Source organism: Gordonia phthalatica (assembly GCF_001305675.1).
In the GTDB taxonomy this organism is placed as follows: domain Bacteria; phylum Actinomycetota; class Actinomycetes; order Mycobacteriales; family Mycobacteriaceae; genus Gordonia; species Gordonia phthalatica.
Window position 1 is genome coordinate 2169378 of sequence record NZ_CP011853.1, and the last position, 230686, is coordinate 2400063.

Annotated in this window: 208 protein-coding genes, 1 tRNA gene and 8 pseudogenes (1 of these 217 running past the window's edge); 122 read left to right on the top strand and 95 right to left on the bottom strand. The window is 68.0% G+C overall.

From position 1 onward, the window contains the following. Window positions 1–91 precede the first annotated feature (91 nt). On the top strand, window positions 92–1720 hold the full coding sequence (locus ACH46_RS10200; RefSeq protein ID WP_062395236.1) for an ABC-F family ATP-binding cassette domain-containing protein: 1629 nt from the start codon (window positions 92–94) through the stop codon (window positions 1718–1720). Between the two features lie 21 nt (window positions 1721–1741). Here ACH46_RS10200 and ACH46_RS10205 read toward each other — a convergent pair whose 3' ends face one another. From ACH46_RS10205 to ACH46_RS10215, 3 genes are all read right to left on the bottom strand, one after another. Beyond that, window positions 1742–2350 (bottom strand): class F sortase, encoded by a 609-nt coding sequence (locus tag ACH46_RS10205; RefSeq protein WP_062392801.1) that lies wholly within the window; start codon window positions 2348–2350, stop codon window positions 1742–1744. Next, a complete protein-coding gene (locus ACH46_RS10210; RefSeq protein ID WP_062392802.1) occupies window positions 2350–3273 on the bottom strand; it encodes an MSCRAMM family protein in 924 nt (307 codons plus the stop codon). The genes ACH46_RS10205 and ACH46_RS10210 overlap by 1 nt, the downstream gene beginning before the upstream one ends. 110 nt (window positions 3274–3383) lie before the next feature. Next, window positions 3384–4928: an acyl-CoA synthetase gene (locus tag ACH46_RS10215; RefSeq protein ID WP_062395237.1), complete on the bottom strand. Its 1545-nt coding sequence runs from the start codon at window positions 4926–4928 to the stop codon at window positions 3384–3386. Between the two features lie 164 nt (window positions 4929–5092). Between ACH46_RS10215 and ACH46_RS10220 the strand changes: the two genes are divergently transcribed. Further along, on the top strand, window positions 5093–6259 hold the full coding sequence (locus ACH46_RS10220; protein WP_062392803.1) for a DUF7373 family lipoprotein: 1167 nt from the start codon (window positions 5093–5095) through the stop codon (window positions 6257–6259). Window positions 6260–6262: 3 nt separating this feature from the next. On the opposite strand, the gene ACH46_RS10225 is transcribed toward ACH46_RS10220, so the two are convergent. The 3 genes from ACH46_RS10225 to acnA all read right to left on the bottom strand — a co-directional run bounded on the left by ACH46_RS10225 (window position 6263) and on the right by acnA (window position 11386). Further along, window positions 6263–7861 (bottom strand): substrate-binding domain-containing protein, encoded by a 1599-nt coding sequence (locus tag ACH46_RS10225; protein WP_062392804.1) that lies wholly within the window; start codon window positions 7859–7861, stop codon window positions 6263–6265. A gap of 157 nt (window positions 7862–8018) precedes the next feature. Next, complete coding sequence (locus ACH46_RS10230) at window positions 8019–8600, bottom strand: TetR/AcrR family transcriptional regulator (protein ID WP_062392805.1); 582 nt, start codon at window positions 8598–8600, stop codon at window positions 8019–8021. 2 nt (window positions 8601–8602) lie between these two features. Beyond that, complete coding sequence (acnA, locus tag ACH46_RS10235) at window positions 8603–11386, bottom strand: aconitate hydratase AcnA (protein ID WP_062392806.1); 2784 nt, start codon at window positions 11384–11386, stop codon at window positions 8603–8605. 255 nt (window positions 11387–11641) lie between these two features. Here acnA and ACH46_RS10240 point away from each other — a divergent pair, with 255 nt between their 5' ends. The 8 genes from ACH46_RS10240 to ACH46_RS10275 all read left to right on the top strand — a co-directional run bounded on the left by ACH46_RS10240 (window position 11642) and on the right by ACH46_RS10275 (window position 19893). Next, on the top strand, window positions 11642–12244 hold the full coding sequence (locus ACH46_RS10240) for an Rv1476 family membrane protein (RefSeq protein ID WP_082399580.1): 603 nt from the start codon (window positions 11642–11644) through the stop codon (window positions 12242–12244). A gap of 327 nt (window positions 12245–12571) precedes the next feature. Next, complete coding sequence (locus ACH46_RS10245) at window positions 12572–13990, top strand: C40 family peptidase (RefSeq protein WP_062392807.1); 1419 nt, start codon at window positions 12572–12574, stop codon at window positions 13988–13990. A gap of 134 nt (window positions 13991–14124) precedes the next feature. Then, window positions 14125–15261 carry an AAA family ATPase gene (locus tag ACH46_RS10250; RefSeq protein ID WP_062395239.1) on the top strand — a complete coding sequence of 379 codons (1137 nt, stop codon included), beginning with the start codon at window positions 14125–14127 and terminating at the stop codon, window positions 15259–15261. Then, entirely contained in the window at window positions 15248–16186 is a 939-nt protein-coding gene (locus ACH46_RS10255) for a DUF58 domain-containing protein (protein ID WP_062392808.1), read from the top strand. Before ACH46_RS10250 ends, ACH46_RS10255 begins: the two co-directional genes overlap by 14 nt. Continuing rightward, window positions 16186–17178, top strand: coding sequence for a VWA domain-containing protein (locus ACH46_RS10260; RefSeq protein WP_062392809.1), 993 nt, complete (start codon window positions 16186–16188; stop codon window positions 17176–17178). The genes ACH46_RS10255 and ACH46_RS10260 overlap by 1 nt, the downstream gene beginning before the upstream one ends. Window positions 17179–17194: 16 nt before the next feature. After that, window positions 17195–17929 (top strand): 3-oxoacyl-ACP reductase FabG1, encoded by a 735-nt coding sequence (gene fabG1 / locus ACH46_RS10265; RefSeq protein ID WP_062392810.1) that lies wholly within the window; start codon window positions 17195–17197, stop codon window positions 17927–17929. A 67-nt stretch (window positions 17930–17996) separates the two neighbouring features. Further along, a complete protein-coding gene (inhA, locus tag ACH46_RS10270) occupies window positions 17997–18830 on the top strand; it encodes an NADH-dependent enoyl-ACP reductase InhA (RefSeq protein WP_062392811.1) in 834 nt (277 codons plus the stop codon). 1 nt (window position 18831) lies between these two features. Further along, window positions 18832–19893, top strand: coding sequence for a ferrochelatase (locus ACH46_RS10275; RefSeq protein ID WP_062392812.1), 1062 nt, complete (start codon window positions 18832–18834; stop codon window positions 19891–19893). A gap of 11 nt (window positions 19894–19904) precedes the next feature. Here ACH46_RS10275 and ACH46_RS10280 read toward each other — a convergent pair whose 3' ends face one another. Further along, complete coding sequence (locus tag ACH46_RS10280) at window positions 19905–20729, bottom strand: DUF3097 domain-containing protein (protein ID WP_062392813.1); 825 nt, start codon at window positions 20727–20729, stop codon at window positions 19905–19907. 66 nt (window positions 20730–20795) lie between these two features. Between ACH46_RS10280 and ACH46_RS10285 the strand changes: the two genes are divergently transcribed. Next, the gene (locus ACH46_RS10285; protein WP_062392814.1) at window positions 20796–21578 is read left to right on the top strand and encodes a hypothetical protein; all 783 of its coding nucleotides are present in this window, start codon (window positions 20796–20798) and stop codon (window positions 21576–21578) included. Window positions 21579–21592: 14 nt separating this feature from the next. On the opposite strand, the gene ACH46_RS10290 is transcribed toward ACH46_RS10285, so the two are convergent. Genes ACH46_RS10290 through ACH46_RS10300 form a run of 3 tightly spaced genes read right to left on the bottom strand, consistent with a single transcriptional unit; the run spans window position 21593 to window position 23569 of the window. Next, window positions 21593–22147: a hypothetical protein gene (locus ACH46_RS10290; protein WP_062392815.1), complete on the bottom strand. Its 555-nt coding sequence runs from the start codon at window positions 22145–22147 to the stop codon at window positions 21593–21595. After that, window positions 22148–22732 (bottom strand): hypothetical protein, encoded by a 585-nt coding sequence (locus ACH46_RS10295; RefSeq protein ID WP_062392816.1) that lies wholly within the window; start codon window positions 22730–22732, stop codon window positions 22148–22150. A 54-nt stretch (window positions 22733–22786) separates the two neighbouring features. Then, the gene (locus ACH46_RS10300) at window positions 22787–23569 is read right to left on the bottom strand and encodes a TVP38/TMEM64 family protein (protein WP_062392817.1); all 783 of its coding nucleotides are present in this window, start codon (window positions 23567–23569) and stop codon (window positions 22787–22789) included. A gap of 114 nt (window positions 23570–23683) precedes the next feature. On the opposite strand from ACH46_RS10300, the gene ACH46_RS10305 reads away from it, so the two are divergent. From ACH46_RS10305 to meaB, 3 genes are read left to right on the top strand one after another with little or no spacing between them, the layout of a single operon-like run. Further along, window positions 23684–25588 carry a methylmalonyl-CoA mutase family protein gene (locus ACH46_RS10305; RefSeq protein ID WP_062392818.1) on the top strand — a complete coding sequence of 635 codons (1905 nt, stop codon included), beginning with the start codon at window positions 23684–23686 and terminating at the stop codon, window positions 25586–25588. After that, window positions 25585–27846, top strand: a complete 2262-nt coding sequence (scpA, locus tag ACH46_RS10310) for a methylmalonyl-CoA mutase (RefSeq protein WP_062392819.1) — start codon at window positions 25585–25587, stop codon at window positions 27844–27846. The genes ACH46_RS10305 and scpA overlap by 4 nt, the downstream gene beginning before the upstream one ends. Next, window positions 27843–28838 (top strand): methylmalonyl Co-A mutase-associated GTPase MeaB, encoded by a 996-nt coding sequence (gene meaB, locus ACH46_RS10315; protein ID WP_062392820.1) that lies wholly within the window; start codon window positions 27843–27845, stop codon window positions 28836–28838. The genes scpA and meaB overlap by 4 nt, the downstream gene beginning before the upstream one ends. 76 nt (window positions 28839–28914) lie before the next feature. Here the strand turns inward: meaB and ACH46_RS20805 are convergent. The 3 genes and pseudogenes from ACH46_RS20805 to ACH46_RS10325 form a co-directional block, all read right to left on the bottom strand. Then, window positions 28915–29085: pseudogene (locus ACH46_RS20805) on the bottom strand (phosphonate ABC transporter permease); the annotation flags it as partial. Window positions 29086–29309: 224 nt separating this feature from the next. Continuing rightward, window positions 29310–30359: an IS630 family transposase gene (locus tag ACH46_RS10320; protein ID WP_082399582.1), complete on the bottom strand. Its 1050-nt coding sequence runs from the start codon at window positions 30357–30359 to the stop codon at window positions 29310–29312. Between the two features lie 66 nt (window positions 30360–30425). Beyond that, window positions 30426–31163, bottom strand: a complete 738-nt coding sequence (locus tag ACH46_RS10325) for an IS110 family transposase (protein ID WP_062392822.1) — start codon at window positions 31161–31163, stop codon at window positions 30426–30428. A 129-nt stretch (window positions 31164–31292) separates the two neighbouring features. On the opposite strand from ACH46_RS10325, the gene ACH46_RS10330 reads away from it, so the two are divergent. Next, entirely contained in the window at window positions 31293–32591 is a 1299-nt protein-coding gene (locus ACH46_RS10330) for an IS256 family transposase (protein WP_120298717.1), read from the top strand. 18 nt (window positions 32592–32609) lie between these two features. Here the strand turns inward: ACH46_RS10330 and ACH46_RS10335 are convergent, their stop codons facing one another. Next, on the bottom strand, window positions 32610–33179 hold the full coding sequence (locus ACH46_RS10335; protein ID WP_082399584.1) for an IS110 family transposase: 570 nt from the start codon (window positions 33177–33179) through the stop codon (window positions 32610–32612). A 528-nt stretch (window positions 33180–33707) separates the two neighbouring features. Here ACH46_RS10335 and ACH46_RS10340 point away from each other — a divergent pair. Continuing rightward, a complete protein-coding gene (locus ACH46_RS10340) occupies window positions 33708–34262 on the top strand; it encodes a hypothetical protein (protein ID WP_062392825.1) in 555 nt (184 codons plus the stop codon). Between the two features lie 45 nt (window positions 34263–34307). Here the strand turns inward: ACH46_RS10340 and ACH46_RS10345 are convergent. Continuing rightward, window positions 34308–35167: pseudogene (locus ACH46_RS10345) on the bottom strand (alpha/beta fold hydrolase). 55 nt (window positions 35168–35222) lie between these two features. After that, complete coding sequence (locus ACH46_RS10350; RefSeq protein ID WP_157851035.1) at window positions 35223–35918, bottom strand: peroxiredoxin family protein; 696 nt, start codon at window positions 35916–35918, stop codon at window positions 35223–35225. A 266-nt stretch (window positions 35919–36184) separates the two neighbouring features. On the opposite strand from ACH46_RS10350, the gene ACH46_RS10355 reads away from it, so the two are divergent. Further along, on the top strand, window positions 36185–36919 hold the full coding sequence (locus tag ACH46_RS10355; RefSeq protein ID WP_062392827.1) for a Crp/Fnr family transcriptional regulator: 735 nt from the start codon (window positions 36185–36187) through the stop codon (window positions 36917–36919). 352 nt (window positions 36920–37271) lie between these two features. Here the strand turns inward: ACH46_RS10355 and ACH46_RS21290 are convergent, their stop codons facing one another. Together ACH46_RS21290 and ACH46_RS10360 are read right to left on the bottom strand one after the other, a co-directional pair. Further along, entirely contained in the window at window positions 37272–38051 is a 780-nt protein-coding gene (locus tag ACH46_RS21290; RefSeq protein WP_157851036.1) for a hypothetical protein, read from the bottom strand. A gap of 973 nt (window positions 38052–39024) precedes the next feature. Beyond that, a tRNA-Leu gene (locus ACH46_RS10360) sits at window positions 39025–39110 on the bottom strand. Window positions 39111–39200: 90 nt separating this feature from the next. On the opposite strand from ACH46_RS10360, the gene ACH46_RS10365 reads away from it, so the two are divergent. After that, window positions 39201–40532 carry a M20/M25/M40 family metallo-hydrolase gene (locus ACH46_RS10365; RefSeq protein WP_062392828.1) on the top strand — a complete coding sequence of 444 codons (1332 nt, stop codon included), beginning with the start codon at window positions 39201–39203 and terminating at the stop codon, window positions 40530–40532. 40 nt (window positions 40533–40572) lie between these two features. Next, a complete protein-coding gene (locus tag ACH46_RS10370; protein ID WP_062392829.1) occupies window positions 40573–41112 on the top strand; it encodes a YbhB/YbcL family Raf kinase inhibitor-like protein in 540 nt (179 codons plus the stop codon). A gap of 74 nt (window positions 41113–41186) precedes the next feature. On the opposite strand, the gene ACH46_RS10375 is transcribed toward ACH46_RS10370, so the two are convergent. Both ACH46_RS10375 and ACH46_RS10380 read right to left on the bottom strand, forming a co-directional pair. Further along, entirely contained in the window at window positions 41187–42284 is a 1098-nt protein-coding gene (locus ACH46_RS10375) for a quinone-dependent dihydroorotate dehydrogenase (RefSeq protein WP_062392830.1), read from the bottom strand. 31 nt (window positions 42285–42315) lie between these two features. After that, the gene (locus ACH46_RS10380) at window positions 42316–43353 is read right to left on the bottom strand and encodes an NHL repeat-containing protein (RefSeq protein WP_062395241.1); all 1038 of its coding nucleotides are present in this window, start codon (window positions 43351–43353) and stop codon (window positions 42316–42318) included. Between the two features lie 58 nt (window positions 43354–43411). Between ACH46_RS10380 and ACH46_RS10385 the strand changes: the two genes are divergently transcribed. The 6 genes from ACH46_RS10385 to ACH46_RS10410 are packed head-to-tail and all read left to right on the top strand — an operon-like array spanning window position 43412 to window position 48146. Next, window positions 43412–44251: an undecaprenyl-diphosphate phosphatase gene (locus ACH46_RS10385; protein ID WP_062392831.1), complete on the top strand. Its 840-nt coding sequence runs from the start codon at window positions 43412–43414 to the stop codon at window positions 44249–44251. Window positions 44252–44268: 17 nt separating this feature from the next. Then, window positions 44269–44943, top strand: a complete 675-nt coding sequence (locus tag ACH46_RS10390) for an MSMEG_4193 family putative phosphomutase (protein WP_062392832.1) — start codon at window positions 44269–44271, stop codon at window positions 44941–44943. Between the two features lie 30 nt (window positions 44944–44973). Further along, a complete protein-coding gene (locus ACH46_RS10395; RefSeq protein ID WP_062392833.1) occupies window positions 44974–45696 on the top strand; it encodes a DUF3090 domain-containing protein in 723 nt (240 codons plus the stop codon). Between the two features lie 35 nt (window positions 45697–45731). Beyond that, window positions 45732–46517: an SCO1664 family protein gene (locus ACH46_RS10400; RefSeq protein ID WP_082399901.1), complete on the top strand. Its 786-nt coding sequence runs from the start codon at window positions 45732–45734 to the stop codon at window positions 46515–46517. Between the two features lie 59 nt (window positions 46518–46576). Beyond that, entirely contained in the window at window positions 46577–47827 is a 1251-nt protein-coding gene (mshC, locus tag ACH46_RS10405) for a cysteine--1-D-myo-inosityl 2-amino-2-deoxy-alpha-D-glucopyranoside ligase (protein WP_062392835.1), read from the top strand. Between the two features lie 10 nt (window positions 47828–47837). Then, window positions 47838–48146, top strand: coding sequence for a hypothetical protein (locus tag ACH46_RS10410; protein WP_062392836.1), 309 nt, complete (start codon window positions 47838–47840; stop codon window positions 48144–48146). A 25-nt stretch (window positions 48147–48171) separates the two neighbouring features. Here the strand turns inward: ACH46_RS10410 and ACH46_RS10415 are convergent, their stop codons facing one another. Beyond that, the gene (locus tag ACH46_RS10415; protein WP_062392837.1) at window positions 48172–49074 is read right to left on the bottom strand and encodes a PAC2 family protein; all 903 of its coding nucleotides are present in this window, start codon (window positions 49072–49074) and stop codon (window positions 48172–48174) included. A gap of 51 nt (window positions 49075–49125) precedes the next feature. Between ACH46_RS10415 and metH the strand changes: the two genes are divergently transcribed. From metH to hisG, 4 genes are all read left to right on the top strand, one after another. Next, the gene (gene metH / locus ACH46_RS10420) at window positions 49126–52737 is read left to right on the top strand and encodes a methionine synthase (protein WP_062392838.1); all 3612 of its coding nucleotides are present in this window, start codon (window positions 49126–49128) and stop codon (window positions 52735–52737) included. A 142-nt stretch (window positions 52738–52879) separates the two neighbouring features. Continuing rightward, window positions 52880–53515: an HAD family hydrolase gene (locus tag ACH46_RS10425; protein ID WP_236995132.1), complete on the top strand. Its 636-nt coding sequence runs from the start codon at window positions 52880–52882 to the stop codon at window positions 53513–53515. A gap of 66 nt (window positions 53516–53581) precedes the next feature. Beyond that, the gene (locus ACH46_RS10430) at window positions 53582–53845 is read left to right on the top strand and encodes a phosphoribosyl-ATP diphosphatase (RefSeq protein WP_062392840.1); all 264 of its coding nucleotides are present in this window, start codon (window positions 53582–53584) and stop codon (window positions 53843–53845) included. Between the two features lie 29 nt (window positions 53846–53874). Beyond that, window positions 53875–54723, top strand: a complete 849-nt coding sequence (hisG, locus tag ACH46_RS10435; protein ID WP_062392841.1) for an ATP phosphoribosyltransferase — start codon at window positions 53875–53877, stop codon at window positions 54721–54723. A gap of 91 nt (window positions 54724–54814) precedes the next feature. On the opposite strand, the gene ACH46_RS10440 is transcribed toward hisG, so the two are convergent. Next, window positions 54815–55672 carry a thioesterase family protein gene (locus ACH46_RS10440; protein ID WP_082399586.1) on the bottom strand — a complete coding sequence of 286 codons (858 nt, stop codon included), beginning with the start codon at window positions 55670–55672 and terminating at the stop codon, window positions 54815–54817. A 121-nt stretch (window positions 55673–55793) separates the two neighbouring features. Here ACH46_RS10440 and ACH46_RS10445 point away from each other — a divergent pair, with 121 nt between their 5' ends. The 14 genes from ACH46_RS10445 to ACH46_RS10510 all read left to right on the top strand — a co-directional run bounded on the left by ACH46_RS10445 (window position 55794) and on the right by ACH46_RS10510 (window position 73089). Further along, a complete protein-coding gene (locus tag ACH46_RS10445; protein WP_062392842.1) occupies window positions 55794–56624 on the top strand; it encodes a tRNA (adenine-N1)-methyltransferase in 831 nt (276 codons plus the stop codon). A gap of 93 nt (window positions 56625–56717) precedes the next feature. Next, window positions 56718–58394 (top strand): proteasome ATPase, encoded by a 1677-nt coding sequence (gene arc, locus ACH46_RS10450; RefSeq protein ID WP_062392843.1) that lies wholly within the window; start codon window positions 56718–56720, stop codon window positions 58392–58394. 137 nt (window positions 58395–58531) lie between these two features. Then, on the top strand, window positions 58532–61195 hold the full coding sequence (locus ACH46_RS10455) for an FHA domain-containing protein (RefSeq protein WP_082399588.1): 2664 nt from the start codon (window positions 58532–58534) through the stop codon (window positions 61193–61195). Between the two features lie 85 nt (window positions 61196–61280). Further along, a complete protein-coding gene (dop, locus tag ACH46_RS10460) occupies window positions 61281–62783 on the top strand; it encodes a depupylase/deamidase Dop (RefSeq protein ID WP_062392845.1) in 1503 nt (500 codons plus the stop codon). A 121-nt stretch (window positions 62784–62904) separates the two neighbouring features. Further along, complete coding sequence (locus ACH46_RS10465) at window positions 62905–63096, top strand: ubiquitin-like protein Pup (RefSeq protein WP_062392846.1); 192 nt, start codon at window positions 62905–62907, stop codon at window positions 63094–63096. Next, window positions 63093–63944, top strand: a complete 852-nt coding sequence (prcB, locus tag ACH46_RS10470; RefSeq protein ID WP_062392847.1) for a proteasome subunit beta — start codon at window positions 63093–63095, stop codon at window positions 63942–63944. The genes ACH46_RS10465 and prcB overlap by 4 nt, the downstream gene beginning before the upstream one ends. Further along, window positions 63941–64663 carry a proteasome subunit alpha gene (gene prcA, locus ACH46_RS10475; protein ID WP_062392848.1) on the top strand — a complete coding sequence of 241 codons (723 nt, stop codon included), beginning with the start codon at window positions 63941–63943 and terminating at the stop codon, window positions 64661–64663. Before prcB ends, prcA begins: the two co-directional genes overlap by 4 nt. Before the next feature lie 4 nt (window positions 64664–64667). Beyond that, window positions 64668–66026: a Pup--protein ligase gene (gene pafA / locus ACH46_RS10480; protein ID WP_082399590.1), complete on the top strand. Its 1359-nt coding sequence runs from the start codon at window positions 64668–64670 to the stop codon at window positions 66024–66026. Window positions 66027–66059: 33 nt separating this feature from the next. Continuing rightward, the gene (locus tag ACH46_RS10485; RefSeq protein WP_082399592.1) at window positions 66060–67043 is read left to right on the top strand and encodes a helix-turn-helix transcriptional regulator; all 984 of its coding nucleotides are present in this window, start codon (window positions 66060–66062) and stop codon (window positions 67041–67043) included. After that, window positions 67040–68008: a helix-turn-helix transcriptional regulator gene (locus ACH46_RS10490; RefSeq protein ID WP_062392849.1), complete on the top strand. Its 969-nt coding sequence runs from the start codon at window positions 67040–67042 to the stop codon at window positions 68006–68008. Before ACH46_RS10485 ends, ACH46_RS10490 begins: the two co-directional genes overlap by 4 nt. 91 nt (window positions 68009–68099) lie before the next feature. Beyond that, window positions 68100–68369, top strand: coding sequence for a Sec-independent protein translocase subunit TatA (tatA, locus tag ACH46_RS10495; RefSeq protein ID WP_062392850.1), 270 nt, complete (start codon window positions 68100–68102; stop codon window positions 68367–68369). Window positions 68370–68456: 87 nt separating this feature from the next. Further along, complete coding sequence (gene tatC, locus ACH46_RS10500; protein WP_193392984.1) at window positions 68457–69392, top strand: twin-arginine translocase subunit TatC; 936 nt, start codon at window positions 68457–68459, stop codon at window positions 69390–69392. A gap of 3 nt (window positions 69393–69395) precedes the next feature. Further along, on the top strand, window positions 69396–72140 hold the full coding sequence (locus tag ACH46_RS10505; RefSeq protein WP_062392852.1) for a DEAD/DEAH box helicase: 2745 nt from the start codon (window positions 69396–69398) through the stop codon (window positions 72138–72140). Window positions 72141–72204: 64 nt separating this feature from the next. After that, window positions 72205–73089 carry a DUF4333 domain-containing protein gene (locus ACH46_RS10510; protein ID WP_062392853.1) on the top strand — a complete coding sequence of 295 codons (885 nt, stop codon included), beginning with the start codon at window positions 72205–72207 and terminating at the stop codon, window positions 73087–73089. Window positions 73090–73205: 116 nt separating this feature from the next. On the opposite strand, the gene ACH46_RS10515 is transcribed toward ACH46_RS10510, so the two are convergent. After that, the gene (locus tag ACH46_RS10515) at window positions 73206–74132 is read right to left on the bottom strand and encodes a 5'-3' exonuclease (protein ID WP_193392985.1); all 927 of its coding nucleotides are present in this window, start codon (window positions 74130–74132) and stop codon (window positions 73206–73208) included. 72 nt (window positions 74133–74204) lie between these two features. Between ACH46_RS10515 and ACH46_RS10520 the strand changes: the two genes are divergently transcribed. After that, window positions 74205–75323, top strand: coding sequence for a M24 family metallopeptidase (locus ACH46_RS10520; protein ID WP_062392855.1), 1119 nt, complete (start codon window positions 74205–74207; stop codon window positions 75321–75323). Between the two features lie 6 nt (window positions 75324–75329). Here ACH46_RS10520 and ACH46_RS10525 read toward each other — a convergent pair whose 3' ends face one another. Next, the gene (locus ACH46_RS10525) at window positions 75330–75734 is read right to left on the bottom strand and encodes a pyridoxamine 5'-phosphate oxidase family protein (RefSeq protein ID WP_062392856.1); all 405 of its coding nucleotides are present in this window, start codon (window positions 75732–75734) and stop codon (window positions 75330–75332) included. 80 nt (window positions 75735–75814) lie between these two features. Here ACH46_RS10525 and ACH46_RS10530 point away from each other — a divergent pair, with 80 nt between their 5' ends. Continuing rightward, complete coding sequence (locus ACH46_RS10530; RefSeq protein ID WP_226995577.1) at window positions 75815–76564, top strand: SDR family NAD(P)-dependent oxidoreductase; 750 nt, start codon at window positions 75815–75817, stop codon at window positions 76562–76564. A 169-nt stretch (window positions 76565–76733) separates the two neighbouring features. On the opposite strand, the gene ACH46_RS21860 is transcribed toward ACH46_RS10530, so the two are convergent. Then, window positions 76734–77264, bottom strand: a complete 531-nt coding sequence (locus ACH46_RS21860; protein WP_062392857.1) for a hypothetical protein — start codon at window positions 77262–77264, stop codon at window positions 76734–76736. Window positions 77265–77341: 77 nt separating this feature from the next. Between ACH46_RS21860 and ACH46_RS10540 the strand changes: the two genes are divergently transcribed. The 4 genes from ACH46_RS10540 (at window position 77342) to ACH46_RS10555 (ending at window position 82004) form a co-directional block, all read left to right on the top strand. Next, the gene (locus tag ACH46_RS10540) at window positions 77342–77881 is read left to right on the top strand and encodes an FxsA family protein (RefSeq protein ID WP_062392858.1); all 540 of its coding nucleotides are present in this window, start codon (window positions 77342–77344) and stop codon (window positions 77879–77881) included. Window positions 77882–77957: 76 nt separating this feature from the next. Beyond that, entirely contained in the window at window positions 77958–79574 is a 1617-nt protein-coding gene (locus tag ACH46_RS10545) for an amidohydrolase (protein WP_062395249.1), read from the top strand. 101 nt (window positions 79575–79675) lie between these two features. Then, window positions 79676–81244 (top strand): apolipoprotein N-acyltransferase, encoded by a 1569-nt coding sequence (gene lnt / locus ACH46_RS10550; protein WP_062395251.1) that lies wholly within the window; start codon window positions 79676–79678, stop codon window positions 81242–81244. Then, entirely contained in the window at window positions 81225–82004 is a 780-nt protein-coding gene (locus ACH46_RS10555; protein ID WP_062392859.1) for a polyprenol monophosphomannose synthase, read from the top strand. Before lnt ends, ACH46_RS10555 begins: the two co-directional genes overlap by 20 nt. A 72-nt stretch (window positions 82005–82076) precedes the next feature. On the opposite strand, the gene ACH46_RS10560 is transcribed toward ACH46_RS10555, so the two are convergent. Further along, the gene (locus tag ACH46_RS10560) at window positions 82077–82424 is read right to left on the bottom strand and encodes an RNA polymerase-binding protein RbpA (RefSeq protein WP_062392860.1); all 348 of its coding nucleotides are present in this window, start codon (window positions 82422–82424) and stop codon (window positions 82077–82079) included. A gap of 141 nt (window positions 82425–82565) precedes the next feature. On the opposite strand from ACH46_RS10560, the gene ACH46_RS10565 reads away from it, so the two are divergent. The 4 genes from ACH46_RS10565 (at window position 82566) to ACH46_RS10580 (ending at window position 85547) form a co-directional block, all read left to right on the top strand. Then, the gene (locus ACH46_RS10565; protein ID WP_062392861.1) at window positions 82566–82847 is read left to right on the top strand and encodes a hypothetical protein; all 282 of its coding nucleotides are present in this window, start codon (window positions 82566–82568) and stop codon (window positions 82845–82847) included. Window positions 82848–82941: 94 nt separating this feature from the next. Then, a complete protein-coding gene (locus ACH46_RS10570; RefSeq protein ID WP_062392862.1) occupies window positions 82942–83763 on the top strand; it encodes an adenylate/guanylate cyclase domain-containing protein in 822 nt (273 codons plus the stop codon). A 23-nt stretch (window positions 83764–83786) separates the two neighbouring features. Beyond that, window positions 83787–85262: a peptide MFS transporter gene (locus ACH46_RS10575; RefSeq protein WP_062392863.1), complete on the top strand. Its 1476-nt coding sequence runs from the start codon at window positions 83787–83789 to the stop codon at window positions 85260–85262. Window positions 85263–85265: 3 nt separating this feature from the next. Next, the gene (locus ACH46_RS10580; RefSeq protein ID WP_062392864.1) at window positions 85266–85547 is read left to right on the top strand and encodes a hypothetical protein; all 282 of its coding nucleotides are present in this window, start codon (window positions 85266–85268) and stop codon (window positions 85545–85547) included. 79 nt (window positions 85548–85626) lie between these two features. On the opposite strand, the gene ACH46_RS21295 is transcribed toward ACH46_RS10580, so the two are convergent. The 5 genes from ACH46_RS21295 to ACH46_RS10600 all read right to left on the bottom strand — a co-directional run bounded on the left by ACH46_RS21295 (window position 85627) and on the right by ACH46_RS10600 (window position 90787). After that, window positions 85627–85770: a hypothetical protein gene (locus ACH46_RS21295; protein WP_157851037.1), complete on the bottom strand. Its 144-nt coding sequence runs from the start codon at window positions 85768–85770 to the stop codon at window positions 85627–85629. Window positions 85771–85911: 141 nt separating this feature from the next. Continuing rightward, on the bottom strand, window positions 85912–86946 hold the full coding sequence (locus tag ACH46_RS10585) for an LLM class F420-dependent oxidoreductase (RefSeq protein ID WP_062392865.1): 1035 nt from the start codon (window positions 86944–86946) through the stop codon (window positions 85912–85914). A 95-nt stretch (window positions 86947–87041) separates the two neighbouring features. Further along, a complete protein-coding gene (gene katG / locus ACH46_RS10590; protein WP_236995096.1) occupies window positions 87042–89189 on the bottom strand; it encodes a catalase/peroxidase HPI in 2148 nt (715 codons plus the stop codon). Window positions 89190–89281: 92 nt separating this feature from the next. Continuing rightward, the gene (locus ACH46_RS10595; protein ID WP_062392867.1) at window positions 89282–89746 is read right to left on the bottom strand and encodes a Fur family transcriptional regulator; all 465 of its coding nucleotides are present in this window, start codon (window positions 89744–89746) and stop codon (window positions 89282–89284) included. Window positions 89747–89755: 9 nt separating this feature from the next. Further along, complete coding sequence (locus ACH46_RS10600; RefSeq protein WP_062392868.1) at window positions 89756–90787, bottom strand: phosphotriesterase family protein; 1032 nt, start codon at window positions 90785–90787, stop codon at window positions 89756–89758. A gap of 218 nt (window positions 90788–91005) precedes the next feature. Between ACH46_RS10600 and ACH46_RS10605 the strand changes: the two genes are divergently transcribed. Further along, a complete protein-coding gene (locus ACH46_RS10605) occupies window positions 91006–93057 on the top strand; it encodes a serine/threonine-protein kinase (protein WP_236995097.1) in 2052 nt (683 codons plus the stop codon). A 33-nt stretch (window positions 93058–93090) separates the two neighbouring features. Beyond that, window positions 93091–95469: an ATP-binding cassette domain-containing protein gene (locus ACH46_RS10610; protein WP_417935240.1), complete on the top strand. Its 2379-nt coding sequence runs from the start codon at window positions 93091–93093 to the stop codon at window positions 95467–95469. Window positions 95470–95488: 19 nt separating this feature from the next. Here ACH46_RS10610 and ACH46_RS10615 read toward each other — a convergent pair whose 3' ends face one another. Together ACH46_RS10615 and ACH46_RS10620 are read right to left on the bottom strand one after the other, a co-directional pair. Then, complete coding sequence (locus ACH46_RS10615) at window positions 95489–95986, bottom strand: nuclear transport factor 2 family protein (RefSeq protein WP_062392871.1); 498 nt, start codon at window positions 95984–95986, stop codon at window positions 95489–95491. A gap of 50 nt (window positions 95987–96036) precedes the next feature. Beyond that, window positions 96037–97248, bottom strand: a complete 1212-nt coding sequence (locus ACH46_RS10620; protein WP_062392872.1) for an oxygenase MpaB family protein — start codon at window positions 97246–97248, stop codon at window positions 96037–96039. Window positions 97249–97475: 227 nt separating this feature from the next. Between ACH46_RS10620 and ACH46_RS10625 the strand changes: the two genes are divergently transcribed. Next, a complete protein-coding gene (locus ACH46_RS10625; protein ID WP_062392873.1) occupies window positions 97476–97793 on the top strand; it encodes a DUF2853 family protein in 318 nt (105 codons plus the stop codon). A 16-nt stretch (window positions 97794–97809) separates the two neighbouring features. On the opposite strand, the gene ACH46_RS10630 is transcribed toward ACH46_RS10625, so the two are convergent. Next, window positions 97810–98595 (bottom strand): ABC transporter ATP-binding protein, encoded by a 786-nt coding sequence (locus ACH46_RS10630; RefSeq protein WP_062392874.1) that lies wholly within the window; start codon window positions 98593–98595, stop codon window positions 97810–97812. Continuing rightward, a complete protein-coding gene (locus ACH46_RS10635) occupies window positions 98592–99533 on the bottom strand; it encodes an ABC transporter substrate-binding protein (protein WP_062392875.1) in 942 nt (313 codons plus the stop codon). Before ACH46_RS10635 ends, ACH46_RS10630 begins: the two co-directional genes overlap by 4 nt. A gap of 38 nt (window positions 99534–99571) precedes the next feature. Here ACH46_RS10635 and ACH46_RS10640 point away from each other — a divergent pair, with 38 nt between their 5' ends. Genes ACH46_RS10640 through ACH46_RS10650 form a run of 3 tightly spaced genes read left to right on the top strand, consistent with a single transcriptional unit; the run spans window position 99572 to window position 102478 of the window. After that, on the top strand, window positions 99572–100627 hold the full coding sequence (locus ACH46_RS10640; protein ID WP_193392897.1) for a FecCD family ABC transporter permease: 1056 nt from the start codon (window positions 99572–99574) through the stop codon (window positions 100625–100627). After that, a complete protein-coding gene (locus tag ACH46_RS10645) occupies window positions 100624–101706 on the top strand; it encodes a FecCD family ABC transporter permease (protein ID WP_062392876.1) in 1083 nt (360 codons plus the stop codon). Before ACH46_RS10640 ends, ACH46_RS10645 begins: the two co-directional genes overlap by 4 nt. Before the next feature lie 34 nt (window positions 101707–101740). After that, window positions 101741–102478, top strand: a complete 738-nt coding sequence (locus ACH46_RS10650) for a siderophore-interacting protein (protein WP_226995578.1) — start codon at window positions 101741–101743, stop codon at window positions 102476–102478. Between the two features lie 15 nt (window positions 102479–102493). Here ACH46_RS10650 and ACH46_RS10655 read toward each other — a convergent pair whose 3' ends face one another. Both ACH46_RS10655 and bluB read right to left on the bottom strand, forming a co-directional pair. After that, complete coding sequence (locus tag ACH46_RS10655; protein ID WP_062392878.1) at window positions 102494–103003, bottom strand: GNAT family N-acetyltransferase; 510 nt, start codon at window positions 103001–103003, stop codon at window positions 102494–102496. Between the two features lie 13 nt (window positions 103004–103016). Continuing rightward, window positions 103017–103667, bottom strand: a complete 651-nt coding sequence (gene bluB, locus ACH46_RS10660) for a 5,6-dimethylbenzimidazole synthase (protein ID WP_417935241.1) — start codon at window positions 103665–103667, stop codon at window positions 103017–103019. Between the two features lie 139 nt (window positions 103668–103806). Here bluB and ACH46_RS10665 point away from each other — a divergent pair, with 139 nt between their 5' ends. Together ACH46_RS10665 and ACH46_RS10670 are read left to right on the top strand one after the other, a co-directional pair. Further along, window positions 103807–104910 (top strand): acyl-CoA dehydrogenase family protein, encoded by a 1104-nt coding sequence (locus ACH46_RS10665; protein WP_417935298.1) that lies wholly within the window; start codon window positions 103807–103809, stop codon window positions 104908–104910. A gap of 11 nt (window positions 104911–104921) precedes the next feature. Then, window positions 104922–105941 (top strand): acyl-CoA dehydrogenase family protein, encoded by a 1020-nt coding sequence (locus tag ACH46_RS10670; protein WP_226995580.1) that lies wholly within the window; start codon window positions 104922–104924, stop codon window positions 105939–105941. A gap of 210 nt (window positions 105942–106151) precedes the next feature. Here ACH46_RS10670 and ACH46_RS10675 read toward each other — a convergent pair whose 3' ends face one another. Genes ACH46_RS10675 through ACH46_RS10685 form a run of 3 tightly spaced genes read right to left on the bottom strand, consistent with a single transcriptional unit; the run spans window position 106152 to window position 112182 of the window. Beyond that, entirely contained in the window at window positions 106152–110396 is a 4245-nt protein-coding gene (locus ACH46_RS10675; RefSeq protein WP_062392879.1) for a non-ribosomal peptide synthetase, read from the bottom strand. Continuing rightward, window positions 110396–111169: a methyltransferase gene (locus ACH46_RS10680; protein WP_226995581.1), complete on the bottom strand. Its 774-nt coding sequence runs from the start codon at window positions 111167–111169 to the stop codon at window positions 110396–110398. Before ACH46_RS10680 ends, ACH46_RS10675 begins: the two co-directional genes overlap by 1 nt. Further along, window positions 111127–112182, bottom strand: coding sequence for an iron-containing redox enzyme family protein (locus ACH46_RS10685; protein ID WP_335334137.1), 1056 nt, complete (start codon window positions 112180–112182; stop codon window positions 111127–111129). The genes ACH46_RS10680 and ACH46_RS10685 overlap by 43 nt, the downstream gene beginning before the upstream one ends. A 63-nt stretch (window positions 112183–112245) precedes the next feature. Here ACH46_RS10685 and ACH46_RS20810 point away from each other — a divergent pair, with 63 nt between their 5' ends. The 3 genes from ACH46_RS20810 to ACH46_RS10695 all read left to right on the top strand — a co-directional run bounded on the left by ACH46_RS20810 (window position 112246) and on the right by ACH46_RS10695 (window position 114525). Next, on the top strand, window positions 112246–112458 hold the full coding sequence (locus tag ACH46_RS20810; RefSeq protein ID WP_082399903.1) for a CDGSH iron-sulfur domain-containing protein: 213 nt from the start codon (window positions 112246–112248) through the stop codon (window positions 112456–112458). 87 nt (window positions 112459–112545) lie between these two features. After that, window positions 112546–113724, top strand: a complete 1179-nt coding sequence (locus ACH46_RS10690) for an MFS transporter (protein WP_157851038.1) — start codon at window positions 112546–112548, stop codon at window positions 113722–113724. 33 nt (window positions 113725–113757) lie between these two features. Continuing rightward, window positions 113758–114525, top strand: a complete 768-nt coding sequence (locus ACH46_RS10695) for an SDR family NAD(P)-dependent oxidoreductase (protein WP_062392882.1) — start codon at window positions 113758–113760, stop codon at window positions 114523–114525. A gap of 16 nt (window positions 114526–114541) precedes the next feature. Here ACH46_RS10695 and ACH46_RS10700 read toward each other — a convergent pair whose 3' ends face one another. The 8 genes and pseudogenes from ACH46_RS10700 to ACH46_RS10735 all read right to left on the bottom strand — a co-directional run bounded on the left by ACH46_RS10700 (window position 114542) and on the right by ACH46_RS10735 (window position 122301). Then, window positions 114542–115225 carry a type 1 glutamine amidotransferase domain-containing protein gene (locus tag ACH46_RS10700; RefSeq protein WP_062392883.1) on the bottom strand — a complete coding sequence of 228 codons (684 nt, stop codon included), beginning with the start codon at window positions 115223–115225 and terminating at the stop codon, window positions 114542–114544. Between the two features lie 51 nt (window positions 115226–115276). Further along, window positions 115277–115855, bottom strand: coding sequence for a TetR/AcrR family transcriptional regulator (locus ACH46_RS10705; RefSeq protein ID WP_062392884.1), 579 nt, complete (start codon window positions 115853–115855; stop codon window positions 115277–115279). Between the two features lie 28 nt (window positions 115856–115883). Further along, on the bottom strand, window positions 115884–116993 hold the full coding sequence (locus tag ACH46_RS10710) for a saccharopine dehydrogenase family protein (protein ID WP_062392885.1): 1110 nt from the start codon (window positions 116991–116993) through the stop codon (window positions 115884–115886). Beyond that, on the bottom strand, window positions 116986–117972 hold the full coding sequence (locus ACH46_RS10715; RefSeq protein ID WP_062395260.1) for an NAD(P)H-quinone oxidoreductase: 987 nt from the start codon (window positions 117970–117972) through the stop codon (window positions 116986–116988). The genes ACH46_RS10710 and ACH46_RS10715 overlap by 8 nt, the downstream gene beginning before the upstream one ends. A gap of 23 nt (window positions 117973–117995) precedes the next feature. Continuing rightward, the gene (locus ACH46_RS10720; RefSeq protein WP_062392886.1) at window positions 117996–118910 is read right to left on the bottom strand and encodes an acetoacetate decarboxylase family protein; all 915 of its coding nucleotides are present in this window, start codon (window positions 118908–118910) and stop codon (window positions 117996–117998) included. 102 nt (window positions 118911–119012) lie between these two features. After that, window positions 119013–120663: pseudogene (locus ACH46_RS10725) on the bottom strand (acyl-CoA dehydrogenase family protein). After that, window positions 120650–121630, bottom strand: a complete 981-nt coding sequence (locus ACH46_RS10730) for an oxygenase MpaB family protein (protein ID WP_062392887.1) — start codon at window positions 121628–121630, stop codon at window positions 120650–120652. The pseudogene ACH46_RS10725 and the gene ACH46_RS10730 overlap by 14 nt, the downstream one beginning before the upstream one ends. Continuing rightward, a complete protein-coding gene (locus ACH46_RS10735; RefSeq protein WP_062392888.1) occupies window positions 121627–122301 on the bottom strand; it encodes an enoyl-CoA hydratase/isomerase family protein in 675 nt (224 codons plus the stop codon). Before ACH46_RS10735 ends, ACH46_RS10730 begins: the two co-directional genes overlap by 4 nt. Window positions 122302–122373: 72 nt before the next feature. Here ACH46_RS10735 and ACH46_RS10740 point away from each other — a divergent pair, with 72 nt between their 5' ends. Continuing rightward, the gene (locus ACH46_RS10740; RefSeq protein ID WP_062392889.1) at window positions 122374–123105 is read left to right on the top strand and encodes a PaaX family transcriptional regulator C-terminal domain-containing protein; all 732 of its coding nucleotides are present in this window, start codon (window positions 122374–122376) and stop codon (window positions 123103–123105) included. 20 nt (window positions 123106–123125) lie between these two features. Here the strand turns inward: ACH46_RS10740 and ACH46_RS10745 are convergent, their stop codons facing one another. Then, on the bottom strand, window positions 123126–123578 hold the full coding sequence (locus tag ACH46_RS10745; protein WP_062395262.1) for a MarR family winged helix-turn-helix transcriptional regulator: 453 nt from the start codon (window positions 123576–123578) through the stop codon (window positions 123126–123128). A gap of 113 nt (window positions 123579–123691) precedes the next feature. On the opposite strand from ACH46_RS10745, the gene ACH46_RS10750 reads away from it, so the two are divergent. The 4 genes and pseudogenes from ACH46_RS10750 to ACH46_RS10765 all read left to right on the top strand — a co-directional run bounded on the left by ACH46_RS10750 (window position 123692) and on the right by ACH46_RS10765 (window position 126681). Next, window positions 123692–124201 (top strand): VOC family protein, encoded by a 510-nt coding sequence (locus tag ACH46_RS10750; protein WP_062392890.1) that lies wholly within the window; start codon window positions 123692–123694, stop codon window positions 124199–124201. A 1-nt stretch (window position 124202) separates the two neighbouring features. After that, window positions 124203–124841, top strand: coding sequence for an alpha/beta hydrolase (locus ACH46_RS10755; RefSeq protein ID WP_062392891.1), 639 nt, complete (start codon window positions 124203–124205; stop codon window positions 124839–124841). Then, window positions 124838–125610, top strand: a pseudogene (locus ACH46_RS10760) (pirin family protein). The gene ACH46_RS10755 and the pseudogene ACH46_RS10760 overlap by 4 nt, the downstream one beginning before the upstream one ends. 24 nt (window positions 125611–125634) lie before the next feature. Continuing rightward, the gene (locus ACH46_RS10765; protein WP_062392892.1) at window positions 125635–126681 is read left to right on the top strand and encodes a maleylacetate reductase; all 1047 of its coding nucleotides are present in this window, start codon (window positions 125635–125637) and stop codon (window positions 126679–126681) included. Here ACH46_RS10765 and speB read toward each other — a convergent pair. Next, window positions 126650–127633 (bottom strand): agmatinase, encoded by a 984-nt coding sequence (gene speB, locus ACH46_RS10770; RefSeq protein WP_062392893.1) that lies wholly within the window; start codon window positions 127631–127633, stop codon window positions 126650–126652. The genes ACH46_RS10765 and speB overlap by 32 nt on opposite strands. Window positions 127634–127790: 157 nt before the next feature. Here speB and ACH46_RS10775 point away from each other — a divergent pair, with 157 nt between their 5' ends. Genes ACH46_RS10775 through ACH46_RS10785 form a run of 3 tightly spaced genes read left to right on the top strand, consistent with a single transcriptional unit; the run spans window position 127791 to window position 130863 of the window. Continuing rightward, a complete protein-coding gene (locus ACH46_RS10775) occupies window positions 127791–128300 on the top strand; it encodes a hypothetical protein (protein ID WP_226995582.1) in 510 nt (169 codons plus the stop codon). A gap of 26 nt (window positions 128301–128326) precedes the next feature. Further along, the gene (locus ACH46_RS10780; RefSeq protein WP_062392894.1) at window positions 128327–129181 is read left to right on the top strand and encodes a nitrilase-related carbon-nitrogen hydrolase; all 855 of its coding nucleotides are present in this window, start codon (window positions 128327–128329) and stop codon (window positions 129179–129181) included. 20 nt (window positions 129182–129201) lie between these two features. Further along, on the top strand, window positions 129202–130863 hold the full coding sequence (locus ACH46_RS10785; RefSeq protein ID WP_062395263.1) for a flavin monoamine oxidase family protein: 1662 nt from the start codon (window positions 129202–129204) through the stop codon (window positions 130861–130863). A gap of 31 nt (window positions 130864–130894) precedes the next feature. On the opposite strand, the gene ACH46_RS10790 is transcribed toward ACH46_RS10785, so the two are convergent. Beyond that, the gene (locus ACH46_RS10790) at window positions 130895–131476 is read right to left on the bottom strand and encodes a TetR/AcrR family transcriptional regulator (RefSeq protein ID WP_162234640.1); all 582 of its coding nucleotides are present in this window, start codon (window positions 131474–131476) and stop codon (window positions 130895–130897) included. A gap of 98 nt (window positions 131477–131574) precedes the next feature. On the opposite strand from ACH46_RS10790, the gene ACH46_RS10795 reads away from it, so the two are divergent. The 4 genes from ACH46_RS10795 (at window position 131575) to ACH46_RS10810 (ending at window position 135604) form a co-directional block, all read left to right on the top strand. Continuing rightward, on the top strand, window positions 131575–132309 hold the full coding sequence (locus tag ACH46_RS10795; RefSeq protein WP_062392896.1) for a hypothetical protein: 735 nt from the start codon (window positions 131575–131577) through the stop codon (window positions 132307–132309). 63 nt (window positions 132310–132372) lie between these two features. After that, window positions 132373–133734: a YhgE/Pip domain-containing protein gene (locus ACH46_RS10800; RefSeq protein ID WP_062392897.1), complete on the top strand. Its 1362-nt coding sequence runs from the start codon at window positions 132373–132375 to the stop codon at window positions 133732–133734. A gap of 103 nt (window positions 133735–133837) precedes the next feature. Next, on the top strand, window positions 133838–134545 hold the full coding sequence (locus tag ACH46_RS10805; RefSeq protein WP_157851039.1) for a hypothetical protein: 708 nt from the start codon (window positions 133838–133840) through the stop codon (window positions 134543–134545). 444 nt (window positions 134546–134989) lie between these two features. After that, complete coding sequence (locus tag ACH46_RS10810; RefSeq protein ID WP_062392899.1) at window positions 134990–135604, top strand: DUF4822 domain-containing protein; 615 nt, start codon at window positions 134990–134992, stop codon at window positions 135602–135604. 127 nt (window positions 135605–135731) lie between these two features. On the opposite strand, the gene ACH46_RS10815 is transcribed toward ACH46_RS10810, so the two are convergent. The 10 genes from ACH46_RS10815 to ACH46_RS10860 all read right to left on the bottom strand — a co-directional run bounded on the left by ACH46_RS10815 (window position 135732) and on the right by ACH46_RS10860 (window position 144862). Continuing rightward, window positions 135732–136382, bottom strand: coding sequence for a response regulator (locus ACH46_RS10815; RefSeq protein ID WP_062392900.1), 651 nt, complete (start codon window positions 136380–136382; stop codon window positions 135732–135734). Window positions 136383–136384: 2 nt separating this feature from the next. After that, entirely contained in the window at window positions 136385–137599 is a 1215-nt protein-coding gene (locus tag ACH46_RS10820) for a sensor histidine kinase (protein WP_062392901.1), read from the bottom strand. Between the two features lie 8 nt (window positions 137600–137607). Further along, a complete protein-coding gene (locus tag ACH46_RS10825; RefSeq protein WP_062395265.1) occupies window positions 137608–138549 on the bottom strand; it encodes an oxidoreductase in 942 nt (313 codons plus the stop codon). Next, a complete protein-coding gene (locus tag ACH46_RS10830; protein ID WP_157851040.1) occupies window positions 138536–139216 on the bottom strand; it encodes a TetR/AcrR family transcriptional regulator in 681 nt (226 codons plus the stop codon). The genes ACH46_RS10825 and ACH46_RS10830 overlap by 14 nt, the downstream gene beginning before the upstream one ends. Further along, window positions 139213–139788 carry a DUF3159 domain-containing protein gene (locus ACH46_RS10835; RefSeq protein ID WP_062392903.1) on the bottom strand — a complete coding sequence of 192 codons (576 nt, stop codon included), beginning with the start codon at window positions 139786–139788 and terminating at the stop codon, window positions 139213–139215. Before ACH46_RS10835 ends, ACH46_RS10830 begins: the two co-directional genes overlap by 4 nt. Window positions 139789–139925: 137 nt before the next feature. After that, window positions 139926–140399, bottom strand: a complete 474-nt coding sequence (locus tag ACH46_RS10840; protein WP_062392904.1) for a DinB family protein — start codon at window positions 140397–140399, stop codon at window positions 139926–139928. Between the two features lie 91 nt (window positions 140400–140490). After that, window positions 140491–140946 carry a DinB family protein gene (locus ACH46_RS21960; RefSeq protein WP_062392905.1) on the bottom strand — a complete coding sequence of 152 codons (456 nt, stop codon included), beginning with the start codon at window positions 140944–140946 and terminating at the stop codon, window positions 140491–140493. A 158-nt stretch (window positions 140947–141104) separates the two neighbouring features. Continuing rightward, a complete protein-coding gene (locus ACH46_RS10850) occupies window positions 141105–141596 on the bottom strand; it encodes an SRPBCC family protein (RefSeq protein ID WP_062392906.1) in 492 nt (163 codons plus the stop codon). Window positions 141597–141832: 236 nt separating this feature from the next. Next, entirely contained in the window at window positions 141833–143299 is a 1467-nt protein-coding gene (locus tag ACH46_RS10855; RefSeq protein WP_062395267.1) for an HNH endonuclease signature motif containing protein, read from the bottom strand. Between the two features lie 645 nt (window positions 143300–143944). Then, entirely contained in the window at window positions 143945–144862 is a 918-nt protein-coding gene (locus ACH46_RS10860) for a hypothetical protein (protein WP_062392907.1), read from the bottom strand. Here ACH46_RS10860 and ACH46_RS10870 point away from each other — a divergent pair. Together ACH46_RS10870 and ACH46_RS21615 are read left to right on the top strand one after the other, a co-directional pair. Next, window positions 144861–146110: pseudogene (locus tag ACH46_RS10870) on the top strand (IS3 family transposase). The gene ACH46_RS10860 and the pseudogene ACH46_RS10870 sit on opposite strands and share 2 nt — an antisense overlap. 27 nt (window positions 146111–146137) lie before the next feature. Continuing rightward, window positions 146138–146308: pseudogene (locus ACH46_RS21615) on the top strand (IS481 family transposase); the annotation flags it as partial. On the opposite strand, the gene ACH46_RS10875 reads toward ACH46_RS21615, so the two are convergent. Beyond that, complete coding sequence (locus tag ACH46_RS10875; RefSeq protein WP_006896186.1) at window positions 146305–146781, bottom strand: PaaI family thioesterase; 477 nt, start codon at window positions 146779–146781, stop codon at window positions 146305–146307. The pseudogene ACH46_RS21615 and the gene ACH46_RS10875 sit on opposite strands and share 4 nt — an antisense overlap. Before the next feature lie 114 nt (window positions 146782–146895). On the opposite strand from ACH46_RS10875, the gene ACH46_RS10880 reads away from it, so the two are divergent. Together ACH46_RS10880 and ACH46_RS10885 are read left to right on the top strand one after the other, a co-directional pair. Further along, window positions 146896–147522 carry a TetR/AcrR family transcriptional regulator gene (locus ACH46_RS10880; RefSeq protein WP_006896187.1) on the top strand — a complete coding sequence of 209 codons (627 nt, stop codon included), beginning with the start codon at window positions 146896–146898 and terminating at the stop codon, window positions 147520–147522. Window positions 147523–147608: 86 nt separating this feature from the next. Then, on the top strand, window positions 147609–150650 hold the full coding sequence (locus tag ACH46_RS10885; protein WP_006896188.1) for an MMPL/RND family transporter: 3042 nt from the start codon (window positions 147609–147611) through the stop codon (window positions 150648–150650). A gap of 38 nt (window positions 150651–150688) precedes the next feature. Here the strand turns inward: ACH46_RS10885 and ACH46_RS10890 are convergent, their stop codons facing one another. Then, entirely contained in the window at window positions 150689–151912 is a 1224-nt protein-coding gene (locus ACH46_RS10890) for an IS110 family RNA-guided transposase (protein ID WP_006896189.1), read from the bottom strand. A 237-nt stretch (window positions 151913–152149) separates the two neighbouring features. Between ACH46_RS10890 and ACH46_RS10895 the strand changes: the two genes are divergently transcribed. From ACH46_RS10895 to ACH46_RS20820, 3 genes and pseudogenes are all read left to right on the top strand, one after another. Continuing rightward, window positions 152150–153115, top strand: coding sequence for a metallophosphoesterase (locus ACH46_RS10895; protein ID WP_226995583.1), 966 nt, complete (start codon window positions 152150–152152; stop codon window positions 153113–153115). After that, a protein-coding gene (locus ACH46_RS10905; RefSeq protein ID WP_417935242.1) for an IS3 family transposase occupies window positions 153078–154348 on the top strand; the annotation gives its coding sequence in 2 pieces (ribosomal slippage) (window positions 153078–153420 and window positions 153420–154348; 1272 coding nt in all). The genes ACH46_RS10895 and ACH46_RS10905 overlap by 38 nt, the downstream gene beginning before the upstream one ends. Window positions 154349–154385: 37 nt before the next feature. Then, window positions 154386–154589: pseudogene (locus ACH46_RS20820) on the top strand (metallophosphoesterase); the annotation flags it as partial. Window positions 154590–154600: 11 nt separating this feature from the next. Here the strand turns inward: ACH46_RS20820 and ACH46_RS10910 are convergent. From ACH46_RS10910 to ACH46_RS10920, 3 genes are read right to left on the bottom strand one after another with little or no spacing between them, the layout of a single operon-like run. Continuing rightward, complete coding sequence (locus tag ACH46_RS10910; protein ID WP_226995584.1) at window positions 154601–156064, bottom strand: site-specific integrase; 1464 nt, start codon at window positions 156062–156064, stop codon at window positions 154601–154603. Between the two features lie 17 nt (window positions 156065–156081). Continuing rightward, window positions 156082–156447 (bottom strand): helix-turn-helix domain-containing protein, encoded by a 366-nt coding sequence (locus ACH46_RS10915; protein WP_062392913.1) that lies wholly within the window; start codon window positions 156445–156447, stop codon window positions 156082–156084. Beyond that, window positions 156444–157595: a tyrosine-type recombinase/integrase gene (locus tag ACH46_RS10920; protein WP_062392914.1), complete on the bottom strand. Its 1152-nt coding sequence runs from the start codon at window positions 157593–157595 to the stop codon at window positions 156444–156446. Before ACH46_RS10920 ends, ACH46_RS10915 begins: the two co-directional genes overlap by 4 nt. Window positions 157596–158144: 549 nt before the next feature. Here ACH46_RS10920 and ACH46_RS10925 point away from each other — a divergent pair. From ACH46_RS10925 to ACH46_RS10940, 4 genes are all read left to right on the top strand, one after another. Continuing rightward, window positions 158145–158618: an ArsI/CadI family heavy metal resistance metalloenzyme gene (locus ACH46_RS10925; RefSeq protein ID WP_062392915.1), complete on the top strand. Its 474-nt coding sequence runs from the start codon at window positions 158145–158147 to the stop codon at window positions 158616–158618. A gap of 94 nt (window positions 158619–158712) precedes the next feature. Then, window positions 158713–159075, top strand: coding sequence for an ArsR/SmtB family transcription factor (locus tag ACH46_RS10930; RefSeq protein ID WP_062392916.1), 363 nt, complete (start codon window positions 158713–158715; stop codon window positions 159073–159075). Next, window positions 159072–160163 (top strand): ACR3 family arsenite efflux transporter, encoded by a 1092-nt coding sequence (gene arsB, locus ACH46_RS10935; RefSeq protein WP_062392917.1) that lies wholly within the window; start codon window positions 159072–159074, stop codon window positions 160161–160163. The genes ACH46_RS10930 and arsB overlap by 4 nt, the downstream gene beginning before the upstream one ends. Further along, on the top strand, window positions 160160–160576 hold the full coding sequence (locus ACH46_RS10940) for an arsenate-mycothiol transferase ArsC (RefSeq protein ID WP_062392918.1): 417 nt from the start codon (window positions 160160–160162) through the stop codon (window positions 160574–160576). Before arsB ends, ACH46_RS10940 begins: the two co-directional genes overlap by 4 nt. Before the next feature lie 45 nt (window positions 160577–160621). On the opposite strand, the pseudogene ACH46_RS21085 reads toward ACH46_RS10940, so the two are convergent. After that, window positions 160622–160724 (bottom strand): annotated as a pseudogene (locus ACH46_RS21085) (transposase); the annotation flags it as partial. On the opposite strand from ACH46_RS21085, the gene ACH46_RS21820 reads away from it, so the two are divergent. Next, complete coding sequence (locus ACH46_RS21820) at window positions 160717–160884, top strand: hypothetical protein (protein WP_417935243.1); 168 nt, start codon at window positions 160717–160719, stop codon at window positions 160882–160884. The pseudogene ACH46_RS21085 and the gene ACH46_RS21820 sit on opposite strands and share 8 nt — an antisense overlap. A 23-nt stretch (window positions 160885–160907) precedes the next feature. On the opposite strand, the gene ACH46_RS10945 is transcribed toward ACH46_RS21820, so the two are convergent. From ACH46_RS10945 to ACH46_RS10955, 4 genes are all read right to left on the bottom strand, one after another. Further along, window positions 160908–161264 carry a hypothetical protein gene (locus ACH46_RS10945; protein ID WP_062392919.1) on the bottom strand — a complete coding sequence of 119 codons (357 nt, stop codon included), beginning with the start codon at window positions 161262–161264 and terminating at the stop codon, window positions 160908–160910. A 135-nt stretch (window positions 161265–161399) separates the two neighbouring features. Next, complete coding sequence (locus ACH46_RS10950; RefSeq protein WP_062392920.1) at window positions 161400–161597, bottom strand: CsbD family protein; 198 nt, start codon at window positions 161595–161597, stop codon at window positions 161400–161402. Between the two features lie 99 nt (window positions 161598–161696). Next, on the bottom strand, window positions 161697–161852 hold the full coding sequence (locus tag ACH46_RS21475; RefSeq protein ID WP_193392900.1) for a DUF6131 family protein: 156 nt from the start codon (window positions 161850–161852) through the stop codon (window positions 161697–161699). Window positions 161853–161903: 51 nt separating this feature from the next. After that, window positions 161904–162179: a hypothetical protein gene (locus ACH46_RS10955; RefSeq protein ID WP_157851042.1), complete on the bottom strand. Its 276-nt coding sequence runs from the start codon at window positions 162177–162179 to the stop codon at window positions 161904–161906. 177 nt (window positions 162180–162356) lie between these two features. Here ACH46_RS10955 and ACH46_RS10960 point away from each other — a divergent pair, with 177 nt between their 5' ends. The 4 genes from ACH46_RS10960 to ACH46_RS10975 all read left to right on the top strand — a co-directional run bounded on the left by ACH46_RS10960 (window position 162357) and on the right by ACH46_RS10975 (window position 166616). Beyond that, complete coding sequence (locus tag ACH46_RS10960) at window positions 162357–163004, top strand: LuxR C-terminal-related transcriptional regulator (protein WP_193392901.1); 648 nt, start codon at window positions 162357–162359, stop codon at window positions 163002–163004. 39 nt (window positions 163005–163043) lie between these two features. Beyond that, window positions 163044–163511, top strand: coding sequence for an SRPBCC family protein (locus ACH46_RS10965; protein ID WP_062392923.1), 468 nt, complete (start codon window positions 163044–163046; stop codon window positions 163509–163511). A gap of 10 nt (window positions 163512–163521) precedes the next feature. After that, window positions 163522–164946: a hypothetical protein gene (locus ACH46_RS10970; protein ID WP_062392924.1), complete on the top strand. Its 1425-nt coding sequence runs from the start codon at window positions 163522–163524 to the stop codon at window positions 164944–164946. A gap of 68 nt (window positions 164947–165014) precedes the next feature. Continuing rightward, complete coding sequence (locus ACH46_RS10975) at window positions 165015–166616, top strand: alkaline phosphatase D family protein (RefSeq protein ID WP_062392925.1); 1602 nt, start codon at window positions 165015–165017, stop codon at window positions 166614–166616. A gap of 11 nt (window positions 166617–166627) precedes the next feature. Here the strand turns inward: ACH46_RS10975 and ACH46_RS10980 are convergent, their stop codons facing one another. Further along, window positions 166628–167404 carry a hypothetical protein gene (locus ACH46_RS10980; RefSeq protein ID WP_062392926.1) on the bottom strand — a complete coding sequence of 259 codons (777 nt, stop codon included), beginning with the start codon at window positions 167402–167404 and terminating at the stop codon, window positions 166628–166630. A gap of 94 nt (window positions 167405–167498) precedes the next feature. Next, window positions 167499–169430 carry a heavy metal translocating P-type ATPase gene (locus ACH46_RS10985; protein ID WP_062392927.1) on the bottom strand — a complete coding sequence of 644 codons (1932 nt, stop codon included), beginning with the start codon at window positions 169428–169430 and terminating at the stop codon, window positions 167499–167501. An 83-nt stretch (window positions 169431–169513) separates the two neighbouring features. Here ACH46_RS10985 and ACH46_RS10990 point away from each other — a divergent pair, with 83 nt between their 5' ends. Together ACH46_RS10990 and ACH46_RS10995 are read left to right on the top strand one after the other, a co-directional pair. Next, window positions 169514–169858, top strand: coding sequence for an ArsR/SmtB family transcription factor (locus tag ACH46_RS10990; protein ID WP_062392928.1), 345 nt, complete (start codon window positions 169514–169516; stop codon window positions 169856–169858). 67 nt (window positions 169859–169925) lie between these two features. Next, window positions 169926–170141, top strand: coding sequence for a dodecin (locus tag ACH46_RS10995; RefSeq protein WP_062392929.1), 216 nt, complete (start codon window positions 169926–169928; stop codon window positions 170139–170141). A gap of 6 nt (window positions 170142–170147) precedes the next feature. On the opposite strand, the gene ACH46_RS11000 is transcribed toward ACH46_RS10995, so the two are convergent. Both ACH46_RS11000 and ACH46_RS11005 read right to left on the bottom strand, forming a co-directional pair. Beyond that, complete coding sequence (locus tag ACH46_RS11000; protein WP_062392930.1) at window positions 170148–170618, bottom strand: hypothetical protein; 471 nt, start codon at window positions 170616–170618, stop codon at window positions 170148–170150. A 50-nt stretch (window positions 170619–170668) separates the two neighbouring features. Continuing rightward, entirely contained in the window at window positions 170669–171691 is a 1023-nt protein-coding gene (locus ACH46_RS11005; protein ID WP_062392931.1) for an Atu2307/SP_0267 family LLM class monooxygenase, read from the bottom strand. A 112-nt stretch (window positions 171692–171803) separates the two neighbouring features. On the opposite strand from ACH46_RS11005, the gene ACH46_RS11010 reads away from it, so the two are divergent. Next, entirely contained in the window at window positions 171804–172364 is a 561-nt protein-coding gene (locus tag ACH46_RS11010; protein ID WP_062392932.1) for an ester cyclase, read from the top strand. A 30-nt stretch (window positions 172365–172394) separates the two neighbouring features. Here the strand turns inward: ACH46_RS11010 and ACH46_RS11015 are convergent, their stop codons facing one another. Both ACH46_RS11015 and ACH46_RS11020 read right to left on the bottom strand, forming a co-directional pair. After that, on the bottom strand, window positions 172395–173213 hold the full coding sequence (locus ACH46_RS11015; protein ID WP_062392933.1) for an ABC-2 transporter permease: 819 nt from the start codon (window positions 173211–173213) through the stop codon (window positions 172395–172397). After that, window positions 173210–174175, bottom strand: coding sequence for an ABC transporter ATP-binding protein (locus tag ACH46_RS11020; protein WP_062392934.1), 966 nt, complete (start codon window positions 174173–174175; stop codon window positions 173210–173212). The genes ACH46_RS11015 and ACH46_RS11020 overlap by 4 nt, the downstream gene beginning before the upstream one ends. A gap of 180 nt (window positions 174176–174355) precedes the next feature. Here ACH46_RS11020 and ACH46_RS11025 point away from each other — a divergent pair, with 180 nt between their 5' ends. The 4 genes from ACH46_RS11025 (at window position 174356) to ACH46_RS20830 (ending at window position 182407) form a co-directional block, all read left to right on the top strand. Further along, a complete protein-coding gene (locus tag ACH46_RS11025) occupies window positions 174356–174820 on the top strand; it encodes a carboxymuconolactone decarboxylase family protein (protein ID WP_062392935.1) in 465 nt (154 codons plus the stop codon). 72 nt (window positions 174821–174892) lie between these two features. Next, entirely contained in the window at window positions 174893–178150 is a 3258-nt protein-coding gene (locus ACH46_RS11030) for an arabinosyltransferase domain-containing protein (RefSeq protein WP_062392936.1), read from the top strand. Further along, a complete protein-coding gene (locus ACH46_RS11035; RefSeq protein ID WP_062392937.1) occupies window positions 178143–181502 on the top strand; it encodes an arabinosyltransferase domain-containing protein in 3360 nt (1119 codons plus the stop codon). Before ACH46_RS11030 ends, ACH46_RS11035 begins: the two co-directional genes overlap by 8 nt. Window positions 181503–182125: 623 nt before the next feature. After that, window positions 182126–182407: a YdcF family protein gene (locus tag ACH46_RS20830; protein ID WP_062392938.1), complete on the top strand. Its 282-nt coding sequence runs from the start codon at window positions 182126–182128 to the stop codon at window positions 182405–182407. Between the two features lie 13 nt (window positions 182408–182420). On the opposite strand, the gene ACH46_RS11045 is transcribed toward ACH46_RS20830, so the two are convergent. Further along, window positions 182421–182936 carry a putative immunity protein gene (locus ACH46_RS11045; protein WP_062392939.1) on the bottom strand — a complete coding sequence of 172 codons (516 nt, stop codon included), beginning with the start codon at window positions 182934–182936 and terminating at the stop codon, window positions 182421–182423. Between the two features lie 22 nt (window positions 182937–182958). On the opposite strand from ACH46_RS11045, the gene ACH46_RS11050 reads away from it, so the two are divergent. Next, on the top strand, window positions 182959–184035 hold the full coding sequence (locus ACH46_RS11050) for an NADH:flavin oxidoreductase (protein ID WP_062392940.1): 1077 nt from the start codon (window positions 182959–182961) through the stop codon (window positions 184033–184035). Between the two features lie 41 nt (window positions 184036–184076). On the opposite strand, the gene ACH46_RS11055 is transcribed toward ACH46_RS11050, so the two are convergent. Beyond that, window positions 184077–186248 (bottom strand): heavy metal translocating P-type ATPase, encoded by a 2172-nt coding sequence (locus ACH46_RS11055; protein WP_417935244.1) that lies wholly within the window; start codon window positions 186246–186248, stop codon window positions 184077–184079. A 90-nt stretch (window positions 186249–186338) separates the two neighbouring features. Here ACH46_RS11055 and ACH46_RS11060 point away from each other — a divergent pair, with 90 nt between their 5' ends. From ACH46_RS11060 to ACH46_RS11075, 4 genes are all read left to right on the top strand, one after another. Then, entirely contained in the window at window positions 186339–186983 is a 645-nt protein-coding gene (locus tag ACH46_RS11060) for a DUF1345 domain-containing protein (RefSeq protein WP_062392941.1), read from the top strand. Further along, the gene (locus ACH46_RS11065) at window positions 186980–187600 is read left to right on the top strand and encodes a LysE family transporter (RefSeq protein WP_062392942.1); all 621 of its coding nucleotides are present in this window, start codon (window positions 186980–186982) and stop codon (window positions 187598–187600) included. The genes ACH46_RS11060 and ACH46_RS11065 overlap by 4 nt, the downstream gene beginning before the upstream one ends. Before the next feature lie 99 nt (window positions 187601–187699). Further along, the gene (locus ACH46_RS11070) at window positions 187700–188206 is read left to right on the top strand and encodes a hypothetical protein (RefSeq protein WP_062392943.1); all 507 of its coding nucleotides are present in this window, start codon (window positions 187700–187702) and stop codon (window positions 188204–188206) included. Window positions 188207–188272: 66 nt separating this feature from the next. Continuing rightward, window positions 188273–189541: a flotillin family protein gene (locus ACH46_RS11075; protein WP_062392944.1), complete on the top strand. Its 1269-nt coding sequence runs from the start codon at window positions 188273–188275 to the stop codon at window positions 189539–189541. A 117-nt stretch (window positions 189542–189658) separates the two neighbouring features. Here the strand turns inward: ACH46_RS11075 and ACH46_RS11080 are convergent, their stop codons facing one another. From ACH46_RS11080 to ACH46_RS11090, 3 genes are read right to left on the bottom strand one after another with little or no spacing between them, the layout of a single operon-like run. After that, window positions 189659–189988 (bottom strand): GNAT family N-acetyltransferase, encoded by a 330-nt coding sequence (locus tag ACH46_RS11080; RefSeq protein ID WP_062392945.1) that lies wholly within the window; start codon window positions 189986–189988, stop codon window positions 189659–189661. An 18-nt stretch (window positions 189989–190006) separates the two neighbouring features. After that, window positions 190007–190987 carry a pirin family protein gene (locus ACH46_RS11085; RefSeq protein ID WP_062392946.1) on the bottom strand — a complete coding sequence of 327 codons (981 nt, stop codon included), beginning with the start codon at window positions 190985–190987 and terminating at the stop codon, window positions 190007–190009. 2 nt (window positions 190988–190989) lie between these two features. Next, the gene (locus ACH46_RS11090) at window positions 190990–191625 is read right to left on the bottom strand and encodes an LON peptidase substrate-binding domain-containing protein (RefSeq protein ID WP_226995586.1); all 636 of its coding nucleotides are present in this window, start codon (window positions 191623–191625) and stop codon (window positions 190990–190992) included. 200 nt (window positions 191626–191825) lie between these two features. On the opposite strand from ACH46_RS11090, the gene sfnG reads away from it, so the two are divergent. The 4 genes from sfnG to ACH46_RS11110 are packed head-to-tail and all read left to right on the top strand — an operon-like array spanning window position 191826 to window position 196687. Then, entirely contained in the window at window positions 191826–192998 is a 1173-nt protein-coding gene (gene sfnG / locus ACH46_RS11095; RefSeq protein ID WP_062392947.1) for a dimethylsulfone monooxygenase SfnG, read from the top strand. Window positions 192999–193050: 52 nt separating this feature from the next. Then, window positions 193051–194256 (top strand): acyl-CoA dehydrogenase family protein, encoded by a 1206-nt coding sequence (locus ACH46_RS11100; RefSeq protein WP_062392948.1) that lies wholly within the window; start codon window positions 193051–193053, stop codon window positions 194254–194256. A 37-nt stretch (window positions 194257–194293) separates the two neighbouring features. After that, window positions 194294–195484 (top strand): acyl-CoA dehydrogenase family protein, encoded by a 1191-nt coding sequence (locus ACH46_RS11105; protein WP_062392949.1) that lies wholly within the window; start codon window positions 194294–194296, stop codon window positions 195482–195484. 18 nt (window positions 195485–195502) lie between these two features. Beyond that, a complete protein-coding gene (locus ACH46_RS11110; protein ID WP_062392950.1) occupies window positions 195503–196687 on the top strand; it encodes an LLM class flavin-dependent oxidoreductase in 1185 nt (394 codons plus the stop codon). Between the two features lie 6 nt (window positions 196688–196693). Here ACH46_RS11110 and ACH46_RS11115 read toward each other — a convergent pair whose 3' ends face one another. Together ACH46_RS11115 and ACH46_RS11120 are read right to left on the bottom strand one after the other, a co-directional pair. Beyond that, window positions 196694–197098: a VOC family protein gene (locus ACH46_RS11115; protein ID WP_062392951.1), complete on the bottom strand. Its 405-nt coding sequence runs from the start codon at window positions 197096–197098 to the stop codon at window positions 196694–196696. 40 nt (window positions 197099–197138) lie between these two features. Next, a complete protein-coding gene (locus ACH46_RS11120; RefSeq protein WP_226995587.1) occupies window positions 197139–197819 on the bottom strand; it encodes a VOC family protein in 681 nt (226 codons plus the stop codon). A gap of 90 nt (window positions 197820–197909) precedes the next feature. Between ACH46_RS11120 and ACH46_RS11125 the strand changes: the two genes are divergently transcribed. From ACH46_RS11125 to ACH46_RS11135, 3 genes are all read left to right on the top strand, one after another. Further along, window positions 197910–199631, top strand: coding sequence for an alpha/beta hydrolase (locus tag ACH46_RS11125; RefSeq protein WP_062392952.1), 1722 nt, complete (start codon window positions 197910–197912; stop codon window positions 199629–199631). An 85-nt stretch (window positions 199632–199716) separates the two neighbouring features. Next, complete coding sequence (locus tag ACH46_RS11130) at window positions 199717–200568, top strand: crotonase/enoyl-CoA hydratase family protein (protein ID WP_062395275.1); 852 nt, start codon at window positions 199717–199719, stop codon at window positions 200566–200568. A gap of 191 nt (window positions 200569–200759) precedes the next feature. Then, window positions 200760–201506, top strand: coding sequence for a class II aldolase/adducin family protein (locus tag ACH46_RS11135; RefSeq protein WP_417935299.1), 747 nt, complete (start codon window positions 200760–200762; stop codon window positions 201504–201506). Window positions 201507–201539: 33 nt separating this feature from the next. Here ACH46_RS11135 and ACH46_RS11140 read toward each other — a convergent pair whose 3' ends face one another. Together ACH46_RS11140 and htpG are read right to left on the bottom strand one after the other, a co-directional pair. Next, window positions 201540–202010, bottom strand: coding sequence for a nitroreductase family deazaflavin-dependent oxidoreductase (locus ACH46_RS11140; RefSeq protein ID WP_062392954.1), 471 nt, complete (start codon window positions 202008–202010; stop codon window positions 201540–201542). 3 nt (window positions 202011–202013) lie between these two features. Beyond that, window positions 202014–203957: a molecular chaperone HtpG gene (gene htpG, locus ACH46_RS11145; protein ID WP_062392955.1), complete on the bottom strand. Its 1944-nt coding sequence runs from the start codon at window positions 203955–203957 to the stop codon at window positions 202014–202016. A 73-nt stretch (window positions 203958–204030) separates the two neighbouring features. Between htpG and ACH46_RS11150 the strand changes: the two genes are divergently transcribed. Next, window positions 204031–204795 (top strand): PIG-L family deacetylase, encoded by a 765-nt coding sequence (locus ACH46_RS11150; protein WP_082399606.1) that lies wholly within the window; start codon window positions 204031–204033, stop codon window positions 204793–204795. Between the two features lie 139 nt (window positions 204796–204934). Here ACH46_RS11150 and recD read toward each other — a convergent pair whose 3' ends face one another. The 4 genes from recD to ACH46_RS11170 are packed head-to-tail and all read right to left on the bottom strand — an operon-like array spanning window position 204935 to window position 214091. Then, on the bottom strand, window positions 204935–206815 hold the full coding sequence (gene recD / locus ACH46_RS11155) for an exodeoxyribonuclease V subunit alpha (protein WP_062392957.1): 1881 nt from the start codon (window positions 206813–206815) through the stop codon (window positions 204935–204937). Continuing rightward, on the bottom strand, window positions 206812–210228 hold the full coding sequence (locus ACH46_RS11160) for a UvrD-helicase domain-containing protein (protein ID WP_062392958.1): 3417 nt from the start codon (window positions 210226–210228) through the stop codon (window positions 206812–206814). Before ACH46_RS11160 ends, recD begins: the two co-directional genes overlap by 4 nt. Then, a complete protein-coding gene (gene recC / locus ACH46_RS11165; RefSeq protein ID WP_062392959.1) occupies window positions 210225–213602 on the bottom strand; it encodes an exodeoxyribonuclease V subunit gamma in 3378 nt (1125 codons plus the stop codon). Before recC ends, ACH46_RS11160 begins: the two co-directional genes overlap by 4 nt. Window positions 213603–213659: 57 nt before the next feature. After that, window positions 213660–214091 carry an acyl-CoA thioesterase gene (locus ACH46_RS11170; protein WP_062392960.1) on the bottom strand — a complete coding sequence of 144 codons (432 nt, stop codon included), beginning with the start codon at window positions 214089–214091 and terminating at the stop codon, window positions 213660–213662. Between the two features lie 105 nt (window positions 214092–214196). On the opposite strand from ACH46_RS11170, the gene ACH46_RS11175 reads away from it, so the two are divergent. Next, entirely contained in the window at window positions 214197–214817 is a 621-nt protein-coding gene (locus ACH46_RS11175; RefSeq protein WP_062392961.1) for a GNAT family N-acetyltransferase, read from the top strand. Between the two features lie 120 nt (window positions 214818–214937). Further along, the gene (locus ACH46_RS11180; RefSeq protein WP_062392962.1) at window positions 214938–216383 is read left to right on the top strand and encodes an NAD(P)/FAD-dependent oxidoreductase; all 1446 of its coding nucleotides are present in this window, start codon (window positions 214938–214940) and stop codon (window positions 216381–216383) included. A 99-nt stretch (window positions 216384–216482) separates the two neighbouring features. On the opposite strand, the gene ACH46_RS11185 is transcribed toward ACH46_RS11180, so the two are convergent. Next, entirely contained in the window at window positions 216483–216914 is a 432-nt protein-coding gene (locus tag ACH46_RS11185) for a PaaI family thioesterase (RefSeq protein ID WP_062392963.1), read from the bottom strand. 273 nt (window positions 216915–217187) lie between these two features. Between ACH46_RS11185 and ACH46_RS11190 the strand changes: the two genes are divergently transcribed. The 8 genes from ACH46_RS11190 (at window position 217188) to ACH46_RS11225 (ending at window position 226957) form a co-directional block, all read left to right on the top strand. Next, entirely contained in the window at window positions 217188–217580 is a 393-nt protein-coding gene (locus ACH46_RS11190) for a BlaI/MecI/CopY family transcriptional regulator (RefSeq protein ID WP_062392964.1), read from the top strand. Between the two features lie 44 nt (window positions 217581–217624). Beyond that, on the top strand, window positions 217625–218563 hold the full coding sequence (locus tag ACH46_RS11195) for a M56 family metallopeptidase (protein WP_062392965.1): 939 nt from the start codon (window positions 217625–217627) through the stop codon (window positions 218561–218563). Between the two features lie 44 nt (window positions 218564–218607). Beyond that, window positions 218608–220044, top strand: a complete 1437-nt coding sequence (gene guaB1, locus ACH46_RS11200; RefSeq protein WP_062392966.1) for a GMP reductase — start codon at window positions 218608–218610, stop codon at window positions 220042–220044. A gap of 9 nt (window positions 220045–220053) precedes the next feature. After that, window positions 220054–221442, top strand: coding sequence for a hemolysin family protein (locus ACH46_RS11205; RefSeq protein ID WP_062392967.1), 1389 nt, complete (start codon window positions 220054–220056; stop codon window positions 221440–221442). Continuing rightward, window positions 221435–222511: a hemolysin family protein gene (locus tag ACH46_RS11210; RefSeq protein ID WP_062392968.1), complete on the top strand. Its 1077-nt coding sequence runs from the start codon at window positions 221435–221437 to the stop codon at window positions 222509–222511. Before ACH46_RS11205 ends, ACH46_RS11210 begins: the two co-directional genes overlap by 8 nt. Further along, window positions 222511–223395, top strand: a complete 885-nt coding sequence (locus ACH46_RS11215; protein WP_062392969.1) for a hypothetical protein — start codon at window positions 222511–222513, stop codon at window positions 223393–223395. Before ACH46_RS11210 ends, ACH46_RS11215 begins: the two co-directional genes overlap by 1 nt. A gap of 112 nt (window positions 223396–223507) precedes the next feature. Continuing rightward, window positions 223508–225676 (top strand): malate synthase G, encoded by a 2169-nt coding sequence (locus tag ACH46_RS11220; protein ID WP_062392970.1) that lies wholly within the window; start codon window positions 223508–223510, stop codon window positions 225674–225676. A 105-nt stretch (window positions 225677–225781) separates the two neighbouring features. Continuing rightward, entirely contained in the window at window positions 225782–226957 is a 1176-nt protein-coding gene (locus ACH46_RS11225) for a type 2 periplasmic-binding domain-containing protein (RefSeq protein WP_062395277.1), read from the top strand. A gap of 7 nt (window positions 226958–226964) precedes the next feature. On the opposite strand, the gene ACH46_RS11230 is transcribed toward ACH46_RS11225, so the two are convergent. The 4 genes from ACH46_RS11230 to ACH46_RS11245 all read right to left on the bottom strand — a co-directional run. Next, the gene (locus ACH46_RS11230; protein ID WP_157851044.1) at window positions 226965–228155 is read right to left on the bottom strand and encodes a DUF7373 family lipoprotein; all 1191 of its coding nucleotides are present in this window, start codon (window positions 228153–228155) and stop codon (window positions 226965–226967) included. Between the two features lie 59 nt (window positions 228156–228214). Then, the gene (locus tag ACH46_RS11235; RefSeq protein ID WP_157851045.1) at window positions 228215–229381 is read right to left on the bottom strand and encodes a DUF7373 family lipoprotein; all 1167 of its coding nucleotides are present in this window, start codon (window positions 229379–229381) and stop codon (window positions 228215–228217) included. Window positions 229382–229442: 61 nt separating this feature from the next. After that, a complete protein-coding gene (locus ACH46_RS11240) occupies window positions 229443–230198 on the bottom strand; it encodes a lytic transglycosylase domain-containing protein (protein WP_062392973.1) in 756 nt (251 codons plus the stop codon). A gap of 299 nt (window positions 230199–230497) precedes the next feature. After that, window positions 230498–230686 carry the end of a LysR family transcriptional regulator gene (locus tag ACH46_RS11245; protein ID WP_062392974.1) on the bottom strand. Its footprint extends 711 nt past the window's final position, so 189 of the gene's 900 nt are visible here — the last part of the coding sequence; the start codon falls outside the window, past its right edge; the stop codon is at window positions 230498–230500.

A 230686-nucleotide genomic window follows, 5' to 3' on the forward strand; every position in this document is an offset into this window, starting at 1 on the left:
CGTAGTCCGGGGCCGCTTCGGCTGTGATGCGTGTCGTCTCGCGGGCGTTCGATTCGGGTTCGCCGCACTCGGATCGGTAGAGTTGACCGCCGTGATCACCGCGACCGACCTGGAAGTACGAGCGGGCGCGAGGACTCTTCTTGCAGCGCCCGGAGATGCGCTGCGCGTGGCGCCCGGAGACCGGATCGGACTCGTCGGGCGCAACGGTGCCGGCAAGACCACCACGCTGCGCATTCTGGCGGGGGAGACCCAGCCGTACGCCGGCCACATCCGCTCGTCCGGACCCATCGGCTACCTGCCGCAGGATCCGAAGGAGGGCGACCTCGACGTCCTCGCCAAGAACCGGGTGCTGTCCGCGCGCGGGCTCGACGAGATCCTCGCCGCGATGGCCCGCCAGCAGGGTTACATGGAGGCGGCGTTCGACGACAAGCACCGGGACAAGGCCATCGCGAAGTACTCCCGACTGGAGGAGCGGTTCGCGGCGCTCGGCGGGTACGTCGCCGAGTCCGATGCGGCACGCATCTGCAACAGTCTCGGCCTGCCCGACCGGGTCCTCGCTCAGCCGCTGCACACCCTGTCGGGCGGTCAGCGTCGTCGTATCGAGTTGGCGCGCATCCTGTTCGGCGCCTCGGACGGCTCCGGCAAGTCCGATATGACCCTCCTGCTCGACGAGCCGACCAACCACCTCGACGCCGACTCGATCCATTGGCTCCGCGAGTTCCTACAGAACCACGAGGGCGGACTGATTGTGATCAGCCACGACGTGGACCTGCTGGCCGACGTCGTGAACCGCGTCTGGTTCCTGGACGCCGTCCGCGGTGAGGCCGACGTCTACAACATGGGATGGACGCGCTACCTGGACGCGCGCGCCACCGATGAGCAGCGCCGCAAGCGCGAGCGTGCCAACGCCGAGAAGAAGGCGTCGGCTCTGCGCACCCAGGCCGCGAAGCTGGGCGCCAAGGCGACGAAGGCCGCTGCCGCCCACCAGATGATCCGTCGCGCCGAGCGCATGATGGAGGAGCTCGACGAGGTGCGCGTGGACGACAAGACCGCGCACATCCGCTTCCCGGAGCCCGCGGCGTGCGGTCGGACGCCGTTGACGGCGAAGGAGCTCACCAAGGTCTACGGGTCGCTGGAGATCTTCACGGGCGTCGACTTGGCGATCGACAAGGGATCGCGAGTGGTGGTGCTCGGACTGAACGGTGCGGGCAAGACCACACTGCTGCGCCTGCTCGCGGGTACCGAGGAACCCGATCTCGGCGAGGTGATCCCCGGCTACGGGTTGAAGCTCGGCTACTTCGCGCAGGAGCACGACACCCTGGACGACGAGGCGACGGTCTGGGAGAACATCCGTCACCTGGCGCCCGACGCCGGCGAACAGGACCTGCGCGGACTGCTCGGAGCGTTCATGTTCACCGGTCCGCAGCTGGAACAGCCGGCCGGAACACTGTCCGGCGGCGAGAAGACCCGTCTCGCCCTGGCCGGGCTGGTGTCGTCGGCCGCCAACGTGCTGCTGCTCGACGAGCCGACCAACAACCTCGACCCGATCTCCCGCGAACAGGTCCTCGGCGCTCTGCGCAGCTACACCGGGGCCGTGGTCCTGGTGACGCACGACCCCGGCGCTGCCGCAGCTCTCGATCCCGAGCGCGTGATCCTGCTGCCCGACGGCACCGAGGACCACTGGTCCGACGAGTATCAGGAGATCATCGAACTGGCGTGATCCGCGGACCGCGATGGTCGGCTACGCGGGTGTCGCGAAGACGACGATGTTGTCGCGGTAGCCCAGCGGCGGCCCGATGAACGGACCTCCGCAGGTGACCAGGGCGAGGGTCTCCGGCCCGTCGAGCCGGTTCAGCTCGTCGAACGGAACGGCGTCGGCACCCTTCCCCTCCTTCTGCGCATCGACGACGCGCGTGACGCGATAGGTGTGCTTCGCGCCGTCGGCGGTGTCGACCGTGACCGTGTCGCCTGCCGTCAGTTTCGCGAACCGCGCGGCGTAGCCGGTGCCCTGCTTCAGGTCGTCGACGTGACCGGCGACGACGATGGTCCCGGCACCCGATCCCGGGAGGGCCGAGTCGACCCACCAGCCGAGCTTCGCGATGTCGGTCGGAGGCAACAGGGTGCCCGCGGCATCGGTCGCCACGGACACCGTCGGTGCCGACGCGCCGTCGATCACCACCGACTTCGGCGTCGACGGATCGTGCGAGACCGCGCTGACCGGCGGCCGGAGATTCTCTTGCGCCTGCGTCGAGGACGTGGACGGCGTTGCCTCCTCGGTTCCGCACGCGGCGGTCGCGACGAGGGCCGCGACCGCTGCGAGCGTACACAGGATGCGAATGAGGCGTCGCATCACGACGTCCTACCGGTGGGGATCGACCTCAGCGGGACACGAGTGCCCGGGTCACGAACGACGACCACGGGAGCCTTCGGCGTGTCGAACAGGGTCAGGTACTCGTTGTGGGTCGGTTCGACCGTCACGGTGTACACCGTCGGATCCAACTCGTAGCCCGCGGGCGCCACCGTCTCCTGGACGCGGTAGCAGCCCTGGTGCAGCCACTGCGTTCCGACGCCGTTGGCACCGGTGGTGAGGCCGGCGCCCACGCTGCCGTCTCGACACGAGGCGATCCAGTACTGCGCGCCGGCGAGGAGGGCCCCAGTGATGCGGTCGCGCTTGGTGATCGTGACGGAGCCGCGGAGCTCCGGACGACCGAGTTCGATCGTGACGGTGACGTGCTGGCCGGGTGCCAACTGGAAGGACTGCGGGACGGCCTTCATCCAGTCGTAGCCTGCCGGCGGCTGGTCCATGAGTGCCACGTACACCCACCCGGCCCGTACGGTGCTCGTCGACGGTGTCGTGACCATCCGGTCATGGACTCCGTCAATACTCAACTCCGCCTCGACGCCGGCGACCTCGGTCCTGGTCTTGAGGTCCATCGCGATCACCGTGACGGTGCCCGTGTCCTGCTTCGGCGTCGTCGTAGGCGGGGTGGTGGTCGTCGGCTCAGTGGTCGTCGGCTGAGTGGTCTCCGGCTGCGTCGTCGTCGGTGCAGTCGTGGTCGTCTCGACGGGCATCGTCGGCTGGGTGGTCTCCGGCGTCCCGGTGTCCGGTGGCGCCGTGGTCGTCGTCGTGTCCGCCGGGGTGGTCGCGGCGGGAGCCTCCGTGGCGGTCGGCGTCTCCGCGGAGGACGGCGCTGCGCTCACGGCGACCGCCGCCGCAAGCGCGAGCAGCAGCGTGGCGACGAGGACGAGGATTCGGTGAACGTGTTTGATCATGGTGGGCTCCTTCAAGGAATGGCCCCGACATGAGTTAGATCGCTCCGCACCAGCGTCCGGTTAGCCGACTTCGCGCCCCGTCATTCACCCGAATGATCGACGTGACGCGGTCAGCCCTGCGCCAGCACCTGATCGCGCAGGGTCCGCTTGACGAGTTTGCCGGTCGGTGTGCGCGGCAGTTCGTCGACGAACCGGATCTCCTTCGGCGCCTTGAACGCCGCCAGGTCCGATCGGGTGAACTCGATCAACTCCTGGGCCAGCGTCTCGCTCGGCTCCACCCCGTCGACGAGCTGCACGAAGCCGACCGGCTTCTCGCCGAGGTCGTCGTCGGGCAGTCCGATGACGCCGACGTCGTACACGGCGGGGTGGTTGATGATGATGTTCTCCGCCTCCTGCGGGTAGATGTTGACGCCGCCGGAGATGATGGTGAACGCCTTGCGATCGGTCAGGTACAGGTAGCCCTCGTCGTCGAGATAACCGAGGTCGCCGGTGGTGGTCCACCACGGGTGGTCGGGGTGCTGCGCGGCCTTCGTCTTGTCCGGATCGTTGTGGTAGACGAAGGTCTGCTCGTCGCGTTCGAAGTAGATGGTGCCGACCTCGCCGACCGGTAGGTCGGTGCCCTGGTCGTCGCAGACGTGCACGATGCCCAAGACCGCGCGACCCACCGATCCCGGATGCGCGAGCGCCTCCGGAGAACTGATGACCGTGATGCCGACGCCCTCGGTGGCGGCGTAGTACTCGCTGATCACCGGCCCCCACCACTCGATCATCCGGCGCTTCACCTCGGCCGGGCACGGGGCGGCCGCGTGGATCGCCACCTTCAAGCTGGAGACGTCGTAGGCGGTGCGGATCTCCTCGGGCAGTTTCAGCATCCGGACGAACATGGTCGGCACCCACTGGCTGTGCGTGACGGAGTATTCGTCGATCAGCTTCAACGCGCCTTCGGCGTCGAAGTGGTCCATGATCACCACGGTGCCACCGAGGGCGTTCGTCATCGCGCAGTAGCGCAGCGGCGCTGCGTGGTACAGCGGTGCGGGGGAGAGGTACACGGTGTCCGGGCCGAATCCGTACACCACGCCGAAGACCCGTGACATCAAGTCCTTCTCCTCGTCGACCTGAACGCCCGGCAGGTCCGGCTTGATGCCCTTCGGTCGCCCGGTGGTCCCCGAGGAGTACAGCATGTCCGCGCCGCGCGGCTGGCTCGCAAGAGGCGCGGGTGAGGCGGCGTCGCGGACCGTCTCGAAGTCCGTGAAGCCCTCCACCGCGCCACCCCAGGCGAACCGCCGCTCGGCCTCGGCCAGCGCCGGGATCTCATGAGCCCGGGAGACGGCGTCGGCGACCGACGCCGACGCGAACACCGCCTTGGCGCCGCAGTCGTCGAGGATGTAGTTGACCTCGCCGGGCGTGAGGTGGTGATTGACGGCGGTCACGTACATGCCGCTGCGGACGGCCGCCCAGTAGACGTCGAAGATCCGCAGGTCGTTGTCGGAGACGATCGCCACGGTGTCGCCCTCGCCGATGCCGAGGCGGCGCAGGTGATTCGCGATGCGCGTCGACCGGTCCATCAACTCCGCGTACGTCACCTGCTCGCCGGTCGTCGGCCTGATGATGGCGGGCTTGTCGGGGGTCGTCGCTGCGAAGGTTCCTGGGTACACGGGCACGCTCCTGAAATATGTCGGACGTCTCTCTGCGACGGTAACCGACCGAGCGCTTATTCGGCGTTGAAACGACGGTGGGCCGAAAACGGCCGTCAGTCGGGAAGAGGACTGACACACCGGGCGTTTCGGTCCGGGTCAGGTGCTCCACATACGATGACCCCATGCGAAAAGGGGCGACAGTCGCGGCGGCACTGATGATGAGCGCGACCGCGGTGGCGGGATGCGCGGTGGACGGGACGGCGACGCGGGGACCGATTCAACTCGACACGGGCAAGTATCTGGCGCAGCAGAGCATGGCGCTCAAGTCGGCGTCGACCGACGGTGCCTGGGCGCAGTTGCGGGGCGTCCGGTTGGCTGACCACATCATCTTCCCTCGGGAGGTCGACAGCGGTCTCGTCTCCTCGAAGTTCCCGTTGCAACCGCTGTCCTCGGCACAGAACGCGGGCGGCGTCTTCGGCGGCGGAGAGGTCTCCGACCTCCCCGTCCTCAAGCAGTTCCAATACGGATTCGTCGTCACCGCGGGCGAGGAGGGCGCGGGCGATCTCGGCATCAGCCACGCGGTCCTCGTCTTCGACAGCCCCGCGTCCGCTGCGCGGGCCGCCTACGACATCTCGAAGACGAAACTGAAGAAGAAGCCCGACGAGTACACCACGAACATCCGCTCCAAGCCCGTCCCCGGAGCGCCCGACGGCACGCGCGCCGTGGAGTCCACCGGCGTGTACCAGGGGAAGGTCCAGAACGAGACCGTGGAGGGCTTCACCCCGGTCGGCTCCATGCTGATGTACACCTGGGGCCAGGCCAAGGACCTCCCGCGGGCGGAGAACATCGTGAAGACCGCGCTGACGAAGCAGAAGGCGCTCCTGGACCCGGCACCCACCATCTCCGACGACCGCAACCCCGATCCCACCGGCCTGATCCGCGGCACCCTCGTCGGCGAGGGCGGCGGCGACCCGATGGAGAAGGTCGTCTTCTCCGCCCGCGGCGCGGCCCTGACCTTCGACGATCAGCCCGCGGCGTACGAGGCGATGAAGAAGACCGGCGTCACCGAGGTGGCCCTGAACGGCACCAAGGCCTATCGCACCGGCAGTGCCGACCAGGCGAAGACGTTCGCCGACTTCCTGCGCAAGGAGTACGCGGTCACGTACACGGCCACCAAGGCCGCCGCGAGTCCCCGGGACCTCGGCGGGGCGCACTGCTGGAACAACGACGACCGCCAGTTCGGCTGCACCGTGGTCGTCGACCGCTACGTCGGCTTCACCCTCAGCCGATCGCTGAAGGACGCTCAGCAGCAGATCTCCGCGCAGTCGGTGTTCCTCAGCAAGCTCTGATCGTCACGCGCCCTCGGCACGGAACGAGACCGCCTGCAGCAGGATCGCACCGATGTCCTTCGGGTCGCGGGCGATGAACGCCTGACCGCCGGTGGCCTCAGCGATCTTCTTGAGGGCCGCCTCGTCGGCGTCCTCCGAGATGCCGACGGCGATGATCGGGATCCGGCGCGCGGGATTCTTCATGATGTTGAGTTCGGACACCAGGTTCTGCAGCGTGATGCTGTCCGGGTCCTCGTTGCGGCCGTCGGTCATGATGATGACGCTGTTCGAGTACGCGGGGTCGTAGGAATCGTAGACGCTGCGGAACGCGGCCAGTGTCGTGTCGTAGAGACCGGTGCCCCCGGCCAGATCGGACAGTGTCTCATCGACCGCCTTGCCGAGCAGGACCCGCTGCGTGACGCCGTCCACCTTCTCCGACAGCGGACGGATCGGGAGGATCTCGCGGTAGTCCTTGTTGTCGCCGCCTCGGTTGATGCTGAACGCCCAGTAGCCGAGGGCGGTGTTCTTCGGGAACTGCTTGAGTCCGAACAGGGAGGCCTCGCGGAGCAACTCGGCCCGGCTGCGGCCGTCGGTCTCCTTCGTCATCGACCCCGAGACGTCCTGCACGACCAGCGACCGGATCGGCTTGGTCAGCGCGCCCCACTTGCGGAGGATGTTGTCGACGAGTTCGCGGTTCGGCTGGCGCAGGACGGTGAACTCGCCGACGCCCGCGTCGCCGGCCAGGGGAGAGCCGTCGGGAGGTCGGATGCCGGCCTCGTCGCGGATCGCACGACCGTCATCGGTCTGGAGGACGTCGACGATCGCACGGATGGCTTCGGCGGCGAGACCCTGGTCCGACGACTGGGACACGTCGGCGATCCGGTAGTCGAGGTTGACGGTGCCCGCTCGGGGAACTATCGCCTCGACTCCGGAGCTCGGCTTGGTGCGCGTGAACTTCACGAACGCGCTCTCGGTGGTGAGGGTGACCGCAGGCTTCGCTCCGTCGGCGATCTTCGCCAGGTCGGAGGTTCCGTCGTTGTTGTTCATCATCAGACCCCGCTTGGTGAGGTCTTCGATGAGCGACTGGTGCGTGAGGGAACCGGACGAGACCTCGGCCAGGGCACCCACCACGGCGGCGTTGCTGACGTCGCTCTGCGCGGGCGGATCCACGTGCACCTTCGGATCGCTCAAGATGTCGGTCCACGTCGGGTCGGACGGCAGGTCACGACCCGCCAACACGACCGGCGACACTCCCAGGGAGGGCCCGATGTCCGACCAGGAACGGCCCAGGGCGGTCCGGACCTGTCTGATGCGGGCCTGTGACTCGGCGACCCAGATCTGTGCCGGCTTACGCTGGGAGAGCCGTTCGTTGGTGTGGCTCGGCGCGACCGCCTCCACCGTGAAGTCCAGACACGAGCCTGCCTCGGCGCGCTCGGCGAGCCGCTCCACGTAGTCCTTGACGCCGCTGTCGGCGATCACCGACACCTGCCGGACGTCGCCGCAGGTATCGCGGTTGTTCTGCCAGACGACGAAGGCGCCGCCCGCGAGCAGTGCGACGAGTGCCACGGAGATACCGACCCGAAGGCCGGTGGTGGACATAGCGGTACTGCGGTGGTCACCCATACGATGAACGTCTCCTTTGGCAGGGTTCTCGTCTATGCGACAAAAAGGGTAGACGATGGGAGGACCCCGGGGTGCACCAGGGCATGAATATGCCGTTATACGCATAACGAAGCCCGAGCCCCGCGGCGGCGCGGAGTCCGGGCTTCGTCATGCTGCGTCAGTTGTACTGCTCACCGGCCGGAACCCGCACCGACGCCTCGACGAGGTCGAGGACGGCGTGCAGATCGTCGGTCGACTGCCCCGACGCCAGGCGGGTGACGATCCCGTCCAGGATCACGTCCAGATAGGTCACGAGGACCTCCGGCGGGACGTCCTTGCGCAGGCTTCCCGCTCGCCGTTTGCGTTCCAGACGAGCGAGGGTCGCGGCCTCGCGGTCGGCGCCCTGCGCCTCCCAGGCCTCACGGAAGCCGGGATCGGAACGGATCTTCCGCACGATCTCCAGCCGCGTGCTGAGCCAGTCGAAGTCCTTGGGACGTGCGAGGATGTCCCGCATCACCTGGACCAGACCTTCTTCTGCGGCGACGTCGGCCATCCGGTCCGCGTCCTCTCGTGCCAACGCCAGGAACAAGCCTTCCTTGTCCCCGAAGTGGTGAAAGATCGCGCCCCGAGACAGTCCCGTCGCCTCTTCCAAGCGTTTGACCGTCGCTCCGTCGTAGCCGTGCTCGGAGAAACAATGCCGCGCGCCGTCGAGGATCTCTCGACGACGCGCGGCAAGACGGTCATCGCTGACCCGTGGCATTATCAGCTCTTGAGCATGTTCCGCAGCACGTACTGCAGGATGCCACCGTTGCGGTAGTAGTCCGCTTCTCCGGGCGTGTCGATGCGCACGACGCCGTCGAAGGTGACCTTGTCACCGTTCTCCTTGGTCGCGGTCACCTTGAGCGTGGACGGCGTGGTGCCGTTGTTCAGCTCGGTGATGCCCTCGACGTCGAAGGTCTCGGTGCCGTCCAGACCCAGGGTCTTCGCGTTCTCGCCCTCCGGGAACTGCAGCGGGACGACGCCCATGCCGATGAGGTTGGAGCGGTGGATGCGCTCGAACGACTCGGCGATGACGACCTTGACGCCCAGCAGGACGGTGCCCTTGGCGGCCCAGTCGCGCGACGAACCGGAGCCGTACTCCTTGCCGCCGAGGACGACCAGCGGGATGCCTGCGGCCTGGTAGTTGACCGACGCGTCGTAGATGAACGACTGCGGGCCGCCCTCCTGCGTGAAGTCACGGGTGTAACCACCGGAGACGCCGTCGAGCAGCTGGTTCTGCAGACGGATGTTCGCGAAGGTGCCGCGGATCATGACCTCGTGGTTGCCGCGACGGCTGCCCAGCGAGTTGTAGTCCTTGCGTGCGACACCGTTGGCGTCCAGGTACTGCGCGGCGGGGGTGCCGGGCTTGATCGGACCGGCCGGGCTGATGTGGTCGGTGGTGACCGAGTCGCCCAGCAGCGCCAGGACGCGAGCGCCCTTGATGTCCTCGACCGGAGCCGGCTCGAGGGTCATGCCGTCGAAGTACGGAGCCTTGCGGACGTAGGTCGACTTCTCGTCCCACGCGAAGGTGTCGCCCTCCGGGGTGCTCAGGCCGCGCCAGCGCTCGTCGCCCTTGAACACGTCCGCGTACGAGGCGCGGAACATGTCCTGGCTGATCGCGTTCTTGATGGTGTCGTCGATCTCCTGGGCCGACGGCCAGATGTCCTTCAGGAAGACGTCGTTGCCGTCGGTGTCCTGGCCGAGGGCCTGGGTCTCGAAGTCGAAGTCCATCGTGCCCGCGAGCGCGTAGGCGATGACCAGCGGCGGCGAAGCCAGGTAGTTCATCTTCACGTCGGGGGAGATGCGACCCTCGAAGTTGCGGTTGCCCGACAGGACCGCGGTGACGCTCAGGTCGTTGTCGTTGACGGCCTTGCTGATCTCCTCGGGGAGGGGACCGGTGTTGCCGATGCAGGTGGTGCAGCCGTAACCGCCGAGGTAGAAGCCGAGCTTCTCCAGGTACGGCCACAGGCCGGCCTTCTCGTAGTAGTCGGTGACGACCTGCGAACCGGGAGCCATGTTGGTCTTGACCCACGGCTTCGAGGACAGGCCCTTCTCGACGGCGTTGCGGGCGAGCAGCGCGGCGCCGATCATGACCGACGGGTTCGAGGTGTTGGTGCACGAGGTGATGCCGGCGACGGCCACGGCACCGTGATCCAGCACGAACTCGCCGCGCTCGGGATCCTTCACCAGGACGGGCTTGCTCGGGCGGCCCTCGGCGCCGAGGGCGGCGCTCTGGACGTTCACGGCACCGTCATCGGCGAACGACAGCTTGGCTGCGTCGGCGACGGCGTTCGACGCGTCGGCGGCGGCACCGGTGGGGAGCTGCTCCTCGACGTAGTTGTGGATGTCCTTGCGGAAGGCGACCTTCGACTCCGACAGCAGGATGCGGTCCTGCGGACGCTTCGGGCCGGCGATCGACGGGACGACGCTGCCGAGGTCGAGCTCCATGTACTCGGAGTACACCGGCTCGTGCTCGGGGTCGTGCCACATGCCCTGCTCCTTGGCGTACGCCTCGACGAGAGCGAGCTGCTCGTCGGTGCGGCCGGTCAGGCGCAGGTAGTTGATGGTCTCCTCGTCGATCGGGAAGATCGCGGCGGTGGAGCCGAACTCCGGGCTCATGTTGCCCAGGGTGGCGCGGTTCGCGAGGGGGACCTCGGCGACGCCCTTGCCGTAGAACTCGACGAACTTGCCGACCACGCCGTGCTGACGGAGCATGTCGGTGACGGTGAGCACCACGTCGGTGGCGGTGACGCCCGGCTTGATCTCACCGGTCAGCTTGAAGCCGACGACGCGCGGGATCAGCATGGAGACCGGCTGGCCGAGCATGGCGGCCTCGGCCTCGATGCCGCCGACGCCCCAGCCGAGGACGCCGAGGCCGTTCTGCATGGTGGTGTGCGAGTCGGTGCCGACGCAGGTGTCGGGGTAGGCCTGGCCGTCGCGGACCATGATCGAGCGCGCGAGGTACTCGATGTTGACCTGGTGGACGATGCCGGTGCCCGGGGGGACCACCTTGAAGTCGTCGAAGGCGCCCTGGCCCCAGCGGAGGAACTGGTAGCGCTCACCGTTGCGCTGGTACTCCAGCTCGACGTTGCGCTCGAACGCGTCGGCGCGGCCGAAGACGTCCAGGATCACCGAGTGGTCGATGACCATCTCGGACGGCGAGAGCGGGTTGACCTTGTTGGGGTCGCCGCCGAGGGCCGTGAAGGCCTCGCGCATGGTGGCGAGGTCGACGATGCAGGGGACACCGGTGAAGTCCTGCATCAGCACGCGGGCCGGGGTGAACTGGATCTCGATGCTCGGATCGGCATCGGCCTCCCAGTTGGCCAGGGCGTTGATGTGGTCCTTGGTGATGTTGGCGCCGTCCTCGGTGCGCAGCAGGTTCTCGGCGAGAACCTTCAGCGCGTAGGGCAGCTTCTCGGTTCCCGGGACAGCCTTGAGGCGGAAGATCTCGTAAGAGTTCTCGCCGACCTCGAGGGTGCCGCGGGAGTCGAATGAATTGATGCTCACGTGTGCTCCACTCGTTTCGTGCAATTTCCGACGACGGGCTGCGCCGTCGGGAGTTCGTCAGAAGCGTCGCAGCGTACGGCTGGCTGCTGCCGCGTTGCTACGCCGCCATCATAGCAGTACGCGCGTACTGGTTGGTGGTTTACTCCGACTCGACACGCCGAATCCACCGCGACCGGCCTGAACCGGCTCCACGAAGCACCCCTGTCGTATCCTTGGCCGCGACGTCCCACCGACTGTTCGAGGGAGCTTCCACTGATGAATCCGGGTCCATCCGAGTTCGTGCTCGCCGCACCGCCCGGTGCCGCACCGCCGCCCGACGTGTGGTCGAACCTCGACATGGCCGCGATCACGACATCGTTGAAGGACACCGGTGTCTGGGCGCCCGCCGACCAGCAGGCCGGACTGAAGGCACTGGTGAAGGAGGCCGCGAACGACGGCCACAGCCTGCACCTGGTGGTCCTGGATCAGACGTATCCGAAGTTCACCGCCTACCGTGACATCGCCACCGAACTGCAGTCGCACGTCGGTGGCACCGTCCTCGTCTTCGGTCCGAGCGGAAGCGGCACCGCGTCGAGCGACTTCAGCCGCGTCGATCTCGAGGATGCCTCCGGATCGGTGACCAAGGGATCGGACGCCACCCAGGCGGCCACGCAGATGTACCACAGCGTGATCGACCCGAACGTGAACTGGAACGGCGTGACGATCGGCCTGATCGTCGTCGTCGTGATCGGAGCGGTGATCGCCCGACTCATGATGAACCGTCGCCGCAAGATCGAGGCGCCGGCCGCGGCACCGGCGCCCGAGACGTCGGCCGACCGGGAAACCGACGAGAGTCGTACCCCGTCCGAACCGGAGTGACGGCCGCTCGCTTCGACGCCCGCTCATCTCATCGGCCGACCATCCCGCCCCGGGTGGTCGGCCGAAGCGGTCTCGATCACTTTCACCGTGTTACTGAACTGTAACGGGATTCTTAGGTTTCTCTTTCGCTGCAGATAGCGGCGTTTCCGCAGGTAATCACGTCTTTGTAATTCACGGTGCCGAGGTTTCACGCGCGACAGGTGTGACGTACGGTGCAGGAGACACTTATGGTGCCCGGGGGAAAATTGTTGTGAGGGAGTACGCGAGTTGAAGGCAGGACAGAACGGCGCTCGTCGAGTCGCATGCGGAACCACCGTCGGTGCCGTGATGCTCGTCAGCGTCATCGGTGCCGGTCAGGCCCTTGCCGAACCGGCGAAGGCCAACCCGGTCGCCTCGCTGATCAATCAGATCGCCGATGTCGATCAGACCCTCAGCGACCTCGCCGACGCCGTCGCCGTCAAGCGCGAGACCGTGAACCGCACGATCGTCGACTTCCAGAACGCCGTCGCCGCCCAGCAGGTCGCGGCCGCCGCCAACCGCAGCGCGAAGACCTCGCTCACCAAGATCAGCTCCGAGGTCGCGGCCGCGCAGAAGGAGTTCGACGCCTTCGTTCGCACCGTCTACCGCGAGGGCAACAACCGCGGTGCGATGACGAAGTACGTCGCGTCCGACGACCCCGCCAAAGTCCTCGACCAGATGACCGCCGTCGACCGTGTGACCCGGCAGCAGCAGACCGTCATCCGCAAGCTCCAGGTGGCACGCAATCAGCAGGCCAACCGGGTCGCAGCCACCGAGGCGACGAAGAAGCAGACCGCCATGGCCGCGGACGAGGCCGCTGCGCGTCGGAACGACGCCGTGGAGGCCGTCCGCGTCGCGCAGTCCGCGATCCGCGACCAGCAGTCCAAGCGCGGCGACCTGATGAGCCGGCGGACCGCCCTGTCCGACAAGCTCGCGAAGCTGCGGAACACGGTGCCCAAGAAGCAGGTCGACGCGCCGAAGCCCGGCAGCCCGGTGGATCAGATCGACAAGGTCCTCAAGAACATCCCGTCGAAGCCGGTCGCCGGCGACGATGCGCTCGCCCAGGCGGCGGCCGCGGCGGCCAAGCTCGCCGCGGACACCGGCCAAGCCCTGCTCGCCAGCCTCATCGGGCAGCAGCAGGTCCCGCACTCCAAGCTGCTCGACGAGTTGGGCATCGGCGGATCCAGCCCTCTCGGCGAGGGACCCGACAGCACCACGCAGCGTCTGGGCAACGGCTCGCTCGGCAGCCTGTTCGGCGGCGGCGCGCCCGGCACCTTCGGCGGCGTCGTCCGGCCGGGCCTGCGCGGCCCCGAGGCCATCGAGACCGTCGTCAACCGCATGAAGTCGCAGCTCGGCGTCACCTACGCGTGGGGCGGCGGAGACGCCAACGGTCCCACGCTCGGTATCCGCGACGGCGGCGTCGCCGACAGTTACGGCGACTACCAGAAGGTCGGCTTCGACTGCTCGGGCCTGATGGTCTACGGCTTCGCCGGCGTCGGCATCGACCTGCCCAAGTATTCGGGCTACCAGTACGACGCGGGCCCGCACTTCCCGCTCGCCGAGATGAAGCGCGGCGACATGATCTTCTACGGCCCCAACGCCAGCCAGCACGTGGCGCTGATCCTCGGCGACGGCACCATGATCGAGGCGCCGCAATCCGGCGACGTGGTGAAGATCTCGCCGGTCCGAACCGCCGGAGCCATGCCGAACGTCGTGCGCCTCCTCTGAGAGCCCGCGAGTCCCGCTACTGTGGGTGACGGACAACGCACGCCTCGATCAGTAGGAGCACCGGCTTGACTTCACCAGTCAGCAGCGGAGACGACCGCAGCGGCAACGCAGCGGCGGAATCCAGCGCAGACGACCTGACCTTCACCCCCGACGACGCCAAGCTCATCGAGCGCGCGATGTTCGAGGTCAAGCGCGTGATCGTCGGACAGGACAAGCTGGTCGAGCGCATCCTCACCGGCCTGCTCGCACGCGGCCACATCCTCCTCGAGGGCGTGCCCGGCGTCGCCAAGACCCTCGCGGTCGAGACCTTCGCCACCGTGATCGGCGGCAGCTTCTCCCGTATCCAGTTCACTCCCGACCTGGTGCCGTCGGACCTCATCGGCACGCGCATCTACCGGCAGGGCCGCGAGGAGTTCGACACCGAACTCGGCCCGGTGAACGCGAACTTCCTGCTCGCGGACGAGATCAACCGCGCGCCCGCCAAGGTGCAGTCGGCGCTCCTGGAGGTGATGGCCGAACGGCACGTGTCGATCGGCGGCACCACCTATCCGATGCCGACTCCGTTCCTCGTGATGGCGACGCAGAACCCGATCGAGAACGAGGGCGTCTACCCGCTGCCGGAGGCGCAGCGCGACCGCTTCCTGTTCAAGGTCCTCGTCGACTATCCGTCGGTGGAGGAGGAGCGCGAGATCGTCTACCGGATGGGCAACGTGCCGCCGACGGCATCGCCGATCCTCGATCCCGAGGCGACGATCCGCCTGCAGAACCTGGCGGCCAACGTCTTCGTGCACCACGCGCTCGTCGATTACGTGGTGCGGGTCATCAACACCACGCGTCGGCCCGCCGAGTTGGGCCTGACCGACGTCGACAAGTGGCTGGCGTACGGCGCCTCGCCGCGCGCGACCCTCGGCATCGTCGCCGCCGCGCGCGCCCTGGCCCTGATCCACGGTCGCGACTACGTGATCCCGCAGGACGTGGTCGAGGTGATCCCGGATGTGCTCCGGCACCGCATCGTGCTGTCGTACGACGCACTCGCGGACGAGGTGACGCCCGACGCGATCATCACTCGGATCCTGCAGACCGTCGGACTTCCGCAGGTGTCGGCGACGCCGGCTGCCGCACCGCAACAGCAGGCGATGCCGCAGCCGCAGCAGGGTCCGACGCCGGTGACGCAGCAACCCGCAGCGCCAGTGGCCGCCCAGACCCAGCCTCAGCAGAACCAGGCAGCACAGAACCCCGTGGCGCAGCAGCAGGGCAATGGCGGCCGCTGACCGCCTCCCGTCGTTTCACGACGGTCAGCTGAACGATCCCGAACTCACCGCGGCCCTCAAGTCGCTGGAGTTGACGGTCCGGAGGAAGCTCGACGGCGTGCTCCAGGGCGAGCACCTCGGGCTGATCCCGGGGCCCGGATCCGAGCCGGGGGAGGCGCGCGAGTACCAGCCCGGTGACGACATCCGTCGCATGGAATGGTCCGTCACGGCCCGCACCGGAACCCCGCACGTGCGGCAGATGATCGCCGACCGCGAGTTGGAGACCTGGTTCGTCGTGGACGCCTCCGCCAGCCTGGACTTCGGGACGGTGGGCAGGACCAAGCGTGACCTCGCGGTGGCCGCGGCCTCGGCGATCGTGCACCTGACGTCCGGCGGCGGCAATCGACACGGTGCGATCATCGTCACCGGCGACGACATCGTCCGCATCCCGGCACTGTCGGGTCGCGCGCACGACCGCGCGCTGCTGAAAGCGATCGCCACCACCAAGCGCTCGGCTCCCGGTGTCCGCGGCGACCTGGACGCCGGCCTCGAAGCGCTGCGTCGCCCGATGCGGCGGCGCGGCCTGGCCGTCGTGATCAGCGACTTCCTCGGTGAGATCGACTGGGCGCGTTCGCTGCGTGCGATCGGTGCCCACCACGAGTTGCTCGGCGTCGAGGTCCTGGACCCGCGCGATGTGGAACTGCCCGCCGTCGGCCCGGTGACCCTGCGCGACGCCGAGTCCGGCGAGATCGTCGACCTGGACGTGACCCCTCAGGTCCGCGTCGACTACGCCAGGGCCTCGGCCGCCCACCGCGACGACGTCCATCGGTCCTTTCGCAGTGCGGGTGGGCCCGTGCTGTCGTTGCGGGGCGACCGTGACTGGATCGCCGACACGGTTCGGTTCGTGGCGACCCGTCGTCGCACGATGGGCGCGGGGGCACGCTGATGAGCGACTTCCTCGCCCACCCGTGGTGGCTCCTGGCCACGTTGCTCGTCCTGGCGCTCGCGGCCGCCTATGTCTACGTGATGCGGCGGCGCAAGGCACGCACCCTCGCGTTCGCGAACCTCGACATGCTGCGATCGGTGACGCCCCGGAACCAGGACCGCTTCAAGCACGTCCCCGTCGCGATCCTGCTGGTGGGACTGCTGCTGCTGACCTTCGCGATGTCCGGGCCGATGGCCGAACGCGACGTTCCCCGCAACCGCGCGACGGTGATGCTGGTGGTGGACGTCTCCAACTCGATGAACGCCACCGACGTGGCGCCCTCGCGTCTCAAGGCCGCGCAGGCCGCGGGTCAGCGGTTCGCCGACGACCTCACCGACGGCATCAACCTCGGATTGATCTCGTTCGCCGGGACGGCGTCGACTCTCGTCTCGCCGACTCCCGACCACGACGCCACCAAGCGCGCGCTGGAGAAGTTGAAGCTGGCCGACAAGACCGCGACCGGTGAGGGCATCTTCGCCGCACTGACGCAGATCCAGACGCTCAACGCCGTTCTGGGCGGACCGGACGGCGCTCCGCCCGCCCGCGTCGTGCTCCTCTCGGACGGCACCCAGACCGTTCCGGAGAGCCCCGACGATCCGCGCGGCGGCTTCACCGCGGCCCGCAAGGCGAAGGAGATGGGCGTCCCCGTCTCCACCATCTCGTTCGGCACCCTCACCGGCACGGTCGAGATCGAGAGCCCCAGCGGCGGCACCCAGCGCGTGAACGTGCCCGTCGACGACGAATCGCTCCGGAAGATCGCGAACCTCTCGGGCGGCGACTTCTACACCGCGTCGAGCCTCGACGAACTGAAAGACGTGTACTCGACCCTGCAGAAGCAGATCGGATATGAACGACAGCGGGGCGACAACTCGCGTCCGTGGATGATCGCGGGCACCCTGCTCGCCATCCTCGGCGCGTTCGCCGCCCTCTTCCTGAACCGCCGCCTTCCCTGAGATAGGTTGAATGACCATGGCAGACACTTCATCGCTTCCCGCCCAGACGCCTCGTTCGGTGCTCGTCACCGGAGGCAACCGCGGCATCGGCCTCGCCGTCGCGCAGCGCCTCGCCGCCGACGGCCACAAGGTCGCCGTCACCCACCGTGGTTCGGGCGCCCCCGAGGGCCTGTTCGGCGTCCAGTGCGACGTGACCGACAACGAGTCGGTGGAGCGCGCCTTCGCCGAGGTCGCCGAACACCAGGGCCCCGTCGAGGTGCTGGTCGCGAACGCCGGGATCACCGACAACATGCTGCTGATGCGCCTCTCCGAGGACAGCTTCGAGAAGGTCGTCGACGCGAACCTCACCGGTGCCTTCCGCTGTGCGAAGGCCGCCACCAAGGGCATGCAGCGCGGCCGCTTCGGACGCATGATCTTCCTCGGCTCGGTCGTCGCCACGTCGGGCGTCCCGGGACAGGCCAACTACGCGGCGTCGAAGGCCGGGCTCATCGGCCTGGCCCGGTCGATCGCCCGTGAGCTCGGTTCGCGCAACATCACCGCGAACGTCGTCGCCCCCGGGTTCATCGACACCGACATGACCGCCGACATGGAGGACAAGTACATCGAGATGGCCAAGCAGGCCATCCCGCTCGGTCGTACCGGCAAGCCGGAGGACGTCGCCGCGGCGATCAGCTTCCTGGCCTCCGACCAAGGCGGCTACATCACCGGCGCGGTGCTGCCCGTCGACGGCGGCATGGGCATGGGCCACTGAGTCGGACGCCCGGCCCCACCTCGACCAGTACTTCATCGACTCTCCCTAACCGGACAGGAGCTTTTACGTGAGCGGAATCCTCGCAGGCAAGACCATTCTGGTGACCGGCATCATCACCGATGCCTCCATCGCCTTCCACACCGCCAAGGTGGCCCAGGAACAGGGCGCCACGGTGATCATCACCGGCATCCCCGAGCGCCTGCGTCTCATCGACCGCATCGCCAAGCGACTGCCGCAGGAGGTGCCGCCGGCCATCCCGCTCGACGTCACCGATGAGGAGAGCCTCGGCGCGCTCGCCGACAAGGTGCGCGAGCTGGCACCGCAGGGCATCGACGGCCTGGTCCACTCCATCGCCTTCGCCCCCAAGACCCTCATGGGTCCGGACGCACTGCCCTTCCTGGAGGGACCCGGCCCGGACGTCGCGAAGTCGTTCGAGATCTCGGCGTGGAGTTACGCCTCGCTCGCGCGCGCCGCGCTGCCCGTCATGAATGAGGGCGGCTCCATCGTCGGCATGGACTTCGATCCGCGCACCGCGCTGCCCGACTACAACTGGATGGGCGTCTCGAAGGCGGCCCTCGAGTCGGTCAACCGTTACGTGGCCCGCGAGGTCGGCGAGGCCAAGCGCATCCGCTCCAACCTCGTCGCCGCCGGTCCGATCAAGACCCTGGCCGCCAAGGCCATCTCGGGCACCGCGACCGACGACGCCAAGAAGCTGAACATGCTCAACGAGTACTGGGACGGCGCATCGCCCATCGGTTGGAACGTGGACGACCCGGGCGTCGTCGGGACCAGCGTCTGCACCGTGCTGTCGGACTTCCTGCCGGGCACCACCGGGTCGATCATCTACGTCGACGGCGGCGCGAGCCACAACACCTGGTTCCCCGAGAACTTCCTGGCCTGACGTGAGCGACGATCTTCGGAACAGTAGCGCGTTCGACGCGCTGCTGTTCCTCTCTTTCGGCGGTCCGGAGAAGGTCGAGGACGTCCGTCCCTTCCTCGAGAACGTGACGCGCGGTCGGGGAGTGCCGCCCGAACGTTTCGAGGACGTGGTGCAGCACTACCTGCACTTCGGCGGCGTCTCGCCGATCAACCGCTTGAACCTGGCGATGATCGACGCCGTGCGCGCCGAACTCGCCGGTCGCGGACGCGATCTGCCGATCTACTTCGGCAACCGCAACTGGCATCCGATGGCCGCCGACACCACTCGTCGGATCTACGACGACGGCCATCGCCGCGTCCTGGTCTTCCCGACGTCCGCGTGGGGCGGCTACTCGGGCTGTCGGCAGTACCACGAGGACATCACCGGTGCGCTCGGTGCGGCGATTCCGGGAGACGACCCGACGTTCCTGATGCGCAAGCTCCCGCAGTTCTGCCGTGAACCCAAGTTCATCGAGGCGTCGGTCAACGCGCTGCGGTCCGCCCTCGCCGAGTTCGACGAGCAGCCGCGCGTCGTCTTCACCGCGCACTCGATCCCGGAGTCCGCCGACCGCAATGCCGGACCCGCCGCCGACGGCGGGCACCTGTACTCGCTGCAGGTGAAGGCGGCGTCCGCCGCCGTCGCACAGCAGCTCGGCATCGATGAGTTCGACGTCGTCTGGCAGTCGCGCTCGGGGCCGCCGCAGGTCCCGTGGCTGGAGCCGGACATCTGCGATCACCTTCGCGACCTGCACGACAGGGGATTCACGAACGTCGCGGTGATGCCGATCGGCTTCATCTCCGACCACCTCGAGGTGATCTGGGACCTGGACTCCGAGGCCCGCGACGTGGCCGCGGAACTCGGCATGACCTATGTCCGCGTCCCGACGATCGGCACCGACCCGGTCTTCATCTCGCTCATCGCGGATCTGGTGGAGCGGTACGTCGACGGCGACGGCGACGTGACCGCGCTGGGCTGCGGCGACAACGGCGGGATCTGCCGCCCCGACTGCTGCGTCCCGGTGCGCCGCCCGGCACGCACGCAGTAAGACCGGGCTCGCTACTCCGCACCCACCGTCACGAAGTCGATCAGCTCCTCGACGCTGCGGAGCAGCGGGACCTCGAGGTCGCGGAAGCTCGACACACCGGCCAGCACACGGCGCCAGCCGTCCTGCGGAGTGCCCCAGCCGAGCTCGTTGCAGATCCCGGTCTTCCAGTCGATGCCCATCGGGATCTTCGGCCAGGCCTCGATGCCGACCGACGACGGCTTCACGGCCTCCCACACGTCGATGTAGGGATGGCCGCACACGAGGACGTTCGGGCCGACGTCGGCCGTCAGCTTGGCCTCCTTGGTGCCGGCGACGAGATGGTCGACGAGGACACCGACCTTGCGGTGCGGAGCGGGCTCGAACTCGGCGAGCATCTCGTCGAGGTTGTCGAGGCCGTTCATCGCGACCACCACCACGCCCTCGCCGCGGAGGTCGTCGCCCCAGACACGTTCGAGGAGGGTGGCGTCGTGCACGCCCTCCACGAAGATGCGGCTGGCGCGAGCGGTGCGGGCGCGCTGCTTCGGCGCGACACGCGACCCCGAGGCGGTGTGCGTCGGCTGGACGGGCCCGCGACCCCGCGGTCGGACCAGGGTGACCGGCTTCCCGTCGATCAGGAAGGCCGCGGGATACATGTGGAACACGCGGGTCCGACCGTGCCGGTCCTCGAGGCGCACCATGTCGCCCGCGTAGCTCTTCTCCATGCCGACGACGGCACCGCAGAACCCGGTGCCTGCATCTTCGACCACGAGGTCGCGTTCGGCGGCAACCTCGGGTGCCTTGGGCTTGGTCTTGCGCGGGGAGGACAGCACGTCGCGGCCGTAACGATCATCGAACACGGTACTCAAGCCTAGGGGAGTCGAGCACCTCCGAGCGTGCGACGCACCGGGTAGCCTGTCTTCTCGATGACCACCTCTCCGACAGCCCTGCTCCACGCGTGGCCCGCGAGCGCCCTCGCCGCGTGGGCGGCCGCGCGCGACGCCGGTCGTTGCGCCGCGGACGACGTGCTGGCGACGCTTCACCACTACGCGCAGGTGCATGAACTCGATCCGGGCGGCGGCATCCTCGAACTCCTCGCGACGGTGTCCGGTCCGGCGCACCTGTGCGTGCGGATGCCCGCACCGGGAGACGCTCAGGGCCTCCCGCCGGGTCGACCGACGGATGCGGCGATGACGACCCGTGAGCTGCTCCTCGTCGACGACCGGGAACCGGGCGCCTCCGGTCCCACCCGACCGCTGGCACTGATTCCGATCGGGACCGCCGAGCGGTGTCGGTGGCAGTCGATGCGGTACGACGCGGAGATCGCCGTCGACCGGCTGGTCGCGGACGACTCGCTGGGCGAACTCGAATACGAGCTCAAGGAAGCGACGGGAACCGCGGCGACACTGATCGCCGGGCTCAGCGGTGCCCGACGTCGGGCGCCTGCCGACCTGCGGGACGCCCTCGCCGCGCGGGTGGCCGCTGCCCAGATCGATCTGCCCCCGCACGACCTCCCGCGGGTCGACCGCGTGCTGGCGAGCACGGCGCAGATCGACGGCATCCTGTCCCTGGTGGGGAGTGGCGCACTCGGCGACTCCGGCTCCCAGCTGAACGCCGCGGATGATCAGTTCCGTCGGCTGTCGTCACTGACGCGCCGGGCGCGCAGTGCCGCGGTGAACGCGGTGATCGCCGAATTCCGTTACCGCTGAAGCAGCGTCACGACTCAAACGGCGGCGAGCCAGCCGATCCCGGCGAAGGCCGCCGCCCACATCACCGAGGCGAAGGTGCCGAGGATGAACTGCTCGCTCGCCCGCGGTGCGCGCAGTTCGGAGAATCTGGCCAGGCTCTTCACCGCGAGGATCACGCCGACGCCCGCGGGCCAGGCCAGGAGCAGGGACGCGGCCACCGCAGTGCGTTCCAGAAAGCCGATCACCCGGCCGCCGCGCAGCGGGGCATCGGGCTCGTCGTCGTGGTTGTCGGCGCGAGTGGGGATGCCGCCGGCGGCCAGGACCACGCGGACGGCGGCGGATCCGGTGACGGCGGCGGCCAGCACCGCGACGACCTGGGTGGCGATGACGATCGCACGCCCGGACGGTTCCAGTGCCGCCGCCATGATCGCGCCGATCACGAGGAGGACGACGCAGACGAATGTGACGATCGCGTCGACCGCAAGGACGTCCCGGTCGGGCCGAGCCGGGTCGTCGACCAGGCGGCGACGGAGGGCGAATCCAGCGACAGAGGTGCCGATCGCGAGGGAGAACAGAATCGGTATCAGCATTCAGTCATTCCGATCGGAGTCGTCGAGCAGTTCGGCGAAGAGCAGGCGAGTGGGCGGCTCGATGTCCCATCGGGCGTGCCGCAGGCGCAGGGACATGGCCTGGGGGGAGATCCCGAGTCGCTCGGCGGCCTCGGCCTGCGTACCGCCGTCGGCGATCAGAGCGACTGCTTCGCGACCGGCGTCGGATCGGTCCGCGAGCACGTCCACCAGTAGCCGCCCGGCAGTCTGTGCGTGCACGCAACGATCGGATTCGCCGGCGACACTGAGGTGCCAGCGATTCCTCTTCGCGTCTTCGACGGCGCTTCGCGCGAAGACGAACGCCGGTCCCGCGCCCGCCCTCGTCTCCGCGGGGAGCGGAGTGTCGACCGGTCCGATGCCGATGCCGATGCTCCAGTCACCGGAGGCCGCGAGTTCGGCTGCGACGGCGGCGAGTTCGCGGGGGTCGTCGAAGACCGCTTGGACCTCGTCACCGGCGGTACGCTCGAACGGCCTCACCATCCCGGGCGGACGTGGCCGGTCGAGGATCTCCGGCACTTTGTCAGTACCGCGGCGACTACCGCGTTGATCGACGGTCACGACGAACATGGCCAGCCTCCTCCGACTCGTAAAATCAAGTAATACTACTTGATATGACGAAGATCAAGCATCTTTACTTGATGTCTTCGGGTTGACGGGGAGCCGGCTGTCGACGATCAAGCCGATGACGCCGATCGAGAAGAGGATCCCCGAGAAGATCAGGCTGATCGGACTCTTCGCTCCGGCGAGCGCGTCGCCGAGGAAGATCAGCGACGCGTTGCCGGGCGTCATGCCGATCACAGTTGCCATCGTGAATGCGCTGACGCGCACGCTGGACAGTCCTGATAGGTAGTTCACAAGTGAGAACGGACACACCGCGATAAGCCGCAGCGATCCGACTGCGAGCCAGCCGCGTTGTCTCAGCCTCGACTCGACGGTGGCGATGGTCGGGTGCGTCAGATACGGCCGCACGCGCTCCCGTCCGAGGGCCCGCGCGAGATAGAACGCCGCCACCGCGGCGACCGTCGCGGCGACCGTCACGCCGGCGAACGCGACAACCGGCGGGAAGAGCACGCCCGCCGCGAAGGTGAACGGTGTGCGGGGGATCGGGCTGGCGGCCACCACCGCGTAGGCCAGGAAGAACACGACGACGAACCAGGACCCGAGTGACCCTGACCAGGTGCGCAGGGTGCCGATCGACGGGAGCGGAATGTAGTACGCGGCGATCAGGATCGCGATGAAGGCGATCAGCGCGACGACCCCTCGGACCGCCGCGGCCCGGGTGACGCGGAAGCCGCCGACTGCAGTCCCTTCGGAGGGTGCATCCGCGGCGGACGGTTCAGAGGATTCGTCGAGTGACACCGGTTGTTCGGTCAGTTGTTCCGACCGCCGTGAATTGATGCGCACAAAGGGATATTTTACGTGGTGGATCACATCCCGCAGCCCGGGCCGACCGAACGATCGGTTATCGTTCCCTACGACGCAAGTGACATGCCCGTAGCTATGGAGGTAAGCGAGCCGATGACGGCAAGTGACGACCCGGTGCAGCCCAGCGCCGAGGCTCTGCAGCAGGCGTACAGCACATGGTCCGACGCGGCCGCCGGAGTTCTGGCGAAGTCGCGGAAGGTGACCGTCGACGAGCTCACCGACACCCCGGAGGCGCTGCTCTCGACGCACACCGCCGACGGCACCGTGGTGCGCCCGCTGTACACCCGCAAGGACGAGACCGCAGAACTCGGCCTCCCCGGACAGTTCCCCTTCGTGCGCGGTGCCGACCCGGTCCGCGACGTGAACGTCGGATGGCGGGTCACCGAACGCTTCGGCGACGACGACGCCACCGCGGAGACCGTCAACGAGCAGATCCTCGACGCGGCAGGCAGCGGCACCAGCGGACTGTGGCTGAACTTCGCCGGCGCACTGTCGGCCGACGATGTCGCGGCCGTGCTGAAGGGCGTCTACCTGGACCTGATGCCGGTCACGCTCGACGGCGGCGCCGACGGCATCGCCGTGGCCCGCGCCTACCTCGCGGCCCGCGCCGGCGCCCCCGAGGCCCCGCAGGCGGCGCCCGCGACCGTCGCCAACATCCAGAGCCTCGGCCTGTCGCCCTACACCGCGGCCTTCTCCGGTCGCGCGACCGTTCCCGTCGGTGAAGCGACCGCACTCGGCGCCGAGACCCCGGCAGGCGTCCGCACCTTCCGCGTCGACGGCACCGACTTCGCTCAGGCCGGCGCCAACAACCCGCAGGAACTGGGACTCGCGGTCGCCGCGGCCGTCGCCCACGTGCGGGACCTGGTCGACGCAGGGCTGACCCGCGAGCAGGCGCTCGGTCAGATCACCTTCGCGATCTCCGCCGACGACGACCAGTTCGCGGGCATCGCCAAGCTGCGCGCCCTGCGCACCGTGTGGTCGCGCGTGGCGGACGTCCTCGGCGCCCCCGACGCCGGTGCGGCCGTCACGCACGCCGTCACCGATCTCGCGATGCTCACCCAGCGTGATCCGTGGGTCAACATGCTGCGCTCCACCATCGCCGCGTTCGGTGCGGGTCTCGGCGGCGCCGACCAGGTGACCGTCCTCGGCTACGACGCCGCGCTGCCCGACGGCGAGCGCACCTCCAGCGCGTCGTTCTCGCACCGCATCGCACGCAACACCCAACTGGTGCTCCTCGAGGAGTCCAACCTCGGTCGCGTCCTCGACCCGGCAGGCGGCTCGTGGTTCGTCGAATCGCTCACCGCCGACCTCGCGGCCGCCGCGTGGGACGTCTTCACCGAGGTCGAGCGCCGCGGCGGCTACCAGGCCGCACTCGCCGACGGCTGGGTGGGCGAGCAGATCGCCGAGTCCCTGGCCGCCCGCGACGTGGAGACCGCCCATCGGCGGGCTCCGCTGACCGGTGTCAGCGAGTTCCCGAACCTCGACGAGTCACCGCACCCCGCCGGAACCGCCGAGTCCGTCGACCTCGCGACCGCGACGCCGAAGCTCGCGCGCGTGGCACGACAGTTCGAGGCGCTGCGTGATCGTGCCGACGCAGCGGCCGCCGCCGGTGCGCGTCCGTCGGTGCTGCTCCTGCCGCTCGGCTCGGTGGCCGAGCACAACGGCCGGACCACGTTCGTCAGCAACCTCCTCGCCGCGGGCGGCATCGCCGCGATCAATCCGGGTCCGGTCGAGGCCGACGGCATCGCAGCCCTGGCCGCCGACAACGCGTCCACCGTCGCCGTCCTGTGCGGCACGGCCAAGCGCTACGCGTCCGACGGCCCCGCCGCCCTGGCCGCCGCTCGTGCCGCCGGTGTCGGCCGGGTCCTGCTCGCGGGCCCCGAGCGCGAGTGGCCCGAGGGCGCCGACGCGACCGACGGTTCGCTGCGTGTCGGCATCGACGCCGTCGCGACCCTCACCGAACTTCTCGACCTTCTGACCGGGAGCGCATCCGCATGAGCGACACAGTCTCCAACTCCGTCCCCAGTTTCGCCGACGTCGCCCTGACCGGCGACCACACCGCGGCGCCCGCCGGTGCGGGAGCCGACCAGACCGAGGCCCTCGCGACCCCGCACGGCTACACGGCCGAGCAGGTGGTGTGGAACACGCCGGAGCAGATCGACGTGCAGCCGGTCTTCACCCGCGCCGACCGTGACGCGGTCACCGCGGGCGACGACGGCTACCCGCTGGATTCGATCCCTGGCACCGCGCCGTTCATCCGCGGCCCGTACCCGACGATGTACGTCAACCAGCCGTGGACCATCCGCCAGTACGCCGGATTCTCCACCGCCGCCGAGTCGAACGCCTTCTACCGCCGCAACCTCGCGGCCGGCCAGAAGGGCCTGTCTGTCGCGTTCGACCTCGCGACCCACCGCGGCTACGACTCCGACCACCCGCGCGTCGCCGGTGACGTCGGCATGGCCGGTGTCGCCATCGACTCGATCCTCGACATGCGTCAGCTGTTCGACGGCATCGACCTGGGCAGCGTCTCGGTGTCGATGACGATGAACGGCGCGGTGCTGCCGATCCTGGCGCTCTACGTGGTCGCCGCCGAAGAGCAGGGCGTGCCGCCGGAGAAGCTGGCCGGAACCATTCAGAACGACATTCTGAAGGAGTTCATGGTCCGCAACACCTACATCTATCCGCCGACGCCGTCGATGCGGATCATCTCGGACATCTTCGCGTACACCAGCCAGAAGATGCCGAAGTTCAACTCCATCTCCATCTCCGGCTACCACATCCAGGAGGCCGGAGCGACGGCCGACCTGGAGCTGGCGTACACCCTCGCCGACGGCGTCGAGTACATCCGCGCCGGTCTCGAAGCCGGCCTGGACATCGACCAGTTCGCACCGCGACTGTCGTTCTTCTGGGGCATCGGCATGAACTTCTTCATGGAGGTCGCCAAGCTCCGCGCCGCGCGTCTGCTCTGGAGCGAGCTGGTCGCGAAGTTCGAGCCCAAGAACGCCAAGAGCCTGTCGCTGCGCACCCACTCGCAGACCTCCGGCTGGTCGCTGACCGCGCAGGACGTCTACAACAACGTCGCCCGCACCTGCGTGGAGGCGATGGCCGCGACCCAGGGTCACACGCAGTCGCTGCACACCAATGCGCTCGACGAGGCGATCGCCCTGCCGACCGACTTCTCGGCGCGCATCGCTCGCAACACCCAGCTGCTGCTGCAGCAGGAGTCGGGCACCACGCAGTCGATCGATCCGTGGGCCGGCTCCAACTACGTCGAGTGGCTCACCCACGAGCTCGCCGAGAAGGCCCGCGCGCACATCGCCGAGGTCGAGGAGGCCGGCGGCATGACGCAGGCCATCAACGAGGGCCTGCCGAAGCTCCGCATCGAGGAGGCCGCGGCCCGCACCCAGGCGCGCATCGACTCCGGCCAGCAGCCGCTGATCGGCGTCAACAAGTACCGCGTCGCGGAGGACGAGGAGATCGAGGTCCTCAAGGTCGAGAACTCGAAGGTCCGCGCCGAGCAGCTCGCCAAGCTCGAGAAGTTGCGCGCAGAGCGCGACTCCGCCGCCGTCGAGGCCGCGCTGGCGAACCTGACCCGCGCCGCCGCGGAGCCCGGCGGGTCGAACCTCGACAACAACCTGATGGCGCTCGCCATCGACGCGGCCCGGGCCGGTGCGACGGGCGGCGAGATCTCCGACGCGATGGAGAAGGTCTTCGGCCGCCACCAGGCGGAGATCCGCACCATCAGCGGCGTGTACCGCAACGAGGCAGGTGATTCCGTGACCAACATCGACGAGGCCATGGCGATCGTCGACGCCTTCGCCGAGGCGGAGGGTCGTCGTCCCCGCGTGCTGGTCGCCAAGATGGGCCAGGACGGGCACGACCGAGGCCAGAAGGTGATCGCCACGGCGTTCGCCGACCTCGGCTTCGACGTCGACGTGGGCCCGCTGTTCGCGACCCCGGAAGAGGTGGCCACGCAGGCGGCCGACAACGACGTGCACGTCGTCGGTGTGTCGTCGCTCGCAGCCGGCCACCTCACCCTGGTCCCCGCGCTCAAGAAGGCACTCGCCGACGTGGGCCGCGAGGACATCATGATCGTCGTCGGCGGTGTGATCCCGCCCGGCGACTTCGACGAGCTGTACGCGGCCGGTGCCGCGGCGATCTTCCCTCCGGGAACCGTGATCGCCGACAGCGCGGTGGACCTCATCCGGAAGCTGGCCGATCAGCTGGGCCTGGAACTGGCTGTCGCAGACGAATGAGCCGCCCCGTTCGCCGCCCGCTCGACGTCGACGCGTTGACCGAGGGCGTCCTCTCCGGCAATCGTGCGCAGCTCGCGAAAGCGATCACGCTGGTCGAGTCGGTGCGTCCGGACCACCGGGAGGCGGCGCAACGGCTGCTGCTGAACCTGACGCCGCACGCGGGACGGTCGTTCCGCGTCGGCATCACCGGTGTTCCGGGGGTCGGCAAGTCGACGACCATCGAAGCGCTCGGCATGTACCTGATCGAGCAGGGCCATCGCGTCGCGGTCCTGGCCGTCGACCCGTCGTCGACCCGCACCAAGGGCTCGATCCTCGGTGACAAGACGCGCATGGGGCAACTCTCCGCCGCACCCGAGGCGTATGTGCGGCCGTCGCCGAGCTCCGGCACGCTCGGCGGCGTCACCAAGGCGACGCGCGAGACCATCGTGCTCGTCGAGGCCGCAGGCTACGACGTCGTGCTCGTCGAGACCGTCGGCGTCGGACAGTCGGAGGTGAGCGTCGCGAACATGGTCGACGTCTTCACGTTCCTGACTCTCGCCCGCACCGGCGACTCGCTCCAAGGCATCAAGAAGGGCGTCCTGGAGCTCGCCGAGATCGTCGTCGTGAACAAGGCCGACGGCAAGCACGTCAACGAGGCGCGCGGCGCGGCCCGCGAACTGCGGAACGCGCTCGGCTTCATCTACCCGCACGACGCCCTGTGGCATCCGCCGGTGCTGACGATGAGCGCCATGGAGAACACCGGCGTCGACAAGTACTGGGAGACGATCGAGAAGCATCGCGAGACTCTCACCGCCGCCGGCGAGTTCGACAAGCGTCGCGCGCAGCAGCAGGTGGACTGGATGTGGACGATGGTCCGCGAGGCGATGCTGAACAAGCTCGACGCCGACCCCGACGTCCGCCGCGTCCGCCGCGAGGTGGAGGCGGGAGTCCTCGACGGCTCGCTGACCCCCGCGCTCGCCGCCGAGCAGATCGTCGACGTGGCGGGGTTCTGAGACGCGAACACTCTGCTGTGTAGTTCTTTACCCGCACCGCACCGGGTAAAGAACTACACAACCGTCGAGTCGTCTCCTACCGCACCTGAGCGCGCGAGCGGATCCGACTCGACAGGCCGAGGATCGCCACACTGACCAGGACCAGGAGCAGGGTATTGGCGGCGGGGTAGACCATGATCGTCGCGCCGAGTTCGCCCATGCAGAGGGCGACGGACAGGCCGGCGGCCGCCGTCGGCTGAGGAAGGAGCCTCATCCCGCGGCTCCTGCCTCGCAACCGCTGGCGTGACTTATCAATACAAGTTTGGAAATGGTTCACCTACACTGCCGCGAGTCCATCTCCCATTCACCCACACCCGACATTCCTGTAGTGATATCTCCTCCGAAGCGCCGTCGACCCGGACTCCCGCCGCTGGTTGACTGCGCCGTCCCCGCTGGTTGAGACATCCCTAGTGTCACGTTTCGTTAATAAGTTTATGGTTTTGCTTTCTTCAAAATTTCGTCAGCGGTCTTTGTCCATACGAACGGGTGCTTGCGGTCGTTCCAGCCGTTGATGAACGCTCGGATCTTCGCGTTGAGGTCCTTGACTGAGGTGAACACGCCTCTCCGGATCGCTTGGCGGTCGATGATGCCGAACCACACTTCGACGAGGTTGAGCCAGGATCCGGAGGTCGGGGTGAAGTGCACGTGCATGTTCGGGTGCGCAGCCAGCCAGTCGCGGACCTCGGCCTTCTTGTGGGTGGCGTAGTTGTCCATCACCAGATGCAACTCCTGGCCGGGGTAGGTGCGGTCGATCTGCTTGAGGAACGACAGGAATTCCTGGTGGCGGTGCCGCGGCTTGACCGCCGCGGTCACCTGCCCGGTCGCGATGTCCAGGGCTGCGAACAGGGTGGTGGTGCCGTGGCGTTTGTAGTCGTGGGTGCGGCGTTCGATCTGCCGCGGCTGCATCGGGAGCATCGGTGCAGTGCGGTCCAGGGCCTGGATCTGCGACTTCTCGTCCACGCACAACACGATCGCGTTCTCCGGCGGCTCCAGATACAAGCCGACGACGTCGGTGACCTTGGCGACCAGTTCCGGATCGGTGGAGAACTTGAACGTCCCCGACCGCCACGGCTGAACGCCGTACTCACGCCATGCACGGGCGACCGTGGCATTCCCGATCCCGAGGTGCCCGGCCAGCAACCGCGACGACCAGTGCGTGACCCCGTACTTGCGCGGCGGCGGCATCAACGTCGCGGAAACGACTTCCGCGTGATCGAGATGCCGTGGGCGACCGGGCCTTTCAGCGTCCAGGAGGCCGTCGAGTCCGTCACGGAGATAGCGGGAACGCCACTTGAGGACCGTCGGCACCGACGTCCCGACAATCTTACTGATCCGCGTGTTGGCCAGCCCCTCGGCAGCCAGGGCCACGATCCGCGCCCGACGCACCAGCCCTGCTGGCGTCAAGGTTGACCTCAACAATCGATCAAGTTCGTCCGCATCGCCATCACGCAATTCCAGTGCCGGGGCTGGAGAATTCGCCATATCCATATTGTCTCAACCTGGCAACCATATACTAATTAACGACACGCGGCACTAGGTGGGAAGTTGTCAAGCAGCAACTGAAATCGAGGCGTGCGCCCAGGCAATGGCGGGGTTGTATTGCTGGTGCCGAGCTAGGCAGCCGTGAAGGATGCCGACGAGCTTGTTCGCCAGCTGCCGCAGAGCGGCGTTGTGCTCGGCACCGCGATCACGTTGCTTGCGGTAGTAGGCGTAACAGTAGGGGTCGTTGAGAATGGCTGCGTTGGCTTGTCTGAACGTGGCATCGAGCAGCCAGTCATTGCCGGCGGCGCGGGCGCAGACGATCTTCGATTTCCCTGACTGGATGGTGATCGGGCTGGTCTGGGAGAAGTTCCGGCGGGCCTTCGCTGAACGGAAGCGGGTCCGGTCATCGCCGTATTCACCGCATAGTCGTGCCCCCACGACCAGCCCGACCCCCGGCTGACTGAGGTAGATCTCAGCGTCGGGGTGCTCGGAAAAATGGGCACCGACCTGCTCTTCGAGCTCGGTGATCTGATCATTGACCCGACTAATGGTCCGGACTGTCGCGGCCACGTTGATCGCGTATGCCTGCACGATCTCGGGGGCGACCTCCAACTGCGAAGATCGCAGGATCTGCTGGATGCGGGCTGCTTTAGCGTCCTTGTTCTGACGCCGCTTCAGCAGCGGAAGCAGTTGCCGCACTGTCAGTTTCGCTGCCTGGTCAGGCGTCGGCGCCTTCATCAAGATGCCGATGACCGTCCGGTCGTGCAAGGACCAGTTGAACTCGGAGCAGATCAGCAAGATCATCGGGAGGGCGTGTCAGATGGTCTGTGTAAGCGGTGAGGTTCAACCCTGAAGGGAACCGCTGTAGTGACTGTCAATCATGATGTGAGCGTGGATGATTCGCGTGCAGAGCAACGCCGTCGGCAGACCGAGATGGCCAACGAACTGATCGCCTCAGGGGCACTCGACGACGTGTTCGCCCGGATCGATGCCGGCGAGCCGGTCGGCGGGCAGGACGGCCTGCTGAACTCGCTTCTCAAAGCGACCCTCGAACGAGGCCTGAATGCCGAGCTGACCGAGCACCTCGGGTACGAGGCCGGGGATCCGGATGCGGCGTCGTTTCCGAACTCCCGCAACGGATACGCCGCCAAGACCGTGGCGACCGAGATCGGCGATGTGGCGTTGTCGGTGCCGCGGGACCGGGACGGCAGCTTCACGCCGATGCTGGTCCGCAAAGGCCAACGCCGCCTCGACGGACTGGATGCGATGATCGTCTCGCTGTACGCCGGCGGCATGACGATCCGCGACATTCAGCACCATCTTGCGTCGACGATCGGCACCGACCTGTCGCACGAGACGATTTCGAAGGTCACCGAGGAGGTCGCCGACGAGGTCGCCAAATGGCAGACCCGCGACCTCGAGGCGCTGTATCCGGTGATCTACCTCGATGCGATCATCGTCAAGATCCGCGATGGCGGACACGTGCGCAACAAGGCCGCCCACATTGCGGTCGGTGTCGATATGGAGGGCGTCAAGCACGTCCTGGGGATCTGGATTCAGCAGACCGAGGGCGCCAAGTTCTGGGCCGCCGTCTGCGCCGAGTTACGCAATCGCGGGGTCGCCGACGTCCTGATCGTGTGCTGTGACGGGCTGACCGGTTTCGCCGAGGCCGTGGAGGCGACCTGGCCGGAGGCGACCGTTCAGACGTGTGTGGTGCACCTGATCCGGGCGTCGATGCGGTTCGTCGGTTACGGCGACCGCAAAGCCGTCGCCGGATTGCTCCGGCCGATCTATCAGGCCTCGACCGAACAGGCCGCTGCCGATGCGTTGGAGGCGTTCGCCGACTCCGACCTCGGTCGCAAGTACCCGTCGGCGGTCAAGACGTTCCGGGATGCGTGGGAGCGGTTCATTCCGTTCCTGGCGTTCCCGCCGGAGTTGCGGCGGGTCATCTACACCACCAACAGCATCGAATCGTTGAACTACCAACTGCGCAAGGTCACCAAGAACCGGGGGCACTTCCCGAACGATCAGGCCGCGATGAAGCTGCTGTGGATGGCGATCTGCAACATCGAAGACAAACGCGCCCGCGACCGCGCCAAGGAACGCGGCCTGCCCGCCGCCAAACGCCGAGCCTCCGGACGACTGGTCGAAGGCGCGGTCACCACCAACTGGAAACGCGCCCTCGAGCAACTCTCACTCGCGTATCCAGACCGTATCAACCATCACCTATAAATCGAATACCTGATCGACTTACACAGAAAAGTTGACAAGCTCCATCGAGAAGTACTCCCGCAACGCGGCCCTGAGCCGGTTGGCGTACCGGGTCCGGTCCCACACCGCCCGTTGATGAGCGCGGGCCAGGATCTTGATCGCGGTCACCTGGGCGGTGTCACCGCCGACCTCGGTCAGGGTGTGATGCCGAGACCGGACCATCTCTGCCAACGCCAGTGCATCGCCCGGATCACTCTTGGCTCCAGAGCTGCCGAAGGATTCCCGGAATCGTTTGGCCTGCAACGGGTCAACACCGAACACGTGATAGCCGGTCGCGGCCAAGGCCTGCACCCAGGGGCCGTGATCGACCTCGATGCACACCATCACCTGATCCGGATCCAGGTCAGCGACCTGCTCCTCGACTGATCGGCTACCGCGGCGGTGCTGTCGGCCGGCGGCCTTCACCGCGGCGCGGGCGAGGGTTTCGGCGAACTGGGTGATGCCGTCGGGGCCCACCAGAACGCGTGCCCTGGCCAAAACCTTCTCGGCGTCGTCGATCACCACGAGGTCGTGATGATCAGATGCCCAATCGTCTCCTACGAAAAACATCGGTCCGGTCTCCTTCCCGGCTGCATGACCTCGGATGTTCGTCCGAGGAACCGGCAGCCGGGCCGGCGGGCGGGTTGCGGGCTAATGGGTCAGTACTCACACCACGCCCCGGATGACCCGGGGTCGGGTCGGCACATCATCCCAGCAGCAATCTGTGCTCGCAGGCGCAATCTCCGAAGGCACGATCTCAACCTAGAGCTCGCCTGAACGACGGCCCAGCGAGCAAGAGTGCTCACTCGAAGACTGGCTACCTACAACTGAGTGTGTCACCGATCAAAGACATCCTCAGCTGACTCCATTAGCGAGCGAAGCGAGTCGAAACCTCCGCAACATCAAGCACTCTAACTTGACATGCCACAAATCAAGCCCGTCAACCTGAACACTCGTCCTGGGACAACAGCGCCGACCACGTCCTGGCGTCGATCGCCGAGATCCCGAAGCTGCCCGACGTCCTGGTCTGACGCCACGCCTCCGCTCTGTCGGCCGAACAGGCTAACGCGGCGCCGTCGACGTGACGATAGTCACGGTATGACGAGAATTCTGCGCCTACGAGCGTGCGCCGCGGCGGCAGCGACCGCAGCCCTGCTCGGAGTCGGCGCCTCAGCAGTCACGACGCCCGCCGATGCTGCACCCGTATCTCAGGTGCCCGCCTACCTCACGGTCTCCCTGCCCGCCGTCGGTGGGGTGGAGGTGGGCCCGGGTGGAGTGCCGGGCGGATCGTTCCAACAGGTCACGGTGATCGGTCGTCCGGCGATCCGGACGCTGCAGTATCCGCCGCCGCCCGCAGGCGTCACCTTCTCGGTCGCGAACCTCGCACCCTGGCACGCGCAGCAGTCATATCGCTACCTCTCGATCTCGTGGCGCAACCTCCGCACGGGGAGGACCGGTCACGTGAACCTGCGGCACTGGCGGACCGCGCCCGGCTCGCGCGGATTCCCGGCGTCGCTGCCCACGTCGGCGACCGTCACGACCTTCGGCGGTCCGGTGGTGGCGACGGTCAGCGTGCTGCGTGAGCAGTACCGGCGTCCGCCGCTGACGATCAGTGTGATCCCCGGCGTCGTGGCCCTCGACGTGCCCGACTGACGGCCTCGCGATCCGCCGTAATCGATCTCGCCGATCCCCGGAGTGCTACCCGAAGCGCCGACGGATGGCGTCGGCGATCTCGGTCGGCGCATCCTCTTGGATGAAGTGACTGGCCTCGGGCAGTTCCACCACGACGCTGTCCGGGAAGGTCGCGCGCATGCGCGGGATGTTGACCGGTGTGAAGGCGAAGTCCTTCATCCCCACGGGATCAACGTCGGCTTGGCGCCCAGCCTGGCGGGAACCTCGTGGGCGAGGCGGTCCAGCAGCGGTCGGCACCCGTAGACCTGTTTCGGCATGTGCGGCAACGCGACTCGAGCCTCGGGCGACGGTTGGACGCCGCGGTAGTGATCCATCTCCGCCGACGTCAGCGCCCGAGAGGTCGCGGCCGGTATCACCCGCTCGACGAACAGGTTCCGATGAAGTGTCGCCCACGCGACGGGTGCGCACGACAGGGTGCCGTACAGCAGACGGTTCCGCAGTCCTTCGCGGGGCCAGAACCAGGTGTTTCCGAGAACCACACCCGCGACCCTGTCCGCGCGATCGACGGCCACGCCCATGCTGATCGGACCGCCCCAGTCCAGCCCGACGGTGATGTAGTCGTCGACCCCGAGATGGTCGATCAGTTGGCCAGTCATCTGGATCTGGTCCTCGATCCGGTAGCTGTAGCCGGCCGGACGATCGGACGACCCGAAGCCGAGATACTCCATCGCGATGCACCGGAAGTCATGCCGGAGGTCCGCGATGATGTTCCGGTACAGGAAGCTCCACATCGGCTGGCCGTGGAAGAACACGATGGTCGGGCCCGTGCCCTCGTCGATGTAGTGCATTCGACCCGCTGAGCTGTCGAACCACCGGGACTGGAACGGGTACAGGTCGGGGTCGGGAGTGAAATCCACGCGTGTCATGGGGTTCTTCTTTCGTTCCGGGTGGCGGCGAGTGCCTGCGTCGCCATCTGAGTCGTCATCGGCGGCCGGGCAGCAGGTGGGCGAGCGCGAGGGCGGGGAGCGACCAGAGGATGTCCCAGGTCGCGCGCCAACCGCCACGACGCAGGGCTCGCACAAAGTGCTTCATCCCGGCCGGCCGGAACGGAGCGGGAACGTCGGATGCGTCCTGTCCGTCGAGAATCTTGCGCAGTGCGGCCTCGGTCGACGTCGGCTCGTTGAACGCGGCTCGATAGGCGACGATCCCGTGAGGATCGATGACGTGCACGGTGTTCGGCAGCGAGCCGTACTTCTGGTGTGCCGTGCCGTTGAGATCGTCCAGAAGAATCGTCCGGCCCTCCCGCTCCTCGTCGACGGCGACGCGCGCGGCGATCGATTTGTGTGCGGCGTCCGCGTGCGCAGGCAGTCGTCCGCCCGGATGCGCTTCGCGGACGTACAGGACGAGGAACTCCGCGTCGGGGTACCGCGCAGCCATCTCGTTCATCGGGTCGACACGGCTCACGTACTGGGGACAGGTCACACTTCCCGTCTCCAGGACGACCGTCTTGCCGCGGAGCTCCGAGAGCGCGATCTCGGTCCCGTCCAGCCGCGAGGCGGTGAAGTCGGGGGCGATCTCGCCGATCTGCGGACCGCCCGGCTTGAGCATCGCGCCTGGTTCCAGGCGGAAGGTCGTGTAGTTGTACTCGGGCGTCGCCGCCGAGGTGTCCTGTGTCATCGACATGTCCTTCGTATGTGAGGTCCGGTCGGGCTTCCTCCGAATCAGAACAGCGTCGCGGTCCCGATCAGTGCGGGACTGTCGTGATCCCGACAGTGTCCGGGTCCGCGCGAACCGAGTTGCCGAAACCGAGCGGGCATTCACTTTGTCCACCGGTGAGATCAGTTCGTGCCCTTACCTCCGAGAGGCCAATGCGGCGAAATGAGCGTCCGCCCGTTCACATGTCATCGCTCCCGTTAATGAACTCGAACCGAAGTGGAGAGATCATGACCGATTCTCACGAGGGCCCGATACGCGATGCGATCCGTCTGCTGGGCGCCGACGACGTGCCTATCGAGACGCAGGTCCGATACGCCTCATGGGTCGCACGATGCGTCGGCAGGGGTGCGGCCGCACCATTGTCTCCCGCAGACGTCACCGCCCTGGCCCGCACCCTCGTCCCGACGACGTACCCGGCGGGAACCGTGCTGTTCCGGGCCGGTTCGACACCGAACGGCGTGTGGATGGTTCGCCAGGGACAGATTGAACTCGTGGTCGGAACGGGCCGCCGCCGAACAGTGATCGACGTGCTCCGAGCACCCGACGTCGACGGCGACATCGCCCTCCTCCTGGACATGCCGATGGCGTACACCGCCCGCGCCCTCGACGACAGCAGTTGCCTGTTCCTGGACCGCGGTGCGTTCGACTCACTCCTCGCGGCGCATCCGAACATCGCGCGCCGGTGGTTGTCCTCGGTCGCACAGCGGGTGGCAGCGAGCCATATCCGGCTCGTCACGATGCTCGGACGTCCGCTGTCCGGCCAAGCCGCCCAGATCCTGCTCGACGAATCCGTGGACGGATCGGTGCGCCTCGCGCAAGGCACGCTGGCAGCGATGCTCGGCGTGCAGCGACAGTCGCTGAACAAGGTCCTCAAGGAGTTCGAAGCCCGCGGGCTGATCCAGATCCGTTACGGGGCGATCGACATCGTGGACCCGGAGGGTCTGCGCCTGCTCGCGCAGTGACGGGGGAGCGGGCGAAAAGAAATGAGCGGTTTAGACAAGGACGCCGGCGACCTGTTCCGACCTACCGTTCCGATGAAACCTTTAAACCGCGATCCGCAGGAACGATTCGCCTGCGACGTATACCGCACTATGCTCGCCCGACCTGCTCAGTAGAATAGGCCACCCCCGCACACCGCAACGACCATCAACTATGAACACATTCGGTTGGTCACGCATCAGCATTCTGAACAGGTACCCCTATGCGCGTCAGCCGCGTATTGCTGAATCTTGCTTCGCGAAGCTTCTCATTTGACAAAAGATCAAAAGTGTCGGCTACTTCACATCCATATTCTGCCGGCAGAACCGTGCCGGTTCACGGTTCCGATCTCGTCAGCCCTTCTGCCAACACGCTTGTCACCGTCGCGATGTCGACGCCGTATAGAAGCGGATTTATCATGAAGATGCTTTCTTTACCTCCCTTGCGTCCGAATGTCGGGTGAAACTTCCGCGCTACTGGACCATCAACAGTCCTCACCTGAACTATGTATCCCCACACGAGATCAACGACAATGTCGCGTCGACCTCCCGAAATATCGAGACGAACATTACCGTCTACGAGGTCGGCCCGAAGAATTCCTCCATCCAGCGTGAGCCACAACGGACGACCACCGTTCCACGCCGTTCCGATCAGAATTACCAATGATAGTGGGATGGACATCATCGTGGCTGCGATCATCCGCCCATCGAGTTCCCCGAAGCCACCGTCAATAATGGCTAGCACCAAGGTGGACAGTGCTGACACGCCAAGGGCCAAACCGATAAGACGAAAGCCAATCATCGTTATCGCGGGAGACCGCAATAGACATCCTGGATGATCGCCCCTCATGACACTGTCCGCTGATTTCAAACTCCGCCCCGCAACGGGATACACGCCCATTGTCACAAGGATGATGGACAGCAACATCATGCTGATCGCTCCGCCACTGTACATAAGCCAGGACTTCGATTCGTGGGCCACTGTTGCCGCTAGCATTGACGACGGGAAAAGGAGAATGCCGACCACAACAAGAAACACTCGGAGGCGCACAACCTTTGATTCACCTGCAGCAATCTCCTGGCGTGTCGGCCACTTTACTCCTTGATCAGAGTTCATGCGATCTGCTCTTCCTCAATTGATCATTTCCAACTGTTCTGAATGTGATTTGTCATGTTTAATCCACCGGCCGTCGATGCGATAACAATCGCGCCGCCTACTAGCCATCCAGAAGGCCCTGCAAGGGCAAGAATACTGGAAGTTATCGCGACGCTCGTGATGAGGCCTGCAGTTTCTGAAACGGCAACTTCGCTTGCACCACATCCATCTGCCACCGACACGACACCTAGAAACCCGTCGACAACACAGCAGCATTCACCGGCACGCGCCCGGCGCCGACGATCGTCGCCGACCCCCGCAAATCCAGAACGCCTCATACGAACCGTGCCCGCGACTCAACGCCGGAACACGGTGAATCCGCTCCCCGGACTTCGTCAACGTCACCTTCCACCCGTCATTAGAAGCCCTGGCGATCGACTTGTCTGCATACATCGACACCGCATCCGCCGAACCCACAGCCACACCGGAACCGGCGATCTGCATGCCCACGGCAACAGTGACAATTGCAATACCGTTCTGCGGTGACCCACCTGCCGTCTACTCGCAACGCGTGGCACGGGGATTGGCCTGTGCGCGCGGCGTGGCGCGATGCCCATCGAAGAACTCCGCCGAGGTGCGGGACCGTGCCACGCGCATGGCGATCGACGCTCGGAAGGATCCCAAGACTACTCCGGGCGCGTCGGCGCGGTTCGCCAAGCGACTCGACACCTCCGCAGCATCGTCCAGGAACGACCCCCACGGTGATCACCGACCGGATCATCACCCTGCGCCGGCGACTGACCGCCGACGGCAGCGACGCGCCCGGCGGCCATCGACTGCCACCTGCGCCGAGGAGGCCTGCAGATGCCCGCGGCATCAACGATCCGGCGCATGCTCCACACCGCGGGACTGATCACCCCGGAACCCCGCAAACGGCTGCAAAAGCAATGAGGCGCGACATCGTGTGTAAACGATGTCGCGACTCATCACAGGGTGTCCGAGGGGGGACTTGAACCCCCACGTCCGTTAATAGGACACTAGCACCTCAAGCTAGCGCGTCTGCCATTCCGCCACTCGGACTTGTTCAGTTGTTCGCACCCCGCATTGCTGGGCGCCGCATAACAATAACCAAGGTTGCCCCCGGATCCCAAATCCCCTACGAATGAAGAGGTGACAGCCTTGCGCGCAACCGATGAAGTAGTGGATCTCGTCAGTCGTCTCATCCAGTTCGACACGTCGAACACCGGGGAGCCCGACACCACCGTGGGGGAGGCGGAGTGCGCCCGGTGGGTCGCCGCGCAACTCCAGGAGGTGGGCTACGAGACCGAGTACGTGGAGTCGGGGATGCCCGGCCGCGGCAACGTCTTCACCCGACTCCCGGGCCGCGACCGCACGCGCGGCGCCCTCCTGATCCATGTGCACCTCGACGTGGTGCCCGCCGAGGCGAAGGACTGGACCGTTCATCCCTTCTCCGGAGCCGTCCAGGACGGCTACATCTGGGGCCGCGGCGCCGTCGACATGAAGGACATGGCCGGAATGGTGCTCGCGCTGGCCCGGCAGTTGAAGCGTGACGGCACCGTCCCGCCCCGCGACATCGTCTTCGCCTTCCTGGCCGACGAGGAGGCCGGCGGCAAGTGGGGCTCGCAGTGGCTCGTCGAGCACCGACCGGACCTGTTCGACGGGGTGACCGAAGCGGTCGGCGAGGTCGGTGGCTTCTCGCTGACCGTCGACCGGCCCGACGGCACCGTCCGCCGCCTGTACCTCGTCGAGACGGCCGAGAAGGGCCTGTCGTGGATGAAGCTGACGTGCGACGCCGCCGCAGGCCACGGTTCGTTCCTGGCGGCCGAGAACGCCGTCACGGAGATCGCCTCCGCGGTCGCCCGCATCGGCGCCCACACCTTCCCGCTGGTGATGACCGACTCGGTCCGCGAATTCCTGGCCGCCCTCTCCGAGGAGACCGGCCTCGACTTCAGCCCCGAGACCCCCGACCTGGAGTCGGCGCTGTTCAAGATCGGCAACCTCGCCCGCATCATCGGCGCCACCCTGCGGGACACCGCGAACCCGACCATGCTGTCGGCCGGCTACAAGGCCAACGTGATCCCGCAGCATGCCGAGGCGGTCATCGACTGCCGCGTCCTCCCCGGGCGGCAGGCGGAGTTCGAGAAGACCATCGACGAGTTGATCGGGCCCAACGTGAAGCGCGAATGGGTGACGCACCTCGACGCGTATGAGACCACCTTCGACGGTGACCTGGTCGACGCGATGAACAACGCGATCCTGGCGCACGACGAGCAGGGCCGCACCGTCCCGTACATGCTCTCCGGCGGCACGGATGCGAAGGCCTTCGCCAAGCTGGGCATCCGCTGCTTCGGGTTCGCACCCCTGCAGCTGCCCCCGGACCTGGACTTCGCCGCGCTGTTCCACGGAGTGGACGAGCGGGTGCCCGTAGACTCGATTCTGTTCGGTACCAAGGTTTTCGAGCATTTCCTCACCAACTGCTGATAGTCGACGGCAGAGTGTGAATCGTCGAAAGGATCCGATTGTGACGACCTATCACCCGTACGAGGCGTTACCCCCGCTGCCCGACATCACGGTCACCTCCACGGACTTCGCGGAGGGACAGACCCTGCCGATGCCGCAGGTGTCGGGCATCTTCGGCGCGGGTGGTGACGACGTGTCGCCGCAGTTGAGCTGGTCGGGCTTCCCGGCCGAGACCAAGAGCTTCGTCGTCACCTGCTTCGACCCGGACGCACCCACCGCGTCGGGCTTCTGGCACTGGGCCGTTGCCGACATCCCGGCCTCGGTCACGTCCCTGGCGACCGGCGCCGGTGCACCCGGCTCGGCCGACTTGCCCGCAGGCGCGGTGACCCTCGGCAACGACGCGAGCCTCAAGCAGTTCGTCGGTGCCGGCCCGCCTCCCGGACACGGTCCGCACCGCTACATGTTCGCCGTCCACGCTGTCGACGTGGAGTCCCTGGAACTGCCGGACGGTGCGACGCCCGGATTCCTCGGCTTCAATCTGTTCTCACGCGCGATCGCGCGCGGCGTGCTGACCGGCATCTACGAGCAGCCGTCGGAGTAGCGGGCTCGAGACCAGACGCCGCAGGCGCCGATCCTCTCACCGGGGATCGGCGCCTGCGGCGTTCGTGGATCAGTTCAGGCGGCGGAGCCTACGGCGTCGCGGATGGACGCGAAGCCCTCGGCGCGCAGCCGGGCCGCGATGCCCTCGTGGAGTTCTCGCAGCCACACCGGGCCGCCGTAGATGAAGCCGGTGTAGACCTGCAGCAGGTCGGCGCCCGCGCAGATCCGCTCCCACGCCTGGTCGACGGTCTCGATGCCGCCGACGCTCACCAGCGCCACCTTGCCGCCCACGCGGGCGTACAGCCGCTTGAGGACTTCCAGGGACCGGTCGGCGACGGCGGGGCCGGACAGGCCGCCCGCGCCCATCGCCTCCACGTCGGCCGCGGGCGTCGCGAGGCCGTCGCGGCGGATGGTGGTGTTGGTGGCGACGATCCCGGCCAGGCCGAGTTCCACGGCGAGATCGGCGACGGCGTCGACGTCCTCGTCGGACAGATCGGGCGCGATCTTCACCAGGACCGGCTTCTCGGCGACCTCCAGGACCGTCGCGAGGATGGGCCGCAGGGAGTCGACGGCCTGCAGGTCGCGCAGTCCCGGGGTGTTGGGGGAGCTCACGTTGACGACCACGAAGTCGGCGAGCGGACCGAGCGTCTTGGCGCTGTGTCGGTAGTCGCCGACGGCGTCGTCGACCGGCACGACCTTGGTCTTGCCGATGTTGGCGCCGATCGGCACGCTGACGGGGCCGGGGCGCGGCGCCGTCAGCTGCGGCGCAGCGGCGTCGGCGCCGGGGTTGTTGAAGCCCATCCGGTTGATCAGGGCGCGGTCGGCGGGCAGACGGAACAGGCGCGGCGCCGGATTGCCGGGCTGTGCCTGGCCGGTGATGGTGCCGATCTCGGCGAAGCCGAAGCCCATCTGACCCCACGCGTTGACCGCAGAGGCGGACTTGTCGAAGCCGGCGGCGAGCCCGATCGGCGCCGGGAAACGAACGCCGAACACCTCGTTGTTCAGAATCGGATCCTGGACGGCGAAGAGCTTGGCCATCAGAGACCGCAGTCCGGGTGCCTTGCCGGAGCGGCTGATCACCCGCGCCAGAATCGTGTGGATCGTCTCGGGCGCCACCAGGAACATCGTCTTCAAGACGATCGGGTACAGGACGCGGTTCAGGGTGCTCAGCACGGTGCGAACTTCCTCTCGGCGGGGTGCGCGGTCACTTGACGGCGTTGGGGAGGATCACCTGCAGCGCGCCGTCGCGCCCGGACACCGCGAGCAGGGTGCCGTTGGCGTCGACGGCCATCGACGTGACCTGCGGGACGCTGGTGATGCGGTGGATCTCCTTGGCCTCGCCGGTGGAGATGTTGTAGCCGGTGATGACGTTGCTGGCGGTGCTCGACACCCACAGCGTCTTGGACTTCTCGTCGAAGGCCAGCGCGTACGGGCTGGCGGGGACGGGCGCACGCAGGCGCATCATGATCGGCTGACCGTAGAACGCGAACACCTCGTCGGTGCGGGTTCCGGAGACCAGGATGCGGCCGTAGTCGTCGACGATCGACTGGGTGGCGCCGTCGCCCGCGCGGAGAGCTGCCTTGAGTTCACCCTTGTCGATGTCGATCGGGATCACGGCGGACTGCGCGCGGTCGAGGACCACCACCTGGCCTGCGAGGTCGCCCGCGGAGGCGGGCGCCACGGTGATGTCGTCGACGCGCACGAAGCCGCCGATGTTGCGCTGGACCTTCCCGTTCGCGTCCACGACGAGAACGCGGCCGCGATCGTTGCCGACCAGCACTCGCTGATCCGCGGTGACGGCGATGGCGCGCACGCCGCCGAGGTCCGCCTTCTGCTCGGTGACCTTCCCGTCCTTGCTGATCCGGACGATGGCGCCATCGGTGGCGCCGACGAATCCGTCGCCCGACGCGGTCAGGGCGCCGAGGGCGGGCACCTTCACGGTGAGTGGCGGGGGAGTGTCCATCGCGCCGGGCGCCACGAACAGTTGGACGGTGGTGCCGTCGTTGGAGAGGAGGGCCGTCCGTGGCTGCGTGCCGTGCCCGACGATCACCGAACGAGCCGGGACCGACGGGATCACGAGGCCCGCGGGCGCCGCGTCGGAGTTGGGCGATTCCACCGCGGTCGCCGGTGTGACAGTCGGCACATTGTCGATCGGACCCTCGTCCGACTGACCGCAAGCGGTGAGGGCGGAAGCGGTGGCCACGGCCACGAGCAGGGCGGTGAGTCGAGTTCGCGCGCGCATGACACCCATCTTGCGTGATGACGAAGTGTGACCCGCTCGATGGGTAGCATCACCCAGCGTGAACGAGACCATGACATGGCTGCAGGCGATCGTGCTCGGGGGAGTCCAGGGGCTCACCGAATTCCTTCCGATCTCATCGTCCGGACACCTCCGGATCGTCTCGGAGGTCTGGTTCGGCGACGACGCCGGAGCGTCGTTCACCGCGGTCACACAGCTGGGGACCGAGTTCGCGGTCCTGCTCTTCTTCGCCAAGGACATCTGGCGGATCATTCTGGCCTGGTTCGCCGGTCTGCGGGATGCGACCAAGCGCAACCTGGATTACCGCGTGGGCTGGTACGTGATTCTGGCCACGATCCCGATCGGGCTCCTCGGATTCCTGTTCAAGGACCAGATCCGGACGGCCGGGCGCAATCTGTGGCTGGTCGCGATCATGCTGATCCTGTTCTCGTTCGTCTTCATCGCCGCCGAACGATTCGGCACCCGCGCACGGCCGCTGGAGAAGATCACCGGCCGCGACGCGCTCATCATGGGCGCCGCGCAGTGCCTCGCCCTGATCCCCGGGGTGTCCCGCTCGGGTGCCACGGCGAGCGCCGGTCTGTTCGTCGGGCTCGAACGCGAGGCCGCATTCCGCTTCTCCTTCCTCATCGCGATCCCCGCCGTGCTCGCATCCGGACTGTTCAGCCTCAAGGACGTCTTCGAACCCGCCGGCGAGGGTCTGGCCGCCACCGGTCCGCAGATCGCCGTCGCGACCCTCGTGGCCTTCGTTCTCGGTTACGTCTCCATCGCCTGGCTGCTCAAGTTCGTCTCGCACCACTCGATGAGCTGGTTCGCCGGCTACCGCATCGCCCTCGGCCTCCTGGTCATCGCGCTGTTGGCCACGGGCGTCATCTCCAGCTAGGCGATTACGCTGACTGCATGACCGTCATCCTCATCCGCCACGGGCGATCCACCGCGAACACGTCGGGCCTGCTCGCGGGACGGACGCCCGGCGTCGGGCTCGACGACCGGGGCCGCAGCCAGGCGGAGCAGTTGACGACCCGCCTCGCGAGCGTGCTGCCGAATCTGACCGCCGTGGTGCGGTCACCGCTGCAGCGGTGCGCCGAGACCGTCGACCCGCTGCTGTCGGCACGCCCGGACATCACCGCGATCAGCGAGCCGAACCTCGAAGAGGTCGACTACGGCGACTGGAGCAACCGCAAGATCAGCGAACTCGTCACCGAACCCCTCTGGAAGACCGTGCAACAGCAGCCCTCGGCCGCCGTGTTCCCCGGCGGAGAGGGGCTGCTCGACGTCTCCCGCCGCGCGACCGCCGCGATCCGCGGACTGGACCGCGTGCACGGCGGCGAGAACGGCAACGACCTGTGGGTCGCCTGTTCCCACGGCGACGTGATCAAGGCGATCCTTGCCGACGCCCTCGGCATGCACCTCGATCAGTTCCAGCGCATCGTCGTCGACCCCGCATCGATCAGCGTGATCCACTACGGCGAGGCGCGTCCCTACGTGCACACCGTCAACAACGGGGGAGTGCTGGAGCTGCCGCGCACCCCGATGAAGGCCGGCGCGACCGTCGGCGGGTCCACCGGGCAGTAGCGAGAACCCCGCCCAGGTACCGTTGAGGTCATGGCCCGCACGATCCACGAATTCCGGAGCCCGCGTCGATTCGTCGCAGGCACCGTCGGCCAACCCGGCGACCGCACCTTCTACCTGCAGGTGGCGCAGGGCACGCGTCTGATGAGCGTCGAGATGGAGAAGCAGCAGGTGCTGATCCTCGCGGACCGCCTCGGCTACCTCCTCGACGAGGTCCGTCGCCGGTTCGGCACCCCCGTCCCGCCCGAATCCACGGAGGTGGACGACGTGTCGCCCCTGGAGAGCCCGATCGACGCGGAGTTCCGGGTCGGTTCGATGGGCCTGGGCTGGGACGCCGAGGCCGCCTCCGTCGTGATCGAACTCCTCGCCGTCACCGAGCAGCCCCTCGACGAGTCGGTGATCCTCGACGACACCGAGGAGGGACCCGACACCGTCCGCGTCTTCCTCAGCGCCGACGAGGCGCGCGAGTTCAGCGCTCGGTCGATGCGCGTCATCGCCGCGGGACGTCCGCTGTGCCCGCTGTGCAATCAGCCGCTCGACCCGTCGGGGCACATCTGTGCGCGCAGCAACGGGTACAAGCGCGACGCCGAGTTCAGCCGCTCGCTCGAGTTCGTCGATCCCGACGTGCTCGCCGGCCTGAGCCGCCTGGTCCCGGGTTTCGACGCGTCCTTCGAGGTGGACGACGAGACCGACGATCAGATCGACGACGCCGAGGACGACACCGACTCCGACGACGGGGACGACACCGACCGGTGAACACCGAGTGGGTGGACCTCCTCGTCTCCGGTGAGATGACCGTCCTGGGCCGCATCGCCTCGGCCAGCAACCTGACAGTCGCGTGCGAGGTCACCGACGGCGACCGCACCGAACGCTGCGTCTACAAACCGGTCCGCGGCGAGCAGCCGCTGTGGGACTTCCCCGACGGCACCCTCGCCGGCCGGGAGGTCGCGTCGTACCTGGTCAGCGATGCGCTCGGCTGGGACCTGATCCCGGAGACCGTGCTGCGCGAGACCGGGCCGACGGACGTGGACCTCGGCGCCGGCATGGTGCAGCGCTGGATTCACGAGGCCGGTCGCACCGACGAATCGACGCCGCGCGACCCGGTGGATCTGGTCCCGGACGGCGCCGTCCCGGACGGGTACCGGGCGATTCTGCACGCCTACGACCATCGCGGCGACCCCGTGGTCCTGATCCACGAGGACAGCGAACGCCTCCGCCGTCTCGCCGTCCTGGACGCAGTCCTCAACAACGCCGACCGCAAAGGCGGTCACATCCTGGTCGACGAGGATGGACGCCTCTGGGGGATCGACCACGGCATCTGCCTGCACAGCGAGAACAAGCTGCGCACCATCCTGTGGGGATGGGCGGGGACTCCGATCCCGGCCACCGACGCCGCTGACCTGGCTGCGCTGGTCGGCCTCCTGGACGATTCCGGCAGCTCGCTGCGCGCCCGGCTGGCCGCCCTCATCACCGACGACGAGGTCGCCGCGCTGCGTCGTCGCGCCGCGGTGCTCGCCGACGACGGTGTGATGCCGCTGCCGCCCGAGGCCCGAGCCATTCCGTGGCCGCCCTTCTGACCGGCGACACCGCGACCCTGTCAACCACGTGACCGCCGCGGACTAATACAGTTGACGCCATGCATTCGTGGCCGTCGATCCCGATCCCGTCCGTGCCGGGCCCCAGCGTTCCGCTCCGTCTCTACGACACCTCCGACGCCCAGGTGAAGCCGGTGACCCCCGGCGAGGTCGCCACCATGTACGTCTGCGGGATCACGCCGTACGACGCCACCCACCTCGGCCACGCCGCCACCTACGTCACCTTCGACCTGATCAACCGCGTCTTCCGCGACGGCGGCCACGACGTCCACTACGTGCAGAACATCACCGACGTCGACGACCCGCTGTTCGAACGCGCGCAGCGCGACGGCATCGACTGGCGCGACCTCGGCACCCGGGAGATCGACCTGTTCCGCTCGGACATGGAGGCCCTGCGCGTACTGCCGCCGCGCGACTACATCGGCGCCATCGAGTCCGTACGGGAGGTCATCGACGCCGTCGAGAAGCTCCTCGCCAACGGCTCCGCCTACGTCGTCGACGACGCCGAGTTCCCCGACGTCTACTTCAGCGTCGACGCCACCCCGCAGTTCGGCTACGAGTCCGGCTACGACCACGAGACCATGGCCCGGTTCTTCGCCGAGCGCGGCGGCGACCCCGACCGCGCGGGCAAGCGGAATCCGCTCGACGCCCTCCTCTGGCGTGCGGCCCGCGAGGGTGAGCCGTCGTGGGAGTCGCCGATGGGTCCCGGTCGTCCCGGCTGGCACATCGAGTGCTCGGCCATCGCGCTCAACCGTCTCGGCATGGGCTTCGACGTCCAGGGCGGCGGCAGCGACCTGATCTTCCCGCACCACGAGTTCTCCGCCGCGCACGGCGAGGCGCTGACCGGGGAGCGTCGCTTCGCCCGCCATTACGTCCACACCGGCATGATCGGCCTCGACGGCGAGAAGATGTCCAAGAGCCTCGGCAACCTGGTCCTGGTCTCCAAGCTGACGGCCGCCGGCGTCGACGCCGGCGCGGTGCGACTCGGTCTGCTGTCGGCGCACTACCGCGCCGACCGGATGTGGACCGACGACATCCTCGCCGAGGGCGAGCGTCGCCTCGCCAACTGGCGTCGCGCCGCCAAGCGGGCGACCGGTCCGGACGCGACCGACACCGTCGCACGGCTCCGCCAGCACCTGTCCGACGACCTCGACACGCCGAAGGCCCTCGCGGCCGTCGACGCGTGGGCGGCCGACACGATCATCGGGATCGGGTCGTCGACCGAGGCGCCGAAGCTGATCATCGACGCGGTGGACGCACTCCTCGGTGTGGACATCGCCCCGGTCGGCTAAGCTTCCGGCCGTGGCACGAGTAGAGGAGATCCCCGACGGCACATCCGACGGGGTGTGGACGGTCGTCACCCGCACGTCGACGTATGTGATCGACTTCGGCGAGATGACCCTGCTGCGCGCACCCGGCGTCGGGCGGTCCGACGACGTCCGGTGGGAGGTCAGCGAACTGCGGCGCGACTCGCAGGACATCCCGCTGCTGGGCGTCAAGAGCTGCCGGGTCGGCGATCCCGCCCAGTTCTGGGTTCGCGCCGCCGACGATCCCGACGTCCGCACGTGGCGTGTCACCACGCCCGTCGTGGACATCGAGCGGATCGGCTGAGCGGCCCGACCCCGGGCCTTGTGTCCTACTCCGCGCCGTCGCCGCGCTTGCGCAGATACTTCTCGAACTCGGCCGCGAGCTCCTCGCCGTCGATCCGCAGCATCGCGTCGTTCAGGTCCTCGTCGGACGCCTTCTCCAGTTCGTGGACGTAGGTGGCCATGTCCTCGTCGTCCATCGTCATGTCGGTGATGTTCTCCTCCCATTCCTGCGCGCGCTGCGCGAGGGTGCCGAGGGGGATGGGGAGGCCGGTGACGTTCGTCAGGGTGGTGAGGAGTGCGAGCGTCGCCTTGGGGTTGGTGGTGTGCGCGACGTAGTGGGGGACCGCCGCCCACAGCGACACCGACGGGATCCCGGCCTGCACGAACGCGTCCGACAGCACGCCGGTGATCCCGGTCGGCCCCTCGTAGCGGCTCAACTCCAGCCCGAGACGCTTGGCGGCGTCGGCGCTGTCGGCCGTCCCCGACACCGGAACCGGGCGGGTGTGCGGCGTGTCGGCCAGGAGCGCGCCGAGCAGCACCGTCATCTCCACGTTCATCGCCTCGGCGAAATCGATGAGCTGGGAGCAGAAGGCGCGCCACCGGTAGTTCGGCTCCGGGCCGAGGACCAGGATCACGTCGCGGTCGTAGTCGGGGAGCACGCACGCGGACACACTGGTGACCGGCCATTCGATGCGCCGGGTGACGCCGTCCTTCTGCCGGATCGTCGGACGCGTGGACTGGTAGTCGTAGAACTCGTCGGGGTCGATCTCCCACACCGACGTGGCGTTCCACTCCAGCGCCAGGTGCTCCACCGCGGCCGTCGCCGCATCCGCGCCGTCGTTCCAACCCGAGAACGCAGCAATTAAAACCGGCGTGCGCAAAACTGGAAGCGTCGCGCGGCGGGACGAAATGTCCCGCTCAGGTGCGTTTTCGTCGGAGGCGGAGTTCATTCGTCCCAGCCTACGACGGAGTCCGTTCTGCCGCGAACTAACCTGGTGGCCATGGCATCCTCCAACTCCTCTGCTCACGACAGGTACGACTCGACATTCCTTCAGGCGATGTCGCGTCGGGTACTCATCGGTGACGGGGCGATGGGAACGATGCTCCAGGCCGCGGACCTGACGCTCGACGACTTCCGCGGCCTCGAAGGATGCAACGAGATCCTCAACGACAGCCGCCCCGACGTTCTGGAGGACATTCACCGCCAGTACCTCGAGGCCGGTGCCGACGCGATCGAGACCAACACCTTCGGCTGCAACCTCTCCAACCTCGGCGACTACGACATCGCCGACCGCATCCGCGAACTCGCCTTCAAGGGCACCTCCATCGCCCGCAAGGTGGCCGACGAGTTCGGTCCGTCCGAGGACGGCACCCCGAAGTTCGTGCTCGGCTCCATCGGACCCGGTACCAAGCTGCCGAGCCTGGGCCACACCACTTTCGCCGACATCCGCGACGCCTACATCGAGTGCGTCCTCGGCATGCTCGAAGGCGGCGCCGACGCCATTCTGATCGAGACCAGCCAGGACCTGCTCCAACTCAAAGCCGCCGTGGTCGCGGCCCGCCGCGCCATGGAGCAGCACGGCCGACACCTGCCGATCATCACGCACGTCACCGTCGAGACCACCGGCACCATGCTGGTCGGCTCTGAGATCGGCGCGGCCCTGGCGGCGATCGAACCGCTCGGCGTCGACGTCGTCGGCCTCAACTGCGCCACCGGTCCCGCCGAGATGAGCGAGCACCTGCGTTACCTCTCCAAGCACGCGCGCATCCCGGTCTCGGTGATGCCGAACGCCGGCCTGCCGGTCCTCGGCAAGAACGGTGCCGAGTACCCGCTCACCCCCGAGGAGATGGCGTCCGCACTGTCGGGCTTCGTCGCGGACTACGGACTGCAGTTCGTCGGCGGCTGTTGCGGCAGCACGCCCGAGCACATCCGCCAGGTGGCGGAGGCCGTCAAGGCGGTGGAGGCCAAGCCGCGCACCCCCGAACACGAGTCGGAGATCTCGTCGCTCTACACGGCCGTGTCCTTCGACCAGGACGTCAGCTTCCTGGTGATCGCCGAGCGCACCAACTCCAACGGCTCCAAGGCCTTCCGCGAGGCGATGATCGCCGGCGACTGGGAGAAGTGCCTGGAGATCGCCAAGGCGCAGACCCGCGACGGCGCCCACATGCTGGACCTCAACGTCGACTACGTCGGTCGTGACGGCGCCATCGACATGACCGAACTCGCCTCCCGACTGGCGACGGCGTCGACCCTGCCGATCATGATCGACTCCACCGAACCCGAGGTGATCCGCGCCGGGCTGGAGCATCTCGGCGGTCGTTGCGCCGTCAACTCCGTGAACTACGAGGACGGCGACGGCCCGAACTCCCGGTTCGCGCGCATCATGGCGCACGTCATCGAGCACGGCGCCGCCGTCGTCGCCCTGACCATCGACGAGCAGGGGCAGGCCCGCACCGCCGATCACAAGGTGCAGATCGCCGAGCGGCTCATCGCCGACCTCACCGGCAAGTGGGGTCTGGACGAGGAGGACATCATCATCGATGCCCTCACGTTCCCGATCTCGACCGGCCAGGAGGAGGTGCGCCGCGACGGCATCGAGACCATCGAGGCCATCCGCCGCCTCAAGGCCTCCCACCCGAGCATCCACTTCACCCTCGGCGTCTCGAACATCTCGTTCGGCCTCAACCCGGCCGCCCGCCAGGTGTTGAACTCGGTCTTCCTTCACGAGTGCGTGCAGGCCGGACTCGACACCGCGATCGTGCACGCCTCCAAGATCCTGCCGATGGCGCGGATCCCCGACGAACAGCGGCAGACCGCCCTGGACCTGGTGTACAACCGTCGCGGCACCGAGGGTACCACCGCCGCGGCGGGCCCGGACTACGATCCGCTGCAGAAGCTGATGGAGCTCTTCGAGGGCGTGTCCGCGGCCTCGGCCCGCGAGACCCGCGCCGCAGAACTCGCTGCACTGCCGCTGTTCGAGCGGCTGGAACGACGCATCGTCGACGGTGACAAGAACGGCCTGATCGACGACCTCGAAGAGGCGCGCAAGACCGTCCCGCCGCTCGACATCATCAACGACACCCTGCTGTCCGGCATGAAGACGGTGGGCGTCCTGTTCGGCTCCGGTCAGATGCAGCTGCCGTTCGTGCTCCAGTCGGCCGAGGTGATGAAGACCTCGGTGGCGCACCTGGAGCAGTTCATGGAGGCCAGCGACGCGTCCGGCAAGGGCAAGATCGTCCTCGCCACCGTCAAGGGTGACGTCCACGACATCGGCAAGAACCTGGTCGACATCATCCTCAGCAACAACGGCTACGACGTCGTCAACATCGGCATCAAGCAGCCGATCGCGACCATCCTGTCCGCGGCCGAGGACAGCGGCGCCGATGTGATCGGCATGTCCGGCCTGCTGGTGAAGTCGACGGTCGTCATGAAGGAGAACCTCGAGGAGATGAACTCCCGGGGCAAGACCGACATCCCGGTCCTCCTCGGCGGTGCCGCCCTGACCCGCACCTACGTCGAGGACGATCTCGCCGAGATCTACGAGGGCGACGTCCGGTACGCCCGCGACGCCTTCGAGGGCCTGACGCTGATGGATCAGGTCATGGCCATCAAGCGGGGAGATGGCCCGGACCCGGACAGCGAGGAGGCCAAGGCGGAGGCCGCCAAGGTCGCCGAGCGCAAGGCCCGGCGTCAGCGGTCCAAGCGGATCGCCGAGAAGCGCAAGGCCGCCGAGGTCCCGGTGGAGGTGCCCGCACGCTCGGACGTCGCCGCCGACAACGAGGTCCCGACGCCGCCGTTCTGGGGCACCCGGATCGTCAAGGGCATCCCGGTCTCGGATTACCTGTCGATGCTGGACGAGCGCGCACTGTTCCTCGGCCAGTGGGGGCTCCGCGGCACCCGCGGCGACGGCGGTCCGGATTACGAGGAGCTCGTCGAGACCGAGGGTCGTCCGCGGCTGCGCGAGTGGATCGACCGTCTCTCCACCGAGGGCATCCTGCAGCACGCGGCCGTCGTCTACGGCTTCTTCCCGGCCGTCAGCGAGGGCGACACGGTCCACATCCTGGAGTCCACCGACCCGACGTCGTCGGTCCGGCACAGCTTCACGTTCCCGCGCCAGCAGCGGCCGCGCTTCCTGTGCATCGCCGACTTCATCCGCTCCAAGGAGCAGTCGCTGGCCGACGGCAAGGTGGACGTGATGCCGTTCCAGCTCGTCACCATGGGCAACCCGATCGCCGACTTCGCGAACGAGCTGTTCGCGAACAACGACTACCGCGACTACCTCGAGGTGCACGGCATCGGCGTCCAGCTGACCGAGGCTCTCGCCGAGTACTGGCATCAGCGCGTCCGGTCGGAGTTGGCGTTCACCGGCGGTGCCGTCGCCGACGAGGACCCGGATCATCCGCAAGGCTTCTTCGACCTGGAATATCGCGGCGCGCGCTACAGCTTCGGCTACGGTGCGTGCCCGGAGCTGACCGATCGTCGGAAGATGATCGACCTGCTGGAGCCGGGACGCATCGGAGTCGAACTGTCCGAGGAGCTGCAGCTGCATCCCGAGCAGTCCACCGACGCGTTCGTCCTGCACCACCCGGAGGCCAAGTACTTCAACACGTAGGCCGCCGAGGAGCCGTTAGGGTGGGAGGGGAGTGCATCGCACTCGCCTCCCACCTTCTTTTTCCACGGACGAAAGGCCGCAGGCTGTGACTGACGATCCGAGGACCGACGCCCACCGACTCCCGCGCGCCGTTCTCTGGGACATGGACGGAACGCTGCTCGACACCGAACCGCTCTGGACCGTCGCGATGGAACAGTTCGCGGAGAAGCTCGGCATCGAACTGACGCCGGAACTGCAGTCCGCCACCATGGGCAACAGCTCGGTGGACGCACTGACGAAGGTGTACGAGGCCGCCCGCGTCCCCGAGTCCGGTCGCGACTTCGACGGCGACGAGGCCTGGATGGTGCAGCGCGTCCTCGCGATGTTCGCCGAGGACCTGCGGTGGCGGCCGGGCGCTCTCGACGCCCTCGACCTCGTCGCGCGCGCGGAGATCCCGATGGTGCTGGTCACCAACACGATCCGCGAGGTCACCGACACCATGCTCGACACCCTGGGCCGCGACCGCTTCGTCGCGACCGTCTGCGGTGACGAGGTGGAGGCGGGCAAACCCGAACCGCACATCTACCGGCGAGCCGCGCAGCTCGTCGGCGAGCCGATCGGGGAGTGCCTGGCGTTCGAGGACTCGCCCGTCGGCGCCGCGGCCACGTTCGCCGCAGGCGTCCGCGCGATCATCGTTCCGTCGGCCGTCCCCGTCCGCCCCCGCGCGACGTTCACGTTCCGCGAGACCCTGGAGGGGCTGACCCTCGACGACCTGGCGGACGCGTTCGGCGGTCGGTGACCGCTGTGTCCCGATGAACAGCACCCGGACGGGCGACGTCCGCCGCGACGTGCAAAAATTGCAGTCGTGAAAACCTTCGACGAACTCTTCTCCGAGCTGGCCGACAAGGCCGAGACGCGCCCCGAAGGCAGCGGCACCGTGGCCGCCCTGGATCAGGGCGTCCATACGCTCGGCAAGAAGATCATCGAGGAGGCGGGCGAGGTCTGGCTGGCCGCCGAGCATGAGTCCGACGAGGCTCTCTCCGAGGAGATCTCCCAGCTCATCTACTGGTTGCAGGTCATGATGATCAAGCGCGGGCTCAACCCGGCTGACGTCTACCGCTACCTCTGACCCAGCCCACTGCGATATAGGAGCCAACGATGTTGCGCGTCGCCGTCCCGAACAAGGGCGCCCTGTCCGAAGCCGCCGCCGGAATCCTCTCCGAAGCCGGCTACCGCAAGCGGTCCGACCCCAAGGACCTCACCGTCATCGACGTCGCCAACGAGGTGGAGTTCTACTTCCTCCGCCCTCGCGATGTCGCCATCTACGTCAGCTCCGGCACCCTCGACCTGGGCATCACCGGCCGCGACCTGGCCGCCGACTCCCTCTCCGAGGTCATCGAGGAGGTGCCGCTCGGCTTCGGGTCGTCGACCTTCCGGTACGCCGCGCCCGCCGATCAGGTGTGGACCGTCGACGGCCTCGAAGGCAAGCGGATCGCCACCTCGTACCCGAACCTGGTCCGCAAGGACCTCGCGGCGCGCGGCATCGAGGCCGAGTTGATCCGGCTCGACGGCGCCGTCGAGATCTCGATCCAGCTGGGTGTGGCCGACGCGATCGCCGACGTCGTCGGCTCGGGCCGCACCCTCCGCCTGCACGGCCTGACCGCTTTCGGGGAGTCGCTGTGCGACTCCGAGGCCGTCCTGGTCCGCAACCCGGCCCGTCCGGAGCCGACGAAGGCCGCACTGCAGTTCATCAAGCGTGTGCAGGGCGTCGTCTTCGGTCAGCAGTACGTGATGATCGACTACGACTGCCCCAAGGACATCCTCGACAAGGCCGTTGAGATGACCCCGGGTCTGGAGTCGCCGACGGTGTCGCCCATGCTCGACCCCGAGTGGCTCGCCGTCCGCGCCATGGTGCCGCGCAAGACGCACCAGTCGCTGATGGACGACCTGTCGGCGATCGGCGTCCGCGCGATCCTCGCGTCGGACATCCGCTCCTGCCGCTTCTGAGGTCCGCCCTCTCACCCCCATGTGAATCGACGGTGTTCGATGTGACCGCGTGGTGGTCACATCGAACACCGTTGTTTCGCTGCCGGTCGGCCTAGCGCTGTCCGACGATCATGTCCGACTGCGCCGAACGGCCCAGGAACCCCGTCACATCGTAGAGGTCCGCGAACGTCGCGCCGTAACCGCGGGCGCCGATCGCGAGATCGGCGTCGATGCCGAGCCACGGCGACGTCGGCTGCGACACCAGGTGCGCGGTCGTGTCCATGTTCATCCACGACCACTGCGTCGGGTCCAGACGGGTGCCGACGCCGTTCGCGACGTCGAGCACGGTGAAGATCGACTCCAGATTCGACATCTCCTCGCCGGCGACGAGGGGGATCGCGGGCCGGATCCACAGTGCCGGGGTCTTGCCGTTGCGGCCCGGCTGCCGCGCGGTGACCGCGGTGCCGATGAACCCGACCATGCCCCACGGCACGGCGTCCTCGTCCTCGGTGGGGAAACCGATGATCTGCGTCAGGTCGTCGGGCGACGCCGGCAGCGGGTCCGCGGGTGCGTTGACGACCGGGGCGCTGTCGGAGGTCAGCATCCGCCAGGCCACGGCACGCGCCGCGAGCCGGAACGAACCGTCGGGCAGCTCCGACTCCAGATCGGCCTGCACCATCGAGATCCGCTTGCCCGGGCGGGGGATGGTGGTCCGCACCCGGTTCACGCCGAGGCCCACCGGGCCGATGATCTCGTTGGTGACGCGCGTGAAGTCTTGACCGTCGTCGGGCACGGCACGCAGCATCGCGCGCATCAGCAGCCCCGACGGCGGACCGCCGTGCTGCATGTCCTGCGACCACACGCTCGCCGTGGCCGTCGTGGGCTGGAAGTACTCGTAGTCGGGGTCACCGCCCTCCGGAACCGGGAGGGGCTCGTAGTAGCTGCTGTAGGGCACCTGGCTCACGTCCATACCGGAACTCTATGACAAGGTTGAGGAAGCGAAATTCGGGTGTCGGGTCAGCCGCGCTCCCTTGCCGCGCAGACCCCGACGACCGGAAGCGGTCGACCAGACTCCTGGAGGACATATCACGATGGCCAGTTCCGGACCGTTCGTCGTAGGCGACCGCGTACAGCTCACCGATTCCAAGGGACGCAAGTTCACCGTCCACCTGGAGGCGGGCAAGCAGTTCCACACCCATCGCGGCGGGATCGATCACGACGATCTCATCGGCGCGGACGAGGGCACCATCGTCGAGGCGGCCTCGGGAACCCAGTACCTGGCACTGCGCCCGCTGCTCACCGACTACATCGTGTCCATGCCGCGCGGCGCGCAGGTGATCTACCCGAAGGACTCCGCGCAGATCGTCACCGAAGGCGACATCTTCCCGGGGGCGCGCGTCCTCGAGGCCGGTGCCGGGTCGGGCGCGCTGACCCTGTCGCTGCTGCGCGCCGTCGGCACCGAGGGATCGGTCCTCTCGTACGAGGTGCGCGAGGACCACGCCGAGCACGCCGTCCGCAATGTGGAGACCTTCCTCGGCGGCCACCCCGACAACTGGGAGCTGCGGGTCCGCGATCTCGCCGAGCACGACCCCGCCGAGCAGGTGGATCGGATCATCCTCGACATGGTGACCCCGTGGGACTGCCTCGACGTGGTGTCCAAGACGCTGCAACCGGGCGGCGTGCTCACCGTCTACGTCGCGACCGTCACCCAGCTCTCCCGCATGGTGGAGGCGCTCCGCGAGCAGCAGTGCTGGACCGAACCCCGCGCCTGGGAGTCCCTGGTCCGCGATTGGAGCGCCGTCGGCCTCGCCGTCCGTCCCGAGCACCGCATGCAGGGGCACACCGCGTTCCTCATCACCGCGCGCCGCCTGGCCGACGGCACGGAGACCCTTCGGGTGCAGCGTCGCCCGACTCGCGGATGAGACCGCGAACTTCCGCAATACGGCCGAGTCGCTGACCCCCGCCGCATGGCGCGCGGGTAGCGTTGAAGGCATCCCGCCGGCAAAGGAGGCACGATGACCGAGTCCGATCGTTCGCCCAGTAGCAGTGTCGAGTTCTCGAACATGCAGCAGCGCGTCGACAGTCTCACCGTGCGCAACGGAAAACTGACCGAACTGCTCAAAGAGTCGCGACAGCAGCTCATCGCCCTCCGCGAGGAGGTCGACAACCTCGGTCAGCCGCCCAGCGGTTACGGCGTCCTGCTGCACGTCTGCGACGACGGCACCGTCGACGCGTTCACCTCGGGTCGCAAGATGCGTCTGACGCTGTCCCCGAACATCGACCCGACCGCGCTGCACCGCGGTCAGTCGCTGCGCCTCAACGAGGCGCTCACCGTCGTCGAGGCCCTCGGCTTCGACACCGTGGGCGAGATCAGCACGCTTCGCGAGGTCCTCGCGGACGGCAAGCGCGCGTTGGTCGTCGGGCACAGCGACGAGGAGCGGATCGTTCAACTGGCGCAGCCGCTGATGTCGGTCGACGACGGCGGCGAGAGCACGCGGCGACTCCGCCCGGGCGATTCCCTGATGATCGACCCGAAGGCCGGCTATGCCCTGGAGCGCATTCCGAAGGCCGAGGTCGAAGACCTTGTCCTGGAAGAGGTCCCCGACGTCGACTACGAGGACATCGGTGGTCTGCGCAGGCAGATCGAACAGATCCGCGACGCCGTCGAACTGCCGTTCCTGCACAAGGAACTGTTCCACGAGTACTCACTGCGGCCGCCGAAGGGCGTGCTGCTGTACGGCCCTCCCGGAAACGGAAAGACGCTCATCGCCAAGGCCGTCGCCAACTCCCTGGCACGCAAGATCGCGGAGGCGCAGGGCGACGACGCGCACGAGGCCAAGTCGTACTTCTTGAACATCAAGGGCCCCGAACTCCTCAACAAGTTCGTCGGCGAGACCGAACGGCACATCCGCCTGATCTTCCAGCGGGCACGCGAGAAGGCCTCCGAGGGCACCCCGGTCATCGTCTTCTTCGACGAGATGGACTCGATCTTCCGCACCCGCGGATCCGGCGTCTCGTCGGACGTCGAGACCACCGTCGTGCCGCAGCTGCTCAGCGAGATCGACGGCGTGGAGGGCCTGGAGAACGTCATCGTGATCGGCGCCTCCAACCGCGAGGACATGATCGACCCCGCGATCCTGCGCCCGGGCCGCCTGGACGTCAAGATCAAGATCGAGCGTCCGGACGCGGAGTCGGCCGTCGACATCTTCTCCAAGTATCTGGTGCCCGACCTGCCGCTGCACCCGGACGACCTCGCCGAGTTCGACGGCGACCGCCAGGCCTGCGTCAACGGCATGATCCAGCGCGTGGTGGAGCGGATGTACGCCGAGACCGACGACAACCGGTTCCTCGAGGTCACCTACGCCAACGGCGACAAGGAGATCATGTACTTCAAGGACTTCAACTCGGGAGCGATGATCCAGAACATCGTCGACCGGGCGAAGAAGTACGCGATCAAGTCGTTCCTCGACACCGGGCAGACGGGCCTGCGGATCACGCATCTGCTGGACTCGATCCTCGACGAGTTCTCCGAGAACGAGGACCTGCCGAACACGACGAACCCGGACGACTGGGCTCGGATCTCCGGCAAGAAGGGCGAGCGGATCGTCTACATCCGGACCCTCGTGACCGGCAAGACGGGCGGTGCCAGCCGCGCCATCGACACGGAATCGAACACCGGCCAGTACCTCTGAGGCGCGCTCGCCGGTCCGCCGACGGACGGTCTGCCGGCCGCAGCGGCGACGGTCGGCGGGTAGAAAACGGGGGATTCCGGCACGCGGGTCATTCCCTTGGCCGATGAGCCGGTCATGACTGGATAGAGTGATCGGCGATGAACACGTCAATGATCACCCCGCTGCGAGTGCACGTCGCCCAGGCCCGACCCCTCGTGGTGCGGACCTCACCGGCGACGCTCGGACGCACGCCGGACAACGACGTGGTGGTCAACCACCCGTTGGTCTCGCGCGTCCACCTCGCCTTCGAGTGGGCACAGGGTTGGAGTGTCGTCGACCGGGGGAGCACGAACGGGTTCTTCGTCGACGGCGTCAAGCAGACTTCGGTGCGCGTGGACCGCCCGATCGCGATCCGGGTGGGCGACGCCGCCACCGGTCCGCTGATCGAACTGTCACCGCAGCCGCCCGTCCAGCGGACCCCGCCGACGCAGACGCCGCCGCCTGCGCAGCAGACGATGGTCGCCCCGGCGTCGCAGCCGACGCCGATCCAGCGCCCGCAGGCACCGCAACCGCCCCAGGCGCGACCGCAACGCCAGCAGGGGCAGCGGCCCCCGCAGAATCCGGCTGGCCCGCCGAGCGGTCCCTCCCGTCCCGCGCCGCGCCCGGGGCGGCCTGCGCCGTCGACCGCACCGATCGGCGCGCAGCAGCCGCCCGGCGGCTACCGTCAGGCGCCCCCGCGCTTCGGGGCGCTCCCGGACGCTCCCCACCTGGCGGCACTGCACCAGAACGCCTCCGCGGTCTACGAGGTACCGGGTGAACTCCGGCATCGCGAGACCATCTCCCTGAAGGGCGTGCAGACCATCGGTCGCACCCCAGACAACGACATCGTCGTCAGCGACGTGCTGGCCTCCCGTCACCACGCGCGGATGACGAGCACACCGCAGGGCATGCTGCTGGAGGACCTCGGCAGCGTCAACGGCACGTTCGTCAACGGTCAGCGGGTGATGGCCCATCGCCTCAGCGAGAGCGACGTCGTCACGATCGGTAACTCCGACTTCGTGCTCAGCGGCGGCCAACTGGTCCGCGGCCGCCCGCAGGCCCAGGTGGCAGGCGGTCTCCGCGTGGACGGGGTCGGCCTGACCGTGGACGGCGGCAAGCAACTCCTCAACGACATCTCGTTCACCGCGGCACCCGGCACCTTGACCGCCATCATCGGCCCGTCCGGCGCAGGCAAGTCGACGGTGTCGAAGATCGTCGCGGGCCTGAACACCCCGACGGTCGGCGTCGTGACCTTCGAGGACCGCGGCGTCCACAGCGAATACGAGGCTCTCCGCTCCCGCATCGGCATGGTCCCGCAGGACGACGTCCTGCACCGCAAGCTCACGCTGCGCCAGGCGCTGCGGTACGCCGCAGAACTCCGTCTGCCCGCCGACCTCTCGACCAGCGACCGCGACGAGGTCATCGACGGCGTCCTGTCCGAGCTGCAGCTCACCGAACACGTCGACACCCGCGTCGACAAACTGTCCGGCGGCCAACGCAAACGCGCCTCCGTCGCGATGGAACTGCTGACCGGCCCGTCGCTGCTGATCCTCGACGAACCGACCTCCGGCCTGGACCCGGCGCTCGACCAGCAGGTCATGAAGACGCTGCGTCGCCTCGCCGACGCCGGCCGCGTGGTCCTTGTCGTCACCCACTCGGTGGCCTACCTCGGCCTCTGCGACCAGGTCCTGCTTCTGGCACCCGGCGGCAAGACCTCCTTCTGCGGCGCACCGAACGACGTCGCCACGGAGATGGGCACTTCCGACTGGGCCGAGATCTTCAGCTACGTCGCCGACAAGCCCGACCAGGCCTGGGCCCAATACCGACAACGCCACCCGCACACCGCGCCGCCACCGCAGGCCCCGCAGTCCACCACGCCGGCCACGGTGCCGAAGATGGGACTGCTGCGGCAGACGAGCACCGTCGCCCGCCGACAGGTCCGCCTGGTGTGGGCCGACACCGGCTACCTGGTGGTGCTGCTGCTGATGCCGGTGGTGCTGGGTCTGCTGACGCTGGTGATCCCCGGCGACAAGGGCTTCAGCCGAGCCATCCTGCCGCCGACCAACAATTACGTCCCACCGAAGGATCCCGGCGAGGCCCTCCAGATCCTGACCGTCCTCGTGATCGGTGCCGCGTTCATGGGTACCGCCCTGGCCGTCCGCGATCTGGTGGGCGAGCGGGGAATCTTCGAGCGGGAGCGGGCCGTCGGCCTCCGCCCGGGCGCCTACCTGACCGCGAAGGTCGTCGTCTTCTCGCTGATGTCGGTGATCCAGGTCGGCATCATGTTCGCGATCACCTACGCCCTGCGCGCCATGCCGCAGGCTGCGGACATCGTCAAGACGGGCGAGGACGAACCGCTGATCCCGCCCGCCGTGACCCTGTTCATCGCGGTGGCCGCGCTCGCCTGCGTCAGTGTCCTGGTGGGCCTGGCGATCTCCGCCGCGGTGAAGTCCACCGAGCAGACCATGCCGCCGCTGGTGATCGTGGTGATGGTCCAGCTGGTCCTGTCCGGCGGTCTGTTCGCGATCGGGTCGGCGTTCGTCAAGCCGATCACCTGGCTGTTCCCGACGTACTGGGGTTACACGAACGCCGCGCAGGCGGTGAACATCCCGTGGATCGCCGACCAGGTTCCGCAGGTGAAACCCGACGAGGACGGCACCGTGATGTATTCGCTGTGGGAGCCGTCGCTGATGCACGCGGTGATCAGCTACGCGGCGCTCGCCGCCATCGCTCTGGTCCTGACCGGGTTCATCTTCTCGCGGCTGCGACTGAAGCGACGCTGATGTCGGACGTGTCCGGGTCGTCCCTGTGAGAACTTCGCGGTGGGGACCCCGACACGGCCCCGACGCGGGTCTCTAGGCTGGATGCATGGAGCGCATCATCGGAACCGAAGTCGAGTACGGCATCTCGGCGCCGGGAGACCCGTCCGCCAACCCGATCATGACCTCGACGCAGGCCGTCCTGGCCTACGCCGCCGCCGCGAAGGTGCCGCGCCGCGACAACCGCACGCGGTGGGACTACGAGGTCGAGTCGCCGATGCGCGACGCGCGCGGCTTCGACCTCGGACGCAGCGGGGGACCGGCCCCGATCATCGACGCCGACGAGATCGGCGCCGCCAACATGATCCTCACCAACGGTGCCCGCCTGTACGTGGATCACGCGCATCCCGAGTACTCCGCCCCCGAGGTGGTGGACCCCTTCGACGCCGTCGTGTGGGACAAGGCGGGCGAACGGGTGATGGAGGAGGCCGCGCGCTACGTCGCGAGCGTTCCCGGAGCCCCGAAGCTGCAGTTGTACAAGAACAACATCGACGGCAAGGGCGCGTCGTACGGCACGCACGAGAACTACCTGATGCGCCGCGACACACCGTTCGACTCGATCATCGTCGGCCTGATGCCCTTCTTCGCCTCGCGCCAAGTGATCTGCGGTTCCGGCCGCGTGGGCATCGGTCAGCGCGGTGAGGAGCCCGGCTACCAGCTGTCGCAGCGCGCCGACTACATCGAGGTGGAGGTGGGCCTCGAGACCACCCTCAAGCGCGGCATCATCAACACTCGCGACGAACCACACGCGGATCCGGAGAAGTACCGCCGTCTGCACGTCATCATCGGTGACGCGAACCTCGCCGAGACCGCCACCTACCTCAAGGTCGGCACCACCTCGCTCGTCCTCGACCTGATCGAGGCCGGCGTCGACCTCTCCGACCTCGCGCTCGCGTGGCCGGTCGACGCCGTCCACACCATCAGCCACGATCCGACGCTCCGAGCGACCGTCGCACTGGAGAACGGTCGCGAGATGACCGGCCTCGCGCTGCAGCGCGAGTACCTGGACCGCGCCCAGAAGTTCCACGACGCCCACCGCAGCGACGACGAACGCGCCGCACACGTCCTGGCCACCTGGGCGGACGTTCTGGACATGCTCGAGCGCGATCCGATGGAATGCGCCGACCTGCTCGACTGGCCGGCCAAGCTCCGGCTCCTGGAGGGCTTCCGTAACCGCGAGGGGCTGTCGTGGTCCGCGTCGCGCCTGCATCTGATCGACCTGCAGTACTCCGACGTCCGCCTCGACAAGGGGCTCTACAACCGCCTCGTCGCCCGCGGCTCCATGCAGCGGATGACCACCGAGGAGCAGGTGATGCGGGCCGTCGAGACGCCTCCTACCAGCACCCGCGCCTACTTCCGCGGTGAAGCGGTCCGCCGCTTCGGCGCCGACGTCGCCGCCGCCAGCTGGGACTCGGTGATCTTCGACCTCGGGACGGACTCGTTGGTCCGCATCCCGATGCTCGAACCGCTCCGCGGCACTCGAGCCCACGTCGGCGACCTGCTCGACACCGCGCAGTCCGCGGCGGAGCTGGTGGACAAGCTGACCTCGTAGACATCCTTGTCGGCGGACGTCGCGGAGTCGTTGCGCAGCAGCGCGACTCGCGGCAGAACCGAACCCCGCGCGCGGCGCGACGGTAGGGTTGAATCACACACTCTCTTCACAGGAGGCGAACATGGCGCAGGAGCAGACCAAGCGCGGTGGCGGCAGCGACGACGACGATGCCGTCGGCGGTGGCGCTGCCGGTCAGGAACGGCGCGAGAAGCTCACCGGCGAGACCGACGACCTGCTCGACGAGATCGACGACGTGCTGGAGAAGAACGCCGAAGACTTCGTTCGCGCTTATGTCCAGAAGGGCGGCGAATGATCGCCGTCCCCGGCGAGGCGGGATCCGGCGGCATCTCGTCGTTCACCGAATATCTCCGTGTCCACGCACCGGAGCGGCTCCCGCACAATCTCATCGGCAACGGAGCCGGGCCGATCAGCGCTGAGCAGATCCCGCACGGCACCACGATCGTGGCCATCAGCTATCCCGGCGGCGTCATCCTCGCCGGCGACCGGCGCGCCACGATGGGCAATCTGATCGCCACGCGCGACGTCCAGAAGGTGTACGTCACCGACGAGTACTCGGCGGCCGGCATCGCAGGCACCGCGGGCATCGCGATCGAGATGGTCCGCCTGTTCACCGTCGAACTGGAGCACTACGAGAAGATCGAGGGCGTCCAACTGACCCTGGACGGCAAGGTCGCACGACTGGCGTCGATGGTCCGCAGCAACCTCGGGGCCGCCATGCAGGGCCTCGCCGCGATTCCGCTGCTCGTCGGCTTCGACGCCGAGGGCGACCCCGGTGACCGGGGGCGGATCTTCTCCTTCGACGTGGCGGGTTCGCGCCATGAGGAGACCGGCGGGTACGAGGCCATCGGTTCCGGCTCGGTGTTCGCCAAGTCGTCGATGAAGAAGCTCTTCCGCAGCACGCTGTCGGCGTCCGAAGCACTGAGCGTGGCCGTCGAGGCCCTGTACGACGCCGCCGACGACGACTCCGCCACCGGCGGCCCGGACCTGGTCCGCCGGATCTTCCCGACCGCGGTCCGCGTGAGCGCCGAGGGTGCCGTCGTGGTCGACGAGCAGGAGATCGCCGACGCGGCCGAGGCCGTCATCGCCCGACGTCGCGCGGCGAGCTCGGAGTCGGCCGAAGCACCGGGGGAGCAGGCATGACCTTTCCGTATTACGCGAGCGCCGAGCAGATCATGCGCGACCGCTCGGAGCTCGCCCGCAAGGGCATTGCGCGCGGTCGTTCGGTCGTCGCCCTCACCTACGCCGACGGCGTGCTGTTCGTCGCACACAATCCGTCGAACACGCTCCGCAAGGTCAGCGAGATCTACGACCGCCTCGGCTTCGCCGCGGTCGGCAAGTACAACGAGTTCGAGAGCCTGCGACGTGCGGGCATCCAGATGGCCGACCTCCGCGGCTACAGCTACGACCGCGCCGACGTCACCGGACTGTCCCTGGCCAGCGCCTACGCCAACACTCTCGGCGCCGTGTTCACCGAACAGGCCAAGCCCTACGAGGTGGAACTGTGCGTCGGCGAAGTGGCCCAGCCCGGACGCACCACCGACTCGCAGCTGTACCGCATCGGCTACGACGGCTCCATCGTCGACGAGAAGTCGTTCATCGTGATGGGCGGAGCCACCGAGCCGATCAACGCGGCGATGAAGGACTCGTACGAGTCCGGGCTGCCCCTGGCCGCCGCCCTCCGCGTCGCCGTCGCCGCCCTGTCGACTCCCACCGAGACAGGGAACGGCGACAAGGAGGCCACCGCGGTGGCGCTGACCGCCGCCGACGTCGAGGTGGCCGTCCTCGACCGCAATCGCCCGCGGCGAGCGTTCAAGCGCATCCGGCGCGACGACGTCACCGCCTACCTCGAAGAGGAGTGACCCAGTGGAACGCCGCATCATGGGCATCGAGACCGAGTACGGGGTCACCTGCACCTTTCAGGGGCAGCGCCGCCTGAGCCCGGACGAGGTGGCTCGCTACCTGTTCCGTCGCGTCGTCGCGTGGGGCCGGTCGTCGAACGTCTTCCTCACCAACGGCGCCCGCCTGTATCTGGACGTCGGCTCGCACCCCGAGTACGCGACCGCCGAGTGCGACTCCGTGCGTCAGCTCATCACCCACGACCGGGCCGGTGAGCAGATCCTCGAGGAACTGCTCGTCGACGCCGAGGAGCGGCTGGTCACCGAGGGCATCGGCGGCGACATCTACCTGTTCAAGAACAACACCGACTCCGCGGGCAACTCCTACGGCTGCCACGAGAACTACCTGGTCAGCCGGGTCGGGGAGTTCGGTCGCGTCTCCGATGTCCTGTTGCCGTTCCTGGTGACCCGGCAGCTCATCTGCGGTGCGGGCAAGGTCCTGACCGTCGGCCACGAGGCGAAGTACTGCCTGTCGCAGCGCGCCGACCACATCTGGGAGGGCGTCTCCTCGGCGACCACCCGATCGCGACCGATCATCAACACGCGCGACGAACCGCACGCCGACGCCGAGAAGTACCGCCGCCTGCACGTGATCGTCGGCGACTCCAACATGTCCGAGACCACGACGATGCTCAAAGTCGGATCGGCGCTGCTGGTGTTGGAGATGATCGAGTCGGGGATCTCGTTCCACGACTTCGCGCTCGATAACCCGATCCGCGCCATCCGCGACATCAGCCACGATCCGACCGGTCGCCGCGAGATCCGCCTGGCGGGCGGTCGGACCACCACGGCCCTCGCCGTGCAGCGCGAGTATCACGCGCGGGCCGTGAAGCACCTCGCCAACCGGACGCCCGACGAGACGATGGATCGCGTCGTCGACCTGTGGGGCCGGGTCCTGGACGCCGTCGAGGACGACGACTTCAGCGCTGTCGACACCGAGATCGACTGGGTCATCAAGCGCAAGCTGATCCAGCGGTACCAGGACAAGTACTCGTGGGATCTCACCGCGCCGAAGATCGCACAGCTCGACCTCGCCTACCACGACATTCGCCGCGGTCGGGGCGTCTTCGACCTCCTGGCTCGCAAGGGACTGGCGGCCCGGGTCACCACCGACGAGGAGATCGACGCGGCCACCTCGGTTCCTCCGCAGACCACGCGGGCCAAACTGCGCGGGGAGTTCATCAGCGCCGCGCAGAAGGCGAATCGCGACTTCACCGTCGACTGGGTGCATCTGAAGGTCAACGACCAGGCCCAGCGGAACGTCCTCTGCAAGGATCCGTTCCGGAACGTGGACGAGCGCGTCGAACGGTTGATCGCGTCGCTATGAGACGCGCCACTGCCTAACCCTTACAGTGGTCTCGTGACTTCGAAGAGCGAGCGGATCGTCAATCTGGTCGTCTGCCTGATGTCGGCCAGACAGTACGTGACCGCGACCTACCTGCGTCAGAACGTCGTGGGCTACACCGACACCGGCAAGTCGGAAGAGTCTTTCAAGCGGATGCTCGAACGCGACAAGGCCGACCTGCGGGAGATGGGCATCCCCATCGAGACCGGTCGCAACCCCGACGGTTCGGAGGGCTATCGGATCGACCCGGAGCAGTACTCCCTGCCCGACATCACCCTCGATCGATCGGAGGCCGCGGCGGTCGCCGCAGCGGCCGCGGTGTGGCACGAGCCGTCCGTGGCCGCGGTCTTCCAGACCGCCGTCCTGAAACTGCAGGCCGCAGGCATCGACGTGGCCACCGACGACGAGATCGGCGTGACCCACGGCGGCTCGCGACGATCCCTCGGCGACGAGTTGGCGATCACGGCGCTGCTGTCGGCGATCGACGCCGGCCGCCCCGTCACGTTCATGCACCGCACCACCCGCGGCACCCGCGCGCGGACCCTGGAACCGTGGGGGATCGTCACCGACGGCGGACGCTGGTACGTCGCAGGCCACGACCGCGACCGGGACGCGACGCGCACCTTCCGCATCTCGCGCGTGTTCGACGTCAAGGCCTTCGGCGACGCCGGCGCCGTGACGGTGCCTGCCGACGCCGACGTCCGGCAGATCGTCGCGGACGCGGTGGCCCAGGACGACGCCGCCCCGGGCACGGTGGCCCGGGTGTGGGTGGCCGCCGGACGAGCGCACGGCCTCCGCCGGATCGCCACGTCTGCGACGCCGCATCGTCTCGGCGACGACGCCGGGGACCTGCTCTCGATCGACGTGCGCTCCCGGTCGGGACTGCGACGGCTCATCCTCGGTGCCGGCGCGGACGCGGTCGTCCTCGAGCCCGCCGATCTGCGCGCCGACGTGATCGCCGACCTCGACCGACTCATCGCCCAGGGGGTGACCGCATGACCAGCGCAGCACCGTCGCGCATCTCCCGTCTGCTGGCCATGGTTCCGTACTTCGAGGCCCGGCCCGGGATCAAACTCGCCACGGCCGCCCGCGATCTGGGCGTCACCGAGAAGACGCTGACCGCCGACCTCAACCAGTTGATCGTGTGCGGTCTCCCCGGATACGGGCCGGAGCACCTGATCGACATCCAGTTCTGGGACGGCTACGTCAGCGTGCAGTTCGCGGCGGGCACCGACCGTCCGCTGCGCCTGACCGGTCCCGAGGCCAACATTCTGCTGATGGCGCTCAACATGGTTCTGGAGACCCGCGGAGCAGGCGACGCGGGAGCCGTCCGCAGTGCCATCGCCAAGATCGAGGAGGCGATGGGCGCCACCTACCGGGCGGTCACCGCAGGCTCCGACGTCGAAATCCCGGAGGATCGGCCCGTCGACGGAGTGATCCGCGACGCCGTCGAATCGCGTCACGCGCTCCACCTGACCTATTACACGGCCAGCCGCGACGAGGTCACCGAACGCGTCGTCGACCCGATCCGAATCAAGGCCGTGGACGGACACAGTTACTTGGAGGCCTGGTGCCGGTCCTCGGGGGGCACCCGCCTGTTCCGGTTCGACCGCGTCGAGACCGCGGAGGCACTGGCCGAAGCGGCTGCACCGCCGGCCGACGCCGCGACACCCGTCGATCCGGTCGACTTCGGCGTCCTCACCGGAGAACTGCCCGCAGCGCACATCGAGATCGATCTCGACTGCCTCTGGCTGCTCGAGTACTACGCCGCCGAACCAGACGAGGAACTCACCGAGGAGTGGACCGGGCCGATCACCGCCACCATCCGCTATGGCTCGCCGCAGTGGCTGGCGCGTTTCCTGCTCGGTTTCGGCGGCCGCGTCCGGTTGCTGAGCACCGTTGAGGGCGTGCCGTCCCTGATCGCCGAGTCGGCGCGAGCGGCACGCGACCGGTATCGTGCCTGACGTCGCAGTTCCGCGCGTGTCGATCCGGCCCACGGTTCGGTAGACTCGGCGTTGTTCTACGTTACTGACTTTCGTGTGAAGGGTTTTCATTATGGGTGCGATGTCGGCATGGCACTGGGCAGTGGTCTTGCTTGTTCTGGTGCTGCTGTTCGGCTCGGCGAAGCTCCCGGCAGCGGCGCGCGGCCTCGGTCGCTCGCTGCGCATCTTCAAGTCGGAGATGCAGGAGATGCAGAGCGACGGCAAGCAGGCGGAGCCCGGTGACGCCGCTCGCGAACTCCCGGCCTCCGAGCAGAACCCGACCGTGCAGAACCCGGCGGCGTCGACGAATCCGGTGACCCCGCCGGACAAGAAGACTGCGTAACCGCGCACCCGACGAGTGCGCAAGCGACTCTCCCTCGGCCGATTCGACCCGCGTAACCGACGCAGCAAGGTCAATCCGGACGGCTCGATGCCGTTGGCCGAGCATCTTTACGAGCTTCGGAATCGGCTGGTCATCTCCATGCTCGCGATCGTCGTCACGACGATCATCGGGTTCTTCTGGTACAGCTACAGCGTCTGGCGGATCGAATCGCTGGGCGAGCTGCTCCGACAGCCGTACTGCGACCTGCCGGCCAGCACCCGCGCCACGCTGACTCCCGACGGGGAGTGCCGCCTCCTCGCGACCGGACCGTTCGACCAGTTCATGCTGCGCCTGCAGGTCGGTCTCACCGCGGGCGTCGTCCTCGCGTGCCCGGTCTGGCTGTTGCAGATCTGGCGGTTCATCACGCCTGGTCTGCACAAGAACGAACGCCGATACGCCACCGCCTTCGTGACCGCGGCCAGCATCCTGTTCGTCACCGGCGCCGTCCTCGCGTACCTGGTGATCGCGAAGGCCTTCGAGTTCCTCCTGACCGTCGGCAACGACGTGCAGGTCACGGCGCTGACCGGCGATCAGTACTTCGGATTCCTGCTGCACGTCCTCATCCTGTTCGGCATCAGCTTCGAGTTGCCGCTCCTGATCATCGCGCTCAACATGGTGGGCGTCCTCACCTACGAGCGACTCAAGAAGTGGCGACGGGGCCTGATCTTCGTGATGTTCGTCTTCGCTGCCATCGTCACCCCCGGGCAGGATCCCTTCACCATGCTGGCCCTCGCCTTGGCGCTCACGGTGCTGCTCGAATTGGCGATCCAGGTCTCGCGCGTCCACGACAAGCGCAAGGCCAAGAGGAACCCCGATTGGATGGACATCTCCGACGACGAGGCCTCCCCGCTGCCGAAGTCCGACGGACTCGACGGGATCGACGGGGTCGGCAGCCCCGCACCGGTGGAGCGCGCCCGCCCCGTCGGCGCCACGTCGGAACGGAAACCCATTCGGACCGACGGCGCATTCGATGACATCCTGTAGGCGATGACCACCGACGACCTCGACCGACCCGGCCCGCAGCTCACAGCGTTCAGCGACCGGATCGGCTTCACCCTCGATCCCTTCCAACAGCAGGCGTGTGCCGCCCTCGAGACGGGGCGGGGCGTCCTCGTGTGCGCCCCGACCGGAGCGGGCAAGACGATCGTCGGCGAGTTCGCCGTCCACCTCGCACTGGCCCACGGCACCAAGTGCTTCTACACGACGCCCATCAAGGCCCTCAGCAATCAGAAGTTCCACGACCTCGCCGAAGCGCACGGCGCCGAGAACGTCGGCCTCCTGACCGGTGACAATTCGATCAACTCGTCGGCGCCGGTGGTCGTGATGACCACCGAAGTCCTTCGCAACATGCTCTACGCGGAGTCCTCGACGCTCCGCGGACTCTCGCACGTGGTGATGGACGAGGTGCATTTCCTGGCCGACCGCTTCCGCGGCGCGGTCTGGGAGGAGGTGATCCTCGGGCTGGACCCCTCGGTCCACGTCGTGAGTCTGTCGGCGACCGTCAGCAACGCCGAGGAGTTCGGCGACTGGATCACCACGGTCCGCGGCGACACCGCCGTCATCGTCGACGAGACCCGGCCGGTTCCGCTGCACCAGCACATGCTGGTGGGGAAGCGGATGTTCGGTCTCTTCGACCGCAAGCATCCCAAACAGGTGAATCCCGAACTCACTCGTTACATCAAGCACCGGATGCTCTCCGACGACGCCGTCGGGAACTACCGCGAACGCCTGGCGCGCGAACGTCGGCGCGGCGGAACCGGGATCTCGCGTCCCACGATGGTCCGGCTTCTCGACGAGAACGGTCTGCTGCCCGCAATCGCCTTCATCTTCTCCCGCAAGGGGTGCGACGGCGCGCTCGTCCAGTGCCTGCGATCGGATCTCAACCTGCTCGAGCCGCAAGAGGCGGCCACGGTCGACGAGATCGTCGAACGGCATCTCCTGGCGCTCTCACCCGGCGACGCCGACGTGCTCGGCGTGGAGGAGTGGCGGGCCGGCCTGCGTCGCGGTTTCGCCGCGCACCACGCCGGGCTGCTCCCGATGTTCCGACAGGCCGTCGAGGAACTGTTCGTCGCAGGCCTGGTGAAGGTCGTCTTCGCCACGGAGACCCTCGCCCTGGGCATCAACATGCCTGCGCGCAGCGTGGTCCTCGAACGGCTGGTGAAGTACAACGGCGAAGCACACGTCGACCTGACACCGGGGGAGTACACGCAGCTCACCGGGCGCGCCGGCCGACGCGGCATCGACGTCGAGGGGCACGCGGTGGTCCTGTGGACCCCGGAGGTGATCCCCGACCGAGTCGCAGGCCTCGCCGGTGCCCGCACCTTCCCGCTGCGGAGCTCGTTCGCGCCCGAGTACAACATGGCGATGAACATGATCGACCGACTGGGGGTGGAGGGGTCGCGCGACCTCCTGCGGCGGTCGTTCGCGCAGTTCCAGACCGACCGTTCGGTGGTCGGCCAGGCGCGACAGCTCGACCGTGCACGGATGACGATCCGGAAGATCAACTCCGAGCTCGCCCACGCCACGGAGCGCAAGGGCTTGGAGGCCGACGCGTTCCTCGAGTACGTGACCCTGCGCGACGACATCAAGCAGCGGGAGCGGTCGGCGAAGTTCCTGCGCCGGATGGAGGCCACCGAGGCGGTGTCCGAGGATCTGCTCGCGCTGAAGTCCGGGCACGTGATCGGCTTGAACACCGGACGGCACCGCGGTCTGGCGGTGGTGCTGCACGCGGCGACGATCGACCTGGATCCGCGTCCGCTGGTCCTCTGCGAAGACGGGTGGACGGGCCGGGTCGGGGTGCGCGACTTCGTGAACCCGCCGGAGGTCCTCGGCCACCTGCGGATCCCGAAGTCGGCGAATCGCCGCAGCGCACACGGTCGTCGCGAGATCATCGGCATGCTCCGATCCAGCGGGATCGAGCGGCCCACCGGACGCAACACGAAGAAGTCCAAGCAGCCGAGCATGGCCGACCGCCAGTTGCAGGAGCTGAAGACCCGCCTGCGGAAGCATCCGGTGCACAAGATGAACGGCCTCGACGATCTGCACCGGCTCTCCGAACGGCGGCAGCGACTGCTGCGCGACATCAGCGGACTGGAACGCGCCGTCGACGAGCGGACCGCAGCCCTGGAGACCGAGTTCGACGCGATCACCGGCGTCTTGACGGAGCTGTCGTACCTGGAGATCGACGACTCCGGTGAACTGGTCGTGACACCGACCGGCTCGGTGCTCCGGAGGATCTATTCGGAGAGCGACCTGGTGGTGGCCGAATGCATCCGGGCCGGGATCTGGGATCGGCTCGCACCGCCGGATCTCGCGGCCGTGGTGTCGACCATGGTCTACGAGTCACGACGCGACTCGTATGCGGGCGGCGTCGATTCGATGCCGGGCAACAAGGAGTTGCGGGACGCGTTGGTCGCCACCGTCGAGGTCTGGGAGGCCACCAACGCGATCCAGGATCGCCACGGAGTCGTTCAAACACGCGAACCGGATACCGGATTCTGCGTCGCGATCGGAGCGTGGGCTGCCGGTCGATCCCTGCGGGAGGCGCTGCTGGCAGCCTCCGAACGTGGTCAACTCCTCTCTCCCGGCGACTTCGTGCGATGGAATCGCCAGGTCATCGACCTGTTGGAGCAGGTCCGCGGCAGCGTCGACCCGGATGCGCCGCTCGCGAGTGCCGCACGGCGCGCTGTCAAGGCGGTACGGCGCGGTGTCGTGGCGTCCGAATTGGATTGAGCCTCTGCGGTAACGTGACAACCGCCAGCGCTGAAGGGGCATGCATTGAGGAGGAAGGCGCGACATGACTAACGGGAACGAGCCCACCACTCCGGAGGATCCGGAGAACGAGAAGACGACGGTGGTGCAACGTCCGGACGAGTCTCAGACACCCGCCGCGCACACGCCCGACGCGGCCGACGCAGCGACGCAGATCGGCCAGCCGACCCCGGTGCAACCCGTACCCGAGCCGCAGCCGGTGCAGCCGACCCAGCAGTTCGGCGGACCGACCGAGCAGTTCGGCGGCCCCACCGAGCAGTTCGGTCCGTCCGGTCAGCCGCAGTCGACTGCCGGGTTCACCCAGCCGCAGCCGCAGTACGGACAGACCGGCCAGCCGGGCCAGTTCACCGCACCGCAGCAGTACGGCGCACCGGCGTACGGCCAGCCGCAGCCGCAATACGGTCAGCAACAGCAGCAGTACGGCCAGCAGGCCCAGTACGGCCAGGTCCCGCCGCAGGGGCAACAGCAGCCGCAGTACGGCCAGCCCGCCTACGGGCAGCAGCCGTTCGGTCAGCAGCCGGGGCAGCCGACAGGCGATCCCACGCTGAATCCGTTCACGCAGCCTGCGGGCAAGCAGGGGAGCAAGGGCAAGCTCATCGGCATCGGCGCGGGAGTACTGGTGCTCATCGCCGCGATCGTCGCCATCACCGCGCTGTGGCTGCCGGGCTGGGCGGGCAAGAGCCTGAACCAGACGGCCGTGCAGGACGGCGTCACCAAGATTCTGACCGATGCCGAGCCGGAGGGCTACGGGATCACCGACGTCAAGGACGTCCAGTGCCCCGACGGTCAGAAGATCGAGGTGGACGCGACGTTCACCTGCTCGCTCAAGGCGAATGGTGAGAACAAGCACGTCACCGTCACGATCAAGGACAAGGACGGCACCTACGAGGTGTCGCGTCCCACCAACTGATCTCCGATCGGCCGGTCAACGGTCGAACTGCGAGAAGGCCGACCTGACCTCCGTCAGGTCGGCCTTCTCGCATCCGATTCTTCTCAGTCCGATCGCCCTGTCGATCGGTCGGCGGGTCACTCCCAGCCCAGCGCCGTCCCGAGCCGACCGATGCTCGCGTCGATCCCGAGTTCCGCGACGAGCCGATCCAGTCCGTCGCGATCGGCCGGAACCGGCGGCAACGCATCGGAATCCGTGCTGTCGATGGTGTCGGCATCGGTCCGCACGGCGACCACGGTCCGGGCCGCGGCGAGGTACTCCTTCGAATTCTGGATCGAGTTCCTGGCGCGCGTCGGAACGGCGGACCCCTCGTCATAGGCCGCGGCCTCGAGGGCGTCGAGGGAGCCGAACTGGGTCAGCAGTTTGGCTCCGGTCTTCTCGCCGATGCCGGGGACTCCCGGCAGCCCGTCGGACGGATCACCGCGCAGGATGGACATCTCCGCGTACGCCACACCGGCCCGCTCTACCGGAACCGCGTACTTCGCCGCGACCTCCTCGGGACCCATCAACTCGGCCTTGGCCAGCCCGCGGCCCACGTACAGCACCCGGACGGGAACGGGATCCTCGGCGACCACCTGCAGCAGATCGCGATCGCCGCTGACCACGAGGACGTCGTCGACCGCCTCGTGGAACGCCAAGGTGCCGATGACGTCGTCGGCTTCGCAGCCCTGCGCGCCCGAGGTGCGGATGCCCGCACAGCGGAGCACGTCGAGGATCATGCCGACCTGCGGCGTCAGCGTGTCGGGCACCTCTTCGGATCCGTCGGTGGCTCCCTCGGCGACTCGGTGCGCCTTGTAGGAGGGGATGAGGTCCGTGCGGAACGCCGGCCGCCAATCCAGGTCCAGACACACCACCAGGCGGGTGGGTTGATGGGTCGTCACCAGCGAGGCGATGGTGTCGACGAAGCCGCGTACCGCGTTGACGGGCCGTCCGTCAGGTGCGGTCATCTTCTCGGGCAGCGCATAGAAGGAACGAAACCACAGACTCGCCCCGTCGAGGAGCATCACCGATCCGGTCATGGGAACAGCCTTCCACACCGACGATCAGGACCGGCATCCGTCCAATACTCTGGTGGCATGGCCAACAGATTCGCTTCCGATGTGTACGCCCGGCGCCTGGAGCGCGCCGCCGAGTTGACCCGTGAGGCCGAGTTCGATGCGATCGTCGTCGGGACCGGCCCCGACTTCCGGTACCTCACCGGATCGGAGGCCGAGACCTTCGAGCGACTGACGGCCCTGGTGATTCCGGCGGCCGGTGCGGCGCGGGTGGTGACCGCCCGCTTGGAGCTGGCCTCACTGCGGGACTCGGCGATCGGCGACCTCGGCATCGAGATCGCCGACTGGGTCGACGGCGAGGATCCGTACGCGTTGGCACTCGCCGGACTGGGCGACGACCCTCGGCTCGCGGTGTCCGACGCCCTGCCCGCGCTGCACCTGATTCCACTCGCGGAGCGGACGGCGGTGCCGCCGCGACTGGCGACCCCGGTGCTGCGGGAACTCCGGATGATCAAGGACGACGCCGAACTCGACGCCCTGCGGCGGGCGGGCGCCGCGATCGACCGGGTCCACGCGAGGATGGCGGAGTTCCTCAAGCCCGGTCGCACCGAAGCCGAGGTCGCCGCTGACATCGACGCCGCGATCCGCGCCGAAGGCCACGACCTGGCGGAATTCATCATCGTCGGATCCGGCCCCAACGGCGCCGACCCACACCACGAGCACTCCGAGCGCGTCATCGGCGCCGACGACATCGTCGTCATCGACATCGGCGGTCCGGTACAGCCCGGCTACAACTCCGACTCGACTCGCACCTACTGCTTCGGCGAGCCCCGCGCGGACATCGCCGAGGCCTACGCCGCGCTGGAACGCGCACAGGCCGCCGCGGTGGCCGCGGTGCGGCCGGGCGTCACTGCGGAGAGCATCGACGCCGCCGCCCGCGACCTCCTCGTCGACGCCGGACTGGGCGACCGTTTCATCCACCGCACCGGCCACGGCATCGGCCTGTCGGTGCACGAGGAGCCGTACATCGTGGCAGGCAACACGGACGTGCTGCGGGAGGGCATGGCCTTCAGCGTGGAGCCGGGCGTCTACTTCGGCGGGGACTGGGGTGCGCGGATCGAGGACATCGTCATCGTCACCGCCGACGGTTGCGAACCGGTGAACACCCGTCCGCACTCGCTCGTCGTGCTGCCTGCCTGATCCCGCTCAGGCGCCGAACATCCCGGCCGAACCCATGACGCGCACGATGTCCATCGTGATCACGACGCGGCGCGGGTTCGGTTTCGGCTGCCGGTAGCGGGCTGCGTACCGCTGCACGGCGTCGGCCACCGCCTCCGGATCCCGGTGCACCGCGACGGGTCCCTCCAGCGTCAGCCAGCGCGGACCGTCGACGTGGGTGAGCGCCGCATAGCCGCCGCGCTCGGCGTTGCGGACCTTCTGCGAGCCGTCGAAGGTGATGACGCGTGCCCGGCCCGCTTCCGCGTCGAAGGTGAAGCCGACCGCCACGACGTGCGGCGTCCCGTCCGCGCGGAGGGTGGTGAGGCTCGCGAGGTGGTACTCGGCGAGCATCGTCCGGGCGTCGGACGAGAGATCGGTGACACTGCGGCTCATGGCGTCACGGTATCGCCGTGCGCCGCACCCGATCCCACCCGGTCGCCACACCGGGGCCGACCGCCCGCGATACTGGGTGCGTGGGAACGATCATTGTCTTCGGAGGACGCAGCGAGATCGGCGTCGCGACCGCGGCACGCCTGGCGCACGGGCAGCGGGTGGTTCTGGCGGCGCGACGGCCGGACGACCTGGTCGCCGAGAGCGCCATCCTGATGGCGGCGGGCGCCACCGCGGTCGACACCGTCGCGTTCGACGCCGACGACATCGCGTCGCACCCGGGACTCGTCGAGCGGTTGTTCGCGGAGCACTCTCCGGTCGACGTCGCGATCGTGGCGTTCGGCATCCTGGGCGACGCCGCCCGCGCCGAGACCGACGTCGACCACGCCCTGCAGATCGCGCACACGGACTATTACGCGCAGATCAGCGTGATGACCCCGCTGGCCGTCGCCCTTCGGAAGCAGGGGAGCGGCACCATCATCGCGTTCTCCTCGGTCGCCGGCGTCCGCGTTCGGCGTGCCAACTACGTCTACGGATCGACCAAGGCCGGTCTGGACGGCTTCGCGAGCGGCCTCGCCGACGCCCTCCACGGTTCCGGCGTCCACCTGCTGCTGGCGCGTCCCGGTTTCGTGATCGGCGCGATGACCCGTGAACTGATGGAGTCGGGCGTCAAGCCCGCACCGTTCTCCAGTACGGCGGACGAGGTCGCCGACGCCGTCGCCAAGGCCTATCACCGGGGGAAGGGCGAGGTCTGGATCCCGGGTGTCCTCCGCCCGATGTTCTTCGGCATGCGGCTGCTGCCGCGCGCCGTCTGGCGGCGCCTGCCGCGCTAGGCGATTCGTTGCCCGTGGGAGCGAGGCTGAAGTCGGCAGTTCGTCGGACGAGGCGGCCCTCCCGCGCCACTTCGCGCCTCGTCGCACCAGTTCTGTCTTTCGCACTCGGTCGCGACTGAGTGCGAGAAACAGAGGTGGTGCGACTCGCAGACAAGTACAACCGTCGCGGTCAGGCCCACTCCGAGGTCGCGTCGAAGATGAAGCCCAGGGGAGCCAAGACCCGGACCACGGTCTCTGCGACCGGCTCCGTCAGCCCGCCGAGCAGGATCTCCCGCCGCCGGGTGAAGACGACGGGGACGCCGACCGCTGCCGCGTAGCGTGCCTGCTCGGCCGACAGGCGAGCGTGCGCGGTGACCGCTCCGAGCACCACCAGGCCGTCGTCGCCGGCGAGCCAGCCGACGCGCGACGGCTCGTCGATCCCGTCGACCGTTGCCGGCGCGGCCCCGGTCGCTCCGAGCCCGGCGGCCGCGAGGCGATCGCCGAACCCGCTCGCGTGCCGTTCGGCGATGCCGTGCACCTCCAGGTGTCGGTGTCGCGTCACCTGCACGTGGTCGGCGTCGAAGTCCTGTACGGCGACGGCCAGCGCCTCCAGCGCTGCGGCCTCGATGACGCCGTCACGCAGGTGGATCCTCGCCAGGAGACGATCGGACTCCGGCATGCGGTGGAAGACGCCCGCCGGCCGTCCCTCGGAGATGCTCACGGGTCCAGGGTAGGACGACCCGGCAATTGCCTCGACCGCCCGGGAGCAAAATCGCGACTTCGTACGTTGGAGGAGATATGAGGTACATCTTCGTGGGTTATGTCGTCGCCGAGGTCGCCGCCTTCTGGGCGATGACCGCTCTGCTCGGATTCGGATGGGCGTTCCTGATCACCCTCCTCGCCACGGGCGTCGGGTACGCGATGCTCGGCCGTCGCGCCCGGAATCTGGGCACCGACGTCCGGAAGGCGATGCGTCAGGAGATCGCTCCCGGCAAGCCGCTGACGGATTCGGCGCTCTTCGGCGTCGCAGCCCTCCTGACGGTCCTGCCCGGTGTGGTGTCGACCGTCGTCGGGCTCCTGCTGATGACGCGGCCCGCGCGCACTGCTCTCCGCCCGGTGGTGGCCGCGACCGCCGCTCGCCGCGCGACCCGCATGACCGAACAGCTCACCGTCGTCGATCTCGGCGGCGGACCCGCCGGCGGTCGCGGATTCGGCTTCGGTCACCACGACTACATCGACGGATCGGTGGACGCCGACATCGTCGACACCACCGTCCGGAATCCCGACGGATCGGTCTACGTGGACATCCCGCAGCTGCCGCGCGCCGCACGCGACTGACCCGCAACCCGCGCTCCCCGCGGACGTGACGAACGCGACGGGCGAGCACCCGAGCGCGTCTGGGAGAATGGCCGACGTGACGACGCAGTTGCTTCTCGGTGGCATGGTCTACTCCTCTCCCGCGGTTCCGGACGCGACGGCGATGGCGGTGACCGACGGAACGGTCGTATGGGTGGGGTCCGACGACGTCGGCCGCGCCCTGCACCCCGACGCGGAGGTCGTGGACCTGGAGGGCCGGTTCGTCAGTCCGGCATTCGTGGACTCCCACGTGCACCTCACCGACACGGGCATCGCCCTCGGCGGCCTCAACCTGTCGGGGGCCACCAGCCGCACCGACTGCCTGAATCAGCTGGCCGCCTACCTCTCCACCCACGACGACGAGCTGGTCTGGGGCCTGGGCTGGGACTCCTCGGCGTGGGCGGGCGACGAAGCCGGTCAGGCCACCCCGCCCAGCACCTCGGAGATCGACGCCGTCGCGGGCGGTCGTGCGGTCTACCTCGCCCGGATCGACGAGCACTCGGCCGCCGCATCGAGCGCCCTGCGTCGCCTGGTGCCGGGACTGGAGGCCGAACACGGCTTCTCCGCCGAAGAGCCCCTGGTCGCCGACGCGCACCATCGCGTTCGCGCCGCGGCCCGCAACCTCATCACGCCGGCCGCCCGCCGCAAGGCGCAGGTCGCGGCGCTCGATCACGCCGCCTCCCGCGGTGTGGTGGCCGTCCACGAGAACGGCGGACCGGACATCAGCGGTCTGGAGGACTTCCGCTCCATCGCCGACGTTCAGCACGGCGTTCTGGTCCGCCGGTACTGGGGCGAGGCGGCGGCGTCGCCCGACGAAGTGACCGCCATCCTGGAACGGACCGGCGCCGACGCGATCGGCGGCGACCTGTTCGTCGACGGGGCCCTGGGTTCGCACACCGCGTGGCTCACCGAGCCGTACTCCGACGCCGCCGACACGACCGGCGTCCGCTACCTGTCCGACCAGGTGATCCTCGATCACCTCCGAGCCACCACGCAGGCTCGCGTGCAGGCCGGCTTCCACATGATCGGCGACGCGGCGACCACCGCCGTCGCCGAAGCCCTGCAGATCCTGATCGACGAGCTGGGCACCCCGGCGCTCGCCAGTTGCGTGCATCGTCTCGAGCACGCCGAGATGGTCACCCGCGAACAGGCCGAGATCTTCGCGCGCTGCGGCACCGTCGCCAGCATGCAGCCGCTCTTCGACCACACCTGGGGCGGCACCGACGATCTCTACGCGACCCGGTTGGGTGACCGCGGCACCACCTTGAACGACTTCGCGATGCTCGCGAAAGCCGGTGTGTCCCTGGCATTCTCCAGCGACTCACCGGTCTGCGACATCGACCCGTGGGCCACCGTCCAGGCGGCCGCACACCACCGGACGGCCACCAGCTCCATCTCGCCGCGTGCCGCCTTCGCCGCCGCGACCCGCGGCGGCTGGCGTGCGGCAGGCAGCAACGACGGCCTCACCGGCACCCTGGTGCCGGGCGCCCCCGCTCACTACGCCGTGTGGGACGTCGACGAGCTGGTCGTCGCCGCCTCCCACGAGGGCGTGCAGCGGTGGTCCACCGATCCCCGCTCCCGCGTCCCGGCGCTTCCCGACGTGAGTCTCGGAGCCGAGCTCCCGGCGTGCGTCCAGACGGTCGCGAACGGCGAGACGATCTACCGGCGCGCGTGAGCCTCGCAGACGCCGAGTCGGCGACGACCACCGAACCCGCCCCCACCGTCACGGTGACCTGGTGGCATCGGGTCCTCGTCGCCGCCGCGGCGGGCGGCCTGATGTACGCCGCCTTTCCGCCCAACGATCACGTGTGGTGGTTGGCACCGATCTCGCTGGGACTGCTGTACGCGGCGATGACCGTCGGACGCCCGTCGGTCCGCAGCTGTGCGGGTTCCGGCCTCGTCTTCGGGCTCGCGTTCTTCGTCCCGCTGCTCCCGTGGATCGGCGAGTACGTCGGAGCGCTCCCGTGGCTGGCGCTCGCGACCGTGATGGCCGCGTACACCGCCCTGTTCGGCGCGGTCGCCGCCGTGACGATGCGGCTGCCGTTCCGGCCCGTGTGGTTCGCCCTCAGCTGGGTGGCGATCGAGGCGGTCCGATCGGCGTTCCCGTTCGGCGGCTTCCCGTGGGGCCGGACCGCATTCAGCCAGGTCGACGGCCTGTATCTGCCCCTGACGTCGGTGATCGGCGCACCGGGCGTCGCGGGCGTCATCGCCTTGACCGGCGCCTCCGCCGTCGCGCTCATCGTCCGGCTGGTCGGCGATCGGCCGGCGCTGCGCTCGTGGACGGCCGCGGTCGCACTGGCGGCGCTGGTGCTGCCGCTCGGTGCCGGTGCCGTCCTGGCCGCGACCGGCAGCCCGTTCACGTCGAAGTCGGGGGAGACGAACGTGGTGGCGGTGCAGGGCAACGTGCCGCGCCTGGGACTGGACTTCTCCAGCCAACGCCGCGCCGTCCTCGACAATCACGTCCGCGAGACGCTGACGATGGCCGCACAGGTGAACGACGGGACCCGCAAACAGCCGGACCTGGTGCTGTGGCCGGAGAACGCCGCGGACACTCCGCCGACCATCTATCCGGACGCCGCCGAGAGCATCCGCGCCGCCGTGACCGCGGCCCGCGCCCCGATCGCGTTCGGCACGTGGATCCCGATCGCCGGCGGCGACGGTGCCGGAACCACCAACTCGATCCTGCTGTGGGGCGAGCACGGCGGCTACGCCGACGCCGAGCCGTCGGGTCGATACGACAAGCACATCGTGCAGCCCTTCGGCGAATACCTGCCCTGGCGCAGCTTCTTCCGCCTGTTCTCGTCGTACGCGGACAGCGCAGGCGACTTCAAGCCCGGTACCGGGCCGGCAGTCCTGACCGTCCCCGCCCGCAACGGCGACGTGGTGATGGGCATCGCGACCTGCTGGGAGGTGGCGTTCGACCGCGCGGCACAGCAGTCGATGCGGGAGGGCGCGCAGTTCCTGTTCGTCCCCACCAACAACGCGACCTTCGGCGAGACCGACATGACCTACCAGCAGCTCGCCATGTCGCGGGTCCGGGCGGTGGAGACCGGTCGCAGCGTCGTCGTCGCCGCGACCAGCGGCGTCAGTGCACTCGTGTCCCCCGACGGATCGTTGATCGCGAGCAGCGGGATCTTCACTCCCGACCTGCTGCAGGCCGATCTGGAACTGCGCACCGGGCAGACCCTCGCCGTCCGTTTCGGGGCGTGGCCGCAGCGTCTCGTGGTGCTCTTGACAGCGGGTGCATTTTTGTACGTGCTGCGTCGACGCATTAGCCTCGATATGTTCACCGGTCGGAGGGGACCGGTCATGGAGAAGGAGCACGATGGCCAGCAGGCATCCTGAAGCGCGCATCATCGGCGAGAACGGCGAGGGCGCCCTCGTCGTGATTCCGACGTTCAACGAGCGTGAGAACCTGCCACTCATCGTCGGCCGCCTCCTCGCCGCGCAGACCGGCATCCACGTCCTCGTGGTGGACGACTCCAGCCCGGACGGCACCGGCGACGTGGCCGAGCAGCTCGCCACCGACGACGCCGCGGGCCGCATCCACGTGATGCACCGCACGGTGAAGGACGGGCTCGGCAAGGCCTACCTCGCGGGCTTCGCGTGGGGCCTGGAACGCGACTACGCGGTCATCGTCGAGATGGACGCCGACGGCAGCCACGCCCCGGAGCAGTTGCACCGCCTGCTCGACGGCATCAACGCCGGCGCCGATCTGGTGATCGGCTCGCGTTATGTGCCGGGCGGCGCGCTGGTGAACTGGCCCAAACGCCGGGAGTTCCTGTCGAAGGGCGCCAACACCTATGCCCGCCTGGCGCTCGGCGCCAAGATCAAGGACATCACCGCGGGCTACCGCGCCTTCCGCCGCGAGGTCCTGGAGAAGATCGGCCTCGACCAGGTCGAGTCGGCCGGTTACTGCTTCCAGATCGACCTCGCGTGGCGTTCGCTGCAGAACGGCTTCACCATCCGCGAGGTCCCGATCACGTTCACCGAGCGCGCGATCGGCGAGTCGAAGATGGACGGCGGAGTGATCGCCGAATCGTTCCTGAACGTGGCCCGCTGGGGAATCCAGGGTCGGACGGCCAAGTTCCGCAAGAACAAGTAGGAGCCAACGACGAGTTCGGCCCCGGGAGAAGCACTCCCGGGGCCGAACTCATGCTTGGGGTAGGACGCCTCGCTAGACGGCGCCACCGCCGCGACGACGCTGCTTCAGCAGGTCGAGGCGCTCGGCGAGCAGGACTTCCAGGTCCTCCTCGGAACGACGCTCCAGGAGCATGTCCCAGTGCGTGCGCGGGGGCTTGCCCTTCTTCTCCTCGGGGGCACCGCCTTCGAGGAGCTTGCCCTCCATGCCGTTCTTGCACGGCCAGGTACCGGGGATCTCGGCTTCGTCGGAGAACGGGATGTCGAAGATCTCACCGTTGTCGGTGCGGTACTGGACGAGTCGACGAGGCGCGAGATCATGATCGCGGTCGGTCTCGTAGCTCACCGCTCCGAGCCGGCTACCACGCAGGACTCGATCAGCCATGAAGTATTCCTCTCAAACAGACGGGTATCAGAACCATTCTACGCGGTGTACGCGCGCTCGGGGGCGACGCGGTACCGTCGTCACGTGCCCGAATCACCGTCCCGTCAACGCCCGTACGCCTGCGCTTGGTGCGGTCGACAGATGGTGGACTCGGAACGCGGCCGCAGGCGCAAGTACTGCAAACGGTCGTGCCGCCAGCGCGCCTACGAACAGAGAACGCTGGTAGAAGGTACTTCTATTCCCGCCGACGCCATCATCCTGAGTCCGGCCGAGGCCGAAGACCTCGGCGACCGCATGTATCTCCTGCGGTGCGCGGCCGAAGATCTGTCGACGGCGATCGGCGAACGCGCCGACCAGGAGTCGCTGACCCGGCTCGCCGAGGAACTCCTGACCCTGGCGCACGAGGCGGAACGCCTGCGCTGACCCGGTGTCGACGCCACGTCGTCCATTCCGAGGACGCGAGACCGACGTCACCGGACATGCGCCGGTGCCCGCTGCGGCGACGTCACTAAGATCAATGATCGTGAACGACGAACCTCGCAAAGACGGACCGGATGAAGACGCGGTCCCGGGGTCTCCGCTGCATCGGGCGAGCGAACTGCTGGCGCGCGGCGACGAGAGCAACGTCGCGGTGCGCGCCGCGCATCTGGCACGCAAGCTGGCACCCACCGAGAGTCGCCTGTCGACCGGCGACCGGACATCCGACCGGGTCGCGCGAATTCTGAACGACGTCCGCCGTGATCGCCCGAGCGCCGTCCGCGAGATCGGTCTGGCCTCGGTCGCGGTCTGGCAGTCGCTGATCGAGCGCCGTCGTCCCGATCCGGCAGGCCCCGTGCCCGCGACGATCCTGTTCACCGACCTCGTCGGCTTCTCGTCTTGGGCGCTGCGCGCGGGCGACGATCAGGTCCTGGAACTTCTGGCGGAAGTGAACGACGCCACCGAGCAGGTCATCCGAGCCCACGGCGGGCAGGTCGTCAAGACGCTCGGTGACGGCACGATGGCCGTCTTCCTGGACGCCGCCGAGGGCATCGCCGCCGCTCACGAGGCCGTGGGTGCGATCAGTGCCATCGTGGTCGGCGACTTCCGGCCGGCCCTGCGCGCGGGACTGCACACGGGTGCGCCGCGCATCGTGGGCGACGACTTCCTCGGCGTCGACGTCAACATCGCCGCGCGGGTGTGCGACGCGGCGGGCGGCGGCGAGGTGTACGTCAGCGACGCCACCCTGGAACAGGTGGACCTCGAGGACTACGCGGTCAAGCGCAAACGATTCAAGGCCAAGGGAGTGCCCAAGGAACTGCAGGTCTTCCGCGTGTTGCCGCGGTACGGCGAATCCGTCTGAGGCGACTGCATTACCGTGTTCGCATGACCCTCGCCGATGAGCACCCCACGGCCGTCCCGCCGACACCGCAGCGAGGCTTCTTCGGCCATCCGCGGGCGCTGGGCACCCTGTTCGGTGTCGAGATGTGGGAACGGTTCTCGTTCTACGGGATGCAGGGCATCCTCGCGTACTACCTGTACTACACGGCGTCGAACGGCGGACTCGGGTTCGACGAGGCGTCGGCCACCAGCATCGTCGGCGCATACGGCGGTCTGGTCTACCTGTCGACGATCGTCGGGAGCTGGATCTCCGACCGCATCCTCGGCGCGGAACGCACCCTCTTCTACAGCGCGGTCATCATCATGTTCGGCCACATCGCACTCGCGCTGGTCCCGGGTGTCGCCGGGATGGGCCTCGGCCTCATTCTCGTCGCGTTCGGCAGCGGCGGTCTGAAGTCCACCGCCACCACGATGGTCGGCGACCTGTACGCGCCGGAGGACCTCCGGCGCGACGCGGGTTTCTCGGTCTACTACATGGGCGTCAACCTCGGTGCGTTCTTCGGCCCGCTGCTGACCGGTTGGGCTCAGGAGCACGTCGGTTTCCATCTCGGGTTCGGTCTGGCCGCTATCGGCATGTTCCTCGGCCTGGTGCAGTACTCCCTCTCGCGGAAGCAGTTCGGTGTCATCGGCTCCACCGCCCCCGACCCGCTGCCCTCGTCCATGTACGGCCGGGCGGGAGCGGTGGCGGCCGGCCTCATCGTCGTGGTGACCGTGCTGTCGTTGACCGGGGTGCTGACGGCGTCGAATCTCTCCGACGTGGTCGTCGGCATCACCGTCGTCGCCGCCGTCGGCTACTTCGTGATCATCTTGACCAGCAGACTCATCACCGCCGACGAGCGGAGCCGGGTGGTCGCGTTCATCCCGCTGTTCCTGGCGTCGACGGTGTTCTGGGCGCTGTTCCAGCAGCAGTTCACGACCGTCGCCGTGTACGCCGACAAGCGGCTCGACCGCGACCTGTTCGGGTGGACGATGCCCGCCTCGTGGGTGCAGTCGATCAACCCGGTGTTCATCATCGTCTTCGCCGGCGTGTTCGCCGCGCTGTGGACGGCGCTCGGGTCGCGCCAACCGTCGACGCCGATCAAGTTCGCCCTCGGCACCGGCATCATGGGCATCGCGTTCCTGTGCTTCATCCCGATGTCGGGTGGGGGACCGGGCAGTGCGCCGCTGCTCGGCCTCGCAGGCATCCTGCTGCTGTTCACGATCGCCGAGCTGTGCCTCTCACCCGTCGGCCTGTCCCTGTCGACCAAGCTGGCGCCCAAGAACTTCCACACCCAGATGGTCGCGCTGTTCTACCTGTCGGTCGCCCTCGGCACCGCGCTCGCCGGAACCCTCGCGAAGTACTACGACGAGGAGAACGACGTCCCGTACTTCCTGAGCATCGGCCTCGCGTCGATCGGGGTGGCCGTGGTGCTGGCGATCGCGAGCCCGTACATCCGCCGGCTGATGCGCGGCGTCCTGTAGATCATGCCGTTCGACGACGAGGAACTCGAGTCGTACTACCGACGGATCGAGTCCCGGACCGCGGCCGCCGACGCCCGGCCGCGAAAGCGTAAGCGTGCCGTCCCACGAGTCGAGTTCTCCTGCCCGACGCCGGAGAAGATCGCCTACCCGTCGCTCGCTGCGGTGACGGGCGCCATCCTGGCGATCGCTCGACAGGCACCGTCGCGTCCGTCCCTGCGGTCGTACGAGTGCAGGTGCGGTTCATGGCACCTGACGAGTGCGGTTCCCCGCCCGCCCGGCAAGTAGCGCGCCCCTCACACCAACGAAGCGGCGCCCGACGGATCGTATCCGTCGGGCGCCGCTTCGGGCTTTTCGCGGGCGATATCTATGCCGCGCCGAGTACTGCGATCGGCGAGTTGCCGAGCTGCAGGCGCAGACGCTGGGTCGCGCTCTGGTTCATCCGCTCAGACATCAGGCGAGCGAAGGCGCGGATCTTGGACGCAAAGGTCGGACTGGTGCTGTTACGCATAGTGGAACCCTCTCCGTATATTTCAGTCCATACAGTTGTAACCTTTCGGCAAGGTGAAGTCAAGTTCCATTCTGTTGTCGTTAACTTTCCGTTCACCTAATCCAGTTCGCGTTAACTTTCGGCCCAGCGTCTGACTTCGACTCAGTGTGCCAGTGATCCGAGTCTCTCCACCTCGGCCACCGAGCCGGGAGAGACGAGCATGGTCGTCACGCCGGCCTGCTCCCACTCGCGGATCTTGGCGCGCACGGTGTCCTCGTCGCCGACGATGGCGGAGTCGTCGACCACTGCGTCGGGGATGATCGAGGCGGCCTCCGCCTTGCGGTCGGAGCGGAACAGCTCGGTGACCTGATCCACCACGTCGCTGTAGCCCATCCGCCGGTAGACCTCGGCGTGGAAGTTGGTGTCCTCGCTGCCCATGCCGCCCATGTAGAGGGCCAGGAATGGCTTGATGCCCGCGTAGGCGGCGTCGCGGTCGTCAGTGAGGACGATCTGGGCGACAGCGGCCACCTCGAAGGTCTCGCGGGTGTTGCGGGCGCCGGGGCGTGCGAATCCCTCGTCGAGCCATCCGTTGTACTGGTCGGCGAGTCGCGGAGTGAAGAAGAGCGGGAGCCAGCCGTCGGCGATCTCGGCGGCCAGGGCGATGTTCTTGGGTCCCTCGGCACCGAGGAAGACGGGGATGTCGTTGCGGAGCGGGTGCACGATGGGCTTGAGCGGCTTGCCGAGCCCTGTGGTGCCCTCGCCCTCGAGGGGGAGCGGGTAGTGCGGGCCGTCGCTGGTGACGGGTGCCTGGCGTGCCCACACCTGCCGCATGATGTCGATGTACTCGCGGGTGCGGCCGAGCGGCTTCGGGAACTTCTGGCCGTACCAGCCCTCCACCACCTGCGGTCCCGAGACACCGAGGCCGACGATGTGCCTGCCGCCGGACAGATGGTCGAGCGTCATCGCCGCCATCGCGCACGCGGTGGGCGTCCGCGCGGACAGTTGAAGGACCGACGTGCCGAGGCGGAGGCGTTCGGTGTCGCTGCCGTACCAGGCGAGCGGCGTGTAGGCGTCCGAGCCCCACGCCTCCGCGGTGAACACGGAGTCGTAGCCGGATCGTTCGGCGGCGGCGACGAGTTCACGGTGGTTGGCCGGCGGCTGTGCGCCCCAATATCCGAGTTGCAGACCGAGTTTCATGTACCGACAGTATCGGGCCGCGACCGCGGAGAGCGGAGATCCCGCCGGAGCGGCGTGCTCCGGCGGGATCTGCTGGGCGACGGCGTCGCCGGCGATCAGGCGTGCAGGTCGAACCGATCGTTGTCCATGACCTGCGACCAGGCGGCGACGAAGTCGTCGACGAACTTGCCGGTCGCGTCATCGGAGCCGTAGACCTCGGCGAGGGCCCGCAGCTGCGAGTTGGCGCCGAAGACCAGATCGGCGCGGGTGCCGGTCCACTTCTGCTCGCCCGTGGCGAGATCGGCGCCGACGTAGGTGCCGTCCGCCTGCTGCGTCCACTGGACGTCCATGTCGAGGATGTTGACGAAGAAGTCGTTCGACAGCACCTCGGGTCGGTCGGTCAGCACTCCGTGCTGCGACCCGCCGTAGTTGGCGCCGAGAACCCGGAGGCCGCCGATGAGGGCGGTCATCTGCGGCGCCGACACCTGCAGCAGCTGCGCACGGTCGACGAGCAGGTACTCGGCCGGGATCGGCGCGTCGGCGGCCAGGTAGTTCCGGAATCCGTCCCACCGCGGCTCCATGACGCTGAACGAGTCGACGTCGGTGTCCTCCTGGGTGGCGTCCGTGCGGCCGAGGGAGACCGGGACGGTCACGGTGTGACCCGCCGCCGCTGCGGCCTTCTCGACGGCGGCAGCGCCGCCGAGAACGATCACATCGGCCACCGAGACCTTCTTCGCACCGGATTCGGAGTTGAACGCCTCGGCGACACCCTCCAGCACGGTGAGCGCCTTGTCCAGCTCGGCGGGCTCATTCACCGTCCAGCTGCGCTGCGGCTCCAGACGCACACGGGCACCGTTGACGCCGCCGCGCTTGTCCGAGCCGCGGTACGAGGCTGCGGCAGCCCACGCGGTCTTCACGAGCTGCGCGACGGTCAGGCCGGAGTCCAGGATCTGCCGCTTGATCGCCGCGGCGTCGGCCTCGTCGATCTGCTCGTAGTCGGCCTCGGGGACCGGGTCCTGCCAGATCAGCTTCTCCGCGGGCACCTCGTCGCCGAGGTAGCGCGAGAGCGGGCCCATGTCGCGGTGGGTCAGTTTGTACCAGGCGCGGGCGAAAGCGTCGGCGAAGTCCTGCGGATTCTCCAGGAACCGTCGGGAGATGGGCCCGTAGATCGGGTCCTCGCGCAGGGCGATGTCACTGGTGAGCATCATCGGCTGGTGACGCTTCTCGGGATCTCCCGCGTCGGGCACGCTGGTGGCGCCCGCGTTGTCCTTGGGGCGCCACTGAATGGCGCCGCCCGGACCGGTGTGGGTCTCCCATTCGTAGCCGTAAAGCGTCCAGAAGAAGTTGTTGTCCCAGGTGACCGGGGTGCTGTTCCACGCGCCCTCCAGACCGGAGCTGATCGCGTCGACACCGGATCCGGTGCCGTACGAGCCCTTCCAACCCAGACCCATGGTCTCCAGCGGAGCGTCCTCGGGCACCGGTCCGACGTACTGCCCGGCGTCAGCGGCGCCGTGCGTCTTGCCGAACGTGTGGCCGCCGGCGATGAGGGCGACGGTCTCCTCGTCGTCCATCGCCATGCGCGCGAAGGTCTCGCGGATGTCGATCGCCGACTTCAGCGGATCCGGATTCCCGTTGGGGCCTTCGGGATTGACGTAGATGAGGCCCATCTGGACGGCGGCGAGCGGGTTGTCGAGGTCGCGTTCACCGGTGTACCGCTGGTCCTCGAGCCACTCGGTCTCGGGACCCCAGTAGATCTCCTCGGGCTCCCACTTGTCGGTGCGACCGCCGGCGAAGCCGAAGGTCTTGAAGCCCATCGACTCGAGGGCCACGTTGCCCGCGAAGATGATGAGGTCGCCCCACGAGAGGCTGCTGCCGTACTTCTTCTTGATCGGCCACAGCAGACGACGCGCCTTGTCCAGGCCCGCGTTGTCCGGCCAGCTGTTCAACGGGGCGAAGCGCTGCATGCCGTGACCGCCGCCACCGCGGCCGTCGGCCACGCGGTAGGTGCCGGCCGAGTGCCAGGCCATACGGATGAAGAGCGGACCGTAGTGACCGTAGTCGGCGGGCCACCAGTCCTTCGAGTCACGCATCAGCGCCTTGAGGTCGCGGCGGACGGCATCGAGATCGAGTGCGGAGAACGCCTTCGCGTAGTCGAAATCGGGGTCCATGGGGTTGCCCTCGTCCGGGTTCTCGGCGAGGAGTTTGAGGTTCAGCTGCTTCGGCCACCAGTCACGGTTGCCGCCGCCTTCGGAGGGTGCGGCCATCTGGCCACCGTGTACCGGGCAGCCGGTTGCGCTCGCTGCGGGCTGTTGGTCGGACACTGCGGTTCCTTTCGGTGGATCGCCGGAGGCGACGATCAGCGTGTTGCGCCGCCGGGGTCGTCCGGCGCGCGGGTGGTGTCGGTGTTCGCTGCACAGGCGGGGCAGACGCCCCAGTAGATGACCTCGGCTTCGTCGATGCGGAAGCCGTGGTCGTCGACGGCCTCGAGGCAGGGTGCTTCGCCGACTGCGCAATCGACGTCGCGGACGTCTCCGCACACACGGCACACGAGGTGGTGGTGATTGTCTGCGATCCGGGTCTCGTACAGCGAGACATGGCCCGACGGCTGGATCCGTCGGATCAGCCCGGCGTCGGTCAGGGCGTGCAGGACGTCGTACACGGCCTGACGGGACACACCGGGCAGTTCTTCGCGCACTGCTGCCAGAACCGCCTCGGTCTCGGCATGCGGATGCGCGTCGACGGCCGCCATCACCGCGAGACGAGGCCGGGTGACTCTCAACCCGGCGTCACGGATGTCTGCGGTGTGATCAGTGGCGGCCATGCACCCATACTACCCGTTTTCTGGACCAAGTCCAGTTTTATTGAAATTTGCTACTGCAAGCGCAGCGGGACCGGTCTCCGGAGGAGCCAGGAAGTCGCGCGGACCGTACCGCATGATCGTGTCGACGACCCGCTGGTCGACGCCGGCGGCGAGGAGGTCGGGGATCACCCGCCCGGTCACCTGCAGGTAGTTCCAGTCCGGAGCGACGGCTTGTCGTTTCTCCTCGTCGAACCAGTCGCTGAAGCAGAAGGCGTCGTGGGAGAGCGCCACACGGTCGGCGTATCCCTTCTCGATCAAAGTGAGCAGGGTGGCGAAGCGAGCGTCGTAGGGGAGGAGGACGTCGAGCCCGAAGCGGTCGAGCCCGAGGGTCGACCCCGCGTCGGCCAGCTGCATCAGATAGTCCAGGTCGGTGCTGTCGCCGCAGTGGGCGATCTGGACGCGGCTCAGATCCACGCCCTCCTCGGCGAGGACGCGTTGCGCGATGAGCCCGGATTTCGTGTGCGGATTGGTGTGCACCACCACGGGCGCGCCGGTGGCAACCGACGCTCGTCCCACGGCGCGCATCACTCGTTCGACGCCCGTGCTCAATCCCTCCGCCTCGATCGCGCAGAACAGGAACGCCGCTTTGACATCGGTACCGCCGATCCCGACCGTCAGATCGCGGATGAAGGCCTCATCCATCGGATCGGGACCGTCGAAGCCGAGACCGGGTCCGGTGTAGTGGAACTGGAAGGGAAGGTCGTGAAAGGTGTACAGGCCGGTCGCGAGCACCAGATTGAGGTCCACCCGGTCGGCGACGGCCCGGATGCGTTCCACATTGCGGCCGAGTCCGGCGACGGAGACGTCCATCAGGGTGTCGACGCCGGCCTCTTTGAGACAGGTGAGCCGTTCGACGGCCGCCTGGATCTGCGCGGTCTCATTCCAGTCCGGGAGGAAGTTGAGGCGGTAGTCCTCGTTGAGCACGAAGACGTGTTCGTGGGTGAGCGTCACGCCGAGTCGGTCCGCCCCGACCGGACCCGTCGCAGTGTTGATGCTCTCCATGTCGCCTCTCGCTGAAGTCGGTGCGGACCGGCACCGTGACCACTGCCCAAAATAGTCGCTGGCGAAGGCGTCGGCACCGGTTACCGAAGAAGCCGACGCGACGGTGAATGCTCCTGAGGTCTTCGTACCGGGAGTGCATGTCTTAGGCTGTTCTCATGTTGAGCGCGGGGCAGTATTTCGCCGATTATCGAATCGTACGAAGTCTGGGCGTCGGGGGAATGGGTGAGGTCTATCTGGCGGCCCACCCCAGGCTGCCCCGTGAAGACGCCCTCAAGGTGCTGCCCGGCGAGCTCACATCGGACGCCACTTACCGTGCCCGCTTCACCCGGGAGGCCGATCTCGCGTCCCAGCTGGACCACCCGAGCATCGTCAGCGTGTACGACCGCGGCGAGTTCCAGGGCCAGTTGTGGATCACGATGAAGTACATTCCGGGATCCGACTGCGACGCGATTCTGAAGCGCGACGGCGTGCCGGAGCCGCGCGTGGTCGCCGAGATCATCTCCGCGGTGGCCGACGCCCTCGACTACGCACACTCGCGCGGCATGGTGCACCGCGACGTGAAGCCCGCCAACATCCTGGTGGACGACGGCGCGTCGCGCCGGAAGGTGTACCTCACCGACTTCGGCATCGCACGCAAGCTGACCAACGAGACAGCGCTCACGGCCGCGAACCTGACAGTGGGGTCCATCCAGTACTGCTCACCCGAGCAGTTGCGCGGACAGGACCTCGACGGCCGGTCGGATCAGTACGCGTTGGCGTGCACCGCGTACCGACTTCTGACCGGTAAGGCGCCGTTCCCGCTGTCGACGCCGACGGCGATCATCAACGCTCATCTGAACAGTGATGCGCCGAGTGCGACGACGATCCTGCCGACGCTGGCACCGTCCGTCGACCCGGTCCTCGCGCGAGCCATGGCGAAGGATCCGGCGGGCCGGTACCGCTCGTGCGGCGAGTTCGCCGCCGAGCTGACCGGTGCCTTGACCCGCCCGGGATTCAAGCCCAAGAGCCCGGCCGCCTACGCACCGACGATGATCAATCCGAGCCCGCTGCCCCACAATCCGGCAGCACAGCCGCCGGCAGCCCCGACTCTGCCGCCGCAGTCCCAGAGCCAGAAGCCCCAGACCCCGTCGCAGCCGGGTCCGGCGCGCCCGTCCGCCGATCAGTTCGGCTCGGGTACGGCGCCGTACACGGCACAGGGGCCGTCGCAGGGGCCGTCCACGCAGCCGCAACGACCGCCGACGCCCGCTCCGTCCGCGACGCCGGTGCCGCCCGTGCCGCAGTCCCAGCCGAGTTCGCCCCAACCCAGTTCACCCCAACCCAGTTCACCCCAGCCCAGTTCACCCCAGTACCCCCAGTACTCGCAGCAGCCCTACGGTCAGCAGCAGTTCGGTCAGCAACCGTATGGACAGCAACAACAGCCCGCGCAGGCCTTCGGCGGAGGCGGTGGCTACGGCCCGCCGCCCGGCGGATACGGTCAGCAGCCGTTCGGCATGGCCGGCGGACCACCGCCGTCGGGGAAGACGAACTCGCGCAAGGTATTCGGGATCGTCGCGGCGATCGTCGTGGTGTTGGCGTTGATCGGCGTAGCCGGGTTCTTCGTCTTCAAGGGCAGCGGTGATTCGGACCCGTCGTCGACGGCATCGACCGAGGACGTGGTGACGCCACCCACGACCACCACCAGCCCGTCCCCGAGCGTGGGACGCGATGCTGCGGTCGTGAACGGGGTCCCGACCAAGTGCGCGCTCGGCAACAGCGCCACCACGGTCCTGACGAGTCCGCTCACCAACCTGAACATCAGCATTCCGTCGGCGGCCCTGCCGACGCCCTCGTGGCGACCGGACACGGCGACCGAGATCCCGTTCGCCGTGACGGCTGCCGGTATCAACACTCCCCGCCCGGACACCGTGTCGTCCTGGCAGGCGGCGGTGACCATCGGCACGCTCCCGTCGTCGTTCGGTGACGACACGGAGGCGATCGCCCGCAAGATCGTCGAATGCCTGCCGTCCAGCAGCGGGTACGCAGGCAGCGATCCCTCGCCGGCCGAGATCACCCAGTCGCGCAACGGAACCCTCGACGACGACACCACCAAGCTGACCCTGGTACGCAGCAACATCAAAGTCAGTGCGCGCCCCGGCATCCAGGGCGACGACGTGATCGTGGCCGTGATCAACAGCTCACCGATGACCTTCGCCGTCGGCGTGAGCCCCATCGGCGATAGCACCAGCAAGAGCGAGGTGGAGAAGGCGGTCCTCGGAATCCGGGTGCGCTGACACGGATGCGGGCGATGCGGAACAATGGCCGACATGCCTTCTTCCGCATCGCTTCCCGCTGACAGCCACGACCTGATCCGCATCCGGGGCGCCCGCGTCAACAATCTGCGCGATGTCAGCGTGGAACTTCCGAAGCGCCGCTTGACGGTGTTCACCGGCGTCTCCGGCTCGGGAAAGAGTTCACTCGTCTTCGGGACCGTCGCCGCGGAGTCGCAACGGCTCATCAACGAGACGTACAGCAGCTTCGTCCAGGGCTTCATGCCGACGCTCGCGCGACCCGACGTGGACGTGCTCGACGGGATCACCACCGCGATCATCGTCGACCAGGAGCGGATCGGCGGCAATCCGCGGTCGACGGTCGGAACGCTGACCGACGCCAACGCGATGCTCCGCATCCTGTTCAGCAAGATCGCGACACCGCATGTCGGCGGGCCGAACGCCTTCTCGTTCAACACGCCGACCGTGCGGGGCGGCGGCGCCATCAAGGTGGACCGCGGCGCTCAGTCCAAGGCCTTGAAGAAGACCTTCGAGGTCCTCGGCGGCATGTGCCCTCGCTGCGAGGGGATGGGCAACGTCTCCGACATCGACCTCACCGAGATCTACGACGCCGACCTGTCGCTCGCGGCCGGGTCGCTCAAGGTGCCCGGATACAGCATGGACGGCTGGTACGGCCGGCTCTACGGCGGCAGCGGCTACTTCGACATGGACAAGCCGGTCGGGCAGTTCACGAAGCGCGAGCTCGACGATCTGCTGTACCGGGAGCCGACCAAGATCAAGGTCGACGGCATCAACCTGACCTACGAGGGCGTCATTCCGAGGATCACCAAGTCGATGCTGAGCAAGGACATCGACTCGGTGCAGCCGCACATCCGGGCCTTCATCGAGCGCGCGGTGACCGCGACCGCCTGCCCCGAGTGCGACGGCACCCGTCTCGCCGACCATGCGCGCAACGCCCGGATCGACGGTGTCAACATCGCCGACGCGTGCCGGATGCAGATCACCGACCTGCACGACTGGGTGGTGGGCCTCGACGAGCCGACCGTCGCACCGCTGCTCGACAACCTGGGGGCGACGCTGTCGTCGTTCGTGGAGATCGGCCTGGGCTATCTGTCGCTGGAACGCCCCACCGGCACCCTGTCTGGCGGAGAAGCCCAGCGCACCAAGATGATCCGCCACCTCGGTTCGTCGCTGACCGACATCACCTACATCTTCGACGAGCCCACGGTCGGCCTGCATCCGCACGACATCGCCCGGATGAACACGCTTTTGCTGCGCCTTCGCGACAAGGGGAACACCGTGCTCGTCGTTGAGCACAAGCCGGAGACCATCGCGATCGCCGATCACGTGGTCGACCTCGGTCCCCGGGCGGGGTCACTCGGCGGGCAGATCTGCTTCGAGGGCACCGTCGAGGGACTCACCTCGGCCGACACGCTCACCGGTCGGCACCTCCACGACCGCGCTCGACTGAAGGACGAGGTCCGGTCGGCGAGCGGAGCCATCGAGATCCGCGGCGCTTCCACGAACAACCTCCAGGACGTCGACGTGGACCTGCCGCTCGGCGTCCTCGCCGTCATCACCGGTGTCGCAGGCTCCGGGAAGAGCTCGCTCATCCACGGTTCGATGCCGAAGGACGCCGACGTGGTCGTCATCGACCAGTCGGCGATCCGTGGTTCCCGCCGGAGCAATCCGGCCACCTACACCGGACTGCTCGACCCCATCCGCAAGGCCTTCGCCAAGGCCAACGGGGTCAAGCCCGCCCTGTTCAGCCCCAACTCGGAGGGCGCGTGCCCCACGTGCAAGGGCGCGGGCGTCATCTACACCGACCTGGCGACCATGGCCGGTGTCGCCACCCCGTGCGACGTCTGCGAGGGGAAGCGGTTCGACGCAGCCGTCCTGGAGTACCAGCTCGGCGGGCGCGACATCAGCGAGGTGCTGCAGATGTCGGTCGACGAGGCGACCGCCTTCTTCGGCGAGGGCGACGCGCGGATCCCGGCGGCGCACAAGATTCTGCTGCGTCTCTCCGATGTGGGGCTCGACTACCTGAAGGTCGGCCAGCCGCTGACCACGCTGTCCGGCGGCGAGCGTCAGCGCATCAAGCTCGCGACCGCGATGGCGGAGAAGGCGCAGGTGTACGTCCTCGACGAGCCGACCACCGGTCTGCACCTGGCCGACGTCGAGCAACTGCTGGGGCTGCTGGACCGCCTCGTCGACGGCGGGAAGTCGGTGATCGTGATCGAGCATCACCAGGCCGTGATGGCGCACGCGGACTGGATCATCGACATCGGGCCCGGTGCGGGCCAGGACGGCGGTCGCGTGGTCTTCGAGGGCACGCCCCGCGACCTCGTCACCGCGCGCTCCACGCTCACCGGCGAGCACCTCGCCGCCTACGTCGGCGCGTCGATCAGCGGGTGACTCACTAGTCCAACACGGCCTAGGACGCGCGGACTATCGCCGGTCCGCGCGTGAGGTGGAAGTCGATCGCCGACAGCTTGCTCGTCGCCTCGAAGGTCCGCTGGTAGCCGGTGGACGCGATGCGCCAACCGTCGGCGGTCTTCCGGTACACGTCCTCGTAGAACGCGGCGCCGATGATCATCATGTCGTAGTCGGGCACGATCACCCGGTCCTGCAGATACCAGCTGCCGGTCGCACGGGTCGGATCGCCGGCGTCGACCTCGATGATCGGATGAGTGACGTGGTGTTCGGTGACGAGGCTGCCGCCCATCGCCTTGCGGAAGTAGGCGAGGACGCCGTCGCGGTCGTCGAAGGTCAGCGGACGTCCGCCGAGCTGGGAGCCGTAGTCGGTGTGCACGTCCTCGGTGAGGGTCGCCGCCAGGCCGTCCCAATCCTTGGTGTCGACGGCCCGCAGGTATCGGTACTTCAGCGTCTCGATCGCACGGATCTCGTCGGATGGGGCTGCTTCTCTGGTCATCGAGCGTCCTCTCGGCCACGGGGTGTCGCACCGAACGCTAACCGGATCGGTCAGGCGGCGCGGGCGATGTCGGAGGAGTCGCCGATGACGACCGGATTCGGCGCCATGGTCGTCATGAATGTGTCGGCGCGACGCTGTCCCGCACGCGCGGCGCGGCGCCGACCGCCCGGCAGTTGCGCGGCGACCGACCGGACGATGTTGACGCCGAAGATCAACGGCGGATACCAGGGGAGTGCGGTGTCGTCGACGCCGAGCCGCCGCAGCGCGGGACGTCCCAGGAAAGCCCGCGCGATGCCGAGGTGCTGCGACTTCGCGAGTCGCCGCCGGAGAGCGGGCAGCGCGGCGTAGTGCCAGGCGTCGGGGTCGTCGACCATCGGCGAGGCCAGCAGTTTCGACGTCTCGTCTGCGACGGACAGGGCCGCGGACGTGTGGGCGAGGATACGGACCGCATCGCGGAAGTCGCGGGGGAGGAACTCATCGTCGACGCCGATCAGCCAGCCGACGTAGCGGGTCAACTGCGCGATCGCCTCGTACTCCCGGCGGCTGTTCAGGAGGCCGAGGCCCGCGACGCCGATCGATGGCGCCACCAGTGATCCGACGAGGGTGGCGGCCATGTCGGTCTGGTTGATCGGCACACCCCACTTCCCGCTGTCCCAGTCGGGCATGGATTCGACATGCCTGCGGACCATCGAGTGGATGAAGCGGACGCGGATCGTCGACCGGTATCCGGCGCCGTGCAGGTCGAGGCCGCCCTCGCCGATGACGTCGAGCGCCCAGCGGGAGGTCTCCGCGAATCGTTTGTTGGATCCCTTGGTGAGGGCTCCGGTGCGCAGCAGGGTCTGGTTGAAGCCGGCAAACTGGTAGCCGCCGAGGAGTGCGACGTCCCGGGCGATGTAGAGGCCGTCCGCCCCGCCGCTCTGCATGACCTGCGCGGCCAGCGCCAATTGCTTGCGGTCCACCCAGTCGGGTGTCGCCTCGATGTGCCGGAAGAAGTCCTCCATCGCCGCCGGCGCGCCCTCGACGGAGTCGATGCCGTCGACGAGGGCCTTCTCGAACAGCGGTCGCGTCTCGCGCATCCCGGCCTCGGACATCGCGGCGACGACGCCGTCCATCACCGGGTCGCCGGCCATGAGCAGTTCGCCGAGTCTGTCGAACTCGGACGCCGATGGTCGCCCGACGCCGAAGAGTCGTCCGAAGATCTCCACACCCTTGGGGATCGGGACCGGCTGCGCCGGATGTCGTGTCGGAATCGTCGTCGCCATGATTGCTTCCCATCCGCTGCGTTCGGTCGCGTGATGTGGGCGACCCGTTACTGACAACGGTAGGCAGATCAGTGCGATAAATCTAGATTTTCGTCTCATTCGGCAGGTCAACGCCACCGAGATCCCCTTTTCGACAAATCGGACCACGCCGTGTCGCGCAGCCGAGACAGCCATTCACGCGTAGCGTCTGCAGCAGAGGAAACACACCCTTGAAAGGAAGGTCCTCCATGACCGATGCACGCGAAAGCGTCCTCGAGTACGCGCCCAAGGCCGACGTCGCCGTCGTCGACAAGATGGCGGCCACGTACCGCCTGGTCCTCAGCAACCGCGACGCCTCCCTCGTCTCGGCGAGCGATCCGGCCGAGCTGAAGACCGTCCGCGAGAACTTCCTCAAGAAGAAGCTCGGCCTCACCGATTCCGACGACGACCTCGACAAGGCCATCGCCGACGTCATGGCCGCGATGAAGAACGGCAAGCCGAACCCGCGCCTGGCCGTCTACTACCTCCTCGCGGAGAAGTTCAACAAGCTCGACGTCTTCAAGTAGTCGCTCGCCGACCGGTTCACCGACGGACGACCATCGGTGAACCGGTCACCGGGTCGTCGACCACAACCGAGGTGAGCCCGAAGACCTCGCTGATCCGCGCCTCGGTGATCATCTCGCGAGGCGGCCCGGACGCGACGATGCGTCCAGCCTTCATCAAGACCAGATTGTCGGCGTAACGCGCCGCCTGGTTCAGGTCGTGCAGCACCGCGACCACTGTCTTTCCGTCACCGTTGAGCTGCTTCAACAGATCGAGCACCTCGTACTGATGCGCGATGTCGAGAAACGTCGTCGGCTCATCGAGCAGCATCACCGGCGTCTGCTGCGCCAGCAGGAGCGCGACCCAGACACGTTGCCGCTGGCCGCCCGACAACTGATCCACATAGCGTTCGGCGAGTTCGATCGTCCGCGTGGCCTCCATCGCGGCACGCGTGGCCGCGTCGTCCTCGGTGGTCCATCGCCTAAACGCAGAGTGGTAGGGGTGACGACCTCGCGAGATCAGGTCGGCGACTCGCATGCCCTCTGGCGCGACAGCATCCTGCGCCAACAGGCCCATCTGTTGAGCGAGCTCTTTGCTGCCGTACGCCTCGAGCGCACGACCGTCGAACACGATCTCGCCCGCCCGACGCTTCAGGACTCTGGAGATCGCCCGCAGGGTTGTCGACTTGCCGCAGGCGTTCGGCCCCAGAATCACCGTGAAGCCGCCGGCCGGGATGTGAAGGTCGACCTCGTCGACCACCGTCGCGCCGTCGAACTCGACGACGAGGCCGGTGGCTGACAGGACCGGTTCGACGACGGTTGTCACGCGAGCAGGTCCTCCACCTGATCCAGGACCAGGCCGGCGCCGGTCACGCCGATGCCCACCATCCAGGTGTCGTCCTCCACCTCGAACGCTTTGTTCGCCTTGACCGCCGGGATGCCCGACCAGAGCTGCGTGATCGTCTTCTGCGACGAGGCGTCGGGATTGCCGCCGGGGCTCATGTAGAACGCCACGTCGCCATCGATCTGCTCGTACAGCTCCGGACTCAGTTCCATCATCGAATACTCGTTCCAATTCCGCTCGCCGAGTTCGAAACCCATCTTCGTCAACAGCGACCCGGAGAAGGTATGCGGTCCGTACAGGCGGAAGTTGTCAGGCCGGAATCGGACGATCGAGGCCGTCTTACCCTTCGCGCCCACCTTCTCGCCGACCTCGACCGCGCGTTGATCGAGGCGGCGGAGCAGGTCGGCCATCTCGTCTGTCTTGTCGACCGCCGCGGCGGTGATCGTGGCCTGCTCGGTCCAGTCGGTGCCGCTGTTCTCAGAGAACACGGTGGGGGCGATCGCGCTCAGCTGGTCGTACACGGCCTCGTGCCGCACCTTGGCTCCGATGATCAGATCGGGAGCCAGATTGGCGATGGCGTCGATGTCTGGTTCGGCGATTCCGCCGATCGACTCGGTGCCCGTCAGCTTGTCCGCGAGGTACGCGGGGAAGCCCTCTCCCACGCGGACCTCAGGTGCGCCGACCGGCGTGATTCCGAGGGACACCAACGCGTCGAGGTGCGGCGAGTCGAGAACCACGATGCGCTCGGGCACGCCGGGCAGTTCAGTGGAGCCCATCGCGTGCTTCACGGTGTACGGGTCACCGCCCGCAGCAGCACCGTCGGAACTCGACGAACCGCACGCGGACAGCAGGAGGGCCAGGACTGCGATCAGGCCTGCGACAGCGATCACAGACCGCCTCGCGAGAGAGGGAGATGTCATGTCCGGGCATATTACGGGATTGGTTAGACTAACCAAACATGTCCAGGACTGACGCCGAGCCGCGCGTGGAACGCGTCGCACCAGCGGTACGACGAACTCCCCGTCGAGCCTGGCTGACGGGACCCGTCAGCCTGGCCGCCCTACTGCTGTGCGTGGTGCTGAGCCTTGCGCTCGGTGCCCGGGCGACCCCGATCACCGAGGTCACCCAGGCACTGCTGGGGTTCGGCGATGTGGACGTCGCGAACATCGTCGGCACCCTGCGGGTCAACCGCACGGTGACCGGCCTGATCGCGGGAGCATCGCTCGGCGTCGCCGGCGTTCTGATGCAGGCCGTCACCCGGAATCCACTCGCAGACCCCGGCATTCTCGGGGTCAACGCGGGTGCATCGTTCGGCGTGGTGCTGGGGCTCGCGATGCTCGGAGCGGCAGGGGTCGGGAGCACCGTCTGGTTCGCGCTCGCAGGCGCACTGTTCGCTTCCGCCGTGGTGCTGGCGCTGTCGACCACCCGATTCGTCGCTGGTTCGCCGGTGCGGCTGATACTGGCCGGCGTCGCGTTCGCCGCAGTCTTGAGCGGCGTCACCCACTCGTTGATCCTGCTCGACGAGTCCGTTCTCGACTCGTACCGCTTCTGGCGGATCGGATCGCTCGCCGCGCGTACGGTCGGCGAGGCGCTGCCGGTCGTCTGGCTGGTGCTCCCCGGCGTCATCGGGGCCTTTCTGCTCAGCTCCGCGCTCAACGCCTTGGCGTTGGGCGACGACACTGCCCGGTCGCTCGGCGTCCGGCCCGGCCTCGTCCGCGCCGCGGGACTACTCGTGATCGCCGTCCTGTGCGGCACGGCGACCGCGATCGTCGGCCCCATCGCTTTCCTCGGATTGGCCGTTCCCCACCTGGTCCGGGCACTCGTCGGCCCCGACCTCCGCCTCGTCCTTCCGATCTCGCTGATCACCGGCCCTGCACTCCTGTTGGGCGCCGACATCGTCGGACGTCTGATCGGCGGCGGCCGGGAGGTGCCGGTCGGCGTCCTCACCGCTTTGGTCGGCGGCCCAGTCCTCATCGCCTTCGTGCTCGGCGCCCGAAAGCTCTCGATCTCATGAGGCCGCTGCTCCGCGTCCAGCAGGCGCCCGAGATCGCCCTCACCAGAGACGACCGGGTGCTCATCGGTCCCGGCGACCGGTGGTCGTACCGATTCAGTGTGCGCACCACCATCGTCGTGTTCGCACTGCTCGTAGTCCTCGCCGTCGTTTTCGTTGCATCGCTGCTGCTGGGCGAGTTCCGCGTCACCATTCCCGACCTGATCGACACGCTGTTCGGACGGCCGCCGAGCCGACTCACCGAATTCTTCGTCATGGACCGGCGGATGCCGCGCGTTCTGGTCGCGATGACCGTCGGGGCCGCTCTGGCGACTGCGGGCGCGGTGTTCCAACATCTGACACGGAATCCGCTGGCCAGCCCGGACATCCTCGGCGTCAGCAACGGAGCGTCCGTCGGTGCGGTCATCGTCATCGTCGTGCTAGGCGGATCGCTCGATCAGGCCGCGCTCGGTGCCGCGATCGGCGCGCTGGTCGCGGCCGCGACGATCATGCTCCTGACGATCCGCACCGGACTGCACGGCGTGCAACTGATTCTCGTCGGCGTCGCGATCGCCGCGATCGGCACGGCCGTCGTCGACTACATCCTGACCCAAGTCTTCGTCGCCAGCGCGGTGACCGCACAGACCTGGTTGATCGGCACGCTCCAGGGCGCCGAGTGGGGCGACCTGACCCCGGTGTGCGCAGCCCTGGGAGTGGTCGTCGTCGTACTTGCGGCACTCGGTCCGGACACCAGGGTCGCCGAACTCGGCGACGCCACCGCCGCGGCCCTCGGCGTGCGCACCGTGCGGCACCGCTGGGTGCTCCTGACCGTTGCGACGATCCTGGTGGCGGCCGGTGTGGCCGTCGGCGGCCCGATCGCGTTCGTCGCACTGGTCGCCCCGCACATCGCGCGCAGCCTGTGCCGCCGCACGAGCTTCCTCGCCGCCGCTCTGACCGGGGCGTTGATTCTCTCGGTCGCCGATCTGATCGCCCTCTACGCGTTCCGCGTCCCGATCCCGGTCGGCGCGGTCACCATATCGGTGGGCGGCGTCTTCTTCCTGTGGATCCTCATTCGGGAAGGCGTGCGTCCCCGTGGGAACTGAAACCGGAGACCGCCGTCCCGCCTACCGTGCCGTGGTGACCGCTGTCAGTGATCTGACGCCGCGGATGCGCCGACTGACTCTCGCCGCGCCTGACCTAGGCACTCTGGTCCCCACCGGTCCCGACGAGTATGTCGGCCTCCTGATGGGACGCCACCCCGGTCATCGCATCGCGCTGCCCGAGCACGGCGTGCACCCGAACATCCGCGCTGCCGTGGCCGCCGTCGACGCCGAACACCGGCCCGTACTGCGTTGGTACACCGTCCGCGCACACCGTCCCGAAGTCGGCGAGATCGACGTCGACATCGTGCTCCACGGCGACTCCGGGCCGGGCAGTCGATTCGCAACGTCCGCCGCTGTCGGGACGCGGCTCGGAATCACCGAGGGCTCGGCATTGTTCGATTCACGCCCCCGCGGCGTGGTGTGGGTGGTCGGCGACGAGACCGCGATCCCGGCAATCGCCAGGATCGTCGAGTGCAGTGACGCCGCGACCACCGTGCACGCGGTCGTCGAGACCGAGTCCGCGGCCGACGTCCTCCCGCTCGACTCCTGTGCATCGCAGACATGGGTGACGCGGGGCGCCGATCGCCCCGGCACCGCCATGCTCGACGCAGTTCGGGCGGCAGCCGTTCCGCTCGACATCGACGCCGTCTGGGTGTGCGGCGAGCAGGCCGCCGTGGCCGCAGTGCGCAGGCACCTGGTTGGAGAACGCGGCGTTCCGCCCGCCCGGATCACCTTCTCCGGCTATTGGCGCCTGGGGCGGAGCCGCGGCTGACGGAGATACGGAGGTTCAGACGCCGAACGCCGACGGGTAGCGGACCGTCCCCGCCGGGACCTGCGCGTCGTCGGACAGGGGCATCGCCATGAAGGCCTCGTCGGGAACCTCGAAACCGGCGGTGACGCCGAATCGGGAGGCAGGCACGAAGCCGAAGCGCGGGTAGTAGTCGGCGTGACCGAGCACGATCACCGATGCCTCGCCCCTCCGGCGCGCGGCATCCAGAACCGCTTCGATGACCGCGGTGCCGACGCCGGTGCCCTGATCAGCGGGCAGCACCGAGCAGGGTGCCAACGCGAGGGAGTCGGCGCCGTCGACGTGGCAGCGCGTCAGTAGCGCGTGACCGATCACCACGCCGTCGCGCTCGGCGACGAACGAGAGCCCGTCGAGCCACGCGGCCGAGTCGGCGCGCAGCGCCTCAACCAGGTCGGCCTCGTCGGGCGATGGAAAGGCGGCGACGGTGACGGCGCGGATTCCGGCGACATCGGCGGCGGTCTCCGGACGGACGGTCCAGGGGCGCGTCATAAAGATGGGCCTCTCAGCGGACGAAGTAGCGGGCACGCGGGTCGGTGCGGGCCTGCCAGCCCGCGCGTTCCAGTTCGGGCGTCGACTCCACCTGCACCGGGTACCCGAGGCAGAGGTAGGCGACGAAGCGCCAGCCGTCGGGGACGTCGAGGGCGGCACACACATCGTCCGGTTCGACGATCGAGATCCAGCCGACACCCACCCCGCGGGCCCGAGCCGCCAGCCAGAGGCTGCCGATGGCGGTCACCACCGAGTAGGCGAGCGTCTCCGGCATGGTCTGGCGACCCAGACCGTGGCCCTGCGCGGTGCCGTCTTCGCAGAACACCGCGATGTGGACCGGCGCCTGATCCAACCCGGCGAGCTTCAACGACAGATACTTCTGGGCCCGCTCACCGCGGTAGCCGTTCAGGGCGTCGGCGTTGCACCGCATGAAGGTCTCTTTGACGACGGCTCGAGGCTCCGGCGACCGCACGTCCACCCACCGCCACGGCTGGCTGTTGCCGACCGACGGCGAGAGCTCCGCCGACCGCAGGATGCCTTCGACCACGTCATCGTCGATGGGATCCGTCTTGAAGTGGCGGACGTCGCGCCGCCACCGCAGGAGCTCGTCGAAGGCCTCGATGAACTGGTCTCCGAAGTGCCCTTCGACCGGGTTCATCGTCATCACTTCGCCATCGCTCCCGTGCTCGTCGTCCCGGCGCTGTCCGCGCCCTTCTCGAAAGCCCATGCTATCCGGCGGCCCGTTTCAGCGGCGAATCGATTCCACCGACGGCACACTGAATCTCGTGACTGCTGCCGTGCGACTGATTCCGCCCGCCCCCGATCCCGACGACGGGCTGATCCGCCTGCGCGGCGAAGTCCGCGACTTCGTCGCCGAGCAGCGCGCGGCCGGGAGTTTCTCACCGACCGTCGACTGCTGGATGACCGGCGTCGACCTCGACTTCACCCGCGCCCTGGTCGAGCGCGGCTGGATCGGAATGACGATCCCGGTCGAGTACGGCGGGCACGGTCGGACGTTCATGGAGCGCTTCGTCGTCACCGAGGAACTGCTGGCAGCCGGGGCGCCGGTGGCGGCGCACTGGATCGCCGACCGACAGATGGCGCCGTCGATCCTGAAGTACGGGACGGAGGCGCAGAAGCGGGAGTTCCTGCCCCGCATCGCCGACGCGACGTGCCTGTGGGCCATCGGCATGAGCGAACCGGACTCCGGATCGGATCTCGCGAGCGTCCGCACCCGCGCCGCCCGCGTCGACGGCGGCTGGCGGATCGCGGGCACCAAGGTCTGGACGTCGGGCGCGCACCTGGCTCAGCGGTTGATGACACTCGCACGGACCGCGCCCGTGGATCCGAGCGATCGCCACGCGGGACTCAGTCAGTTCATCGTCGATCTCGCCGCCCCCGGCGTCACGGTCCGCCCGATCGTGTCGATGAACGGAGCGCATCACTTCAACGAGGTGATCCTCGACGACGTCCTCGTGCCCGACGACATGGTCTTCGGTGAGATCGGCCGCGGCTGGCAGCAGGTGACCTCGGAGCTGAGCTTCGAACGCAGTGGTCCCGAACGCGTGCTCTCCACGTTTCCGGTGCTGCAGGCCTGCGTCGATCGGCCCGACGCATCCGTCGGAGCACTGGTCGCACGCGTCGCCGGCCTGCATCAGATGTCGGAGTCGGTGGCGGGAGCGTTGAGTAGGGGAGAGTCGGCGAACATCCCCGCCGCCGTCGTCAAAGTGCTCGGCACCGCCGCCGAGGGCGACATCGCCGACGCCGCCGATCTCCTGTCCGACGACGATCCGGCGTTCGCGGCGGTGGTCGCGCGCGGCGTCGACCAACTGCCGGGCTTCACGATCCGGGGCGGCAGCAGCGAAGTCCTGCACGGTGTGATCGCCCGGGAATTGGGGCTGCGGTGAACGGGGCAGCGATGAATGGGGCAGCGATGAACCGGGTGGATCCGGACCTGACCGCGATGATCGACTCCGTCTTCACCGCCCACCGCGGCGAACACGACTCGACGCCTGTGCTGGACCGTGAGCTGTGGGCTCGACTCGACGAGCTCGGTCTGATCCGGCTGACCGGGGACGAGCGGGTCGGCGGTTCCGGCGCCGGCTGGTGGGAGGCCACCGAACTGCTGACTGCCGCCGCCCGGCACGGCGTGCGGCTCCCGCTCGGCGAACACGACCTCCTCGCGTGCGCCCTGCTCGACGAGGCCGGACTTCCGTCCGACGACGGCCTCGTCCGGACCATCGCCTTCGCGGACGCGACCGGGGTCGCGCACCGGGTGCCGTGGGCCGACGGCGTCGATCGGGTGGTCGTGGTGCGCGGGGACGCCGGTGTCGCCGACGTCGACCCGGCGGCCTGCGATCTGCAGCCCGGGAGCAACCTGATCGGCGAACCGAGGCCGTCGCTCCGGCTCGCCGACGACACCGCCGTCCGACCGGTCGACGCCGGTGCCGTCGCCCGCACGCGGTTGAAGTACGCGCTCGTCCGCGGCGTTCAGGTCTGCGCGGCGCTGGATCGGGCCGTCGAGCTCGCGATCGAGCACACACGCGTCCGCGTGCAGTTCGGTCGTCCGCTCGCCCGCCAGCAGGCGGTGCAGGGTCTGGTGTCACGAGCAGCGGCCGAGGCCGCGCTCGCCCGCACCGCCACCGAGACCGCGATCGCCGACGCCGTCCGCAGCGAATGGTCGAGCGACCGCCTGCCGTTCCTGATCGCGGTCGCTCGGTCGTGTGCCGGACACGCGGCGTCGGTGGTCGTGCGGAACACCCACCAGGTGCACGGCGCCATCGGCACCACGCGGGAGCACCGCCTGCACGAGTACACCCGCGCCGCCCTGGCGTGGCGCGGTGAGGCCGGATCGGTCGCCGACTGGGACCGGCGGGTGCAGGCGGCGGCGACGGAAGTCGGATCGTCCGGCCTCTGGACTCTCATCTCCGGACGCTAGCCGCCGATATCGCTGAAACGTGCCCCACGGTCGACGGCGCACGGACGGACAGGGTCGCCTGCAGCACCCGGAGAGAGGTTGCCGCACCATGTGTCGACCAGTGGCACCACTTGTGTTTCTCGCACTCGGTCGCGACCGAGTGCGAGAACCACAGGTGGTGCGACTCGCCTCAGAGTGGTGCGGGAAGGCCACCTCAGCTAGGGGTTTCGATCATGTCGCCCCGATCCGGTCGGCGAAGGCCTCGGCCAGTCCTGATGCGGCGGCGACGTCGAACAATGCCGTGGCGTAGAGCAGTTCCACGTGCCCGGGGGAGTCAGGCCTCGGCGGCACCACCGAGAAATGCAGGTCGCAGTGGGCCAGCGGCACCGGCAGCGGGGTGATCGCATCGGTCGGCAGCGGGTCGTCGACGGTCAGCATCACCTGAAACAGTGGATGCCGGTCCGGTCGGTCGGCCTGCAACGCGTCGACGATCGTCGTGAATGCCGTCGTCGAATGGGAGAAGGCCGCATCCTCGGCGCGTCGCACGGCGTCGACGGTCTCGGCGAGCGTCGGTGCCACCGGGCAGGGAACCGGGACCGTGTGGACGAACATGCCGACGGTCTTCGCGAAGCGGCCGTCGTCGCGGCCGGACACCAGCGCGCCGATGGTCACGGTGTCGGTGTCCGCGTCGGCGGCGAGCATCGTCGCGAGGGCGGCGCGCAGCACGGTCAGCACCGACACGCGTCGTTCGGCCGCGACGTCGACGAGGCCGGTCCACCGGTCAGCGGACAGACGTGCGCGGACACGTGCGCCGTCCGAGCGCCACCGCGGGGGCCGCGGTTGGGCTGCCGGGAGGCAGAGGATCCGGTCGATGTCGACGGTCGAGCGGACGTGCTCCACATCGGCCGCTCGACGTTCGTCGGCGCGAGCATCCGCCATGATCGCGTACTCCCGATAGGTCGCCCGTTCCGCGTCGCCGCCGCCCACCAGTCCGGACAGGAGCAGCGCGAGGGAGGCCCCGTCGACGGCGAGGTGGTGCACGGCCACCGCGACGTGGAACCGGTCGTCGGTCGCCGCCACCCCGACGCGCAGTGGGTAGCGGTGCGCCAAATCCATGGTCCGGTGCAGGTGACGCCGCGCCCACTCGGGGTTCGCGGGATCGAGCACGTCGATCGACCATTTCGCCGGATCGGGCGCCGCGTCCACCACGAACTGACCGTCGTCGGTCGTCACCGACCGCAGCATCTCGTGCCTGCAGAGGAGGTCGGCGACCGCCGCGCGGATCGCGGCGACGTCGACGGTCGGCGGCAGCGCGATCGTGAACGCGATGAGGTGTTCGATGCCGTGGCGTCGTCGATAGACGTCCCGTTGTGCGGGCGCGAGCGGCACCGGGACCCCGGGCGCGGGAACATCAGAGGAGGGGACCGGCCGGGCGGATCGGGACGTCGATCCCGAACGCACCTGGGCGGCGAGCCGCTTCGGGGTCGCGGCTGCGAAGACGTCCCGGACGCCGACATCCAGACCGGCCGCCGACAGGTGGGCGGCGACCGCCGTGGCGATCAGCGAATCACCGCCGAGGTGGAAGAAGTCGTCGTCCACGCCGATCCCGCGGCGCCCGAGCGCAGCCTCGAACGCGGCGACGACGACGGTCTCGGTTTCGGTTCGCGGCCCCCGGTACGCGGAGGCCGCGTGGATCTGCGGTGCGGGCAGGCGGCCGCGGTCCACCTTCCGGTTCACGGTGAGCGGCAGCTCGTCGAGAACGGTGAAGGTCGACGGCACCGACGCCGCGGGAAGCGCGGCGGTGAGAGCGGCGCGCAGGCGGCGGGGCAGGTCGTCCGCCGCGACGTCGGCGGCCGCCACGCCGTAGAAGTGAAGGCGGTGTCCGAGATCGCTGCGCCGAGCGACGGTGACGCACTCGCTGACGAGGCCGGAGTCCACGGCGATCCGGTCCACCTCGGCGGGTTCGACGCGGACCCCGCGGATCTTCACCTGATGGTCGTCTCGGCCGAGGAAACGGAGGCCGCCGTTCGGATCGAGCCGTACCCGGTCTCCCGTCCGGTACATCCGCTCGCCGGGTGCGTCCGGGTTCGCGACGAATCGACTCGCGGTGGCGTCCGGCCGGTTCAGTACCCCGAGTCCCACGGCCGGGCCCGAGACGTACAGGTCTCCGTCGCCGCCGGACGGGACCGGTCGCAGTCGTGCGTCGCGGACCGACAGGCGGACGCCGACCATCGGATCGCCCAGGGGCACCGACGTTTCCGCCGAGTCCGCGGCGATCGGTCCGGTCAGCGTGACGCTGCAGGTGGTCTCGGTGGGTCCGTAGGCGCACCTGACCGCCGAGCGCCGCGCCCACCGACGCATCAGCGGCGCCGGACAGACGTCGCCGCCGACGATCAGGTGGGACACCGTCTCCGCGCTCTCGCTCGGAACGGTCGCCAGAGCGGCCGGAGTGATGAACAGATGCGTGACGCGGTTTCGGGTCAGGAAGTCGCCCAGTTCGTCACCACCGCGGATGTGGTCGGGGACCACGACGAGCGCGGCGCCGACCCGCGCCGCCGCCAGCATCTCGACGATCGCGGTGTCGAAGCCCGGTGACGCGAGATGCGCGACGACGCTGGTCTCGTCCATCCCGTAGGCGGTGTCGACGGTGGCCGCCAGACCGGCGACGCCCGTGTGCGTCACGACGATGCCCTTCGGGGAACCGGTGGTGCCGGACGTGTAGAGGAGGTAGGCGGGCGCTCCGACGGGAACGGTCGCGAGTGCGACGGTCCCGGCGCCGGTGGGTGCGCAGGCGCGCAGATCCCGTTCGGTCAGGATCACGGCGGGATCGGCATCGTCGAGCATCATCCGCTGCCGGGGCTCGGGGAGGGCGCGATCCACGGGGAGCACGCACATCCCCGCGGCGGCGATCGCGTGCGCGGCGATGACAGTGTGCACCGATCGGTGACACACGACGGCGACCACGTCGCCCGGCCGCGCGCGGGCCCTGAGTTCGGCGGTGACGCCCGCCGCGCGCTCGGCGAGCTGCCGGTGGGTCAGCACCTCGTCACCGTCGACGACGGCCTGCCGGTCGCTGTACCGCCGGGACCAGTACACGTCGGCCAGGTGCGCGGGTGCGTCGGCCGGCACGGACGGTCCGTCGAGGCTCCCGCTCGCGGGCAGGTGCAGCCTGCCGAGAAGAGTGTCGGGATCCGACAACAGCAGAGCGTCGACGCCGGCGAGCAGGTGAGCCAGGAGCGCCTCGCCGGCCCGGGCCGGATGTGCAGCGGGGTTCGTCTCGATCTCCACCCGCAGGCTGTCCCGCCGTCCCGGATAGACGTTGATGTTGAGGTCCGCGACCGGTCCCGTCGACAGGACCCGAAAGGCTGCGTCGAAGCCGTCTCCGAGCGAGATGCGCGGCGGCGCGGGGAGGATGTTGACGACCGGGCCGATGCGAACCGGGAGGCCTCCGCCGCCCGACCGCCCCGCGTCCGCGAGGATCGCCTCATAGCGGTACTGCTGATGCCGCAGTGCTCCCGACATCGTCGCCGCCACCGCACGGAGATGGGCGTCGACGGTGCTGTCGGGATCGTCGTCGATGATGATCGGCAGCAGGTTCGACATCGTGCCCGGTGCGGCGCGCAGGGCCGCGCTGGTCCTTGCGGACGTCACGAGGGTGAGGGGGACGCGTCGCCGCGCCCGCAGTCGCGCCAGAAGCAGCGCGCCCGCGGCCAGCAGGACGACGATGGTCGGGACGCCCGCCCGACCCGCGACCTCACCGATCCCATCGAATCGGGCCCGGTCCAGGTCACGACCGACGACGTGCCTGCGCACGGTGAAGGCCGTATCGGAGTCGCCGACGGTCATCGGATCGACGTCGTCGATCGCGGCGGCACGCCAGTGATCGCGATCGAGCTGTTCGCGTGACGAGCCTCGGTACCGCTCCTCGTGCTCCAGAATCGCGGCGACCGACTGCGGCGCCGGGATGCGGCGGCCGCGATCGGGCCTCTCGTCCGCGTCACCGTCGACGGCGCGGCGGTACCGGTCCGCGGCATGCCGGATCAACAGTCCCGCACCGTAGCCGTCGAGGAGGATGTGGTGCGCCCGCGCGTACAGGATCCAGCGGTCGCCGCCGAGGTGAATGAGGACGCAGCGGATCAGCGGCCCCGAGGTGGGCAACGGCGCCTCGGTCTCCTCGGTCATCCATGCCTCGGCGGCGGACATCGGATCCGGCTCGTCGGCCATCGAGAGTCGGTGGACGATCGACGGCGTCCCCGACCGGATCTCCAGGTGCGGCCCGTCCGCGTCCGTCACCAGGCGTGCCGTGGAGGCCTCCATCTCGGCGGTCACCTCGTCGACGATGCGGCACAGGGTGCCAGCGTGGAGCGGGCCGGTGATCTCCAGACATTGGGCGATCGACAACGGCACGTCGTCGCCGAGGAGCTGCTGGGCGTACCAGAGCGAGAACTGCGCCCGATTGAGGTCGAGTCGGCGCATCAGACCTCGGCGTCGCGGACGGCACGGGTCACCACGAGTCGCTCTGTGCGCTGACCGGGCGCGATGAAGCCGTGCTGTTCGAGCCACTCCGCTCGGGACGCCATCACCGGACCGAACGCCAACGGCACCTCGTCCACGATCGCCGCCGAGAATCCGACGAGGTCGAGCCGGTGCACGGTCTGGTCCACACCGCACACATCGGACTGCACCAGCAGGACGCCGCCGCCCGGTCGGACCCGGGCAGGCAGGGCGTCGATGATCGCGTCGAGGACATCACGGCCGTCGTCGCCGGCGTCCCAGGCGTGACCGGCGGACGCCGTCGGGGGAGCCGGGATGTAGGGCGGATTCGCGATCACCACGTCGGCGGTCACCGACGCCGGCAGGGCGCGCACGTCGGTGAGCAGCCCGGTCACCGCGACGCCGTTGGCCGTCGCATTGCCGTCGATCGCGGCGAGGGCTTCGGCGGTGTCGTCCACCGCGGTGACGGTCGCACCGACGAGAGCGGCGCAGATCGACGCGATGCCGCTGCCGGCGCACAGTTCCAGGACCGTCGTCTCCGCTCGCCCGTCGAGACGGCGTCGGTCCAGTTCGCCGAGCACGGCTCGGCACAGGAGGGCCGAGTCCACCGACGGCGAGTACACGCCGGGGTGCGCACCGATGACCGGCGCGGGAATCGGCAGCCCCGCGAGCAGTTCCTCGGTCGTCTGCTCGCCGACCGTCCACGCGCCGATCATCGCGTCACCGGTCGCAGCGACGTGGTTCCGCGCTCCCACGACTGCCAGATGTGGTCTGCGGCGATGTTCTCGACGGCGGCGCAGATTCGGGCGCCGCGGATCAAGGCGATCCGCGCTGCGGGCGAGTCGCCGAGCGGTACGGCGACGCGGCGGATCACGAGTTGCTCGTGCACGGAGTCGGCTTCGACGTGCTCGTCGAAGAATCGGCGGACGTCGCTGCCGAAACCGAGGCGACGGAGCCCACGACTGTAGGCGCGGCAAGGGAGTGCCGACGTGGTCTCGACCATGCAGAGGTGCCCCATGAGTTCTCGGACGAGTCCACGATGCAGACCGAGGTACGAGAGCGTGTTCACCACGGCGAGCGACGGCGCCGGGATCTGATCGATGTACGCGGCGTAATCGGAGTCGAGACCGATTCCGCGCATCATGGTGGCCCACAGTGTGGCGTGCATGTAATCGACATGACCGTTTCCGTATTCGTCGATCTGCACCTCGATGAGTCCGGCTTTAGGCGCGCCGTGAAGACGGGGAATACCGAATGTGTGAACGTCGGATTCGCGCAATTGATTGAGTGAGCGGTGAATCACCCACTCTCGGAATTGATCGATCGACCCGTTGAATGCGAGGTGAGCAGACAACGGTGGTCCGCCGTCGTGTGCACCTAGACGGAACAATTCCGTCGCGACGTCGCCGGGATCTTCGACGGGGCCGATCAAGGCCTCGAGATCGGCCGCCAGCCGTCGTTCGATCACCGCCCGCGCACGGATCAGATCCGGATCCCACTCCGCGCTGTCGTCGACGCCGACGATGCCGCGCAGGTGCAGCTCGTACAGCATGGCGAGGCTGATCTGGACGTCCTCGTCGTGGAGGATCTGTGCAGGCAGATCGTCCACGGACGCCAGGATCACGCCCGGGTCGGGAGTCGGGGACGTGAGGTGATCGACGAGTGCCCGACTGATCGGACCCCGCGGCACGGGCAGCGGCATCCGCGGCTGGGAGACGGCCCCGACCGGAGCATCGTCGCCGGTTGGTGTGAGTACACTCGCGGCCACCGACGAATCACGGGAATTCTCAGATATCGATGACAAATGACCTCCAAGAGGAAGAGCGGCGCGATGACGAATTCAGGTTCGAATGGCGACGGCGTCGTCGTCACAGTGTGCGAGTCCGGTCCGCTTCTGGTGACGGGCCCGATCACGATCGTGGAGACCGATGGTAGCGCGTCGTCGCCGCGTCGTCAGACGGTAGCGCTGTGCCGCTGTGGGCGTTCGTCCATCGCGCCGATGTGCGACGGATCGCATAAATTGGGCAATCGTCGACACCGGTGACGAGAACGAGCAGATGACGAATTGATCGAAGATGATCACTGCTAATTCGGACGTACTCTCATCGCGTATTTCGGGAGTCTCGGCACGGTGAGATTCACTTCGGTTCTCGTGTTGGCGTGCATCCAGTTCGTGATCATCGTCGACGAGACCGCCATCGCGGTGCTGGCGCCCGTCGTCGGGCGCGCCTTCGGGATGGGCGACGACGTCCGGCACGCGCTCGTGACACCGTTCGCCGCGGCGTTCGTCGTGGCGCTTCCCGCGGCGGCCGCCCTGCTGCACCGCGCGGACCCCCGGCGGATGCTGGTGCCCGTCGCGATCGGCTTCGGCGTGTGCGCGGCAGCCGGGGCGCTGACACAGTCACCCGCGACGCTGATGCTGGCGCGTGGCGCCCAGGGAGCGGCGGCAGGACTGACCGCGACGTGCGTCCTGGCGGCTCTGCATCTCCTCACACGCGACTCCGCGACTCGCCTGCGGGACTTCGCGGTGTTCGCCGTCGTGTCGGGCGCCGGTGCGATCGCCGCGCTCGTCGTCGCCGGTCCGTTGGCCACCGTCTCGTGGCGATGGTGCTTCGTCGCGGTGGCGGTGGGAGCCGTGCTCCTCGGCGGCGCGTGGCCCGCTGTCCTGCGGGCGGCGACCGCTGACGCGCACCCGTCCGCGCTGGCGTCGACCGACGACGCGGCGGGCGGATCGCCGCGCGGGGTGTCGGCGACCGTGGCGGTCATCGCGATCGCCGCTGCGAACGCGCTGCCGGCGGCGAGCGCGATCACCGTCAGTTTCGCGCTCCAGGACGACCACGGCTGGACGGCCACAGCGGCGGGCCTCGCCTTTCTGCCGCTCAACGCGGCAGCAGCACTCGCCGCTGCAATGGTGGCACGAACGGCTCGGCGCATCGGCTCCGGCGGAACCATGACGGCGGGCATGGTCCTGCTGGCGATCGGCTGCGCCGGACTCTCTGCGGCGGACGATCCGACGAGCCTCGTCGCGGCCGGGGTGCCCATCGGCCTCGGCATCGGTCTCGTCTTTCCGCTGGTGAACGATCGAGCACTCTCCGGATCCGGGAGCGGACTGCGCCGGGCGGCGGGCGTCGGCGCCGCCCAACAGATCGGGTTGGCGATCGGCGCCCTCGTCGCCGCGGTTCATCAGGGGGCGGCGCTCGTCGTGCTCGCGGGGTGCGCGGTACTCGGAGTGGTCGGCGCGCTCCGGTGTGTGCCGCGGATCGACGTCGATGCCGTGCCGGATCGCAGTCCATCACCCGGAAAACCGTGACCGGACGGTGCATCGACTGCCAGGCTGCGACGTATGGACAATCAGCATCTCGCTGGCAAGGTCGCCGTCGTCACCGGAGGAGGACAGGGCGTCGGTCAGGGCATCGCGCTGGGCTTGGCCGCTCGAGGTGCGGCCGTGGCGGTGATCGGCCGCACCGCGAGCAAACTCGACACGACGAAGGCGTTGATCGAGGGTGAGGGAGGTCGGTGCGAGGGCTTCGTCTGCGATGTGAAGGACGCCGACGGGATCGCGTCCACGGTTGCGGCGGTGGCCGAACGGTTCGGCCGCATCGACATCCTGGTCAACAACGCGCAGCAGGTGCCGCTCGGCACGCTGATGGACGTGAGCGACGACCGCTTCCAGGTCGGGTTCTCGTCCGGCCCGCTCGCCACCTTCCGGTTCATGAAGGCGTGCCATCCGCATCTCAAGCAGACCGGCGACGGCATCATCGTCAATCTGACCAGTTCCACCACCAAGCGGTGGGACATGGCGGGGTTCGGCGCATACGCGGCGGTGAAGAGCGCGATCGTCTCGTTGACGCGGGCGGCCGCCGCAGAGTGGGGCGTCGACGGGATCCGCGCTCTCACGATCGCGCCGCACGCGGAGTCGGCGGGCCTCAAGTGGTGGATCGAGGCGAACCCGGAGGAGGCGGCCGCTTTCTTCCAGACCATTCCACTGCGTCGAATCGGGGAGTGCCGCGACGACATCGGTGTCGCCGTCGCCGCCCTGTGCGGTCCCGAGTTCCGCTATCTCACGGGTGCGACGATCCCGCTCGACGGTGGTCAGGCGAACTTCACCTGACCATCCTCGCGCGGTTTCACAGCAGTTCGGCGACCTTCTTGGCGGTCGCCTTCGCCGACCCGGGGTTCTGTCCGGTGACGAGACGGCCGTCGACGACGGCGTTCGAGACGAACGGGAGCACAGCCTTCTGGTAGCGGGCGCCCCGAGCCCTCATCTGTTCCTCGACGTTGTACGGGACCAGGGCGTCGACGCGGGCGAGTACCTCCTCGCGCCACGAGAAGCCGGTGAGGTCGCGGCCGGCGACCAGCAGGCTGCCGTCCGACAGGGTCACATTGAGCAGGCCCGCATAGCCGTGGCACACCGACGACACGATGCCGCCGCGCTCGTAGATCTCCCGGGTGATCCGCTGCAGATCGGGGTTGTCCGGGAAGTCGTACATGACGGCGTGGCCGCCGGTGTAGTAGATCGCGTCGTAGTCGGCAGCGTCGATCTGGTCGGGGGCCGCGGTGGCGGCGAGCAGGTCCATCTTCTTCGGGTCGGCGCGCCAGGCCTTCGCGGACTTGTCGTAGTTGGGGAACTTCAGCGACTTCGGCTCCAGCGGTGACTGCCCGCCCAGCGGGCTGACGATCGTCTGCTCGAAATCGTGCTCGGCGAAGACGTCCCAGGCGTGGGTGAGTTCGGACAGCCACAGGCCGGTCGGGTGGGTGGGATCGTCGTAGTGGGAGACGTTGGTGACGACGTTCAGAATGCGCTTGGTCATGATGATTCCATTCGGAGGATCGCACGAAGTGCGATGTCGGGTGGTGCGGTGTCAGGTGGTGTGGAGTCCGACGGCGGCGTGGACGGCAGCCGTCACGGTGGCGGCGACCGCCTCGTCCGATGCGGCGTCGAGCTTGCCGTCGAGGTGGAGGAACGCCAGCCCGTGGACGAGCGCCCAGACCGCGGTGCCCATCGCTGCGCTGTCGGTTCCGGGGAGTGCACGCTCGACGGTGGCTGCGACGTAGGCGCGGATCGCGTCGACGGCCGAGACCCGGTCCTCATTGGTCGGGTCGCAGCCCTCGGTGAACATGACGCGGAAGAGACCCGGGCGGTCGAGGGCGAAGCGGACGTAGGCGACGGCGATCGCGGCGAGGTCGTCGGCGCTGGCGGGCTCGGCGCTCGCCTGGAGCAGCAGGCGTCCGAGGTCGGTGTAGCCGACGGCGGCGACAGCGGACAGCAGGGCCGTCCGGTCCGGGAAGTGCCGGTAGGGAGCCGCCGCCGAGACCCCCGCGCGACGTGCCACGGCGCGGAGGGAGAGATCAGCCGCGCCGTTCTCCTCGAGCAGTTCGATGGCCGCGGCCACCAGGGCACTGGGCAGATCGCCGTGGTGGTAGGGGGTTTCGGATGTCATGGTGTCGACCTCGCCGTCGTCTGTCAGATCATGTTCGACTGTATCGGCGGACCAGGCCCACCTCCTCGCAGACCGCGCGGAATCCCTCGCGGCCGAGGCCGTCGACCGGGCCGACGACGCCCGGCCGGACTCCGCCGCCCGCGGCGAGGCGGATCGCGGCGGAGGCCATGAGGTCGGCGGTGACCGTATACGGCGACGGTCCCTGCACCTCGACCTCGGCGAGGACGGTGCCGTCCGCGGCCCGCGCGACGGCGACGGCTCGACCGACGATCCGGGCCCATTCCGCCTCGTCCGGTCCGCCGGGCGAACCGGCGATGGACGACAGCATCGCGGTCAGGCCGCGGCGGCCGACCTCGGTCCGTCCGAGCAGCGAGGACGCGAGGGCCATCGCCTGCATCGGACGGGCGAGGCGGGGGAACCACCCGTTGAAGACGTGAACGTCCGTCAGGTTCGGGTGCAGCCGCGGCAGCTGCAGCACCTCGGTGCCCGTCGCGAGGACAGCCGTCTTCCGAGCGCCGCCGACCGGCATCGAGGAGACCGACCGGCCCGCTCGCACGTCGACGAGCTCGCCTTTCTCGTAGGCGGCGACGGGGAGTGTCATCCCGTCGACGAGCGTGCGCCGGGTGCCCTGGCTGAGCCCGCGCCACAGCGGACCGCTCGCGAAGTACCCGACGTCGATAGAGCGCGCCGCGGGGCCGGCGTCGGTCGCGGCGAGGTCACCGGCCAGCATGCCGGGGATGTAGTCGTACCCGAATGCGGGGAGCATCACCGAGCCGCTGCCGCGGGCCGGACCGTCGAGCCGACGCTCCAGGTCTTGGACGAAGCCGACCTCGCCGGTCGAGTCGACGTAGTGCGCGCCGACCGACGCTGCGGCCTCGGCGGCCGCCCATCCGACGCGTCCGAACGGTCCGACGCCGGTGACGAGGACGTCTCCCTCGCCGACGAGACTCCGCACGCTCTGCGGGTCGGCGACGTCGGCCACCGCGATGTCGAGTCCGCCGTACGAGGCCGCCACATCGGCGAGCCGACGCTCTGAACGACCGGCGAGAACGGGCCCGACGCCTCGACGGACGAGGGCTTCGACGGCGAGTCCGCCGGCGTAGCCGGTGGCGCCGAACACCACGATGCGATCAGCCATCGGTCCGGCTCCTCTCGGGTGTCAGCAGGACCTTGCCCACCGACGTGGATGAGTCGAGCATCGACTGCGCCTCGTCGGCGCGCGCCAAGGGCAGGACCGCGGACACGACGGGTCGGATCAGGCCGCGCTCGACGAGGGGCCACTCGTCCGCGGTGACCGCCGCGACGATCTCGGCCTTGGAGCCCGAGCCTTCGAGTGGGCGGTTCCGAACGTTGAGGCCGATGATGCGGGCGCGTTTGCCGATCAACGCTCCGACGTTGACCTCACCGGTGAATCCGCCCTGCATGCCGATGATCACCAGGCGTCCGCCGACGGCGAGGGCCTCGACGTTGCGCGACAGGTAGCTGCCGCCCATGATGTCGAGGATCACGTCGGCACGACCGGACATCTCAGCGGCGAAGTCCTGTTCCCGGTAGTTGATGACGACGTCGGCGCCGAGTTCGCGGCAGCGCTGCGCCTTGCCCTCGGATCCGACGGTGACGACGACCGTCGCTCCGAGTGCCTTGGCGACCTGGATCGCGTGCGTGCCGATGCCGCTGCCGCCGCCGTGGATCAAGAGGGTCTCGCCCGCAGTGAGCCCGGCGTCCATGACGATGGTCGACCACACGGTGCTCGCGACTTCGGGGAGGGCCGCCGCCTCGACGAGCGGGATCCCGTCGGGGACGGGCAGGATCTGCGTCGCGGGTACGACCACGTATTGCGCGTAGCCGCCGCCGGCGATGAGCGCGCAGACCTCGGTTCCCAGGGCGGTCTCGTCCACGCCGTCGCCGAGGGCTACGACCGTTCCCGAGACCTCCATCCCCATGATGTCGGTGATTCCCGGAGGCGGCGGATACAGGCCCTGCCGCTGCATCAGGTCGGCGCGGTTGACGCCCGCCGCGGCGACCCGGACCAGGACCTCGCCGGGGGCGGGCACCGGCGTCGGGACGGGTGCGATGACCAGTTCCTTCGTCGCGTCGTCGACGACGATCGCATCCATGATCTCGGGGACCGCCGGGGCGCTCATCGGGTGGCCACCGAGATCGGGGCGGGCATGTGCAGGGCAGCCTGAGCTCGCGTGTTGACGTCCAGACGGACGGCACGGCCCGGGCGCAGCGACCGGAGGCTGTCGGCCATCCGGCCCTCGCCGACGGTGAGGTCGTGGCCGCGGGGGAGCAGTGCGCTGCCGGAGGCGAGCACGTTGGTCTGGTTGAACGTCGACTGCCAGGCGTCGCCGAGGCGGGTGTACGAGGTCAGTCCCGACACCCGACTCCCGCTTCGGTGCCGCTTCTGGCGGGGCGTCGTCGCCGAGAAGGCGACGTCGACGTCTCCGCCGGCGCCGAACACGGTGGCCGACACGCGGTCGTCGTCGATCGTGACGTCGAGGTCAGTGACCCATTTGGGGAAGCCGTAACCGTCGTGTCCGCGGACCTGGGCGATCTCGGTGTTGACCGGGAGCGCGAGAACGTAGGTGTGGAGGTGGTCGTTGACGAGCGAGGACGCCAGGTCGACGACGCCCGGACCGGCGTGTCGAGCGGGGCGGACGGCGACGCCGACCGCGGCCTCCGTGTAGAAGTCGATGTCGCACACGTCGTAACGGAAGAACATCACCGAGGCGAGACCGACGCCGGGCACGACCTCGAGCGGTGCGAGGTCGTCCGGCAGCTGTGCGCGGATGGCCGAGGTCGGCGCGAGCATCGTCAACCGCGCGGTCGACATGGCGTAGTAGAAGTTCGGCGTCATCGTCTCGCCGATCGGCGAGTCGACACGCGTCTTGGTGAGCGATCGGAAGAAGTCGACGTTCTCGACCCGGGGATCGCTCGCGATCTGGTCGAGGTCGGGGTTCATCCGGTAACGGTCGAACAGACCGCCTGCGGGAACGGCGACCGTCCGCTCGCCGAGTTCCGTCGTGACCGTGTCACGGTTTTCGATCTGCATTCCGCTGTCCTCCAGAGGTTGATGTATGCACTGTTCACATCACGATAGGGCGTGATGTGAACAGTGTCAACACCTAGTTCTGGAGGGGGTCGTCATCCCGCGTCACCCGGTGCGCGGCGCAGCTCGTTCGATGATCCGCCGCACGTCGGTCCCGCGCGGAAGGGTGCCGAAGACGTCGCCCCGGTCGTCGTCGATCCGGCTCGCGACAAAGGCGTCGGCAACCGTCGGGTCTCCGAACCGGATCAGGAGCGAGGCCTGCAGGAGTACGGCCATGCGGGAGACGAGGCGCCGAGCACCGAACTGCAGCGCGTCCAGGTCGAGTGACATCAGGCCGCGGATTTCTCCCTCGAAGCGTCGGAGCTCGTCGTCGAACCGCGCGTCCGCGCCCTTCGCCCGACCGATCTCGTCCAGAAACTCAGACAGCCCCGCCGGCTCGCGCGCGAGCGCACGCAGCACGTCGAGTGCGGCGACGTTCCCGGAGCCCTCCCACACGGACAGCAGCGGCGCCTCCCGGTAGAGCCGGGGCATGCGCGAGTCTTCGATGTAGCCGTTGCCGCCCAGACACTCGAGAGCCTCGGCCGCGTGAATCGGCCCTCGCTTGCACACGTGGAACTTCGTGACGGCGAGTGCGACGCGGCGCAGCGTCGCGAGACGTTCGTCGCCGGCCATCGCGCCGTCGGTCAACTCCGCGAGCCACAGCCCGACGGTGGTGGCCGCCTCCGCCTCGACAGCGAGATCGGCGAGAACGTTCTGCATCAACGGCTGATCGATGAGGCGCGCTCCGAACGCCGAGCGGTGCGATGCGTGGTGCACCGCCTGCGTCGTGCCGATCCGCATCAGGGAGGCACTGCCGAGAACGCAGTCCAGCCTGGTCAGGTTGACCATCTCGACGATCGTCCGCACGCCGCGACCCTCGTCTCCGATCCGCCAGGCGACGGTGCGGTCGTACTCCACCTCGCTGCTCGCATTCGACCGGTTTCCGAGCTTGTCCTTGAGCCGCTGCAGCAGGAACGTGTTGCGGGTCCCGTCGGGCAGGACACGCGGCACCAGGAAGCAGGTGAGTCCGTCGGGAGCCTGCGCGAGGGTGAGGAAGACGTCGGACATCGGTGCCGAGGTGAACCATTTGTGTCCGGTGATCGAGTAGGTGCCGTCGGACTGCGGGTGCGCGGCAGTCGTATTGGCGCGGACGTCGGACCCGCCCTGCTTCTCGGTCATCGACATGCCTGCGATCAAGCCGCGCTTGGAAAGGGGGGGCACGCAGTCCGGGCTCGTAGTCGCGGGTGCTCAGCAACGGTTCGTAGAGGGCGGCGAGGCTCGGCTCCATCCGCAACGCGGGGACCGCCGCGTAGGTCATGGAGATCGGACAGCCGTGACCGGCGTCCACCTGGCTCCATGCGCTGAACTTCGCGGCACGGAGCAAGTGCGCGTGCTCGCTCGCATCCGCGCACGGTGCGCCGTGGAGCCCGAAGTCGACCGCGTGCGCCATCAGCCGGTGATACGCCGGGTCGTAGACCACCTCGTCGATCCGGTTCCCGTAGCGGTCGTGGGTGTGCAGGACCGGGGGATGAGCCTCCGCCAGGTCGCCGAGCCCGATCGCCTCCTCTGAACCAGCGAGGGCGCCGACCGCGGACACGTCGGCGATCGCCGCGTCACCGACGCCTGCGCGACGGAGTGCGTCCGTGATCGACGGCGCCTCGGCGGGGTTGGCCCCGATCAAGGGCGGCGCTTGATTGGTCACGTCATGCGTGGGCATGCGAAGTCTCCCGCTCCGTCGTCTCGTCTGCACGGTGCATCGGACACCCGCTCAGCCGGGCCTCGTCGGCGTCGGCCCGCTGCTCGGCGAGAGTCTCGCGCGAGTACACGGTCCGCCAGCCGGGGTTGCCGAAACGTCGACGCACTGCGAAATAGGTCGGCGCGAACTGCCCGCTGACCGCACGCGGGACTGCTCGCCAGAAGGCTCCGTGCGCGCGACGTTCCAGCCGGTCGAACGCGGTGATTCGTAGGCCCATGTCGGCATGGAACTTGTCGGGCACCCCCGCGAGGACGCCGACCCGGATGCTCCGGGCGAGCGGGAGCGACAGGACCGTCCACAGAGCGTCGGGGACCAGCGTCCAGCCGCGCGGCTTCGCGAGGTGCAGCGCGTGGTCCACGATGAACTGCACTTCGGGTCCCACTTCGAGCGTCTCGTCGACGATGGGCTGCCAGTAGGCGACGAACTCCGCGTAGGTCTCCGGCAGACTGCGCACGCCGTAGCGTCGGCCGATCTCGACCATGCCGCGGTACGCGTCTTCGCGTTCGTCGTCGGAGCGCAGCAGACCGAACTCGTCGGCGATGTCGATGCCGCCCTTGAGGATGGAGCCCCAGGTCCAGTTCCACACGTCCTTGTTCCACGCGTGGTAGGGCGCACCGTCGGGCATTGTGCCTGCGATCGGGCGATGGAGTTCATAGAGCCCATGGGCCACGTCGTCGCTCTCGGGACCGGCGAAGACGATGCCCATCAACATCTCGTAGGTGCTGAAGAGTCGTCGCGCCGAGGCCTGCAGATCGACGAGCTCCTCCGAGCCGTTGATCGCGCGATCCTTCTCCTTGAGGACGTGCGCGATCTTCGGATGCAGGGTGGGCATGATCAATGCGGGAACGTTCGCGTACACGAGGACCAGCGGATGGCCGGCCACCCAGCGGCCGACGGTGCCGGGTGCGAGGGGATCGGTGCTGCTCATCGGGATGCTCCTCCGCCCACGCGCGACAGGGCCGGTTCGGCGAGGAGGGCGACGACGTCGCGGTACAGGCCCGCCTTGATGCCCGCGAGGTTGTCGCCGCGCATCGGCGCGAGCTCGGTCGCCTTCGCGACCGCCGCTTCGAGGACCCGGTCGGCGTCGGCGAGTTGATCGATGATCCCCGCCTCGACCGCCGCGGGGCCGTCGTAGCGATGAGCCGTGACCATCGCCGCGTGTGCGGTGGGAGGGGCGAGTCGGGCCCCGACCAGAGCACTCATCCCGGGAAGGAACGGGAAGCCGAGGAGCGCCTCGGGGAGGCACGCGTAGCCCCGGTCGGCACGCATGACGCGGTGGTCGTGGGCGAGCGCCAGGAGCAGGCCGCCTGCGCAGACGTGCCCGGGTGCCGCGACGACCGTCGGCGTCGACGAGACCAGGAGTCGGGCGAGCAGGCGCTGCACCGAGTCGAGATATCCGGGTTCGAGGAACAGATCGGGAACCAGGCCGGTCGAGTAGAAGCGACCGGTGCCGGTCGTGACCAGCGCACCTGGACCGTCGGCCGCACCGAGCTCGTCGAGCACGTCGTGGAGCGCGCCGACGCGGTCCGGATCCAACGGGTTCTCGCCGTCGCCGAGGTCGCAGATCGTCACCACACCGTCACGTGTTGAATTCACCATGCGAGAGAAGTTACATATCTACATCAGTCGTCGCAAGTATGTAATGCGCCGTCCGGTGTAGGGTCCGATCCGATGACCAGCGACCTCGTGCCCTCCGTCTCCGCGCGTTCCGCGGTGCTCAGCCTGCTGCTCGGCGTCCAGCCACCCAGCCTGAGCGCCCGCGAGATCGTCGGCGCGATGGGCCTGTTCGGCATCGCGGAGTCGACGACCCGCGTCGCACTCACCCGCATGACCTCGAACGGCGACCTGACCAGGATCGACGGGGTCTACACACTGTCCGAGCGGTTGATCCGGCGCCAGCACGACAGCCGGCCGCCCGACCGCGTGGACTGGGACGGCACCTGGGAGATGGCGGTGATCACCACCGTCGGGCGCAGCGCCGCCAACCGAACCGCGCTGCGGGCTACGCTGCGCAGCCTGCGCGTGGGGGAGTTGCGCGAGGGCGTCTGGATGCGCCCGGCCAACCTTCGTCGACCGTGGCCCGACGACGCACTCCGCGTGTCGACCAGATTCGACGCCACACCGACCGGCGACCCTGCGGAGCTGGTGCGCCGACTGTGGGACGTCGACACCTGGGCCGCTCGCGGTTTCGCGTACCTCGACGCGATCGCGGAAGCCGGCGACGAGCCCACCCGATTCGTCACCATGGTCGCGGCGGTGAACCACCTCAACACCGATCCGCTACTGCCACCGGAACTGCGGCCGAAGCGGTGGCCCGGAGAAGCGATCACCGCGGTCTACGACGAGTACCGGGCCTGGCTCACCGAGCAGCGCGACGAAGCCTTCGCCCCCGAGACTCACTGACCCGGCTCATCCAACACGGCCTAGGCCAACCGCTGCCGCACCTTGGTGAAACCCGAAGCGAGGGCGGCCAGTTCGGCAGGGTCGAGGAGATCCACCAGATCGCCGCGAACCGCCTCGACGTGCCCCGGGGCGGCCTCCGCGAGTTTCGCCGCGCCCGCTTCAGTGAGATTGGCCCACGCCCCACGCTTGTCGTCGGCGCACGGCGTCCGCTTCACCCAGCCGGCGTCGACCAGCCGCACCATCGCGCGCGTCACCGCACTCCGCGTGGTCATGACCGCGTCCGCGAGCGAACTCATGCGCAGTCGCCGATCCGGCGCCTCGGACAGGGCGACGAGGAGCTCGAAGTCGGTGAACGAGAGGCCGGCGTCGCGAACGAGCTGCTGATCGAGAGCGGTCAACAGCAGGCGGGTCGCGTCGAGGTAGGCGCGCCAGGCGGCGTACTCGTCGTCGGACAGCCATCGCGGAGTGCTCATGCGCATCAGCATACCGAAAGTGATTGACACCGAAATCAGTTAGCTCTACTCTGGATTTAGTTTCGATCAAAACTACTTCCGGATGCGGATAGAGCCCGAGATCAGGAGTCGACATGTCCACCACCGAAGAACAGCAGCGGTCCCGCGAGTTCGCCGCCCAACGCGACACTCTGCGTGAGCAGTACCTGCAACCGGCCGAGAGCCGCCCGGCGTCGTCGGCCCGCGGCCTGCATCACACAGCCCTCGTCAGCAGCGATGTGGAAGCCACGATCCGCTTCTACCAGGGGATCCTCGAGTTCCCCTTGACCGAGCTGATCGAGAACCGCGACTACCCGGGGTCGTCGCACTTCTTCTTCGACATCGGCAACGGCAACCTGCTGGCCTTCTTCGACTTCCCGGGCCTCGACGTCGGCCCCTACCAGGAGGTTCTGGGCGGACTGCACCACGTCGCGATCAGCGTGGAACCATCCCGATGGGAAATCCTTCGCGAAAAGCTGACCGCCGCCGGCGTCGAGCTGGTGGAGCACAGCGAGGTGTCGCTGTACTTCCGCGACCCCGACGGTGCCCGCATCGAACTCATCGCCGACCCGCTCGGCGAGATGTACGGCGACAAGGTCCTCTGACATGGTGGGATCGTCGGACGCGACGCGCCCGCACAGCTGGCGCCCCGGCACGTCGCCGACCCTCCTGGCGTTGCACGGCACGGGCGGCGACGAACGCAGCCTCCTGCCGCTCGCCGAGCGGATCGCTCCCGACGCCGCCGTCCTCGCCCCGCGCGGAACGGTGCGGGAGGGCGACTTGAACCGGCACTTCCGGCGTCACGCCGAGGGCGTGCTCGACGCCGAGAACCTGTACGCGCAGACCGACGCGCTGGCTGACTTCCTCCGTTCGTTCGGCGCCGACCACGGCGTGGTGCCGGGGGAGGTGATCGCCGTCGGCTTCTCGAACGGCGCCAACATCGCCACCTCGCTGCTGGCCCGGCACCGCGACCTGATCCGTGCCGCGATCCTGATCGGCGCGATGCCGATACCGCTCGAGGTGCCGCTCGCAGCGGAGGCTCTCGCCGGACTGCCGGTCGCGATCGTCAACGGCGACGTCGACGAACTCGTCTCGCCCGCCGACACCGCCGCCCTCCATTCCCTGCTCGCGGACGCCGGCGCCACCGTCACTGTCCTCGACCACCGCGGCGGACACGAGATCCCCGAGACACGACTCGACGACCTCGCCGCCTTCATCACGACCTCGAAGGAGCCGCTCCGATGAGCACCGACACCATCGACATCCGCCGCGCAGACGACCGACTCACGACGAAGATCGGGTGGCTCGACTCCAAGCACTCGTTCTCGTTCGGCCACCACTACAACCCGACCAACACCCGGCACGGGCTGCTCCTGGTCAACAACGACGACATCGTCACGCCGGGGATGGGCTTCGACCCCACCCGCACCAGGACATGGAGATCATCACCTGGGTCCTGCAGGGATCGCTGGTCCACCAGGACTCGATGGGGAACTCCGGCGTCATCTATCCCGGGCTCGCACAGCGGATGAGTGCGGGCACCGGCATTCTGCACTCGGAGAAGAACGACTCCTGGCGGCTCGATTCCGCGCCGTCGCAGCACGCCGACCGGCACGACGAGCCGGTCCGGTTCATCCAGATGTGGGTGCTTCCGGACGAAGCCGGGATCACGCCGAGCTATGAGCAGTTGGAGATCGACCACGAGCTGCTCAGTGGGGGACTGGTTCCGGTCGCGTCCGGCATGCCGCAGCACGCCGACCACGCCGCCATCCGGATCAAGAACCAGTGCGCGATCATGCGCGTCGCGCGGATGCAGGCCGGACAGCAGCCGGTGACCGTGCCGGACGCCCCCTTCGTCCACCTGTTCGTCGCGCGCGGCGACGTCGAGATGGAAGGCGCGGGACGCCTGCACGAGGGTGACGCCGTACGGTTGCACGGTGGCGGTCAGCGACTGACCACCGACTCCGCGGCCGAGGTCATCGTGTGGGAGATGCACGCGACCATCGCGGACTGACAACGCACCGAGGAGCGGACCGTCATGGAGACCTTCACCTACACCGCCCACCCGTCCCGGATCGTCTTCGGCAGCGGGACCGTGGCGCACCTGCCCGCCGAGGTCGATCGCCTCGGCGGCAGCCGCGCACTGCTGATCGCGAGCGACCGGCACCGCGCTCCGGTGGCGGCCGCACTCGGCGATCGCGTCGTCGCGGACTTCGCCGACGCCGCCATGCACACGCCGGTCGACGTCACCGACCGCGCGCTGATCCTGGCTCAGGACCGCGGCGTCGACATCGTCGTCGCGGTCGGCGGCGGGAGCGCCGTCGGACTGTCGAAGGCACTCGCTGCCCGCGCCGGGTACCCGCAGGCCGTGGTGCCGACGACGTACGCGGGGTCCGAGGTGACGCCGGTTCTCGGCGAGACCGAGAACGGCGTCAAGACCACGCGTTCCGGACCGGAGATCCTGCCCGAGACCGTCGTCTACGACGTCGACCTGACCCGCGGACTGCCCGCCGGGCTCACCGTCGTCAGCGCCGTCAACGCGCTCGCGCACGCGGTCGAGGCGCTGTACAGTCGCGATGCGAATCCGGCGACGAGTGCGGTGGCGGTGGAGGCTGTCGAACGGCTCTCGCGCGGGGTGCGCACGGTGAGCGTGGCTCCCACGGACCTGGACGGTCGTACCGATCTGCTGGTCGGCGCCTGGCTGGCGGGAACCTGCCTGGCGAGCGCCGGAATGGGCCTGCACCACAAGCTCTGTCACGTCCTGGGCGGCAGCTTCGGGATGCCGCACGCGCCGACCCACACCGTGATCCTCCCGCACGCGATGCGCTACAACGCCGAGGCCGCGCCCGCCGCGATGGCACGGGTGGCGGCGGCGCTCGGCGTCGACGACGCGCCCCGCGGTGTCTTCGACCTCGTGACAGCGGTGGACGGCCCCACCGGCCTCACTCAGTTCGGCTTCACCGCCGACGACGTCCCGCGTGCCGTGGAGATCGCGATGCGGCAGCAGTACCCGAACCCGGCCGCGTTGACATCCGAGGGGTTGACCCGCCTGCTCACGAACGCGGTCGAGGGTCGCCGACCCTGACCGCCATCACCGCGAGGAGCTCGTAGACGATGTGGGCGGCGGCGATGCCGGTCACTTCGGCGTGGTCGTAGGCGGGGGAGACCTCGACGACGTCGGCACCCAGCAGGTTCAGCCCGGCCAACCTCCGCAGGGTGCCGAGGAGTTCGCGGGAGCTCAGGCCTCCGGCCTCGGGTGTCCCGGTTCCGGGCGCGAACGCCGGATCGAGCACGTCTACGTCGACCGAGACGTACACCGGGCCGTCGCCGACTCGCCTGCGTAGCGTCTCGGCGACGCCCGCGACGCCGTCGGTCTCGTAGTCGTCGGCGGTGATGACGCGGAAGCCGAGAATGGCATCGTCGCGCAGGTCGTGCTCGGAGTACAGAGGTCCGCGGGTGCCGACGTGGACGCAGCGTCGCAGGTCGAGCAGCCCTTCTTCACTGGCGCGCCGAAACGGCGTGCCGTGGGTGAAGGGCGCACCGAAGTACGTGTCCCATGTGTCGAGGTGGGCGTCGAAGTGGATCACGGCCACGGGTCCGACGTCCGCGGCGACGGCCCGCAGGATCGGCAGGGCGACGGTGTGGTCGCCGCCGAGCGTGATCACCCGCATCCCTCGGCGGCGCAGCGCGACGACCCCCGACTCGATCGTGGCGAGCGCCTCCGGGATGTCGAAGGGATTGAGGGCGAGATCGCCGGCGTCGACCACCTGGTGCACTGCGAATGGTGACACGCCGAGCCCCGGGTGGAACGGACGCAGGAGCTTCGACGACGCCCGAATGTGTCCGGGGCCGAAGCGGGCGCCCGGTCGGTACGACGTGCCCGCGTCGAACGGCATGCCCAGGATCGCGATCCCGCCCTCCAGAGCCGTCTGGTCGACCTCGTCGATCCTCGGCAGCCGCGCGAAGGTGGCGGGGCCAGCGAACCGTGGGATCACCGTGGCGTCGACCGGACCGACCGGCGTGTCGTGATCGGACATCTCGCGACCTCCTGACCCGGATGACCTGCTCCCTCGATTGTGCACCGAGGCCGGTCCGTCGTCGTCCGAAACGGGCTCCCGACAGCCGTCGGTTCTGCTGAGATGGAGGTGGCCTCGCTGCCCGAGACCGCCGCCGATTGGAATCGAGGAAGTACCAATGAATCTGAAGCCCAGCGCCGCGAATCTTCGCCGTGTTCCGATCCGAGTCGCCGCCGGCGCGTTCATCCTCAATTCCGGCATCGGCAAGCTCTCACTCGACACGGAGAGCGCCGCCGGGATGCAGGGTATGGCCGCGGGAGCGATTCCCCCGGTCGGGCTGCTCCCTCCGGCAGTTTTCGGGAAGGCCCTGGCCGGTTCCGAGATCGCGCTCGGCGCAGCGCTGTTGACTCCGGTGGTCCCGGCCGCCGCCGCGGGTGCCGGGTTGGTTGCGTTCAGCGCCGGCTTGTTGACGATGTACGCGCGCACGCCCGGCATGCACGAGGAGGGTTCGCTGCGCCCCACTCAGCAGGGCACCGCCATCGCCAAGGACTCGTGGCTGCTCGGGATCGGGACCAGCCTGCTCGTGGACGCGAGCCTGTCGGGCGAGGGACTCATCAAGCTGGTCCGCAGCCGGTTCGGCACGAAGGGCGACGACGGCTTCGACATCGACGGAGAGGTCGTCGAGTAGCACCTGCTCCATCGCGGAGGTGACCGATGCGGATCGCGATGTTCCAGGGCCCGGCGGCGTCGGATGTCGCCGGGTCACTGGACGAGGTCGCCGCGGCTGCCGCCGACGCCGCCGCCCGGGGTGCGGAGATCCTGGTGTGCGCCGAACTGACGTGCACCGGTTACCGCGAGCACCGGACCGCCGAGCCGCGTCCCGATGACGGCCCCCGCGGACCGATCGCGACGGCGATGGCGCAGGCCGCCCGCGACGCCGGACTCGCCATCGCTTACGGCTACTCCGAGCTCGACCAGACCGACGACGTCCTCCTGCACAACTCGGTCGCCGTCATCGGTCGCGGCGGTGACGTCCTCGCGCACTATCGGAAGACCCATTTGTACCGACCGACCGGCGGCGCGGACGGCTCTCCCGACGATCGCCCCTTCGTTCCCGGTACCGACCTGGTGGTGCAGTTCCCGCTCGGCGGACTGACGTGCGGCGTCCTGATCTGCTACGACGTCGAGTTCCCTGAGGCGGTCCGGGCTCACGCCCTGGCGGGGACCGATTGGCTGCTGGTTCCGACCGCGCTCGCACACCCGGACACGCAGGTCGCCACCGTCCTGGTCCCGGCCCGCGCCATCGAGAGTCAGATGTTCGTCACGTACGTGAATCGGGTGGGCACCGAACACCGAGACGACGCCGGGAACCGCGACGGGGGCGGCGCTCCCGTCGTCTATTGCGGACTGAGCTGCACCGTCGGTCCCGACGGGGTGGAATTGTCCCGCGCGGGCGACGTACCGGTCGTGCTGGTGACCGACCTGGATCCCGAGAGGCTCGCCGCGTCTCGTCGCCGCAATCCGTACCTTCGCGACCGGCGGGTGGACCTGTACCGAGGGCCGTCGTGAGCGACCCGGCAGCGATCTCGATGATCGGGCCCGACTTCCCGTTCCCGTACGACGATTTCCGTGGCCACCCGGCCGGGCTCGGCTCGATCCCGAACGCCGCACGCGGCACACCCATCGCCGTGATCGGCGCGGGCCTGTCGGGGACGGTCGTCGCCTACGAACTCGCTCGGATGGGGCTGCGGCCGGTGGTCTACGAGGCCGAGGAGATCGGCGGACGGATGCGGTCTTCGTCGTTCGACGGGCATCCCGGCACCGTCGCCGAGATGGGCGCGATGCGCTTCCCGTCGTCGTCCACCACGCTGTTCGGGTATCTCGACGAGATGGGCCTGCGCACCGTTCCGTTCCCGAACCCGCTCGCCGCGGCCACGCCCGACACGGTCATCGACTTGAAGGGGATCACCGTTCACGGACGTACGCTGGACGATCTCCCCGAGGTGTTCGCTCGCGTCGCCCGCGCATGGGACGCGACCCTGGAGGACGGCGCGGACATCACCGCACTCCGGACGGCGCTTCGTGCCCGCGACACCGGCGCCGTCGCCGCACTGTGGCATCGGCTGGTGCAGCGGTACGACGACACCAGCTTCTACCGATTCCTCGCCGACTCGCCACACCTGCGGTCGTTCGCCGATCGCGAGCTGTTCGGCCAGGTCGGCTTCGGCACCGGCGGGTGGGACACCGACTTCTCGAACTCGATCCTCGAGGTCCTCCGCGTGGTCGCGACCGCCGCCGACGAGGATCACCGCGGCATCGTCGGCGGATGCCGGCGGTTGCCGCGCGCCCTGTGGTCGCACCCGCTGCGCAGCGCCGTCGGCCGCCCGGCCGGCGCCTCCGTGGCGGGGCTCCACGACGGCGGCGTTCCTCGACCGGCCGTCACCGACATCGCCCGGAGTCCTTCCGGCAGCATCACCATCACCGATGCGACGGGGGAGACCGCCGAGTACCCCGCCGTCGTGAACACCGCGCCGGTCTGGTTGCTGCTCAGCACCATTCGCTGCGACGAGAGCCTGTTCGACGCCCTCCACTGGAGTGCCATTGAGCGCACCCACTACATGGGGTCGAGCAAGGTGTTCGTCCTCGTCGACCGACCGTTCTGGCGCGATCGGGAGCCGCGCACCGGGCGCTACCCGATGAGCATGACGCTCACCGACCGGATGCCGCGCGGGGTGTATCTGATGGACGGTGCACTCAGCGGCACCGACTCCGAGGACGGTGGAGACGACGGTCCGGCCGTGATCTGCCTGTCGTACACGTGGACCGACGACTCGCTGAAACTTCTTCCGCTCGACGCCACCGAACGGATGGAACTGATGCTGACTTCGCTGAGCAGGATCTATCCCGATCTCGACCTCCGCAGCCGCATCATCGCGCCGCCGCTGACCGTGTCGTGGGAGACCGAACGGAACTTCATGGGCGCCTTCCGCGCCAACCTTCCGGGCCACTACCGCTACCAGGAGCGGCTGTTCACCCACTTCATGCAGGACGATTTCGAGGCGCCGCACCGCGGCATCTTCCTTGCGGGCGACGACATCTCCTGGACCGCGGGGTGGGCCGAGGGCGCGGTCCAGACCGCTCTGAATGCGGTGTGGGGCGTGATGCACCATTTGGGCGGAGCCTGTTGGCCGGACAACCCGGGTCCGGGAGACCGGTTCGCGGAGCTGCGCCCGCTCAGGTTGCCGGACTGAAACCACCGACCCCGCTTCGCTCGTGCCGCCCTCAGCGGACCGTGGCGAGCACCGATGCAATGGAAGATTCGACGAAGTCGTCGTCGATCTCCCGATATCCGAACAGCGCCCGCATGTAGGCGGGGCCGACCAGCGACTCGATGAGGCGGAGGCCGTCCGTGTCCGGGGGGAGTTCGCCACGCGCGATCGCACGCTCGACGATCACCGATGACGCCGCGAATCGCTGCTGGAAGAAGGCGTTTCGCGCATGCCGGGCCGCATCACCCTCCGCGACCACCGCACTGCGCACCACGCGAAGAACCTCGGGGCGTGCCAGCAGCTCGGTGACCTGAGTCAGCAGCAGTCGCAGATCTTCCACCAGGGAACCCGTGTCGGGAATCGGGTTGCCCCGAGCGGCGAGCCGCAGGAGAGCGGCTGCAGCCAAGTCGCCGACGGTCGGCCATCGACGGTAAACGGTCGTCTCGGCGACACCGGCCGCCTGCGCCACCGCGCGGATGGTGAGACCCGAGTAGCCGGCGTCGAGCAGGACTGCCAGGGCCGCGCCCTCGACCTGGTCTTGGACACGCGCCGACCTGCCACCCGTCCGTCGCGCGGGTCGTTCAGGATCGGTCACGTCCGCCACCTCCGTGCTGCCGGGCATCGCGCCGTTGACGACCCGCGCCCCGACACCTATCGTTCGTTAACGATAGACAGTCTAGCTTTAGGGAGACGATGGGGACAGCCGAGTCAGCGATCACCGCGATGATCGGCGGACGAACACACGCCCGCGCCGATGTCTTGAACTGGGAGAGTCGGCGCATCGACGCCGCCGCGAAGAAGCTCGGCGTCGCAGTCCCCACGTCGGGAGACCTCAACACCCGTCGGGAGGCCTGGCTGCACGCCAAGCGTTCACTCGGCGACGACGAGATCCTGCGCCGACTGCATCGCGACACCGCCGTCGCCGACGCACTGGCACGCTCCCAGGCACGCGTCAGCCGGCGGCGTCGCCTCTGCCTCACCGAACTCGTCGTCCCCGGCGCGGCGTCGACGGCGTTCACCGAATGGTTCACCGCGATCACCGTCGAGTCGAACCGCGACGAGATGGAACGCGCCTGCCCCGACCACTTCGTCCTCCGCACGGCCGACGGCATCCAGGAGGTGGTGGAGACGAACGGCGGAAGTCCGCTCGCCGCACGATTCACGATCGACTACGACGACGTCTCGAGCCTCGTCACACCGATCGACCCACTCTTCGCACACCGACTGGACGGCGTCGCCCGAGCATCCGACGGCACTCCGATCGGTGGAGTGCGGCACCAGTTCCGCGACACACCCGCAGGTGTCCACGCACGGCTCGTCATCGAGTTCCCGCTCCTGATGCTCCCGTCGGTCGTCCACGGGCATCGTTGGCACCTCGCGTGTGAGTTCTCGAACTGGTTCGAAGCATGTGCGGCCGCATCCCGGTAACCGACCGGCGCACCGTCTAACGTTCTGTCCAGCGCCATCAGAACCACTCACGGGAGCACTCGCATGACTGACACCGATCTCGACGACCGCCCGCCCGCCGAGCGAAGCCGACCCCTCCGGTCGTGGCGTTTCTGGGCCGGCCCGATCATCGTGGTCACGGTGGTGATGTCGGCGATGGCGGCGCTCTATCTGAGCAGCATCCTCGACCCGACGCGCAATCTGAACTCGTTCCCGATCGCCGTGGTCAACGAGGATGTGGGCGCGACGGACCCGGCGGGCAAGCATGTGAATCTCGCCGAGGAGATCACCAAGTCCGTCGACGCGAAGGTCGACGCCGACCAGGTGCAGTTGGAGTACCTGACGTGGGACGAGACCGTCGAACGAATGCGTGACGGCCGCCTGTACGGCGCCATCCGCGTCCCCGCCGACTTCAGCGCCAAGACGCTGGCGCTGGCGCAGGCGAGCCTGGTTCCCTCGACCACGCCGGCGCCGCAGCCTGAGATCACGGTGCTGACCAACCCGCGGTCGGCCACGATGGGCAGTTCGCTGGTCACCGCACTGAGCGGTGAGGTCCTCGCCGAGATGAACAAGAACGTCGGCGTCAAAGTCACCGAGTCGGTCAATCAAGCCGCCGCTCAACAGAATCCGCCCGCCCACATCACCGGCGTCACGGCGATCACGCTCGCGACCCCGATCAAGATCGTGCCCAAGCAGTTCGAGCCGCTGCCGCACGGGACCGGCCTCGGACTGTCGGCGTTCTACTTCGCACTCCTCGTGCTGCTCGGCGGCTTCACCGGCGCGATGCTCGTCAACACGCTGATCGACGGATCGCTCGGATTCATCGCGTCGGAGATCGGTCCCCGCATCGTGGTCCGTCGACCGCAGGGCTTCAACCGGATGGAGGTGCTCGTGATCAAATGGATCGTCATGGTGGGCACCGCGGTCGTCCTCTCGACTGCATACATCGGCGTCGCGAAAGCGCTCGACATGAACATCGACCATCCATGGATCCTGTGGGGCTACAGCATGCTCGCGATCTCCGCCGTCGGAGTCACCGCACTGTCGGTGGTGTCGGCCTTCGGTGGGATCGGCATGCTGATCAACATGTTCGTGTTCGTGTTCCTCGGGTTGCCGTCGGCCGGTGCGACCATCCCGTTGGAGGCGACGCCGCAGTTCTTCGCCTGGTTGTCGTCGTTCGAGCCGCTGCATCAGGTGTACGTCGGGATCCGCGCCATCGTGTTCTTTGACGCGCGCGGCGCCGCCGGGCTCAGTCATGCGATCGCGATGACCGCCATCGGCCTCGTCATCGGCGTCGCCATCGGTCTCGGCACGGCGTACTACTACGAGCGTCGCGGCCTGCCGCGGCTCGGACTGACCGAGTTGGCGAAAGACCCGGAGCCAGAAACCGAAGCCGTCGAGAGCTAGCGGGGAGGTTGTCCACAGGCGCTGACGTGGAGCGATATCCGGAATCGCAGAACTGTGGACAACGCGTTTTACGTGTTCTGTGATCTCGCTTACGGTCCTGCGCATGACATTCAACGCACAGCAAACCCAGACCTGGTCCGCGGCGAGCATGGACCGCCTCCGAGCCGAACTCCTCCGCGGCTATCAGCGGATCGAGCAGACTCTCGCCCCTGACTTCGATCACGGCACGCTGATGACGCAGACCATGCTCGACGGCGCACAGCTCGCGGTGGAACAGGCGCAACCGACGTGGATGTCCACGAGCACGGTCGCCACCGTCTCGGCGATGCTCGAGTCGCCGGCGCAGACCGACGCGTTGATCGCCGGCGGTCGACTCGGGTTCCTGGTCTTCGAAGAGCCGATCACCCTGACCACTCTGGGTGAGGCCGAACCCGACGGCGTGGCGCCGATGGACGGGCTGGTGTGGTGGGCCGCCGAGTTCGACGGGCACAGCTTCCGTCAGGACTCCGACGAGCCGAACATCGTCGTCGTGCACGGGCTCTCGACCCGCGTCAGCTCGGAGGCGCCGTGGGGTCCGTCCGTCTGGGAGGACTCCGAGCTCACCGATCTCGGCATGTTCCCGCTGCCGCTCGGCATGGAGATGACGCCGCCGACCGCCAAGCAGGACGATCTGGCCCCGGCGATCCAACTCCTGTTCGCGTACGGGCAGGCGATCGAGGCGGGTCGGGTGCTGTTCGCCGACGTCGACGGGGGATCGCCGCGACGGCCGACACCGCGCGAGGTGGCGGTGGTGCTGACCGACGAGGAATGACCGGACTCCTGGGTTGGAGCGCAGTGGCCTCGCCGGCACGATTCGCACCGTTGAAGATCGACTATGTCGACGAGAGGGAGTTCAACGGCGCTCCGGTCGTGGGATGAGCGGGTCCTACTGCTCGACGATGCGTCGTCGGTACAGTTTTCCGTTGTCGTCTCGGGGGAGCGCGGCGCGGATGAGGATCTCCCGCGGAAGCTTTACCGACTGCGGCCGCGTCCTCGACGTCGGGGTGGCTCAGCGCCGCGGCCTCGATCTCGACCGGATACACCTTGGTTGATCGGAACCGGTCGTCCGCCCGCAGACGCGACCGCGATCGAGATCTCGATGCTGTCGCGGCGAGGCCGCGCGCCCTGTGCGACAGGGGAGCGTCGGCCATCGGGGCGGTCAGAACTGGCCGATCGGATGATGCCCGCCCGTTCACCGCTCCATACCGTGAATGTCATGACACACAACGCATTCGCTCGCCGCGCCGCACTCGCCGTCCTGTCGGTCTCCGCCGCCGCAGGTGCCGTCCTGGCCGCCGCCCCGACCACCGCCGCGCCCGCGTTCGCGGCGCCGTCGATCTCGATCCCGTCGCCGTTCGCGCAGAAGCTGACGCCGTCGCAGTCCCTGGCCTCCACCCCGTGGAAGACCACCGGCGCCGTCGATCAGAACGGGAAGCGCGTCGCCCTCGACAACGCGGGCGTGTCGAACTTCGTGGGCTGGGCCTACTTCAAGGCCGACGGCACCTACACGATGTACAACCTCGACGACTCACCGAAGCTGAAGGGCGACTGGACCGTCAACGCCGACGGGTCCGAGCGGTGGATCAACGCCAAGGACGCCACCGGCAAGGTGCTGTTCGAGCGCGTCGTCCCGATCGTCGAGCTGACCAAGAACGTCTTCACCTACCGCGTGTACCCGAACGCCGCGGACACGAAGACCTACTTCGACATCATTCACACCAAGACCAACCACGTGGAGCCCGGCACCGACGCCAAGGGCCCCGGAGCCAACGGCGCGCAGGGCAACGACGGCAAGGGCGGCTACCACTTCAACAACGGCAACAAGCGCTGATTACCACTGACTGAGCTCCCTCCCGCTCAGGGCATGAACCGCCCACCCGACGATCGGTGCCGGCATCTCCTCGTGAGCTGTCGGCATCGGTCGTCTTCGGTAAGGGCGTTGTTCGGCGCGCGGGCCGTCACTCCACGCGGATGATCCGCTGCTCGATGGCCGCGGCGACCGCACCGGCTCGGGTGTCGACGCCCAGCTTGTCGTAGATGTGGGCCAGGTGCGCCTTGACGGTTCCTTCGGAGATGAACATGCTCTTGGCCAGATCCTTGTTGCCCATTCCTTGAGCCAGCAGTTCCAGGACCTCCACTTCGCGTTCGGTGATCGTCGGGCCGGGCCGACCACTTCGTCGCACCAGCGTCGAGGCGATCGCGGGGGAGAGCACCGTCTCGCCGCGTGCCGTTGCTCGAATCGCCGTGAGCAGTTCGTCGGCCGGCGCGTCCTTGAGCAGGTAGCCGCGCGCCCCGGCGTCGAGCGCACGGAGGATGTTGGACTCCGTCTGATAGGTGGTGAGGACCAGGATCTGCGGAATCGGGGCCGTGTTCGGCGCTCTGTGGAGTTCGGCGATGATCTGCGCTCCCGAATGCTCCGACGCTCCGAGGTTGAGGTCCATGAGGATGACGTCCGGCCGGTGCGTCCGGACCGCCCGAAGCGTCGACTCCAGATCGTCGGCCTCAGCGACCACCGACATGTCGTCCAACGCGTTGATCAGGGCCGCGAGTCCGGCGCGCACGATCGGGTGGTCGTCGACGAGCAGGATGCTGATCCGGGTGTCGTTCATTGTCACTGCTCCTCGTGGGGGACACCGATGGGGAACCAGACGGACACGGTGGTGCCGTCGCCGATCTCGGATTCGATCATCGCACCGCCGCCCAGGTCGACGACGCGGTCGCTGACGCCCTTCAGCCCCAGGCCTCGCTGTGAACGTCCGCCCGCCCTCGTCGATCCCGATTGGGCGGCGAGAACCCGATCGACGTCGAACCCCCGCCCGTCGTCACGGATGTCGAGGCGGACCTCGTCGTCGGTGTAGGTCAGGGTCATCATCACGCGATTCGCGCCCGCATGCTCCTGTGCGTTGGCCAGCGCTCCGCGCGCCGTCGCGACGAGGGCCGACGACAGGCGATGCGACAGCGGCACCGCCGTGCCGTCGACCCGCAGCGTCACCGTGGCCGGACCGTGCGACCTCTCGCCGACGTCGTCGAGCCGACGATGCAGTTCGGAGGGCGAGGTCAGCGTCGACGACTCGACGTCGGTGCTGAGGTCGTGGATGACGTGCCGGATCTCCTCGAGACCGCGGCGTGAGGCGTCGATCGCGGTGCGGACATTGTCGTGCGAGTCCTGAGGCTGCGTCTTCCAGCCGCGGTCCGCGACCTGCAGCAGCAGGTACACGCTCGAGAGGTCTTGTCCGACGGAGTCGTGGATGTCACGCGAGAGCCTCGCGCGTTCCCGCAGTGCGCCCGCTCGACGCTGCTCGGCGGCCAGGTCGTCTTGGGTCGCCACGAGCCGGTCGATGAGGTCGGCCCGCGCCTTCGACTCCCGGTCGAGGGCGCGGAACGCCATCACGGTGATGAGTGCGATGCCCAGCGGCCCGGCGATCAGTGCCGGGTCGAACGCGGAACTGATCCGGAGCCACGACGCCGTGATCACCACCATCAGAACGCTCACGCACGCGACCGCCCACCGGAACGGCAGCGTGCCCAGGACGGCGAAGGCCACCGGCACCGCACACCAGGCGAAGGACGGCGCGACCACGGTCAGGGCCGCGACGAGCGCCGCCAGTGTCACCGACCAGGCGGCGGGAACCCACGACCGCTCGGGCAGCCACGGGCGCACCCCGTAGCCCGCGACGAGAACGACCGCACCCAGGAGGATCAGGACCCCGACCGTCCCGAGCCCGTGCCGCAGCACGTAGCGCACCGAGCTCGTCACGACCAGCACGACCAGGACGACGAAAAGCCAGACATCGAGGCGTCGCACCGGCGCGAGCAGTGCTGTCATGTGGTCCCTCACGGATACTCCACCCTCGTGTGCGACTCCGCGAACGCCCACAGCCGTGCCCCGATCGCGGCGTCCCGAACAACCGGGCTGCTCGGAACCTGCACGGGCGCACCTGTCAGCTGGAAGGGCCCCGAGGGACCGAAGTAATCCCCGCCGACGGCGGACGGGTCGGTCGCCGCGCGCAGTATCGGAAGAGCACCCGCAGGCGCATCGTTGACGAACAGCCGCAGCACCGGCCACGTGAGTCTGCTGTGGAACGCGCGCTGGATGACCGCATTCCGTTCGCGCATCACGCCAGTCTTCGCCGCGCCCGGGTGCGCGGCCAGCGAGATCGCCGACGATCCGATCGCGGTGAACCGTCGGTCCAGTTCGCCGGCGAAGATCAGTTGCGCGAGCTTCGCCTCGGCGTAGGCGCGCATCGGCGAGCGCGTCGTCCCGACGCCGAGCGACGACGGATCGACGCCCCGGGTGCGGTGCGCCAGACTGCCGACGGTCACCACGCGCGCAGCCGGAGTCCGACGCACGACGTCGGCGAGGTGCCCGATGAGGGCGAAGTGGCCAAGGAACGTCGCAGCGAAGCCGAGTTCGATCCCGTCATCGTTCCTGACCACCTCGGTCGGGATGTAGCCGGCGTTCGCGACAACGAGGTCGACAGCCGAGTGACGTGCCATGACCCCGTCTGCGCACCGCCGGACGGACTCCGGATCGGCGAGGTCGAGTGGCACGACCGACACGTCCGCGCTCGGGTGGTCGGCGACGATGCTAGCGCGTGCGACCTCGGCGGTACCCGCGGTTCGACAGGCCATCACGACGGTTGCGCCCAGGCGCGCCAACCCGCGCGCCACTTCGAGTCCCAGCCCTGAGTTGGCGCCGGTCACGACGGCGACGCGTCCCGTCTGATCGGGTGCGTCGTCGAGCGTCCAGCGCTCGGTCGCATCAGGTCGCGGCACCGTGTTCTCCTCGCTGCGGCCGCACGGCTGCACGTCGATTGTCTCCTTCACCGAACCGGCCGTTGACAGAGGCCCGAGCACGAACGGGATCGTCGCCGAATCCGACGCACATCCGGTAGACGAGGTCTGCGGCGAGCGTATCGATCTGCGACGGCGGCAGGAGGTCGGTCGCCGCCAGCATCGCCGCGCCGTGGCACGCCGCCCAGATCTCTCCCGCCCACAGCGCAGGGGAGTAGTGGACGTCCGGGTGGAATCGGCCGACGGTCACGCACGCCTCGACGGCTGCGCGGAAGCGGTCGAAGACGCGTTCGGCCGGATCGTGCTCGTCGTCGGGTGGCTGATCGACGAACATCACGCGATAGCGCGACCGGTGGTCCGCTCCGTAGCGGATGTAGACCGCGCTGACCCCGGCGAGATCTGCGACCGGATCCTCGGTCACGTCGATCACGTCGAGCCGGTGCACGAGCGCGTCCAGTTCTCGGCGCCTGACGTGACGGTGGAGTTCGTCCATGCCACCGAAGTAGGTGTACACGGCGGTGGTCGACGTTCCCGCTTCCCGGGCGAGGCGGCGAGAGCTGAGCGCGTCGCGCCCCTCGGTTCCGAGGATGCGGACAGCCGCTTCGGACAGCGCCTCTCGGACGGCGGGGTCCAGTGCGCGCGGACTCATCGGACGCGCCTCGCGACGCGGATCGACCACACCCACACCGCTGCCGTCAGGCCCCAGAGCGGATAGTTCACGACAAGCCGTGCGGCAGCCATCGCGCCGACCGCGTCGAGCTCGTAGAACCAGATCTGCGTACCCGACCGGACGCCGAACGATGCGGCGGTGACCAGCGTCGCGATCGTGTACGCCCGCAGCGCTTCACGATTGTTCCGCCACGCCATCGACTGCCGATTCGCCGCACTCCACAGCACACCGGCGAGCGGTTGTCGGGCCACGACGGAGATGAGCAGCACCACGGCACAGATCAGGTAGCCCCAGATGTCCGGCAGGAAGTAGTCGCGGGCGTCGCCGGTCCACAGAGTCAGGGTCGACGACACCGCGACGCCGACCACGCCGCCGATCGCCGGGCGCAACGACTGTCCGCGGGCAGCGCGCACGGCGACGATCGACACCGCCGCCCCCAGAACCGCCAGAACCGCTGTGAGCACACCGAACACCTGGTGGGTCAGAACGAAGACGATCGACGGGACCGCGGACTGAACGAGGCCGGGAAGTCCACCGATCTGCTCCCACACAGGCGGTCGTGGCTGGGGATCACGACGTCGCCGCGAGCCGCCTCCGCGACCCGCCTCCGTGCGTTCAACGACCCCGCACTGATTCATACCACCGTTATATAACGCCGTTTCGTAACAGGCAAGGATGCGCGACGAACTCAGCGCGAGGCCACGATCTGCTCGACCAGGATGTCGGCGTGACCGGCGTGCCTCGCGAACTCCTCGACCATGTGCTGCAACACGTATCGCACACTCACCGGTTCGTCACGCGAGTTCATCAGCACATCGTCGGCGTCGAGTCCGGAAGCGATGCGCCGCGACTCGGCGCTCGCACGACGGAACTCGGCGATGACGTCGTCCAGACTCTCGGCGTCGTCGACCGCGTAGCTCGCCTCGCCGGGGTTCGCCGGGCCGTCGCACTCTGTGCGGCGATCGAGGAATCGTTGAAACCAGAAGCGTTCGGCGGCGGCCGCATGCTTGATCAAGCCGATCGGCGTGGTCGCGGACGCGACGAGGCGTCGCCGACTCTCCGCGTCGGACAGCCATTCCACGGAGGCGATCAACGCCTCGCGATTTCGGTCGATGATGGCGTCCAGAAGCTCGCGTTCCGACCCGCGATACATCTCTGGCATCGATGCTCCCTCCGGAACGGTCTGGGGTCTGCAGCGTACTAGTTTGCGATGCGATGTCCGCGCGAGACTTCTCACTCGGGGAGGTGACGAGTCACCGATCAGGCCACGTCGGCGACCGGCCAGACGCGATCAGGAGCATGTCGGCGGTAGCGCCGCGAACCTCCGTCGGCGGTCGGGCGTAGTGCCCGTCGCGTACCGCCTCGTCCGACGCGAGTCTCTGGATCGTCGCCAACGCTTGGGGAACCAACTCCGCCGGTATCGAATGCTCGAGCCCGGTCCCTCGCGCGACATCCCACGCATGAAGGAGGACATCGGCACAATTGATCGCCGCGGCCTCGTGTGCCTGGAAATCCCCGAACGGGAGGTGACAGACCCGAACAGGATCGACCGACGACCATGCGGCTCGACTCTCGAGGATCGTGGCACTCAGTGCAGCTCGTCGATCCACTGGACGACGCCTCTGGCCTCGCGGTGCGTCAGTCCTTCCAGCCGCGAACTGCGTGAACTTGTCGGTGACCGTCAGGACGTGGTCGACGACGTCGCCCACCGACCACTCTGCACACGGCGTGGCCCGACAGCATCAGCACCGACAGCTCCACCAACGCTTGATCGAGTGCGTGAGCGGCAGCAGCACACGTCACGGTCGGGGTCGGCGTCGGCCCGGCCTTCGCCGAGAGGGACCGGACGCCGGACCTCGTCCGCGAGTCAGCTCGTCTCGTCACGAACGTCTGCCCCATCCTCGGCGAACGCTTTGAAGTCCTCCATGTGCCGGCGTGACTGTTTGCGGAACACACTGGGGATGAGCAGTCCGAACAGTCGCATCACGAGTCCGTCGAATCGGAATTCGCTCTCACTTTCCCAGAGTGTTCTGTTCGGCCCGGCGTCGATGAGGCGGTCGCGTTGGGCCTGCCACATGCCCTGCGCTGCGATCTCGCGTTCGTAGCGCACTGCAGTGGTGGCGGGCGCTGGCTGCGGGTCGATGGGATCGACGCGAGTGACGGTCTCGGTCGCCTCCATCTGCTGCTTCCCGGTCTGGAAAACGACATGTGAGACGGCGCCGAGCTGTCCGTGCACGCCCTCGATCGGTTCGTGCGAGATCAGGCCGCGCAGCCACTTCGGCATCTGCGCCGGATCAGAGAGCAACTCGACCACCTTGTTGCGTGGCCTGTCGATCTCGATCGAGATGGTGTACTTCATCGGTCGACTCCTCCAGGAAGATGGAACGCGGTGGTGGCCTCGACCGTGACCGCAGTCTGATCTGGACCGTCGCTGGCATCAAGCCGATGATTCCAGAGTCTGCGGAACCAATACACCCACTCGTCGACCTCGTCGAGGGCGAAGGCGAGACGCTCAAGTGGCCACGGCTATAGAGACGCGAACCGAGCGAGATCGGCTGCGCGCATGCCTGTACCCCTGGCCGGTGTGGTTGCCGGTCAGGCGGTCAGGAGGCGGGTGAGGTAGGCCTCGACCCGGGAGTCCTCCGGGGCCGGTGGGGCGTGGGGCCCGAGGTCGGGCAGGAGTTCGGCGTGGTGGATCTGGTTGACCCGCCAGTCCCGGCGGGTGTCGGCCACCGGCCGCCACGCCACCCGCCCCACATCCGGGCCGTCGAGCAGGATCTGGGTTTCCCACTGGCCGACCTGGTGGCCGACCGAGCGGTTGTGCCGCCCGCACGCGGCACCGAGATTATCGATGTCGGTGGCACCACCGTCACGCCACTCGGTGAGGTGGTGCGCCTCGGTGCGGGCGAACGGCGCCGAGCATTCCGGGGCGGTGCACCCGCGGTCGCGGGCGAACAGCATCAACCGTTGATCCTGCGAGGCCAGGCGTCGTCCCCGCCCGAACCACAGGGCCTTACCGGTGGCGGCGGAGAACACCGCCAGGTGCGGCTGCACCGCACCGGCCACGTGCACCAACTCTCGGATCGGGAGGCGGGTGCCGGTCGCGGTGACCGCGACCCCGGCCCGCTGGGCGAGCTCCTTGTCGGTGACCGTCACGACCAGTTCGGTCGAGAGTTTGCCGGCCGGCACCCCGGAGGCGGCGTGCGCGGTCCGCAGGATCGCCAGCAGTGCGTCATGGTTGCGCTGACCCGCGGTGCGGGTGTCGCGCTCGGCCGCGGCGGCCAAAACCGCCGGGTCGGCCAGATCGGCGGCCCCGCGCGGGGACTCGGGATCATCCGGGTTATTCATCCCGGGTGCGGCCCATTGGCCGAGCATGACTTCCAGGTTGGCGCGCAGCTCGGGGCTGAGTTGGGCGCGGACCTTGCTCATCAACTGCCGGTCCTGCGGCATGAGGGTCAGGCCGCGGCGGCGGGCGCGGTCACGTTCGTCGGTGACCTGCCCGTCCGGATCCAGGTGCGCCAGCAGGCGGTGCCCGGCTTGCGCCACGCCCGCGGGGGACAAGTCGCGGGCGATGGCCGCCAACTGGGCCTCCGCCCGACCCCGAGTTTCGGCGTCGACCGCGGAAGGAATCCGGTCCATGACGGCCGCGATTTCCCGGACATGGCCGCCGCCGATGGCGCCGTCGGCGACCGCGGTGGCGGTGGCCGGCAACGCCGGGTCGAGGGTTGCTCCGGTGAGGGAGGAGAATTGGCCGATGGCTTCGGCGGCGATCCGGCGGCGTTTGGCTTCGCCGTCGCCGACCCGCAGGTGCTGGGCCAGGAACTGGTGCAGGGAGAACAGGCCGACCTTGCGGACCGCGTTGCGGTCGGAGATCTCCACCAGCAGGGCCGCATCGGCACCGTCGAGGCGACGGCGCGCCGACTCCATCACCTCGGCGGTGGTGACCAACTGGTCCTCGGTCACCGCGGCGAACGGAGCCGCCGCGAACTTGGCGGCCACCTGGTCCATCAGGGCGGCCAACGCGACCGGATCCTCCGGCAACTGAATGCTGTTTTCGTTCACGTCGACCACCTCCTCCCAAACAAATCCGGATCAGAACGCTTGTTCGAACGTTTGAATACACTGTATCGCGAGGCTCTGACAATTCCGGGAAACGGAATGCCGTGCAGGTCAGCGGAGGGATTCGTTCAGATGCTTCCAGCCTCTTCGACCACGAGAATGCGCGCTTCAGGAGCCGGATGTGCGATGTGCTCGTCGCCGATGTCGACGCAACACACCCACCCGGGAGTCAGACGTTGAACATAGTCTTCGCCGTCAGCGTTCACTGAAGACGAACCCCGGAGATCACACTCATTCGTCACAGTGACATATTTGAGGAGCACAACTCGGGGACACCCACACAGGGGTCACCCAGAGTCCAGAGCGGCAAGTGTCGGCACACGACCTCGCCAGATACCCATCCAACAACGGGATCCGCCGAACTCTGCATACGAGCCACGTCGCCACACCGACGAAGAAGGAACCAACAACGGCCGCAGGCATGCCACCGCACGAAGAACAAGTGACGGGCAGCCGACAGCATCATCGCGTACGTAACGTCCGTAGTAGAAGCGTCGCGGCATATATCGCCAGCTCGCCATACTGGTAACCACTCGTATCACTTTGTCTCGAGTCCAAACCAGCTGAGGCAGGCTCCGAAACCTGCCCTCAGGACGAAAGGGCAGGGACCGGTTTCGTGTAGCCGTCATCGCTGGCAGTTGGTTTGGGCGGGGCGCTGACCGATCGGCGGTGTCCCACGGCGGTGAGGATCACGCCACCGACGATCCACCCGGCGAGTACCAGCCACGATGACGTCGTGTCGGCCTGGGGGAAGTACGACAGTTCACGGACCAGCGTCGCCGATGCACCGGGTGGGAACCACTGTCCGATTTCGCCCCATGCTCCGGGGAGGAACTGTGACGGCAACGCGCTTCCCGAGATGGGGTTGGCGAACAGCATCATCACGACCGGGCCGATTGCAGTACCAGCGCGGCCGATCAGCGCAACGCAGCCGATCATCGGTGCGGCGATAGCGGCGATGGCCACGGCGAAGGCGCCGACGTTGAGTAAGTAGTTGCCCTGGATCGACCCGAACCAGAGTTGCAGGATGCTGGCGAGGACGATTCCGCCGACGATGGCGTACGTCGTCACTGCGAGGATGCGTCGCCTCGCTCCGACGATGACAGTCGAGATGAGGACGCCGCCGATGATGCCGCCGAAGAGCATCGGGAAGAACGCCGAGTTCAGCAGCGCGCCATTGGGGTCTTCGTCGGAGAACGGTGCAACGTCGGTGAGGGTCACTGTGGGTTCACCGCCCGGTGGGACCCCAGACTGTTGAGCGAGCGCCGACTCCAATGGGGTCGCCAGTTGCGCGGCAACCTCATTGACCGCACCATTGGCCGATGCGGTGAGCACCTCGGGCTGCGCACCGAGGACGATCCCGCCCATGTAGTCGCGAGATTCGATGCCGGCCACCACGGCGTCTCGATCATCGACGACGGTGACGTCGTAGATCTCACCACTCGAGGACTGAATCGTCCCGGGTTTGATGGAGACAGGTTTGACCGGAAGGGACACTTGTTTCATGCCTCGCCCATCGAAGTACTCGAAGGAATTGCGGGACCGTGCCACGCGCATGGCCATCGACGCCCGTAAGGACCCCGAGACCGCGCCAGGAGCGTTGGCGCGGATCGCCAAACAACTCGACATCAACCCTGAAACCCTGCGCAACTGGGTTCGCCGCGTCGAGGAAGGACAGGCCGCGGCACCGGGTGTGGAGACGGTCTCGGATATCGAACGGATCCGCCAGTTGGAGAAGGAAGTCTCCGAGTTGCGGCGGGCGAACGAGATATTGAAGACCGCGTCAGCTTTCTTCGCCGCCGAGCTCGACCGGCCACACCGCTGATCGTCGACTTCATCGACCAGCACCGTCATCGATGGCCAGTCGAGGCGATCACCGCCGCCCTCACCGAGGCAGGATGCGCGATCGCGCCATCGACCTACTACGCCGCCCGCGGCCGCGCCCCGTCGGCTCGAGCGGTCCGCGACGAGTATCTGAAAGAGCAGATCATGGACGTCTACGAAGACTCCGGCGGCATCTACGGCCGCCGCAAGATCCGCGCCGCCCTCGCCCGCCGAGGGATCACCGTCGCCAAGTGCACAGTCGAACGACTGTGCCGTGACCTGGGGATACGTGGCGTCGTGCGAGGTAAGTTCCCGCGTACCACGAAACCGGCACCCGAGACCGAACGCCCTGCTGATCTAGTCGACCGCGCGTTCTGCGCGACTGCGCCGAATCAGCTATGGGTTGCCGACATCACCTACGTTCGAACCGAGGTCGGTTGGGTCTACGTCGCGTTCGTGTTGGACGTGTTCTCGCGGATGATCGTCGGCTGGCAGACCTCGACCCGCATGTTCGCCGACCTGGCGATCGACGCATTGGCGATGGGCCTGTGGCTGCGTCGCCGGGCCGGCCAGGACATCACCGGCTTGATTCACCATTCCGACCGGGGCGTCCAGTACCGGGCGATCCGCTACACCCAGGCCCTTGCCGAGGCCGGCGCCGTCGCCTCGGTCGGCTCGCGCGGCGACTCGTATGACAACGCGATGGCCGAAGCCTTGAACTCACTGTACAAGCACGAGTTGATCTACCGGAAGGGCCCGTGGGCGTCGACGAACGCCGTCGAGATCGCGACTGCCGAGTGGGTCCACTGGTACAACACCACGCGCCTGCACGGCGAACTCGATCACCGGCCGCCGGCCGAGGTCGAAGACCACTACTGGCAGCAGCACGCCGCTGCTGCTGAGACAGAACCTGCACTACAGAACAAATGATCGGTCTCCAACAAACCCGGGTCTTGACAGACCCTGCAGGAGGAATGGGCCTACGCCCGTCCCTACCTCAGTGAAACCGAACGCGTCGCGGCCTTCCCCGAGTTCCTTCGCATCTACAATCACGAACGCGGCCACACCGCACTCCGAGGCAACTCACCCGCCGACCGCGTACCCAACCTGTCGGGTCAGTACAGCTAGTCGGCCTGAAAGAATCTGGTGATGAGGTCTGCTGTGGCGCCCCAGTCTCCGTGACGAAGAAAATGACTCAAGTCGACCTTTACGAAGACCGCTTCTGCGGCGAAATAGGTTGTGTCGCCGACAGTACCGTTGGCTTCGATGAAGAGCGCGCGGTCGGTTTCGTCGACGAGGGAGGCGGTGATGTGCACGGGGGTGTGCAGTGGGACCGGGCGTCGATACTCCACGGTGAGGGTTCGGGTGACTGCGGGTGTCTCGGCGATCCACAGGGTGAAACCCATGATGTCATCGCATGCCGCTGAGATGGCTCCGCCGTGGGCGAGTCCCGGGGCTCCTGAGTGGCGCTCGTCGAATTGCAGGTCGGCGTAGACGTGGTCGCCGTGCAGGTGTACCTCGAGGTGCAGGCCATTGGGGTTGTCTTCGCCGCATCCCATGCACCATGGTGCGTGTGCTGGTAGTGGTTTGTCGCCCCTCATAAGTGACCTTTCTGAGCCTTCAATCGGTACCGCCACTGGCAGTTTCGCTCTGTTACCGACGGTATTGTTGTGCAGTCAGGGGTTCGTGATTTTGGCTATATAGGGAGTGGCCAGGTGGAAACCATCGATTCCGACGATGTTGACCCGAGGCGGGTTCGGTCGCGTCAGCGTTTGTTGGATGCTGCGGTGACCTTGCTGAACAGTGGCGGGGTCGAAGCCGTTACCGTGGAGGCGGTCACTCGACTGTCTCGTGTTGCTCGCACCACCTTGTATCGTCACTTCGAGAGCTCCACAGATCTGGTGGCGGCTGCCTTCGAGCGATTGTTGCCTCAGGCCGAGACCCCCGAGACGACGACGTCGATCCGTGATGACCTGCTGAAGCTGATGCAGCGGCAGGCTGAGCTTATTGAGCAGGCACCGCTGCAGTTGACGACGCTGGCATGGTTGGCAATGCTTCCCGAGCAGCCCCGGCAATCCGGGCAATCCGACGGGGATCAGAACGCGCTCGCGCCACTGCGTCGTCGAGTCGTCGAGCAGTATCGAGAACCATTCGATCGAGTTTTGACGAGTGACGTGGCCACGGCGGAGCTCGGCGACCTCGATTTGACCATGGCAGTCACTCAACTGGCGGGCCCCCTTGTCTTTGCCAAGCTCACGGGCATTCGGTCGATGACCGTTGGCGATCTCGAACAGCTTGTCGACGATTTCCTCATGGCCCACCGGCGACACCAAACCTCCTGACCTCCTCCCCCATCTATGGTACTGCTAGTACCGTAACGATACCGTCGGTTTCGTAGACGGGCTGGGTCGAGGGTGAGGTGCTGCGTATGGTGGTCCAACGTCCAAGTGGTGGGCGCTTGGCGGCGCGCCGGTTGGCGGAACGCAGCGAGTACAGCACGACATTGGGGCGGTTGGCACGGTTCACCTTGGCGCACAGATTCCTCGTCATCGGGGCGTGGGTGGCTGTGGGTATCGTCTTGGCGATACTGTTTCCCCAGCTGGAGACGGTGGTGCGGCAGCAGTCTGTTGATCCGATCCCTGCTGGGGTTCCATCGTTTCAAGCACTCGATCAGATGGGTGGTGCGTTCGGTGAGAAGGGCGCCAAGACCACTGTTTTCGTGACCATGGAGAACCCGAACGGGTTCACCGACGTGGCGCGGGAACGCTACGACATGCTCGTTCTGCAGTTGCGCGAAAATTTCGACGATGTGCAGTCAGTGCGGGATTTGCTCTCCGATCCGACGACGGCCGGCCAGGCCTTGAGTGAGGACGGGCAAGCCTGGTACTTGCCTGTCGGGGTCACCGGAACTTTGGGAGGGCCAACGGCCACGCATGCTGTGGAGACCGTGCGCCAAACCGCGCAGCGCGTGTTTGACGGTACGGACACCACTGTCCATGTCACCGGGCCGACGGCCACTTTCAGTGACCAGATCGTCAGTGCTGAAAGCGATTTAGTCGTGATCACTGTGGCGACGGTGGCGCTTATCGCGATCATTCTGTTGATCGTTTACCGATCGCTGTTCACCGCGCTGGTGCCGTTGTTGGTGATCGGTGTCAGCCTCGGCGTGGGCCGCGGGGTCTTGTCCGCACTCGGCGAACTCGGTATGCCGGTATCGCAGTTCACCGTCGCGTTCATGACCGTCATCCTGCTCGGAGCCGGGGTCGACTACTCAGTCTTTTTCATCAGTCGCTATCACGAACGGCTACGCCAGGACGCTACCACTGAGGTTGCGCTCGTGGACGCGACAGCAACTATCGGACGGGTCATCCTGGCTTCAGCTGCCACGGTGGCGCTGGCCTTTTTGGCGATGGTGTTTGGTCAGCTGAGCGTGTTCTCCACCTTGGGTCCGGCATGCGCGATCGCCATCCTCATCGGATTCCTCGCCACGGTCACCCTGCTACCACCGGTGTTGCTGTGGGCGGCGCGATTCGGCTGGGGCGCACCCAGACGAGATCTGACCCGAAAGTACTGGAATCGCGTCGCCGTGCTCGTCGTGCGGCGTCCTGTGCCTCTGCTGGCACTAACCCTGGTCGGGCTAATCGTGCTTAGCGTCTTCGCGATGGGCATCCAGATCACCTTCGACGATCGTGAGGGGCAGCCCGCGACAACCGACAGCAACGAAGGCTACGCGTTGCTCGACCGTCATTTCCCTCAAGACGTCACTATCACTGAGTTCCTCGTTGTAGATGCACCGATCGATCTCCGTACTGCCAGCGGGCTGGCCGATCTTGAGCAAATGGCCTCACGTGTATCCCAGATCCCCGGAGTGACTCGAGTCATCGGTGTTACCCGTCCCACCGGGGACAAGCTCGAGCAAGCCGAGCTGTCCTGGCAGAACGGTCAGATCGGGGACCGGCTGGCGGGTGCGGTCGACGATGGCCAGAACCGCCGAGGTGACCTCGAACAGCTCCGTACCGGCGCATTCCAACTCGCCGACGGGCTTACTCAGCTCGACACCCAGGTACGCACCAACTTGGCCCCCCTGGCCGGCATCCTCGATCAGGCAAGCACAGCAGGGCAGCAAATTCAGCAGTACCAGCCGATACTCCGCCAACTCGCCGCATCTGCACCAGCGCTCGATCGCGCTTCTCAGAATGCCCCACAGCTGGCCGCGCTCACCCGCCAAACATCTGCAGCCCTGGCAACAGTGACCTCGATCCTGCCCATCCTCGATAATGCGCCCTGGTGCACCCAAGTCCCGCAGTGCGCAGCTCTGCGCGCGCAGACCCGCAATCTCGACGCCCTACTGAGCAACGGGACCCTCGACCAGATCGCCACGCTGTCAACACAACTCGCGCAGCTGGATACACCGATCTCAACAGTCACCGACCAACTCACTTCCACCGTCAACTCACTGGGCTCCACGCTGGGAAGCATCAGCAGCCAAGACCTTCCCGGCAAGCTCACCCAACTGCAAACAGGTATCAGTCAACTCGCGGCGGGATCACGCCAACTCGCCGCCGGTGTATCCGCGCTGATCGACAGCAACCTTCAACAACTCGCCGGGATGGCCGCGCTAGCCACACAACTACAAACCTCCGCCCGCGAGACCGCCGGAACAAACTCAGCAACCGGCTTCTACCTCCCACCTCAGGCCAACGCAGACCGCCGTTTCGTCGACGTCGCTCGCCAGTTCGTCTCGCCCGACGGCCATACCGTGCGCTACGCAATACAAACCAGCTTCGACCCCTACAGCACCGAGGCCATGCAACTGGCCGACACAATCACCGATGTCGCACTCGCCGCCAGACCGAACACAACCCTGCAGGACTCCAACATCGCGATAGCCGGGTTCCCCGCCATCAACGCCGATCTGCAACGTCTACTCACCGAAGACTTCCGACTCCTAGCGTTGGCCACCCTCACCATCGTCGGCCTGATCCTGATACTCCTACTCCGAGCACTCATCGCGCCGCTATACCTTCTGGGCACCGTCATACTCAACTACACCGCGGCACTGGGTATCGGTGTCCTGATCTTTCAACACATCCTCAAAACCGATATCGCCTGGCCCGTACCACTACTGGCCTTCATAGTCCTCGTCGCGGTCGGCGCCGACTACAACATGCTTCTTATCTCTCGCCTACGCGAAGAATCCCAAAACAACATCCGCATCGGCGTCCTGAGAACCGTCACCAACACCGGATCAGTCATCACCTCGGCCGGCCTCATCTTCGCTGCCAGCATGTTCGGACTCATGGCCGGATCCATCTCGATCATGACCCAGGTCGGACTCATCATCGGCATCGGCCTGCTGCTCGACACCTTCATCGTCCGCACCATCGTTGTGCCGACCATCGCCACACTTGTCGGCAGAGCAAGCTGGTGGCCGAGTACCCGAACCGACACGCATCCAGTGTCCCGCTAGTACGCACGCACGTGCCGAGATCTGACCGGCCCCGCCAGTCATCCAGCCATCGCGCCCACCTCATCGACTGACACCCGCTCGACGGTCGGCCGCGGCAACCACACCCTACCGTCGCGGATCAGTGCCCAGACCACGTCAACCAGACGTCTAGCGAGAGCGATGAGAGCGTGGACGTGGGAACGCTTCTCGCGTCGTTTGCGCTGGTAGAACTCGCGGGACGGGCCGTCGCGTTGCGAGCTGTTGAGTGCGGCCATGTAGAACACCTTGCGAAGTCCTCTGTGGTAACGCTGGGGTCTACGCAAGGCTCCCCGGCGGTTACCGGAGTCGTGCGGTACCGGAGCAAGGCCGGCGTAGGCGGCGAGTCTGGCGGGCGAGCCGAACGAAGTGAGGTCGCCGCCGGTGATCGCGACGAGCTCAGCGCCGCTTCGGGTGCCGATGCCTGGCACGGATTCGAGAATCCGTGCGTGACGGTGGCGGCGGAACACCTCGGTGATCTGCTTATCCAGGTCGGCGATCTGACGGGTCAGCATGACCAACGAGGTAGCCGCGTGTTGCACCAGTAGGGCTGTGGTCGCCTCGCCAGGCAGGGTGACGGTCTGCGCGGCCGCCGCGGCACGGGCTTTGTCGATCATCTTCGGGATCGTGGGTCGGCGGACGCCGTGACTGCGCAGGTGGTCGTAGATCTCGTCGTCAGAGACCGCAGCGATCGCAGATGGCGTGGCGAAGCGGGTGAGGAACGTTAGACCGGTCAGTGTCGAGTAGTCGAAACACCGTTCTAGTGCAGGGAAGATGCGGGTCAGCAGGCCGCGCAGGCGGTTGATGCCTCGCGTACGTTCAGCGACGAGGTCGTTGCGATGTCCGGTCAGCAGGTCGAGTTCGATCGCGACGTCGTCGGGCGCCGAGACGGTGGCGAGATCGCCACGTAGGCGGGCTGTCTGGGCGATCACGACCGCATCGCGGGCATCGGTCTTGCCCTCACCCGCGAACGCACCGGTCATGCTGTGCACGACCCGGCCGGGCACGTAGCGGATCTGCTGGCGCCGCGCAGCCAGCACACCCCTCAGCAGCGCCGATTCCGGTGCGGTCATGTCGATCGCCCACACCACGAATTTCATGTCGGCGACCCGGTCCATGAGCGCTTCGATCGCCGGTTGATCGTTGGGAAGCCGCCGAGACCACAGCACCGTTCCCGCCTCATCGACCGCGGCGGCGTGATGCGCATGCCGACCGACATCAATTCCTACCCAGATCTTTTCGTCCATACTGTCCTTCCGTGTGCGGTTGGCTCGTCAGGGTGGTTTCGCCGGCACACCTTTACACAGCGACAAGTTCGCGAACACATCTCAATCAGCGGCCGAAACGACCCGTCACGGTCCGGGGTGACCTTCCACGCCAAGCCACCAGCGACAACAGGTGATTGTCGAGCCACGCCCCGAACCGCGGACGAACGTCCGAGGCGACCGCCCCGGACGTACTCCAACGTAAAGGTGATTGTGGCGGTGGGCACCACGCTCTACGGCGTGGGTGAGGCCGCGTCGGTGCGGGTCAATCAGGAGTCGGTGACGTTGAAACGGCTGCCCGCCGAGTTCGACGGTCTACGCGTGGCCGTCGTCAGCGATTTGCACCTGGGACCCGCCCGCGGGGAGGCGTTCACACGCACGATCGTCGACATGGTCAACGCCGAGCGCCCCGACCTCATCGCGATCGTCGGTGACCTGTCAGACGAAACCATCGAGCATGTCGGATCAGACCTGCAGCCACTCGCTGATCTGCGAGCGCCGTTGGGTGTCTTCGGTGTCTCAGGCAACCACGAACAGATCTCCGACGACGTCGGCGCCTGGATGGACGAGTGGCGTTCGCTGGGTATCACCACCATCAACAACTCAAGCGTGGAGATCCGACGCGGGGCAGCCACCATCGATGTCGCTGGAGTGCATGACCTCAGCAATTCCGCCCCGTACGAACCCGACCTTGACGCCGCGGTCGCCGGTCGACCCGACGATCGATTCACCCTGCTACTGGCGCATCAACCCAACCACGTCCGGGAGGCAGCAGCCCACGACGTCGATCGGGCCTTCCCCCTGGATGTTGGACACGCTGATTCCAGCCTGATGCTGGGGAAGCGAGATGATGTAGTCCATGGCCAGGAAGCACTACGACGAGGAGGGGCCTTCCCCCTGGATGTTGGACACGCTGATTCCAGCCTGATGCTGGGGAAGCGAGATGATGTAGTCCATGGCCAGGAAGCACTACGACGAGGAGGGGCCTTCCCCCTGGATGTTGGACACGCTGATTCCAGCCTGATGCTGGGGAAGCGAGATGATGTAGTCCATGGCCAGGAAGCACTACGACGAGGAGGGGCCTTCCCCCTGGATGTTGGACACGCTGATTCCAGCCTGATGCTGGGGAAGCGAGATGATGTAGTCCATGGCCAGGAAGCACTACGACGAGGAGTTCCGGCGTAACGCGGTCGACTTGTACGAGACCACGCCGGGTGCGACGGTCCGGTCGATCGCCGGCGATCTCGGGATCGAACGCGGCACGCTACGCGGATGGCTCGACAAGTACGGGACCGGACGCAAGACCGGCGCCGACGGAACCCCGACCACCAGCCCGCTACACCGCAGAACCACCGATGAGGTACCCGACGGCGAGACTCCCGAGGAAGAACTGGTCCGGCTGCGGGCACGGGTCCGGGCGTTGGAGGTCGAGACGACGAAGCTGACGACCGAACGCGAGATCCTGCGGAAGGCAGCCAAGTATTTCGCGGGGGAGACGAACTGGTGAGCCGCTTCCAGTTCGTCGCCGACAACTCCGCCACCTACCCGGTGAAGTGGCTGTGTGACCTGCTCGAGGTCGTTCGTTCCTCGTACTACGCATGGCGCAAGGCCGCGCCCGGTCGCGAGCGTCGAGCCGCTACCGACGATGCCCTGCTCAAGGAGATCACAGCCGTGCACGACGAGGACACGTCCTACGGTGCCCCGCGGATCACTGCCGACCTCAACGACGGGAAACCCGCTGGTGAGCGCGTCAATCACAAACGTGTGGAGCGGGTCATGCGCGAACACGGGATCGCCGGCTACCGGAAACGACGACGGGTCAAGACGACGGTGCCAGAACCGGCAGAGCAGAAGTACCCGGACCAGGTGAAACGGGACTTCACCGCGCCGGCACCGAACAAGGTGTACGTCGGCGACATCACGTATCTACCGTTGGCGATCCCGGGTATCGACGGGAAGGCCAAGAACCTGTATCTGGCCACGGTCATCGACTGCTTCTCTCGCCGGCTCGTCGGGTGGGCGATCGCTGATCACATGCGCATCGAGCTGGTCATCGACGCGCTACGCGCGGCCGAGCGTGACCGCGGGAGTCTGCGCGGAGCGATCTTCCACTCCGACCACGGATCGGTCTACACCTCGAAGGACTTCGCTGACGCCTGCCAGGACATGGGCGTGACGCAGTCGATGGGCGCGGTGGGTACCAGTGCCGACAACGCGTTGGCCGAGTCGTTCAACGCGGCATTCAAACGCGAGGTCCTGCGCGATTCGGCGAGTTGGCCCGATGAGAGGACGTGTCGACGGCAGGCGTTTCGGTGGTTGACCCGCTACAACACGCGGCGGCGGCACTCGTTCTGCAACAACATGTCCCCGAACGATTACGAGCGGAGCGTCTCCGATAGAATCGGAGACGCAGCTTAATTCACCCCTGTGTCCACTATCCGGGGGGAAGCCCCATCTCCAGGTATCCGGACACACGCACGGCGGGCAGATGTGGCCGCTGCGTTACGCCGCCGCTGCTGCCGCCGACACCGCAGTCACCGGACTCGACTTCTACAAGGACACCACCGTGTTCACCACCTATGGGGCCGGCGCCTGGGGACCGCCCGTCCGAGTGGGTGCGCCGCCTGAAATCGCCATCCTGCAGTTGCGCAGCGCCTGATCGACCGACAGTCATTGCTCGCGTTGGCCGTTTCGTGCTGCAACGTATGCGCCAAACTGACTCGATCCGCGGAGTGCATGATTGATCGCCGTCTGTGTGTGGATGCCGAGTGCGTCTGCAAGGACAGGAGGCGGTGAGGTCTGGGTGATGGTTTGCCAGGTACCGAGACGCGTTGTGAGCGAGGGAAATCCGAGTGCCTTGAGGCGGCGCCTCAGGTGACTTTCGTTGAGATGGTTCCCAGGCTGATAACCGGGGAAGACCCACACCGATTCGCTATGCGCGGCGGTCTGCCGGTTGGTTGTCGCCTCGGCGACCTCGGCGACGAGCCGATCCAATGGCGACTCCAATACGATTGGGTGCTTTCCGAGGGTGATGGTGCAGGTCTCCTCGCGGTTGATCTGATCCCATCGCAATGCGGCGACTTTGTGAGTGGGCTGCCCGAACACCACGATCAGCGCAGCGGCCAGGCGATCGCGCGGAGTCAGCGCGTCGTTGGCAAAGAGCCGTGTGAGTTGTTCGACTTGCATGGTTTCGGTCAGGGCTCGTGTCGTGCCGCGTTGGTGAGGCGCGATCGTCAGCGGGGGCAATCGATACGTGGCGACTACCCACGGGAGAAATCGGCTCAATAGCCGGTTGGTTTCGGTGCCGGACGCGACGAACGTATCGACCTGACTTTGATCGACGTCGGTGACCGATATCTGCAGCATGTCGAGGAAGTTGAGGAAGTCGATTGCAACGGTCACTCCCTGCTTGGCGGCGAGAAACGTTCCGTTGGTGCACTTGTCGTCGAATCGTCTTGACACATGCCACCGAATGTAGCTGCGGATCACGAGCTGATTGTCAGGGTTGGTGAGCGTCGCGAGCTTGCTGTCGGCCCACGCGGTGAACCTGGTCCGGAAATCCACTCGGGCGCCATCGATGCCGTGCTCATCGAGGAGGGCGCGAATGTGCACGGACGAACGGTTCACCGGTAGCGCTGCCAGCAGTCGCTGGTCCACAGTGTCGGCGGCGGCGATCTGTTGGAGCACGGCGCGAACAGTTGGGTTTCGCAGCCACGTGACCCCGCTGTTGGCGCGAGGCATCTGTTTAAGCGCAGCTGCGAGGCCGGCCAGTTGCGGATTGACGACACCGGTGTGCGGGTTGGTGAGGAGTTCGTCGACTTGATGGGCGAGCTCGCAGCGCCAGCAATGACCGCGACGGTAGAGCTCGGCCTCGGCTCCGCATTCGACGCAATCGACGTTGAGTTGGATGCCGCTACAGGTGCGGCACAGGTATTGGCCGGTCGGTGTGCGTCCCGGGACAATTCCTGAGTGTGCGCATTCAACACATTGCCCGACAACGCGTTTGGCTTGGTTGTAGCAATAGCAGCAGATTGGGGTGTCCTGCCACCACGCGGCGGTGAGATAGGCCTCACCGCATCGTTCGCACGGCTCGTACCGGTCAGGTTCGGGTGCGGGCTTCCGGCGTGCCATCATCTATCATCACCGCGGGCCTAGGTATCTCGTGGGCCGTCGTCGGAATCGACCACGCGAACGCGACGAACCCCGGGAGCCTTCTTCGGTCGGGCTTCTCCTGCCGGCAGAATGTCGGGTGCGGTTCCGGTTGCCCTACCTTGCATCACCACGACGGGCTCGAACAATTCGGCGGGGGAGCAGTCGAGGATGTCACACAGCGCGGCGAAGACCCGGCTGTTGATGCGTTCCGGTTTGCCCGTCATCAATCGGTACGCCTGAGGTTGAGAGAGAGTGATACCGCGGCTCCGAAGGAGGGTGACCAGTTCGGTCGACTTCCACAGATTGCGGTCGGCCATGAGTTTTCGCAGGTTCCAATGGAAATCGACGCGCTTCTGAACGTTCATGCCTGGTTGCTTTCGCCGTAGGGGACAGCCGCGGATGCGAGTCGCTCGCGGATCATGCGCTGCAGGGTCTTCTGTCGGTAGTCCGAACTCACCTGGGTGTAGAGCGCCGTGGTGGATGAATGCTCGTGGCCCACCTGTTGTTGCACGAACAGCGGATCGTAGCCGTCCTCGATCAAGTGCGTGACGTACGACCGGCGAAACCCGTGAAGCGACAGACCATCTGGCAAACCGGCACGTCGACGATGGCCTGTGAATCGAGTGGCGTACGAGTTCAAGGTCAACTGGTCACCGCGTTCTGACGGCCACAGCCAGGGCGAGTCCGCCGCATGTCCCATGAGTTGTCGGCATCCTTCTGCGCCCACCCACGCCTCAAACACATCCGGACCCCAGTCCATCAGGGGAACCGTCAAGACAGTACGTCGCTTGTGTGCGGAGCCACGCGACCCTTTGCCGTACCGGACGTAGACAGCACCAAAGGCCTTATATTGCGGCACATGTGGATTCGGTCCGAAGTCATGGATCTGCAGTCGTAGGAGTTCTTGACGACGAAGGCCGTAGCCGTAAGCAACCTTTGCGATGCAGGAATCGCGCAGCGTGGTCAGCCAGGCCTTGTTGTTCTTCGCGTAGAGACGCTCAACTTCGTCGTCGAAGTAGTCGAACAGGGTCTGAACTTCATTGCGGGAGAACGCTCTCCGTTCTGGCTCCGCCTCGTTGTCAGAGACATGGACCGGAAGATTGTAGGCGAAGCAGATCTGCGACGGGTATTCGCCGAAGACCTGGGCGCACAGGTCTGGCCACCGGTAGACCGGCTCGCAGAGAAAGCTACAGAAGCCCCTGACCACCATCAGATAGGCGCGAATGGTTGACTTGGCGGCCGTCCCGCCATTGCGTGCGTTCAGCGTGGTGACGTACTCGTCGACGTCCTGCGGCATCCATCGCCACGGGTAGTCGCCAGAGACTGCCTGAAAATCCTGAAGGACTCGCAGGTAGCCATAGATCGTGGATGCACCCAACGTGCGTGCCATCAGCGCCGATTTCCAACCCTCGAGCATCTCTGTCCAGATCTGCTCTTCGGGACGAAGCAACTCGGCGCCAGACGAGACGAGTCGTAACGGGGCGCTACCAGGCAGTGGGTGTTCACCACTCATAATCCAGCACCATACGCCTCTATTCATCCAATGAATAGAGTTTCGGCAAATATCAGTGGGGCAGACCCGCGCCGGCGCCGACAACGATTCGGGGCCACGCTGTATCGAGCAACCAGTAAGGAGGCAGTGGTCCATACATGCTGCAGAAGAACTGAATCCACTCAGACGTGCAGAATCGTCACAGTGACATATTGCGCGCTCGCGCCAGGTGATGTCAGACGGGAGACCCGGCGAACTCACGGTGCATCGCACCTCATCCCGCGACCTTTCCATGCATCAGATGAATTATCTTGTCATGTCTGCACGTAGATCGGACGGAACCGTGCAGCTGCGTCATGCCGCGGGAGGCGAACAATCCGCGTTCCCGCTGGTTCTGGCGTTTTACCAATGATCTCGAGTATTCACCTGTTTGCGAACTCGATAGATAATTGCGCCGATAAGATACATTATGTTAAGTCCAGTTCTGCGTATTGCACCAAATGAATCATCATCGAGTTACAACGGAAACAGGCAACTACTTCGACATTCATCAAAGCCTTGGAGGTTCTCATGTCCCGCGTACAACTCGCTCTCAACGTCGACGATCTGGAAGCGTCGATCGCGTTCTACAGCAGGCTGTTCAACACCACCCCCGCGAAGGTCAAGCCCGGCTATGCGAACTTCGCGATCGATGAACCCGCGCTGAAGCTGGTTCTGCTGGAGAATCGCGGAGAGGGTGGCACCGTCAACCACCTCGGCGTCGAAGTCGACTCCAGTGAGGCCGTGCACGGCGAGATCGCCCGCCTGGCCGGCGAAGGATTGTTCACCGAGGAGCAGATCAACACCACGTGCTGTTTCGCCACGCAGGACAAGGTGTGGGTCGGCGCTCCCGACGGTGAACGCTGGGAGGTTTACACCGTCCTGGCCGACTCGGACACCTTCGGTGAGGCACCCACTCTCGCCGCGGAGGGCTCCGACCTGGGCCTGACACAGGCTTCGCAGGGGTCCTCGACGTGCTGCACGCCGGCCTCCGCGAGCTGCTGAAAACTGCGTTGGCCTCGAGTCGGGGAAGAGCGTCACCCTCTGGGTGACGCCCTTTCGTGTTGCACCCGATATCGACCAGTGTCAATATCGATATATGTCGAAATCATTGGGAATCGAGGTCTCACCGGTCCGGTGTTCGCCGCTGGTGCGTGAGCCGTTGACCCCCGAGCAGTCGGTGCAGGCGGCCGCGGTGTTCAAGGCGCTCGCCGATCCGGTGCGGCTACAGTTGTTCAGCTTGATCGCCAGCCACGACGGCGGTCAGGCGTGCGTGTGCGACATCTCGCCGGCGGTCGATGTCTCACAGCCGACGGTCTCCCACCACTTGAAGGTCCTGCGGACCGCTGGGCTGCTGGAGTCCGAACGCCGCGGATCGTGGGTGCACTATCGGGTCGTACCGGCCGCCCTCGACGTCGTCGCCGGCATCGTGGCACCGTTGACCGGGAAGGCCCTGGCATGAGCGTCCAGACGCCGAGCCGCAGCGTCGCCGGGAAGTTGTCGACGCTGGACCGGTTCCTTCCGGTGTGGATCGGGTTGGCGATGGTCGCCGGGCTGCTGCTCGGTCGCCTCATCCCGAGCCTGAACACCGTCATCGACAAGATTCAGGTCGACGGGATCTCCCTGCCCATCGCACTCGGTCTCCTGATCATGATGTACCCGGTGCTGGCGAAAGTCCGCTACGACCGTCTCGACACCGTCACCGGCGACCGCCGGCTGCTGGTCGGGTCGCTGGTCTTGAACTGGGTTGTCGGCCCAGCGCTGATGTTCGCCCTGGCGTGGCTGCTGCTGCCGGACCTGCCCGAGTACCGCACCGGACTCATCATCGTCGGCCTGGCCCGCTGCATCGCGATGGTCATCATCTGGAACGACCTCGCGTGCGGAGACCGGGAAGCCGCCGCCGTACTCGTGGCGATCAACTCGGTGTTCCAAGTCCTGATGTTCGCCGTGCTGGGCTGGTTCTACCTGTCGGTGCTTCCCGGCTGGCTCGGGTTGGAGCAGACCACGATCGACACCTCCCCCTGGCAGATCGCCAAGTCCGTGCTGATCTTCCTCGGCATCCCGCTGTTGGCCGGATACCTCAGTCGCCGGATCGGGGAACGTCGCCGCGGCCGAGCCTGGTACGAGCAGACCTTGCTGCCTCGCATCGGACCGTGGGCCCTGTACGGACTGTTGTTCACGATCGTGCTGCTCTTCAGCCTGCAAGGCGACCAGATCACCTCTCGCCCCGCCGACGTCGCCCGCATCGCACTGCCGCTACTGGCCTACTTCGCCATCATGTGGGGCGGCGGGTACCTCCTCGGCGCCTCCCTCGGGCTGGGCTACGAACGCACCACCACCCTCGCGTTCACCGCAGCAGGAAACAACTTCGAACTCGCGATCGCCGTCGCGATCGGCACCTACGGCGCTACGTCCGGCCAGGCCCTGGCCGGTGTCGTCGGACCGCTCATCGAGGTCCCCGTCCTGGTCGCTCTGGTCTACGTCTCCCTCGCCCTTCGCAACCGGTTCACCCCCAACACTTCTCAGCCCACCGAAAGGGGCCTGCCATGAGACCGTCCGTGCTGTTCGTCTGCGTCAAGAACGGCGGCAAGTCCGCGATGGCCGAAGGCCTCCTGCGCCAGGCCGCGGGCGGTGCGATCGAGGTGCACTCGGCCGGCACCCGCCCCGGCATCGCCGTCAACGCACTCTCCGCCGAAGCCCTCGCCGAAGTCGGCGTCGACATCACCGGACACGTCCCGGTCGGCATCGACCCGGCCCTGCTGGCCCGAGTCGACAAAGTGATCACCTTGGGTCGGGAAGCCGTCGTCGACGCCCCCGGCGTCACCGTCATCAACTGGGATACCGACGAGCCCTCCGAACGCGGCATCGACGGCATCGAACGCATGCGCTTGGTCCGCGACGACATCACCGCCCGCGTCCGGGCGCTCGCCGCCGACCTCACCCCGGAGGCCACGGCTCAATAGACGGCGGAAGCAACGCTGACTCGGTGCCGATCTAGGCCGCAATATGTTGCGCAGGTGCCCGCCATCGCGAATTTCTGACGATGATCGCATCGAGGTAGATCACCGGATACAGGGCTTCGAGGTCGCGGGTCTGCCATTTGGTGACCTCCTCGGCGACCTCCTCGGTGATCGTCAACACCGTGTCGGCACTCCTCGCCGAGCAGCCCGTCGCCACCGCGGACCTCGCTGCGGCGCTCGCCTGGTGCGCCGGGATCGGAGTCGTCGCCTACCTGGCGGCGATCAGGCTGTACCGCCGCAGGATTCGCTGAGTCGCGACGCGGACCGACACCGCTCAGCGACGCGGCGTCAACGTGAACCGTCCGACCACGGCACCGCCGAGGTACGCCGGTCCCGAGTACCCACCGTGCCCGTCGCTGTTCATGAATACGCGGTGACCCGGGAAGAAGTCCACATAGCCGCCCCTCGCGGTGCGGTGGATCGGGTAGCGCCCGATGAGCACCAGGTCTCCCCCTTCGACCCGACCGGGTCGCTGCAGGAGTACAGCACCCGACGACCAGGTGGTGGACGTGTAGTTACCGGACTTGACGTCGGCGGACGCGATGCCCGGAGCGCCGAGCACCGCGACGGCACTGACGGCGGTGGCGAGTACGGCAGTCCGGAACACAGCCGGACGAATGGTGATCGACATGATGAACTCCTGTCGGCTCGGGCTCCCCAATTTACGCCTGTTTCGAGGCGACGCCGAGGGATCAGAGGAGGCGAGAGACCCGGCGGTGAACCGCTGCGCGGTCCACCGCCGGGTTTCCGGCTATTGCGTGAATCTCTAGTCGCCCGTGAGCTTCTCGGCCACCTCGTTGGCCTTGTCCTTCACCTTCTCGATCCCCTTCTTGACGCCCGACGAGGCCTGATCGGCCTTACCCTCGTTCTTCAGATCATCGTCGCCGATCGCCGATCCGGCCGATTCCTTCGCGCGTCCTTTCAGTTCTTCGGCCTTGTTCTCGAACTTGTCCTGAATTCCCATGGCGAGCTCCCTACTGTGTGTTGCGACGTAATGAATGAATCCGGTTCGGCCCACTGTGATCCCGACATCGCGATCGATGCCGGCGGACCGCCGAGACGATCAGTACCAGTGCCGTCGTCCGGCGACGGCATGCCCGAGGGCTCCCGCCACCAGCAGCACCACACCGATCGCCAATGCGATGATGCCGATCGTCCACAGAATCGGAATCTTGAGGACGAGTCCGATGATGAGCAGAATCGCACCTATCACGATCATCAGGCGTTCTCCTTTCGCTTGAAAGAGTTCGACCGATCGACGACTCGCCGGTCACAGGCGCCGCCGAATCCGCACGACCCACGAAACGCCGACGGATGCGAGCAGCACCGCACACACGGCTCCGACGACGCAGGTGACCAGGCTCAGGATCCAGCCGGGGTCCGCGGTGCCGACATCGAACACGGTGATTCCAGCACCTCCGGCGATGCCGCCCACCGCTCCGAGAAGTCCGCAGATCGACGCCCGGAGATGTTCGTCGTGCGGGATGAAGTCCACCGTGTGCCAACCGGCTACCGCCCCGACCAGAAGCCAACCCGCGCCAGTCATGAACCACACCACGCACGAGCCTTCCGCCATCTGCTGGCCTGGCGCGCGACGTACTGCGGAGCCGACGATCTGGCCGACAAAGCGCATCTGACGCTTTGCTGATCGAAACGCTATGTGGTTGTGGCACTTACGTCTTCACCCCTAAGGGTGAAGCGACGGGCCGATATGATCGTCGATGTGACCCCACTCGTTCTCGCGCTCATCGACGATTACGAAGTCGTCGTCGAAGGCTTGGCATCCATGATGCGCAGCTACCAGGACCGCATTCGGATCGTGGAGTTGGATGCGAATGCGACAGTCGCCACCCCCGTCGACATCGCGCTCTACGACTCATTTGCGAATCCCCAGGGCGACAGCCCCCAGGTCCGCGAACTCGCGGCGAATCCGAATGTCGCCAAAACAGTCGTCTACACGTGGAAGTTCGACCAGCGGAGCATCACGCGCGCCCTCGCGAACGGGGCCGACGGCTACGTCGCGAAAAGTCTGGCGGCCGCGGAGTTGGTGACCGCCCTCGAGTCGATCCACCGTGGGGAACAACGCGTTCATCCCACCGGCCGAGCGTCACGGAAGGTGGTCGCCGGCGACTGGCCCGGGCGCGAGGAAGGTCTGACTCACCGGGAAGCCGAGATGCTCGCCCTCATCACGCAAGGACTGAGCAACGAGATGATCGCTGAGCGCACCGCGCTGTCGATCAATTCGGTGAAGACCCACATTCGCAGTTGCTACCGCCGGATCGGCGTCACGACCCGGACTCAGGCCGTCCTGTGGGGAGTCGACCACGGCTTCCTCCCCGACCGATCACGACGATCCGGCGACGACGTCTGATCCCCAGTCACCCGCCACCACCAGAAGGAGCTACCCGCCATGACCACTTCCGCTGCCAGCCGCGACTTCTCCGAAGAGATCCGGATCGACGCCGATCGCGACCGCGTGTGGGCGGTGCTGAGCGACCCCGCGACGATGCCGGAGGCCAGTCCGGAGCTGTTCGCAGTGACGCGGCGGCACGGTCCGTTCAAGGTCGGCGAACGCTTCGTCGGGTGGAATCGTCGCGGGGCTGTCGTGTGGCCGACCGTCAACAGAGTGCTCAGCGTGGATCCCGGTCGCGAACTCTCCTGGCTGACCAAGACGAGCGGCGCTGTGTGGACGTACACGCTCACGGAGGACGACGGTGCCACCATTCTTCGCGAGACGCGCCAGATGCCGAGCGGTGCACCGCGGTTCGCGACGATGTTCGGCGACGCTCTGCTCGGCGGTATGGCGAATCACGCCGATGAGCTCGAGACGCACGTGTCGGCGACTCTGGCGTGGATCAAGGCGCGCACCGAATCCTGACATCGCACTGGTGGTGAGCCTGTCATCGGCGGTCATGCTGCTGGACGGGGATGGTCCGGCCGTGGAGGACGCACCCGGCGTCGCAACGCTCGACGCGATGCCGAATGCACCGACCGAACGGTGGCGTCGGACCGGCCACGACCTGTTCGGCCCGGAGGTCGCCCAGACCCGTGTCCTGGCGCAGAACGACGACGTGGTGATCGTCAGCGGCACCCGAGCCGAGCCCGACGCGAAGTCTGTGATGACCGCCGTCGACGCCCGAACCGGTGAGGCTCGGTGGGGTGCTCCGCGGGAGGACTGGCCGTCGGAGTGCGCCATCAGCGACAACGGCCGCCTGGCCTGTGTCCGCAACGCCCGGGACCGCGGCGTCGTGGTGAGCCGCGTCAGTTTCCTGGACCCGTCCACGGGGCGAGAACAGCGGTCGGAGCTGGTCCGAAGTCCGGGGTGGTCGAAGATCTTCGCTGCCGGCGACGGGTTCCTGGTGATCACCGACGGGACCGAGAACATCGGTCTGCCCGAGGACCGTCGGCCGGGAGACAGTTCCCGCTACGTTCTGATGCGCGTCGACCCGCGGACGCAACTCGATCGGCAGGCGTCGCTGGTCCGCTTCTCGTCGGACGGTGATCGGCTGTGGGACGCAGCACCACCGAAGAATCACTCGCGGGCGCCGATTCGCTCCACCGAGATCAGTCGCGACCTCATCGTGCTCGGGGACACCAAGTCGGACGGATTCTCCGTCTATCGGATCGATGACGGCGAGCTGGTCTACACAGGCGAGAACCCGGCCGCTACAGGGAGCGTGTCGGCGATGTACGCCGTCTACGACGGCGGGTTCGCCATCACCCCCGACCGGGCTTCGGACGCACCGCGCACCGAATTCTTCGACACCGACGGCACCGAGATCGGCAATGTCGCCGGCTGGGGCCTCACCGCCTTCGATTCGGTCGTCGGACAGGCCCCGGGGATCGCCGCGAACACGATCCCGGTGCTGTCGGCCACGAGAGAACGGATCGGCGTTGCCTCCGCCGTCATCGGCGGCGTCCGCTGGGAGGCACCGGCCGGTGCGCCCGGCGTCCGTGCTGTCGTGGCGACAGTCCTCGCCGACGACACCCTCATGGTCTCCACCCATGACCCGACCGGCTCCGCCGTCCAGGTCTTCGACACCGCTCACCAGGCTCCGCTGTCGACAGTTCCGATCAGTTTCGGCCAGTCGGTCATGGGCTTCGACGGTTCTCGACTGGTCGTCAGCGGGCGCGACCCCGCGAGTCGTTCCACGGCGCATGTGCTGGTCGCCTACGACGTCCGGACCGGGGCGCAGAGTTGGCAAGTCCTGCCGCAGGCCCCCGACTCCATGTGGCAGCCGATCGAACCGGGACTCGTCCTGGTCTCCACGGCCTCGTCCGACGGCGGATCCGTCGCACGCTACGCCTCATGACCGGGTTCGTCACCGGCGCAAAACCTTCCGGTTCCCTCGCGGTCACCCGAAGCCACGACCGTGGAGACATGACCGCAGACCCACGCCCGCTCGTGTCCCGTCGAACGCTTCTCCGCGGCGCCGCCGCCGGAGCCGTCCTGATCCCAACGGGCGGTGTGTTGGCGGCGTGCGGATCGTCGACCACGACGCCCGCTCCGAGCTCGACGGGATTGACCCGTACCCGTCCCGGGCTCACACACGGTGTGGCCGTCGGCGATGTCACGACCAGCAGCGGCCTGGTCTGGGCACGGTCCGACAGTCCGGCGACGATGATTGTCGAGACGTCGGCGACGGAGAACTTCGCCAATCCGAGGAAGACCCGCGGCCCCGTCCTCTCGCCGGCGACCGACGGCACTGGGCGCGTCCAGGTCGCAGGCCTCGAACCCGGTCAGACCGTGTTCTACCGGGTGAGCCTGGAAGGCGAGAACGGCGCCGTCGGCGAACCGCTCGTCGGCCATTTCACCACTGCACCCAGCACCGCGTCCGACATCCGCTTCGTGTGGTCGGGCGACGTGGTGGGCCAGGGCTGGGGAATCAATCCCGACATGGGCGGGATGACGATCTTCGGCTCGATGGCCGACCTGGAGCCCGACTTCTTCATCCACTCGGGCGACGCGATCTACGCCGACGGCCCGGTGAAGGCCACGCAGCAGCAGAACGACGGCAAGACGTACCGGAGCATCACCAGCCCGGCCAAGGATCAGGTGGCTCAGACGCTCGACCAATTCCGCGGGAACTACGCCTACAACCTCACCGACGAGCACTACCGTCGGTTCAACGCGTCGGTGGCGCAACTGATCCAGTGGGACGACCACGAGGTGATCAACAACTGGTTCCCCGGCGAGGATTTGACCAGCCAGAAGCGGGACGGATACTCGGAGATGAACGTCGACGTGCTCGCCGGCCGAGCCCGCCAGGCATGGGCGGAGTGGCAGCCCGTCCAACTCGGCACGCAGAACCGTCTGTACCGGAAGGTGTCGTACGGGCCGAACCTGGACGTGTTCATCCTCGACATGCGGAGCTACAAGAATTCGAATCCGGACGCCTGGAAGACCGACGATGCCGCGGGGATCCTCGGCGAGGCGCAGACCCGCTGGCTGATCGACGAACTCAAGCGCTCCACCGCGACGTGGAAGGTGATCGCCAACGACTTGCCCCTGAGCATCGTCGTGCCCGATGCCGCCTCCGACCCGAAGGAGGGCCCCAAGTCCATGGAAGCCGTCGCACAAGGCGACAACGGTGTGCCACTCGGCCGCGAGATCGCGTTCTCCCGCATCCTGGCGCAGACCAAGGACGTCCGGAACAAGGTCTTCCTGACCGCCGATGTGCACTACACCGCAGCGATCTCATACGAGCCGGACCGCGCGCCGTTCAAGGACTTCCGACCGTTCTGGGAGTTCGTCTCCGGGCCGCTCCACGCCGGAGCATTCCCCGAGAGCCCGCTGGACACCACCTTCGGGGCGAAGTACCAGTTCGTGCACGCTCCCACCGAGAAGAACGTCTCCCCCGCCGAAGGCTTCCAACACTTCGGCGAGGTCACGATCGCGAAGGACACCTCGGTTCTGACCGTGAACCTGCGCGACGCCGCCGGCGCGTCACTCTACGAGAAGTCGTTGTCCCCGGAGCGCTGATCGGCCCACGGTCACGACAGTCGCGTGTCGGCGATCTGCTGTTTGATCTCCCGATAGCCCGCGACCCGCGCAAGCACCTGATCGGCGACGCTGTCAGCCGGCTCAGCGATCGCCGACGCTTCCACGCCGTACAGCATCGAGTTCAGCTTCCGTTGCAGTTCGTCGCGCTGCTCTTCGGTGCGTGTCCGCTCCTTCTCCTCTCGCAGCGACTCGTCGATCCGATCCGCTTCGTCGGCGCAGCGGGCGATGAGGTCGGCGCGCTCGCGGCCGTTTCTATCGAGCCCCTTCGCGGCTGTGACGGCCTCGGCGAGAAGCCTCCGATCAGCCGGCGTCGGATTAGGCAGTGCCTGCAGTTCGATGGCAACGCTCCGCAACTCCTGCGACCTGCCGAACGCCTCCTCGATGCCGCGAATGTCCTCGCTGAAGTCGACCTCACCCAGCCAACCCTCCTGCGCCGCCTCCGAATTCGCGATTCGGTCGGCAGCAGCGAGCGCCGTCTCCACGTGGCGCGCATTGGTCGCGCCGAGCACCTCGACGCGCCGTGTCACCGCGGCCGCCGCCTGAGCGACCCTTGTGTTCTCGGCTCTGATCGCCCGTTCGCGACGATTGCCTGCGACGGTTTCCGCGATCACCATCGCGATCCAGACCAGCACACCGATGCCGACCAGGACGCCGAGCCCGATCCACACCGCCTTCGGGATCATCGTCAACACACCGATCACCATCACGAGGACAACCAGTCCCGCCATCCCGAGACATCCGTCTGCCTCGCCCTTGCCGTTGGCCATGGCCCTCTCCGATCACCCGTTTCGCCTCATCCGCTGCGAACACCCGCACCGTACAAGGCACCACCGACAATTCCGGCGACGAGGACGAGCGCTGCTACCTCCGCGGCCAGGCCGACCGACGGAGCAACCGAAGCCCGTTGAGGCCGACGATCACCGTCGACCCCTCGTGCCCGGCGACACCGAGCGGAAGCGGGAGGGTGCCGACCAGATTCCACACCACCAGCACCCCGATGAAAGCGGCTGCGATGACCAGATTCGCCACCACCACGCGGTGCGCCCGGCGAGCGAAGGCGAGGATCGACGGAACCGCAGTCAGGTCGTCGCGCACGATCACCACGTCAGCGGCCTGCAGCGCGAGATCGGATCCGACTCCACCCATCGCGATGCCGACCTTCGACGCCGCCAGCGCGGGAGCGTCGTTGATTCCGTCACCGACCATCGCGACGGCGCGACCGCCCGCGTGGAGCTCGGCGACCGCCGACGTCTTGTCTTGCGGGAGCAGCTCCGACCGCACGTCGCCGACACCGACGGTCCCGGCGACCCGCTCGGCACTGGACCGATTGTCGCCGGTGAGCATCGTCGTCGCCACGCCGAGCGATTCGAGCGCCGCGACCGATGCCGCAGCATCCTCGCGGACCGTGTCCGACAGGGTGATCACGCCGACCGCGGCAGCATCGACGAACACGACCACTGCGGTCCCGCCCCGGGCCTCAGCGCGTCCGACCTGGCCGGCGACCTCCTCCGGCAGGGCGAGTCCACGCGGCGACAGGACGGCGATCGTTCGACCGTCCACGCATCCGCTGACGCCGACACCGGGATGCGCCAGAAAGTCGGTCGCATCAGGCGTCTGCGCCGTGCGTCGACTCGCTTCGGCGATGATCGCCGAACCCAGCGGATGCTCGCTGCCACGTTCGACGGCGACGGCCATGGACAGGACCGACGCGGCGTCGCCGTCCACGCTCCAGATCTCACTGACGACGGGGCGGCCGGTGGTGATGGTGCCGGTCTTGTCGAACGCCACCGTGTCGACGGCCGCGAGGTTCTCCATCACCACCGCGGACTTGACGAGGACTCCGCGCCGGCCGGCGGTGGCGATCGCGGCGAGCAGCGGCGGCATGGTCGCGAGGACGACCGCGCACGGCGAGGCGACGATCATGAACGTCATCGCGCGCAGCAGCGACGCCTGCAGTTCCGCGCCCAACACCATCGGCACACCGAAGACCGCGAGCGTGCAGATCACCATGCCGATCGAGTACTTCTGCTCCACCTTCTCCACGAACAGTTGCGCGCTCGCCTTGGTCTGCGACGCCTCCGCGACCAGCACCGCGATACGTGCGACGATCGATTCGCGGGCGCGCCGGTCGACCCGCACCGTCAACGCGCCCGTGCCGTTCACCGTCCCGGCGAAGACGGCATCGCCCTCGCGCTTCCCGACGGGCAACGGCTCACCGGTGATCGTCGCCTGATCGACCTCACTCGCTCCGCCGATCACGGTCCCGTCTGCCGCGATCCGTTCACCGGGGCGGACCAGGATGTGGTCACCGACGTCGAGAGCGGCGGCGTCGACGAGGCGCCGACTCTCGCCGTCGACCCGGGTCGCGGTGTCGGGCGCCAGATCGAGCAGACCGCGCACCGAGTCCTCGGTCCTCGCTGTCGCGACGGCCTCGAGGGCGCCGGACGTGGCGAAGATGACGATGAGGAGGGCACCGTCGGTGACCTGGCCGATCGCGGCGGCTCCGATCGCCGCGACCACCATCAGGAGGTCCACGTCGAGGGTCTTCTGACGCAGGGCCCGCAGACCCGCGAGTCCCGGCTCCCACCCGCCTGCCGCGTAGCAGGCGAGATACAGCGTCCACCACATCCACGGCGGACCTCCCGCGGCGTGCGCTGCGAGACCGATCAGGAACAGCGCGACAGCCGGCACCGCCCACCGCACCTCCGCGAGATCCCGCAGTCGCGTCCGTCGACCGGAGCCGAGCCGACGCCCGGTCTCGACATCGGTGGCACGGATCAGCGTCGTATCCATGCGCTCTCCCGGTGCTCGACGATCAACAACATCAGCTTATCTGAACATCTGTTCATATGAATGTGCAACGGTATCCTGCTCACATGGGACACCGGATGACCGACGCCGTCAGCGACGCTCCGCTCGACGCGGCGACCGCCGAGCGCGTCGCGACCACGCTGCAGGCCCTCGCCACCCCGAGTCGCCTGCGGATCCTGTCCCGACTTCGGACGACGCCGATGGCCGTGGGCGAGCTCGCCGACGCCATCGAGATGGAGCCCTCGGCCGTCTCCCACCAACTGAGACTGCTCCGCAACCTGGGCCTCGTGGTCGGCGAGCGAGACGGGCGGAGCATCGTCTACCGCCTGTACGACGTGCACGTCGCGCAACTGCTCGACGAAGCCGTGTTCCACAGTGAGCACCTGCGACTCGGCCTCACGGACGACTGAGGACTCCGTCGGTCCCCGACCCGTCGGATCGGGCCCATGAGCCCGCGGACCGTGGCAGCATCAGCACATGGGCAACAACACGTATCGAGTCATCGACGTCGTCGGATCGTCTCCCGAGGGCAGCGACGCCGCCATCCGCAATGCGATCGCACGAGTCAGCGAGACCACGCGCAATGTCGAGTGGTTCGAGGTGGTCGACACTCGCGGTCACGTGGTCGACGGCGCTGTCGCGCACTTCCAGGTGACGTTGCGCGTCGGTTTCCGCATCGACGCGAACGAGTAGCGACTACTACTCCTGAGGGATCGGCCGCGACGCCAGGCGGTTCACGTTCTCCGCTCCCTCGTAGAGCACCCATGTCCGGGGCCCGCCGCCGATCTCGAGCACCGAGTGTCCGACCGTGTGCCGAGCGACCCACTCCCTCGGGAAGCCCTCGAGGTCGCCCTTCTCGGTCTTGGGCAGTGACGCCAGCAACGCCGGCATCTCGCTGTCGTCGTCCATGAACCACAGCCACGTCTCCGGGTTGAACTCGTGGACGGCCTCGGCGAGTTCGATGAACTTCGCGCCACTCATCCCCTTCGGGATCAGGTAGTACTGCCGCTCGAAGCCTTGCGCGGTGGTGAACGAGCCGATCGGTTCTGCTTGGCTGGTGATGCCGTCCTGCTGGTCGGAGTTGTCGAGGTAGCCGCATCCGGCGACCACCAGCGCCATCACGGCACCCAACAGCACAACGACGAGTCTGCGAACGATTCCGGCATTCATGCCGAAAGGCTAGCCGGTCGGGGCTCCGAAGTCGCGTTCGACGACCTCCGTCAGGACAGCATGTCCTTGACCATCGGCACCACCGTGCTCCCGTACAACTCGATCGAGCGCAGGTGGTCGGCGTGCTGCACGGGCTGGTCGTACTTGAGGTCGAACCGGTCGACGTCGAGCGCACGGACGGTACCCGCGATCTTGGCCGCGACGGTCTCCGGCGAACCGACGTACAGCGCACCGGACTCGATCTCGCGCTCGAAGTCGCCTGCCGACGGCGGCGGCCACCCGCGCTCGCGGCCCATCTTGGTGCGCATCGCGAACCAGCCCTCGTAGACCAGTTCTCGCGCGTGCGCGTCGGTGTCGGCGACGAGTCCCGGCGAGTGCACGGCCACCGGCTGATGCGGGACGTGGAACTCGTCCTGCGCCCGCTGGAACAGGTCGATGTACGCCGAGAACCGGTCGGCGGGACCGCCGATGATCGCCAGGAACAGTCCGAACCCGTAGCGGGCCGTCCGGACCACCGACTCGGGGCTGCCGCCCACGCCCACCCATGCGCGAAGTCCGTCGGCCGTCGTCGGGAACACTCGCTGCGCCGTCAGTCCCGCCCGGGTGCTCCCCTGCCACGTGACCGGTTCCTCCTTGAGGAGTTGCGCCAGCAGCGCCAGCTTCTCCTCGAACAGCACGTCGTAGTCGGCGAGGTCGTACCCGAACAGCGGGAACGACTCGGTGAACGAGCCGCGACCGGCGACGATCTCGGCGCGGCCGTTCGAGACCGCGTCCAGGGTCGCGAACCGTTCGAAGACGCGCACCGGGTCGTCGGAGCTGAGGACGGTGACCGTGGAACCGAGGCGGATCCGATCGGTCCGACCGGCGATCGCCGACAGGACCATCTCCGGGCTGGACACGGCGAAGTCGGGACGGTGATGCTCACCGACGCCGAAGAAGTCCAGTCCCGTCTGGTCGGCGACGACCGCATCCTCGACGAGGTCGCGGATCACCTGCGGGTGCGGAAGGTGGTCGCCGTTCGCGTCGCGCGTCAGGCCACCGAACGTGTCCAGACCGAATTCGATGTCGCTCATGCTCCAGGCCAACAGCGGAAGGTCGTGGAAGATTCCCGCGACCGGCGGCGCGCCGGACGCTGCCGGGATACGGTCGGTCGGTCGCTGACCCCTCGTCGAACGGAGGCCTGTCGTGTCACGTTTCGCCCTTCCACCCGAAGACGTCCTGCGCGCCCGAGAGCGCTTGGTGCTGGACCACTTCCACGATGAGGTGGCCCAGGACTGGGACGCGACGCTCGCGACGTTCCCGCATCCGCACTATGAACTCATCGCGCAGATGGTGGTGCACGACGGAGACGCCGAGGTCCGCGACTACTACCGCGACACGCGCACGGCGTTTCCCGATCAGAACCACGAGATCATCGCCCTCCGTCACAGCCACGACGCGGTGATCGTCGAGTTCTGGTTGACCGGAACCCACCTCGGTCCGCTGGGAAAGATCCCACCGACGGGCAGCGCGCACCGGACCCGGATGACCGCCTACTTCGTCTTCGACGACGCCGAGAACCTGGTTAGCGAACGCATCTACTTCGATCAACTGACGATCCTGAAACAGTTGATCGACGGTCTCGACAAGACGAGCCCCAAGGATCTGGTCACCCTCCTCGGCGCCCTTCGCGGCGCCCTCACGATGTCCGCCGGAGCACCCGATCCCCGACTCGTCGACACCACCCCGCCGACGTTCGACGACTGACGCCGCAGCGGCGTCAGTCGTCGGCCACGGTCACACGTCGCGGCGTCGTACCAGCGCCCAGGCGACCCCGAGCATGACCGTCACCTCCGCGATCAGCACCGCCAGCCCGGTCCACGCCGACAGCAGTTCCGGGTTGAACGGCACCGGTGACGAGATCGCCTGGCCTGCGTTGCCGGGCATCAGCTTCGCGAGCCAGTCGCCGAACGCGCCGGGCACCATCATCACCATGTTGCCGAGGATCAGGATGACGGCGAGGACCAGAGTGATGGTCCCCGCGGTGTGGCGGGCGATGAACCCGACGGCCACGCTCAGCAGGGCGATGCACATCAGGAACAGGCCGCTGCCGTACATGGAGCGGAGGACGTCGCCTTCCAACGGCATCCCGACTCCGGCTCGGGTCAGGAAGTAGTTGCCGCCGAGGTAACCGAGCAGAGCGGTCGCCGTCCCGACGACGACCATCAGGGTTGCGACGAGAACCGATTTGGCGAGCATCACCGTTCCCCGCGACGGGACCGCGGCGATCGTCGACGCAATGGTGCGCGTGCCGTACTCGCTGGTGACGCACAGCGCCCCGAGGACGACGGCACAGATCTGCGCGATCATCATGCCCCAGGTGATGAACGAGCCCGGCGATTCGTCGGCCTCGCCGCTCGCCAGCCAATCGGCGTTGACGGCGCACAGCAGCACGGTGAGCCCGGCGCCGAGGCCGACGGTCGCGCCCAGCGTCCACCATGTGGAGCGCAGAGAGGAGAGTTTGATCCACTCGGCGCGGAGGGCGTCGACGAGTCTCGGCACCGCGACGGGGTCGAGCCTCGTGGAGTGGATGTCGGGGACGCTGGCGGTGCTCATCGGAGGGCTCCTTCGCGGGCGAGAGCGGGTTCGGACGGCTCGGGTCGGTTCGGTGCAGCGGTGGTGCCGGCGCGGTATTCGACCGTGTCGGCGGTCAGCGTCATGAACGCGTCCTCCAACGACGACTGCACCGCGGTGAGCTCATGAACGCGTACTTCGGCGTCGAACAGGAGGTCGCCGATCGCGGCGGCGTCGCGGCTGCTGACGCGCAGCTCGCCGTCGACGTCGACGACGTCGAGTCCTGCCGCGGTGAGTGCCGCCCGGGCCTGAACGCGGTCGCGGGTCTGTAGCCGGACGTAGCTCGGCGCGTGCCCGCTCATGAAGTCGGTCATGGAGTCGTCGGCCAGGATGCGCCCCTGACCGATCACCAACAGGTGGTCGGCCATCAGCGCCATCTCAGACATCAGGTGCGACGAGACGAACACCGTGCGCCCCTCGGCAGCGAGCTCGCGGCACAGACGGCGGACCCACCGGATGCCCTCGGAGTCGAGCCCGTTGACCGGCTCGTCGAGGATGACGATCGGCGGGTCACCGATCAGCGCGGAGGCGATGCCGAGACGCTGGCGCATGCCGAGCGAGAACTTGCCCGCCCGTTTGCCCGCGACATCGGTCAGTCCCACCTGCTCGAGGATCTCGTCGACGCGGGCGGCGGGAATCCGGTTGCTCGCCGCGAGCCATCGCAGGTGCGCCCGCGCCGTCCGCCCGGGATGCACGGCGCTCGCCTCGAGCAGCGCTCCGACTTCGCGGAGCGGTGCCACCGACTCAGCGTACGGGTGTCCGTTGACAGTGACCGTGCCGGACGTCGGCCGGTCGAGGCCGAGGATCATCCGCATGGTGGTCGACTTGCCTGCCCCGTTCGGCCCGAGGAAGCCGGTCACCATTCCCGGCTCGACGGTGAAGTCGAGACCGTCGACGGCGGTCTTGTCTCCGTAGCGTTTGGTGAGTTCTCGTGCCCTGATCATCGGTGCGCTCCTCGGTGCTGGATTCCGGCGAATGTCGTGGCTTCGAGCCTTCTCGGAACGACGGTGTGGCACATCGGGGAGCGCCCCGAATCCGCCCCCGGTTCCCGACTCGGGGTGGTCCCGGGGGTTCCTCCCCAAGGGCGCCCGCCGGCCGCAGCTGTCGCAGCTAATCTGAGCAGCATGCCAACACCTCGCGTGAGTATCGATAAGCAGACCCCGAGCGCCTACAAGGCGATGGTGAAGGTCTCCCTCAAGATCGCGGCCGCCGCCGAAGCCGCGGGACTCTCGAGGGCCGTCATGGAATTGGTGAACATGCACTGCTCGCAGATCAACGGCTGCGCCTTCTGCCTGACCGTGCACCGCGAGGACGCGATTGCCGCGGGTCTAACGGCGCAGCAGTTGGCAGTGCTCCCCGCGTGGCGCGACGCACCGAACCTGTACACCGACGAGATGCGAGCCGCCCTGGAGTTGGCGGAGATGGTCACGAACCTGCCCGATCATCACACGGCCGACTGCGCGTACGAGCGGGCCGCCGACATCCTCAACGCCGATCAGATCTCCGTCGTGATCTGGGGCGCCACCTCGATCAACGCCTTCAACCGGATCTCGATCCTCAGCCGCTACAACGTGCATCCGCGGCCGTGACGGACGCGATGTGACCGGCACACCGCTCACTCTCAGCCGAAGTTCATCTGCCCTCGCTTATCCTCACTCTCGATGAGTACTTCACGAAGTGACACCGCGCGAAGGTATTCGCTCGTTGCCATGGTCGCCGGTCTGGTCGCGATCCTCGCGGCGATCGCGACCCCGTTTCTGCCGGTCACCGCACACGACGCGTCGATTGACTGGCCTAACGGCCAGCAACTTTCGGCCGACAACGCCTCGGTGGTCGCACCGCTGACGGCGCAGACCGCGCGGTCGCTGAACATCACCGTCGGCTGCACCGTCCTCCGGGACGCGGTGTCGCGTGACGGCGACTCCGTGATCGTGGCCACCGCACCGTCATCCGCTCCCCGTGAGATCCGCAACACAGCGATGTCGGTGACCGCCGGCGCCTACGGCGTCCGCGTGATGTCGGCGAACAGGGTCCTCGCGGCAGCAGATGCCGCGACCCTGCAGAAGTGCTCGGACCTGAAGATCTGGGCCGACGAGTCGGCGTTGGGCGCCCAGTTCGTCGGCGCCGGTCCGCCGGCGCGCGGCGACCCGCTCGACCGCCCGACCGTCGCCGGCGTGTTCACCAGCCTCACCGCAGATCAGGTCCGCGCCGCCGGCGCCGCCCTGTCGGTCCACGTCGGCATCGACAACGCGTTCGACGTCACCCGCACGTGGCTGAAGACCACCGTCATCGTGATCGGCGTGCTGGCCGCACTCATCGCCCTGATCGCCCTGGCCAAGCTCGACTCCGTCGCCCGCCTCCGCGGCGCGATCGGCGGACGGCGGGCACTGCTCCGGCTGGCCGCACCGAGCATCACCGACCTGACGGTGACCGCCGCACTGGTGATCTGGCACTTCCTCGGTGCAGGCACATCCGAGGACGGCTACATCCAGGTGATGGGCCGGAACGCCGCCGACTCCGGTCTGCTCTCGAACTACTACCGCTTCTTCGGCATCCCCGAGGCTCCGTTCGACTGGTACTACTCGTTCCTCTCGCACTGGTCGTCGATCAGCACGGCGGGCATCTGGATGCGTCTGCCCGGGCTGATCGCGGGCCTGCTGTCGTGGTTCATTCTCAGCCGCGTGATCCTGCCCCGTCTGGGCACCGCGGTCCGCACCTCGCGGTGGGCCGTGTTCAGCGGCGCCGCCGTCTTCGTCGTCTTCTGGATGGCGTTCTGCAGCGGACTGCGCGCCGAGCCGATCATCGTCCTCGGCAGCCTCGCCACGTGGTGGTTCGTCGAGTCCGCGATCGCCACCCGACGACTGCTGCCCGCGGCGCTCGCCACGTTCGCCGCGCTCCTGACCTTCGCCGCCGGACCGCAGGGCGTGGTCGCGATCGCCGTCCTCATCGTCGGCTCCCGTCCGATGCTGCGGATCGTGCGCTCCCTGCGCCGCGAGTACGGTCTGCTCCCCTTGTTCGCGTCCCTGGCCTCGGCCGCCTCGCTGATCGTCTTCCTGGTGTTCCGCACGCAGACCATCGCGAACATCGTTCAGGCCGTCCAGGTCCGGTACGCGGTAGGACCGACGCTGTCCTGGTACCAGGAGCTGATGCGGTACTACTTCCTGACCGTCGGCACCCCGGACGCCGCGCTCGCCAAGCGCGTTCCGATGCTGCTGCTGATCGTCGCGCTGGGTGCCACCATCGCGATCATGCTGCGTCGCAAGCGTCTCGCCGGATTCGCGCGCGGCCCCGTGTGGAGACTGATCGGCACCGTGCTGCTGACGATCGGTCTGCTCTCCTTCGTCCCCACCAAGTGGACGCTGCAGTTCGGTGTCTTCGCGGGTGTGGCGGCGGCGTTGGTGGCCGTGTCGACCGCGGCCCTCATCGCCGTGGCGGGCACGTCGGCGCGGGCGCTCTGGGCGTACCTGACGGTTCTGCTCGGTGCGTGCGCCGTCGCCGCCGCAGGCAACAACGCCTGGGGTTGGGCCTACGACTACGGCATCCCGTGGTTCGACAAGGCTCCCATCCTCGCCGGCCAGCCGCTGTCGACGCTGTTCCTGGTGCTCACCGGCGCGTCGTTCCTGGTGCTGGTGTGGGTGTGTGTCCGGCCCTCGAATCGCCCGGTGACCCCCGAGACCGCGAAGCGCCGTCGACTCCTCGCCGGTGTGCCGGTGCTGTTCATCGCCGCCGTCCTGGTGCTCGCCGAGTTCGCGATGTTCGGGCGGGCCGCCCTCGACCGCTCCGACACCTACACGACCTTCAGCGCCAACATGCGCGCCCTCACCGGCGACGCCTGTGGAATGGCCGATCGCGTGCTGGTGGAAGAGAACCCGAACGAGGGCATGCTGGTGCCCGTCGACGGCGCGAACCCCTCGAAGACCCTGCGCGGTGAGTCGACCGGATTCACCCCGGACGGCGTCGGCTTCGATCTGACGCCCGAACCGGTCCGCATGGGGGCCGGAACCATCGACGTGTCGAGCCCCGGCCATTCGACGAGTGCGAAGGGCGCGACCCCGGGCACGGTCGGCGGCATCGGTCCGCGCACCGTCAACGGCTCTCGCGCGGCACTGCCCTTCGGCCTGGATCCGGCCACGACCCCCGTCCTCGGCAGCTTCGGCTTCGACAACGGCACCGCGAAACTGACTTCGGGCTGGTACCAGCTCCCGAAGCGGGACGCGTCCCCGCTGATCGTGCTGTCGGCCGCCGGTTCCATCTTCTCGATCACCCCCGACGGCGCCCCGATCGGCGGCCGCGATCTGAAGATCGAGTTCGGCACTCGCACCGGCGGCGAGTTCACCCCCGTCGGCGCACCGTTCATTCCGATCGACGCCGGCCCCGACCACGCCAACCGTCCGTGGCGAAACCTGCGGATCCCCATGGACGCCGTTCCGGCGAAGGCCACAGCCCTGCGGATCGTGGCCGTGGACTCGAACCTCAACCCCGACGAGTGGCTTGCGGTGACCCCGCCGCGCGCTCCGCACCTGAGGACGCTGCAGGCCGTCGTCGGCAGCGACGATCCGGTCCTGCTCGACCTGTCGGTCGGCAGCCAGTTCCCGTGCCAGTCTCCGATCACCGCGCGCAACGGCGTGTTCACCGTGCCGCACTGGCGGATCACCCCCGACCGCGCGGCGACGTTCACCAAGTCGAAGACCTGGCAGCGGGCCGGTGCGGGCGGCATCCTCTCCGTCTCGGACTCGTTGACGCAGTCGTCGACGGTCGCGACCTACCTGGAGAACGACTGGTATCGCGACTGGGGCAATCTGATCAAGCTGACGCCGCTGGTGCCCGACGCCCCCGTCGCACACCTGACCACGACCACGTCACGACAGGTCGGCTGGAGCAGCTCCAGCACCATCGTGACCGGAGGATCCGATGACTGACCCGACCCCGAACACCACCGAGCGTTCGGCGCGCACCGTCGTCATCGCGAAGACCGTGGCCGTCGTGACGGGCCTCCTCGGCATCCTGCTGGCTCTGGCCGCACCGTTGCTTCCCGTCACGTACACCAACGCGGAGATCGTCTGGCCGCAGGCCGCGTCGGTCGACGCGGCCCCGACCGTCGAGAACGTGGTGGCTCCCAACGTCTCCTACAACCCGACGTCGATGGACGTGTCGGTGCCGTGTTCGCTGGCATCGCTGCTCCCAGAGAACGGCGGCGTCCTGCTCTCGACGGTCCCGAAGAACGGCTTGAACGCCCGACAGGTGGGGCTGTTCATCACAGCCACGCACGACAACATTCTGGTCACCCAGCGCAACGCCGTCCTGCTGGCGATGCCGAGGGCGGCCGCGCAGTCGTCGCCCGACTGCCGGATCGTCGTGCACGCGGACACCACCGGGACACGCGGTTCCGTGGAGGGCATCCCGCTCGACAACGCCACGTTCGACCTCCCCGACTCGAACGCCCGACCGCAGATCATCGGCGTCTACACCGATCTTCCGAAGACCGCGCCGATCGAGGGGCTGAGCTTCCGGTCCACCATCGACACCCGGTTCAGCACCAGCCCGACCGCGTTGAAGCGGACCCTGCTGATCCTCGGCGTCCTGTCGACGATCGCGTCGATCATCGCTCTGGCCGTGCTCGATGCCCGTGACGGTCGCAAGATCCGCCGTCTGCTGCCCCGCGGCTGGTGGCGGCCGACGATCGTCGACGGCTTCATCACCGTGGTCCTGGCGGCGTGGGCGATGATCGGCGGCAACACCGCCGACGACGGCTACCAGGTGACCGTCGGTCGCGTGGCGCCCGGTGCCGGATATCTGGACAACTACTACCGCTACTTCGGCGTCCCGCAGGATCCGTTCGGCTGGCACTACCAGTATCTGGCGAAGTGGATGGAGATCAGCACCGCCATCCCGTGGCTGCGGCTGCTCCCCTTCCTGTTCGCCTGCGTGGCCTGGTTCCTGATCAGCCGCATCGCGATCCCCCGCCTCGGCCGGACGGTCAATGCGTCGACCGTCGCCCGCTGGGCCGCAGCACTGGCCTTCCTCGCCGTGTGGCTGCCGTTCAACAACGGTCTCCGCGTGGAGCCCGCCATCACCGTCGGCATCCTGCTGACCTGGGTTCTGGTGGAACGCGCGATCGCGACAGGTCGGTTCATGCCGTTCGCTCTGGCGATCGTGTCCGCGGCGTTCACGTTGACGATCCACCCGGTCGGTGCGATCGCCGCCGTGGCCCTGCTGGCCGCCCTGCGCCCCATGCTGCGTCGCCTCCAGTACCGCCGTCGGCGCGACGGCCTGCTGCCGATCCTGATCCCGCTGTTGGCATCCGGGCTGCTGGTCCTCTACGAGATCTTCGCCGACCAACCGCTCGCGACGATCATCGAGGGTGTCAAGGCGCAAGGCGTCGTCGGCCCCACCAACAAATGGTGGACCGAGGCGATGCGCTGGTACATCCTGCTCAATCCGACACCGGACGGCTCCATCGCCCGCCGCGTCGGGATCTTTGTGACCATCCTCTCGGCCCTGCTGGTGGTCCTCGTCCTGGTCCGCAAGCACAACGTTCCGGGTGTCGCGACGGCAGCCCTGTGGCGGCTGGTCGGCGTGACCGGCGGCGCGGTGGCCGTCCTGGCCTTCGTCCCGACCAAGGCGACCCACCAGATGGGCGTCTTCGCCTCGCTGGCCGGTCCATTGGCGGCTGCGGCGACCGCCTTCGTCCAGCCGAGCATTCTGCGGCGCCGCTGCAACCGGACGTTCTTCGCCGCGGCGAGCGCATACGCCCTCGCCGTCGCGTTCGCGGGCCGCAACCAGTGGTGGTATGTCGGCAGCTACGGCATCCCGTGGGCCGACGACACCCCGCACATCGCCGGCATCGGCCTGTTCTGGCCGATCTTCGCCGTCGCGGTCGCTCTCACCGCTCTCGGCCTGTGGCAGTACTACCGCGACGACGCGAGCGAGCAGGCCGACGAGACCGGCGACACCCCCGTGCCGTTCCAGCGCGGTCCCGCCCGAGCGCTGGAAAAGCTGCCGATGTACTCGCTGGTGATCGTGTCGGCGGTGATGCTCGCGTTCAACTTCATGTCGTTCGCCAAGGCCGCACGTGCACAAGCTGACTCGTGGTCGTGGGCCAGCAGCAACATCGACACCTTCCGCGGCAAGCCGTGTGCGCTCGCCGAAGCCGTGCTGGTGGAGCCGAATCCGAACGACGGCCTGCTCGCCCCGGCGAACCTGCCCGGCAAGCCGACGCCCGGCGTCGGCCAGGCACTGGCAGGCAGCCAGACCGCCCCCGCGGGCTTCAGTCCCGACGGTGTCGCCACCCACCTGGTGAGCGACGAGGACAAGAGTTCAGATGGCTCGGACAGCAGTTCGCAGTCGGCTCAGGCCGTCGGCGACGCCCAGCGCGAGGCACCGACGACCACCGACGGGACGGATTCGTCGGCCACATCGGACACCTCCGGTGGCACCACCTCCAGTCGCGGTGTCAACGGCTCGTCGGTGAAACTGCCCTTCGGGCTGGATCAGCGCAAGGTCCCGGTCCTGGGCACATACGGAGACAAGAACGGCACCGGACAGCTGACCTCCAGCTGGTATCAGCTGCCGAAACGCTCCCCCGACCGCCCGCTGGTGACGATGTCGGTGGCCGGACAGGTGGAGAGCATCGACGAGGTCGCTCAACTCCGCAAGGGACAGAGCGTCCGCCTGGAGGCTGGTCGAGTGATGCCCGACGGCACCGTCAAGACCGTGGCGTCGTTGACGCCGTTCGACTCGGGCGGCGCACCCGAGTGGCGGAATCTCCGCTTCCCGATGAGTCAGATCCCGGGCGGTGCCACCGTGGTCCGGGTGATCGTCACCGACACCTCGCCGAGCACAGACTCATGGGTGGCCGTGACGCCGCCGCGGGCCTCGACGATGGTGACGCTCAACCAACTCGTCGGCGAGGAGGACCCGGTCCTGTTGGACTGGGAGGTCGCGTTCGCGTTCCCCTGCCAGCGTCCCGCAGGCGTGGTCCACGGCGTCCTCGAAACCCCGAAATGGCGAATCACGCCCGACGCCGAGGGCGAGCGGGTGAACTCGGCACGCTGGATGGCCGGCGATTACGGTGGGCCGCTCGGCATCACCGAGAACGAGCTGCGCCCGACGGAGATCCCCGCCTACCTGAAGAACGACTGGGCTCGGGACTGGGGTTCGCTCCAGCAGTACACCCCGCTGCTTCCGCAGCGCGATGCCGCCCTCACCCTCTCGGACGAGAGCCACACCGGACTGTGGACGCCCGGCCCGATGCGGGTGATCAAGAACTGATCTCCGTCCGGCATCCGGAAGCCTGATCCGCCGAGGCGGGATCGACGTCGCCCGTCGATCCCGCCTTTGTCGATCTTGCGAGTGTCATTCGTTCGATCGACATGTCTCGGTTCCTTGACGAAGGCCGAGCATCTCTATTTTTCCATTGAATAGATGGCAGTTCCGTGCGAGGGTTACTCGCGGGTCGGGTTTTCGACGACAGGGGAGAATTTCATTGAGCACAGTGCCGAGAACATCCGCGCAGGGTCGAGTCGTCGCTGGTAGGAGGGGAATCATCGTCGCGCTCGTCGCGGCGTCGGCCCTCGCGCTGACGTCGCTGGCCGCGCCGATCGCATCCGCGGAACCCGCTGAACCCGCTGCGCCCTCGACCGCGCAGCCGGAACCCGCGCCACCGAACGACTCGACGCCGCCGGCCGAGCCGACGGAACCCGAGAAGCCGACAGTGCCCGAGAAGCCTGCGCCGAAGCCGCCCGAGCCCAACCGGTATCTCGCCGCCAATCCGCTCGGCCGCTACATCGTCGTTCTGGGTGCACGGATGGAGAAGTCCGGCCGCCCGCCATCCTCTCGCAGCGACTCGACAGAACCGCGGCGCTGGCACGCACCCATCCGTCAACCGGGTCATCGTGACCGGCGGCAACAGCTGGTGGCTCCCGATCCCCGAGTCCGCGTTCATGCATCTGCAACTCGCCAACCGGGGCGTCACCCCCTTCAAGGTGATCGAGGAGCCCACTGCGATGTCGACGGTCCAGAACGCCCAGCGCACCGTCGCGATGCTCAAGGGACTCGGAGCATCCGGCGCGGTGATCGTGACCAACGGCTTCCACATGAAGCAGGCCCTGACGGACTTCCGCAAGGAGGCGCAACGACAGGGAACGCGCCTCGACTTCGTGCCCGGCTACGCGTGACCGCTGCGAACCGTCATTCGCTGAACATCTGCCAGCAGATCGAGTTCCGCGCCCGCTGATCATCCAGCACCAGGGCACGGATCGACTCGGGGAGCCGGTCGCGCTGCCAAGCGCACTCCCGGGATCGCGCGTCCTCGGCGTCGACCGCGGGCACCGACGCGACGACGGCCTTGATCGCATACGCCGCGGCACCCAGGTCGTGGGCGGCGACGTGGGCGACGGCACCCGCCTGACCTGCTGCGTACGCGGCGAATCTCGGCGCGCCCGACAGATCGCGGGCGGCACCCATCGCATGACCGCCCGCGGCGCGCGACGCCATCATCCCGAGGTCACCGCGCGTCCAGCGACGGATCGCCTCAATCGCCTCGCGCGGCCGCTGGTCGTCGGGCCGTTCGGCCTCGAACAGCGGCAGGACGTGCTCGGCGCACGTCGCGGACCACAGCGCCAGCAGGCGATGGTCGTCGTCGGTGAGCGTTCCACCGCGCCGGACGGTGACGAGGCGCAGGTCGCGGACAGACGGGAGGATCACACCTCGACACTAGACTGGTTCGGTGACCTCTCCCGCTTCCCCGCTGCACCTGACACACGGCCCGTCGTGGCCCAACCGGATGGCGCTGGCGCCGCTGACCAATCTGCAGAGCAACGCCGACGGCACGCTCTCCGACGACGAGTACGCGTGGCTGACCCGGCGCGCACAGGGCGGCTTCGGCATGGTGATGACGTGCGCCGCCTGGATCTCGGAGGAGGGGCACACCTTCGACGGGCAGCTCGGTGTCGGCAGCAGTGCCCACCTGGCGGGTCTCGCACGCCTGGCGAGCGGGCTGCGCGCGACGGGGACGGTGTCGTCGATCCAGCTGCAGCACGGCGGTCGACGCGGAGACGGACACTTCACGCCCCGTCGTGCCGCACCGTGGACGGATCCGTCGAAGAACGCGGTCGCGATGACGACGGCGGAGGTCGAGTCCGTGGTGGCGGACTTCGCGGCGGCCGCGGTGCTCGCCGAGTCGGCGGGCTTCGACGGCGCCGAGATCCACGGTGCGCACGGCTACCTGCTCTGCCAGTTCCTCGACGCCCGCAGCAACGACCGGACCGACAAGTACGGTGGCAGCGCCGACAACCGCTTCCGGATCGTCCACGAGGTGGTGGACGCGGTCCGCGCGGCGACGGGCCCGAACTTCCAACTGGGTCTGCGTCTGTCCCCCGAGCGGTACGGCATCCCCCTGTCCGACGGCCGCGAGCTCGCCGCCCAGATGCTGGCCTCCGGACGACTCGACTACCTCGACATGTCACTGTGGGACGCGTTCAAGCAGCCCCACGAGCCCGAGCATCACGGTCGCCGGATGATCGACCACTTCGTCGATCTGCCGCGCGGTGAGACGCGACTGGGGGTGGCGGGCAAGATCCTGAGCGCCGCCCAGGTGCACGAGTGCTTGGATTCCGGTGTCGACTTCGTGCTGATCGGGACGGGCGGGATCCTGCACCACGACTTCGCCTCGCGAGTCGTCGCCGATCCTGGATTCGCCTCCGTCCCGCAGCCGGTCACCGCCGCACACATGCGGGCGGAATCGATCGGCCCCGCCTTCCTCGAATACCTGTCGACCAACTGGGACGACTTCGTCCGGGGCTGATCGACAGCCCCGGACGAGTGTCGCCGGTCTGGTGCAGGACGCTAGCGGAGGATGCGTGCCGCGCTGCTCGCCGGATCCAGATCGAGCCGACGCAACAGTTGCGAGTTGAGCGCCACGACGATCGTCGACGCCGACATCAGGATCGCGCCGACGCTCATCGGCATCACGAAACCGATCGGTGCCAGCACCCCGGCCGCGAGCGGGACCGACACCAGGTTGTAGCCGGCGGCCCACCAGAGGTTCTGCTGCATCTTCCGGTAGCCAGCACGCGACAGTTCGATCACCGACAGCACCGAACGCGGATCGGAGCTCGCCAGGACCACCCCGGCGGACGCGATCGCGACGTCGGTGCCCGCACCGATCGCGATGCCGACATCGGCACCCGCGAGCGCGGGGGCGTCGTTGACACCGTCGCCGACCATCGCGACCACGCGTCCCTCCGCCTGGAGCGCGGCGACGGTTCCAGCCTTGTCCTCGGGCCGGACCTCCGCGTACACGCGGTCCACGCCGAGTTCGGCGGCGACGGTCTCGGCCACCGCCCGGGCGTCGCCGGTGATCATGACGACCTGGACGCCCAGCCTGTGCAGCGCGTCGACCGCATCCCGCGATTCGGGGCGGATGTCGTCGGCCAGCTTCACCGCTCCGGCCACGGCGCCGTCGACCACGACGTGGAGGATGATCGCCCCCTCCGTGCGCCAGCGGTCGGCCACCGGGAGCTCCGCGGCGTCGTGAACAGTCAGCATGCGCGGCCCACCGACCTCGACGCGACGGCCGTCGACGGTCGCGACCACGCCGGTCGCCGGCTCCGAGGAGAAGTCCGCGGCGCGAGCGACGGTCAGGCCGCGGTGGGACGCGGCAGCGACGATCGCCGTCGCCAGCGGGTGCTCGCTGTCGGACTCGGCAGCGGCCGCGAGGGCAAGGACCTCGTCTGCGGTGTACGGACCCGCGGGCTCCACCTCGACGACCGTCGGCGCGCCCTTGGTCAGGGTGCCGGTCTTGTCGAACAGGACGGTGTCGACGGTGCGCATCTGCTCCAGTGCCAGGCGATCCTTCACGAGCACGCCGCTGCGGGCGGCTCGTTCGGTCGCGATCGACACGACGAGCGGGATCGCCAGACCCAGGGCGTGGGGGCAGGCGATCACGAGCACGGTGATGACTCGGACCACGGCGGTGTCGGGCATCCCGAGGGCCAGCCAGCTGATCGCGGTCAGCGCTGCGGAGCCCGCAGCGAACCAGAACAGCCAGCCCGCCGCACGGTCGGCGAGGCGCTGCGTCTTGGACGATGACGCCTGTGCGTCGGCGACCAGTCGCGCGATGCCCGCGAGGGCGGTCTGGTCGCCGACCGCGGTGACCCGCACACGCAGCCCGGAGTCGGTCGCCACCGTTCCGGCGACCACCGAGTCGCCGACCGTGCGGGCGACGGTGCGCGACTCCCCCGTCACCATCGACTCGTCGAGGTTCGCCGAGCCCTCCACCACTGTTCCATCGGCCGGGATCGATCCGCCGGGGCGGATGAGGACGACGTCGCCAAGCGCCAGGGCGTCCGGCGAGACGCGCCGGACCTGATCGCCGTCGACCACCTCGGCCTCGTCGGAGAGCAGCGCCGCGAGCGAGTCGAGCGCCGACGTGGTCTGCGCGAGGGAGGCCATCTCGATCCAGTGTCCGAGCAGCATGATCACGACCAGCAGCGCGAGCTCCCACCAGAAGCTCAGCTCGTGACTCAGCACACCGAGTGCCGATCCCCACGACGACACGAAGGCGACGGTGATCGCGAGGCCGATGAGGAGCATCATTCCGGGCTTCCGGCTGCGGATCTCATCGACGGCACCGGTCAGGAACGGGCGACCGCCCCAAACGTAGACCACGGTGCCGAGCACGGGCGCGATCCACCGCGCCCATCCGGGAACCTCGTAGCCGAGGAGGTCCGCGAACATCGGATCGAAGGCGACGACGGGCACCGCGATCACGGTCATCGTCTGGAAGAGGCGCCGGAACATCGCGACGTGGTCGCCGCCGTGACCGCCGTGATCGGCATGGCCCTCGTGTCCGGAGTGCCCCTCGCGTCCGGCGTGCTCCGGGTGTCCGGCGTGCTCTCCGTGCGGGATCTGCTCACCGTGATCGGGATGCGAGCCGTGGTGTCCGGAATGTGGGTCGTGGTGCCCGTGCATCGTGACCGACGAGTCGTGCGTCGTGCCCTGGTTCATGTTCTCCATGCGGTCAAATTATACCCATAGGGGGTATGGGTCAACAGGCGCCCGGTGCACGCGACAGCGCGATGGAGCCCACCCCGTACGCTTGTCTCCATGCCCCACACCGTGAGCCCGGCAGCACGACTGGCCGGGTACTCAGCGACTGTCGCAGACTCCGCACTCGTCGTTCTCTCGCTGGTCAGCGTGCTGACGCGTTCGATGACGCTGATGATCGTCTGGGAGGTCGCAGCGGCGACGTACATGGTGGCGGCGTTGATGCTCAGCCGTCGGATGACCATTCGCGGCACCGCCGACACGCGCACCGGCTTCTTCCGCTGGATGTCGGGCCTGATGCCGTTCGCCGCCAGCCTCGCCGGAGTGAACGCCGCCCTCGTCTCACTCGTCGGTCGAAACCTGGTGGTCGAGGGCGCCGATCCGAGCGGCCTCCGCGTCGTCGGCGTCGCGGGCATCGTCATCGCCTGGGGGCTGCTGAACACGAGTTTCGTCAACGTGTACATGACGCTGATCGACAGGGCCGCCCCCGACCGACCGCCGTTCGACGTTCCCGGCGAAGACGATCCCGATTACCCGGAGATGATCTACTTCTCCTTCACCATCGGAACCAGCTTCGCGGCCTCGGACATCGAGGTCCTCACCCGCCCGGCCCGGCGCGCCGTGCTCTCGCACAGCGTCGTCGCCTTCTTCTTCAACGCGATCGTCGTCGCCTCGGCGTTCCAGGCGATCCAGCAGCTCGCATGACCGCGTCCACCTGGGCCGCCCTCCTCGGCGCCTGCCTGCTGATCAGTCTCACCCCGGGCGCGGGTGCCATCAACACGATGAACAACGCCCTCAACGTCGGCTTCCGCCGAGCCATCTGGGGCATCCTCGGCCAGCAGTTGGCCCTGCTGATCCAACTCGTCATCGTGGCCCTCGGACTCGGCCTCGTCGTCACCAACTCCCCCACCGCCTTCGCGGTGATCCGCAATGTCGGCGCCGCCTACCTGGTCTATCTCGGCGTGAAGCAGATCCGCGCGAAACCCACCGCAGCCGACGGGGAGCAGACCGCCGCGATCGACGACGGCGCGTGGTCGATGTTCACGCGGGGCGTCTGGGTGAACCTCCTCAACCCGAAGGCCATCGTCTTCCTCGTCGCCTTCATCCCGGGTTTCGTCCGATCCGATGGCGCCGTCGCCCTGCAGTACACCGAGATCGGCGCGACCATCGTCGTCGTCGATCTGATCATCATGTGGTTGTTCTTCGCGCTGGTCGGCCGGACCTTCCGTCGCGTCACCGGAACGCCCCGCGGACAGCGGCGCCTCAACATCTTCTTCGGCGTGCTGTTCATCGGCGTCGGACTGATGCTCGTCTTCCTCTGACCGCGCGCATCCCCTGCGGCACAGGGCGTCCGACGTCCGAATGATCACATCTGCCCCGTGTGGGACACTGGTTGGACAACGACTGCTACGGGGGTATGCGTGCTTGGCATCATCCTGCTGATCATCGGCGGTGTGGGACTCGCTCTCACCCTGCTGTCCTTATTCGGGCTGGACTTCGGCGACTTCGACTTCGACCTGGGCGACGGCGGCGTCGGCCTGCTGTCGCTCGTCACGCCGTTCGCCACCGGCTTCGGTCTCCTCGGAGGCGGGCTGATGCAGTTCACCGACACCCCCACCTGGCTGGCACTGCTCGTCGGGCTCGCGACCGGAGTCGGGCTCTCCCTCGTCGCCGTGGTGGTCCTGGGCTACCTGGTGGGCTCCGAGGAGGAGCTGCCGACGCTCGACTACATCGGGTCGATGGTCCGCGTCGTCGAACCGGTCTCCCCGGGCCGGTTCGGACTCGGCGAGGTCGCCACCGCTCTCGGCGCGCAACAGCTGACGATCACCGCCGACGAAACCCTCGAACACAACGCCTCCGCGGTCGTCGTGGAGAAGATGGACGGACGCGACAGCTACGTCGTCGTCCGCTATACCGAACCCGCCTGATGACCGTCCCGCACTTTTCCACCCGGCTCGCCCGCGAGCCGAACGAATGAAAGGAACCCATCACCCATGGGAGCCATTTTCGGCGCAGTAGTGGCCATCGTGGTCCTGCTCGTCCTCCTCGTCATCCTGTTGCTGTCGCGCTACCGCGTGCCGGGAGCCGAAGAAGCGTTCATCGTCACCGGCACCGGCAAGGGACACCAGGGCAAGGTGTACCGCGGTACCGGCACGTTCGTGCTGCCCGTCGTGCAGCGCGCGACCCGCGTCCAGCTCTCGTCGGTCAAGGCCGATCTGGACACCTCGACCCCCGCCAACGACGGCATCGAGTTGAAGGTCCGCGGCGTGGCCATCGTGAAGGTCGGCGACACCCCGGAGGCCATCCTGAAGGCCGGCCCGCGTTTCGGCGACGACCTGATGCGCGTCAAGGCACTGGTCACCGAGCAGCTGTCCGGTGAACTCCGCTCGATCGTCGGCACCATGACGGCCAAGAGCATCCTCGTGGACCGCCAGCAGCTGGTGGACCAGGTCGCTCAGTCGATCAAGGAGATCCTGGGCAACCAGGGTCTCGTGCTCGACAGTTTCTCCATCAACGACGTCCAGGACTCGGACGGCCAGTACTTCTCCGACCTCGCCGCCCGTGAGCGCTCCGACCAGGCGGCCATCGCCGCCAAGTCGCGCGCCGAGGCGCACCGCGTGGCCGAGGAGAGCCGCATCGCGAACGAGCAGGCCGTCATCCAGCAGCAGCGTGAGCTGGACATCGAGCGGGAGGCCGCACGCCAGGCCACCGACCGTGCCGCCGCCGAGGCCGACGCCGTCCGGCCGCTGGTCGAGGCCGAGCGCCGTCGCATCCAGGTGGAGAAGGACAACGAGGTCGCCGAGCAGAAGGCGCGCCTGCGCGACACCGAGCTCGACGCCGAGGTCCGTCGCCCCGCCGAGGCCGAGCTGTACGCCGCTCAGCAGCGCGCCGAGGCACGCAAGGCCGAGATCATCGCCGAGGCCGCAGCCAAGGCCGAGGGCATCCGGATCACCGGTGAAGCTGAAGCCGACGCCCTCGAGAAGCGCGCCGAGGCCCTCGGCAAGCTCGACAACGTCGGTCAGCTCGAGCTGGTTCTGAGCAAGCTCCCCGACATCGTCAAGGCCGCCTCGGCGCCGCTGGCCGACGCGAACATCACGCTGGTCGGCGACTCCGTCAGCCCCATCGCCAAGGGCGCGGGATCCAGCCTCGTCAGCACCATGGAGGTGATTCAGGGCGCCACCGGCATCGACGTCGCGGGCATGATCGCCAAGCTCGGCGAGTCGAAGGAGTCGACGACCGTCGACGCCCCCGCTGCCGACTAGTCGGTCCGCCACATTCACGTGGGCAAGTGAGAAACGCCCTGAGCGTCGAAGAACGCACAGACTTCAACCCTGTGCGAACCTCGACGCCCAGGGCGTTTTACTTGATCACCCTCGGGATCAGTGCGACTTCAGGAAGTCGAGGATCTCCGGGGTCACCGGGTCGACGATGTCGGACACTTCGTCGTGCTTGCTCACGTAACGCGCCACCAACGGGCACACTGCGACCACCCGCTGTCCCGCGGCCCGGGTGTCCTCGAGAGCGTCGTGCACCAGGATCGAGCTGAGGCCGCGGCCGGCGAAGCGGTCGTCGAGCTCGGTGTGCGGGAAGATCCGCTGCGGACCCCGGTCGATGAACACGGTGAAGCCGGCCAGCTCGTCGTTCACGAAGATGTCGTAGCGTCCCTCCGCGTCGTTGCGGACAACGGAAGTACGGTCTGCCTCGGTCATTCTCGTCCTTTCTCAGGGTCAGCGCCGCTTGCGCGGCTTCAACCGACTGTTGGGTAGTGGCGGGGCGGGGATCCATTCGTCGGCTCCCCACCCGCCTACTGTTCCGAAACGCTCGCCACGCGCCTGCCATTCCTCGCGGTACCCGACGATCTCGTCATGGTCGCGTCCGACGAAGTTCCACCACATGATGATGTCCTCGTCGAACGGCGCCCCGCCCAGCAAGACCACGCGGGCGACCGCGTCGGTCGGGTTCGCCAGTTCCAGCCGCGTGGCACCGGGACCGACGTAGGCCAACGACGCGCGGCCGATCGCCACACCGTTCACGGTCAGCGCCTCGGTGTCGAGGAGGACGCCGTGCTCGAAGGTCGTATCGACGTCGACGACCGCCGTGGCGCTCGGATCGATGAGGAGTTCCGCGCCCAGCAGCGGCGTAGCGGTGGTGATGTCGGCGGTGGACCCGCCGAGGGTGCCCGCGAACACCTTCATGGTTCCCGCTGGGGCACCCGAACCGTCGGTGAGGTCGACAGCGGGTGGCGCGTAATGCTGGAAGCCGTTGTGGCCGTCGCGCACCGCATCGGGCAGTGCCACCCACAGCTGGACACCGTGGAGCATCTCGACGCGCTCGGTGGAGATCTCGGAGTGGCTGATCCCGTATCCCGCGGACATGAGGTTCATCTCGCCGGGCAGCACCATCGCCTCGACGCCCGCACTGTCACGATGCTCGATCTCGCCTTCGAAGAGCCAGCTGACGGTCTGCAATCCGGTGTGCGGGTGCGGGATCACCTGCATGCCGCCGGACTGAGAGACCGGTTCGGGACCGTAGTGGTCGGCGAAGCACCACGCACCGACCATCGAGCGGTCCCGCGTCGGAAGGGTCCGGTTCACCTGCATCGCGCGCACGCCGCCGAGTGGGACCAGGCGCGGCTCGATCACCTCGACGCCGTCGACGGGGTCTCCCCCGCATTCCATCTCGGCCGGTTCGGCCTCCACGTTGCTCATGCTCATCCCTTCAATCGGAACCGCAGCGCCGCGATCAGGTCGTCGAGCGCCGTCTCGATCACCTCGACGCGGGTCGCCGCGTCGGGAGCGGACAGGACGCTGTGCCGGTCGGCCGGCCCCAGCGGGAGGTCGGAGGCGGCGCGGAACGACGCCTCGACCGGGTCGTCGGTCTCGTATGAGACCGGTTTGGTCAGTTGGGAGGCGATCCACTTGAGCTGCGGGTCGCGGCGGCCGCCCTGCCCGCACAGGAGGCGCAGTTGAGCTCGCCGCTCCAGCAGGACGGTCCAGTCGATCTCCTCGCCGACCGCATCGACGAGGTCGTCGACCATCGCCCGCGGATACGGATCGTCGGGAAGCCATTCGTGAACCGTGATTCGCGAGATCCCGTTGCACAGGAGGGAGTACCGGCCCGGCCCGGCCTGGGTGATCCGGGCGATCTGCGCGACGGTCCCGACCATCGCGCGGACGTCGCCGCCACCGACTTCCGACCCGCGCTCGATCAGCACGGTGCCGAACTGTCCGCCCGCGGCTTCGACGTCGGGAACCATTGCCGCATAACGGGGTTCGAAGATCCGCAGGGGCAGCTGCTCACCCGGGAGGAGCACCGCCCCGAGCGGAAACATCGGCATCTCCCTCATGGCGATCACAGTACCCGTCGGGTGTTGCACCCATCCTGATTCGAACGGTTGTCGGTGCGCACCCGTGCCAGCAGACTGGGTTCCGTGCTGATGCAGATGTGTTCGCCCACTCGATGTCGCTGACCGACCCACGTCGGCAGTCCCGGCCGCTCGGCCGTTCCCCACCCCTTCTACTTCCCTTCAGCGGAGGTCTATTCGTCATGCCCGAAAACCGTTCCGAACGGCAGCTCCACGCCGCCGCCCAACCCCTCCAGTTCGCCTACTGGGTCCCCAACGTCTCCGGCGCTCTCGTCGTCTCGAAGATCGAGCAGCGCACCGACTGGGGCTACGACTACAACCGCGTGCTCGCGCAGCTCGCCGAGAACAACGGCTTCGACTACGCGCTCAGTCAGGTCCGCTACACCGCGTCGTACGGCGCCGCCTACCAGCACGAGTCCACCAGCTTCTCGCTGGCGCTCCTTCTGGCGACCGAACGGCTCAAGGTGATCGCCGCCGTCCATCCCGGACTGTGGCATCCCGGCGTCCTCGCGAAGTTCCTCGCGACCGCCGATCACCTGTCGGGCGGTCGTGCCGCGGTGAACGTGGTGTCGGGCTGGTTCAAGGACGAGTTCACCAAACTCGGCGAGCCGTGGCTGGAGCACGACGAACGCTACCGGCGCGCCGAGGAGTTCATCACCTACCTGCGCCGCCTCTGGACCGACGACCACGCCGAGCTGGCGGGCGACTTCTACCGCCTCCACGACTTCGATCTGAAGCCCAAACCGCTCGACGTCCCCGGTCGCCCGCATCCCGAGATCTTCCAGGGCGGCAACTCGACGGCCGCCCGCGCGATGGCCGGTCGCGTGTCCGACTGGTACTTCAGCAACGGCAAGGACTTCGACGGGATCACCGAACAGGTCAGCGACGTGCTGACCGAGGCCGCGCTGCACGACCGGACCGTCAAGTTCGGTCTCAACGGGTTCCTCATCGGCCGGGACACCGAGACGGAGGCGCGCGACGTCCTCCGCGAGATCGTCGACAAGGCCGACCGCGAGGCCGTCGACGGGTTCGGTGCCGCCGTCAAGCAGGCCGGCTCGTCGACGTCCGACGGCAAGGGGATGTGGCAGGACTCGGAGTTCGCCGACCTCGTCCAGTACAACGACGGCTTCCGCACCGGTCTGATCGGCACGCCCGAGCAGATCGCCGAGCGGATCGTCGCGTACAAGACCCGCGGCGTGAACCTGCTGCTCCTCGGCTTGCTGCACTACCACGAGGACGTCGTCTACTTCGGCGAGAAGATCCTGCCGATCATCCGCGATCTGGAGAACGACCTCGCCGTCAGCGGCCGCCTGGAATCCGAACTCGCCCGCCACGGCGTCCTCACCGCCGGCTGACACCCACGCCCTCATCCACCGACATCCACGTCGAAGAGTCAAAGGACCTCTCATGACCATCACCGAATCCACCGCCGACACCGCGACCCAGTTCGAGGACGCGCTGCGGCGCGCCGACATCGTCGCGGCAGAGCTCCGTGCGACGGCCGCCGAGCGCGACCGCGCCAACAAGGCGCCGATCGCCGAGATCGAACTGCTCCGCGAGGCCGACCTGCTCCAGGTCGGCGAGCCCGTAGCGTACGGCGGCTCCGGACTGAACTACGCGCAGTCTCAGCAGCTGACCCGGCGGATCGCGCGCGGCGACACCTCCATCGCGCACCTTCTCGGCTACCACTACGCGCAGCAGCGGATCCCCCACCTGTTCGGGACGCCCGAGCAGGCTGACGCCCTCTCGCGCCGCAACGCTCATTTCAAGACGTTCTGGGGCGGCGTGCAGAATCCGCGCGGTGCGTCGGGTCTCGAGCTGACCCGGGAGGGCTCGGGCTTCCGTCTCAGCGGGCGCCGCACCTTCGCGTCCGGTGCGAGCGTCGCCGATCAACTCTCCATCACGGCGGCACTCGACGGGGATCTGGTCTTCCTCTCGATTCCGGCACGCCGGGAAGGCTTCACTCCACTCGGCGACTGGGACAACATCGGTCAGCGACTCACCGACTCCGGCGGCGTCGTCTTCGACGACGCCCGGATCGAGCGTGACGAGATCCTCGGCGACGATCCGCTCACCGGCCGAGTCCCGAACGCCTACCAGACACTGGTCACGCCGCACTGGCAGCTGGCCTTCGTCAACTTCTACATCGGCACCGCGGAGGGCGCGCTGGAGGAGGCGCTGGACTGGACCCGCCTGCACGCATCGCCCTGGGAGACCTCGGGTCTGGATGCGGCGACCGACGATCCGTACATCCTCGAACTGATCGGCCAACTGCAGTCGGAGGTCCGGGCCGCGGCCCTGCTCGCCGACCGGGCCGGTGACGCCCTGCAGCACGCCCTCGACATCGGCCCCGCGCTGACCGCCGACCAGCGGGCCGAGGCGGCCGTCGCGATCGCCGAGGCCAAGTACGTGACGACCAAGGTCTCGCTGGACGTGGCCTCCCGCCTCTTCGAGATCCAGGGCGCCCGCGCCACCACCACCGAGCACGGCTTCGACCGTCACTGGCGCAACCTGTGGACGCACACCGTCCACGATCCGGTGGCGTACAAGGCGCGCGAAGTCGGCGACTGGACCCTGAATCGTCGCGCCCCGCAGTTCACGCTCTACAGCTGATCCGCACCCCTCAACCAGTGAAAGCGAGTCCCAGACCATGACCTCCGTCCTCCGACCGGCCGCTCCGGAGAACAGTGCGGCCCTCCGCGACGCGCTGTCCCGGATCGTGCCCGACATCGCGGCCTCGGCATCTGATCGCGACCGCGACCGGGTGCTTCCCCGCGCCGAACTGGATGCGCTGTCGGAGGCCGGTCTGCTCGCGATCACTGTTCCCGCCGACCACGGCGGTCGCGGACTGGGCATCGGGGCGGCGGTGACGATCACCGCGGAGATCGCCGCCGTCGACCCGAGCCTGGCCCAGATTCCGCAGAGCCACTTCGTCTTCCTCGACGCGCTGCGGCGCGTCGGGCCCCCGGACCTGGCCCGGGAGGTGTTCGGCCGGGTGTTGCGCGGAGATCGGCTCGCCAACGCCCAGACCGAACGGGGCGGCGCCACCGTGCTCGACGACGCCACCGCCGTGGTCGCCGGGCCGGACGGTCTGCGGTTGACGGGCGCCAAGTACTACTGCACGGGCTCGGTCCTCGCCGATCTCCTCGCGGTCCGCGCCGTCGGACCGGCCGGCCGCGTCCTGGTCTATCTGCCCGCCGATGCTTCCGGCATCACGATCGCCGACGACTGGGACGCCGTCGGACAGCGGACCACCGCGTCGGGCACCGTCACCTTCGACGACGTCGCCGTCGAATCGCACCGGGTGGTCGACTTCGACGCCCTCTTCGCCCGTCCGACCACCTACGGGGCGCGGGCCCAGATCCTGCATGCCGCCATCGACGTGGGCGTCGCTACCGGGGCGCTGGCCGCCGGGGCCGAGCTCGCACAACGCGCACGGCCGTGGTTCGAGGCCGGGACGGAGCGGGCGGTCGACGATCCGCTCCTCCTCGGCGTCGCCGGTGAACTGGAGCTGACCGTCCGAACCGCGCGAGCCCTCCTCGACGCGGCCGTCGCCGCGATCGAGGCCGCGGAGGCCGCGGGCGAACCCGCCGACCTGGTCGCCGAGGCGTCACTGGCGACGGCCGCGGCGAAGGTCGCCGCCGGGCGTGCCGCCCGCCGCGTCGGCGAGGCCCTGTTCGACCTCGGCGGGACCCGCGCGGCGGCCGCGTCGTCGAACCTGTCGCGGTACTGGCGCGACGCCCGCACCCACACCCTGCACGACCCCGAGCGATGGAAGCTCGCCCACCTCGGCCGGTGGGCGTTGACCCGCACCGCACCGCCGGTCCACGGCAACATCTGATTCAAGGAGACATTCGACATGACCCCGCAGTCCGGCTCGCTGAAGCTGCACTGGTTCCTGCCCACCTATGGCGACTCCCGCTTCATCGTCGGCGGCGGCCACGGCATCCCGAAGGGCGCGGCGCACGGCGACCGTCGGGCGTCGATCGGCTACCTGGCGTCCATCGCCCGTGCCGCCGAGGACTTCGGCTTCACCGCCGCACTGACACCGACCGGCGCGTGGTGCGAGGACGCCTGGCTGACCACGGCGATGGTCGCGCGCGAGACCGAACGGCTCGGGTTCCTGGTGGCGCTGCGCCCCGGGCTGGTGAGTCCGACGCTCGCCGCCCAGATGGCGGCCACCTTCAGCAGGCATGCGCCGGGACGACTCCTGCTGAACGTCGTGACCGGAGGCGAGTCGCACGAGCAGCGCGCGTACGGCGACTTCCTCGACAAGCCGGCGCGTTATGCGCGCGCCGACGAGTTCCTGAGCGTGGTCCGTCGGTTGTGGAGCGGCGAGCGCGTCTCCCTCGACGGCGATCACCTCCGCGTCGACGACGCGGCACTCGCCACCCTGCCGGCCCCGGAGATCCCGATCTACTTCGGCGGATCCTCGCCCGAGGCCGGCCCGGTGGCGGCCCGCCACAGCGACGTCTACCTGACGTGGGGTGAGCCGCCCGCCGCGGTCGCCGCCAAGATCGAGTGGATCCGCAGGCTCGCCGAGCGAGAGGGCCGGACCGTGCGGTTCGGCATCCGATTGCACACCATCAGCCGCGACACCTCCGACGACGCGTGGCGCGAGGCCGGACGGTTGCTGGGCGCGCTCGACGAGGACACCGTCCGCGCGGCGCAGGCCGGTCTCGCGCGCAGCGAGTCGACCGGGCAGGCATCGATGCGCGACCTGCACGCGGCTCATCGGAGCGACGGCTCGTGGCGCGACCCGCGAGCGCTGGAGGTGGCGCCGAACCTGTGGGCGGGCGTCGGGCTGGTGCGCGGCGGCGCGGGCACCGCGCTGGTCGGCAGCCATCGCGAGGTCGCCGACCGGATCGCGGAGTACGCGGCCCTCGGTATCGACGAGTTCATCTTCTCCGGCTACCCGCACCTCGAGGAGCTGTACTGGTTCGGCGAGGGAGTGATCCCGCATCTCACCGAGCGCGGCCTGTTCGTGCCGCCGTCGAGCAGCGCGCAGACGACGAGCGCACCCTTTCTCGCCGCCGCCCGCTGAGCCGGACTACTCGCCGTCGCTGACCATCCAGCGGATGCCGAACCTGTCGATGAACATGCCGAAGCGGTGGCCCCACGGCGCCATCGTGAACGGGGCTTCGACGGTCGCACCGTCGGAGAGCCCGTCCCACCACGCCTGCGTGGTGTCCGCGTCGGGACCGTTGATCGACACGGCGATGTTCTGGCCGCGCGGCGCGTCGACGCCTTCCGGGGAGTCCGCCGCCATGATCACCAGACCGTGGGTGGTGACGAGGGAGCCGTGCAGGATGCGGTCGGCGCTCTCCGGCGGAGTGCCCGGCATGTCGGCGTAAGTCCGGAACGTCAGCTCTCCACCGAGCACGCCGCGGTAGAACTCCAACGCCGGGCGCGCGGTGTCGCCGAGCATGAGGTACGGGTTCAGTTGTGCTGCCATGGTGACGCCTCTCGTGGGTGATGGGATGCCGGGTGAACGGCTACTGCTGGATCAGCAGGGTCGAGGTGCCCAGTTCGGGCTGTCGGACGGTGCAGACCCGCGTCCCGGCCTTCCGACCTGTGCGGACCTCGCTGACGTTCAGGCCCGCGTCGACCAGGCGTCGCTGCTCGGCGACGATGTCGTCGCTGCGCCAGGCGATGCCCATCAGGCCGATGCCGTCGGTCGGGGAGCCTCCCCCGGCGACCACTTCGAGAACCGCCGACCGCGTGCGGAAGAACAGTTGCGAGACGCCCTTGCCCAGGTCGCGGACCAGGCGCAGGTTGACACCGAGTCGCCCGCCGAAGAGGGCGATTGCGCGGTCGGCGTCACCGACCGTCAGGACGACGTGGTCGATCATCCGGCCTCCGGCGACGCGGCCGCCGAGCCCGGTGATGCGCAGCGGCGAGAAGTCGCTCAGGGCCGCGACTTCGGTCTGCTCGTCGAGGTTCAGGCCGCGGCGTCGAAGGAGCGCGGTCGCCGCACCGACGTCGGCCACCCGGAGATCGACGGTCAGCGGTTGATCGCCGTCGGCCAACGCCACCGACCCGTTGGCGGCGGCCCAGCGGTCGTCGGTTCCGGCGCCGAGCAGGAGGTCGTAGAGGCGGGCCGCCTCGGCGCGATCGGCGACCGGAAGCGTGAGGTGCACGTCGTCGATGGACAGCGGATCCGGGATCGCATTCACGATTCCATCCTGACACAGCAGAAGCACGCAGATGCGGTGCGTGGTCGCGGTTTACAGTGAGGGTTCCCTCCCGACAGCGATAGGCCCACGATGACTGACGACGCGCCGACCCACCCCGAGACAGCTCGGGACGACGACGCGCGCAGCGCCGGATCGCTCGACCGCCTGCGGAACCTGGTCTCGGCGTACTGCGGACGACTCTCGTACGCGGGTCTGGTGCTCGGCACCGTCATGCTGTGGTTGGCGGCGACGCCGTCGCTACTCCCCCGCGGTCCGCTGTTCCAGGGTCTGGTCAGTGCCGCGACCGCCGCGCTCGGCTATGCCCTCGGCGCGTTCGGGACGTGGCTCGCCCGGTACCTCGTCTCTCGGAAGGAACGGTGGCGCACCCCGGGTCGTCCGTGGTGGATCGGCCTCGGGATCGTCTTCGTGATCGGTACCGCGGTGATGCTGTACTGGTATCACCGCTGGCAGGACGAACTGCGCGACTTGATGGGCGTCGACCGGCTCGACGGTTCCGCGTACCCGATCATCATCGCGGTGGCGGTGGTCGTCTTCGCGATCCTGGTCGGGGTCGGACAGGCGTGGGGTGCCCTGGTGCGAATGCTGGCCCGGAAGCTGAGTCGGCGCGTTCCGCCGCGGATCGCCGGCCTCGTCGCCGCGACCGTCGTCGTGGTGGTCAGCGTGTTGATCCTCAACGGTGTCGTCGCCGACTATGGGATGCGGGCCCTGAACAACACGTTCGCCGCGGCGAATGACGAGACGAACCCGGACAGCGCACCGCCGACATCGGTGCTCCGCTCCGGCGGGTCCGAGTCGCTGGTCAGCTGGGCGAGCCTCGGCAGGCTGGGACGCACGTTCGTGTCCGTCGGGCCGTCGGTCAGCGATCTGGAGACGTTCAACGGTGTGCCTGCGAAGGAACCGATCCGCGTCTACGCCGGCCTGAAGTCGGCCGACACGATCCAGCAGAGCGCCGAGCTCGCCGCGCGCGAACTGGTCCGGACCGGCGGTCTGCAGCGCAAGGTGATCGGCATCGCCGGGTCCACCGGGACCGGGTGGGTCAATCAGGCCAACCTCGACTCCCTCGAATACATGTACAACGGCGACACCGCGATGGTGTCGATGCAGTACTCGATGCTGCCGAGTTGGCTGTCGTTCCTGGTGGACCAGGAACGCGCCCGGACCGCCGGTCGCGCCCTGTTCGAGGCGGTCGACCGGATGGTCCGCAAGATCCCCGAAGCCCAGCGCCCCAAGATCGTCGTGTTCGGCGAGAGCCTCGGGTCGTTCGGTGCCGAGGCCCCGTTCGGTTCCGTCGCGACGATGAGCGCCCGCACCGACGGCGCCCTCCTCACCGGTCCCACGTTCAGCAATCAGATGTGGGCCGACACCACCGGCGGTCGCGACAGCGGCTCTCCCGAGGTCCTGCCGATCTTCGAGGACGGCGATCAGGTCCGGTTCATCAACACCGCGAAGGATCTCGACCGCCCTGCGGGTAGACCGTGGGATCGCGGCCGCGTCGTCTATCTGCAGCACGCGTCGGATCCGATCACGTGGTGGAACCCCGAGTTGATCCTGAACAAGCCCGACTGGCTGCGCGAGGGCCGCGGCGCGGACGTGCTGGACTCGGTCCGTTGGATCCCGTTCGTCACCTTCCTCCAGGTGGCGGCCGACATGGCGGTCTCGGTCGACGTCCCCGACGGCCACGGGCACAACTACCTGCGCGAGATTCCGCAGGCGTGGGCGCAGATACTCACCCCGGAGGGATGGACCGCGGAGAAGACCGCGCAGCTCCTCCCCCTCCTGCGCCGCGACTGAGCGTCACGACCACAGACGGGTTACTCGTCAGTAACCCCTTCCGGGTAGCATCGTCGACGTGACTCAGGACAACACCGACGCCGCTGTGACCGGCGCAGACGCTCCCGCGTACCGCACCCACCCGTACAAGGCGTTCACCGTGACGGTGGCCGACCACGTCGCCGAGGTGACCCTCATCGGCCCGAGCAAGGGCAACGCCCAGGGACCCGACTTCTGGAGCGAGTCGGCACCGCTGTTCAACGCCCTCGACGCCGACCCCGACGTCCGCGCCGTGGTGCTGACCGGTTCCGGCAAGAACTTCTCCTTCGGCCTCGACCTCCCCGCGATGATGGGCGACTTCGGCAAGGTCCTGGCGCCCGACGCGAAGGCGGGCCCGCGCACCGAGTTCCACAGCATGATCAAGAGCATGCAGGGTGCCGTCAACGCGGTCGCCGACTGCCGCAAGCCCGTCGTCGCCGCGATCTCCGGCTGGTGCATCGGCGGCGCCGTCGACCTCATCAGCGCCGCGGACATCCGTGTCGCCAGCGCCGACGCCAAGTTCAGCGTCCGCGAGGTGAAGGTCGCGATCGTCGCCGACATGGGCTCGCTCGCCCGCCTGCCGCTCATCATCGGTGAGGGCCACACCCGCGAGCTCGCCCTGACCGGCAAGGACATCGACGCCGCCCGCGCCGAGAAGATCGGCCTCGTCAGCGACGTCTACGACGACAAGGACGCCGCCCTCGAAGCAGCGCACGCCATCGCCGCCGAGATCGCGGGCAACGCACCTCTCGTCGTGCAGGGCTTCAAGGACGTGCTGGACCACAGCCGCAGCGCGCGGGTCGACGACAGCCTGCGCTACGTCGCCGCCTGGAACGCCGCGTTCCTGCCCAGCAACGACCTCACCGAGGCCATCACGGCGGTCTTCGAGAAGCGCCCGCCGAACTTCAAGGGACAGTAGACGACGCCACCGGGCGCACCGGACCAGCAGGCCGGGATCGATCACGTGATCGGTCCCGGCCTGTTCTCGTCCCCTGCTCGGCTCGGCGAGAGAGTATCAAGAGACACCTCATCGACTTGTCTGGAGATCGCATGACCATCGACGCATCCGCCGGCGAACTCGCTCTCGGCACCGCCGAGCAACTCGCCGCCATGCCCTTCCGCCCGCAGGATCTGTCGATCGACGACGAGCGGCTCCTCCGCAAGCAGGAGCTGGCGGGTGCGTTCCGCCTGTTCGGCAGGCTCGGCTTCGCCGAGGGCGTCGCCGGCCACATCACCGCCCGCGACCCGGAGTTCACCGACACCTTCTGGGTGAACCCGTTCGGCGTCAGCTTCAACCAGATCCACGTCTCCGATCTCATCCGCGTCGACCACGAGGGCAACGTCGTGGAAGGAGTTCTCCCGGTCAACCGCGCCGCGTTCTGTATCCACGCCGAGGTCCACAAGGCACGGCCCGACACCGTCGCCGCCGCCCATTCGCACTCGGTGTACGGCAAGTCGTTCTCGAGCCTCGGCATCCGACTGGATCCGATCACCCAGGACGCGTGCGCGTTCTACGAGGACCACGGTCTGTATACCGACTATGTCGGCGTCGTCAGCGACACCGAGGAGGGCCGTCGGATCGGCGTCGCGCTCGGCGATGCGAAGGCCGTCATCCTGCAGAACCACGGACTCCTGACCGTCGGCCAGACTGTGCCCGAGGCGGCGTGGTGGTTCATCACCATGGAGCGGTCGTGCCAGGCGCAACTGTCGGCGATGGCGGCGGGCACGCCGAAGCACATCGACCACGACACCGCGACGCTGGTCCGCAGCCAGATCGGTCACCCGTTCGCCGGCTGGTTCCAGCTCCGCCCGCTGTGGAACGAGATCATTCGTTCGCAGCCGGACCTGTTCGACTGAGCGGGCCGCTCAGTCGGCTCCCTCCGGCAACTCCTATGCGACGGGCGTCAGCCTGAACACCGGGATCGTGCGCGACGTCCGGCGCTCGTAGACGGTGAAGTTGGGCCAGACGCCCAGCAGCGTCTGCCAGCCGGCGGCGCGGTCGTCGCCGGTCAGCTCGATCGGTCGCATCGGTGTCTCGACACCGTTCACCGCGACGGTCATGGTGTCGGCGGCACGCAGATTGAACACCCACGCCGGCGTCTTGGGCCCGCCGAAGAACGACCCGGCGACGATCCAGTCGTCACCGTCCGGTGCGGTCAGCACGTGCGTGCTGTGCGGCTTCCCCGACTTGCGTCCGGGAATCGTCATCGTGATCCCCGGCAGCCCCGCGATGCGGAGCAGCCCGTACCGTCCACGAGTCAGGAAGTGGATCAGCACGTCGATCTTCACGATGTACGGCAGGTATCGGGGCAACCATTCGATCGCCCCGATACGCACCGCGACCGGAGTCAGCAGTCCCACGGATCAGCCGAGATTCTTGGTCAGGGCATCGGCGAGCAGCTTCGCGACCTCGGCCGGATCCTCCAAATCGCCGCCCTCGGCGAGGACCGCGGAGGCGTAGACCAGCTTGGCGGTGGACTCCAGGTCGGCGTGATCGTCGCTCTCCGCGTCGAACTTGCCGACCAGTGCGGTGACCAGCGCGTTGTCGGGGTTCAGCTCCAGGATCCGCTTGGAGTGCGGCACCGGCTGACCGGAGGCGCGGTACAGCTTCTCCAGCTGCGGCGTCATCGAGAACGCGTCGCCCACCAGGCAGGCAGCCGACTCGGTCAGGCGCGAGCTGAGGCGGACCTCGGTGACCTCGTCGGTCAGCGTCTCGCCCATCCAGGTCAGCAGCGGCGCGAACTGCTCCTGCTGCTTGGTCTTGGCCTCCTCGTCGACGTCGGCATCGTCGCCGTCGAGGTCGACGACGCCCTTGGCGATCGACACCAGCTGCTTGTCCTCGAAGTCGAGCCCCGACGAGACCCACACCTCGTCGACCGGGTCCGACAGCAGCAGGACCTCGATGCCCTTGGCGCGGAACGCCTCCAGGTGCGGCGACCGCTCGATCTGCGTCCGCGACTCGCCCGTCATGTAGTAGATGACGTCCTGGTCGGCCTTCATCCGCGAGATGTAGTCGACGAGCGTGGTGGGCTCGGTCTCGCTGGCTGTCGACGCGAACACCGACGCCTTCAGGATGGCCTTGGCGTTGTCGTGATCGTTGATCAGGCCTTCCTTGAACACGCGGCCGAAGTTGGCCCAGAAGGTCTGGTAGTCCTCGGGACGCCGGTCCTGCAGTTCCTGCACCGACGAGATGACCTTCTTGACGAGGCGACGGCGGATGGCGCGGATCTGGCGGTCCTGCTGCAGGATCTCGCGGGAGACGTTCAGCGACAGATCGGCCGCGTCGACGACGCCCTGGACGAAGCGCAGGTACTCGGGCATGAGCTCGGCGGCGTCGTCCATGATGAAGACGCGCTTCACGTACAGGTGGATGCCGGTGCTGCGTTCCCGCATGAACAGGTCGAACGGCGCCTGCGTAGGGATGAACAGCAGCGCCTGGTACTCGAAGGTGCCCTCGGCGTGCAGGGTGATGGTCTCGAGCGGCTCGTCCCAGGCGTGGGAGATGTGCCGGTAGAACTCGGCGTACTCCTCCTTGGAGACCTCCGACGACGACTTGGCCCACAGCGCCTTCTGCGAGTTGAGCGTCTCGTCGGCCTCCTCGACGGTCGGCTCGGGGGTCTCGCCGTCCTCGCCCGGCTCACCCGGGACACTCTTGACGACGGTCATCCGGATGGGCCAAGAGATGAAGTCCGAGTACTTCTTCACCAGCCGACGCAGCACGTTCTGGTCGGCGTAGTCGTTGACGGCGTCGTCCTCGTCCACCGGCTTCAGCGACAGCGTGATCGCGGTGCCCTGCGGGGCGTCGGCCACCTCGTCGAGGGTGTACGTGCCGTCGCCGGTCGACTCCCAGCGGGTGCCGACGGTCTCCCCCGCCTTACGGGTCACCAGCTCCACCCTGTCGGCGACCATGAACACCGAGTAGAAGCCGATGCCGAACTGGCCGATCAGGTCGCCCGCGTCCGCAGGATCCTTCTCGGCGAGCTTCTGTCGGAGCTCGTCGGTGCCGGACTTCGCGACGGTGCCGATCAGCTCGATCACCTCGTCGCGGGTCATGCCGATGCCGTTGTCGGAGACGGTCAGGGTCCGGGCCTCGGAGTCCGGCGTCAGCCGGATGTGGAGGTCGGAGATGTCGGCGTCGAGGTCCTTGTCCCGGAGACCTTCCAGACGGAGTTTGTCGACGGCGTCCGACGCGTTCGAGATCAGCTCCCGGAGAAAGCTGTCCTTGTTCGAGTAGATGGAGTGAACCATCAGATCCAGCAGCTGACGTGCCTGTGCCTGGAACTCAAATACCTGCGAGGTCAACGCAATGACTCCTCATCGTGAAACCGAAATGTCGGGATGATTTTGCGCCGACGAGTTTACCGGTCGCCCGACGCGTACTGTGAGGAGCGTGTCTGGCACCGCACGTGCGCTCTTCGTTCACGCCCATCCCGACGATGAATCGTTGTGGACCGGCGGCACCATGGCACGCCTGGCGCGGGCCGGCGCCGAGGTGTCCCTCGTCACCTGCACCTGGGTTCGCGGCACCACCCGCCACGGCGAACTGGTCAACGCTGCCCGACAACTGGGCCTCGCCCGCGAGCCGATCATGCTCGGCTACGCCGACAGCTTCGTCCCCGAGTCGGCGCCCGGCGCGGCGTCGTTCATCCTGGCACCGTTCGACGAGCAGGTGGCCGCCCTGGTGGCGCACATCCGTGAACTCAAGCCCCAGATCATCGTCACGTACGACGCCTACGGCATGTACGGCCATCCCGACCACATCCACGCCAACCGCCTCGCCTGCGCCGCGGCCGACGCCGCCGCCGTGGCCGCTTACCACCCGGAGCTCGGCGAGCCGTGGCAGACGTCGTCGCTGTATTTCATCACCATGCCGATGAGCACCGTCGCCGAGTTGCGACCCTTCCTCGCCAACGCCTCGCACCTGCCGATCGACGGCACGCACGCCGACCTGATCGACGTGACCGTCGGCGTCGACGACTGCATCGGATGCAAGATCCGCGCCATCGTCTGTCACGAGACCGAGATGGCACGCAGCGCCTCGATGCAGGACTTCGCCGCGCTCCCCGCCGAGCAGCAGCGGCTGTTCCTCCGCACCGAGGCCTATCTGCGCCGCGACCTGGTTCCGGGCGGCGCGGAACTGGTGTAGCGGCCGAATTCCGACCGCGCGCCCGGGGCGGTGCTCACGACCCGGCCCGGGTCCGATCTCGATGCGCAGGCTCGCTACGCTCGCACGCTCACTCGATCAGCGTGGGAACTGCCAGTCCGAAGTCGATGCGCTCACTCGATCAGCGAGGCCCCACCTCGACCAGGTTCGTGCGCAGGCCCGAGGCGCGGGCGACCCGACGGGCGACCGCGGCGCGCAGCGCGTCCGGGGTCCCGATGATCGTGACCTCGCGTTCGGCGCGGGTGATCGCGGTGTAGAGGAGTTCTCGGGTCAGCAGTTCGGCGTCGGGCGGCGGCAGGACGACCGTCACCGTGGCGAACTGGCTGCCCTGGCTGCGGTGAATGGTCATCGCGTAGACGGGGACGGCGTCGGCCAACTGACTCGGGTGCAGCTTCTTGATCTCGTGGCCTCGTTCGAAGACTGCGGCGAGACTCGTACCGTCGCCTTCGGGGTCGACGATGACGACGCCGGAGTCACCGTTGTACACGCCCTGCGCGCGATCATTGGCGGTCACGAGCAGCGGTTCCCCCGCGTACCAGCCGACGCCGGCGGGCGGGCCGCCCAGGTCGTCAGTGATCCAGCCTGTCACCGTCCGGGACCAGCCGCCGACCCCGTAGGGGCCGTCGCGGTGGGCGCACAGCACTCGGTGTCCACGCAGCGCCGTGACCGCGGCGCGGGCGTCGCCTGCGAGGGCCGCCGACCGCAGGGCCCCCGCCCAGCCGACCGCTTCTCCGCGCACCGCGTCGGCATCGTCGAGGTCGATCAGGCGGACCGGATGGGTGGTGTCGGGGCCGTGGCCGATCAGTTCCAGGACCCGGTCGGCGTCACCGGTGTTGACGGCTTCGGCGATCTCGCCGATGCGGTCGCCGTAGCGATGGCCGCGGCGTAGGGTGATGACGCCGCGGGCGAGCGACGCCTGTTCCGCGACGTCGAAGTCGGCGGTCGGCAGATCCGTGACGTCGGCGAACGCCTGCGGCAGTTCGGCGGACGCCCCGGTGGACGGATCCCGATCAACGAGGTCTGCGAGGACGGCACCGGCCTCCACGGACACCAACTGGTGTGGGTCGCCGACCAGGATCAGACGGGTGTCGGACCGGAGCGATTCGAGCAGTCGGCACATCATCGTCACCGGCAGCATCGAGGTCTCGTCGACGACGACGACGTCGAACGGCAGCCGATTGGCCGAGCCGCGCAGGAAGGTTCCGTCGGGTCGGGAGCCGAGCAGGCGGTGGACGGTGACGGCGGCGGGCTCGCTGCGCAGGGTCTGGTGTTCGCGACGGTACTCGCCGATCGCCGTCTGCAGCTGCGCGGCCGCGCGGCCGGTCGGTGCGCACAGCCCGATGCGGAGATCGCCGTCGAAGAGTGCCTCCATCACCGCGAGGATGCGGGCGACGGTGTACGTCTTTCCGGTGCCGGGACCGCCCGCGAGGACGGTGGTCCACGAGGTGGCGGCGAGGGCGGCCGCGGCGCGCTGGCGGTCGTAGCCACCGGTGTCGCCGTCCCCGAAGGCGGTGTCGAGTGCGGCCGCGAGGATCTGGGCGTCCACCTCGGGACGGCCCGCGGCCCGCGCGTCGAGGATGGTCCTGATGCTCTGCTCCTGCCGGAAGTACTTGCGCAGGTAGAGGAGCGGGCCGTCGTCGGAGTCGGCGAGGGCGAGCGGCCGCAACGGCCCGGACGGGCAGCCGAGCACCAGGTGCGACGACGCGACGGCGTCCCGGAGTGCGGTCGGGTCGGGCCATTGCAGCGGTTCGGCGTCGGCGACGACCGGCGCGATCTCGGCGATGCTGTCGAGCTCCACGCACGTCGATCCCGTCCGGACGGCACGGACCGCGAGTGCGGTGGCGAGCAGGACGTCGTCGTCGACGGGTGCTCCGGACAGTGCTGCGACCCGTCGTGCGACGTGCACGTCGGCGGCGTTGAGCACGCCTGCGCGATTGAACGGGGTCAGCCGGTCGTCGCCGCGGGCCACCCGCTGCGCGCCCCGATCGTCGGTCGCAGTCATCGCGCGTTCCCCTCTCCGTGGGCTCGGCCGTGGGCGGCGAGCAGCTCCGACATCGCGACGGTGAGCGCGGGCGGCAGATCCCACTGGAATACGCCGCAGCCGGGCGGCGTCGACGGTCCTGCCATGCCGCGGACGAAGTGGTATTGAACCGGGCCGAGGTGGCGGGTCGGGTCGTAGTCGGCGAGACGCCACCGCAGGTAGCGGTGCAGCGCGACCGAGTAGAGCAGCGCCTGCAGCGGGTAGTGCGCGGTCATCATCTCGGCGGCCATCGACTCGCGGGTGAAGTCCTCCACCGACAGGTCTCCGGCTCGGAGCCGGTTGGTCTTGTAGTCGACGACGACGAAGCGGCCGTCCGGCAGCCGCAGGATCGAGTCGACGCTGCCGGTCAGGTAGCCGCTGAACCGGTCGGCGGACACCGCTCGCACCAGGTCCGCGTACGGTGCGAGGGGGTCGTCGGCGGGCAGGTGGGCAGCGAGCAGGTCGCCGACTTCGTCGAGACCGAATCCGCCCGCTGCTGCGGACAGCGGAAGTTCGAAGTCCATCTCCGCGAGGCGGTCCTTCGGCTTCACGCTCCAGAGATCACCGAAGCCCAGCGGTGTGGTGAGCACGCCGACGAGAGCGCGGGCGAGAGCCTCGACGTCGATGTCGGCCCCGACCGCGACGGCACCCTGCCGGCACATGTCGAGGATGTGGGCGTCGATGTCGGCGGACGAGGTGTCGACGTGCTCGAGAACCTCGTGGACCAGGGTGCCGAAGCCCGCACCGTACGGCAGCCCGTTCATCAGCGACGGCATCCCTTCGACGCCGGTCGCATCGCCACCCCCGCCGGCCCCCTGCCCGTCTGTCACGGCGGCGACGTCGTCCGGCTCGTCGGGACGCAGGACGTCCTCCGGTTCGCTTCCACTCTCGACGATCGACGCAGGCCTCGGTGCCTCGGCGTGCACGGCGGCATGGGCTGCCGCGACGATCGCCGAGTAGGAGGTCCGTCGCCACTGCCGATCGATGGTCCGACCGAAGGTCGAGACGTCCAGGGCCGGTGCGGCCTCCTCGCCGTCGGCGGCACGCCATCGGACCAGCGTGCGGTCGCCCGCCGGCTCCAGCGCGATCGCCGGACTGCACGCAGCGATCGCCTTCAGCACGCTCACGCACTCGCCGTCCTCGGACAGCATCGGCACGGTGTCCGGAATGGGCGAGACGGTTCCCGATCGCGCGGCGATCCGGCGGTCACCGATGGTGAACAGGAGCCGGTGCAGCGCGCCCCGGGCCGTGGCGGTGCTCGGCGTCCACCACAGCACCACCTGGCTGCTGGCTCGGGTGACGGCGACGTACAGCAGCCGCAGGTCCTCGCCCGCGTTCTCGGTACGTGATCGGTGGTCGCGACGGTGGTATCCGCGCGCCTGTTTGCCGCCGACGTCCAGGTAGCGCGCCTGGTCGTCCTCGTGGAACAGGAAGGTCTGCGGATTCGGATGACTGGCACCGTCCCACCCGAACGGCACGTAGACGATCGGGAACTCGAGCCCCTTGCTGGCATGGACGGTCATGATCTGGACGGCCTCGGTGTCCCGGTCCAGCCGGCGGGTGGCGTCCCGCTGCTGTCCCCATCCGGCGCTGTCCTGGATCTGGCCGCCGAGCCACTCGACCAACGAGGTGACACCGCCGGACGTGTCGACGGCACGTCGATTGCACAGTTCGGACAGCTGCAGGACGTCGGTCATCAGGCGCTCGCCGCCGTCGAACCCGAGGAGACGTTCGGCCGTGCGGAACTCGGCGAAGAGCCGTGCGGCCATCGGCGCGAAGCCGCCGGCGGCGAAGATCCGCCCCAGCTCGGCGAGCGTGCCGGACAAGGTGCCGACACCGGTGTCGCCCTGGTGTTCCAGGGTCTGCGCAGTGAGGCCGATGATCGGGGTCAGCGCGGCCAACCGGACGCGCGGCTGCCGCGACGGACTCTCGATGGCGGCCAGGACGTACCACCAGTAGCGGGCCGCGGGCGTCGCGAAGATCGACGTTCCCGAGGTGACGACCGACGCCACCCCGCGTGCGGCCAGGGCGCGTTGCAGCGGCGCGACGGTCTTGTTGGCCCGCAACAGGACTGCGATGTCGCCGGGCTTCACCGGACGCTCGCCGTCACCGTCGTCGATCAGGGTGCCGCTGCCGAGGACCCGGGCGATGTCGTTGGCGACGTCCTCGGTGACCCGCTCGCGGACGGGCCCGATCAGCGGCGCGGTCCCGTCCTGGGTGGTGGCCGTGAAGTCCCGGCGCAGGAACGCCCGGATCCGGACGGCGGGCGCCCCGTGGATCCGCGAGCCCGCGTGCTCCGCGCGCACCGGGTGGTAGGCGATGCGGGGGTGACCGAGTGTCGCCCCGTCGAACAGGACGCCGAGGCCGTCGACGACCGCCTCGTCCGAGCGCCAGTTCACGGTGAGCCGCCGCTGATCCGATGCCGACTCGACGGCGTTCAGGTAACTGAGCACCTCCGCGCCACGGAATGCGTAGATCGACTGCTTCGGATCGCCGACCAGCACCAGCGGCAGGTGACCGTGGAAGCACAGTTTGACGATCGCCCACTGCTGCGGGTCGGTGTCCTGGAACTCGTCGATGAGGACCGCGGAGAACTGCGCTCGGATCCGGCGGCACGCCTCCTCGCCGATGACCGGGTCGGTCACGATCTCGAACAGTGCCTGCTGGAGGTCGTCGTAGGTGCGGAGCCGAGCGAGCCGCTTGCGGACCGCGGTGTGCTTGCGCGCCTGTTCCGCGATCCACACCCGGATGTCGGACTCCTCGGTGCGCTCGTCCTCCCGGTTCGGCGCCAGCGTGGCCGCCGGGTCGCGGACGGCGGCGATCGCGATCCGTTCGGCGTCCTCGTAGGGCGGTGCCGAGTCCGGGTCGCCGGCGAAGCGTGCCAGGTAGGCGTCGCGCGCCAGTTCGGCGACCATGTCGTCGACGTTCTCGACGATCGGGAACTGCTGCTGCCGCCCGCCGAGGAAGCCGAGCGCCGCGAGCATCCGATTGCAGAAGGTGTGCGTGGTCGCCACGGTGGCGGCGTCGAAGTCCGACAGGGCGTCGCCCAGCCGTTGCCGTCGCAGATCCACCGAGTCGGGGTCGGCGGCGGCGAGGAACGCGACGAGGTCGTCGCCGGAGGCGCGCGCCGCCACCGGATCGGCGAGGGCGGCGACGCACTCGGTGAGGCGCGAGTGCGTCCGGTCGCGGAGTTCGGCCGAGGCGGCATTCGAGAAGGTCGCCATCAGCAGGTCCGACACCGGCACGCCGTCGGCGATGTAGCGGACGGCGAGTGCGACGATCGCGTACGTCTTGCCCGTTCCGGCGCTGGCTTCGAGGACCAGGGTCCGTTCCGGGAGCGGACCGGTCAGATCGAATGCGTCGTCACCGGATGCGGCCGATCGGGGGTCGGTCATCGGTCCTCCTCGTTCTGCAGCAGCGGTCCGAACAGGGCGGCCGCGAGGCGGACGTACATGGCGGTGTCGTCGGCGCCGGGCAGCCACCCCGCCGCGGGTGCCATCGCCTCGACGGTCGGCACCGCGGCGGTCAGGGTGTCGAACGCGACGTCGGCGTCGGGGTCACCGTGAAAGACCAGTCCCGCGTAGCGGTTCGGATCCGCATACGACTTCTTGTAGGCCCATCCCGCACGTTGCAGCGCCGTGGTGTCCTTGCCGGTGCGATTGAATTCGGCGGCGGCGGCACCGGCCGCGTCGAGGGTGAGGCCGACCGGCGACGAGAGTCCTGCATCGCGGAGAGTGACCAGGACGCCCAGCAGGTCCGCGGCGTTCGACGGCGCGTGCAGACGACTGACCTTGGCCGACGGGTAGTGCCCCGAGGCGCTGCCGATGACGATGGCCTCCGACACCTCGTGATCGGATCCGGCGGCGATCGCAAGGAGGCGGATCCAGGCGGCGAGGCGGTGCTTGGGAGCGAGCCGCGAATAACTGACGGGCACCAGCCTGCCCGAGAAGATCTCGCCGACCGTACCGTTCAACCGCCGACCGCCCGGCAGCACGACGCGGACATCGACGGCATCGGCGGAGTCGCTGCGGTAGCCGTGGGCTGCGGTGGCCACGGCCTGCGCCTTGTCGCGGATCGGGGCGAACTCGCGGGCGCCGAACGCGAACGGCGGCAGCGACCCGCGACGGAACTCGGCACCCTGCGCCGCGGCCGGGTCGTCGCCGGCGAGCAGAGCCGCGAGGAAGCGGTTGCCGACGCCCCACCGCTCCAGGCCGTCGAGGTTCACCGCGAGTTCGTCGGAGTGCTCGTCGGCGTCGTCGGGGAGGCCCACACCGAGCCGCTGTCGGGCATAGCCCTCCACGGGCGCGGACAGGAAGGTGATGAGATCGTCGAGGTCGACGTCTCCGGAGACGTCGGCGGGCGGCAGCGTCTCGTCGGAGATGACCGGCGGCCGCGGGCCCCGATCCCGGGTGCGAGTGAGAGCGCTCAATGCCCGCGCTGCGGGCAGCAGCCCGCGGTCGTAGCTGAACGGTCCGCCGTCGGCGTCGACGAAGTTGTCCTCGTCGAAGGCGTGCAGGGTGTGCCGCATCAGCACCGGATTCGCACGGTCGGCGTCCACGTCGAGCACCGTGCGCGCGGTGTCGAGCAGTTCGCTGACGACGGTCGCCGGCGGTGTCCGGGTGCCGGTGAGGGCGTCGGCTCCGGTGTAGAAGACGAGCAGGTTGTCCGTGGCGGCGCAGATCGCGTCGAGGAACACCTGACGGTCCTCGTCTCGGACGCTGCGTTCGCCGACCATCGGCGTCACCTGGAGGATGTCGTCACCGTCGACGGTTCCGGCCCTCGGGTACGCACCGCTGTCCATGCCGAGTATCGCGATCACCCGGTGCGGGACCGCGCGCATCGGCACCATGGTGCAGACGGTGAGTTCACCGGTGCAGAAGTTGGAGCGGGTCGGCCGTGCCCGGAGCAGTTGCCCCATCAGGTCGCGGAGGTCGGCGAGTTCGAGTTCCGACTCGGCGGCACCGTCGGGAATCGTGAGGGCGTCGGTGATCATGCCGACGGCCTGGCTCCGCTGCCACTGGGTGTCGGAGTCGGTGTCGGTGAGCAGGTCCACCGTGCGGATCAACAACTCCGCCCACGCACCGGTCGCATGGCGTCTGGCGACGGCGTCGAGGAGGTCGCTGAGGCGGCCCGCGAATTCGGCGAAGCGGCCGGCGAGGTCGGTGTCGGTGGAGTCGATGCCCGACAGCGGCAGGGCGGTCGCGAGCCACTCGTTCTCCGATTCCTCGGCGACCACGCCGAGGAGGATCCGGTCCAGGCCGGTCTGCACGGTGCCCTGGGGGAAGCCGCCGAGGCCGAAGCGCTGCCGTTGGGCGTCGTCGACGCCCCACCGCACACCCGACCGCTGCACCCAGCCGGTCAGCGCGTCGACGTCGTCGTCGCTGAACCCGAACCGGCGACGGACCGGTTCGGCCGCGACCAGATCGAGGAGGTCGCCTGCGCGGACACGGCCCGCGGCGAGGTCGAGCACCCGCGCGACCACGTCGAGGACGCCGTTCTGAGTGCGGATTCCGCGATCGGCGAGGCGAACGCGCAGGGTGAACGCCGGGTGATCGCCGCCCATGCCCGCCTGGCCGAAGGCACCGCCGATCAGCGGTGCGAAGGTCTCGACGTCGGGGCACATGATGAGGACGTCGCGGGGTTCGAGCGTGGGGTCGGCGTCGAAGAGGTGCAGCAGGCGGTCGCGGAGGACCTCCACCTGCCGTGCGGGCCCGTGGCAGGCGTGCACTTCGAGGCTGCCGTCGGCCGTCACGCCACCGGCCGGGGCGAGCTCGTCACGGCGAATGCCGTCCTGCACCGTGCTCAGGAGGGTCTCCGCTGCCGTCTTCGACGACGAATGGTGAAGGGACGCTCCGATCGCCGGGGCGAGGACCTCGTGGAGTTCCTGGACGTCGCGCGACAGACTCGCCAGCAGCGGGTGACTCGGTCGCAGCACGGCCCGGTTCGACCGTGCCAGCACGCCTGCGCCCGGAGCGGCGTCGTGCACCCGGTCCCAGAGCGTCGGCGACGGATGCGGCAGGTACAGCCCGACCTCGCGGGTGTCGGACAGGGCTTCGAGCACTTCCCGGAGAGTCTGCGGAATCCGAGTGGCACCGAACAGAGCCAGCCGCTCAGGGAGATCGACGACACCGGGATCGCTCCGCAACCGGTCGAGCACCGCGCCGAGGTCCTCCGCCAGGTGCGGGTGGCCGACGTCGTCGCGGACCAGACGCCACAGCCACGGTTGCCACCGCAGGTGCTCGGCGAGCTCCGTGCCGGTGCCGTCGGTGTCGTGTCCGGCCGCCCATTCGGCGATCATCGTCGGACGCTGCCACCCGTATGCGCTGAAGAGTCCCGCGATCGTCGACGCCGTGGCGAGGCGGCGGCCGCGTTTGTCGGCGCCCGTCTCACCGTGTCCGAGGTGGGCGGCCAGCACGCGCAGGTGCGGATCGTCGAGGTGGGCGTCGAGGACCCGGAGCACGGGCCATCGCAGCTGGTCCGCGAACCAGCTCTCGGCGGCGTCGGGATCGACGGAGACGCCGTCGATCACCTGCCGCAGCAGCGAACGCGGCGAGTCGAAGGCGATGTTGGCCGCGATCCCGTCGACACTCCCCGAGCCGGACCCGGTGCCGAGTCGCAGGGACAGCTGCTGACGCAGCCACCGTTCGACGCCGCGTTCGGGAACCGCCACGACCTCCGTCTGCATGGGATCGCGGAGCGGGACCGCAAGGCTCTGGGCCAGGACGTCGACCAGCCGATGCACGTCCTCGGCACGGTGCACTGTCAACACGGCGACGACTCCCCTCTTCTCACACCCGAATCCGCTGTCTCGATCGTCGCGGGCAGGTCAGCGGCGACGACGCAGTTCCACTTCGTCTCCGGTGTGCTCCCGCAGGAAGCCCGCGAGCTCATCGGGTACGGCGACCGGCCTGCCGGTAGCGAAATCGACGGTCGTGCACGTGGTCTCGGCCAGTGCAGACAGTTCGCCCTCGGCCGACCGCAGGCGGTACGCGTAGTCGAACGACTTCCCGCCGATCCGCGAGATCCAGATCTCGACGGTGGCCGGCCGGTCGCTGTACAGCAGCGGACGGACGAACTCGATCTCCTGCCGTGCGATGAAGAACGCGAAGCCCCGCTCGCGATTCCCGAACCACTGGTGCATCGCCCGCACACGCGCCTCTTCGAAAATCCGCGCGAACTGCACGTTGTTGATGTGGTTGAGGGGATCCATGTCGCCCCACCGCAACTGGATCTCGATCATCGACGAGTTCTCCGACATGGCTGCACCCTATCGCTGCGGTCGGACATTCCACCGAGCCGGGGATCCCGACGCGGCCGGGCCGCGTCCCCCGATTCCGCGGGGAGCCGCCGTTAGACTCGGCGGGTGGACATCGGCACCCGACGACTTCGACTGCGCCCCGTGGCGCCGGCCGACGCCGCACTGCTCCGCACCCTCGATGCAGACCCCGAGGTGATGCGCTTCGTGTCCGGCGGTGAGGCGACTCCGCTCTCGTCGATCGTCGACTGGGTGATCCCTCGGTCGCAGGCCCAGTTCCGCGAGCACGGAACCGGACTGTGGCTGGCGTTCGACCGCCGGACCGAACGGATGGCCGGCTGGGTGTGGCTGCGGCTCCCCCGGCATTCCGCCGTCCCCGAACTGGAGCTCAGCTACCGGCTGGCGCGGGAGTCGTGGCATCGCGGTCTCGCGACCGAGGCCGCACGCGCGCTGATCGACCTCGCCTTCACCACCACCGACACCGGTCGCGTCTTCGCGAGCACCCATCCCGACAACATCCGTTCCCAACGCGTCATGCAGAAGCTGGGCATGCGCCTGGCCACCGAGGGACTGCGCCGCGAACAGTTCGACGACGGATTCACCGGACAGGATGTGGAATACGAACTCGTGAGGAACGATTGGGTGCGCAACCGGGTTCCGGGCAGGCATGCCGCGACGGGCCGACATCACCGTCGCGGTGATCCCGGCACCGTCGGGATGCCCGCCTGAGGTCATCGGACTACCGTAGAAAGCCGGGTGTACCGGTGCCGGAACGGCGATAATCCTCGTCACGGCCCTGGCCGCCGACCACGCACCTTCGTCACGAGAACAGAATTCAGGAGTTACTCAATGACCAGCAGCCCTGCCACGAGCCTGCGTCGCCGCCGTCAGGTGGTCATCATCGGCTCGGGTTTCGGTGGCCTGTTCGCCGCGCAGCGCCTCAAGAAGGCCGATGTCGACGTCACGCTGATCGCCAAGACCACCCACCATCTCTTCCAGCCGATGCTGTACCAGGTCGCGACCGGCATCATCGCCGAAGGTGAGATCGCTCCGGCGACCCGCGTGATCCTCCGTGACCAGAAGAACGCCAGCGTCCTGCTCGGCGAGGTCTTCGACATCGATCTGAAGAATCAGACCGTCCGCTCGCAGCTGCTGGAGCGCGTCACCGAGACCCCGTACGACGATCTCATCGTCGCCGCAGGCGCCGATCAGTCGTACTTCGGCAACGATCACTTCGCCGAGTACGCCCCCGGCATGAAGACCATCGACCACGCGCTGGAGCTGCGCGGCCGCATCCTCGGCGCTTTCGAGCAGGCAGAGCTCTCGGACGATCCGGAGGAGCAGGCCAAGCTGCTGACCTTCGTGGTGATCGGTGCGGGTCCGACCGGTGTGGAGATGGCCGGTCAGATCGCCGAGATGAGCGACATCACTCTGAAGGGCACCTTCCGGAACATCGACTCCACGCAGTCGCGCGTCATCCTGCTCGACGCCGCCCCCGCAGTCCTCGCACCCTTCGGCCCGAAGCTCGGTCAGAAGGCCAAGCGACGCCTGGAGAAGCTGGGCGTCGACGTCCGCCTCGGCGCCATGGTGACCGACCTCGACTACGACGGCCTCTCGGTCAAGTACCAGGACGGGACCGTCGAGCGCATCGAGAGCCAGTGCAAGGTGTGGTCTGCCGGCGTGCAGGCCAGCTCGCTGGGCAAGGTCCTCGCCGACCAGTCCGAGACCGAACTCGACCGCGCGGGCCGCGTGAAGGTGGGACCGGACCTGACGATCCCCGGCCATTCCAACGTCTTCGTCGTGGGCGACATGATGGCCGTCGACGGCGTCCCCGGCGTCGCGCAGGGTGCGATCCAGGGCGGCCGGTACGCCGCCGACGCGATCCTGGCTGAGATGAAGAAGGGCCAGACCCCGGAGCAGCGCAAGCCGTTCAGCTACTGGGACAAGGGCTCGATGGCGACGGTGTCGCGCTTCAGCGCCGTGATGCAGGTGCCGATCCCCTTCACCAAGAAGAAGTTCGAGACCGAGGGCTACCTGGCGTGGCTCGGCTGGCTGGCCCTGCACCTGGTGTACATGGTCGGCTTCCGCAACCGCCTCAACACCTTCATCAACTGGTTCTTCGCGTTCTCGACTCGCGGTCGGACCCAGTTGGCGGTGACCGAGCAGCAGGTGTACGCGCGGTCCGCGCTCACGGAGCTGTCGTACCTGGAACGGCTGCGGGTGGCCGAGGCCGCCCGGGCCGAAGCACAGGGCGACGGCGAGGCCGACGACAAGCAGGCCGACAACGCCGGCTGACCGCCCAGACGACGCATCCGCGTAGTTCACCGTCACAAGCGTGGTTCAGAACCAGGCTTCCGACGGCGGACTACGCGGATGCTGTCGTTCGAGGGTCGATCAGGCGTCCGGGAGAGCAGGCATCTCGATGTTCTGCAGGCGGACTCGCGACTGGGCGGCCAGCTTGCCGTCGGCGTCGACCATGTCGATCTGCCACAGCTGCTGACGACGGCCGCGGTGGATCGGGGTGGTCGTGACGGTGAGGACGCCGCTCGAGACCGACCGGAGGAAGTCGGTGTTGTTGTTGACGCCCACCGCGGACCCGCCGATACCGGTCTCCTGCAGCCAGCAGAACGCGCTCACGCTGGCCGCGCTCTCTGCCAGGGCGCAGTACACGCCGCCGTGCGTGATGCCGAAGGGCTGGTGGTGGATGGCGGCGATGTCCAGGGTGCCCTCGACCCGGTCTCCGGTGGCGACCGTGATGGTGAAACCGAGGAGCTTGTCGAGGCCGCGCGCCTGCTTCGCATCCACGGATGCTGCAACGTTTTCCATGATGGGAACATATCGACAACCCGGACGGGCAAGCCAATGGCCCCCGCGCTCATCGCCGAGCGCGGGGGCCATTGTCACGGATCGGGGGTCTCTGCAGCCCTCAGGACTCTCACGCGATCCTTGATACTGAACATAGGCTAACCTTAGTGACGTGTCAACCCCGTCCGGGAACACCGTGCGTCTGTCGTTCGTTGCACTGACGCGAGCGGGACGAGAGTCACCGGGACACGGGATTACACACCCGAAGCTGAGAAAACTGGGAGTCGACGTAGAATGAAGAAGATGAACGGATTGGGCGACCTCGAGCGTGCGGTGATGGACACGCTGTGGGCTTCGGCGACACCGCAGACGGTGCGTCAAGTCCACGCCGAGTTGTCCAGATCTCGGAGCCTGGCGTACACGACGGTGATGACCGTCCTGCAGCGGCTCACGAAGAAGGGGCTCGTCACCCAGATCCGCGACGACCGCGCCCACCAGTACACGGCCACCTCGCCGCGCGAAGATCTCGTCGCGAAGCTGATGGTCGACGCGCTCAGTTCCGCCGACGCTCCCGGCTCGCGGCACGCTGCGCTCGTCTCCTTCGTCGGCCGAGTCGGCGCCGACGAGGCCGCCGCCCTCCGCGAAGCCCTCGACGAACTCGAATCCACCCGCTCCACCCATCGTTGACTGTCCCGACCCGCGACTGACGTCCTGAACACAGAGGAAGGCCGATGACCGCACTGCTGTTCGGCATCCTCACCGTGGCATTGGTCGGGCCGATTCCCGAAGTCCTCTCCCGCGCCTCCTGGCCCCTGCACGCGCCGCGTGCCGCGATGGCACTGTGGCAGTCCATCGCGCTCGCCGCAGTCCTGTCGGCGTTCAGCACGGGTCTCGCGATCGCCGCAAATCTCCTCGCGCCGGGCGCCGACGGAACTCCCACCAACAATCCCGTCGAGGAGATCCACCGGCTCGGCTGGTTCCTCTGGGGTGTGTACGTCATCGTCTTCGTCGTCACCCTGGTGATCGGCGCCCGCCTCATGTACACGGTGCTGCGCGTCGGCATCCGCACCCGAGCCCGCCGCAACGCGCACCGCAACCTCATCGATCTCGTCGACAACGTGGGTCGCAGCCGCGAAGCCGGCCGCGACATCCGCATCCTCGACGTCCCCGATCCGCTCGCCTACTGCCTTCCGGGCCTGCGCAGCCGCGTGGTCCTCAGCGAGGGCGTCCTGAATCGGCTCGACGACCGCGAGCTCGCCGCCGTCATCGAGCACGAGCGCGCCCACCTGCGCGCCCGCCACGACCTGGTGCTCGAAGCGTTCATCGCCCTGCACGAGGCGTTCCCGCGGTTCGTCCGCTCCAAGTCCGCACTCGGTGCCGTCGAACTGCTCGCCGAAGCGCTCGCCGATGACCAGGCCGCGCGTGCCACCAGCCCCACCACGGTCGGACGCGCGCTCGTCGCCTGCGCCGACGCCACCGCGCCGCGCGGCGCCATGGCCGTCGGCGGACCCACCACCCTGGTCCGTGTCCGGCGCCTCGGCTACCTCGCGCCCACCTGGCAGGTCTCCGCCACCGCGTACACGCTCGCCGCGGCCATCCTCATCGTCCCGACCCTCGCCGTCGCGATCCCCTGGCTGACCGAGCTCACGCGCCTGATCTCGCATCACTGACCTCGCACCACACTGCACACGCTCCGACGAGAAAGGGCCCCACTGTGCGATTCCTCGACGGCCACGCACCGAATCACGACCTCACCTACGACGATGTCTTCATCGTTCCGAATCGGTCCGCCGTCACCTCCCGCTTCGACGTCGACATGTCGACCTCTGACGGCACCGGGACCACCATTCCCCTCGTGGTCGCCAACATGACCGCGATCGCCGGGAAGCGGATGGCGGAGACCGTCGCCCGTCGCGGCGGTCTGGTGGTCCTGCCGCAGGACGTGCCGATCGACGCGGCCCGCCAGACCATCGCCTACGTCAAGTCCCGCCATCTGATCGCGGAGACGCCCGTGACGCTCGCCGCAGGCGACGTGATGGCACACGCCCAGGCGCTGATCCCCAAGCGGTCGCACGGCTACGCGGTGGTTCTGAATGAGAACCGTCCCATCGGGCTGATCCCCCGAGCACTCCCGGGCCACGAGATCGATCTCTTCACCGACCTCGAGTCGGCCGCCGCGCCGATTCCGGTGAGCCTGCCTGCCGACACCGATCCGCACGCCGTGTTCGAGGCCCTGGTCGACGCCAACGCCGACCTCGCGGTGCTCACCGATGAAACGGGTGGCCTCGCCGGTGTCCTCACCCGGCTCGGCGCTCTGCGCGCGGGCATCTACCAGCCGAACGTGGACGCGCAGGGACGTCTGCGGATCGCCGCCGCCGTCGGCATCAACGGCGACGTCGTCGCCCGTGCCCGCGCGCTCGTCGACGCCGGCGCCGATCTCCTCGTCGTCGACACCGCCCACGGTCATCAGGAGAAGATGATCACCGCCCTGGGTGCGATCGCCGCCGCGGACCTCGGCGTTCCCCTCGCCGCAGGCAACGTGGTCTCCGCACAGGGTGCGCTCGACCTGATCAACGCCGGTGCGAACATCATCAAGGTCGGCGTCGGCCCCGGCGCCATGTGCACCACCCGGATGATGACCGGCGTGGGTCGCCCCCAGTTCTCCGCCGTCGCCGAGTGCGCGGCGCTCGCCCGCGAGCACGGGGCCTCGGTGTGGGCCGACGGCGGCATCCGCCATCCGCGCGACGTGGCCCTCGCGATCGCCGCGGGCGCGTCCAACGCCATGGTCGGTTCGTGGTTCGCCGGCACATACGAGTCGCCCGGCGACCTGCACACCGATGCCCAGGGCGAGTACAAGGTCAGTTTCGGCATGGCCTCCAAGCGCGCCGTCGCCGCTCGCTCGTCCGGCGACTCCGCCTACGACCGAGCGCGGAAGGCCCTGTTCGAGGAGGGCATCTCGTCGTCGCGGATCCGCATCGATCCCGAGCGGCCGGGCGTCGAGGATCTGATCGACCACATCTGTTCGGGGGTGCGCAGCACCGCCACCTACGCCGGTGCCGCCACCCTGGAGGAGTTGCACGACAAGGTGGTCCTGGGCGTGCAGTCGGCCGCGGGCTTCGCGGAAGGTCGCCCGCTTCCGGGCGGTTGGTGACCGGCCGCGGTGGACATCCTCATCATCGTCCTCAGTCTGATCGGCTTCGTCGCGCTGACGCTCGGCACCGCCCTGTTCGTCGCCGGTGAGTTCTCACTGACCGCACTGGAACGTTCGACGATCGCCGGCGATGTCGCCCGTCGCGGTGACCGACGTGCACGCGCGGTGGAGAAGGCACATCGCACGCTGTCGTTCCAGCTCTCCGGCGCGCAGCTCGGCATCACGATCACCACGCTCGTCACCGGATACATCGCCGAACCGGTCCTGGCCCGGATCTTCGATCCGCTGCTCACCGCGATGAAGGTCCCGGAGGGCGCCGTCTCCGGCATCTCGCTGGCCCTGGCGCTGATCATCGCGACCTCGCTGTCGATGGTGCTCGGCGAACTGATGCCGAAGAACCTCGCCATCGCGAAGCCGTTGGGCGTCGCCCGCGCCACCGCGACACCGCTGGCGATGTTCTCCACCTTCTTCAAGTACGCGATCAACGGACTGAACGGCACCGCCAACGCCCTGGTCCGCAGGCTCGGCATCGAACCCACCGAGGAACTCGGCTCGGCGCGCTCGGCGGCCGAACTCGCGGCGCTGGTCCGGAACTCGGCGCTGCGCGGCTCGCTCGACGCCGACACCGCCACCCTCGTCGACCGGTCCCTCCGCTTCGGCGAGCTCACCGCCGAAGACCTGATGACCCCCCGGGTCCGCATCGAGTCGCTCGAACCCGGTGACTCGGTCCGCGACCTGATCGCCGCGGCGTCGCGCACCGGTCACTCGCGGTTCCTCATCGCCGAAGCCGGCGACCTCGACAACCTGGTCGGCGTCGTCCACATCAAACAGGCCTTCACCCTGCCACCGCAGAGTCTGGCCACCACCTCGCTGCGTTCCCTCGCGCGACCGGTGACCCGCGTCCCCGACAGCCTCGACAGCGACTCACTGATGGACCGCATCTCGTCGAACGGACTCGAGGTGTGCGTGGTGATCGACGAGTACGGCGGCACCGCGGGCCTGGTGACGTCGGAGGACATCGTCGAGGAGATCCTCGGCAACGTGACCGACGAGCACGATGTGGAGGAATCCGATGTGACGCCCGTCGGAAACGGCTTCCGCTGTTCCGGCCTGCTCCGCCTGGACGAGGTGCAGACCGCCATCGGCTACCGCGCGCCCGAGGGATCGTACGAGACGCTGGGCGGTCTGATCATGTTCTGCCTCGGCCGCATTCCGGAGACCGGAGACATCATCGACCTGCCGCTGCACGAAACCGCGAACGAGAATCCGCTCGACGGCCCCGAGCCGCGCTGGCGAGCGACCGTCGTCCAGATGGACCAGCGGCGCGTCGACAAGGTGTGGATGACCATCATCGACGGCACGGCCGTCGCCCACGGAGACGAGGCCACCCATGAATGACTGGTGGGGTCTGGTCCTCGCGGTGATCCTCCTCGCCGCCAACGCATTCTTCGTGGCCGCCGAGTTCTCCCTGATCGCGGCGCGTCGCGACCGACTCACCGCCCTCGAGGAGAGCGGTAAGAAGCGCGCGCGGACCGTCATCAACGCCTCCGAGCACCTGTCGCTGATGCTCGCAGGCTCGCAGCTGGGCATCACGATCTGCTCGATCCTTCTGGGCCGCGTCGCCGAACCGGCGATCGCGCACCTGATCTCTGCGCCCCTGGACTGGGCGCACGTCCCCGACGAACTGCTCCATCCCATCGCGTTCGCCATCGGCCTGGCGATCGTGGTGATCCTGCACATCCTGCTCGGCGAGATGGTGCCGAAGAACATCGCGCTGGCCGGACCGGAGACGGTGGCGATGCTGGTGGTTCCGGTGCACCTGCAGTTCATGCGCCTGGCGAAGCCGCTGATCTGGTTCTACAACATGCTCGCCAATGTCCTGCTCCGCGTCTTCGGCGTGGAGCCGAAGGACGAGCTGACCTCCACGGTCAACGAGAGCGAGCTCGCCGACATGATCTCCGAGTCCCGGGAGACCGGGCTCCTCGACGCCGACGAGCACGAGCGCCTCACCCGCGCGTTGGAGACCGTGGAACGGACGGCGGCCGAGCTGATGATCCCGCTCGACGGCATCCGCAGCGTCCGGGTCCAGCTCGACGCCGCCACCGGCGGCCTCGGTCCGCGCCTGGGTTCGGTGGAGCGCGCGGTCCGTGAGACCGGGTACTCGCGGTTCCCGGTACGCGGGCTCGACGGCTCGTTCATCGGCTATCTGCACATCAAGGACGTCCTCGACGACATCCTCGACGAGGCGATCGGCCCGGACACGATCATCGGCATCGACCAGATCCGCCCGTTGCCGAAGATCCCCCGGAGCACACCGCTCGACGAGGCCGCGGTGGTGCTGCGCCGCACGAGCGCCCACCTCGGCGCCGTGGTCGACGAGGGCGGGACGATCCTCGGTGTCCTGGCCCTGGCCGATCTCGCCGAGGCCTTCATCGGCGACGTCCGCGACTCCACGCATCGGATCTGATGGTCGACGAGCTCGTCCTCGCTCGACCGGACTGGCAGTCCCGCGCCCGAGCCCATCGCGATCGCATCGAGGCACTGATCGCGCCGTACCTGGACGCGCACCGGCGCGGCGACAAGCACCCGGTGATCGACTTCCTGTTCACCTATTACTCCGCCCGCCCCGGTCAGGTGATGCGCTGGCATCCGGGGTACGGCGTCGCACTGGCGCAGGCCCACCGCTACCGGGAGCTCCGGGGCTACGTGTGCGACGACCGCGACACGGCACGGGTGAGCCGCGAACACCTGATCTCGCGCCTGCATCTGGTCCGCTGGATCCTCGACATGGAGCGCGCCACCGCCGGGCGTGCACCGCGGTTGAGCTGCTTCGGCCTGCACGAGTGGGCGATGGTCTACCGGACCGGTGAGAAGCGCCACGAGGTCCCGCTGCGTCTCGGGTCGGCGGGAACCGACGCCGTCGTCGAAGCGCATCCCCTCCGGTGCACCCACTTCGACGCCTTCCGGTTCTTCACCGAGGACGCGGTGCCGCTCAACGCGACTCCCCTCTCGCGGGCCGACGCACTCGCCAACGAGCAACCGGGGTGCCTGCACGCGAACATGGACCTGTACCGGTACTGCCTCAAGTTGACGCCGCTGATCCCCGGCGACCTCCTCGCCGAGTGCTTCGAACTGGCCTTCACCGCCCGCGCCCTCGACATGCGAGCCAGCCCGTACGATCTGTCGTCCTACGGCTACCGACCGGTGCCGATCGAGACGCCCGACGGCCGCGCACAGTATGTGCGCGAACAGACCGCGATCGCGCGACGCGGTCAAGAGCTCCGTGAGGTCCTGGTCACAACCTGCGAAGATCTGCTCGCGGCAGCCGGCGAGACCCCGGACCTCCGATAAATACTCGCCAGTAACCCCAGGTACCATGGATGATCGTGGGAGACGCCGCGCGGAATTCTCGTCCCGCGCGTCGATGTTCCCCGATGAACGCACTCGCAAAGGAAAGGTTGCCATGACCGATCGCGTCAACGTCAACGGACTGCAGGTCGCCGAAGTTCTCTACAACTTCGTCAACAACGAAGCCCTTCCCGGCACCGGCGTAGACGCCGACAAGTTCTGGGCGGGCGCAGCCGCCGTGTTCAACGACCTCGCGCCGCGCAACCGCGAACTCCTCGACGTCCGTCAGGAGCTCCAGGACAAGATCGATGCCTGGCTCCGCGACCACAAGGACTACGAGTTCTCCGAATACAAGGCCTTCCTGACCGAGATCGGCTACCTGGTGCCGGTCCCCGAGGACTTCGAGATCACCACTGACGGCGTCGACGCCGAGATCGCCGACATCCCCGGCCCGCAGCTGGTGGTCCCGGTTCTCAACGCCCGCTTCGCCCTCAATGCGTCCAACGCCCGCTGGGGCTCGCTGTACGACGCCCTGTACGGCACCGACGCCATCCCCGAGACCGACGGCGCCGAGAAGGGTTCGTCGTACAACAAGGTCCGCGGCGACAAGGTGATCGCTTTCGCCAAGGCCTTCCTCGACAAGGCGGTGCCGCTGGAGCAGTGCAGCCACGCCGATGTGACCTCGTACACGGTGGCCGACGGCGCCGTCGTCGCCGCGTTCGGCGACGGACAGACCACCACCTTCGCCGATCCGACCGCGTTCGCCGGCTACACCGGTGAGGCCTCGGCCCCGACCGGGATCCTGCTCCGCCACAACGGCCTGCACCTGGACATCCAGATCGACCCGACCTCGCCGATCGGCTCCACCGACGCCGCCGGCGTCAAGGACGTCGTCGTCGAGTCGGCAGTCACGACGATCATGGACTTCGAGGACTCGGTCGCCGCTGTCGACGCCGACGACAAGGTCCTCGGCTACCACAACTGGCTGGGCCTGAACCGCGGCGACCTCGCCGAAGAGGTCAGCAAGGGCGGCAAGACCTTCACCCGCACGCTGAACCCGAACCGCGTCTACACCGCTCCCGACGGCTCCGGCCAGGTGGAACTGCACGGCCGCAGCCTGCTGTTCGTCCGCAACGTCGGTCACCTGATGACCAACCCGGCCATCCTCGACGCCGACGGCAACGAGCTGCCCGAGGGCATCATGGATGCCCTGATCACCTCCGCGATCGGCATCCACGGCATGAGTGCCGAGGGCCTGCAGAACTCGCGCACCGGTTCCATCTACATCGTGAAGCCGAAGATGCACGGACCCGACGAGGTCGCGTTCACCAGCGAACTCTTCGGTCGCGTGGAGCAGGTCCTCGGACTGCCGGAAAACACCATCAAGGTCGGCATCATGGACGAGGAGCGTCGCACCTCGGTGAACCTGAAGGCCGCGATCAAGGCCGCGTCCGCTCGCGTCGTCTTCATCAACACCGGCTTCCTGGACCGCACCGGCGACGAGATCCACACCTCGATGGAGGCCGGTCCTTTCGTCCGCAAGGCCGAGATCAAGGGCCAGAGCTGGTACCCGGCGTACGAGGACTCGAACGTCGACACCGGTCTGCACGCGGGTCTGCAGCACAAGGCGCAGATCGGCAAGGGCATGTGGGCCATGCCGGACCTGATGGCCGACATGCTGAAGCAGAAGATCGGTCACCCGCAGGCCGGCGCCAACACCGCGTGGGTGCCGTCGCCGACCGCCGCGACCCTGCACGCGCTGCACTACCACGAGGTCGACGTCTTCGAGCGCCAGGACGAGATCGCCAAGCGCGACCCCGCCAACGTCGACGACATCCTCGTGATCCCGCTCGCGAAGGATCCGAACTGGACCGATGAGGAGAAGCAGCAGGAGCTCGACAACAACTGCCAGTCGATCCTCGGCTACGTGGTCCGGTGGATCGACCAGGGCGTCGGCTGCTCCAAGGTGCCGGACATCCACGACATCGCACTGATGGAGGATCGCGCCACGCTGCGCATCTCGAGCCAGCATCTGGCGAACTGGATCCGCCACGGCGTGGTGACCGAGGCCGACGTCGTCGCCGCTCTGGAGCGCATGGCACCCGTCGTCGACCGCCAGAACGCGGGCGACGCGAGCTACCGCCCGTTGGCGCCGAACTTCGACACCAACATCGCCTTCCAGGCTGCGAAGGACCTGATCCTCAAGGGTGCGGTCCAGCCGAGCGGTTACACCGAACCGCTGCTGCACGCCGCGCGCCGCCAGTACAAGGCCGCCAACGCCTGATATACACGAGTAGGTGTGATCACCGAGCCCGGACCGGATCTCGGTCCGGGCTCGCTGGCTCATCGGGGACGGGTCATGACACGAATCGCCGGAGGAGGACGATCGGTGGCAAAGCACAACAGCGATGGGCGCAGCAGGAACTTCGTCAGTCGCCCGCTGATCGCGGTGGCACTCACTCTGATCCTGATCGCGGGCCTGGTCACCGCGTGGCGTCAGCTGGGTGATCGGATCGACGAGGAGCCGGTCGCCGCCAACCCGTGTCTCGAGGGCCCGGCCACCGTCTCCGTTCTCGCCGACCCCGCCATCGCCCCCGGGCTGCAGCAGATCGCCGAGAACTACAACAAGACCAAGCCTGCCGTGCGTGACCACTGCATCACCGTCGAGGTGCGGCCGGCGGACGCGCGCGCCACCCTGGAAGGCCTGTCGGCCAAGACGTGGGACCAGAAGACCTACGGTGCATTCCCGGCCGCGTGGGTGCCGCAGTCGTCGGTGTGGGCGGCATCCCTCCAGGTCGCCAAATCAGATGCGCTGCAGGGCAACCCCGAGTCACTCGTGTCGTCACCGGTGCGGCTGGCGATGGAGCCCGAACTCGCGAAGGCCATCGACGGGCGTCTGGCCTGGGCGGACCTCCCCGCTCAGACCCGTGCCGCGTCGCTCGGTGATTTCGGGCTCCGTTCGTGGGGCTCGATGCGCATCGCGATGCCGGACGGACCCCAATCCGACGCGACCGCGCTCATGACGCAGGCCGTGGCCGCCGCGACGGTGTCGGCGAAGGCTCCGCTCACCGACAAGCAGGTTCGGTCCGGCGGCGTGCAGGGCGCCATCGACGAACTGTTGTCGGCACCGCCGAGGGTGGGCGACGGCTCCATCGATGCCGCCGTCCGATCCATCGCCGAGACCACCGATCCGTCCGACGCACCGGTCCGCGCCGTCGCCGTCACCGAGCAGCAGCTGTACGCGATCACCAAGAACGACAAGAAGGCGCGTGTCGCTGCGGTGACACCGAAGGGCCCGACGCCCGTCGCCGACTACCCGGTCGTTCGGCTCGCCGGACAGGCGGTGCCGCCGCACGTGAGCGACGCCGTCGCCGAGTTCTTCACCTTCGCACGCAAACCCGTTCAGATGGAGATCCTCACCAAGTCGGGCTTCCACGGCAGCGGCCCACTCCCCGAGTCCACCGCCACCGTGACCTTCGGCGAGGTGTCCGATCAGCTCCCGCTGCCGGAACCCGCCGCCTCGGTAGCGATCAGCCGACGCGTGTACCCGGCGGCCGCGCTGTAGAACGCGGTCAGCCCCGCTCCTTCAGGATCAGGTACTGGGCGGAGATCTTCTGCTGGGCGTCGAGCAGGGACTTCCTCGACGACGCGGTCGCGTAGTACCGGCCGACGACGACGGTGCAGCCGTAGGACTTGTCCGTGGCGGAATCGACGTCCTCGACGCAGGTCGCCGTCGGCAGGTCCCGCGGCGACGCAGCTTTGCGACTTCCGGCGTCGACCTCGCGTCGCCAGGTCTCGAAACCGGTCCGCAGCTCCGACGCCTTAGCAGGCGACGAGGCTCGGAAGACGACGGTCTCGCGTTGCCCGATCAGGTCGACGCCGGCCTGGGACAGAAGTCGACTCCCCCGCTTCTTGTCGTGGTAGATGTGCGCGTACGACGCAGGTCCGACCGCAGTGCCGTCGAAGAACATGCGGTCACCGTCGCCGAGGAACGGCACAGTCAGCGTCACGAACGACGCATTACGCATAGCCGACTTCTCCGAGACGTCCGCGGACCCCGCGAGGCGCTCGATCATCAGATCGACGGATCGCTTGAGCGTCGAGGCGGTGTCCGCCGCGGACCGGCCGTACGAGTGCACCATCAGGACATCACGACCATGCGGTACCAGCACCCTCGTCGACATGCCGGTGTCGCGTCCGCTCGCCTCGCTGGAAACCGTCATCGATCCGGCGGGGAAGCCTACGCCCGCGTCGTCGACCAGGACGTCGACCTTCTCCAGGTCGAAGCGATCGCGTGTCGCGATCAGCTCAGCTCGGTTCGCCTCCGCGGTGGGGCGGACCGCGGCGCGCGCGGCCCCGGCATCGGTGTAGCGGAACACTCCGAAGCCGAGGCTCCGGGTGTTCGGGGACCCCTCGACCGTCGGATCGGAGTTGTTGCCACCCGCCGCGAAACCGAACTGGAACTCGGCGTTCTCAGGCACTTTCTCGGCACCGTCGATGTGCGCACCGAGGTTCTTGAGGGTCGCCGCCGGCGCGGTGCCATTGGTGGTGCGGATCATCGTGTCGTCGATCTCGGAGGGAAACGGCACGTACGCGGCCAGCTCCGCACCGGCCATCCACCGCGGTGAGCTGACCCCCGCGTCCGTCTTCACCGTCTTGTACTGGCCCGCGTCGACGTCCACCGGCACACGGTGCGCCGTCCCGCTGACCTCGCAACCTGCGAGCGCCACGGTGCCCGCGAGCGCTGCCAGCACTGTCCCCATCCGTTTCCTCACGCATCGAGCCTAAGGGATGAGGATCCAACCGTTCGGGGCCGATGACCCTAGCCCCGCTCCTTCAGGATCAGGTACTGGGCGGAGATCTTCTGCTGGGCGTCGAGCAGCTTCTTCGCCGACCCGGTCGCGTAGTACCGGCCGACGACGACCGTGCACTGGAACGGCTGAAAGAGGTCATCGGTCTTGGCGCAGTCCGCGATCGGCAGGTCGCGCGGTGTGCCGACCCGCTTCCAGGAGTCGCCCTCGAAGTCGACGAACGCCTTCTGCAGGCCTTCGGCCTTCACTTTCGAGGCGGCTCGGAACACCGCGGTCTCGCGCTGACCGACGACGTCGACGCCGGCTGCGGTGAGAATCTTCAAGACGCGCGGCGAATAGTTGTAGGAGTGCGCGTACGCCTTGCGCAGCGCTGCGGTTCCCTCGAACTTCATCAGCGGATCGACACCCGAGCGGAACGGCACCGTCAGCTCGACGACGTCGACGTTGCGCATGGAGCTCGCGACATCGACGCCGCCCGCGCCCTCGATGCGATCGGTCATCAGACCGACGGCCCGTTTGAGGGTGTCGAGCGCCTCGGTCTCCGACGTGTAGGAGTTGTAGTAGTCCATCAGGAGGACATCGCGTCCGTGTGGAACCAGGAGCATCATTGAAATGGTTCCGATGGAGTCCCGACCTTGAATGAGCTTCGCGCCGGCGGGGAAGCCGGCCGGCTCACTGAGTCGGCGGCGCCCGTCGTTGTCGAACTTCTTGTCCTGCGCGATCCGCGCTGCGAGGTTGGCCTCTGCCGTCGCTGCCGCTGCCGCGCGAGCAGTGCCCTCGTCCGGGTAGCGCAGGACCCCGAGCATCAGACTTCGAGAGAGCTTGACCGCTTCGTCGAGGCTCTCGGTGAGGAAACCGAACTGGAACTTCTTGTTCTCCGGGACGTCCTCGACCCCGTCCACGAACTCCGCGAGCTGGTCGAGTGTGCCGAGCGGTGACGTCCCCAGCCGAGCGTGGTCGAGGCGTTCGTCGATCTCCGCCGGATACGGCACGTACGCACCGAGTTCGGCACCCGCCATCCATGCCGGTGTGCCGATGCCCGCATCACTCTTGACGGTCTTGTACTGGCCGGCATCGATGTCGAGCGCCGTGCGCTGCGCCGTGCCCCGGACCTCGCATCCGACGAGTGCCACGGTGCTGAGTGCGACGACCAGCGCTGTCACTATCGATTTCTTCACGCACCGAGCCTAGGACATGGACTGCCCCGGGTCGGTCAGTCGACTCGTCGGGCGGCAGCGGTCAGTAGCTGCGCGCGAAGCCGAGAACGTTCGACACGTACTCCATCGAATTGTTGTAGCGCAGGACCGCGGTGGTCTGGTCGGCGACGGTGCGGAGGTTCAGGCCCTCGTCGCACAGGTACTTCGCGGTGGTGAGGGCCGCGTCGAACAGGTTCTGCGGATCGCTCTTGCCGTCGCCGTTGCCGTCACCGGCGTAGTGGTTCCAGGTGGACGGGAGGAACTGCATGGGACCGACCGCGCGGTCGTAGACGGGGTCGCCGTCGAGCTTGCCGCCGTCGGTGTCATTGATCACCTGATTGCCGGCGAGGGTGCCGTTCAGCGTCGGACCGTAGATCGGGGTACGCAGCTCACCGGTCTTGTCGGCGTCGCCGAAGTTCGCGTGATGCGACTCCACCTTGCCGATACCGGCGATGAGTCGCCAGTCGATCCCGCAGCGCGGCTCATCCTTGGCGATCTTCGCGGCAGCCGCCTGGTAGGCCTCGAAGTTGATCTTGGGGACGGCACCGGACTTCACCGAGGCGGGAACCGCCTGGAAGGTTGCGACGATCGGCTTGACCGCAGGCTTCGGTTTGGCCTTCTCATCCTGCGTCTTCGGCAACTCGTAGGCGACGTTGGAGACGTCCGCGGGGGTCGAGAGACGGGCGGGTGACGGTCCGGCGAGGTCGGTCGACGATGCTCCCACCAGCAGGCCCGCCGCGGGGACGAGACCCGCGGCGACGAGCGCTGCCGACTTCAGCCGTGTGCGATTGCGATGCATGCGAAAAGGAACCTCGGGATCGGGGAAAGGACGAGCCTCCACCCGAGACTCCGCTCCGCGACGTGGCGCAGGCGGGCGGCAGAACGCCGGTCAGACGTCGCATCCCTCGGTGGGCTGGTAACGAACGTACATCAATCCGTCTCCTGCTTGTTATCTTCCTGTTATCAAACCGGCCGCAGCAAACATCTGTTAGCTGCCAGCAAACACTGCGGTCGACGGCGTCGCAGGTCAGAGGACATTCGGCCGCGCCGGTGTGAGTCCCCGCACGAAATCACGAGGTCGCAGCCTTTTCAGCCGCATCACGCCGTCGAGAGGCCACCGAACTCATCGAGCAGGAAGGCGGCCAGGAGGTCGACCGCCGGCGTCGTCACGTCCGTCGGCCACGCCATGGCGGCCGATCGTCGCAGCTGCGGTGACGACACCGGAATCTCGACGATCCCGACATCGGTGGTTGCCGCCCGCGGCAGCAGCGCGACTCCGAGTCCGCG

Bases quoted from the DNA above. Each gene is read 5' to 3' on its own strand.
- ACH46_RS10205 (WP_062392801.1), bottom strand. From the start codon at position 2,350: ATGCGACGCCTCATTCGCATCCTGTGTACGCTCGCAGCGGTCGCGGCC.
- ACH46_RS10210 (WP_062392802.1), bottom strand. From the start codon at position 3,273: ATGATCAAACACGTTCACCGAATCCTCGTCCTCGTCGCCACGCTGCTG.
- ACH46_RS10220 (WP_062392803.1), top strand. From the start codon at position 5,093: ATGCGAAAAGGGGCGACAGTCGCGGCGGCACTGATGATGAGCGCGACC.
- ACH46_RS10225 (WP_062392804.1), bottom strand. From the start codon at position 7,861: ATGGGTGACCACCGCAGTACCGCTATGTCCACCACCGGCCTTCGGGTC.
- ACH46_RS10230 (WP_062392805.1), bottom strand. From the start codon at position 8,600: ATGCCACGGGTCAGCGATGACCGTCTTGCCGCGCGTCGTCGAGAGATC.
- ACH46_RS10240 (WP_082399580.1), top strand. From the start codon at position 11,642: ATGAATCCGGGTCCATCCGAGTTCGTGCTCGCCGCACCGCCCGGTGCC.
- ACH46_RS10245 (WP_062392807.1), top strand. From the start codon at position 12,572: ATGCTCGTCAGCGTCATCGGTGCCGGTCAGGCCCTTGCCGAACCGGCG.
- ACH46_RS10255 (WP_062392808.1), top strand. From the start codon at position 15,248: ATGGCGGCCGCTGACCGCCTCCCGTCGTTTCACGACGGTCAGCTGAAC.
- ACH46_RS10260 (WP_062392809.1), top strand. From the start codon at position 16,186: ATGAGCGACTTCCTCGCCCACCCGTGGTGGCTCCTGGCCACGTTGCTC.
- fabG1 (WP_062392810.1), top strand. From the start codon at position 17,195: ATGGCAGACACTTCATCGCTTCCCGCCCAGACGCCTCGTTCGGTGCTC.
- ACH46_RS10285 (WP_062392814.1), top strand. From the start codon at position 20,796: ATGACCACCTCTCCGACAGCCCTGCTCCACGCGTGGCCCGCGAGCGCC.
- ACH46_RS10290 (WP_062392815.1), bottom strand. From the start codon at position 22,147: ATGCTGATACCGATTCTGTTCTCCCTCGCGATCGGCACCTCTGTCGCT.
- ACH46_RS10295 (WP_062392816.1), bottom strand. From the start codon at position 22,732: ATGTTCGTCGTGACCGTCGATCAACGCGGTAGTCGCCGCGGTACTGAC.
- ACH46_RS10305 (WP_062392818.1), top strand. From the start codon at position 23,684: ATGACGGCAAGTGACGACCCGGTGCAGCCCAGCGCCGAGGCTCTGCAG.
- scpA (WP_062392819.1), top strand. From the start codon at position 25,585: ATGAGCGACACAGTCTCCAACTCCGTCCCCAGTTTCGCCGACGTCGCC.
- meaB (WP_062392820.1), top strand. From the start codon at position 27,843: ATGAGCCGCCCCGTTCGCCGCCCGCTCGACGTCGACGCGTTGACCGAG.
- ACH46_RS10320 (WP_082399582.1), bottom strand. From the start codon at position 30,359: ATGGCGAATTCTCCAGCCCCGGCACTGGAATTGCGTGATGGCGATGCG.
- ACH46_RS10325 (WP_062392822.1), bottom strand. From the start codon at position 31,163: ATGATCTTGCTGATCTGCTCCGAGTTCAACTGGTCCTTGCACGACCGG.
- ACH46_RS10330 (WP_120298717.1), top strand. From the start codon at position 31,293: ATGGCCAACGAACTGATCGCCTCAGGGGCACTCGACGACGTGTTCGCC.
- ACH46_RS10335 (WP_082399584.1), bottom strand. From the start codon at position 33,179: ATGTTTTTCGTAGGAGACGATTGGGCATCTGATCATCACGACCTCGTG.
- ACH46_RS10340 (WP_062392825.1), top strand. From the start codon at position 33,708: ATGACGAGAATTCTGCGCCTACGAGCGTGCGCCGCGGCGGCAGCGACC.
- ACH46_RS10350 (WP_157851035.1), bottom strand. From the start codon at position 35,918: ATGACACAGGACACCTCGGCGGCGACGCCCGAGTACAACTACACGACC.
- ACH46_RS10355 (WP_062392827.1), top strand. From the start codon at position 36,185: ATGACCGATTCTCACGAGGGCCCGATACGCGATGCGATCCGTCTGCTG.
- ACH46_RS21290 (WP_157851036.1), bottom strand. From the start codon at position 38,051: ATGAACTCTGATCAAGGAGTAAAGTGGCCGACACGCCAGGAGATTGCT.
- ACH46_RS10380 (WP_062395241.1), bottom strand. From the start codon at position 43,353: ATGCGCGCGCGAACTCGACTCACCGCCCTGCTCGTGGCCGTGGCCACC.
- ACH46_RS10390 (WP_062392832.1), top strand. From the start codon at position 44,269: ATGACCGTCATCCTCATCCGCCACGGGCGATCCACCGCGAACACGTCG.
- ACH46_RS10395 (WP_062392833.1), top strand. From the start codon at position 44,974: ATGGCCCGCACGATCCACGAATTCCGGAGCCCGCGTCGATTCGTCGCA.
- ACH46_RS10400 (WP_082399901.1), top strand. From the start codon at position 45,732: ATGACCGTCCTGGGCCGCATCGCCTCGGCCAGCAACCTGACAGTCGCG.
- mshC (WP_062392835.1), top strand. From the start codon at position 46,577: ATGCATTCGTGGCCGTCGATCCCGATCCCGTCCGTGCCGGGCCCCAGC.
- ACH46_RS10415 (WP_062392837.1), bottom strand. From the start codon at position 49,074: ATGAACTCCGCCTCCGACGAAAACGCACCTGAGCGGGACATTTCGTCC.
- metH (WP_062392838.1), top strand. From the start codon at position 49,126: ATGGCATCCTCCAACTCCTCTGCTCACGACAGGTACGACTCGACATTC.
- ACH46_RS10425 (WP_236995132.1), top strand. From the start codon at position 52,880: ATGGACGGAACGCTGCTCGACACCGAACCGCTCTGGACCGTCGCGATG.
- hisG (WP_062392841.1), top strand. From the start codon at position 53,875: ATGTTGCGCGTCGCCGTCCCGAACAAGGGCGCCCTGTCCGAAGCCGCC.
- ACH46_RS10440 (WP_082399586.1), bottom strand. From the start codon at position 55,672: ATGGACGTGAGCCAGGTGCCCTACAGCAGCTACTACGAGCCCCTCCCG.
- ACH46_RS10445 (WP_062392842.1), top strand. From the start codon at position 55,794: ATGGCCAGTTCCGGACCGTTCGTCGTAGGCGACCGCGTACAGCTCACC.
- arc (WP_062392843.1), top strand. From the start codon at position 56,718: ATGACCGAGTCCGATCGTTCGCCCAGTAGCAGTGTCGAGTTCTCGAAC.
- ACH46_RS10455 (WP_082399588.1), top strand. From the start codon at position 58,532: ATGAACACGTCAATGATCACCCCGCTGCGAGTGCACGTCGCCCAGGCC.
- dop (WP_062392845.1), top strand. From the start codon at position 61,281: ATGGAGCGCATCATCGGAACCGAAGTCGAGTACGGCATCTCGGCGCCG.
- ACH46_RS10465 (WP_062392846.1), top strand. From the start codon at position 62,905: ATGGCGCAGGAGCAGACCAAGCGCGGTGGCGGCAGCGACGACGACGAT.
- prcB (WP_062392847.1), top strand. From the start codon at position 63,093: ATGATCGCCGTCCCCGGCGAGGCGGGATCCGGCGGCATCTCGTCGTTC.
- prcA (WP_062392848.1), top strand. From the start codon at position 63,941: ATGACCTTTCCGTATTACGCGAGCGCCGAGCAGATCATGCGCGACCGC.
- ACH46_RS10490 (WP_062392849.1), top strand. From the start codon at position 67,040: ATGACCAGCGCAGCACCGTCGCGCATCTCCCGTCTGCTGGCCATGGTT.
- tatA (WP_062392850.1), top strand. From the start codon at position 68,100: ATGGGTGCGATGTCGGCATGGCACTGGGCAGTGGTCTTGCTTGTTCTG.
- tatC (WP_193392984.1), top strand. From the start codon at position 68,457: ATGCCGTTGGCCGAGCATCTTTACGAGCTTCGGAATCGGCTGGTCATC.
- ACH46_RS10505 (WP_062392852.1), top strand. From the start codon at position 69,396: ATGACCACCGACGACCTCGACCGACCCGGCCCGCAGCTCACAGCGTTC.
- ACH46_RS10510 (WP_062392853.1), top strand. From the start codon at position 72,205: ATGACTAACGGGAACGAGCCCACCACTCCGGAGGATCCGGAGAACGAG.
- ACH46_RS10515 (WP_193392985.1), bottom strand. From the start codon at position 74,132: ATGCTCCTCGACGGGGCGAGTCTGTGGTTTCGTTCCTTCTATGCGCTG.
- ACH46_RS10520 (WP_062392855.1), top strand. From the start codon at position 74,205: ATGGCCAACAGATTCGCTTCCGATGTGTACGCCCGGCGCCTGGAGCGC.
- ACH46_RS10525 (WP_062392856.1), bottom strand. From the start codon at position 75,734: ATGAGCCGCAGTGTCACCGATCTCTCGTCCGACGCCCGGACGATGCTC.
- ACH46_RS10540 (WP_062392858.1), top strand. From the start codon at position 77,342: ATGAGGTACATCTTCGTGGGTTATGTCGTCGCCGAGGTCGCCGCCTTC.
- lnt (WP_062395251.1), top strand. From the start codon at position 79,676: ATGTACGCCGCCTTTCCGCCCAACGATCACGTGTGGTGGTTGGCACCG.
- ACH46_RS10555 (WP_062392859.1), top strand. From the start codon at position 81,225: ATGGCCAGCAGGCATCCTGAAGCGCGCATCATCGGCGAGAACGGCGAG.
- ACH46_RS10560 (WP_062392860.1), bottom strand. From the start codon at position 82,424: ATGGCTGATCGAGTCCTGCGTGGTAGCCGGCTCGGAGCGGTGAGCTAC.
- ACH46_RS10565 (WP_062392861.1), top strand. From the start codon at position 82,566: ATGGTGGACTCGGAACGCGGCCGCAGGCGCAAGTACTGCAAACGGTCG.
- ACH46_RS10570 (WP_062392862.1), top strand. From the start codon at position 82,942: ATGATCGTGAACGACGAACCTCGCAAAGACGGACCGGATGAAGACGCG.
- ACH46_RS10575 (WP_062392863.1), top strand. From the start codon at position 83,787: ATGACCCTCGCCGATGAGCACCCCACGGCCGTCCCGCCGACACCGCAG.
- ACH46_RS10580 (WP_062392864.1), top strand. From the start codon at position 85,266: ATGCCGTTCGACGACGAGGAACTCGAGTCGTACTACCGACGGATCGAG.
- ACH46_RS21295 (WP_157851037.1), bottom strand. From the start codon at position 85,770: ATGCGTAACAGCACCAGTCCGACCTTTGCGTCCAAGATCCGCGCCTTC.
- ACH46_RS10585 (WP_062392865.1), bottom strand. From the start codon at position 86,946: ATGAAACTCGGTCTGCAACTCGGATATTGGGGCGCACAGCCGCCGGCC.
- katG (WP_236995096.1), bottom strand. From the start codon at position 89,189: ATGGCCGCACCCTCCGAAGGCGGCGGCAACCGTGACTGGTGGCCGAAG.
- ACH46_RS10595 (WP_062392867.1), bottom strand. From the start codon at position 89,746: ATGGCCGCCACTGATCACACCGCAGACATCCGTGACGCCGGGTTGAGA.
- ACH46_RS10600 (WP_062392868.1), bottom strand. From the start codon at position 90,787: ATGGAGAGCATCAACACTGCGACGGGTCCGGTCGGGGCGGACCGACTC.
- ACH46_RS10605 (WP_236995097.1), top strand. From the start codon at position 91,006: ATGGGTGAGGTCTATCTGGCGGCCCACCCCAGGCTGCCCCGTGAAGAC.
- ACH46_RS10610 (WP_417935240.1), top strand. From the start codon at position 93,091: ATGCCTTCTTCCGCATCGCTTCCCGCTGACAGCCACGACCTGATCCGC.
- ACH46_RS10615 (WP_062392871.1), bottom strand. From the start codon at position 95,986: ATGACCAGAGAAGCAGCCCCATCCGACGAGATCCGTGCGATCGAGACG.
- ACH46_RS10620 (WP_062392872.1), bottom strand. From the start codon at position 97,248: ATGGCGACGACGATTCCGACACGACATCCGGCGCAGCCGGTCCCGATC.
- ACH46_RS10625 (WP_062392873.1), top strand. From the start codon at position 97,476: ATGACCGATGCACGCGAAAGCGTCCTCGAGTACGCGCCCAAGGCCGAC.
- ACH46_RS10635 (WP_062392875.1), bottom strand. From the start codon at position 99,533: ATGACATCTCCCTCTCTCGCGAGGCGGTCTGTGATCGCTGTCGCAGGC.
- ACH46_RS10640 (WP_193392897.1), top strand. From the start codon at position 99,572: ATGTCCAGGACTGACGCCGAGCCGCGCGTGGAACGCGTCGCACCAGCG.
- ACH46_RS10645 (WP_062392876.1), top strand. From the start codon at position 100,624: ATGAGGCCGCTGCTCCGCGTCCAGCAGGCGCCCGAGATCGCCCTCACC.
- ACH46_RS10655 (WP_062392878.1), bottom strand. From the start codon at position 103,003: ATGACGCGCCCCTGGACCGTCCGTCCGGAGACCGCCGCCGATGTCGCC.
- bluB (WP_417935241.1), bottom strand. From the start codon at position 103,667: ATGACGATGAACCCGGTCGAAGGGCACTTCGGAGACCAGTTCATCGAG.
- ACH46_RS10670 (WP_226995580.1), top strand. From the start codon at position 104,922: ATGAATGGGGCAGCGATGAACCGGGTGGATCCGGACCTGACCGCGATG.
- ACH46_RS10675 (WP_062392879.1), bottom strand. From the start codon at position 110,396: ATGCGCCGACTCGACCTCAATCGGGCGCAGTTCTCGCTCTGGTACGCC.
- ACH46_RS20810 (WP_082399903.1), top strand. From the start codon at position 112,246: ATGACGAATTCAGGTTCGAATGGCGACGGCGTCGTCGTCACAGTGTGC.
- ACH46_RS10695 (WP_062392882.1), top strand. From the start codon at position 113,758: ATGGACAATCAGCATCTCGCTGGCAAGGTCGCCGTCGTCACCGGAGGA.
- ACH46_RS10700 (WP_062392883.1), bottom strand. From the start codon at position 115,225: ATGACCAAGCGCATTCTGAACGTCGTCACCAACGTCTCCCACTACGAC.
- ACH46_RS10705 (WP_062392884.1), bottom strand. From the start codon at position 115,855: ATGACATCCGAAACCCCCTACCACCACGGCGATCTGCCCAGTGCCCTG.
- ACH46_RS10710 (WP_062392885.1), bottom strand. From the start codon at position 116,993: ATGGCTGATCGCATCGTGGTGTTCGGCGCCACCGGCTACGCCGGCGGA.
- ACH46_RS10715 (WP_062395260.1), bottom strand. From the start codon at position 117,972: ATGGATGCGATCGTCGTCGACGACGCGACGAAGGAACTGGTCATCGCA.
- ACH46_RS10720 (WP_062392886.1), bottom strand. From the start codon at position 118,910: ATGCAGATCGAAAACCGTGACACGGTCACGACGGAACTCGGCGAGCGG.
- ACH46_RS10730 (WP_062392887.1), bottom strand. From the start codon at position 121,630: ATGAGCAGCACCGATCCCCTCGCACCCGGCACCGTCGGCCGCTGGGTG.
- ACH46_RS10735 (WP_062392888.1), bottom strand. From the start codon at position 122,301: ATGGTGAATTCAACACGTGACGGTGTGGTGACGATCTGCGACCTCGGC.
- ACH46_RS10740 (WP_062392889.1), top strand. From the start codon at position 122,374: ATGACCAGCGACCTCGTGCCCTCCGTCTCCGCGCGTTCCGCGGTGCTC.
- ACH46_RS10745 (WP_062395262.1), bottom strand. From the start codon at position 123,578: ATGAGCACTCCGCGATGGCTGTCCGACGACGAGTACGCCGCCTGGCGC.
- ACH46_RS10750 (WP_062392890.1), top strand. From the start codon at position 123,692: ATGTCCACCACCGAAGAACAGCAGCGGTCCCGCGAGTTCGCCGCCCAA.
- ACH46_RS10755 (WP_062392891.1), top strand. From the start codon at position 124,203: ATGGTGGGATCGTCGGACGCGACGCGCCCGCACAGCTGGCGCCCCGGC.
- ACH46_RS10765 (WP_062392892.1), top strand. From the start codon at position 125,635: ATGGAGACCTTCACCTACACCGCCCACCCGTCCCGGATCGTCTTCGGC.
- speB (WP_062392893.1), bottom strand. From the start codon at position 127,633: ATGTCCGATCACGACACGCCGGTCGGTCCGGTCGACGCCACGGTGATC.
- ACH46_RS10775 (WP_226995582.1), top strand. From the start codon at position 127,791: ATGAATCTGAAGCCCAGCGCCGCGAATCTTCGCCGTGTTCCGATCCGA.
- ACH46_RS10780 (WP_062392894.1), top strand. From the start codon at position 128,327: ATGCGGATCGCGATGTTCCAGGGCCCGGCGGCGTCGGATGTCGCCGGG.
- ACH46_RS10785 (WP_062395263.1), top strand. From the start codon at position 129,202: ATGATCGGGCCCGACTTCCCGTTCCCGTACGACGATTTCCGTGGCCAC.
- ACH46_RS10795 (WP_062392896.1), top strand. From the start codon at position 131,575: ATGGGGACAGCCGAGTCAGCGATCACCGCGATGATCGGCGGACGAACA.
- ACH46_RS10800 (WP_062392897.1), top strand. From the start codon at position 132,373: ATGACTGACACCGATCTCGACGACCGCCCGCCCGCCGAGCGAAGCCGA.
- ACH46_RS10805 (WP_157851039.1), top strand. From the start codon at position 133,838: ATGACATTCAACGCACAGCAAACCCAGACCTGGTCCGCGGCGAGCATG.
- ACH46_RS10810 (WP_062392899.1), top strand. From the start codon at position 134,990: ATGACACACAACGCATTCGCTCGCCGCGCCGCACTCGCCGTCCTGTCG.
- ACH46_RS10815 (WP_062392900.1), bottom strand. From the start codon at position 136,382: ATGAACGACACCCGGATCAGCATCCTGCTCGTCGACGACCACCCGATC.
- ACH46_RS10820 (WP_062392901.1), bottom strand. From the start codon at position 137,599: ATGACAGCACTGCTCGCGCCGGTGCGACGCCTCGATGTCTGGCTTTTC.
- ACH46_RS10830 (WP_157851040.1), bottom strand. From the start codon at position 139,216: ATGAGTCCGCGCGCACTGGACCCCGCCGTCCGAGAGGCGCTGTCCGAA.
- ACH46_RS10840 (WP_062392904.1), bottom strand. From the start codon at position 140,399: ATGCCAGAGATGTATCGCGGGTCGGAACGCGAGCTTCTGGACGCCATC.
- ACH46_RS10850 (WP_062392906.1), bottom strand. From the start codon at position 141,596: ATGAAGTACACCATCTCGATCGAGATCGACAGGCCACGCAACAAGGTG.
- ACH46_RS10860 (WP_062392907.1), bottom strand. From the start codon at position 144,862: ATGAAACAAGTGTCCCTTCCGGTCAAACCTGTCTCCATCAAACCCGGG.
- ACH46_RS10875 (WP_006896186.1), bottom strand. From the start codon at position 146,781: ATGAGGGGCGACAAACCACTACCAGCACACGCACCATGGTGCATGGGA.
- ACH46_RS10885 (WP_006896188.1), top strand. From the start codon at position 147,609: ATGGTGGTCCAACGTCCAAGTGGTGGGCGCTTGGCGGCGCGCCGGTTG.
- ACH46_RS10890 (WP_006896189.1), bottom strand. From the start codon at position 151,912: ATGGACGAAAAGATCTGGGTAGGAATTGATGTCGGTCGGCATGCGCAT.
- ACH46_RS10910 (WP_226995584.1), bottom strand. From the start codon at position 156,064: ATGATGGCACGCCGGAAGCCCGCACCCGAACCTGACCGGTACGAGCCG.
- ACH46_RS10915 (WP_062392913.1), bottom strand. From the start codon at position 156,447: ATGAACGTTCAGAAGCGCGTCGATTTCCATTGGAACCTGCGAAAACTC.
- ACH46_RS10920 (WP_062392914.1), bottom strand. From the start codon at position 157,595: ATGAGTGGTGAACACCCACTGCCTGGTAGCGCCCCGTTACGACTCGTC.
- ACH46_RS10925 (WP_062392915.1), top strand. From the start codon at position 158,145: ATGTCCCGCGTACAACTCGCTCTCAACGTCGACGATCTGGAAGCGTCG.
- ACH46_RS10930 (WP_062392916.1), top strand. From the start codon at position 158,713: ATGTCGAAATCATTGGGAATCGAGGTCTCACCGGTCCGGTGTTCGCCG.
- arsB (WP_062392917.1), top strand. From the start codon at position 159,072: ATGAGCGTCCAGACGCCGAGCCGCAGCGTCGCCGGGAAGTTGTCGACG.
- ACH46_RS10940 (WP_062392918.1), top strand. From the start codon at position 160,160: ATGAGACCGTCCGTGCTGTTCGTCTGCGTCAAGAACGGCGGCAAGTCC.
- ACH46_RS10945 (WP_062392919.1), bottom strand. From the start codon at position 161,264: ATGTCGATCACCATTCGTCCGGCTGTGTTCCGGACTGCCGTACTCGCC.
- ACH46_RS10950 (WP_062392920.1), bottom strand. From the start codon at position 161,597: ATGGGAATTCAGGACAAGTTCGAGAACAAGGCCGAAGAACTGAAAGGA.
- ACH46_RS21475 (WP_193392900.1), bottom strand. From the start codon at position 161,852: ATGATCGTGATAGGTGCGATTCTGCTCATCATCGGACTCGTCCTCAAG.
- ACH46_RS10955 (WP_157851042.1), bottom strand. From the start codon at position 162,179: ATGACTGGCGCGGGTTGGCTTCTGGTCGGGGCGGTAGCCGGTTGGCAC.
- ACH46_RS10965 (WP_062392923.1), top strand. From the start codon at position 163,044: ATGACCACTTCCGCTGCCAGCCGCGACTTCTCCGAAGAGATCCGGATC.
- ACH46_RS10975 (WP_062392925.1), top strand. From the start codon at position 165,015: ATGACCGCAGACCCACGCCCGCTCGTGTCCCGTCGAACGCTTCTCCGC.
- ACH46_RS10980 (WP_062392926.1), bottom strand. From the start codon at position 167,404: ATGGCCAACGGCAAGGGCGAGGCAGACGGATGTCTCGGGATGGCGGGA.
- ACH46_RS10985 (WP_062392927.1), bottom strand. From the start codon at position 169,430: ATGGATACGACGCTGATCCGTGCCACCGATGTCGAGACCGGGCGTCGG.
- ACH46_RS10990 (WP_062392928.1), top strand. From the start codon at position 169,514: ATGGGACACCGGATGACCGACGCCGTCAGCGACGCTCCGCTCGACGCG.
- ACH46_RS10995 (WP_062392929.1), top strand. From the start codon at position 169,926: ATGGGCAACAACACGTATCGAGTCATCGACGTCGTCGGATCGTCTCCC.
- ACH46_RS11000 (WP_062392930.1), bottom strand. From the start codon at position 170,618: ATGAATGCCGGAATCGTTCGCAGACTCGTCGTTGTGCTGTTGGGTGCC.
- ACH46_RS11005 (WP_062392931.1), bottom strand. From the start codon at position 171,691: ATGAGCGACATCGAATTCGGTCTGGACACGTTCGGTGGCCTGACGCGC.
- ACH46_RS11015 (WP_062392933.1), bottom strand. From the start codon at position 173,213: ATGAGCACCGCCAGCGTCCCCGACATCCACTCCACGAGGCTCGACCCC.
- ACH46_RS11020 (WP_062392934.1), bottom strand. From the start codon at position 174,175: ATGATCAGGGCACGAGAACTCACCAAACGCTACGGAGACAAGACCGCC.
- ACH46_RS11025 (WP_062392935.1), top strand. From the start codon at position 174,356: ATGCCAACACCTCGCGTGAGTATCGATAAGCAGACCCCGAGCGCCTAC.
- ACH46_RS11030 (WP_062392936.1), top strand. From the start codon at position 174,893: ATGAGTACTTCACGAAGTGACACCGCGCGAAGGTATTCGCTCGTTGCC.
- ACH46_RS11035 (WP_062392937.1), top strand. From the start codon at position 178,143: ATGACTGACCCGACCCCGAACACCACCGAGCGTTCGGCGCGCACCGTC.
- ACH46_RS11055 (WP_417935244.1), bottom strand. From the start codon at position 186,248: ATGGAGAACATGAACCAGGGCACGACGCACGACTCGTCGGTCACGATG.
- ACH46_RS11060 (WP_062392941.1), top strand. From the start codon at position 186,339: ATGCCCCACACCGTGAGCCCGGCAGCACGACTGGCCGGGTACTCAGCG.
- ACH46_RS11065 (WP_062392942.1), top strand. From the start codon at position 186,980: ATGACCGCGTCCACCTGGGCCGCCCTCCTCGGCGCCTGCCTGCTGATC.
- ACH46_RS11075 (WP_062392944.1), top strand. From the start codon at position 188,273: ATGGGAGCCATTTTCGGCGCAGTAGTGGCCATCGTGGTCCTGCTCGTC.
- ACH46_RS11080 (WP_062392945.1), bottom strand. From the start codon at position 189,988: ATGACCGAGGCAGACCGTACTTCCGTTGTCCGCAACGACGCGGAGGGA.
- ACH46_RS11085 (WP_062392946.1), bottom strand. From the start codon at position 190,987: ATGAGCAACGTGGAGGCCGAACCGGCCGAGATGGAATGCGGGGGAGAC.
- ACH46_RS11090 (WP_226995586.1), bottom strand. From the start codon at position 191,625: ATGAGGGAGATGCCGATGTTTCCGCTCGGGGCGGTGCTCCTCCCGGGT.
- sfnG (WP_062392947.1), top strand. From the start codon at position 191,826: ATGCCCGAAAACCGTTCCGAACGGCAGCTCCACGCCGCCGCCCAACCC.
- ACH46_RS11100 (WP_062392948.1), top strand. From the start codon at position 193,051: ATGACCATCACCGAATCCACCGCCGACACCGCGACCCAGTTCGAGGAC.
- ACH46_RS11105 (WP_062392949.1), top strand. From the start codon at position 194,294: ATGACCTCCGTCCTCCGACCGGCCGCTCCGGAGAACAGTGCGGCCCTC.
- ACH46_RS11110 (WP_062392950.1), top strand. From the start codon at position 195,503: ATGACCCCGCAGTCCGGCTCGCTGAAGCTGCACTGGTTCCTGCCCACC.
- ACH46_RS11115 (WP_062392951.1), bottom strand. From the start codon at position 197,098: ATGGCAGCACAACTGAACCCGTACCTCATGCTCGGCGACACCGCGCGC.
- ACH46_RS11125 (WP_062392952.1), top strand. From the start codon at position 197,910: ATGACTGACGACGCGCCGACCCACCCCGAGACAGCTCGGGACGACGAC.
- ACH46_RS11135 (WP_417935299.1), top strand. From the start codon at position 200,760: ATGCCCTTCCGCCCGCAGGATCTGTCGATCGACGACGAGCGGCTCCTC.
- recD (WP_062392957.1), bottom strand. From the start codon at position 206,815: ATGACTGCGACCGACGATCGGGGCGCGCAGCGGGTGGCCCGCGGCGAC.
- ACH46_RS11160 (WP_062392958.1), bottom strand. From the start codon at position 210,228: ATGACCGACCCCCGATCGGCCGCATCCGGTGACGACGCATTCGATCTG.
- ACH46_RS11170 (WP_062392960.1), bottom strand. From the start codon at position 214,091: ATGTCGGAGAACTCGTCGATGATCGAGATCCAGTTGCGGTGGGGCGAC.
- ACH46_RS11180 (WP_062392962.1), top strand. From the start codon at position 214,938: ATGACCAGCAGCCCTGCCACGAGCCTGCGTCGCCGCCGTCAGGTGGTC.
- ACH46_RS11185 (WP_062392963.1), bottom strand. From the start codon at position 216,914: ATGGAAAACGTTGCAGCATCCGTGGATGCGAAGCAGGCGCGCGGCCTC.
- ACH46_RS11190 (WP_062392964.1), top strand. From the start codon at position 217,188: ATGAAGAAGATGAACGGATTGGGCGACCTCGAGCGTGCGGTGATGGAC.
- ACH46_RS11195 (WP_062392965.1), top strand. From the start codon at position 217,625: ATGACCGCACTGCTGTTCGGCATCCTCACCGTGGCATTGGTCGGGCCG.
- ACH46_RS11210 (WP_062392968.1), top strand. From the start codon at position 221,435: ATGAATGACTGGTGGGGTCTGGTCCTCGCGGTGATCCTCCTCGCCGCC.
- ACH46_RS11215 (WP_062392969.1), top strand. From the start codon at position 222,511: ATGGTCGACGAGCTCGTCCTCGCTCGACCGGACTGGCAGTCCCGCGCC.
- ACH46_RS11220 (WP_062392970.1), top strand. From the start codon at position 223,508: ATGACCGATCGCGTCAACGTCAACGGACTGCAGGTCGCCGAAGTTCTC.
- ACH46_RS11230 (WP_157851044.1), bottom strand. From the start codon at position 228,155: ATGGGGACAGTGCTGGCAGCGCTCGCGGGCACCGTGGCGCTCGCAGGT.
- ACH46_RS11240 (WP_062392973.1), bottom strand. From the start codon at position 230,198: ATGCATCGCAATCGCACACGGCTGAAGTCGGCAGCGCTCGTCGCCGCG.